Origin of the sequence: Variovorax multivorans (assembly GCF_051216835.1) — a bacterium.
Classification (GTDB): domain Bacteria; phylum Pseudomonadota; class Gammaproteobacteria; order Burkholderiales; family Burkholderiaceae_C; genus Variovorax.
The window spans coordinates 1-220,859 of the sequence record NZ_JBPJZL010000006.1 but is presented as its reverse complement, the minus strand read 5'-3'; the positions used below and the strand labels follow the sequence as shown (position 1 = coordinate 220,859).

Below are 220,859 nucleotides of genomic sequence, written 5' to 3'. Positions count from 1 at the left end.
ACCTGCAGTTGACGGCGGCGTCCTTCGAATACCCGCGCAGCGACCTGCCCGCCTCGGTGCGTTTTGTCGGCCCGCTGCTCGCGCCTGCCAGCCAGGACTTCACGCCGCCCGACTGGTGGCGCGAGCTGGACGACGGCCGCTCGGTGGTGCTGGTCACGCAGGGCACGCTGGCCAACCAGAACCCGGCGCAGCTGATCGGCCCGACATTGCAGGCGCTGGCCGGGGCGAAGGACATCCAGGTCATCGCCACCCCCGGCGGCCCGTTGCCGGCTGCGTTGAACATGGCGATTCCCGCCAACGCCCGCGTGCTGCCGTTCCTGCCCTATGACCGGCTGCTGCCGAAGGTGCATGCGATGGTGACCAACGGCGGCTACGGCTCGGTCAACCACGCGCTGAGCCTCGGCGTGCCGCTGGTGGTGGCCGGAGCCACAGAGGAAAAGCCCGAGATCGCCGCGCGCGTGGCGTGGTCGGGTGTTGGCATCAACCTCGGCAACGGGCAGCCGAGCGCACGCCAGATCGGCGACGCCGTGCGCAGGCTGTTGAGCGAACCGAGCTACCGCCAGCGAGCGGGCGTGCTGCGCGAGGACTTCGCGCGCCATCACGCATTGACCGAAATCACCACGGCCCTCACGGCGCTGCGCGAGGCGGCGCCCGAGTCCGTGGAAATGGCTTGAACGCCTGAACCCCATTCAAGGAAACCGACCATGAGCAACCCGTTTGACGACAAGAACGCCACCTTCCTGGTGCTGGTGAATGAAGAAGGCCAGCACTCGTTGTGGCCGAGCTTCATAGAGGTGCCTGCCGGCTGGCAGGTCGCGCTGGCCGCGACCGACAGGGCGGCCTGCAGCTCTTTCATCGAAGCGAACTGGACCGACATGCGGCCGCGATCCCTTGCGGCCATGGACCTCGATGCCGCCAAGGCATGAGGGTGTTTGCCCTGCATCGGCGTGGTGCTGCCTGGGCGTATGCGTCGCGGTTCCGGTCGCCTGCTGCCGATGACTTGAACAAGGAACGCACCGAGCCGGCGGTGAGAGGGGTCGGCGTTCTTGCGAAGGCGCCTGGAGCCAGAAGGCAGCAACAGAGCAGGCCGCGCCAGCGATGAGCGTCCTCTCCGTCTGGCCGTATTTCGTGCTCGTGCTGGTCGTGCTCGGTGCGCTGGCGCTGCCGGTTTTCCGCGCGGCCGACGAGCCACCGCAGCGCGACCAGCGCACCACGACGCTCGACGGGTTGCGCGGCTTTCTCGCGCTGAGCGTGTTCGTGCACCACCTGACGGTGACCCACGGCTACATCGAGCGAGGCGAATGGACGTTTCCACACTCGGGCTTCCACACCCTGCTCGGACAGGTCGGCGTGACGGTCTTCTTCATGATCACCGGCTTCCTGTTCTGGGGGAAATTGCTCGACGCCAAGGGCCGGCCGGACTGGACGAGTCTCTACATCGGCCGGCTCTGGCGCATCGGGCCGATGTACCTGGTGGCGGTGGGCCTGATGTTTTTCATCGTCGCCTGGAGAACCGGGTTCGAGCTCCGGGAGCCGGCCTGGTCCGTGCTGGGCGAGATGCTGCAGTGGCTGGCCCTCGGCATCGTGCCGATGCAGCCCGACATCAACGGCTATGACGGGACAAGGTTCATCCTCGCGGGCGTGACGTGGACGGTCTTCGTGGAATGGTTGTTCTACGGATCGCTCCGGCTGATGGCGCCGCTCGCGCGCGGCGGTCGAACGCCGCGCTTCGTTGCCGGTGCCTTGCTGCTGTGCCTGCTGGTGCTGACGTTCTCCGCGCTTTCGCCGGACGGTTCGCTTTGGCAGCCGACGCCTGTGCTGGTGGTCGGCGCCCTGGCCTGGGTGCTGGCGTCGTTCCTCATGGGCATGCTGTCGGCTTGGCTCGTCCGGCGCGATGGCGCGAGCGGGATGAAGCTGCGGCTGCCGGAATGGGCGGCTTCGCTGCTCGCCCTGGTCTGCCTCGGTGCCGTGTTCCTCTGGTTCGAGCACATGGTGGGGCCTATCCAGGCCTTGCTGCTCTGGGTCTTCTTCCACCTGGTCTGCCGCGGCAGCACGCTGTTCGGCCTGCTGGCCACGCGCGCGGCCCGGCGCATGAGCACGGTGAGCTACAGCATCTACCTGCTGCAGGGGCTTGTTCTGACGATCGTCTTCGCTGTACAGCCGGTGCGGGAGTTCGCGATGGCTGCCGCAATGCAGTACTGGCTGGTGGGCATTCTTTGTGCGCTACTGCTCGTGGCGGCCTCGGTCGTCAGCTACCGCCTGGTCGAGAAGCCGGGCATCGCGCAAGGCAAGCGCGCGCGATCGGGCCTGCGCAGGCCGCACGGATTGCACACGACCCGGCAAGAGCGGGCGCGATAGTCGAACTGCTGATGCGTGTGACCATGCACCCAGAGCACTGACACATCGAAGAAGGCATCCGGAAGCTCGGCGACGAAGGCGCCCGAAGCCCAGTCAACCGCCTCGCGGTTCCTGCACGTTCAGCGCGTGACGTATCTTCTGCGCCAGTTCGAGCAGGGCGGGGGCCAGCTCCCGCGATATGACGGCGAGCGATTCCTCGGTCGATACGCTGACATTCAGCACGTAGATGACGTCGTCCACCAGCAGCGGTGTGGCCAGCGCCACCACCTCGGGTTGCCAGGCCGCGGCGCAGTACCCCTTGGCATGCACGTCCGCCCACGCCTGCTTGATCTCTGTCTCCATCTTGCGCCAGTGCCTGCGGCGTTGCGCGAACAGTTCCATCAGTCTGGCGCGGCGAGGTTGCGAAGCGACCGCCAGGTAAGCCCTGCCCAGCGACGTGAGTTCCATCGGCACACGCTGGCCCGAAACCACGTGCCGGAGCGCTACGCGCTTCGCATAGCGAATGGATTCAAGGTAAACCATCTCGTCCCGGTCCGGCGCGGCAAGTCCGACGTTGATGCGCTTTTGCAGCGCCAACTCGCGCATGTGCGGTGTTGCTGCCTGTAGAACACGCGAGCCGTTGCGCATCGCGTGCGACAAACTCAGCACGGCGGGCGCCAGGCGATAGGCGCGTTCGACGCTGTCCAGCTGCAGCATGCCCGCACCCACCAGCGTCTGCGTGAGCCTGCTGACCGTGGACTTGGAAAGTCCGGTGCGCTCGGCCAGTTCGCCATTGCCCAACAGCTCGGAGCCTGGCCGGAATGCACGCAGGATTTCGATGCCTCGCTCCAGCGAGCGATTGGCGGGCGATCGTCCGGGTTTGTGGTCGAGATTGAAGTTGGGAAGTTCGGTCATGGGAGCCTTGCGGACAGGCGACGCGTGGATTCACCGTGAATGGATCGAATCGAAGTATCCACTGCCTGTGTTCCAACTAGTGGAATTGCAATCACCTTTGCGAGCCGCTTGATCCTAGAGTTCAGCTGTCACGCGCTGCAGCTTGGGCATGTGACGGACTTTCAAATCAAACAGTTCTGGAGACATCAGACCATGGCAGCCCCTTCCACCGGGCGAGCACGCGCGCTCGCCTTCCTTCTTGCAGGCCTTGCAGGCCTCACCGCCGTCGGCACGGCCTTCGCATATCCCGACAAGCCCATCCGTTTCGTCGTGCCCTTCGCGCCGGGCGGAGGCACCGACCTCATCGCCCGCACGCTGGGCGCGGAGATGTCCAAGGACCTCGGGCAACCGGTCATCATCGACAACAAGCCGGGAGCAGGAACGTTGATCGGCACGGACAACGTGGCCAAGAGCGCGCCCGACGGCTACAGCGTCGTGGTCGCCTCGTTCGCCCACGCCGTCAATCCATCGCTGCAGCCCAGGCTTTCGTATGGCAGCAACAAGGCCTTTGCGCCGGTCATCCTCGTCGGGCGCGGACCCAACGTCCTGGTGGTGCGCCCCGACAGTCCCTACAAATCGGTGGCCGATGTGCTGGCCAGCGCCAAGGCCAATCCCGGCAAGCTGACTTTCGCATCGCAAGGTGCGGGTACCTCCGCTCACCTGGCCGGCGAGATGTTCGCCAATCTCGCGAAGGTAAAGCTCACGCACATACCTTACCGGGGCGCCGGCCCGGCGCTGACCGATCTGCTGGGCGGGCAGGTCGACATGATGTTCGCCACCGCGGCGGCCGTGTCCACCTTCGTCGACAGCGGCAAGCTGCGTGCGCTGGGCGTGACCACTGCCGAGCCCTCGCCGGCATTCAAGGGTGTGCCGGCCATCGCGGCCAGCGTGCCGGGCTATCTGGTGGAGAGCTGGTATGGCTTGTTCGTGCCGGCCGGCACCCCGCCTGCCGTTATCGACCGCCTCAACGCCGCCGGACGCAAGGCCGCGCGAGCGCCGGACTTCGTGCGAAAGATCGAGCATGAAGGCCTCGTGATCAATGCCGGCGCGCCTGCCGAACTCGACGACTACGTCCGCACGGAAGAAGCGCGGTGGGCGCGCGTCATCAAGGAAAACGGCATCAAGGCCGACTGAACGGCCGCCCTCGACTTCAGCCAGAAAAACTCATGACCTACACCCTCATCGACTTCCGAGTGACGGACGCGATCGCGACCGTCACCTTCAATCGCCCCGACAAGCGCAACGCCATGAGCGACGAGATGCGCGCGGAGTTCGCCGATGCGCTGGAGCGCGTGGCCGCGGACAAGACCATCAAGGCGCTGGTGCTGACCGGTGCCGGCAAGGGGTTTTGCGCGGGCGGCGACATCAGTGGCATGCAAAAGCGCATGAACGCGCCGGCTGGCGAAGTGGGCTTCAACGGATGGCATCGCCAGCAGCGCGTGCACCACGTGCAGGCGCTGCTGCACACCATGCCCAAGCCGGTGATCGCCGCTGTCAATGGCGCGGCCTCGGGGCTGGGCGCGGACACGGCGTTGGCCTGCGATTTCATCATCGCCAGCGAATGGGCCAGCTTTGCCTGGAGCTATGTCTTGCGCGGCATCATTCCCGATGGCGGCGGCATGTACTTCCTGCCGCGCCGGGTGGGCCTGCCCAAGGCCAAGGAGCTGATCTTCACCGGCCGCCAGGTCAAGGTGGATGAAGCCCTCTCGCTGGGCATCGTGGACCGCAAGACCGGCGCGGACACGCTGCTTGCCGACGCGCAGGCGTGGGCGGTCGAACTCTCGTCTGCGTCTTCCACTGCGCTCGCGCTGACCAAGACCATCCTTAACCAGAGCTTCGAGCTGACCTCGCACGACGTGTTCGCACAGGGCAGCCAGGCACAGGGGATCTGCTACACCAGCAGCGAGCACCGTGCCTCGGTGGAAGCGTTTCTCGCCAAGACCGCCGCGAAGGACTGACGCCATGAACCACGCCATCGCCAAGCTGCTCTCGCCACGCAGCGTCGCCGTCATCGGCGCCTCGGCAGACCCGAAGAAGACCACCGGTCGCCCCGTGGCCTATCTGCAGAAGCACGGTTTTGCGGGCCGCATCATGCCGGTGAACCCGAAGGTCGATCGCATCGGCGATCTGCCGTGCTACGCCGATATTGCATCGCTGCCGGAGGTGCCCGACGTTGCCGTCGTGCTGCTGGGTGCCGAGCGCGCGCATCTGGCGGTGAAGGAGCTGTCGGCACGCGGCTGTGCCGCGGCCATCGTGCTGGCCAGCGGCTATACCGAAACCGGGGAAGACGGTGCGCGGCGCCAGCAGCAGCTGATCGAGGCGGCCGGCGCGATGCGCATCCTGGGCCCCAACACCATCGGGCTTGTCAATCTCACGGACAACATCGTCCTGTCGCCGTCGGGCGCGCTGGAGATGGACGAGTTCCAGGCCGGAGGCATCGGCGTGGTCTCGCAAAGCGGGGGCATCCTGGGCTCGCTGCTGTCCCGCGCCGCAGCGCGCGGCATCGGCCTGTCGAAGCTGATTTCCACCAGCAACGAGGTCGATCTGGAGCTGGCCGACTTCATCGACCACCTGGCCGATGACCCGGCCACCAAGGTGATTGCGCTGTACGTCGAAACCGTGCGCAACCCTGCGAAGTTCCGCGCGGCCTGCCTGAAGGCCGCGCGCCTGGGCAAGCCTGTCGTCGCCTTCAAGATCGGCCGGTCGGAGGCGGGGGCCAAGGCCGCGGTTTCGCACACCGGTGCCATGGCGGGCGCCGACAGCATGTACGACGCGCTGTTCAAGCAGGTGGGGGTGATTCGTGCCCGGAGCTTTTCCGATCTGCTGGATATTCCCTCAGCGCTGACCACGGGCCGCAAGTTGCGCGGCAGGCGCGTCGCCATCCTGACTTCCACGGGCGGAGCCGGCACGCTGGTTTCCGATGATCTGGGCGTGGCAGGCTTCGACACGCCTGCCCCCGATGCTGCCACTGCCGATGCGCTGCGTGCGTTGCAGACGGGGACCGAGGCCGTGCTGGATCGCAACCCCATCGATGTGACATTGGCCGGGCTGCGTCCGGACTTGCTGCGAGGTGCAATCAATGCGCTGTTGGCCAGCCCGAGCTACGACGCGCTGGCGATCATCGTCGGCTCTTCCAGCCTGGCCATGCCCGAACTGTTGGCCGGCGCCATCCAGGACTGCCTGCCCAGTTCCGACAAGCCGGTGATGGCGTACGTGAGCCCGCATGCGCCCGAAGTGGGGGCACTTCTCACGCGATGCGGCGTGCCGGCATTCACCGCCGCCGAGAGCTGCACCGCCGCGCTGGCGGGCATGCTGCGCGTGCAAGGGTTCGCCGCGCCCGAGGAAGGCGACACGTCCTTGTCGCTGATCGAGGTTGGCGAGCTGGCTGGCGGTTCGCTGGACGAGGCACAGGCCAAGCAGTTGTTCTCGCGTTTCGGCGTGCCGTGTGTCGCCGAGCGGATCGTTGGTTCCCCGGCCGAGGCCGAAGCAGCCGCGCGTGAACTGGGCGGGCGCGTCGTGCTCAAGATCCTGTCGTCTGAAATCACGCACAAGAGCGATGTGGGCGGCGTCGCCGTCGGGCTGGGCAGCGAAGCTATTGGCGAACGCATTGGCCGCATGGCGGCCGATGTGAAGGCTCGCAGCGGCGTGCATCCCGAGCGTTTTCTTGTGCAGGAGATGGTGTCGGGCGGGACGGAGCTGATCCTGGGAATGCACCGCGATGCGCTCGGCACGGCCATCCTGCTGGGCATGGGAGGTGTGACGGCGGAGCTCTTCAAGGACACGACCATGCGGCTGCTGGCGCAGGACGCGCAGGGTCTGAAGCCGCTCGGCCGCGCCGAGGCACTGTCGATGGCGCAGGACCTCAAGACCTGGCCGCTGCTGGATGGTTTCCGGGGACGGCCCAAGGCCGACGTCGAGGCATTGGTCGACGCGATCGTCGCCTTCTCGAGGATGGCGGCCCAGCTCGGAGAACGGTTGGTCGAGGCCGAAATCAATCCGGTCTTCGTGCTGTCGCAAGGTCAGGGCGTGCGCGCCGCCGACGGCGTGGTCGTTCTGGCCTGAGCGACTCGCCATGTACGCCACCGAAGTATTTGCCCGCTATGCCGCCGAATTCCGCCATGCCCGGCTGGACGACGACGTGCTGCACCACGCGAAGCGCGCAGTGATCGACTGGTACGCCGCGCTGTTTCCGGGGCTGTCGGTAGCGCCGATGCCGCAACTGCACGCGCTGCTGGCGGAAGATATGGACCGCGGTCGTGCACGCCTGCCTGACGGCCGTTGCGCGACGCCGCGCGTTGCCGCGCTGCTCAACGGAACGGCCGCCCATGCGGCGGAAGTGGATGACAGCTTTCGTGACGCGATGTACCACCCGGGCGCGGCCACGGTGGCGGCGGCGCTGGCTACCGCGCAGGACAGCGGCGCGACCGGCCTGGGCTTCCTGCGCGGCGTGGTGCTCGGCTATGAGGTTTCGACCCGCATCGGGGTGGTGATGGGACGGCCGCACTATCACCACTGGCACAACACGGGCACCGTGGGCACTTTCGGGGCTGCCTCTGCCGCCGCCGGACTGCTTGGATTGCAGGAAGAGCCCTTTGCCCATGCGCTGGCCACGGCCGCGACCTTTGCTGCCGGCCTGCAACAGGCCTTCCGCATGGACTCGATGTCCAAGCCTCTGCATGCGGGCCGCGCCGCCGAGAGCGGCGTGTTCGCCGCCCAACTGGCCGCGCGAGGCGTGACGGGCTCGCTGGATGTGCTCGACGGCGAGGCCGGCTTCGGTCGCGCCATGAGCGACGGGCCGGACTGGTCGAAGGTGGGCGATACGTTGGGACGCGAATTCAACATCACGCGGCTGACCTTCAAGAACCACATCGGCTGCGGCCATACCTTCGCCGCCATCGACGGCGTTCTGGAGCTGGCGCGCCAGCACGGATTGCGCGCACCGGACATCCGCCGCGTCCACGTGGCGACCTATGGCCCCGCGCTGGACATCGCCTGCCACGAAGACCCGCACACCGAAAACGAAGCCCGATTCAGCCTGCGCTTCGTGGTGGCCACGGCATTGGTGCATGGCAGCGTACGGCTCGCGGCCTACACGCCCGAGCGGCTGGCGGATGCCGACACGCGCGCCATGATGGCGCGCATCACGGCTGTGGTCGATCCGGAACTCGATGCGACTTTCCCTGGCCGCCGCTCGGCCCGTGTGGAGATCGAGACCGCCGACGGCCAGCGCCACGCCTGGCTGCAGCCCGACCGCAAGGGCGACCCCGAACTGCCGCTGTCGGACGCCGAACTGGAGGACAAGTTTCTCGAACTGGCGGCACCGGTGGTCGGTGCCGAGCGCGCGCAGACGCTGCTGCAGCGCATCTGGGGCCTGGATCGAGCGGGAGACCTGCAGGGGCTCGCGGTCTGAGCCTGCATGCGAGGGGCTGGCCCAACCCATAGGCCACCGCCGTGCCGACGAGGCCGCCACCGATCGCGATCACGTCACTCGGAAACATGTGCCCGGCCTAGAAATCGGCGACCTTGCCCCATGCGGTACCGCTGAACCGCTCCGGCCGGTACGGCGCGGGGTCCACGATCGGTTCGGCACCGGTGGCAAGGTCTGCGATGAGGTGGCCCGCACCGGGGCCGATGCCGAAGCCGTGCCCGGAAAAGCCCGCCGCCAGGATGAACCCCGGCATGCCCGGCACTTCGCCGATGCCGGGAACACCGTCGGGCGTGCTGTCGATGTAGCCAGCCCAGGCGTGCGTGATCTTCGCTTCGCGAAGTTGAGGCAGCAGTTCGACGGCGCGGCGTTGCGTCTCCCTGATCGCGGACATGTCGGGCTTGGGATCGAGGATGCGCACCCGCTCCATCGGCGTCGGCGCATCGAGCCGCCACCTCGCCAGCGTTTCATGGCCACCCCGAATGCCTTCCAGCCCGCCCGGACGAAGGTTGCGCCAGCGTTTGGCGAACATGGGCACGAACTGCGGCGCGAAGCGCATGAACTGCGGCGTCACGTCCACACGCGCGCGGCCGCTGATGGCCAGCGCGTAGCGTCCGTCGTTGCGGCGCGTGGCCGACACGTTCCCGCTGACCAGCGCCGCCGGCAAGCGATGCGCCACAGGCGACACGCTCATGATGGATTGACGGACCGAGGCCTGCGGAAAACGGATGCCCAGTTGGCGGCAGAACGATGATGCCCAGGCGCCGCCCGCCATCACGACCGTCCGTGTCTTGATGACGCCGGCTTCCGTGACAACGCCGCTGACCCGTCCGCCTTCCGTCTCGATACCGCGGGCCGCGCAGTTCTGGTGGACGCTGCCGCCGAGCTTGATGAGCGCAGCGGCCACGGCGGGCGCGGCCTTGGCGGGATCGGCGGTACCGTCGCTGGGCGAGAAGACCCCGCCTTTCCAGGCGCGGCCGGTCGCATGTCCGCGCTGGGCGGCTTCGCGGCTGCTCAGTACGTGGGTCGTCACGCCGGCGGTCTTCGCAAAATCACGCCAGCCGGCCCAGCGGGACAGCTCGGCTTCGTCGTTGCTGAGGTACAGCAGCCCGCAGCGATGGAAGCCCGTGTCTTCGCCGCTCTCGGCGGCAAAGCGTTCCCAGAGATCGAGGCTCTTGCTCGCCAGCGGCAGCTCGCGGGCGTCGCGGTTCTGCTGCCGGCACCAGCCCCAGTTGCGGCTCGATTGCTCGGCGCCGATCCGGCCCTTTTCCACCAGGGCCACTGAAACGCCGCGCTGGGCCAGGTAGTAGGCGGTGAAGACGCCGATGATGCCGCCGCCGATCACGACGACATCGGCGCAGGCCGGCAGCTGGGTGGACGTGTGGATGTGATTCAGCGGAGGAGACATGGTGCAGCTCGCTCGATGATTCAGGCCGGGACGCTCTGGACCACGTAGAACTTCGCCACGCGGTCGTTGCTTTCCCATCCGATCGGCGCGCCCTGGGGCACGAAGAGCGAATCACCGGTGCCTACCGACAACACGCTGCCATCGGGGGCTGCGAATCCCACGCTGCCGGCCACGAGGTGCATGAACTCGTTCACGCGATGCGGGCGAACGACCCGGTGGTAGGGGGTCGAGTCCCATGTGCCGGCGCTGTACTGCGCGCCGTCGTCGATGAAGACGTTGTCGCTGCGGCACGTCGGCGCGGGGCTCAGCAGCACTTCCGCGGGCAGCGTGCCGGTGGGCTTGAAGTTGGCGTCGGCACGCAGGGGAAAGAGGCCGCGTCGGGTCGGTCGCTCGCAAGCGGCCGCGCAAAACACGAAGCGCGCGCGGGAGCGGGCCTCGACGCGAAGCGAGGTACCGCATCCGATGACGGCGCCCGCCTGGGGACCGACGACGAGCGGCGCCGCGCCGGCCGCCGTCAAGGTCAGCTCGCCCTCGACCACGACGATGGTTTCGATGTGGGGATAGCTTGCGACTTCGAGCTCGCCGATGAAGCTGGTGCGGCCCGCGCTCATCGAGCCCGGCCCTTCCCACGCGATCTCGCGATGCCGTGCAAACGGGTCGTCCTTGCCGAACGCCGCTCTCCGGAAAGCGGTTGAAACGGGCGCGCCGTCGGCACGATGCAGTACTAGGGCCATGGTCATTGATTGCTCCTGCGCGATGCGCAATGTCTTCACTGAAAGCTGTCAGTCGGTGATGCAGTCCGAGGGGGGGCTGAGGTCGGGCTTTTGGATGTCCAAAAGCTTAGGCTGCGTGCCCCTTGCGCCGGTGCTTCAATGAGGGTCTTGCACAGAGCAGGCTGCCGTTATGCCGGTCGTTACCGCAGATCCTGCCGCCCGTCGAAGCGCGGCTCGAGAACGCGCTCATCGGGGGAACCGCTTCACCCGACAGTTCGTCAGTCTCACACTCTCCCTGCAAAGGCTCTTCTCACGGCCACGGCCGCTGTCCATTGGGCTCCTTGCCCTTGCAGCAGGCCATCGCGCGCCTTCAAGTAGCTACGGCGCGTATCAAGGACTGTGTTCAGATCCACCAAGCCCGAGGTGAACATCTGCTCACTCCTGGAGGCGGCATTGGCTCCCGCTGACTGAGCTTGTTCCAACGCAGAAACGCCAGCTCGCGCCGCCTCGAGTTGTACGGCCGCAGTTTCGGCGTCCGCCAGCGCGACCAGGATCGCCTTCTCATACGCGAGCATTGCTTCCTTTGCCTTGGCTTCGTGAATCTCGATGTTGGCCCTGATGCGGCCACCATCGAAGATAGGCAACGAGAGTGCAACGCCGTACCCAACCACGGTCGTTGGCGATGCACTTGCTCCTCCAGCACGCAGGCGCTCCCTGCTTCCCGACCAATCGAGCGCGATGCGCGGGTACAAGTCGCGCTTGGAAATCCCCAGGCGCGCGACCGCGGCCTCTACGGCACGCGCCGGTCCTCGAACATCAGGACGGCGCTCGAGCAATTCGATCGGCAGCAGGACGGCCGGCATGCCGGCAGCTGTGCTGGCGGCGGCGGGGAAAGTCAATCTCGAAGGTGGCTGCGCAGAGCCCAGAAGAACGGCCATCTGCCGCAGCCTCGCATCCCGCGCCCCTCGCAACTGCGCCGCATTGGCGCGCTCCTGCCCAAGCTCGGCCGTCAGTCTGTCGATGTCGAGCTTGCCGACCTGGCCCGCCTCGAACCGCCGCCGGGCCACTTCAATCTGACGCTCCAACGTAGCAGCGGCTTCGCGCGCAACCGCGTCTCGCTGCGTCAGGGTCTGCGCGTCGAAATACGCTGTCATCACCTCGCCCGCAATCGCGACGCGCAAGGCTTGGCGCACAAGCTCCGCACTTTCGAAATCCTTTTCGGCCGCAAGACTCGCCAGCTCCTGGTCCCCGAAGAAGTCCGGCTCCCAGCTCGCTCGGAAGCCACCGCGAGCGAGATTGGCCTTGGGGTCCGCACTGGACTCACGGCCACGCCGCAGGCCGGCATTCAGGCTCATTTGCGGGTAGCGATCGGCATCGGCCGTGTCTACGAGCGCGCGAGCCTGTGCAACCCGGGCAGCAGCCATGCGGAGGTCGGCATTGGCAAGCAATGCGGATTCGACGAGCGCGCTGAGTTCGGGGTTGTCGAAGTCGCGCCACCATGCGCTGGCGGACATCCGGTTCCTCTCGGTGCCGGTCCCGGTGTCAAAACTCCACGCCGCCGGCACGGCGTCGTAGGAGGGTGGGGTGGATGTGGGCGTTGCGCATCCGGCCAGCATTACGAGCGCAAGCGCCGATGCTGCAATTCTGGATATGTGGGTTCTGACAAAGGTCATGGGAGTCTTCGGTGTTGACGTGTGGTGCCTCTAACTGTACTATACGTACAGTACAGTATCAACCAGGCCAACAGACCATGACCAGTTCGTCACCGCGCACCAGTGCCAAGCAGCGACTCATCGATGTCGCCTCCGAGATCGTCTCTGCCCGGGGGGTTCAGGAACTCACACTTGAAGCCGTTGCCGCTGCGGCTGGGGTCACCAAGGGGGGCCTGATCTATCACTTCAAGACCAGGGACGAACTCCTGGCGGCGGTCGTCCAGGCCATCCTCGACGAATGGGACCAACGCAGCCGAGCCAAGGCGGCACAGGCAGGCAGCTCCAGCGGCGCCCTGCTGCGGGCCCTGATCGACGACACCTTCGACATGGAGCCCAGGGAAAAGCAGTTGATCAGCAACCTGCTCGCAGCCGCGTCCAGCTATCCCTATCTGCTCGGACCAGTGCGCGACTTCTACAGCCGCCTGTACGGCGACTTTGCCAAGTCTGGCTCCCGGAGTGGCACCGCATTGGTCATCGCTGCGGCGCTGGACGGCATGTCGGTGATGGAACTCCTGAGCTTTCACCAGTTCAGCGACCGCCAGCGCAAGGCAATGCGCCAGGCGCTCCACGCCCTGGCCAAAGAACTCCCCTGAACCCTTCCCACACACGCTCATGTCATTCTCGACCTCCACGGCCATGGCCGCCGCATTGCTGACCGCGCTGATCGCAGGCTGCGCCCGCACATCCCCACCGCCCCCCACCCTGCCTCGCCCCGTCAAGGTGGAGGCCATCTCCGCCAGCGCGATGCAAGCCAGTGAGACCTTTGTCGGCACCGTGCGCGCGCATCAGCGCTCCGACCTCGGTTTCGAATCGTCGGGCCGCATCAGTGCCATTCTTGTGGATGTCGGAGACCGTGTGCGCGCGGGACAGGTGCTTGCCCGCCTTGACGAAGCGCCTGCGCTGCGCCGCATCGACAAGGCTGAAGCGGACCGCCTCGCCGCGGTCGCCTCCCTCGCGGAGCGGACCACCCAGCTGCGGCAGAACGAGTCGCTGGCCAAAGACCAGATCGTCTCCCCCGTCACGCTGGAGTCCGTCCAGACGCAGCATCGCATCGCGCAGAGCCAACTCCGGGCTGCCGAGGCGGCATCGGCACTTGCGCGGCGGGAGCTGGCCCTGTCGCGGATCACCGCCCCCTTCGACGGTGTGATCGTGGCGCGCAACGTCCAGCCTTACTCCGACATCGGCTCGGGCGTGGCCGTGTTCCAGATCGAGGCTGGTCAGACTCTGGAAGTGGTCGCCATGCTGCCGGAGGCCGTGGCAGCGCGCATTGCCCCCGGCGAGCCCGCCCAGGCATCCATCTCTCGACCGGCGCAGCCCGCCGCCGTCCTGCCGCTGAAGCTGGAGCGCATCTCCAGCCGCAACGACAGCGGCTCGCTGGTGCAGGCCATCTTTCGGGTTGACGGAGCGGCGCCGGCATTGCGCAGCGGTGCCATGGTGTCGCTGGAACTTCCAGGCGAGGCAAGCAAGGTTCCTTCGGTGCCTGCTGCGGCGCTCTTGCTCGATACCGAGCCCGGCCGCGGCAAAGTCTTCGTGCTCGAAAATTCCCGGCTCGTGGGGCGCTCCGTCCAACTGGGATCGGGATTGCTGCCCGACGGGCGCATTCCAGTGACGTCCGGGCTGAACGCCGGTGACCAGGTGGTGGTTGCCGGAGCGGCCTTCCTGAACGAAGGGCAAGCTGCCGTTGCCCACGCATCCACGACGCTGCTTCACGGAGCCAAGCCATGAAGCTCACCGAATCTGCGCTGGGCTCAAGCCGGCTGACCTTGTTCGTTGCGGCGCTGGTGCTTCTTGCAGGCGTCTTCGCGTTCCTGCGCTTCCCCTCTCAGGAGGAGCCATCGACCACGATTCGTGACGCGATGATCTTCGTCTACAACCCCGGGCTGCCGGTCGAGCGGATGGAACAGCTCGTCGCCCGCCCGCTCGAGGCGCGCTTGCGCGAACTGCCTGAACTCAAGCACGTGATCAGCACCGTGCGCAACGGGTCGGTCATCGTGCAGGCCACGATCCTCGAGGGCTACGCCGACCTGGCGCCGATCTGGCAAAAGGTCCGGGCCAAGGTAGCGGAGGTGTCGCCGCAGTTCCCCACCGGCACCTTGCCCCCGGTCGTCAACGACGACTTCGGGCGCGTCGCGGTTGCCTCGATCGCAGTGACCGCGCCAGGCTTCGCCATGAGCGAGATGCGTGAGCCGCTCAAGCGGGTCCGCGATCGGCTCTACCAGCTGCCGGGTGTGCAGAACATCAGCTTCCACGGACTGCAGGACGAGCGCGTCTACATCGAATTCGATCAGGCGCGCCTGGGCGGATTGGGGCTTGCAGCGCCTGCCGTGCTCCAGCAGCTGCAGCAGCAGAACGTGGTGCTGTCAGGTGGCCAGATGGTGATGAGCGGTCTCAACAGCGCGGTGGTCGCCTCCGGCGAGATCCGCTCGCTTCAGGCCCTGCGCGAATTCGTGCTCGGCGTGCCGGACCGCAACGGCCGCCTGGAGAACACGATCCGCCTGGGCGACATCGCGCAGATCAAGGTACTGCCTGCCGATCCTCCGGATTCCGCGGCGATCTACAAGGGCGAACCGGCCGTGGTGCTCGGCGTGTCGATGCGCGCCGGCCAGAACATCAAGGCCTTCGGCCGCAGCCTGAAGGGGCTCATGGGTGAGCTTCAGCAACTGTTGCCCGCCGGCTTCACGCTCGACTACGTCACCTTCCAGGCCGACGTGGTGGAGCGCGAGATGGGCAAGATGAACCAGGTGATGGGCGAGACCATTGTGATCGTCATGACGGTGGTCGTGCTTTTCCTGGGCTGGCGAGCGGGTGTGATCGTGGGCAGCATCGTGCCCTTGACCATCCTCGGTACCTTGATCGCGATGCAGTTTCTCCACATCGAGCTGCACAGCGTATCGATGGCCGCCATCATCATCGCGCTGGGGCTGCTGGTGGACAACGGCATCGTGATCGTGGAAGACGTCGAACGCCGGCTCGCGGCCGGCGAGGCGCGGCGCGAGGCGTGCATCCAGGCGGGAAGATCGCTCGCGATTCCCTTGCTCACCTCATCGCTCGTGATCATCTTCGCGTTCTCTCCCTTCTTCTTCGGCGACACCTCGATCAACGAATACCTCCGGCCGCTGGTGGTGGTGCTGGCGATCGCCTTGCTGGGCTCCTGGCTGCTGTGCCTGACAGTGACACCGCTGCTGTGCCATTACTTCCTCAAGGCGTCGTCTCACACCGTGCACGCTGCCGCTGGCAACGCCGACACAGAAGCCAAATCCGAGGCCCGCTTCTACCGTGTCTATCGACGAGCCATCCACGCCGTGCTGGATCACAAGCTGGTTTTCTTCGGCGCGATGGCGGTCCTGTTCACGCTTGCCATGCTGCTGCTGTCGACGGTTCCGTCCGGCTTCCTGCCGAAGTCGGACCGACCCCAGTACCAGGTCTCGATCGAGTTGCAGCCTGGCACCGATTCGCGCACCACGCTCGCCAAGGTGCAAGCCGTCAGTCGCTGGCTTTCCGACAAGAAGATCAACCCCGAGGTCACGACCAGCATCGGCTACGTCGCTGATGGCGGACCGCGCATCATCCTGGGGCTGAACCCGCCACTGCCGGCTTCGCACATCGGCTATTTCACAGTCGGTGTCAGCTCCAAGAATGAGCTCGACGCGATGATTGCGCGCACGCGCGCCTACCTGTCGCAGACCTATCCCGAGATCCGCGGCGAGGTCAAGCGCTTCTCGCTGGGTTCCAGCGACTCGGGTGCGGTGGCGTACCGGATTTCCGGTCCCGACGAGACGGTGCTCAAACGCCTGGGCGAGCAGATCAAGGGAGAGCTGCGCAAGGTGCCGGGCGTCGTCGGCGTACGAGACGACTGGAACAACCGCATTCCGCGCATCGATGTGCAGGTCGACCAGGCCAAGGCCCGCCGCCTCGGCGTCACGAGCGAAGACGTCGCCACCTCGCTGGCCGCCCGGTTCTCCGGGGTCGATGTCTCGATGCTGCGCGACGGCGACACACTGGTGCCTGTGGTGGTGCGCGGCACCCCTGCGCAACGTCAACACACCGAGGATGTGGTCAACACATTGGTGTATCCATCGGGCGCTGCGCCAGTACCGATTTCGGCCATCGCCCACGTCTCGCTGGGTTCCGAGCCTTCTGTGGTCCGGCGCCGCGATCTCTCTCGCACGCTGACGGTGGAGGGGCACAGCGAAACCGAAACCGCGCAGCAGGTCGTGACCCGACTGGCTCCCGCCGTCTCGGCACTGGCGTTGCCACCGGGCTATGCCATCGAACTGGGCGCCGAGATCGAAGAGGCCGCGGAAGCCAACGCTGCGTTGAGCGAGTACCTTCCACATGCGGCGATCGCGATGCTGGTGCTGTTCATCTGGCAGTTCGGCTCCTTCCGGAAGCTGCTGCTGATCCTGGCCATCATCCCGTTCACGTTGATCGGCGTGGCACCCGCGCTGAAGCTGATGGGCGAGCCTCTGGGCTTCATGGCGAACTTCGGACTGCTCTCCCTGGCCGGCATCATCGTCAACAACGCCGTGTTGCTGCTCGAGCGCATCGAAGCGGAAATTCATGCGGGCCGCACCCCCAGGGATGCCGTCGTCACCTCGGCCGTTCAGCGCCTGCGTCCCATCGTGATGACCAAGCTGACCTGCGTGGCCGGGCTGGTGCCGTTGCTGCTGTTCGGCGGCCCGCTCTGGTCGGGCATGGCCGTCACCATCATCGGCGGGCTCGCGCTGGGCACGCTGGTCACGCTGGGGATGGTTCCGGCGCTCTATGAGCTGTTGTTCGACAGTCGACTGTCACGGTGGTTGGCGCGCACAGCGACGGCCCAAGAAGACGGGCCGTCCGAGCTGGCGACGAGGCAGATCTGATTTTCGGAAATGTGCAAGGTGAACGAAAGTCAGCCACCTTCATGTGCCTGTAGCTGGACGGAGTGGGTCCTCGGCACTAGTCAACGCCGGCGCGATAGCGTGCCGTGTAGGTCTGTGCCTCGATCGCGCTATTGAGCGAATCGACAAGCATGAATTCGGCGCTGGAACGCAAGATGTACTGGTCAACATACCGGCTTTCGATGCACCAGACATCGTCGTAGATCTGGGTCAGAGGAGGTGGCCGGTGGCGACCTACAACCTCACGCGGCTGTGTACCGCGGCACAACTGCGTCCGCAGCGCGGCTGATGAGCCCCCAGAACGTCGACATGGCCCCATCCAACCATATGAATGACCGCGCAAAGAGCCATCTGCAGTCTGCAAGGGGGCCGCACAGGGTGCATGCTCACGCTATGGCGTTTCCCTGAGGTATGCGCGGCGATAGATGCACCTATTTTTCCTCCAGTGGCTGGCTGAAGATGCCTTTAGCAGTACTTGCTGCTCTGGTGCATTTTTAATCTCTAGGAGGAGACTGTGCTTCGTAATCTGTCTGCAGCGACCGTGTCGCCGCGAGTTGTCAATTTCATTTCGGTGGTGTCATTGTTCGCAGTCTTCGGGGCATCGAAAAGCCTGGCTCAGGAGCGGGAGAACACACCCGAGATCCCTCGCGCGCAGCCCACGCAATCGGGTCCGGAATCCGCCCCAAATGGCCCGTCCGGCTTGCCCTTCCTGGATCCTGCTTGCCAGAAGTTCGATCAGTACAACACCCGCATCATGAGCACCATCGACCAGCCATCGGTGTGCGAAACGGTTTACCCAAGCCTGTTCGGTGTTCGAGATTGGCTTGCCAACTCAGGGTGGGGTATCCAGGGAACAATTTCTCCAGTGATCGACCGCGATATTAAAAACAAGAATGACGGCGGAACTCAGAAATATGCTGGGCACAACGGCGCCAGCGGTTACATCATCGGCAACGTCTATGCCACCTACGACCTGTCTCGAATCGGTTTTCCGGCCGGCGGCCAATTTACCGGCAGTGTTTCCACGATGTATTCCCACAATCGCGCGGGGGAAGCACCCGTCATGCACCCTGCCGTGACCACGCTCGGAATTACGCAGCCGCTTCTTGACAATACAGTTGAACTCAAAGCGGGCTATCTGCTGACGATCCAGGATTTCGTGGGGATGAATCTCACCGGAAACGCAGGGTCCGTGGCACAGAGCTTGTCCAGTGTGATTCCATCGCTGGCCGGCCTTAGCGTCTACACGCCGACCCCCACAGCGGAAATCACAGTCAAGGATCCCTGGACAAAGAGTTTCTACAACCGTTTCGGGATATCACGCAGCATCAGCTCCTCCGGTGCCACGGAGGAATTGGCGCAAAACCGCTACGGCCTTCGCTGGCGCACCCCCGGGACTTCGGCGCTGTTCGTCAACGAGTTTGGCTACAAGACTGGGCTGTCGCAGGAGGGGCGCTCCGTTTGGGCGAGAGCCGGCCTTATTTACAACACGACGGACTACACAAAGTATGACGGGCAAACGGCCAGCAACAACTATGCAGCCTATGCCGGACTGACGATGCAGCTGACGAAAAGCGCCCACGGTCCCGGCGGGCTGAATCTGGACGTCAAGGTCAACTACGCTCCCGCCGATCGAAACATGTACACCAGGGATTATTCTGTCGCCCTGTTCTATATCGGGCCGTTCGCGAGCAGGCCTTTCGATATGGTCTCGCTTGCCTACAGTCAAACGTTCGGCAGCCGTGACCTGCAGAAGATGGTCACGAAACTCGGCGTTCAGAACTCGGTGACGCTCTCCACCGCAGGGATGCTCTCTTATTCTTATCGGCTGACCAACGGCGTGTACTTGGTATCGACCGCATCCGTGGTTACCAATCCCGGAACCGTGTGGAACTCGAAGCTACCAACGGCAGTGATACTTGATCAAAAGCTGCTTATTTCTTTTTGAATTACGCAGATCTGCTGCTCACAGGCTGCTGCCGATGAGCAGCATTTCCATTGGCGCTTCAAGCCTCAGCGGCCACCACCCGATGCGGCTTGTCTCCAGACAGTGAATCAGCGTCGGCCCCTACGGCGCGTTCAGACGCGTGGCCAGGGAATCGAAATGCGGATGGGCACGCAGGCCGTCGTAGGCGGGCGACGTGAGCAGCAACAATCCTTGCGTATGGATTCGCGACATCAACGCGCGATCAAGCCACTCGAAAGCCTGGTCGATTTCTTCCAGTCCGGCATGAATCAGCGTCATCGCGGCAGAGTCGGGCCCATGGTCGTCATCCTTGCCGTCTTGCAGGACGCCGAGAATGCGCCGTGCTTCGTCCTCCTGGCCCGCTCTGGCATAGGCATAGCCGAGATGCGCCAAGGCCGCGGGATGTTCGTCCATCAGGCGGCACGCCTCCTCCAATTGGGAAATGGCGGTTTTGTGAAATCCTGCGTAAAGAAAACAGTCGCCCAGCAGCAGTTGGGCCGCGTCGAATTCCGGCGCCAATGCGACCGACCGCTGAGCGAACATGATGGCGCCATCGAAGTCACGCATGTGCATGCAAACTGCCGCCAGCGAGGAGTGCGCGAATGCCGACCGCGGAGCCAGCGCCACACCGCGCTCAGCCGATGCGAATGCTTCTTCCAGGCGGCCTGATTGAAGGTATCCCAATCCCAGCGCGGTGTGTGGCAAACCTTCCCTCGGGCTGGCACCGATCGCCCGGCGGAACATCATGACTGCCTCGTCAATATGGCCGGACGTGAGACGGCTGAGGCCTAGCGCCACCTGGTCACCTGTCGCCTGGTCCCGGATTGCACCGCGCAGATACTCGCGCAGCAATACGTTGTCGCGCAACAGATACCGTGGCGCCATGTCGTCTTCGACAGTGATGCACGATGGCCTGGAGCTGACCCAGGAATGGACAGAGGCCGCGACCTCGGTGGCCACCCTTTTCTGAAAGGCGATCATGTCATCCACTTCCTGCTCGTGGCGGCCAGACCAGACGGTCACGTCCCGAAGCGGGTCGATGATTCGCAGATTCAGTCGGTAGACCTTCCCCTGGCGGAAAAGGCTTCCTTCCATGACATAGGACGCCTGTGATTCCCGCACAACCTGCTGCAGGTTACTTGCCATCGCAGCGAACTTCTCGCTGGAACCACGCGAGAGTATGGCGACGATCGGCGGATTTGCCAGGTAGAGGCTGATCTCGTCATGAAATGCCGTCACCGTGTCCGAGTCGTCGATATTCAGACCCGAGAAGGGGAGGATCAATAGTCGCGGCGCAGACTCGCTGCGTGCGAGCGACCGTGCCTCCTGCGGTGCGACATTCCCGTTCATGAACTGGAACGCCGGCATGAAGCCGCCTTTGGGCAATGAGATGCGCACCTGGTCGAGGATGCCTTCGGTCTGGTAATAGAACTCGAGCCGCGACCTCAACCGCCATGCTTCGGTCCGCACGCTCGTCTGGAACTGCGGATAGAAATCTCCACCATGGCCGAATGCGTCAACCGCAATATTGAATTGTTTCAGCCGTTCGCCACGCCCGGCCAGGGTTTCGGATACGAGATATTGAAGCAACTGACGCAAGCGCTTCGCGCGTCGGAAAGTTTCACTCTGCAACACGGCATGCAATGCCGCATTGATGGCGCCTTTCTGCAGTTCAAAGGCGGCGATCAGGCCTGAAACCATGTCTGCTCCACGTGCACTGTGATCGCGCCATTCTGTTTGAGTTCAGCGCCGCGCGACACAGGGTTTGACCAGCTTCAGGGTCACATCAGGTCACGGAATCACCACCGAAGCCGCGACGCCCGATGAGACGGGAACCAGCAAGAGTCGTGACCCTTTGAGACTTCGTTTTCCATGCTGCGCTGACGACACTGCATCGGCCAGGTCAACCCAACGAAAACGAGACGGAGACATGAACCATCTCAGCAAGCCGGCGGCTTTCGGCGCCGGCACCGATGCCCGGGGTCCGAGCCCCGAGGCCGCCAAGATGCGCGACGCGATCAAGGCGCTGACACCGCTGCTTCGCGAAACCGCATGGGAAAGCGAGAAAGCCACCGCCCTTGTTCCGCAAGCTTTGCGGGCGCTGGACGAAACCGGCTTCTTTCGCATCACCTTGCCGCAGAAATACGGAGGCTCGGCTTTCGGCGCCCGGGATCTCGTGGAGGTGATCGCGGCCGCATCCTACGCTGACGGATCTGCAGGTTGGAGCGGCTTTGCTGCGTCCGGCATCCGCATGGTCCTGGCCTTCAGCCCACAGGCGGTCGACGAAGTCGGCGCCAAGCTTGGGGATTGGGTCGGACCGGCAGCGGTGGGCGCCTCGATCTTTTCCAACATCGTCGGCCAGGCCGAGCGCACCGGCGATGGCTTCCTGGTCACGGGCAAGTGGATGTACGGCAGCGGTTGCAGCTATGCCGCGTGGGCGGTTGTCGGCATCGAATGGCAGGAGGACGGAAAACCCGTCCGCGGCCTGGCACTGCTTTCTCGCGATCAGTACGAGCTCCTGGACGACTGGCACGTCATGGGCATGGCGGCAAGCTCGAGCAACAGCATCGTCGCCCGCAGTGCGGTATTCGTCCCGGCGCATCGCGTGGTGCGCCACGCCGACCTGCCCGCGGCGCTGGGAGCCCTGTCGCAGAAGTACGAAGGCCTCACCTATCGGATGGGGCCCTTGTCGACGATGCTGTCGACGGCTCTGGCCAATATCGCCATCGCGCTCGGCATGGCCAGGGGTTGCCTTGATTCCTTTGTCGAGCAGGCCAACAAGCGTGTGCCGTTCAACCTGCCTTACGAGACGGTGGCCACGATGCCCTCGACCCAGGTGGTTGCGGGACGTGTCTATGCCATGGTGCAGGCCGCCGAGGCCCTGATCTTGCAGACGGCGGAGGAAGTCGATGCGCGCACCCGTCGCGGCGAGGACTTCGAGCCTCGCGAGGAATCGCTCGCCACGATGACCCTTGTCTACGCCGCGAACCTCTGCGGCGAAGCGATCGACGAGATGCAGCTTTGCATCGGGTCATCGTCGGTCAGTCTGCGCAACCCCATACAGCGCTTTGCACGCGACGTGCGAGTGATGCTGACCCACGGCGCCATCCGTCGGGACCCGGCTGCGGAAATCGCCGGGCGACACGTCCTGGGCATTCCCCCTTTCAACATGTTTGCCGGCGGCTTGGCTCAGCGCTGACGACTTCACAAAGAGAAATTCGATATGTCCACTTCCCTCAACACCCGTTCTTCGGCCTACGCCATCGACCCGATCTTCCTGAAGCGCTGGTCTCCGCGCGCCCTGGACGAGAAGGCCACCATTTCCGATCAGGAATTGATGACGCTCTTCGAGGCCGCGCACTGGGCGCCGTCCTCCTTCAACTCGCAGCCATGGCGCTTCATCTACGCCCGACGGGATACGCCGCAATGGTCGCGACTGTTCGATCTTCTGGTCCCCATGAACCAGGGCTGGGCGGTACGGGCGTCGGCGCTGGTCGTGCTGGTCTCCGCGACCACGGCACAGCCGCCGGGTGCTCCCGGGCCCATCCCGTCCTACAGCCATTCGCTGGACGCCGGCGCGGCGTGGGCGCATCTCGCGCTGCAAGCGACCCAGCTCGGATGGCACGCGCACGCGATGGCGGGATTCGATGTCGCGCGTGCCGCGCAAGTGCTGAACGTGCCCGACAACTTTCGCGTCGAAACAGTCATCGCCATTGGCCGCATCGGGGACAAGAGCGTGTTGCCCCCTCCCATGCAGGAGCGCGAACAGCCCAATACGCGGCGGCCGGTCGAAGAGCTGGTCATGGAGGGGGAGTTCCGCTCATGAAAACCTCATCGACCAAGAAGCCGTTCATCGTCGGGATCGGCGGCACGGCCTCCAAGACCTCATCCACCGAGCAGGCATTGGTCCTCGCGCTGTCGGCGGCCGAAGCGGCGGGCGGGCGGACGCAACTGTTTGGCAGCGAGGACCTGATGGCCCTGCCGCACTATGTTCCCGGCAGCATCGAGCGCAACGGCGACGGACAGGCGCTGATCGATGCCATTCGCGCTGCGGATGGCCTGATCATCGCGAGCCCCGGATATCACGGGACCATCTCCGGCCTGGTCAAGAACGCTATCGATTATTTCGAGGAGATGGCGAAAGACGGGCGGGTCTATCTGGACGGCATGCCCGTCGGACTGATCGCCACTGCGTATGGCTGGCAGGCCACCGGAGGAACGCTCGGTGCGCTGCGCTCGATCGTCCACGCGCTGCGCGGTTGGCCAACCCCGATGGGGGCCGCGATCAACACGTCGGAAAAGGTTTTCCACGAAGGCGCCTGTCAGAACCTGGCCGCCGCCAACCAACTGAATCTCGTCGGGCGCCAGGTCGCCGAATTCGCGGCTCGTTCGGCTCATTACGCGGCCGGCACAACCATTGAAATGTCTGTTTAGGAAATCTTGGAATGTCAGTACCCGATATCAAACTACCACCGATGCCGCCCATGGTCCCGACCGGCGCCATCGAATCACCCTGGCTCACCGACACCGGCCGAGCCATCACAGCCAAGGTGCGCGCATTGATCCCGCTGATCCGTGAACAGGCGCGCGAGGGCGAGAAGATCGGCTCGCTCACGCCCGACGTATTGCAGGCGGTCACGGACGCCGGCATCTTCAAGATGGGGATGCCCATCGAATGGGGCGGATATGCACTCGGCGCGCGCGATCTCGTCGAAGTCATCAGCGCCCTAGGGGAAGGCGATGGCTCCGCCGGCTGGGCGGCCTTCGTCGGCGTCGGCCTGAAGAATCTGTTGGCGCTGGGCCCCGAGATCATCGAAGAGGTACGTGCCGACACCGAAGGGTGGGCCGGCCCCGCCATCGTCGGTGCGTCCGTCTATGCGACGAAGGTCGGCGACGCTCGCAAGGTCGCCGGTGGGTGGATGGTCAAGGGACGCTGGGCGTTCGGAAGCGGATGCAAGCATGCCAAATGGGCGCTGCTCGGCGTCGAATACGACCCGGCAACGGCTGGCGGTTCCGGACGCGGCGTCGTTGTGGTCCAGCGGCATCAGTACGAGATCGTCGACGATTGGCATGTGATGGGACTGTCGGGAACGGCCAGCAACAGCCTCGAGATCACCGCCGAGCAGTTCGTTCCCGCGCACCGGTTCCTGGATCTGGCCGAGTTTCCGCTGCGCATGCAGCTGATTCGCAAGAACTTCCAGGGCGCCGGGCTTCGGCAACGTGGCGTGGCCCAGCTCCTTACCGTCACGCTCACCAACATGGCCATCGCGCTGGGCATGGCGCGAGGGACTCTGGAGTGCTTCGCGGAGCAGTCGCAGACGCGCAAGCCGTTCAGCTTGCCCTATCCGACCATCGCTGACATGGCGTCGGTCCAGGTCGCCGCGGGCAAGGCGCTTGCCATGATCAAGGTGGCCGCGGCCACGATCGAAGGCTGCGCCGATCAATTGGACGCACGGACGGCGGCGGAACTGGACTTCACGTTCGAGGAGGAGTCCGAATACAGCCTCAGCCTGGCCTACGCCGGCAATCTCTGCGAAGACGCGATCACGCTCCTGCAAAAGACGATTGGTTCGTCGAGCATGTCGCTGAAGAACCCCATCCAGCGTTTCGCACGAGACATCCGGGTCCTCACGTCGCACGGTGCGATTCGCGTCGACCCGCAGGCCGAACAGAACGGCCGCCGCATTCTTGGCCGGGAACCGTTCCCGATGTTCGGCGGCGCTGTGCCCACGCGCGGCAATCCCCCCCAATTGGAGCTCGTAAACCGATGAATGATTTTTCGATTGTCGATGGCGTGGCCCAGATCCACAACCCGGAGCTGTACCGGACCTGGATCGACCGTCCGGACTACATGGAGGCGGTGGCCGCCTCCTCTTCGCCGGAGGTCACGGCGACAAAGCGGCTGCTCATCGAGTTCGAGGCCGAACTCGCTCGCATGGTGCGGGACGGCAGCGTGCAGGAGAAGGTCCAGGAGGTGATGACCCGGTTCATCGCCGAAGACTACATCCAGCATGACCCAAACGCGCCCGGCAACGGTCGAGACCTGCTCATCGAGCACTTCCGCCGCGTTCCGCTTAGTGGCGTAACGCCGCCTCCGGTGGTGAGTGTGGTCGTCGAGGGCGAGCTCGGTTGCATCATGATGAAGGAGCCGACGCCGGATCCCACCGCGCCTGGAAAGACCTACGACTGGTACATGATCACCATTTTCCGGGTCCGTGGCGGCAAGCTCACCGAGCACTGGAGCACTTTCAGAAAAATGGCGGACCCGTTCCCGCCTCAAAAGACCTGAGGCGCGCCATGAAGATGAAAGAGTTTTCCATGCCGCCCGGCGCGGCTGCGAAGTTTGCGCAGTCGCCCTATCTGAGTGAAGCCGGTCAGCGAATCCGCGACGACTTGTCAGGCAAGCTCGACCTCCTGCGTACCCATGCCCGCGAGGGCGAGGAGCTCGGGGTGCTTGCGCCGGCGACGCTGCAGGCACTGCACGACGCCGGTGCCTTCAAGATCACGCTTCCCATCGAACTTGGCGGCTACGCGCTCGGCGCGCGCGACACCGCCGAGATCGTCAACGTCCTGGGCCGTGCAGATGCCTCGGCCGGCTGGACGGTGATCGTCTCCAGTGCTGCCCGCAATACGCTGGCCTTCTCGCAGCGTGCGCGCGACGAGGTCTTCAGCGAGGTCGACAGCTGGGTCGGTCCGCTGATGTTCGGTGCAACGATCCTGGCGCCGCACGTCGGCGAGGGTCGCAAGGTCGAGGGCGGCTTCATGGTCAAGGGCAAATGGCCTTTCGGCAGCGGCTGCCGCATCGCGGCCTGGGGCTCCGTGGGCATCGGGTATGTCGATCCCGAGACCGGCGCCCATCGTCGCGCAATGGGAATCGTGTCGCGGGATCAGTACGAGATTCTCGATGACTGGAAGGTCATGGGCCTGATGGCGACATCGAGCAACAGCGTGCGCGCGGCCGAAGAGGTGTTTGTCCCGGAATACCGCGTCGTTCACATGGACCAGCTGATCGGGCTCATCGATGGGCTGCGCGGCAAGTACCACGGGCTCGGCTTCATGCACAGCCCCATCGGTTCGATGGTGGCGATGACGATTGCCTTTGCATCGCTCGCCTGCGGCATGGCAAGGGGCGCGCTGGCGGCGTTCGTCGAGCAGGCGAAGAAACGGCCTCCGTTCAACGTTCCCTACACCACGATGTCGGAGATGGCCTCCATCCAGGTGGTCGCCGGCAAGGCACGCGCGATCGTGAATGCCGCCGAAGCGGTGATCTACCGCCACGCGGACGAAGTCGACCGACGTGCGCTGGCTGGCGAGGATTTCCTGCCCCCGGACGAGCCGGAGATCACCATGGACCTGGTCCACCAGATCCACGAATGCCTGAAGGCCATTGATGGATTCCAGCTCGCGCTCGGCTCGTCGACGGTCAGCCTGACCAACCCGATCCAGCGCTTCGTGCGCGACATCCATGTGCTGGCGACGCATGGCGCGTTCCGCATCGATCCGATGGCTGAGATCAATGGCCGAGACATGCTCGGGCTGCCGCCATTTCCGATGCTGGCGGCACTGGCGCCGCCGTCCGGCATGCCACCCGGACCACCACCGAAAGGCTGATATCGACGGATCGCAAGGCCGCTTGGCGGCCACCTAGATGGGGCTGAAGCTCCACTCAAAACCGTAATGGAGACAAAACAATGGCACAGACCTTAGATCAAACCTCGTTCACCAGAGGCGAGCCGTCCGCAACCCCTTGGAAAGACTATTTCCTCGACCTGGTTCAAGCGCCTGGCCGGGCGAAAGCCGCGCTGATCGGCTGCTTCATCCTGATGACGCTCAGCCCGGCAGGCCTTTCGGCAATGATGCCCTTCGTCACCGCGTCGTTCGCGGCCAAGACCGGCCGGTCGATGCCGGAGGCGCTGTTGCTGTTCGTCGCCATTCCGTTGCTGATCGCGCCGTTCGTCCTGCCGATCGCGGGCGCCTGGGTGGACAGATGGGGCGCCAGGAAGGTTGCGGTCCCTGCCACCATCCTGTACGCAGCGGCGACCGCGCTCGTGCCACTGAGCAGTGGGATCCTCTGGCTCTTCGGCCTGGTCATCGTGCTGGCCTCGATATTCGGGTTCATGGCGAGTCTGGCCGTTGTCTTCAAGGTGATCACGGGCTGGTTTCCTCGCCACCGCGGTATCGGCTTCGCCCTGATCGGTACGGTTTCAAGTCTCGCGAGCGCTTTCCTCTCGCCGGTGTTCTTTGCGTTGATCGGCAGTCCGACCGCGCCTGCGTCCGGACTTGGCTGGAATGGTGCCTACTATGTGGTCGCCGCCTGGATCGCAGCTCTGGCGATTCCGTCCGCCTTCTTCCTCCTGTCGGAGCCCGATGACGGGGTGTCACGTATCAAGTCTCCGGTGTCTGCCAAGCCTCCGACGGCGGCGGACATGCGGGACGTTCCGGGTATTGCGTTGCGCAAGGCGCTTCGAACTCGCACGTGGATTTTCATCGCCGTGTCCCTGGCGCTGGCAGCCGCCGGACCGATGTCGGTGCGCCAGAACGCCGTCGGCTTCTTCGGCGAGCGGGGCTTCGATGCGGCGACCGTCGCAGTGTCGCAGTCGGTTCTGTTCATTGCGTCGATCGTAGGCCTGCTGTCTGGCGGATTGATGATGGACCGGGCGCGTCGCCCCTGGATCATCGTCCCGATCTTTGCAGCCGTGCCCCTCGGCCTCGTTCTCTCCTATGTCAATCATGGCAACTTGGCGGTCCTGTTCGTCGCCAACGCGCTTCTTGGCTTCGCGACAGGCGCCGAGTCTTCCCTGGGCCCATTCCTCATCGCGCGCTATTTCGGGCTGAAGTGCTTCGCGCAAATCCAGGGTCTCACCTTGGCGATCTCGACGCTGTTCCTCGGGCTCTCGCCTTTCCTGGTGAGCGCAATGCAGATGGCCACGGGCAGCTATCTGGTTCCGTTCGCCGCGCTGACCGTGTTGACCGCTCTGGCCGCGGTTCTCGCGATCTTCCTGCCGGCCTATCCGAGCGAATGGATTCATCCTGGCCGGCCGTATCGACCGACTGTTCCCGCCGCACCCGAGGACTTTGTCAGGGGACACTGAATACCGCTGGCACCAGCCAGGCGATCCGAAGAGAACCTGGCGATTCATCGATGCCGCGCAAGAGCGCCGGCACAAACAAAGATCCTGGAGACATGCCATGAATATTCCTGGTCCTGGCAATGACGTCCGGCGGCAATTCAGCGATCGGATCGTCGGTCCGGACAGCAGGCCATACACGCTGACGCACCACACCGTGGCAGCGATGGCGCAGGACCTTTCCGTTCGCGGCTGGCCAGAGGGCCACCTGATCGGGTCGGTGTCGGAACTCAGGCAGCGATTCGGCGTCGGGCGCAAGGCCTGCCAGGAGGCCATCGCCATCCTGCAGACGCGACGGCTCATCCATGTGCGGCGAGGCGCGGGCGGCGGGCTCTACGTCTGCCGTCCGGGACTGCACGACACCGCTGAAGCGCTCATCCTGCACTTGCTCCTCAGTCGCACCTCGCCCCGTGTGCTGCATGACGCGCGCCTCATCCTTTGTCAGCTGACCATCCGCGCAATCATCGGACGCGGTCGGACGCACCCCAGCCGGAGTGCATCTGCGATTCCTTGCAACCTGCCCGGCTCGGAGTTCCGGCGCCGGCTGTCACAAGCCTCGGGCAACGCGCCGATTGCCTTTCTGACGGATATCCTGGAAGAGGTGCAGCAGCGCTGCAATGCCGCCAATGTGAAAGTCGGGGCCAACCAGCCCCAGGTCCACGCCGGTCCATTGGAGGACGCGCTCCTGGCGGCCATCCGATCCGGCAACGTGGAGAGAGCGGATGTGCTCATGCGCGAGCACGTGCAGACGTTCGATGGCCCTGCGGCGAACGCGCCGACCGACATGGCGAACCTCGTCCCATCGATCGCCTTCTTCAACTCGAAGAGGTCGTGCGCGCGACTGGCGGGCCTGATCGTGGGAGAAATCCTGGCCCGCCCCTCCGGCGCGTCGATCAAGCTGGGGGCGGAGTGGGATGTAGGTGCCCGCCATGGCTACACCAGTGACATCGTGCGCCCGGCCTTGCGCATGCTTGAGGATCTCGGCATCGTTGCCTGCTGCCGGGGGCGCGCCGGCGGCGTGATCAGCACGCCGCCCAGCATCGCAACGGTCGTGCGCCTGGTCAACTCGGGGATCGCAAGCTGCGACATCTCGCCTGTGCAGAACTTCGAACTGGCAAGCCAACTCATGGTGGAGGGAGCCCGATTGGCCGCCCAACGCAACGAGGGTGCTGCGCCGACTTCGACGGGAGACGTCCCGCCGGGTCGGCTCGACACCCTGATGGATCTCATCGATGTTGAAAATGGACTTCTGGAGCTGATCGACAACCCGATCCTCACCATCTTCGTGCGCAGCTTGGCACTGCAATCGTTCTCGAGCAACGGAGCCGGGCATCCGCCATCGCTCTCGGCCAAGGTGGGCTCGGCGGTACGCGCCTGCAGCCTGCAGGTTTCACGCGCCATTCGCCATGGCGAGGCGACGGTCGCAGTGGATGCGGCCAAGCGCAAAAGCGAATTGATGCGCCCCGAAGTGGGAGGTGGTTCGTGAACATCGTCAACGACCCTTCTCAAGACATCGAGCCGGCTCGGCCGTCACCCGAAGCGCTGGATCCCTCTTTGCTGCGCGTCGCGGGAGTCGTCGTTCTCGGCGCGTTGATGTCGATTCTCGACACGACCGTCATCAATGTGGCGATCCGCGGTTTGACAACGGCATTCGACTCGCCGTTGGAAACGGTGCAATGGGTATCGACGGGCTACCTGCTGGCTCTGACCACGATCATCCCGCTCGCGGGCTGGGCGGCTGACCGGTTTGGCACCAAGCGCGTCTACATGACATCGATTCTTCTGTTCGTGACCGGGTCTGTCTTGTCGGGCGCAGCCTGGTCGATCTCGAGCCTCATCCTGTTTCGTGTGTTTCAAGGACTGGGTGGCGGCATGATCTTGCCAACGGGCATGACGATCCTGAGCCAGGTCGCAGGTCCTCGGCGGATGGGGCGGGTGATGGGCTTCGTCGGCGTTCCTGTCGTTCTGGGACCCGTGCTCGGCCCTACATTGGGGGGATGGCTGGTCGACGACGTCTCCTGGCGCTGGATCTTCTTCATCAACCTGCCGATTGGCGCCATTGCGCTGTACGCCGCGCACCGCGTATTCGTGGCCGACGAACCGAAGCTCGGGCACCCCTTGGATGGGCTCGGCCTGCTGCTGCTCTCCCCCGGGTTGGCCCTGTTCGTCTATGGCCTGGCCAAAGCCACAGGGACGGGGAGTCTGAACTCCATCGAAGCGGATGCCTGCGCGTTGACTGGTCTTGCGATGATCGTGGCCTTCGTGCTTCACGCCTGGCGCAGAGACGATGCGCTGATCGATGTTCGGCTGTTTGGCCGGCGCACTATCGCAGCCGCAGCGCTCACCAGCTTTCTACTGGGAGCGGCCTTCTTCGGCTTGTCGCTTTTGGTTCCCCTGTATTTCCAGATGCTGCGGGGCTATTCGGCCTTTGATACCGGGATGTTGATCGCGGCGGAGGGCCTTGGCGCGATGTTGGCAATGCCGCTTGCGAGCCATCTGACGGACAGGATCGGCGCCGGCAAGGTCGTCCTGGTTGGCATCGCCTGCATCGCGATCTCTGTTCTGCTCCTGGGCACGACCCGGGCGACGACACCACTCTGGATCATCGAGGTTGCGCTGTTCATCGCGGGCCTGGGAAAGGGATCGACCATGATGCCGGCGACGAGCGCCGCGCTCAGTACATTGCGAAGACATGAGATCGCCAGAGCGACCAGTGGCTTGAACGTGCTGCAGCGCTCAGGCGGCGCCATCGGGACGGCGCTGTTCTCGGTCATCCTCACGCACGGAATCTCTCGCTTCGATCCGACTGGCGATGGCTCGTACGCCGGTGTCACGCCCCACGGTTACCAAGACGCCCCGCTCTGGCTCGTGCAGGTGTTCAGTCACACCTTTCTCTGGTCGCTCGTCATCGTCGCATTGGCTGGATGTGCCGCGCTGTTCTTGCTGGGCGACAAGGCAAAGGCCAAGAGAGATGGCGCCATGGCCGACGTAGCAGACGGCGACACCAGTTGAACGGTACGCCGAACCGCGTTCGAGCTCGCGCGTCGGCAGACCTTGTCACCCTCCCGAGACGTGACGCGACCTGCTGTGACTTCCAAGGCTCTTTTCGATAACTCACACTCTGTAAACAACGATCAAAACCATGACCCACCCAACCCAATCGACAGACCAAGAGGCTCGCAATCGTCAACTCGTGATGGACTTCTACAGGCATGTCTTCGACGCCCGCAATCCTGCGGCAGTCAAGGACTTCGTGGCCGAAGACTATCGCCAGCATGCCTCTCATTTGCCCGGCGGCCGCGCTGGCCTGGAGGCTCTGGTCGCAGAGACGTTTCGTGGCTTGCCGCCGCTTGCGGTCAAGCCGGACCTCATGATTCCTCCGACGTTACTCGTCGCTGAGGGCGACATGGTGGTCATCGCAGGCGAATTTCCCCAGCCCGAGCCGGAGGATCCGACGCGCACCTATCCATTCTTCGTTTTCGATGCCTATCGCGTGCGCGACGGGAAACTCGCAGAGCATTGGAGCGGCATCAACAAGATCGCGCCCCCCAAGCATCCCGGGTGAGCGAGTGCGTCACTGCGTGCATCCACAGACGCAGTGGCCTGCCGGCGTCTTTCTGAAAAGTACTTGCCTATTGATGAATGGCCGCTGGCCTGCGCTCATTGCGGCTGCAGGTCCAATTCGCGCGCCATGGCCTGATACAGGCGAGCCTGGTTCGCGTAGAAATGTCCCAGCTGTTCCAGCGACATCGGTTCGGCGACCTCGACGCCATTGCTCTGCGAATAGCCGACGACCTCGGGGTCGCGCAGCGCGGACGCCACGGCCGCATGCAGCCGGCGCGTCGGGGCGTCCGGCAGCGCGCGCGCCACGAACACCGCAGCCCAGGCGCTGTAGACGAAATCTGCCAGGCGCTTGTCGCCCTGTTCCAGCGTCGGCACGCGGGGCAACCGGGGCGAGGCCGCCGCGGCGGTCAGTCCGTAGGCCTTGACCTTGCCCATCTCGATCAGGCTGGGAATATTGCCGCCCAAGGGCAGGAAGCTCAGATCGATCTGATCGCCCATCAGGTCCTGCAGCATCGGCGGCAGCCCTTTGTAGGGCACTGGCGTGATGGTCACGGCACTCTTGCGCGCCCACCGCTCGCCCATCAGATGGATCAGCGAACCGTAGCCAATATGCCCCAGCGTCAGCTCCTTGCCCGCCGGCTGACGTGCCAGGGCCAGCAGTTCGCTCAGGCTTGCCGCCGGCAGACCTGGCCGGCCGACCAGTACATAGGGTGTGGTGCCGACCAGCCCGACCATGCGCAGGTCTTCGGGCTTGTAGCGCGCACCGAGCATCGCCAGCGGCGTGAGGATGGGTTCCGTCTGGGAGGCAATCAGCAAGGGCGACGTCTCCGGCGCTGCGGTCAGCAGCCGGCGCACGCCCAGCGATCCACCCGCCCCCGGCAGGTTCTCGACGATCAGCGTGGCGCCCAGTTCTTTCTGCATCGCCGGCTGCATCTTGCGCGCCTGTGCGTCGGTGGGGTTGCCGGCCGGCTGGGGCACGATGAAGCTGATGGTCCCGCCAGGCTGCGCGCCGGCCAGGCGCGGCAACGAGGCCCATGTCGCCGCGCCGATCATCAGGTCTCTTCTGCGAATCGATACTGTCATGTCACACCATCCGATCAGGCAAAGACAGGAAAGCGCCCCCGGCCGCTCAGGCCGGTTCCAGCACGCGCAGGCCGTTGGTGGCGACCGCCACGCCCGGTGCGCTGAACTCGATCATCTCGGCGCTCAGGTACTCGAGGATCGGCAGCCCGGCGACGCCGTTGACCACGTGGTGGGTGGTGGGCAGTTGCTCGAAGCTGGCCGGGTTCCATTTGACCGAGCCACCGGTGGCGCGCCACTTGCGATACGTGGCATCGCCGAACCTGATGGTCTGGGCGCTGCTTTCCTCGCCAGCTCGAGGATGGGAGCAGGTCACGTAGGACACGTCGCTGCCGCCGGAGCCGAACGGCCCGGTGCGCGGCATGTACTTGTAGAAGATCGGCCCGCCCTTGGGACCGAGCAGACGCTTCTCCTGCACTTCCACCTCTTCCAGGCCATGCATTTCCAGCTCGAAGAACGTGTGATCGAACCAGGAGGCCTGGCCGGACAGCCTGCCCGTCTCGGGCCGCAGGCGGACATCGGGGATGTCGGCAAAGAGCTTCGGAAAGCCCAGTTCCTCGCGGCCCGTCGTGATCGCGTCGGGGCGGCCTTCCCAAAGCACCAGGCACAGCGCGCCTTCGATGCGCTGGTCCTTGCCGTCATAGGTGACCGGCACTTCGACATTGACGATGCCGTAGCCGCGGCCGGCGAGCCAGTACAGATCGCGAAAGAAGCCCAGCGTGACGTGAACTTCCGGTGCTGTCAGCTGAAAGCCTGCAGGCAGCAGTGCCTCCAGCCTGGCACGGTCCGAACGGTAGGCGATGGTCGCCCATTGCACGTTGGCGGTGCCGCTTTCCTCGGCGGTCCAGGGCGTGCCATCCGCTTTTTGCCGCGGACCTGGCGCCGGGCCGAAGACCACGGGCATGCGATAGCGCACATTGGATTTGAATTCGAACGTCATGAGGGCTCCTGGTATTCAGAACGGGTAGTGGCGCGTTGTCGTCTGCACGGTCAGCCAACGCAGTTCGGTGAATTCATGCACGCCGGCGCGGCCGCCGAAGCGGCCGACGCCGCTGGCCTTGACGCCGCCAAACGGCATCTGGGCCTCGTCATGCACCGTCGGTCCGTTGATGTGGCAGATGCCGGACTCGATGCGCTTGGCGACCTCCAGTGCGCGCGCAGTGTCGCGGCCAAAGACGGCCGATGCGAGGCCGTACTCGTTGTCGTTGGCGCAGGCGATGGCCGCCTCGACGCCGTCGACGCGCACGATGGCCTTGACCGGGCCGAACGATTCCTCGCCATAGATCTTCATTGCCGGTGTCACATGGTCGAGCAAGGTGGCGGGGAACAAGGTGTCGCTGGCCTTGCCGCCGCAGACCAGGCTCGCGCCCTTGGCCAGCGCGTCGTCGATCAGGTCGTTGCAGCGCGCCACGGCGTTCATGTCGACCACCGAGCCCAGCACCACCGGCGCCGGTCCACGCGGATCGCCGTGCGGCAGGGATTTCGCCTTGACGGCCAGCTTGGCCACGAACTCGTCTGCCACCTTGGCGTCGACGATGATGCGTTCGGTCGACATGCAGATCTGGCCCGAATTCGCGAAGGCCCCGAACGCGGTGCCGCTGACTGCGGCGTCCAGGTCGGCATCATCCAGCACCAGCAGCGGCGCCTTGCCGCCCAGCTCGAGCACGACCGGCTTGAGATGCGTCGCGCACAGCTGCGCGATGATGCGGCCGACGCGGGTCGAGCCGGTGAAGTTCACGCGACGCACGGCCGGGTGGGCAATCATCGCCTCCACCACCGCGCCCGCATCGGCGGGCGCATTCGTCACGAAGTTCACGACACCGTCGGGCAGGCCAGCTTCCTGCAACACCTCGATGATCAGCTGGTGGGTGCGTGGGCACAGCTCCGAGCCCTTCAGCACCACCGTATTGCCGCAGGCCAGCGGGGTGGCGATCGCGCGCACGCCCAGGATCACCGGCGCGTTCCAGGGGGCCATGCCCAGCACCACGCCGGCCGGCTGCCGCACCGCGAGGGCCAGGCTTCCGGGCACATCCGAAGGGATGACCTCGCCGCTGATCTGCGAGGTCAGCGCCGCGGCCTCCTGCAGCATGCCCACGGCCAGCTGCGCATTGAAGCCGCCCCACAGGCCGGTGGCGCCGGTCTCGGCGGACATCGCCTCGATGAACTGGGGCGTCTTGGCCTGCAGCACCGCAGCCGCCTTCAGCAGCAGCCCACGGCGTTCGCTCGGGCCCATGGCGGCCCAGGCGGGGAAGGCAGCGGCGGCGGCCTCGACGGCGGCCGTCGCATCCGCCACGGTGGTGGCGGCGGCGCGCGAGACGACTTGCTCCGATATCGGGTTGCGCCGCTCGAAGGAGGCGCCGCCGGTCGCCGCGCGGGACTGGCCGCCGATCAGCAGTTGAACATCAAACATGAGTCATTCCTTGGATGAAAAAAGGGGAAATTCATTGCGCCACCAACCTGACCACCTGGGCCAGGCGCCGGTAGCGGGCCGTCTGCTCGGTCAACATGCGCTCGGCTTCGTCCAGCGTCATTGGCCTGCCGGGCACTGCGCCGCCCGACGCGATCTGTCGGCGAAACTCCGTGTCCTGCACGGCCTGACCGATCGCACCGTTCAGGCGCTGCGCGACCTCCAGTGGCACGGTGCGTGGCACGAACAGCTCACTCGCCAGGGTCATGGCAGGCTCCAATCGGCAGGGGTTCGGCGATGGCCGTTGCGGTCGGTCGCTTTTTTCAGGCGAAGTCCGGCTCGGGCAGCACGCGGTTCTCGATATGGCCGAGTCCCTCGATGGCCACCTTGACCACATCGCCCGGCTGCAGGAACTTGCCCAGCGCAATGCCGACGTTGGCGCAGGTGCCGGTGGCGATGAGGTCGCCCGGCTCCAGGGTCATCACCTGCGACAGCTCGTGGATCTGCTCCCTGATGTTGTAGATCATCCCGCCGGTGCTCGAACTCTGTCGCTGCTCGCCGTTGACCCACAGCGTCATCTGCAGGGCATGCGGATCGGCGATCTCATCGGCCGTCGTGATCCACGGGCCGATCGGTCCGTGGCTGTCGAAGGACTTGCCGAGGGTGAAGGTGGGGCTCTTGAACTGCCAGTCGCGCGCCGTCACGTCGTTGCAGACGAAATAACCGCCGACCACGCTGGGCGCATCTTCCACGCTCACATAGCGGCAGCGCTTGCCGATGACGACGCCCATTTCCGCCTCGTAGTCCATCTGCTCGGAGACGCGCGGCTTGAAGATCGGATCGAAGGGGCCGGTGATGCAGCTGACCTGCTTGTTGAACCAGAGCTGGTTCTTGGGCACCGGCACACCGGCGCGCGCGGCCTCCTGCGCATGGTCGTGGTAGTTCATGCCGATGGCCATGTACTTCTGCGCATCGGGAATCGGCGCTTCGAGCTTGACGTCGACCAGCGCAATGCCGACGTGCTGCTGGCGCACCAGCGCCTCGCTCAGCCGCTGGATCAGCGCAGGGCCGGCCGCCAGGATCTGGCGGATGCTTGCCGGCGCGGCGGGGTCCAACGTGGCGAGCGGGACGATGCGATCGTCGAGGACGGCACCGATGCCGGTGCGGTTGTCGAAGGTGTAACGGGCGAGTTTCATGGCGTGCTGCTGGAGTTGCGGCTCAGGTGGTGAAGGAGGCTCAGGCGAAAAATTCCGGGGACAAGGCCGGCGCCCATTGCCGCAGCTCGTCGTTGTTGATCTGCGCAGTGCCCACGGGTGTGTGGTCGTTGACCAGGTCGCCGTCGGTCCAATGCTCGACCTTGTTGCCGAAGGGATCGCGCCAGTAGTCGAAGATCTGGCTGCCTTGCACATGGCGGCCGACGCCCCATGAGTGCTGCCAGCCGCCGGCCTTCAGGTGCTCGCCGCCCAGGACAACATCGTCCAGGTCCAGCACCTCGAAGGCACTGTGATCGAAGCGCGCGGGGCCATCGGGTGAAGCGATCAGTGCCACGGTGTGGTGGTCGGTCCACTGCTCGCCGAGCCCGCAATGCATGAAGGCGGCAATGACGTTTCCCTCCTGGCCCGCCCAGTACGTGTCGGACACGCGCAGGCCCAGCACATCGCGGTAGAAGGCCAGGGTCTTGGCAAAGTCGGGCACCAGCAGGACCAGATGACCCAGCCGCATCACCGAGCAGGGGCCGGGCTTCAGGCGTATCGCCTTGCCGAGTCGGCGGCGCTCGCCCGGCGAGTTCATCGTGATCGGCGCGCGCGTGGGCAGCGGCGGGTGCTGTGCCTGCCCATGGATCACATCGACCAGAAAACCGGCGGGATCGGTGATGCGCACCCGCTGGCCGCCGCCCGGCTCGGGGTTGTCTTCGACTGCAACGCCCAGCTTCTCGGCCAGGCGCGCGAGATCGCTCGCGCTGCCGGCGCGCAGCCCGAAGCCGACGCTCGCGTTCTCGGCGCCAAGTTCGCTCACATGCACATGGTGGGCCGAGCCAGCCGCCCGCATGTACAGGGCGGTGGACGTGCGAGCGGCGAGTTGCAGGCCGAACTCGTTGAGAAAGCATTCCATCTTGTCCAGATCCGGAACCTGGTACCGGACAAAGGCGATGTCCTGCACAGCAATCATGGGTGAAAACTCCTTGGGGAAGCGACGAAACAGGCAGGCGCTTTTGCACCGAGTCGCGCTGCTCGACTGCCAGAAGATTAAATCCAAAATTATCGATAAAACATAGGAATAACCATTATTTTGAAAGATGGACGCCAAGCCTTGTTTCAACGATCATTCGTTCACTACGATGGAGGAGCGCTTCTTCTGAAGCGCGGCGTCGACAAAACGAATGGAATTCGTCACCCCCGCTCCCAGTGCCAAGAGCCTGGCAACCCAGGCCTTCGAGCGCCTGCGCGCCGATATCCTCGGAGGCCAGCTGCGACCCGAGATGCGGTTGCGCATCCAGGCGCTGTCCGAGCGTTATGGCATCGGCCCCACGGCCATCCGCGAGGCCCTGTCCCGCCTCGTGACCGATGGCCTTGTCGAGGTGCAAGACCAGCGGGGCTTCTGCGTCGCCAGCGTGTCGCGCGAGGAGCTGACAGACCTCACGCGCACCCGTATCGAGGTGGAATCACTCGCACTGCACGGCGCGATCGCGGACGGCGATCTGGAATGGGAGTCCGGCATCCTGTCCGCCTTTCACCGGCTGTCGAAGACGCCCGTGCCTTCCTCGCCCGAGCTGCATGCCCCATGGGCGGCGGCGCATCGACAGTTCCACGAAGCCTTGGTTGCAGGCTGCTCATCGCAATGGACACTGCGCCTGTGCCGACTGCTCTACGACCAGTCCGAGCGCTACCGCAATCTGGCCGAACGCTACACCTCGCGGCAGAAACGCGACCCGATCGCCGAACACCGCGAAATGATGGACGCAGCCATTTCCCGACAGCCCGACAAGGCGGTGCAACTGCTGCATGCGCATTTCTGGGAAACCACGGAAATCATCCTGCAGGCGGTCTTCGGCGATGGCGGCAAGAACCAGGCAAAGCCAGCACACGCGCGGAAAGAGCGCGGCAGTTGAAGAAGAAAGGCGCTGCAGCCCGAAGTCGAGGCGTAGATCCTCGACTCTGGCAAACCCGGTAGGTGCGGCCGCCTACGCTGGCACCGCCTGGCCAAGGTGGTCACTGCGCGACCCCTTCTTGCGGAGTGCGACGTGCCTGGCACCTTCGTGGCGGCGATTGATTTCACATTAACCTGGCCTGAACGCCCATCTCGTGCACAGGTGACACCGCATCCAAGCTGGCGGCGGCCATGAACGCGATAACGGCGATTAAATATACGGTAATGTACTGAAATGAATTTTTATCATAGTGAATTTTCAATTAAAACAGTCAGAGCTGTATAAAAATAAGGACGCCCGCAGATGCGAGTAAAGACCGAAGCAAAGCGCGATGCCATCGTCCAGGTGGCATCGGAAGTCTTCAGGGAACTGGGGTTCAAGGGGGCCTCCATCGTAGAGATCGCCGCGCGCGTGGGCGGCTCCAGGGCAACGCTCTACGGCTATTTCAGCTCCAAGGAGGAGTTGTTCGTTGCCGTGATCCACGCCTCTGCAAGCAAACACTTCGGCCCCATCTTCACGGCGCTGGCGCAGGAGGGCGAGGACGACCTTGCGCAGGTGCTACAGCGCTTCGGCGAGAAGGTCCTGGCCGTGGTGTGCTCGCAAGAGGTCATCCAGGCGCACAGGGCGGTGATCGCCGAATCCGGCCGCAGCGACATCGGGCGGCTTTTCTACGAGGGCGGGCCCAAGAAGGGCGTGACCGCGATGGCAGACTTCCTGGCCCAGCAGATGCACAAGGGCCGGCTGCGGCCGGCCGACCCTGTCTTGGCGGCACACGATCTGATGAGCCTTCTCGATTCGCAGACCGTCAAGCCGAGCCTGTTTGGCATCCAGGGGCCGTTGACCCGCAAGGAACTTCGTGAGGCGACGCGGCACGCCGTGCAGGTGTTTCTTGGCGGATACGCTGCAGGAGGCAAGACCGCCGAGTGAAAGCCTGCAGCCCGCTCGGGCTGCTCTTTCGTTGAATGAGCTATGCATTGCGACCGAGACTGCTGCCTGCGGTATCAAGTAAGCCGAGGTTTTTTGGGGATGCTGTGGTTTGATGAAATCTCCACGCGCATTGTTCCAAGGTGCTTGCCTCAGGCCTTCGCCAGCGCAGCAATCTCCGTCGCGCCGAGCGCGCCGCTGTAGAGGCGCAAATCGTCCAAGCGCCCTTGCAGATCGGGTTCACTGGAATACTGCGATGCGTATTCCGGTCCGATCTGGGCACCTGTTCCGGTTCAATCTGAGCATCTGTTTCGATTCGACCTGAGCCCCAGCTCCAGGCTGTCCGATGAGGTGCGTGAGGTGATCTTCTCCAAGGAGTACGTTTCCGGAAAGCAATCCCACCAGCTTTGCAGGCGGCTCTACTACTTCGAACCACCGGTATCGCGAGCACTTGCTGGGTTGGGGACTTTCGAAGCCCTGACTGTTGATTTCCATCCAGAAGTGACCCATTTGACACTCTGTTAGGAGCCTTTAAGACCCCAAGCCCGCCCGGTCACACACCCTTGCGCATAATTGACGCAAGCTATGACTCTCACCGAACTCAAATACATCGTCGCAGTAGCCCGCGAACGGCACTTCGGCAAGGCGGCCGAGGCCTGCTACGTTTCACAGCCGACCCTCTCGGTCGCGATCAAGAAGCTCGAGGACGAACTCGAAGTCAAGCTCTTCGAGCGCAGCGCCGGCGAAGTGACCGTCACGCCTCTGGGCGAGCAGATCGTGCAGCAGGCGCAGAGCGTGCTCGACCAGGCGGCCAGCATCAAGGAAATTGCCAAGCGCGGCAAAGATCCGCTGGCAGGTCCGCTGAACCTGGGCGTGATCTACACCATCGGGCCGTACCTGCTGCCCGACCTCGTGCGCCAGGTGATCGCGCGCACGCCGCAGATGCCGCTGGTGCTGCAGGAGAACTTCACCGCCAAGCTGCTCGAGATGCTGCGTGCCGGCGAGATCGACTGCGCCATCATGGCCGAGCCCTTTCCCGACACCGGCCTTGCGATGGCGCCGCTGTATGACGAGCCCTTCATGGCGGCGCTGCCCAACAAGCACAAGTTTGCCGATCGCGAATCGATCACCTCCGAAGAGCTGCAGAGCGAAACCATGCTGCTGCTGGGCACCGGCCACTGCTTCCGCGACCACGTGCTAGAGGTGTGCCCGGAGTTCGCGCGTTTCTCCAGCAATGCCGAAGGCATCCGCAAGAGCTTCGAAGGCTCTTCGCTCGAAACCATCAAGCACATGGTGGCCTCGGGCATGGGCGTGACGCTGGTGCCGCGCCTGTCGGTGCCGGCCGAGGCGATCAAGCCCAAGGTCAAGGGCCGCAAGGAGCCCGAGCAGATGGTGCGCTATCTGCCAGTGCGCGATGCGCACGACCGCGACCCGCCCACGCGCCGCGTGGTGCTTGCATGGCGGCGCACCTTCACGCGCTACGAGGCGATTGCGGCGCTGCGCAACGCGATCTATGCGTGCGAGCTGCCGGGCGTCAAGCGCCTGTCGTAGATCGCTGGGATAGAGTCACGCTGTTGCGAAGCTGCTTGCCGGCTTTCAGAATCCAGGTGTTCTCCCCTCCAAATTGCAGAAAGACCTCCCGCCATGGCCAAAGACTCGAAAAAATCATCGTCCGCCTCCTCTGCCGGCAAGGTGCCCAAGAAAGGCGGCGCGGTGGTCGCGCAGGAGTCGGGCAGCCGCAATGCGCCGATCATCAACATCGGCATCGAGCGCCAGGACCGCGCCGCCATCGCCGAAGGCCTGAGCCGCGTGCTGGCCGACACCTACACGCTCTACCTCACCACGCACAACTTCCACTGGAACGTGACGGGCCCGCATTTCAACTCGCTGCATGCGATGTTCATGGGCCAGTACACCGAGCTGTGGGGTGCAACCGACGTGCTCGCCGAGCGCATTCGCGCGCTGGGCCACTATGCGCCGGGCTCGTACGCCGAGTTCAGCAAGATCGCCACCGTGCCCGACGTGCCGCAGACTCCGCCCAAGGCAATGGAGATGGTGCGCATCCTGGTGAAGGGCCACGAAACCGTGTCGCGCATTGCGCGCGAATTCATTCCAGTCGCCGAAGAAGCCGGCGACGACCCGACGGCCGACATGCTGACCGCGCGCTGCACGGTGCATGATCAAACGGCCTGGATGCTGCGTTCGCTCCTTGAAGACTGAATCCGCTCCCCCCGTCACTGCGCCCGCGCCTCCTCGCGGGCGTTTTGCGTTGTACCTCGACCTGATCCGCTGGAACCGTCCGGCGGGCTGGCTGCTGCTGCTGTGGCCCACTCTTGGCGCGCTCTGGTTCGCGGCGGGCGGCTGGCCGGGCTGGCATTTGCTGGTCGTGTTCACGCTCGGTACCTTCCTCATGCGCAGCGCGGGCTGCTGCGTCAACGACGTGGCCGACCGCGACTTCGACCGCCACGTGAAGCGCACGGCGCAGCGGCCCGTTACCAGCGGCGCGATGTCGGTCAGGGAAGCGCTTGGGCTGGGCGTGGTGCTGGCACTGGCGGCTTTCGGCCTGGTGCTCACGACCAACCGCACGACGGTGCTGTGGTCGTTCGCGGCGCTGGCCATCACGCTGATCTATCCGTTTGCGAAGCGTTTTGTCTCGGTGCCGCAGGCGGTGCTGGGCATCGCTTTCAGCTTCGGCATTCCGATGGCTTTTGCGGCGGTGCAGTCCACCGTGCCGGTCTTTGCCGCGTGGTTGCTCGCGGGCAACCTGTTCTGGGTGCTGGCCTACGACACCGAGTACGCGATGGTCGATCGCGACGACGATCTCAAGATCGGCATGAAGACTTCGGCCATCACCTTCGGCCGCTTCGACGTGGCGGCAGTGATGGCGAGCTACGCGATCTTTCTTGCGGTCTGGACCTGGGCTGGCGCGAGCCGTTCGCTGGGCGTGCTGTTCTACGTGGGCATTGCCGTGGCCCTGGCGCAGGCGCTGTGGCACTGGCGGTTGATTCGCGACCGCACACGCGAAGGCTGCTTCAAGGCCTTCCGCCTGAACCACTGGTTGGGCTTCACGGTGTTTGCCGGCGTCGTGGCCGGCTACGCCGTTCGCTGAGAGAGCGCATGCTGGAACGACTGAAGCAGAAGATCGGCCAGGAGGGCTTCTCCGAATGGCACCGCATCACGCAGGAGATGGTCGATCGCTACTCGGAGCTGTCGGGCGACGGCGAGGGCGAGTGGATTCACCTCGACCCCGAGCGCGCGGCGCGTGAGGCGGGCTACGGCGGCACCATCGTGCAGGGCTTCTTCCAGGTCTCGCACCTGATCCGGCTGACCGCCGAAGCCATGCGTACGCTGCTGCCCTTCGATTCGAACCATGCGCTCAACTACGGCTTCGACCGTCTGCGCTTCGTGCGGCCGATGCCGGTGGGCGCGCGCTTCAGGGCAAGGGTGCGCATCGCGGAAGTGACGCCCAAGCCCGGCGACAGCTTTCTGCTGAAGGAAGAAGTCTGGCTCGAGTTGGAGGACGGCACGGTCACGCTGGCCGCCGAATGGCTGTTCTTCCTCGGGCCGCGCGCGCTGCCCGAGGCCTGAAATCAGTCGCGGCCGAATTCCTCGCCCAGCTCGGCGGCGCGCTTCTGTGCTGCACGGATCGCGGTCTTGAATTGCGCCTTCACGTCGGCAGCCTGCAGCGAGGTGATGGCCGCGTAGGTCGTGCCGCCCTTGGAGGTCACGCGTTCGCGCAGCACCGATGGTGGCTCGGTTGCACTGTGCGCCAGTGCCGAGGCGCCAGTGAAGGTGCCGATGGCCAGCCGCTGCGCCTGGTCGGGCGTGAGGCCCATCTCGACGCCGGCTTCGGTCATCGCCTCGATGAAATAGAACACGTACGCCGGGCCCGAGCCGGACATGGCGGTCACGGCGTCGAGCGCCGGTTCGGCATCGACCCAGATCAGTTCACCGGTGGGCGCCAGCAACTTCGCGACCGTCGAGCGGTCGGTGCTCTCGACGCCGGGGCGGGCGAAAAGGCCCGTCATGCCCTTGCCCACCAGCGCGGGCGTGTTGGGCATGGCGCGCACCACGCGCTCCGTGCCCAGCCAGCGGGCGATGCTGCCGGACGGAATGCCCGCGGCCACGCTCAGGTGCAGGGCGTCTTCGGCAAAGTCGCGCACCGCGCGGGCGGCTTCGGCAAAGGTCTGGGGCTTGACCGCCCACACCACCACGCCGCAGCGCGACAAGGCCTCGCCCGCCTCGGCCTTCGCGACGATGCCGAAGGACTGGGCCAGCTTCGTGCGGGCCTCCTCGAAGGGCTCGACCACCTCGAACGCATCCGCCGGGGTGCCTTGCTGGATCAGCCCGCCGATGATGGCGCTGGCCATGTTGCCGCCTCCGATGAAGGCGACGGGGGGCAGCGGCGCGGGGCCGGTGCGGGGCAGGAAGGTCACGGCGATGGTCATGGTCGGTCGGCGTATTCGAAGGCTGCGAACTGGGTGATTTGAAGCGGATTGAAATTGTCGTCGCTCACGACCACCAGCATGCGCTTGCCGTTCGGCAGGGGTGGCCCCCAGCACATGCCTTCGGTGTTGTCGAGGCGGGACAGGCCGAGCGCGGCGAAGTTGGCCACCAGCGTCTTGGCTGCCGGCCGGTGGTTGCCAGATGCCAGCGTGTCGACCGCAAGCACGTCGCTGGCGGCGCGGGTGTCGATTTCGTAGAGGCGCAGCGAGTTGCCGGCGCCGGTGGCGTAGGCGCGCTCCAGCACCAGCATGCGGTCGGCGTCGAGCATCAGGATCTCGCTTACGCCGTTGTCGGCGTAGCTGCCGGGAATCAGCGGGCGCAGCGGGATGGCGTCGGGGATGTAGGCGATCTGGCGGTCGGCCTGGCCGGTTTCCAGGTCGATCCGGGTAAAGCGGCAGGGGCCGCCGGGCGCGCTGGTGGAGGGCTCGGGACCGTCCTGGATCAGGGCGTTTTCCATCGCCAGCCAGGCGAAGCGGCCGTCGGGCGTGAGGGTGACGCCTTCGAAGGTCAGGTTGTCGCGCGGGCCGCGGCGCTGGGCCGGGTCGGGCTGGAACATTGCCGGCATCGGGAATTCGCGCAGGAAGCGGCCGTCGCGGGCCGATTCGTACAGCGCAGGGCCGAAGCCGCGGGCGATGTCGCCTTCGCTGGTCCAGAGCAAGGTGTTGGTCGTGGGGCGCAGCCGCAGGGCTTCGGGGTCGGGCACGGGAAGCCCGTCGACCGCGTGGCGCCGGTTCGGCCAAGGCCCGCCGCCGGGGCGTTGCAGTTGCACCACGCCTGCCGGCTCGGGCTGTTGCTCGGCTTGCGGATGGAGCCAGCGGGCGATGTAGTAGCGTGCGGGCGCCAGGTCTGACCGGTCATCGCTGATGAGCAGGTACTCACCTCGGATCGGGTCGTAGTCGATGCCGGAGAGGCCGCCGACCACGGTACCTTCTATATGAAGGCGGTGCGGCCAGCGCGCCTCGCCAATGCGGCGCAGCCGGCCAGGGTCCGGATTCGGAGTCGCGCTCTTGCAGCCAGCCAGGCCCAGCGCTACCAGGGCGGCTCCGCCCGCCAGCAGGTGACGTCGCTGGAGCAATGAGGGCGAAAACGAGGATTTCAGGGGCTGGCGCACGCCCCGGAGTCTAGTGGCAGCGCGAGATGGTGTAATGGGGTTGTTGACATCGGCATTAGTGCGTGCAACAATCGCGGGCTTCGCTTCTAAAAGGCGAAGCTTTCAGCCCAAAGCGGAAGTGTCTCGAGTGGTTCGAGGCATGGACGACGGGCCCAAGACTGACCGCGGTGCCTCCCTCCTGGATGCACATCGGTACAAGTTGGGAATATCAAGAAATGATCCAAACTGAATCCCGGCTCGAAGTGGCCGACAACACAGGCGCGAAATCCGTCCTGTGTATCAAGGTGCTCGGTGGCTCCAAGCGGCGTTATGCCAGCGTGGGCGACGTCATCAAGGTCAGCATCAAGGAAGCCGCTCCGCGTGGTCGCGTCAAGAAGGGCGAGATCTACAGCGCAGTGGTGGTCCGCACCGCCAAGGGCATCCGTCGCGCCGACGGCTCGCTCGTCAAGTTCGACGGCAACGCAGCAGTGTTGCTCAACGCCAAGCTGGAGCCCATCGGCACCCGCATCTTCGGACCGGTCACGCGCGAACTGCGCACCGAGAAGTTCATGAAGATCGTGTCGCTGGCACCTGAAGTTCTGTAAGGACAACAACGCCATGAACAAGATTCGCAAAGGCGACCAGGTCATCGTGTTGGCCGGTCGTGACAAGGGTAAGCGCGGCACCGTGTCGCTCCGCAAGGACGATTCGCACGTGCTCGTCGAAGGCATCAACGTCGTCAAGAAGCACACCAAGCCGAACCCGCTCAAGGGTACGACCGGTGGCATCGTCGAGAAGTCCATGCCCATTCACCAATCCAACGTGGCGATCTTCAATGCTGCGACCGGCAAGGCCGATCGCGTGGGCATCAAGATCACCCAGGGTGCTGACGGCAAGCGCGTGGCTGTTCGCGTCTTCAAGTCCAGCGGCGACGAAATCAAGATCGCCTAAGAGGTACTCACATGGCACGTCTCCAACAACACTATCGCGAAAAGATCGCGAAAGACCTGACGGAAAAGTTCGGCTACAAGTCGCCGATGCAGGTTCCGCGCCTCACCAAGATCACCCTGAACATGGGTGTGGGTGAAGCAGTCGCCGACAAGAAGGTTCTCGACAACGCTGTCGCCGACCTGACCAAGATCGCTGGCCAGAAGCCCGTGGTCACCAAGTCGAAGAAGGCTATCGCCGGTTTCAAGATCCGCGAAAACCAGCCGATCGGCTGCATGGTCACGCTGCGTGGCGTGCAGATGTATGAGTTCCTGGACCGTTTCGTGACCATCGCGCTGCCGCGTGTTCGCGACTTCCGCGGCATTTCCGGCCGTGCGTTCGACGGCCGTGGCAACTACAACATCGGCGTCAAGGAACAGATCATTTTCCCTGAGATCGAGTACGACAAGGTCGATGCCCTGCGCGGTCTCAATATCAGCATCACGACGACGGCCAAGACCGACGAAGAGGCCAAGGCGCTTCTCGCTGGTTTCCGTTTCCCGTTCAAGAACTGAGGTGATCTGTGGCTAAAGCATCTTTGATCCAGCGCGAACTCAAGCGCGACAAGCTGGTTGCCAAGTTCGCTGCGAAGCACGCGGAACTGAAGGCAATCTCCAACGACGTGAAGAAGAGCGACGAAGAGCGCGCTGCAGCCCGCCTGGGCCTGCAAAAGCTCCCGCGCAACGCGAACCCCACGCGTCAGCGCAACCGTTGCGAAATCACTGGTCGCCCGCGTGGCACCTTCCGTCAATTCGGTCTGGCCCGCGCCAAGATCCGTGAACTGGCTTTCGCTGGCGACATCCCCGGTGTCACCAAGGCCAGCTGGTAAGCCAGGCAGGAGCAAACAACATGAGCATGAGTGATCCCATTGCCGACCTGCTGACGCGTATCCGTAACGCGCAGATGGTGGCGAAGCCCACTGTGTCGGTCCCGTCTTCCAAGGTGAAGATCGCGATCGCACAAGTCCTGAAGGACGAGGGCTACATCGACGGCTTCCAGGTCAAGACCGAAGCTGGCAAGAGCGAGCTTGAAATTTCGCTGAAGTACTACGCTGGCCGTCCGGTCATCGAGCGCATTGAGCGTGTGAGCCGCCCCGGCCTGCGCGTCTACAAGGCCAGTGCTTCCATTCCGCAGGTTCAGAACGGCCTCGGCGTTGCGATCGTCACGACCCCCAAGGGCGTGATGACCGACCGCAAGGCTCGCGCCACCGGTGTCGGCGGCGAAGTTCTGTGCTACGTCGCCTAACCGAGACATCGAGGAGTTACTGAAATGTCCCGAGTAGGAAAAATGCCGATCACCATCCCCGCAGGCGTGGATGTGTCGATCAAGGAAGACCAGATCAGCGTCAAGGGCACGGGCGGCACGCTCAGCCTCGCGCGCAACGCGCTGGTGAAGGTCGCCAGCAATGACGGCAAGCTGAGCTTCGAGCCCGCCAACGAGTCGCGTGAAGCGAACGCGATGAGCGGCACGATTCGTCAGCTGGTGAACAACATGGTGGTTGGCGTGACCAAGGGCTTCGAGAAGAAGCTCAACCTGGTCGGCGTCGGCTACAAGGCCGCAGCGTCCAACAACAAGTTGAACCTGCAGGTTGGTTATTCGCATCCGGTCAACATCGATATGCCCCAAGGCATCACGGTGGCCACCGCGACCCCGACCGAAATCGTGATCAAGGGTGCTGACCGTCAGCGCGTTGGTCAAATCGCCGCTGAGATCCGCGCTGTTCGTCCGCCTGAGCCTTACAAGGGCAAGGGCATCCGTTATTCGGACGAGAAGATCGTGATCAAAGAGACCAAGAAGAAGTAAGGGGCAGCAAAATGATGTTGACCAAAAAAGCACAGCGTCTTCGCCGCTCGCGCCAGACCCGCATTCGCATCGCGACGCAGGGCGTGGCCCGTCTGACGGTGAACCGCACCAACCTGCACATCTACGCGACCGTCATCTCCGACGACGGCACCAAGGTGATTGCAACCGCATCGACGGCAGAAGCCGAAGTGCGTACCTCGCTCGGCGGTTCGGGCAAGGGCGGCAATGCCGCTGCTGCCACCGCCGTCGGCAAGCGCATCGCTGAAAAGGCGAAGGCTGCCGGCGTCGAGAAGGTCGCCTTCGACCGCGCAGGTTTCGCATACCACGGCCGCGTCAAGGCGCTGGCCGAGGCGGCTCGCGAAGCCGGTCTGCAGTTCTAACCGGACACGAGATTCAAAATGGCAAAGATTCAAGCAAGAACGCAGAACGAAGGCCCTGAAGACGGTTTGCGCGAGAAGATGATCGCGATCAACCGCGTCACCAAGGTGGTGAAGGGTGGTCGTATCCTCGGTTTCGCAGCACTCACCGTGGTGGGCGACGGCGAAGGTCGCGTCGGCATGGGCAAGGGCAAGTCGAAGGAAGTGCCTGCCGCTGTGCAGAAGGCAATGGAAGAAGCCCGTCGCAACCTGGCCAAGATCTCGATCAAGAACGGCACGCTGCATCACCGCGTGACGGGTCACCATGGCGCCGCTTCGGTCGTCATGATCCCCGCCCCGAAGGGTACCGGCATCATCGCTGGCGGCCCGATGCGCGCTGTGTTCGAAGTCATGGGCATCACCGATATCGTGGCCAAGAGCCATGGTTCGTCGAATCCCTACAACATGGTTCGCGCCACGCTCGACGGGTTGAAGAATTCGACGACCGCGTCCGCAGTGGCTGCCAAGCGTGGCCTGACCGTCGAAGAAATCTTCGCTTGAGCGCAAGCCTGAAAGAAGCATTCAAATGACGACGCAACAACAAACCCTCAAGGTGCAATTGGTCAAGAGCCCGATTGGCACCAAGGAATCGCATCGCGCGACCGTGCGTGGCCTCGGCCTGCGCAAGCTCAATAGCGTGAGCGAGCTGCAAGACACCCCTGCGGTGCGCGGCATGATCAACAAGATCAGTTATCTGGTCAAAGTTCTGTAAGAGAGACTGATATGGAACTCAATGGCATCAAGCCGGCGGATGGCGCCAAGCACGCCAAGCGCCGCGTCGGCCGCGGTATCGGCTCCGGCATCGGCAAGACCGCAGGTCGTGGTCACAAGGGCCAGAAGTCGCGCGCAGGCGGTTTCCACAAGGTCGGCTTCGAAGGCGGTCAAATGCCGCTGCAGCGTCGCCTGCCGAAGCGTGGTTTCAAGTCGCATCTGCTGAAGTTCAACGCCGAAGTCACGCTGACTGCCCTCGAGCAGCTCGGTCTGGCCGAAGTGGACGTCCTGGCACTGAAGCAAGCCGGCCTCGTTGGCCAGCTCGCCAAGGTCGTCAAGATCGTCAAGACCGGTGAGCTCACCAAGGCCGTCAAGCTGACGGGCGTGGGTGCAACGGCTGGCGCCAAGGCTGCGATCGAAGCAGCCGGCGGCAGCATCGCCTGATCACCATCGGACTGAAAGAAGTTCTTCGTGGCAACTAACGCGGCAACGATCGCAAAAACAGGCAAGTTCGGCGACCTCCGCCGTCGGCTCGTCTTTTTGCTGCTCGCGCTCGTGGTCTACCGGATTGGCGCGCACATTCCTGTGCCGGGTATCAACCCGGACCAGTTGGCGGCGCTGTTCCAGGGCCAGCAGGGCGGCATTCTGAGCCTGTTCAACATGTTCTCGGGCGGGGCGCTGTCGCGCTTCACCGTGTTCGCGTTGGGGATCATGCCGTACATCTCGGCGTCGATCATCATGCAGCTGATGACCTACGTGCTTCCGACCTTCGAGCAATTGAAGAAGGAAGGCGAGGCCGGCCGCCGCAAGATCACGCAGTACACGCGCTACGGTGCGTTGGGCCTGGCTCTATTCCAGTCGTTCAGCATCGCGGTGGCACTCGAGTCGTCGGCCGGTCTGGTCATCTCGCCCGGTTTCGGCTTCCGCCTGACCGCCATGGTGAGCCTGACGGCAGGTTCGATGTTCCTGATGTGGCTCGGCGAGCAGATCACCGAACGCGGTCTGGGCAACGGCATCTCGATCCTGATCTTTGCAGGTATCGCGGCCGGCCTGCCCAACGCCATCGGCGGCCTGCTGGAGCTGGTGCGTACTGGTGCCATGAATGTCATCGTCGCGCTCTTCATCGTCGCGGTGGTGGTGCTGGTCACCTACTTCGTGGTGTTCGTCGAACGTGGCCAGCGCAAGATCCTCGTGAACTATGCGCGGCGCCAGGTCGGCAACAAGGTCTATGGCGGCCAGTCGTCGCACCTGCCCCTGAAGCTGAACATGGCTGGTGTGATCCCGCCGATCTTCGCTTCGTCGATCATCCTGCTGCCCGCAACGGTGGTTGGCTGGTTCAGCACCGGTGAAGGCGGCTTCCGCTGGATCAAGGACGTTGCCGGCGCTCTGCGTCCGGGCGAGCCGATCTACGTGTTGCTGTACGCTGCCGCGATCGTTTTCTTCTGCTTCTTCTACACGGCACTCGTGTTCAACAGCAAGGAAACGGCTGACAACCTGAAGAAGAGTGGTGCATTCATTCCTGGCATTCGCCCGGGTGACCAGACCGCTCGCTATATCGACAAGATTCTGGTTCGCCTGACGTTGGCTGGCGCGGTGTACATCACCTTCGTCTGCCTGCTGCCCGAGTTCCTGATCCTGAAGTACAACGTGCCGTTCTACTTCGGTGGTACCTCCCTGCTGATCATCGTGGTCGTCACGATGGACTTCATGGCCCAGGTGCAAAACTACATGATGTCCCAGCAGTACGAATCGCTGCTGAAGAAGGCGAACTTCAAGACATCGTAGGGCTGTGTTTCAGTATTGAGTCCGGGCGGTAGACCGCCACGTTAAACAGTTTTAGGAGAATGAAATGAGAGTTTCGGCTTCGGTCAAAACCATCTGCCGTAATTGCAAGGTCATCCGCCGTAAAGGTGTGGTGCGTGTGATTTGCACCGACCCGCGCCACAAGCAGCGCCAGGGTTGATTGAAGAGTATTAGAGGACGCACATGGCACGTATTGCTGGCATCAACATTCCGCCGCACAAGCACGCTGAAATCGGCCTGACCGCCATCTTCGGCATCGGTCGCACCCGCGCCCGTCAGATCTGCGAAGCGAGCGGCATCGAATATTCGAAGAAGATCAAGGATCTGACCGACGCCGATCTCGAAAAGATCCGCGACCAGATCGCTCTGTTCACCATCGAAGGCGATCTGCGTCGCGAGACGACGATGAACATCAAGCGTTTGATGGACATCGGCTGCTATCGCGGCTTCCGTCACCGTCGCGGCCTGCCGATGCGCGGCCAGCGCACGCGCACCAACGCCCGCACCCGCAAGGGTCCGCGCAAGGCTGCGCAGTCCCTGAAGAAATAAGGATAGAACAGCATGGCTAAAGCACCTGCAAACAACGCCGCACAGCGCGTTCGCAAGAAGGTTCGCAAGAACGTCGCGGACGGTATCGCTCACGTGCACGCTTCGTTCAACAACACCATCATCACGATCACCGATCGCCAGGGCAACGCCCTGTCGTGGGCTTCGTCGGGTGGCCAGGGCTTCAAGGGCTCGCGCAAGTCGACGCCGTTCGCTGCGCAGGTGGCTTCCGAAGTGGCCGGCCGTGCTGCTGTCGAACAAGGTATCAAGAACCTCGACGTCGAGATCAAGGGCCCGGGCCCCGGTCGCGAATCGTCGGTGCGCGCACTGGCTGCGCTCGGCATCCGGATCAATTCCATTGCCGACGTGACGCCCGTTCCGCACAACGGCTGCCGTCCCCAGAAGCGTCGCCGCATCTGATCGTCAGTCCGCAAGGCGCAGCCAGCTTTGAATAGCGGCTGCGCATTTGTTTTTTAACTAAGCCCACCGCCATCCGCGTTTCGCCGATGGCTCCCGCAGGCAACTGCGGCAGATGACACAAAGGAAAAATCGTGGCACGTTACCTCGGCCCCAAGGCCAAACTTTCCCGCCGTGAAGGCACCGACCTGTTCCTGAAGAGCGCTCGCCGTTCGATCCAGGACAAGGCCAAATTCGACTCCAAGCCCGGCCAGCACGGTCGCACCTCGGGTCAGCGCACTTCCGACTACGGCCTGCAACTGCGTGAAAAGCAGAAGGTCAAGCGCATGTACGGCGTGCTCGAGAAGCAATTCCGCCGCTACTTCGAAGAAGCTGATCGTCGCCGTGGCAACACCGGCGCCAACCTGCTGTTCATCCTCGAATCGCGCCTGGACAACGTCGTCTACCGCATGGGCTTCGGCTCGACCCGCGCCGAAGCGCGCCAGCTCGTGTCGCACAAGGCGATCACGGTGAATGGTCAGTCGGTCAACATCCCGTCGTACCTGGTCAAGACCGGTGACGTGATCGCCGTGCGCGACAAGTCGAAGAAGCAAAACCGCATTGTCGAAGCGCTGCAACTCGCCCAGCAAGTCGGTATCCCGGCTTGGGTTGATGTGAATGCCGACAAGGCCGAAGGCACGTTCAAGAAGGTGCCCGATCGCGACGAATTCGCCGCCGACATCAACGAATCGCTGATCGTCGAACTGTATTCGCGTTGATTTTTTCTACCCGCTTGCGCGTCTTTGCGCTGGCGGGAGATTGATATTGTTGTTCACGTTCCTGCTCCGCGCTTCGTCGCGGATCAGGTGCTTCACCAGCCTTACCGGTGTAACGAGCCGGGGGTATTGAGAGGAAGTCTGCATGCAAACCACCCTGCTGAAACCCAAGACCATCCAGGTCGAGCAACTTGCCCCCAACAAGGCCAAGGTCACGCTCGAACCTTTCGAGCGCGGCTACGGCCACACGCTCGGCAACGCGCTGCGTCGCGTTCTGCTGTCGTCCATGGTCGGCTACTCGGCCACCGAAGTCACGATCGCTGGCGTTCTGCATGAGTACTCGTCGATCGACGGCGTGCAGGAAGATGTCGTCAACATCCTGCTGAATCTCAAGGGCGTGGTGTTCAAGCTCCACAACCGCGACGAAGTCACTCTGAGCCTGCGCAAGGACGGCGAAGGCCCGGTCCTGGCGTCGGACATCCAGACCCCGCACGACGTCGAGATCATCAACCCTGACCACGTGATCGCGCACCTGTCGCAAGGCGGCAAGCTCGACATGCAGATCAAGGTCGAAAAGGGTCGCGGCTACGTGCCCGGCACGATGCGCCGCTACGCCGACGAGCCGACCAAGTCGATTGGCCGCATCGTCCTCGACGCGTCGTTCTCGCCCGTCAAGCGCGTGAGCTACACGGTCGAAAGCGCCCGTGTCGAACAGCGTACCGACCTCGACAAGCTGCTGGTTGAAATCGAAACCAACGGTGCAATCACCGCCGAAGACGCTGTGCGCGCATCGGCTAAAATCTTGGTTGAACAGCTCGCCGTGTTTGCGCAGCTCGAAGGCGGCGAACTCGCTGCATTCGATGCACCGGCACCGCGTAGCGCACAGCAATTCGATCCGATCCTGCTGCGCCCTGTCGACGAGCTCGAGCTCACCGTGCGTTCGGCCAACTGCCTGAAGGCCGAAAACATCTACTACATCGGTGACCTGATCCAGCGCACCGAAAACGAGCTGCTCAAGACCCCGAACCTGGGTCGCAAGTCGCTCAACGAAATCAAGGAAGTCCTCGCTTCGCGTGGCCTGACCTTGGGTATGAAGCTCGAAAGCTGGCCGCCGGCCGGTCTCGACAAGCGTTGATTTGAATTTTTGAAATAGGCCCCCTTAAAAGGGCCAGTGCACCGGGCAGTACCTGACACGGCTGCCTGTTTTTATAAAGTAAAGGAAAGCACCATGCGTCACGGACACGGACTCCGCAAACTCAACCGCACCAGCTCGCACCGCCTTGCGATGCTGCAGAACATGATGAATTCGCTCATCGAGCACGAAGTCATCAAGACCACGGTCCCCAAGGCCAAGGAACTGCGCCGCGTCATCGAACCGATGATCACGCTCGCCAAGAAGCCCACGCTGGCCAACAAGCGCCTGGCTTTCGACCGCCTGCGCAGCCGCGACAGCGTCGTCAAGCTCTTCGGCGAACTCGGCCCGCGCTTCGCCGCGCGTCCGGGCGGCTACACCCGCATCCTGAAGATGGGTTTCCGCGTGGGCGACAACGCTCCGATGGCGCTCGTCGAACTGGTCGACCGTCCTGAAATTAAAGAAGAAGCAGCCGAGCAAAACGCTGCTGAATAAGCTATAATTCCATCTTGCCGCGCGATGGAGCAGCCTGGTAGCTCGTTGGGCTCATAACCCAAAGGTCGCAAGTTCAAATCTTGCTCGCGCAACCAATTTAAAAGGCCCTTTGAATTTCAAAGGGCCTTTTTTCTTGGTCGGTAAATGAATTGAAAAAGCCCTCGCAAAGAGGGCTTTTTTGTTTCCGGAATTCGCGCGCACTCAGTCTTAACCGTGCCAGGCCGAGCAGCGGATCACGCTGCAGAAGTCGCCCCGGTGGAAGTGCGGCTCCTTGTCCGCGATCACGTCTGCCTTGACGTTGCCGAACGTCGTCTCCGGCTTGTGCCGGATGCCGTCGTAGAAGGCCTGGATGATGTCTTCTTTGAAGTGTTCGGTACGCGGATGCGCATGCACGACCTTCGTGCGCTCGGCCTCGCTGTACTCCTCGTAGGTCAGGCCCAGCACGTCCATCTCGACACCAGCCGTGACCAGCGCCACCACCGGGTGCATGTGCTGCGGGATACCGGGCGTCGTGTGCAGCGCGATCGCGGTCCACACCAGGTCGACATCCTGCTGCGAGATCCCGTGCCCGCGCAAGAAATCGCGTGCAACGTTCGCGCCGTCGACTTCGAAGCGCTCGTGCGCGCTGCTGTGCTTCTTCACCAGCCCCATGTCGTGGAACATCGCGCCGGCGTACAGCAGCTCCGGGTCGAAGGTCAGCCCGCGGCGCTTGCCGGCGAGCGCTCCGAAGTAGTAGACCCGGCTCGAATGGTGAAAGAGCAGCGGCGGGGCCGTGTCCCGGACCAGCTCCCTGATCTCGCGTGCAAGCTTGCTGTCGGGGATGCGCACCCCTGCGACATCCGTCGTCGTCAAAGCCATGTGGATTTCTCCTGTGAAGTTGAGACAACTTTAGGAGTAGGCTGTGGTGGCTTCAATCGACGTAAGACGGCGAATCCAGACATTGCCCGGCTGAAAGCGCCACAGATCCATAAAAGCCACGAAGACCATCGCCATCCTCGCCATGCCCGGCGTCCAGTTGCTGGACGTGTCCGGCCCGCTCGACGTGTTCGCCGAGGCCAACGAGCAAGCCCGTTCGCAGGCCTACAGGCTGCAGGTGATCGCAAGTCGGCGAGGTCCCGTTCGCAGTTCCTCGGGAGTGCGGCTCATGCCCGATGCAATCATCGGCGATGCAATGGACGAACCTATCCACACGCTGCTCGTCGCGGGCTCTCCGCACGCTGCCGGTGCCGCGTCCGATGCCAATGTGACCGCGTGGCTGAAGCAGCAGACACCCAAGATGCGCCGCTTCGGCTCAGTCTGCAGCGGTGCCTTCGTGCTGGCCCAGGCCGGGCTCCTGAACGGCCGGCGCGTCACCACGCACTGGGCCGTTGCCGATCAACTCGCGCGGGACTTTCCCTCGGTCACCGTCGATACCGATGCCATCCACGTGCGCGACGGCCGCCTGCGCACGGCCGCTGGCGTCACGGCGGGCCTCGACCTGTCGCTCGCATTAGTCGAGGAAGACCTCGGCCGCGACATCGCCATGAGGGTTGCCGCGCAACTCGTGATGTTCTTCAAACGCCCTGGTGGCCAGATGCAGTTCAGCCGCAAGGGAGAGGCCGCGCCCACCGGCCGCTCGGCCCTGCAGGAGGTCCAGCGCTGGATCTCCACCAACCCTGCCGAGGATCACAGCATCGCGAATCTCGCGACGCGCATGGGTCTCAGCGAACGCCACTTCGCGCGGCTCTTCAGACAGGAGGTCGGAGTCACACCCGCAGCATGGGTGGAAGACGTTCGCGTGGCCGCCGCGCGCCGCCTGCTGGAGGCTGGAGACGCGGCACCCAAGCAGGTGGCGTTCGAATGCGGATTCGCCGATGCCGACACGCTGCGCCGCGCGTTCCAGCGGCAGGTCGGCATCACGCCCGCGGAGTACCGCAAGCGCTTCGGGACGGTGTCAGTCAGTCCGGAATGACTGCCGTCACCTCGATCTCGACCTTCGCGCGGTGCTCGACCAGCGCCGCCACCTGCACGCAGGTCATGGCCGGGAAGTTGCGGCCCATCGCATCGCGATAGACGGGGCCGAGTTCGGCGAGCCGGCTGCTGTATTCGTCGCGGTCCGTCACGTACCAGGTCATGCGCACCATGTGCTCGGGACCCGCGCCGCCTGCGCGCAGCACCTCAGCGATGTTGCGCAGCGCCAGGCCGCATTGCTCGATGAAGTCGTCCGACTCGAACTGCTGCTGCGCATTCCAGCCGATCTGTCCGCCGACGAACAGCGTCGTGCCGCGCGCGGCAACGCCGTTCGCATAGCCTTTGGGAGGCAGCCAGCCTTCGGGCTGCAGGAGTTTGTGGATCATGATGTTGTGTTGAGTTGTCTCAGTTTGAATCGTTGGAGCTTGCCGGTTTCGGTGCGTGGCAGCACCGGCACGAACTCGATTTCCCGCGGGTATTTGAACGGCGCGATCGTTGCCTTCACGTGGTCCTGCAGCGCCTTCACGAGGGCTGCATCGCCCTCGTTGCCGGGCTTGAGGACGCAGAACGCCTTCACGATCATGCCGCGGTCGGCATCGGGCTTGCCGATCACGCCGCACTCGGCCACGGCTGGGTGCTTGAGCAGCGCATCTTCGACCTCCGGGCCGCCGACGTTGTAGCCGGCCGTGATGATCATGTCGTCGGCGCGTGCCTGGTAGAAGAAGTAGCCGTCATCGTCCTGCACGAACGAATCGCCCGGATAGTTCCAGCCGTTCTTCACGTAGTCGGCCTGGCGCGGATCGTCGAGATAGCGGCAGCCCACTGGGCCCTGCAGCGCGAGTTTGCCGACCGTGCCGCGCGGCACCTCGTTGCCTTCGTTGTCCACCACCTTCGCGGTGAAACCCGGCACTGCCTTGCCGACCGCGCCGCGGCGCACGTCGTCGCCCGCAGCCGAAATGTAGATGTGGAACACCTCGGTGCCACCGATACCGTCGAGCATCTCGATGCCGGTGGCGTCCTTCCACAGCTGACGCGTGGCATCGGGCAGCGCCTCGCCGGCACTTACGCTGATGCGCAGGCTGGGCATGCCGTGCTGCTTCACGAACGGCGCCATCTGGCGATAGAACGTGGGCGCCGTATAGCAGATGGTCGCCCCGACCTCGTTGATGAGCTTCACCAGCCCCTCGGGCGTGAACGGCGCATCGGGAAAGTAGACCGAAGCCCCCGCCCACATCGGGAACACCAGCAGCCCACCGAGGCCGAAGGTGAAGGCCAGCGGCGGCGAGCCCACCACGATGTCGTCACTGCGCGCACGCAGCACATGGCGCGGCCAGGTCTCGCACATCGTGAGCACGTCGCGGTGCGTGGTGACGGGCGCTTTCGGCTTGCCCGTGGTGCCCGATGTGAAGGCCAGCAGCGCGATGTCGTCCGATGCCGTGGGGCAGGCCTTGAACACACCGCTCTTCTTCGCCGCGCGTGCAGAGAGCGAGTCTTCCGCTTCAGGCTTGTTGAATGCGATCACCGTGGCGAGCACCGGATGCGCCTGCTGCGCGATCACGAGCTCGTCGAGCAGGCGCCCATCGCACAGCGCGGCCACGGGCTGCGCCTTCTCGATGATCTCGCCCAGCTCCTTCGCGCGCAGCAGCGGCATCGTTGCCACCGCGATCAGCCCGGCCTTCACCACCGCGAGCCACGACAGCGCCATGGCCACCGAGTTGCCGCCACGAAGCAGCACGCGATTGCCCGGCACGAGCCCGAGGTCTTCCGTCAGCACCTGCGCGATGCGATTGACCTCGACGGCCGCTTGCGCGTACGTCAGCGTGCCTTGCGGCGAACGCAGCATCGGCTTGTCGCCGAGGCCCTTGGCCGCCGCCTTGTCGAGCAGTTCCTCGACCAGGTTCAACTGGTCGGGCAACTGCAGCTCGGGCAGGTCGTAGCGAAAGACGGGCAGCTGCGCGGCAGGCGGCAGGCGGTCGTGAACGAAGCGGTCGACTTGGGCAGACACGGTGTTTATCCCCGCAGAACAGATTTACCGATGATCAGTTGTTGGACTTCCGTCGCGCCTTCGTAGATGCGCAGCGAGCGGATGTCGCGGTAGAGGCTTTCAATCTTCGTGCCAACCTTCACGCCGAGGCCGCCGTGCATCTGCAGCGACATGTCGATCACGCGGCTTGCGTTTTCAGTGGCGCACATCTTGGCCATTGCGGCTGCAGCGGAGACGTCGCCCACTGCCGGTGCACCGCGTTGCTCTGCGTCGTCGCGCATCCACGCGGCGCGGTACGTGAGCAGCGCAGCGCTGTCGATCAGCGCTGCCATCTCGCCGAGCTTGGCCTGCGTGAGCTGGAAATCCGCCAGCGTCTGGCCGAACATGCGGCGGCTCTTCGAATGCGCAATGGCTTCTGCCAAAGCGCGACGACCCATGCCGAGCGCGGCTGCCGCTACCGAGGCGCGGAAGATATCGAGCGTGCGCATCGCGAGCTTGAAGCCGCCGTTGAGCTCACCGAGTTGCGCCGAGCGCGGCACGATGCAGTTCTCGAAACGCAGCGTAGCCAGCGGATGCGGCGCCATCACGTCGATGTGCGCGGAGGTGTCGAGGCCGGGCGTCGTCGCATCGACGATGAAGGCCGTGATGCCGCGCGTACCGCCGGTGGGGTCCGTCTTCGCGAAGACGCAATAGAAGTCGGCGATGCCGCCGTTGCTGATCCAGGTCTTCTCGCCGTTGAGCTTCCAGCCGTCAGCGGTTGCTTCGGCGCGCATTGCCATCGCGCCCACGTCGGAGCCCGCTTCGGGTTCGCTGAGCGCGAAGGCCGCGATCTTGCTGCCCTTGGCTACTGCCGTGAGGTAGTTCGCGTGCTGCTCCGGCGTGCCTGCAAGCGTGATCGCTCCGCTCCCGAGGCCCTGCATCGCGAACGCGAAGTCGGCGAGCGGCGAGTGAAAGGCGAGCGTCTCGCGCAGCAGCACGAGGGCGCGCGAGTCGAGTCGTTCCAGTGCGCCGCCGGACGTGCCCGGCACGCAGTAGCGCAGCCAGCCGCCGGCGCCGAGCCGCTGAACCCAGTCGCGGCAGGCGGCGCGGTCATCACGCTCGTCGACTTCCTGCGCAGCGGCCCAGGGCAGCAGGCCGTCGGCTAGCGCGCGATGCGCGTCGTCGAAGAAGGGCAGCGCAAGGTGCGCGGTCGATGGCGGGGCGGGTGCTTTGGTCATCATCGCGTCAGTCTCCGCCGAACACCGGCTTGCGCTTGGCTGCGAAGGCTTCGTACGCACGCTTGAAGTCTTCGGTCTGCATGCAGATGGCCTGCGCCTGCGCTTCGGCCTCGATGGCCTGGTCGATGGTCATGGACCATTCCTGCGACAGCATGGTCTTCGTCATGCCGTGAGCGAAGCTCGGGCCTTCGGCCAGCTCGCGTGCCACCTTGGTGGCAGCTGCGAGCAGCGCATCGCTTTCGTGCAGTGCGTTGAAGAAGCCCCAGGCGTGGCCTTCCTGCGCAGTCATCGCGCGGCCGGTGAACAGCAGTTCCGATGCGCGGCCCTGGCCGATCACGCGCGGCAGCAGCGCGCAGGCGCCCATGTCCGCACCGGCAAGGCCGACGCGCGTGAAGAGGAACGCAGTGCGCGTGGCGGGCGAGCCATAGCGGAGATCGCAGGCCAGCGCGATCATCGCGCCAGCACCGGCGCACACACCGTCGATGGCGCCGACGATGGGCTGCGGGCACGCACGGATCGCCTTCACCAGGTCGCCCGTCATGCGCGTGAACTCCAGCAGCTCGGGCATGCGCATGCCGGTCAGCGGTCCGATGATCTCGTGCACGTCGCCGCCAGAGCAGAAGTTGCCGCCTGCACCGGTCACGACGATCGCCTTCACGTCGGTCGCGTAGTTCAGCGCGCGGAACAGGTCGCGCAGTTCGGCATACGAGTCGAACGTAAGCGGGTTCTTGCGCTCCGGCCGGTTCAGCGTGACGGTGCCGACGCCGGCCTCGTAGCTCCATGCGAAGTGCTCGGCCTTGTAGGCTGCCTTCGCTTCGAATTGCGCGCGCATGGGGTTGCCTGCGCCGATGTAGTGCTTCATTCGGTCTCCGCCATCAATTGGTTGTGTGAGTGTTCCTTGACCTTGCCGAGCAGCTTGTGGAGTTGCGAGATCTCCTTGCCGCTGAGGCCCGCGAAGGCCTCGACGATCCAGTCTTCGTGCTGCTGCGCCATCTCGTTGAAGAGCTTGCGCCCGCGCGGCGTGAGGCGCACGCGCCAGGCGCGGCGGTCGCCCTCGACGTTGATGCGCTCGACCAACCCTTCGGTCACGAGCTGATCGGTGATGCCGGTCACGTTGCCGCCCGTCACCATCATGCGGCGCGAGAGCTCGTTCATCTTGAGACCGTCGGGCGAGCGCTCGAGCTGCGACATCAGGTCGAAGCGCGGCAGCGTGGTGGCGAACTGCGAGCGCAGTTCGTTGCGCACCTGCTTCTCGATCAGCTGGGTGCAGGTGAGCAGCCGCAGCCAGAGCCGCAGTGCTTCGGGGTGTTCGCTGTGCGCGCGCGCTTCGAGGTCCATGTCAGTGCGTCTCCTCGCCGCTCTGTGCGGCCATCGCGGCATTCGCTGCCGCTGCGAGCTGCTGTTGCTTGGCGATCTCGCGGTACATCTGGTCGCGACCGCTGAGGTATTGCTTGGGCCAGTCGACGTCGCGGCTCTGCAGCTTGGCGGCTTCGTGCAGCGTCCATGCTGGGTCAGCCAGATGCGGGCGCGCGACGGCGCACAGGTCGGCGCGGCCGGCCGCGATGATGCTGTTGGCCTGGTCGGCGTCGGTGATGGCGCCGACCGCAATGGTCGAGATGCCGACCTCGTTGCGGATGCGGTCCGAGAACGGCGTCTGGTACATGCGGCCGTACACCGGCTTCGCGTCGCGCGTGGTCTGGCCGGAAGACACGTCGATGAAGTCGGCGCCGGCTTCCTTGAAGAACCGTGCGATCACGATCGCATCGACGTCGGTGTTGCCGCCGGGCGCCCAGTCGTGCGCGGAGATGCGCACGCTCATGGGCTTGTCTGCTGGCCACACGGCGCGCATGGCGCGGAATACTTCGAGCGGATATCGGCAGCGGGCTTCGATGTCGCCGCCGTATTCGTCGGTGCGTAGATTGGTGAGCGGGCTGATGAAGGCCGACAGCAGGTAGCCGTGCGCGCAGTGCAGTTCGAGCCAGTCGAAGCCGCATTCGACGGCGCGGCGGGTTGAGTCGACGAACTGGTCGCGCAGCGTGTCCATCTCGGCGCGCGTGATGGCGGCGGGAAGCTGGTTCTGTTCGCCGTAGGGCAGCGCGCTCGCGGCCAGCAGAGGCCAGTTGCCGCTTTCGAGCGGCTCGTCGGTGCCTTCCCAGCCCACGCGGGTCGAGCCCTTGGGCCCGCTGTGGCCGAGTTGCATGGCGATCTTGGCGCTCGACTGCGTGTGCACGAAATCGACGATGCGTTTGAACGCGGCCTGCTGCGTGTCGTTGTACAACCCCGTGCAGGCCGGTGTGATGCGGCCTTCGGGCGTCGGGCTGGTCATTTCGACGAACACCATGGCGGCGCCGCCGAGTGCGCGTGCGCCCAGGTGCACAAGCAGAAAGTCTTGCGGCACACCGTCGACTGCGCTGTAGGTGGCCATCGGCGACACCAGGATGCGGTTCTTCAGCGTGAGACCGCGCACCTTGTAGGGCATGAGCATCGGCGCCATGGCCTTGCCGCCCGCCAGCCACTGCTCGTAGCCGCCCAGCCATTGCGTGTCGCGCACGCGCAGGTTCTCGTGGCTGATGCGTTGCGAGCGGGTGAGCAGCGAATAGGCGAACTGCTCGATCTGCATGCCGGTGTAGCGCGGCACGTTCTCGAACCACTCGGTAGAGTTGCGTGCGGCGTTCTGGATCTTCAGCACTTCGACGCTGCGGCGTGCCTCGTAGCCTTCGAGCACATGGTCGACGGTGCCGCCCTGCGCGAATTCGTTGGCCAGGTCGATCGCGTCTTCCAGCGCGAGCTTGGTGCCCGAGCCGATGGAGAAGTGCGCCGTGTGCGCGGCGTCGCCCATCAGCACCACGGGCACCGAGCGGCCTTCGACGTCGATGCGGTGGGTCCAGCGCTCGCACACCACGCGCGGAAAGCGGATCCAGTTGGCCGATCCGCGCAGGTGCGTGGCATTGCTGATCAGCGAGTGGCCGCCGAGGTACTTGGCGAACAGCTTCTCGCAGAAGGCGACGGCCTCGGGCTGCTCCATCTGGTCGAGGCCATGGGCCTTCCACACGGCTTCGGGCGTCTCGACGATGAAGGTCGAAGTCTTGTCGTCGAACTGGTAGGCATGCGCCTGGAACCAGCCGTGCTCGGTCTGTTCGAAGGCGAAGGTGAAGGCGTCGAAGGTCTGGTGCGTGCCCAGCCAGACGAAGCGGCAGTTGCGCAGGTCGACGTCGGGTTTGAACACGTCAGCGTAGCGCTGGCGGATGCGGCTATTGAGGCCGTCGCTGGCGATCACCAGATCGGCCTTGTACTGCGCGGCAATGGCCTGGTCGTCGGTGGCGTCGGTTTCGAACACCAGGTCGACGCCGAGCGCGAGGCATCGCTCCTGCAGGATGTTCAGCAGCCGTTTGCGGCCGATGCCGCAGAAGCCATGCCCCCCCGAGCGCACCTGGCGGCCCTTGAAGAACACCTGGATGTCGTCCCAGTGGTGGAACTCGTTGCCGATGAGCGCCGCGGTCTCGGCGTCGGCCGCGCGCAGGTTGCCCAGCGTCTGGTCGCTCAGCACCACGCCCCAGCCGAAGGTATCGAAGGGGCGGTTGCGTTCCACCACGGTGATCTGCAGCGCCGGGTTGCGCGCCTTCATCAACAGGGCGAAATAAAGCCCGGCCGGCCCCCCGCCGATGCACAGGATGCGCTGGAGGTCCGAAGCGGGAGCGGATTTGAGCGGGCTGAGGCTGTTCATGGTTCAATAGTTTAGACATAAACAATCTCATGTCAATCCCGATTCGCACCGGGCGCCCGGCGTGCCGCTCGCGGCCCCCGCTGACACGGGTAGTCATGCAAAAACTTGGAAAAATCAATACCATGGGCCCCATGCAAAACTTGATACCCAAGATCGAGTCGCAGCTGGCTTCGCTGCCTGTCCCCATCGCGCTGGAGCTGCCAGATGGCAGGCGCGTTGCCCAGGCGGGAGCCCGCGTCACCCTGGCCTTCAAGGAATGGACGGTGCTCGCCAAGCTGGCGGCCCGACAGGTGGGGGCCATCGGCGAAGCGTATGTCGAGGGCAAGGTGCAGATCGAGGGCGCCATGCGCGACCTGATCGACGCCACCGTCGGCATGCTGCCCGGCAACCCGGCCGAAACCGACACCGGTTGGTGGAGCCGCCTGCAGCACCGGGCCAAGTCCCATGGCTCGCACTCGCTGCGCAAGGACGCGGCCCAGATCGAGTTCCACTACGACGTCTCCGACGACTTCTACGCGCTGTGGCTGGACCCGCGCCGCGTGTATTCATGCGCCTACTTCCGCACGCCCGACCTCACGCTGGCCCAGGCGCAGGAAGCCAAGCTCGACCACATCTGCCGCAAGCTCATGCTGCAGCCGGGTGAGCGCTATCTGGACATCGGCTCCGGCTGGGGCGCGCTGCTGCTGTGGGCGGCCGAGCATTACGGCGTGGACGCCACCGGCATCACGCTGTCGAAGAACCAGCATGCCTACGTGCAGCGGCTCATCGAAGAAAAGGGCCTGCAGGGCCGCGTGCGCGTCGAGCTGCGCGACTACCGCGAGGTGCCGGTCGACCAGCCCTTCGACAAGATCTCGTCGGTCGGCATGTTCGAGCACGTGGGTGCGGCCAACATGCCGACCTACTTCCGCAAGATCCATTCGCTGCTGAAGCCGGGCGGCCTGGTGATGAACCACGGCATCACCTCGGGCGAGCTCAACTACCGGCAGCTGGGCGCCGGCATGGGTGACTTCATCGAGAAATACATCTTCCCCGGCGGCGAGCTGCTGCACGTGACGCACGTGCTGCGCGAGACGGCCGCGGCCGGCCTGGAGATGGTCGACACCGAGAGCCTGCGCCCGCACTACGCGCGCACGCTCTGGGCCTGGTCGGATGCACTCGAGGCGCAGCTCGACACCGCGCGCGAGGTGCTGCAGCGCAACGGCGGCCGCCAGGCCGAGAACGCCGAGCGCGTGCTGCGGGCCTACCGCCTGTACCTCGCGGGCTCGGCCATGAGCTTCGAACAGGGCTGGATCTCGCTGCACCAGATGCTGTCCACCAGGCCCGACGGCAAGGTCGAACACGGCGTTTTGCGCGGCGCGCAATCGGTGTACCCTTTTGCCCGTGACTACATCTACAAGTGAGTGAAAACACCATGCTCTATCGATTCCAGTCCCGAGCCTCCCCCGACTTCGTGATGCTCGAAGTGCATGCCCGCCAGTTGCTGGACATCGTCGGCAAGTCGGCGGCCCCGCAAGGCATCATTACGGTTGAGCAGATCCCTGGCGCCATCGCGGCCATCGAAGCCGCGCTGGCGCGCGAGGGCTCCAACGCCCACAACAACGACGACTACGCCGTCGAAGGCCACGCCAACGAGGCCGAGAAGCAGCATGTCGGGCTACACCAGCGTGCAATCCCCCTGCTCCACATGCTCAAGGATTCGCTGGCCGAAAAGAAGGACGTGACCTGGAAGACCTGAGCGGTCGGTCAGTCCACTTTCGCACCGGAGTCCTTCACCACCTTCGCCCACTTCACGTGCTCGCTCGCAATGAGCTTCGTGAAGTCGGCGGGTGAATTCCCGCTCGGAATCGCGCCCTGCGCGAGCATCTTTTCCTTGATGGCCGGCGTGCCCAGCGACTTGGCCACTTCCTGCTGAATCCGGTTCACGATCTCGGGCGAGGTGCCGGCCGGCGCCAGCAGCCCGAACCACGAGCTCGCCTCGTAGCCCTTGAGCGACGGGCCCCCCACTTCTTCCACCGTCGGAATGTCCGGCAGGGCGGGTGAGCGCTGCGCGCTCGTTACGGCCAGGGCAGTGAGCTTGCCGGCCTTGATCTGCGCCATCGACGAGGGCAGGTTGTCGAACATCACGTCGGCGTTGCCGCCCACCATGTCCAGCAGCGCCGGGCCCGAGCCCTTGTACGGAATGTGCGCCATGAAGGTGCCCGTCATGCTCTTGAACAGCTCGCCCGCGAGATGGATCGACGTGCCGCTGCCGCTCGACGCCATGTTCAGCTTGCCCGGGTTGGCCTTGGCGTACTTGATGAAGTCCTGCACGTTGCGGATGTTCAGCGTCTTCGCCTTGTCGGCGTTCATCTCCATCACATTCGGCACGGCGGCCACCAGCGTGATGGGCGCGAAGTCCTTGATCGGGTCGAAGGGCAGCTTGGGGTACAGCGCGCGGTTGATGCCGTGCGTGCCGACCGTGCCCATCAGCAGGGTGTAGCCGTCGTTCGGCGCGCGCGCCACGATCTCGGCGCCCACGTTGCCGCCCGCGCCCGCGCGGTTGTCCACGATGAACTGCTGGCCGAAGGCCTTCGACAGCTCGGGCGCGACGGCGCGCGCCAGGATGTCGGTTGTACCGCCGGCCGCAAAGGGCACGACGATGCGCACCGGCTTGGTCGGCCAGGTGCCTTGGGCCCACGAAGGGGCGGCCATCAGGGTCAGGGCGGTGGCTACGGATGCGGCCAGCGCGGTGCGGCGACTGGGCTTGAAGAGAGAGAAAGAAGAAGTCATGCGCGCGTTTGTACAGGTGCACGCCACGGGCGTCGCGGGTGAAAACCCCGTGAGCCGGTGGGTCGCCGCACAGTCGGCTCAGGCCACCTGCATGCGCTGCGCAAACCGCTCGTTGCGAAAACGCTCCAGCACGAAGTCGATGAACACGCGCGTCTTCGGCGGCAGCAGCTTCTTGCTCGGGTAGTAGAGCCACACTGCGCCCGCGTCCTGATGCCATTCGGGCAGCAGCCGCAGCAGTTCGCCGCTGCGCAGCCCGCGCTCCACGAAGGGCATCGGCAGCATCGCCACGCCCAGCCCCATCAGCGCCGCATGCGCGATGGCTTCGGGGTCGTTGAAGATCGCGCGCGGCCGGGGCAGGTCGACCGTGGCCTCCTCCCCGCGCGCATGCCGCAGCGTCCAACTGCGCAGCCGCCCCGTGGGCGAGGAGCGGCGCAGCAGGGTGTCGAGCGCCGCCAGGTCCGAGGGATGCCTGGGCCGCTTGCGCCCCTCCATGTAGCGCGGCGACGCCACCGCCACCACGTGGATGCGCGCCAGCTCCCGCGCCACCAGTCCGGCCGACAGCTCGATGCCGCCGCCGATGGCCGCGTCGAAGCCCTCGCCGACCAGATCGACCTGCTGGTTGTCGAAATGCCAGTCCGGCAGGATGGCCGGGTAGCGCGCGAGAAAGTCGCCCATCAGCGGCAGCACGTGCTCGCGCCCGAAGGCTTGGCCCATGCTCACCTTCAGCGTGCCGGCGGGCTGGCCGTCGTCGGTGTCGATGCCGGCCACGGCCTCCTGCAGCGTGGCCAGCGCGGGGCCGATCTGCGCCAGGAATCGCTCGCCGCCCTCGGTCAGCGTGAGGCTGCGCGTGCTGCGCTGGAACAGCCGCACGCCCAGCCGCGCCTCGAGCCGCGCCACGTTCTTGCTGACTGCGGCCGGCGTCAGCCCCAGGCGCCGGGCGGCGGCCGAGAAGCTGCCGCCTTCGGCGCTCTGCACGAAGGATTCGAGGTGATTGAGCGGTTCCATGGCCGCATTTTCATTCTCATCTTCAACTCTGGGTTGAATTTGCTTGCGCCAATTGATGGCTACCGCCGGTGGAATGAAATGCCGACACTGAAGGCCTTCCTCCTCTCTTCCTTCTCCACCTGATCGGAAAAATCATGACTTCCAGCACTGCTTCTTCTTCCGCTTCTTCCCCCGTCCTGGCCGGCAAGGTCGCCTTCGTCACCGGCGGTTCGCGCGGCATCGGCGCCGCCATCGTGCGGCGCCTGGTGCGCGACGGCGCCGCCGTGGCCTTCAGCTACGCCAGTTCCAGCGCCCCGGCCGACGAGCTGGTGCGCAGCATCCAGTCCGAAGGCGGCCGCGCCCTCGCGCTGAAGATCGACAGCGCCGACGCTGCCGCGCTCACCGCCGGCATCGACGAAGCGGCCCGTGCCTTCGGCAAGATCGACATCCTCGTGAACAACGCCGGCGTGTTCCTCGGCGGCACCCTCGACGACTTCTCGCTCGAAGATTTCGACAAGACGCTGAACGTCAACGTGCGCGCCGTGTTCGTCGCTGCCAAGGCGGCCTCGCGCCACATGGGCGAAGGCGGCCGCATCATCAACATCGGCAGCACCAACGCCGAGCGCATGCCCTGGCCGGGCGGCAGCGCCTATGCGATGAGCAAGTCGGCGCTGGTCGGCATGGTGCAGGGCCTGTCGCGCGACCTCGGCCCGCGCGGCATCACGGTCAACAACGTGCAGCCCGGCCCGGTCAACACCGACATGAACCCGGTCGACGGCCCCAACGCTGCCGCCATGCACGGCCTGATGGCACTGGCCCGCCATGCCCGTCCGGAAGAAATCGCCGGCATGGTCGGCTACCTGGCCAGCCCCGAAGCTGCGTTCGTGACCGGCGCCAGCCTGAACATCGACGGCGGCTTCGCAGCCTGACGGTTGCTCGCCAGGCCGCTCCCTTCTTCTCCTACTTATTTCTCTTATTAAAGATAGTAGTAGTAGATAAGGGTAAACCCCTGCTGTGGAAACTGCGCTTTTTTCCATGGCTGACAACGACTTGCGCTGCCTGCTTCACTGTGCGCACCTCTGCTTTCGGGGCTGCCTAGAAAAAGGAACAACTTAAGGGCGATCGGGCCGGCTGTGGACAACCGGTCCCTTGTGCCAAAACTTTCCCCAGAGTTTTCCCGAGCGTCTCCGCTCAGCGTCTGCGCGCAGTGAAGACACCGGAGCGGGTCGTCCTTCGCCTACGCAGGGTCGCCCGATGTGACGACGCGGCGGCGCTGTCGATCTTTCAACCATGGGTCTTCGCTCAGCCGCCAGAGCAATCAATGAAAGCAGAGGCAAGGCTGAACCCTGCAGACCCGGCCCGTCGCACAGACGGGCAACGAAAGGACCCCGACATGGCATACACCGAAGCAACCACAGACACCCTGAACGCAGGCCCCATCCTCGCCAACGACGAGGTCGTGGACGTGCTCAACGACCTGCTCGAAAACTCGCGTGACGGTGAATACGGCTTTCGCGCCTGCGCCGAAGAAGTGAAGGACCCCGCGGCAAAGCAGCTGTTTGCCAGCCGCGCAGAGCAATGCAGGAAGGCCGGTGCCGAACTGATCGCGCTCGTCACCACCTACGGCGGCACACCGGCCTCCGGCGGCACCACCAGCGGCGCATTGCACCGCGGCTGGGTGCACGTGAAGGGATCGCTGGGCGCTAACAGCGAGCTCTCGATCCTGGAGTCGTGCGAGCGCGGCGAAGACGCGGCGGTTGCACGCTACCGCAAGGCGATGAAGCAGAACCTGCCGGCCGACGTGCGCGGCGTGATCGCAATGCAGGCCGAAGGCGCGCAGCGCAACCACGACCAGATCCGCGACCTGCGCAATGCCGCACGTGCGCGTGAGTAACTCGCGCTGATCGGATTCGCGCCGATCTCGCGGCGCCTCACGAAAAGGCCGGGACCTCCCGGCCTTTTTCACGCGTGCCTTCGCCCGGATAGCGCACGCATTGCAGCGCCTCGAAACCCTTCTGCGTGACGGCAAGCACCTGCACCACGCGCAGGCCCGGCATCTTCGCGATGTCCGCGGCCGAGGGCACCAGCGCGAGCACCAGTCCGGCGGCGCGAAGTTTCAGGACTTCATCGATGTCCTTGCGCGAGGACATCACCATGGGTAGCCGCGTGGCGGCAATCTGCCTGAGCATGAGCATGTCTGTGAGCATTTTTTGTCTCCTTGTTCTTCGGCGACAAAGGTCGAAAGAGCGTTCGGAATAAGGCCTCCCGCCAGGCGGGAGGGATGCGAAAGATACCGGGCCGCACACGCCCGCAACGTAGGACCGCATCCCGCGACAAGGGTCGCAATGCGCTCCGGGAATTCCCGGATGCCCAGAGCCCCGCCGCGATGGGATAGTTAGTTCGCCCTTCAAACTAACTAATTTCTTACACGGCTGATCCCTGCGGGGCGCACCAACATTGGAGAGACATCGATGCAACTGAAACACACCCTGGCCGCCATGGCCTTCGGTCTTACGGCCGTGGGCGCGATGGCGCAGACCGTGGTCGGCGTGAGCTGGTCGAACTTCCAGGAAGAACGCTGGAAGACCGACGAGGCTGCCATCAAGGCCCAACTGGAAAAACTCGGCGCCAAGTACATCAGTGCCGATGCGGGCGGCTCGCCCGAGAAGCAGCTCGGTGACATCGAAGGCCTGATGTCCAAGGGCGCCAAGGCGCTCATCGTGCTGGCGATGGACAAGGACGCCATCCTGCCCGCCGTCACCAAGGCCACGCGCCAGAAGGTGCCCGTGGTGGCGTACGACCGGCTGATCGAGGCGCCCGGCGTCTTCTACATCACCTTCGACAACGTCGAGGTCGGCCGCATGGAGGCGCGCGAAGTCTTCAAGGTCAAGCCCAAGGGCAACTACGTGATCATCAAGGGCTCGCCGAGCGACCCGAACGCCGACTTCCTGCGTGCGGGCCAGCAGGAAGTGCTGGACGCCGCCATCAAGAAGGGCGACATCAAGATCGTCGGCGACGAATACACCGAAGGCTGGAAGCCCGAGGTCGCGCAGAAGAACATGGAGCAGATCCTCACCAAGGCCGGCAACAAGGTCGACGCGGTGGTCGCTGCCAACGACGGCACGGCCGGCGGCGCGGTGGCCGCGCTCACGGCCAAGGGCATCCGCGGCATTCCGGTGTCGGGCCAGGACGCCGACTTTGCGGCGCTCAACCGCATCGCGCTGGGCACGCAGACCGCCACCATCTGGAAGGACTCGCGCGAACTCGGCCGCGAAGCCGCCTCCGCCGCCGTGGCGCTGGCCGCTGGCAAGCCGGTCGACAAGGCCGCGCCGTGGGCCGGCGGCGCCAAGAAGATCTCGCTGTCCTCGCGCCTGCTGACGCCGGTGCCGATCACGCGCGACAACCTCGACGTGGTCGTCAAGGCCGGCTGGATCAAGAAGGACGAGCTCTGCAAGGGCGCCTCGGGTGCGAGCGCGCCCGCCGCCTGCAAGTAAGCCGTAGCAACGGACGCGCTGGTCGCGCGTCCATCCGCGCAACGCTGCCGCCTCAGGCCGGCCCACAACGGGCCCGGCCAGGGCAGGTTGCGCACCTGTAGTCCCAAGGGGGTCTGAAAAATGAGCAATCCAACACCGGGCTGGTGGCGCCGCACGGGCATCGACCTGCGGCTGATATTGATGTGCGTGCTGCTGGCTGTGATGGCCGTGGTGTTCAGCGTCATGTCGGGCGGCGTGTTTCTCTCGCCCGAAAATCTCTACAACGTCGCGCAGCAGACGGCCGTGGTCGGCATCGTGTCGACCGTGATGGTGCTGGTCATCGTGGCGCGCCACATCGACTTGTCGGTCGGCTCGGTGATGGGTTTTGTCGGCGTGCTCATCGCGTACCTGCAATACACCTCCGGCTGGTCGTGGCCCACGGCCTGCCTTGCGGGGCTCGCGGTGGCGCTGCTGGTGTCCATCTACCAGGGCTGGCTCACGGCGGTGCTCGGCGTGCCGTCGTTCGTGGTCACGCTGGGCGGCCTCATGTCGTTTCGCGGCGCGGCCTTCCTGGTGGCCGACGGCAAGACGCAGCCGGTGAACGACGAATTCTTCCAGCGCCTGGGCGGCGGCTACGACGGCGGCATCGGCGTCACCGCGAGCTGGGTGCTCGCGGCCATCGTGGCGCTGGTGCTGTTCGGGCGCATGCTGCAAAAACGCCGCGCGCGCCAGCGCTACGACATGCCGACCGAGGCGCTGTGGCTCGACGTGCTGATCACCGCAGTGCCGGTGGCGGTGGTGATCGCCTTCGCATGGGTCATGAACAACTACCAGATCTCGTCGAAGAGCGAGCCGCAGGGCATTCCGATTCCGGTGCTGATCTGGGCCGCGGTGGCGATCGTGCTGTCGTTCATCGTGCACCGCACGCGCTTCGGGCGCTATGTGTTCGCGATGGGCGGCAACCCCGACGCTGCGGCGCTGGTGGGTATTCCGGTCAAGCGCGTCACGCTGATGCTGTTCGCGCTGCTGGCGGTGCTGGTCACCGTTGCGGCCATCGTGTCGATCGCGCGGCTCAACGCGGGCACCAACTCGCTGGGCACGGGCATGGAGCTGTACGTGATTGCGGCGGCCGTCATCGGCGGCACGGCGCTGGCGGGCGGCAGCGGCTCGATCTTCGGCTCGGTGCTGGGCGCGCTCATCATGCAGTCGCTCGACAGCGGCATGCTGCTGCTCGACGTGCCCATCGGCAAGCGCATGGTCATCATCGGGCAGGTGCTGATCGTGGCTGTGGTGTTCGACGTGCTGTATCGCCGCAAGTTTGGGGAGAACTGAAATGGCAGACATCGACACCTCCAAACCCCTGGTGGAACTGCGCGAAATCCGCAAAGCCTTCGGCGGCGTCAAGGCCGTGGACGGCGTGAGCGTCAACCTCTACCCCGGTGAAGTGGTCGCGCTGCTGGGCCACAACGGTGCCGGCAAATCCACGCTGATGAAGATGCTCGCGGGCGCCTACCCCATCGACTCGGGCGACACGCTGATCGCGGGCGAGAAGGTCAACATCCGCACGCCCGCCGAAGCACAGGGCCAGGGCATCGAGACCATCTACCAGACCCTTGCGCTGGCCGACAACCTCGACTCAGTGTCGAACCTCTTTCTCGGCCGCGAGAAGATGACCCCGTGGCGCACGCTCGACGACCACTTCATGGAAGTGCAGGCGCGCAAGGTGTTCCACCGCCTCAACAAGAACTTCACCAACATCCGCGTGCCGGTGCGCCGGCTCTCGGGCGGGCAGCGCCAGGTGGTGGCCATTTCTCGTGCGCTGTACTTCAACGCGCGCATCCTCATCATGGACGAGCCTTGCGCGGCGCTCGGCCCTGAAGAAACCGCGATGGTCGGCGGCCTCGTGAAGCAGCTCAAGGCCGACGGCGTGGGCATCTTCCTCATCACGCACGACATGCCCGACGTGTTCTCGCTGAGCGACCGGCTCGCGGTGATGAAGAACGGCAAGCTTGTCGGCACCTACCGCACAGCCGACGTGACCGAAGACGAGGTGCTCGGGATGATCATTGCCGGCAAGCGGCCCGAGGGCAAGGAGCAGGCCCATCACGCCGACACCGCCGCGCTCGCCTGATGCTGTCGTGAAGACGATAGGCGACCAGCAACTGCTCAAGCGCATGAACCGCAGCGTGCTGCTGCGGCTGCTGCGTGCGCAGCCCGGCCTGTCTCGCGCGCGGCTGGCCAGCGAGAGCGGCCTCACCAAGTCGACCGTGAGCCTGCTGGTGCGCGAGCTGATCGACGAAGGCTGGCTCAGCGAGGCCGGCGCCACCGTGGCCGACGGGCTCGGTCGGCCTTCGACGCCGCTGCAGATCAACGTGGGCGTGCGCGCGCTGATGGGCGTGGAGATTGCGGTGGAGACGGTGCGCCTCGTGTGTGTCTCGCTGCAGGGCGAGGTACTGCACTCGAACACACACGCGCTCACCGATGGCTCGCCGGCCGGCGTGTGCGCGCAGGTCGCGCGCATGGCGGCCGCTGCGAATGCGCAGCTGGAGCAACTGGGCCTGCGCCTGTCGAGCATCGGTGTGTGCGTGCCCGGCGCGGTGGACGACTGCACCGGCGTGGTCCGCTTCGCGCCCAACCTCGGCTGGCGCAACGTGAGCCTGCTGCCCGCGCTCGAAAAAGCCTTTGCCGCCATTGGCCTACCCGGCGTGACCGTGCAGCTGCAGAACGACGCCGATGCCGCTGCGCTTGGCGAATACGAGTTCGCGGCGGGCGAGGGCGAAGACCCGCTGATTTTTGTCAACTGTGACGTCGGCGTGGGTGCCGGCGTGGTGCTGAACGACCGGCTCTTCACCGGCGCGCAGGGCATGGCCGGAGAGATCGGCCACACGATTCTCGAACTCGACGGGCCCTTGTGCTCATGCGGCCGACGCGGCTGCGCCGAAGCCTTCTTCGGCTCACGCGTGCTGGAGCGCAAGGGGGTCGATCTGCCGCGCGCCGCTGCCTTCTTCGGCGTGCTGCTGCAGAACCTGTGGGTCACGTTCAACCCTCGCGCGATCGTGCTCGGCGGCAAGGCGTGTGCCGAGCATCGCGGCTTTGCGCAGGCGGCGTTCGAAAGCATGAAGCGCCACGCCGACGATGCCGGCATGCCCGCGCCCGACCTGCGCACCGCGCGCTACGGCGCGCTGGCCCCTGCGGTGGGCGCCGCCGCGCTCGCGCTGCACGAATACCTGCGGCCGTTGCAGCCCGATGCGAAGGCACGTCGCGCGCGTGCGCTGGCCCGCGCCGCGGCCTGATCAGTCCGCGGCGTCTTCTTTCCAGCCGCGCAGCCGGCGATAGAGCGTGCCGCGCGACACGCGCAGCTGCCGCGCCGCCTGAGACATATTGCCGCTGTGCGCCGCAAGCGTTTCCTCGATCAGCTTACGGCTGTGCTCGCGCAGCGTCGTCTCGGCATGGGGCTCGGGCTCGCAGGCTTCGGCAGCAGGCATCTGCGCATCCTGTTCGATGGCCAGCGGCGCTGTTTCGCCCGGCATCGCCACCGCATGCCGGAAGTCCACGCCATCCGCGCCCTTCAGCCGCGCCTGCACCCACACGCCCAGCCCGCTCGCCAGCCGCAGCGGCTGTGCCGCCTCGCGCCGCCCAAGGCGCAACAGGCTCGCAAGGTCATGCCCCAGCAGGCATTCGACATCGCGCTCGTCCGCCGCTTCGGGCAGCCGGCCCAGCAGCCGCGCACCAGCGTTGTTGAGCCACGCGATCGTGCCGTCGGGCGCGATGCCGGCCAGCGCCTCGAGCGGTGTGCCCAGCAGCGTGGGGCTGGCCTGGAAGCGCAGGATCAGGTGGTCGCGCGACTGCGCCTGGAGCAGCCGGTTCTCGATGGTCGTGGCGTAGAGCGCCACCATCGATGCCGCGTCGAAGCCGAAGCGCCGTGCCTCCGCAGTGAGGTCGAGTACGCCGGCCAGTTGCCCCGTCACGTCGCGGATCGGCGCGGCCGCGCACTGCATCTGGCACAGCAGGTCGAAGTAGTGTTCCGCGCCATTGACCGTGCACGCCTGCCCGGTGCTCGCCACGATGCCCGGCGCCGTGGTGCCGACGATGCGCTCCGAAATGTTCACGCCCACGCGCGCGGTCTTGCGCAGCACCGGCTGGTGTGCGGCGGCGGGCTGCTGCGTGACGTGCACCACCACGCCCTCGTGGTCGGTGAGGATCACGCGGCAGTCGGTGCCCGCGAGCGCGTGCTCCATCTGCACCAGCTCCTGCCGTGCCACCTCGAGCAGTTCGCGGTTGCGCGCGAGCGTGGCGTGCAGCCGGCTCGGCGTGACCGCGTCGAAGGGCACGATGCGCTGGCGGTCGGTGTGCGTGCGGCTGCAGCGCATCCACGACTGGATCACCGCCTCGCCGACGAGGCCCGAGGGGCGCACGCCTTCCTCGAAGAACTGCTGCCGCGCGAGCGCCACGCGCTGCGCGGGCGTGCTGGCAAAGAGCTGGCGCGGCGCATCCGCCGTGCCGATTCTTCTTTCGTCGAGGGCCATGGTGTTCGCTGCCTCCCGCAAGGGACCGAGTCCGGGACCAGCGTCGAATGTGTTCCGCAATGGAACAGCACCGGACTGGGGAAATCCCGAAGATGAATGCGAAGCCCGCGCAGACCATCCTTGAGCCACAAAGGAGACCTGCGATGAAAAAAACACACTCCGAGCTGCTCGTGCTCGCCGGCGCTTTGCTGTGCCTGGGCGCAAACACGGCGGCCACGGCCCAGAACGCACAGGATCGCGCGGCAGCCGCCACCAAGCGCGTGGACGGCAGCTTCATCCGCGCCAACGCGGCGCAGAAGAAAACACCCGACTGGCCCAGCGTCGGCCTCGACTATTCGGAGTCGCGCTTCAGCCAGCTCGACCAGGTGAACGCCGGCAACGTCAAGCAGCTGGGGCTGGTCTGGTCGTACAACCTCGAGTCGACGCGCGGCGTGGAGGCCACGCCGCTGGTGGTGGACGGCATCATGTACGTCACCGCCTCGTGGAGCGTGGTGCACGCCGTCGATACGCGCACCGGGCAGAAGCTGTGGACCTTCGATCCGCAGGTCGATAAGTCCAAAGGCTTCAAGGGCTGCTGCGACGTGGTGAACCGAGGCGTTGCGATCTACGAAGGCAAGGTCTACGTGGCGGCCTACGACGGCCGCCTGATTGCGCTCGACGCCGCCACCGGCCAGAAGGTCTGGGAGAAGAACACCATCGAGGGCCAGAAGGGCAGCTACACCATCACCGGTGCGCCGCGCGTGTTCAAGGGCAAGGTCATCATCGGCAACGGCGGCGCCGAGTACGGCGTGCGCGGCTTCGTCACCGCGTACGACGCGAAGACCGGCGACCAGAAGTGGCGCTGGTTCGTGGTGCCGGGCGACCCGGGCAAGCCCTTCGAAGACGAATCGATGGCGCGCGCTGCCAAGACCTGGGACCCGAGCGGCAAGTACTGGGAAGCCGGCGGCGGCGGCACCGCATGGGACAGCTTTGCCTTCGACCCCGAACTCAACCTGATGTACGTGGGCACCGGCAACGGCTCGCCATGGGCTGCCAAGGCGCGCAGCCCCAAGGGCGGCGACAACCTCTACCTGGGCTCGGTGGTGGCGCTCAACCCCGACACCGGCAAGTACGTGTGGCACTACCAGGAGACGCCCGGCGACAACTGGGACTACACCTCCACGCAGTCGATGATCCTGGCCAACGTGAAGATCGCAGGCAAGGCACGCAAGGTGCTGCTGCATGCGCCGAAGAACGGCTTCTTCTTCGTCATCGACCGCACCAGCGGCAAGTTCATCTCGGCGAAGAACTTCGTCGAAGTGAACTGGGCCACGGGCTACGACAAGAACGGCCGCCCCATCGAGATCGCCGCCGCGCGGCAGAACGAGAAGCCCGGCGACAGCATCCCCGGCCCCTTCGGCGCGCACAACTGGCACCCGATGTCGTTCAACCCGCAGACGGGGTACGCGTACCTGCCCGCGCAGCACGTGCCGATCAACCTGATGGACGACAAGGACTGGAAGTTCGACCAGAACGCGCCCGGCCGTCCGCATGCCGCGCTGGGCTGGAACACCGGCAAGTTCGCCAACGTCGAGCCGCCCACCAGCAAGCCCTTCGGCCGCCTCGTGGCGTGGGACCCCGTCGCGCAGAAGGAAGCGTGGGGCATCGACTACGCATCGCCATGGAACGGCGGCACCCTCACCACCGCCGGCAACCTCGTGTTCCAGGGCACGGCCGATGGCCGCCTGCTGGCCTACAACGCGAAGACTGGCGAGAAGCTGTGGGAGACGCCCACCGGCACCGGCGTGGTGGCCGCGCCCTCGACCTACATGGTCGACGGCAAGCAATACGTGTCGGTCGCTGTGGGCTGGGGCGGCGTGTACGGCCTGGCGCAGCGCGCCACCGAGCGGCAGGGCCCGGGCACGGTCTACACCTTCGCGGTGGGCGGCACGGCCAAGATGCCCGACTTCGTGCAGTACCGCATGGACAAGCTGGTGCAGGGCGTGAAGTACGACCCCGCCAAGGTCCAGGCCGGCACCATGCTCTACGTGAGCAACTGCGTGTTCTGCCACGGCGTGCCGGGCGTGGACCGCGGCGGCAACATCCCCAACCTCGGCTACATGGACCCGGCCTACATCACGAACCTGGACAAGTTCATCCTCAAGGGCCCGGCCATGGCGCGCGGCATGCCCGACTTCACGGGCAAGCTCTCGGGGGACGACATCGAGAGCATCAAGGCCTTCATCCAGGGGACGGCGGACGCCATACGCCCGAAGTAGGGAGGGCCGCTCTCTCCTTGGCTACCGGCCGCCGTACCAGTACTGGGTGCTGGCGGCCCAGGTCGAATCCGGGTATTTCGCGTGCAGGGTCTGAAGGCCCTTGCGCGACCAGTCGCCCACCGCCTTGTCCGGGCAGGCGTAGCGCGCCATCTTCACCGCGACCGATAGCGCCTGCGGCACCAGCGGATCGGCGCGGTTGCGCTGCATCAGCGCCAGGCTTTCCTGGGTGAAGTAGATCGAGTCCTGCGGAATGGCGCGCAGCTTCGCGACCAGCGCGGCCTGTTGCGCGCGCTCTTCCTGCGGCAGGAACTCGGGCATCTCGAAATCGGCAGCCGTGGCGGCCTGCGGGCCGGTGGTCATCACGCCGAGCGGGCGGCACCACTTGCTGTAGCTGCCGGTGGCCATGCTGCGGTCGTACGCCGGTTCGAGCCAGGGCTTGAGCGGCGTGGGCCGGATGCCGTCTGCCACGGGCCAGTGCGGCGGCAACAGCACCTCGGTGGTGCTTGCCATGCGCTCCAGCAGCAGGTGACGCCAGGCGGCGGTGTCAGTGACCGACAGCGCCATCGAGCGGCGGATGCCGGCGATCATGTCCGGCCCCTTGGCGGTAGCCCCCTGCGACGGTGACGCGATACGCATCTGCGCAGCGCGGCGAGCGCTGGCGTAGTCCTCAGCCAGCACGGCGCGGGTCCATGCGGTCTCCAGCAGGGAGTCGCGCAGCGCGGGCGAGAGCGCCGGGTCGGCCGCGAGCCGCAGCCACATCGCGAGCGGCGCGCGCGTGTTCAGGAAGCGCGTCGCGTCGTCGTCGAAGGTGCTGGCCAGCGGCACCGCATTGGGTTTGGCTTCCATCGCCTCGGGGTCGCGGCGAGCAACCACCAGGCGGATCGCCAGGCGGCGCCATTCCTCTTCCGACGAGGCCGTGGGCAGCAGCAGCGCCTTCACGAGGTTCTGGCCCGAGAGGCTGTGTGCGATCAAGGGCGAATCGGCTGCACCGGCGACCAGTTCGCGTGTCTCCTTGAAGCGGCCCTGGGCAAACAGGCGCTGGGCGCGCAACTGGGTGGCGGCAAAGCGTGCGGGGTGGTCTTCAGGCACGGCCGCCAACGCGGCCTGCAGTTCGGCCTCGCGCTTGTCGTCGGTGGCGGTGCTCACGGGCACCAGGCTCGCCGCGGCCATCAGCCACGCGAGGTCGTGCGTGCGCTGGTAGTTGCTCCAGCTGAACTTCTCGCGCCACTTGTCCTGGGCGGTGATGCCGCTCGCCGAACCGTTGAAGCCGCGCACCGTGTTGAGCCACTGCACGAGGTCCGACTTCTGATCCGGGCCGGCGTACGAACAACCGGCCATCATGCAGTAGCGGAACTCGTGGTTCAGCAACAGCAGCCTGGCGGCGGCGACATCGGGTGCGCCCATGGTCTTCAGGTTGTCGGCCAGGCGCTGCAGGCGCGTGCCGGGCGTGAGGTAGCGGATGCGCAGTGCCTCGGCCAGCCGGTGCACCGACGGATGCAGCGCCTGCAGGCGCGGGTTCTTCAGCAGCGGCAGCGCGATGGCATCGACCGCTTTGGTGAGTTCGGCCTGCTGCTTCAGCGCCTCGGGGCTTTCCTTGCCGGCGTCGTCCCGTTCCGAGAAAGACGGCTCGCCGCCCGGGTTCTGCCGCGCCAACACGCGCAGCCGCATGTAGGCCGCGAGGTCGCGCCAGGGGCTGGCCTTGTCGGCCGCGATTTCGGTGAACGCGGTGTCGGCGCCGTCGAGATCGTCGGCGTAGAAGCGCTGCGCGGCCAACTGGTAGGCGTGGTCGGCCTGCAGCCAGGCGGGTGCACGAGGTGGCAGCTCGGGGATGGTGCCGGGCTCCTTGTTGCAGGTGTCGAACACCGCGTCCTGTGCCTGCAGCCAATGCCGCACGTAGGGGGTGGCCGCCTTGTCGCTGGCGGCGCGTGTCATGCGTTGGGCCAGCGTCTTCGTGGCGTTGCGGAAGGCATCGCTGTAGAAGCAGTTGGGGCTCGCCTGCAGGCTGCTGGCGTTCCATTTCGGCTGCTGCTGCGATGGCGCCAGCAGGGCGGGCCTGTCGCGGGACGACTGGGGATCGAGCTTCGCATTGGCGTCGTCGCGCGCTTTTCGCCATTCGATCCAGGCATCGTCCGTTTCGGCCATGCCGTTGTCCTCTCGCGGCAGCTTCTCCAGCAGATCGGAGAAGGCCCGCACGGCGTCGGAAGAGAACGGCTGGCCATGCAGGCGCCAGTACCAGAGCACCTGGTAGGGCACGAGGTAGTCTGTGTAGTAGCCCGCGGGCCGCTCGACGAACTCGCGCACCGGCTGGTCGGGCCGGGTGGTGGCGAAGAACAGGTCCTCGGGGTCGCCGCCGCCGCTGGCATGTGCTGCAGCAGTGCCGAGCAGCGCGGCCATTGCGAGCAGCCTGGCGCCGGCGCGCATCGCGTTTGCTGTTGAAAGAATCATTTGTGCGAATCCCTGTTGCCGAGTTGTTCGAAGTCTTCGTTCTTCCATGCGCCCGCGTGGAACACATAGCGCCGCTTCACGCTGCCGAGCACGGGCCATGTCTCGCCGAGCATCAGCCCCGCCGCGTCGCGGCAGGCCGGCACGGTGGCCGCGCCTGTGGCGTCGAGCCGCTGGCGGATGCGCGCGGATTCCGCCCCCATGCGGAAGTACATCGGCACGATCTCGTCGAGCAGGCCGGCAGGCAGCCACGGATCGCTCATGCACCACGAGGCGAGCGCCGTGGCCGAGAGCCGCACGCCGCCGGCGCGCACCGGCTGCAGCCGCCGCAGCAGCGCGACATACGCCTCGCGCTGGCTGCGGCGCGCCTCGAAGTCGAGCTGCACCCAGCCCGATCGATTGCCCTGCTTCGCGGCATGCTCGATGGCGGCGGCAATGGCCTCTTGCTGCGCATCGTTGACGGGCGAAGGCGCGAGGTTGTCGAGCGAAACATGGACCACCGGCACCACGGCGGCAGCGCCCGGCGCGATGCGCAGCGGCCATTGGCGCCAGCTCGTGCGGCTGCGCTCGCCGCTCAGCTGCACCGTGGCATGCAGATAGGCCACGCCCGCGCCTTCGGGCAGCGCGGAAAAAAGCTGAGGCCGGTCCCAGACCCACAGCAGCGTCTGCGGCTGGGCCATGCCGTCATGCGCCAGCAGGGCCAGGAAGACCGGAAAGGCCGCGCTGCGAAAACGCATGGAAGAGGCGAAGAGGGCGGGAGGGTGGAAGAAAAATCCCGGCCAGCATAACGAAAAAAGCCGCCTGGCCCGGGAGGGCGCAGGCGGCCTTGCGGCTGCTTGTGGCGGCGGTGAGTCGATCAGTCGGCGTAGACGCCGGCAGCCTTGATGATCGGACCCCACTTCGCGATTTCAGCCGAGACGAACTTCTTGTGCTCCGCCGGCTCGGTGCGCTTGTCGGTCGTGATCACAGCGCCCAGCGCTTCTTCGCGCTTGATGAAGCCCGGGTCCTTCATTGCGGCCTTGATGGCTTCGTTGAGCTTCTTCAGCACCGGCGCGGGCGTGCCCTTGGGCGCGTACACGCCGTGCCAGATCGTCACTTCGAAACCCTTCAGGCCCGACTCGTCCAGCGTCGGCAGGTCTTTCAGCGCGGGCGTGGTCAGGCGCTTGGCCGTGGTCACGGCATAGGCCTTGACCTTCTTGGCCTCGATCTGCGACGTGGTGTTGGTGGTCTGGTCGCACAGCAGGTCGATCTGGCCGCCCAGCAGGTCGGCGATGGCCGGCGCCGTGCCCTTGTACGGCACGGGCGTCATCTCGACCTTGATCGCGCTCTGGAACAGCAGGCCGCACAGGTGCGACGCAGCGCCCAGGCCGGCGTTGCCCAGGTTGATCTTGCCCTTGTTGGCCGCGATCCAGGTCGTCAGCTCCTTGTAGTTGTTGGCGGGCAGGCCGGGCTTGCCGATCAGCGTCATCGGCACTTCGTTGACCATGCCCAGGTATTCGAAGTCGGTCTCGACGTTGAAAGGCAGCTTGCGATACAGCGCCGGCATCGTCGACATGCCGATGTGGTTCAAGAGCAGCGTGTAGCCGTCGGGGTTGGCGCGCGCCACCTTGGCGGTGCCGATGGAACTGCCCGCGCCCGCGGTGTTGTCCACCACGATCGTGGTGCCGAGCGTCTTCTGCATGGCTTCCGCCAGGTCGCGCGCGACACGGTCGGTCGGGCCGCCGGCTGCGAAAGGCACCACCAGCGTAACGGTCTTGCCCGCGGGAAAGTCCTGGGCGTGGACACCGGCAGCTGCGGCGGCAATCGCCGCGAGGGCGAACAGTTTCTTCATGTCGTCTCCGGGAGGGGGTAGTAAAAACGCCGCGATCTTAAAGGCTGACTGTTACCTGACCTATAGCGAATAGCCCTTAGGTTCGCATCGTCATCCGATACCCTTGCTTCTTCCGCGCATGCCACCGCATGCGCCATGCAAAGCGAAAAAAAGCATTCCCATGACGACGACCCCTTCCCACGCGAGCGCGCAGCGCCTGCCGCGCGATCTTGCGCTCGTCACTGTGGCCATCGATGCCGCGATGGTGCTGGTCAACATGGCCATCCAGCTCTGGCCCGACTCGCCCGACGGCGAACAGCTGCGCAGCACCTACGCCCTGCCGGGCGTGTGGATACCGATGGTGTTCAGCATCGGCATGGCCTGGGTGCTGGCGGCGGCGCTGGCCTGGAGCCACGCGCGCAATGCGCTCGAAAAGCGCGGCGTGGACAGCGTGGCGCGGCTGCCCCACCCGCGCATCCGCTACGCCGCGACGTACCTCGCGGTGCTGGTGCTGAACTTCTACGCGCTGAGCCCGCTGCTCTACGACCTGCAACTGCTCTTCATGCCGGGCGGCCGCCTGCATGATTTCTTCGGATCGACGTCGATGAGCGCGGCGATGCCGGTGTTCATGTTCCTGCAGTCCGTGGCGCAGTTGATCGTGCTCGTGCTCGGCGTGTGGGGCTCGGCCTGGCTCGCGCTGAGGGCTGGCCGCGCCGCGTCTTTCGATGCGCGGCAGGACGACGGCGATGAAGAAGCCATCGGCACCACATCGCCACGCCGTGCCGTGGCACTCGTGGGCGCCGCGCTGTTCGCATCGCTGCAGATGTGGAGCGGTGTGGCCATGAGCCGCTGGACCTCGATGGAGCGCGGCTTGGACGGCCCCGAGCTGCTGGTCGCCTGGATGGTGCCGCCGCTGGTGGTCTTTGCGCTCGCCTTCTGGGGCGGCTGGCTCGGCGCCACGGCGGGGCTCGCGAGGGCGCGGCCGTTCAGGGCCGTGGGAGCCTCGGTGCTGGCCTCCGTGCTGGTGCAGGTGAGCTGCATCGTCATTGCCATTGCGTGGCTGTACATCGCATCCCGCATGTCGCGCAGCTTCTATAGCCCCGCCGGGCTCATCGGCTTCGTGCTGGCGTTCGTGGCTGTCTATGCGATGCACGTGGTGGTGCTCATGCGCGCCGCCACGCGCTGGCTGTACCGCCGCTACTTGTAGCTCCGCGCGTCCTCGATCACCTTGCCGTCGTTGGGCAGACCGCCTGCACCCACAACGACGACCTCGCCGCGCAGCTTGGTCACTTCGCGGATCACCGCGCTCACGCGGGCCTCGAGCCCTTCGGGCGCCGCACCGGCGCATTCGAGCTGCAGCGTCATCTTGTCGTCGCCCATCTCGCCAGACACGATGAGCCGCGCGCGCTGCACTTCCGGAAAGCGCCGCGCGATCTCGGCCACCTGCGAGGGATGTACGAACATGCCGCGCACCTTGGTGGTCTGGTCGGCGCGGCCGAGCCAGCCCTTGATGCGCTTGTTGGTGCGGCCGGTGGGGCAGGTGCCCGTGAGCACGGCCGAGAGGTCGCCGGTGCCGAAGCGCACCAGCGGGTAGTCGGGGTTGAAGGTGGTGACGACGATCTCGCCGACTTCGCCATCAGGCACCGGGTCGCCGGTGCCGGGCCGCACGATCTCGACTAGCACGCCCTCGTCGATCACCAGGCCTTCGCGCGCGCTGGTCTCGTAGGCGATGAGGCCCAGGTCGGCGGTGGCATAGCACTGCGTGCCCTTCACGCCATGCGCGGCAATCCAGTCGTGCAGGCTCGGCGGAAAGGCTTCGCCGGAGACGAGCGCCTTGGTGAGCGAGGGCAGCTTCTGCCCTTTCTCCTCGGCCTTCTCCAGCAATATCTTCAGGAAGCTGGGCGTGCCCGCATAGCCTTCGGGCTTCAGGTCGACCATGGCTTCGAGCTGCTGCTCGGTCTGCCCGGTGCCGCCTGCAAACACGGTGCAGCCCATGGCGCGCGCGCCGCTTTCCATGATGGAGCCTGCGGGCGTCATGTGATAGCTGAAGCTGTTGTGAATGAGCTCGCCGCTGCGAAAGCCAGCCGCATGCAATGCACGTGCGGTGCGCCAGTAGTCGCGTGCTTCGCCCTCAGGCTCGTAGATGGTGCCGGGGCTTGCGAACACACGCGGCATGCGCGGGCCGCGCACGATCGACGAGAAGCCGCCGAAGGGGTCGTCGGCGCGGCGTGCCTTCTGCAGGTCGAGCAATTCCGATTTGCGCGTGACCGGTAGTTTCGCCAGTGCTTCGCGTGTCGTGATGTCTGCGGGCTTCACGCCGTCCAGGATCTTTGCGAACGCTGGCGCTGCCGTCTGGGCCTGTGTGATCTGCTTGGGTAGCGCGGCCAGCAGGTCGCGTTCGCGTTCGGCGGGGTCGCGGATCTCGAGCTTGTCGTAGTGGTCGGTCATGTCCGTACCCTTTGTCTTTCAGTTCAGTTTTCCGCCACGCTGTGGGGCATTCAGGGCGAGTGCGAATGACACCGGGTGCTCCCCTCCGCGAATGTCCCCCGCCTTCGGCTCCTCCTTTATTTCGCTGCGGGGAGCACCCGGCGCCATTCGCACATGAGCGCTGTCGTTGTGCCGGCCGCATGAGCGCTGCGTCCAACGATCACGTCGATGGGGTGCCTTGCGCAGCGAAATAAAGGAGGAGGCCGAAGGCCGGGGGACATTCGCGGAGCAAGGTACCCCGTCGGCGTGATCGCACCCCGAACGGCAACGCGGCGAAAACGTCGAAACAGTCAAGCCAGCCACCTCTTCCGACGCTTGTAGCTCTTCACATCGCGAAAGCTCTTGCGGTCCGCGCCGCCGACGCCAAGGTAGAACTCCTTCACGTCCTCGTTCTCGCGCAGACTCTTCGCCTCGCCGTCCATCACGATGCGGCCGTTCTCCAGGATGTAGCCGTAGTCGGCATAACGCAGCGCCATATTGGTGTTCTGCTCGGCCAGCAGGAAGGTCACGCGCTCCTTGGTGTTCAGGTCTTTCACGATCTCGAACACCTCCTCCACGATCTGCGGCGCCAGGCCCATCGACGGCTCGTCGAGCAGCACCATGCTCGGGTTGGCCATCAGCGCGCGGCCGATGGCGCACATCTGCTGCTCGCCGCCCGATGTGTAGGCCGCCTGCGAAGTGCGCCGCGTCTTCAGGCGCGGGAAATATGCGTAGACCTTCTCCAGCGTCTGCTGCACCGCAGCCTTGCCATCGGTGCGCGTGTAGGCGCCGGTCATCAGGTTCTCTTCGATGGTCAGGTGCGCGAAGCAGTGGCGGCCCTCCATCACCTGGATCAGCCCGCGCTTCACCAACTCCGCCGGCGAAAGCGCCTCGATGCGATCCCCGCGCAGCTCGATGGTGCCTTTGGTGACAGCGCCGCGCTCACCCGCGAGCAGGTTGCTCACCGCGCGCAGCGTGGTCGTCTTGCCCGCGCCGTTGCCGCCGAGCAGCGCCACGATGCCGCCGTCGGGCACCGTGAGCGACACGCCCTTGAGCACGAGGATCACGTGGTTGTAGATGACCTCGATGCCGTTGACATTGAGAAGGATGTTGGGTTCGCTCATGGTGTGGTCCGAAGCATTCGCAAGAACAGCGCGTGCAGCGCAGTGCCGTTCTTGCGAATGGCGGCTCTCGCGAGCCGCCACGGCACGCTCAGTGCGTCAGGATTGGCAATCCGCTGCCTCGCGGCGCGTCAGCTTCTTCTCGCCCGCGTACTTGTCGGCAGCAGACTTCACCATCGGCTTGATGATCTGGTCGTCTGCCTGGTACCAGTCGGACATGTCGCCCCACTTCGCGCCGTCCCAGGTGTGCACGCGCGCCCAGGTGGAGCCCATGTGGTCCTGGCACGAGGTGCTCACCGGACGCATCACGCCGGAGAAGCCCAGTGCGTCGAGCTTCTTCTGGTCGAGCGCCAGGTTCTCCATGCCCCAGCGCACTTGCTCGCCGGTCATGACCTTGCCCTTGCCGAAGCGCTCCTGCGCTCGCTTCACGGCCTCGATGGTCAGCATCTGGATGATCACGCCGCGCGTGTAGAGCACCGAGCCCACTTCGTCCTTCGGGCCCGTGCCCTGGCCCTTGTCATGCACCTGCCTCAGGATGTCTTGAATTACCTTGGGCTGCGTGCCCGAGGTGTTCAGCGCCAGCGCGTGATAGCCCTTGGCGTTGGCGCCCACGTCCTTCACGTCAGGCTCGGCGCCGGCCCACCACACGCCGTACATCTTCTCGCGCGGGTAGCCGGTGGCCACGGCCTCCTTCAGCGCGGTGGAGTTCATCACGCCCCAGCCCCACAGCAGCACGAAATCAGGGCGCTGCTGGCGCACCTGCAGCCAGGCCGACTTCTGCTCCACGCCGGGCGCGGTCACCGGGATCAGCGACAGCTCGAAGCCGTTCTGCTTGGCGCGCTCCTGCAGCAGCGGAATGGGCTCCTTGCCGAACGGCGAGTCGTGGTACACGAGGGCGATCTTCTTGCCCTTGAGCTTGTCCATGCCGCCTTCGGTCTTGCCGATGTGCTGGATCAGGATGTCGGCCGCGGTCCAGTAGGAGCCCATCAGCGGAAAGTTCCACTTGAAGACGCCGCCGTCCTGCGAGGCGGCCAGGCCGTAGCCCAGTGTGATCAGCGGGATCTTGTCGGTCGGCACCTTGTCGGTCAGCGCGAAGGTGATGCCGGTGGCCTGCGGGTCGAACAACGCAACGCCCGGGCGGCCCTTCAGGCGTTCGTAGCATTCCACGCCCTTGTCGGTGGCGTAGCCGGTCTCGCATTCTTCGTACGTGATTTTCACGCCGTTGATGCCGCCGGTCGCGTTGACCAGCTTGATGTAGTCCTGCTTGCCGTTGGCCCAGGGCGTGCCGTTGGGCGCGTAGGGGCCCGTGCGGTACACCAGCAGCGGGAAGAACTGCTCCTTGGCCTGCGCATTGGCGAGCGATGGCGCGAGCAGGGCGCCGAGGGTGCTGGCCACCAGGGCGGCGGTCAGAGCGAGCGATTTCAGTTTCATGCCTGTCTCCTTTGTGGGCACCTCGGTGCCGGGTTTTTTACGAACGGGAACTCATCAATCAATGAGGGAAGGGCCAGAGCCGCAGCTTCTCTTTGGCCGTGGACCACAGCCGCGCAAGGCCGTGCGGCTCGACGATCAGGAAGAACACGATCAGCGCGCCGAAGATCATGGTCTCCAGGTGCGAGGCCAGCGCGGTCGAAATCGAGAAGCCCAGCCACCCCGGCAGCTGGTTCAGAAAGAGCGGCAGCAGCACGATGAAGGCTGCGCCGAAGAAGCTGCCCATGATCGAGCCCAGCCCGCCGATGATCACCATGAACAGCAGCTGGAACGAGCGGTCGATGCTGAACGCCGCCGGCTCCCACGCGCCCAGGTGCACGAAGCCCCACAGCGCGCCGGCCACGCCGACGATGAAGCTGCTCACCGCAAAGGCCGTGAGCTTGGCGTACACCGGGCGAATGCCGATCACCGCGGCGGCCACGTCCATGTCGCGCATCGCCATCCACTCGCGCCCGATGGCGCTGCGCACCAGGTTCTTTGCCAGCAGCGCGAACACCACCACGAAGAGCAGGCAGAACAGGTACTTCTGCACCGGCGACTCGATAGGCACGCCGAACACGTTGAGCCCCGCCACGCTCACCGAGCCCGACGAAGAATTGTTGGTGAACCACTGGATGCGCAGGAAGGCCCAGTCGGTAAAGAACTGCGCCGCCAGCGTGGCAACGGCCAGGTACAGCCCCTTGATGCGCAGGCTCGGGATGCCGAACAGCACGCCGATCACCGTCGCGCACAGGCCGCCCAGCAGCAGCGATGCGATCAGCGGCATGCCGTCGATGCGCACCTGGAAGTTGTAGGCCGCATATGCGCCCACCGCCATGAAGGCGCCCGTGCCCAGCGAGATCTGGCCGCAATAGCCAACCAGGATGTTGAGGCCCAGCGCCGCGAGCGACAGGATGAGGAAGGGCGTGAGGATGGCGCGCATCCAGTAGTCGGACACACCCAGCGGCACCACGACGAATGCCACGAGCAGCAGCACCAGCATCGCGATGCGGTCCTGCGCGATCGGAAAGATCTGCTGGTCGGCGCGATAGCTCGACTTGAACTGGCCGTTTTCTCTGTAGAACATTGCTCAGACCCGATCGATGATTTTTTCGCCGAACAGGCCTTGCGGGCGAACCAGCAAGAAGACCAGTGCGAGCACATAGGCAAACCAGATCTCGATGCCGCCACCGAGCATGGGGCCGAGATAGATTTCAGACAGCTTCTCGCCCACACCGATCAGCAGGCCGCCGATGATGGCGCCCGGAATCGAAGTGAGCCCGCCGAGGATCACCACCGGCAGCGCCTTCAGTGCCACCAGCGAGAGCGAGAACTGCACGCCGAGCTTCGATCCCCAGATGATCCCGGCCACCAGCGCCGAGAAGCCGGCCACAGACCACACGATCACCCAGATGCGCTTGAGCGGAATGCCGATGGACTGCGCGGCCTGGTGGTCGTCGGCCACCGCGCGCAGGGCGCGGCCCGTGGCCGTCTTCTGGAAGAAGATGGCCAGCACCACCACGAGGCCCGCTGCCACCAGCGCGGCGATCAGGTCTTCCTGGCTCAGCAGCAGGCCACCCTGGAAGGTGCCCTGGAGAACCATCAGCGGTTCCTTGGGCATGCCCACGTCGATCTTGTAGATGTCGTTGCCGAAGATCGTCTGGCCCACGCCATCGAGAAAGTAGGCGATGCCCAGCGTGGCCATCAGCAGCGTGATGCCTTCCTGGTTCACCAGCTTGCTGAGCGCGAGCCGCTCGATCAGCCAGGCCACCACCACCATCACCGCCATCGCGGCAATGAAGGCCAGGATGTTCGCAAGGATCTGGCTCTGGAAGCCGAACCACAGCGGGAACCACTCGGAGAAGCGTGCCATGGCCAGCGCCGCGAAAAGCACCATCGCGCCCTGCGCGAAGTTGAAGACGCCCGATGCCTTGTAGATCAGCACGAAGCCAATGGCGATCAGCGAATAGAGCATGCCGACCATGAGGCCGCCGAAGAGGGTTTCGAGGAAAAAGCCCATGGCTAGTGTCTTTCTCCCTCTCCCGCTTGCGGGAGAGGGCAGGGGTGAGGGCGAGCGGCGTTCGAAAGGCCGCTGAAGGTGGTGAGGCCGCCGGCCCTCACCCCAACCCTCTCCCGCAAGCGGGAGAGGGGGCAAGACAGAGCGTGGCTGTGTGCTTGCATCTCAGTGCTCCACACCCAGATAAGCCCGGATCACGTCTTCGTTGTTCCGAACTTCATCCGGCGTGCCGTCGCCGATCTTCTTGCCGTAGTCGAGCACCACCACGCGGTCGGAGATGTCCATCACCACGCCCATGTCGTGCTCGATCAGCACGATGGTTGCGCCGAACTCGTCGTTCACGTCGAGGATGAAGCGGCTCATGTCCTGCTTCTCTTCCACGTTCATGCCGGCCATCGGTTCGTCGAGCAGCAGCACCTGCGGCTCCATCGCGAGCGCGCGGCCCAGGTCGACGCGCTTCTGCAGGCCGTAGGGCAGGCGGCCCACGGGTGTCTTGCGGTGCGCCTGGATCTCTAGGAAGTCGATGATGTGCTCGACGAATTCGCGGTGCCGCAGCTCCTCGCGCTCGGCGGGGCCCCAGCGCAGGGCCTGTGCGAGCAGGCCGCTCTTCATCTTGAGGTTGCGCCCCGTCATGATGTTGTCGAGCACGCTCATGCCCTTGAAGAGGGCGAGGTTCTGGAAGGTGCGCGCCACGCCCATCTCGGCCACCTGGCGCGAGTTCATGTGCTTGAAGGTCTGGCCGCGGAAGGTGATGGAGCCCTGCTGCGGCCAGTACACGCCGTTGATGCAGTTCAGCATCGAGCTCTTGCCGGCGCCGTTCGGTCCGATGATTGCGCGCACCTCGTGTTCGCGCACGTTGAAGCTGATGTCGGTCAGCGCCTTCACGCCGCCGAAGCTCAGGGAGATGTTCTGCACGTCGAGGATGACCTCGCCAGTCTTCCGGGTGCTCATGCCGCTGCCTTCACGATGGGAAACGTCTTCGCTTCGACGACCTTCAGCGTGGCGCTCACCACGCCCGTGCGTCCGTCCTCGAACTTGACCTGGGTCTCGATGTACTGCTCGGTCTTGCCGCCGTAGAGCGCATCGACCAGCACCGCGTATTTCTCGGCGATGAAGCCGCGGCGCACCTTGCGCGTGCGGGTCAGTTCGTCGTCGTCGGGGTCGAGCTCCTTGTGCAGCACCAGGAAGCGTGCGATCTGCGTCTCGCCCATGCCGTCTTCGCTCGCGAGGTCGGCATTCACCTTGGCGATGCACTCGGCCACCAGCGCCAGCACGTCGGGCTTGCCGGCCAGGTCGACGTAGCCGCCGTAGGCGAGGCCGCGGCGCTCGGCCCAGTTGCCGACGGCTTCGTAGTCGATGTTGATGGCCGCACACACTTCGTCTCGCGCGTTGCCGAAGCACACGGCTTCCTTGATCTGCGGGAAGAACTTGAGCTTGTTCTCGATGTAGTTGGGCGCAAAGATCGCGCCGCTCACGAGCCGGCCCACGTCTTTGGCTCGGTCGATGATGCGCAGGTGCCCTTCGCTGTCGAGCACGCCCGCGTCGCCGGTGTGGAAGTAGCCGTTCGCGTCAAGAACCTCGGCCGTGGCGTCGGGGCGCTTGTAGTACTCCTTGAGCACCGATACGCCGCGCACCAGCACTTCGCCGTCTTCCGCGATCTTCAGTTCGATGCCCGGCGCGGCCGTGCCCACTGTCTGCAGCTTGACCTTGCCGTCCTGCTGCAGGCACACATACGCGCAAGTCTCGGTCTGGCCGTAGAACTGCTTGAGGTTGACGCCGATGGAGCGGTAGAAGCGGAACAGGTCGGGCCCGATGGCCGCGCCGGCCGTGTAGGCCACGCGGATGCGGCTCATGCCCAGCACGTTGCGCAAGGGGCCGTAGATCAGCAGGTTGCCGAGGCCGTACATCAGCCGGTCGCCAGTGCCCACCGGCGCGCCGTTGAGGATGTCCGCGCCCACGCGCCGCGCCAGCGCCATGAACTTCGCGTACAGCCAGCGCTTGGGCGCGGCCGCGTCTTCCATGCGGATCGACACGGCCGTGAGCAGCCCCTCGAAGGTGCGCGGCGGGCCGAAGTAGTAGCTGGGGCCGATCTCGCGCATGTCGTTCATCACCGTCTCGGCCGACTCGGGGCAGTTGAGCGTGAAGCCGCCCACCAGCCATTGCGCGACGGAGAACAGATGGTCGCCCACCCACGCCATCGGAAGGTAGCTCATGATGTTGTCGCCAGGGCCGAGCTTGTCGGTCTGCACGCCGCCGCGGCCCGCCGCGATGAAGCTCGCGTGCGTCTGGCACACGCCCTTGGGGCGGCCGGTGGTGCCCGAGGTGTAGAGGATCACGCCGACATCCGTTGCCTCGCCGCTGGCCACCGCGCGGTCGTAGTAGCCGAGGTTGGCCTTGTCGAACTCGCGACCCAATGCGCGCAGCTGCTCGTAGCTCATCAGGCCTGGCTGGTCGTAGTGGCGCAGGCCCTTGGGGTCGTCGTAGATGATGTGGCGGATGCCGTGCTGCTGGTCCTTCTGGAGCTCGCGGCACTCGAGCAGCTTGTCGACCTGCTCCTGGTCTTCGACGATCACGAAGTCGATGGCCGCGTCCTGCAGCATGAAGACCATCTCGCCGGCCACCGCATCTTGATACAGCGGCACCGGCACGCCGCGCAGGCTCTGCGCCGCGACCACCGCCATGTACAGGTGCGGCCGGTTGGCGCCGACGATGGCCAGGTTGTCGAAGGGCTTGAAGCCCAGGCTCGCGAGACCGCAGGCCATTTCGCGCACTTCCTGCGCCACGGCGTTCCAGGTCCAGGTTTGCCAGATGCCGAGATCCTTCTCGCGCACGGCGGGCGCCTCGGGTTGGGCCTCGGCATGCGCGAGCAGCAGGCGGGGGAAGGTGGGGGCGGTTGTTTGCACAGTGGGCGGATCGTAGGTCTCACTTTGACGCCCGGTTGTCGTTCCAACGACAATCCTAGGGACACTACTCCCCGGAGTTTCCCGATGCCTCACGGCAATCTCAACCACAACGTGCTCGGCGGTTCGATCAAGGACCGCGTGCGTCCCGCCAATGCCGCGGAGCTCGAAGGCATCCCCTGGCTGCCCACGCTCACGCCTGCCGAGCGCCGCCGCGCCGAAGCCGCACTGGTGGTGGGCGAGGCAGAGCCCGGCGACCTGGTGTGCCGCGTCGGTCGCTCGCCTACCTATTGGTTCGGCGTGGTCGAGGGGCTGCTCAAGATGAGCAACGACAACGCCGATGGCGGCTCGGTCACCTACACCGGCGTGCCGCCAGGCGGCTGGTTCGGCGAAGGCACGGTGATGAAGCGCGAGCCCTACCGCTACAACATCCAGGCACTGCGGCGCAGCCTGGTGGCGGGGCTGCCTATCGAGAGCTTCCACTGGCTGCTCGACCATTCCATCGGCTTCAACCGCTTCGTGATGAACCAGCTGAATGAACGGCTGGGCCAGTTCATCGCGGCGCTGGAGATCGACCGGCTCAACAACCCCGACGCGCGCGTGGCGCGCAACCTGGTGTCGCTGTTCAACCCGGTGCTGTACCCGGGCGTGGGCGAAGTCTTGCGAATAACGCAGCAGGAGCTGGCCTACCTGGTCGGCCTCTCGCGCCAGCGCGTGAACGAGGCGCTGAACGGCCTGTCGGCACAGGGCCTGATCCGCGTGGAGTACGGTGGACTGCGCGTGCTCGACCTGCCGGGCCTGCGCGCGACCGCGATGTCGAACAGGAAGAACGCCTCGGCGGAAACGGAAAACACATGACCCTCAAAGACCAGCTCCAGGTGGTGCCCGCGAACGCGGAAGCGGCCTTCATTTCAACGCCGCCCGAGGCGCCGAAGGCGAAGGGCGAAGACAGCGGACCGACGCTGCAGGAGGCCATCGAGCGCAACGAGGCGCTGAACGAGAAGCTCGATGCGCTCAACGACATACTGGCCAAGCCGCTCAATGAGATCCTGGCTGATCGCGAGAAGTCTGAAGAGGCCGCGCTCGCGTGGGACCGCTTCGGCGCGATGTGGATGCTTTCGCAGCGTGCCATGCGGCGCGTGGCGCTCGACCTTGCGGCGCAGCTCGACGTGAGCGAGGAAGAAGTCGTCTCGCGTGCGATGACCAATGCCAATGCGGTGCTCAACGGCGCGGACGAAGTCGACCTCGACGGCACCATCGCGCCCGCGCAGCTGCAGCACATCGCGCGCCATCGCAACTTCCTGCGCAAGCAGTTCAGAACCGGTTGAGCCCCAAGGCCTCTCGGTACCGCTTAACCTCCCCGCCTTCGTTCAAGAAAGACCTTTCTCCCGATGACCGCTTCCCACCTCACCATCATCACCGGCGCCTCGCGCGGCCTGGGCCAGGCCATGGCCGAACAGCTGCTGCAGGCCGGCCACACGGTGCTGGGCATTTCGCGCAAGCAGTCCCCGGCGCTTGCCGAGGCAGCCAAGGCCGCCGGTGCCGAACTCGTGCAGTGGGAGCAGGACCTGTCCGACCCCGTGGCCGCATCGGCCCGCGTGTCGGCATGGCTCAAGACCATCGACGCGCAACGCTTCGACAGCGTCACGCTCATCAACAACGCCGGCACCGTCGGCAACCCCGCGCCGCTGTCGAGCGCGGTGGAGGCCGAGCTCTCGCTGGCCCTGCGCATCGGCCTCGAAGCGCCGATGCTGCTGACGGCGGCTTTCCTCGGCGCCACCCGCGAATGGCGCGGCGCACGCAAGGTGCTGAACATCTCGTCGGGCCTGGGCCGCAACGCCATGGGCAGCCAAGCGCCTTACTGCGCGGCCAAGGCCGGCATGGACCACTTCTCGCGCGCCGTGGCGCTCGAGGAAGCGAATGCAACGAACGGCGCGCGCATCGTCTCGCTCGCGCCAGGCGTGATCGACACCGACATGCAGGTGCAACTGCGTGGCGCCTCGGCCGAGAAGTTTCCGGATCGCACGCGCTTCGTGAGCATGAAGGAAGATGGCCGGCTCGACAGTCCCGCCACTGCGGCGGCCAAGGTACTCAAGTACCTGGCGCGCGAAGACTTCGGCAACAACCCCGTGGCCGACGTGCGCGACCCTGCCTGATAGAAACGAAGGACACGCACGCCATGGCCACTGCCAAGTCGATCGACACCCTCGAGTACAAGCTCTTCCCGTCGCCGAGGAACGTGCACCGCATCGTCTTCGAGCACCAGGTCTTCGTGCCGTACCCGTACGCGCTGATCGTGATGGACGAGTTCTATTTCAAGGGCCGCTACAGCCTGTTCTCGGCCTGCCGACTGAGCGACGGGAAGATGGGGCAGGTGGCGACGTTCGAGGATGCGTCGGACGTCGCTATCTTCAACACGAAGTTTGTGCCGGATTAAGCGCCTGCTTTGCTGACTTGTCCCCTCTCCCCTTGGGGAGAGGGTTAGGGTGAGGGCTGCGGCTTTCGGATATGCGCAGCCTTCGCCACCGCCGCTGACCCTCACCCCAGCCCTCTCCCCAAGGGGAGAGGGAGCACAGCCATCGTGACTGGTGCACGCTCAAGACGCCACTACTGCATCGCGAACCTGTCGCGCTGCGCCTGCGCGCATTCGCCCATCACGTTCAATGCGCGCTCCACCGTGGGCGTGCCCATCACGAAGGGGTTCGCCGCGCCGGCCGGCTGCTGCCGCATCGCCGCCATCTTGGCCTGAGAGCTGTCGACGTTCGAGTGGTTCGACAGCATCACGTCGATGCCTTGCGCCTTGACCAGGGCATCCATGCGCCGGGTGGACGCGATGTAGTTGTCCAGCCGCGGCACGTCCTTGCCGAAGTTGAAGCCCGTGCCGCCCCAGAGCATGGCGCGATGCCTGCGGCCGTTCTCGCTCACGTCGAACACCGGCGAGAGCGTGCCCATGGTGTGGCCCGGCGTGAGGTACAGCGTGACGGTGGTGTCGCCCAGGGTGACGCGGTCGCCGTCCCTTGCCGAGATGTCGCCCGCGCCGCGCTTGGGCGGCGCGCCCCAGATGGGCGTGGCGAACTCCAGCTTCGTCTCGGTCATCGTCCAGTCGGCGTCGCTCATCACCACGCGCGCGCGGTACTTCTGAGCGAGGTAGGGCGCGCCGCCGTAGTGGTCGCCGTGGCCGTGCGTGACGATCACGTACTTGATCTGCGCCGGGTCGAGGCCCAGCTTGCGCATGCCGCCTTCGATCAGCGCAGCAGCCTCCACCTGGTTGTTCAGCGCATCGATGAGGATGATGCCGTCGGAGGTCTTGATGGCCCAGGCGCTGACCCAGTCGGCGCCCACGAAATACAGGTTGTCGAAAGCCCTGGCGGGCGGCGGCGCCGGTTTGTTGATGAGCAGCGGGAGGCCCTTGTCGAGTTCGTCCTGCGGCGGGCGCGTGGCTGGGGCGGGCTTGCACAGCGAGAGCAGCGGGCCTAGGTCGGTGCCCGCGGCCTGCGTGGCTGCCGCGACGTGGGCAGCCACGGTTGCGTCGGAAGGCTTCTGCGCGGGCGTCTGTGCGCAGCCCTGGACGAGGGCGACAACCGCTGCCAGAGCGGCTGTCTTCAGTGGAAGCGAAGGAACCATCGGTGTCTCCATGCCGTCGTTGCGGCTTGTTCTGGAGACGCCATTCTGCGGCGCGCAGGCTTATTCGATTGTCGCGCCCGAGGCTTGCACGATGCCTTTCCACTTCTCGTAGTCGGTCTTCAGCAGCGCGCCGAACTGCTCCGGCGTCATGCTCTGCGGCTCCGCGCCCTGCGCGATGATGGCTGCCTTCATTTCAGGCGTGGCCAGCAGCTTGTTGATATCGGCATTCAGCAGCGTCACCACGTCCTTGGGCGTGCCGGCCGGCACGAAGATGCCGTACCAGGTGCTCACGTCGAAGTCCTTGTAGCCGAGCTCGGCCACAGTGGGCGTGTCGGGCAGCGAGGTGCTGCGCCTGGCCGAGGTGACGGCCAGCGGGCGCAGCTTGCCCGCCTTGATCTGCGCCATGGCCGAGGGCACCGACGACACCATCAGGTCGACGTTGCCCGCGAGCACGTCCATCATGGCCGCGTTGGAGCCCTTGTAGGGCACGTGGCGCATCTTGATCTTGGCGGCGCTGTTGAAGATCTCGCCGGCCAGGTGGATGGTGGTGCCGTTGCCGGGCGAGCCGTAGGTGACGGTGTCGGGCGCGGCGCGCGCGGCCTTCACCACGTCGTCGAGCGTCTTGAACTTGGAGTTGGCCTGCGTGACGATCACCACCGGCGTGTAGGCCACGTGGGCCACGGCCGTGAGGTCCTTCACCGGGTTGTAGCTCAGGTTCTTGTAGAGCCAGGGCGCGACGACCATGTTGTCCTTCTGGCCCATCACGATGTCGTAGCCCGTGGGCGCGGCGCGCGCAGCCTCGGCAATGCCGATGGTGCCGCCGGCACCCGCGCGGTTGTCGGGCACCACGGTCCAGTGGTTCACCTCGGTGAGCTTCTGGGCCACCAGGCGCGCCAGGATGTCGGTGCCGCCGCCGGGCGGGAAGGGCACGACCATGCGGATGGGCTTGGCGGGGTAGGCAGCGGTCTGTGCATGAGCGGTGGCCGTGAAGGCCAGGGGGAATGCCAGCGCGAGGGCCAGCTTGCCGAGGTGTCTGCGGATCATGGGTTGTCTCTTTGTCGGGGTCGATTCGGGGTTGCAGTCGTTGCCGTCGTCACTGCACCGGGGGTGCAGTGTGCCGGAAGCCGGGTAAGAAGGATTTCTTCATTTGCGATGGGGCTCGTATCGACTTGCGGGGTGCCATTTTCCGATGCCTTGACAGGGCCCTGTCCGACGCAAATACTGCACCGCATGGTTGAGTATTTTTGGCAAGCCCGGCATGCGTCGATGGCACGCCGGGCCTCCCCGAAGGAAACCCAGGAGACTCGCATGCTCGGAAACATCAACGCAGTGGCCAATCTCGCGGTGAAAGACCTCGCGGTGGCCCGCCGCTTCTACGAAGACACGCTGGGCCTGTCGCAGGTCGATGCGGAGGGCGACGAAGTGATCGTCTACCGCAGCGGCAACACGCGAATCAACGTGTACCGCTCGCAGTTCGCTGGAACGAACCAGGCGACGGCCGTCACCTGGCAGGTGGGCGGAGACATCGAGCGCCTGGCCGCTGCCCTCAAGGCCAAGGGCGTGCGCTTCGAGCACTACGACATGCCCGACACGAAGCTTGTGGGCGACCTCCATGTCATGGGCGAGATGAAGGTCGCGTGGTTCAAGGACCCGGACGGGAACATCCTGAACCTGATCAACGGCTGATCGATCAGCCGAAGTTCTTCGCCGCGAAGTCCCAGTTAGCCAGCTTGGCCAGGAAGGTCTCGACGAACTTCGGGCGCAGGTTGCGGTAGTCGATGTAGTAGGCGTGTTCCCAGACGTCCACGGTCAGCAGCGCGGTGTCTGCAGTCGTCAGCGGCGTGCCGGCGGCGCCGGTGTTCACGATGTCCACGGAGCCGTCGGCCTTCTTCACCAGCCAGGTCCAGCCCGAGCCGAAGTTGCCCACGGCCGACTTCACGAAGGCTTCCTTGAAAGCGTCGTAGCTGCCCCACTTGGCATCAATGGCCTTGGCCAGCGCGCCGGTGGGAGCGCCGCCGCCCTGGGGCTTCATGCAGTTCCAGAAGAAGGTGTGGTTCCAGATTTGCGCGGCGTTGTTGTAGATGCCGCCGCTGGACTTCTTGACGATCTCTTCGAGAGTCAGCGACTCGAACTCGGTGCCCTTTTGCAGGTTGTTGAGGTTCACCACGTAGGCGTTGTGGTGCTTGCCGTAGTGGTACTCGAGGGTTTCCTGCGAGTACTCGGGTGCCAGTGCGTCGAGCGCATAGGGCAGGGGTGGGAGCTTGTGTTCCATCGTGGTTTCCTTGTGGTGGTTGTTGAAAAAAAACAGAGTCAGGCATTCGCCTTGGGTTCGACCCGGTAGGCGCACCGTCGCGCGCCCGCCAGCACGTGTTCGACGCGGCTGACGCTCACGTCGGGCCCCAGCACTTCGTCGAAGAGTTGCAGCTCACTGCGGCAGAAGCCCGTGCAGGCCTGTGCCGCGGTGCAGATGGGGCAGTGGTTCTCGATGAAGAGAAACCCCTTGCCCTGTTCGTCGGGCCGGAACTCGGCCATGTAGCCCTCGCGGCTGCGGATTTCCGCCAGCCGCTCCAGCCGCGCCTTGAGGCTGCGCGCGCCGCGCATGGCCTCGGTGTAGTTGGTGCGCATGGAGGCTTCGCGCGCGCTGATGAGCTGGTCCATGCCCTTCTCGCCGAACACGCTGATGACGGCGCTGATCATCTGCACCGTCATCTCGGCGTGCGTGTCGGGAAAGCGCTTGTGGCCCTCGCCCGTCAGCCGCCAGATCTGCGTGGGCCGGCCACGGCCACTGGAGCGGCTCTCGGCGTCGACCAGGCCTTCGGCTTCCAGCTTGGCCATCTGCTGGCGCACCGCCTCCACCGTGACGTTCAGCACTTTGGCGATATCGGGAATGCCGAGCGCGCCGCGGGTCTTGAGCGTCGAGAGGATGCGGTCTGCCGGCTGGTGCGGCATCCAGGTGGGCTTGGCATCGGGGGCTGACATGGCGGATTCGGTCGTAGGGAGGAAACAGTGCCATTGTCAGGTGGTTGGCACTCCCTTCGCAGCGGCGGGTGCTTGCCAGCCGCCGCCCAGCGCCTTGTAGAGCGCGACGAGGCTGGTGTACGAGGCGGTTTCGGCCTCGGCCACGGCGTCTTGTGCGCGCAGCAGGGTGCGCTGTGCGTCGAGCACGCTCAGGTAGGGGGCGGCACCTTCGCGGTAGCGCACCTCGGCCAGTTCGGCGGCGCGGCCGCTGCGGGCGGAGGCTTCCACCAGCCGCTGCAGGCGCAGCTGGTTCTGGCCATAGCCGGTGAGGGCGCCTTCCACGTCCTCGATGGCGCGCAGCACGGTCTGCTCGTAGAGCGCGCGGTCGCCTTCGGCCCGAGCCTCGGCGCCACGCACGCGGGCCTTCACCGAGCCCAGCCGCAGAGCCGGCCAGCTCACGCCCGGCGTCACGCTGAAGGCCCGGCTCGATGAACTGCCCAGGTCGGAGCCCCGTAGCGCGACAAAGCCCAGGAAGCCGCCGATGTCGAAGCGCGGATACAGCTCGGCCGTGACCGCGCCCACGTCGGCCGTGCTGGCCGCCAGGCCACGCTCGGCGCGCAGCACGTCGGGCCGGCGGCGCAGCAGGTCGGCCAGGTCGCCGATGGGCAGGCGCTTGTCGAGCACGCGCAGCTGGCGCGGCTGCAGCATCGGCTCCAGCTCGCCGGGGCGCAGGCCGGCCAGCACCGCGACGCGGTAGGCCGACTGCCGGCGCGTGGTTTCGAGCGCGGGCAGCTGGCTTTCGGTGGTCGCCAGGTTGGCCTGCGCGCTTGCCAGGTCGCCCTCGAGGCCGCGGCCGGTCTGCACCTGCGCCTCGGTCACGCGCAGGCTCTGGCGCAGGCTGTCGAGCGTGCGGCGCGTCACGGCAATGCGCTGCTCGGCGCCGCGCATCTCGTAGTAGTTGCGCGCCAGCTCGGCCACGGCAACGATGCGCACCTGTTCGAGGTCAGCGGCGCTGGCCTCGGTGCGCGCGGTCGCTGCCTCGTCGAGCCGCTTCAGGCGGCCGAACAGGTCGATTTCCCACGAGGCGTCGAAGCCCGTGCGGCTGCTCTGCGACAGCGAACGTACATCGGGTTGAGTGCCGCTGTTGCCTTGCGCGATGCTGCGCGTCTTGCTCGCGCCGGCGGTCACGACCGGCAGCCGGTCGAGCTCCGCCTCGGTCTGCGTGGCGCGGGCTTCGAGCAGCCGGGCCTGCGCGATGCGGATGTCGTGGTTCTCGGCCAGTGCGCGGTCGATCAGCGCATCGAGCTGCGGATCGTCGAGCTGGTGCCACCAGTCGCGCTGCACCGCGTCGGTGGCAAACAGCGAGCGCTCGGGCACGGTGATGGCAACGGGTGCGTCGGCCGGCGCTTTGTAGTTGGGCCCAACGGCGCAGCCGGCCAGCACCAGCATGCTCAATGCGAAGGGAGCGGCGTAGGTAAAGAGTCGGTTCATGGTCATGCTCCTTCGGCCAGCGCTTCGAGTTCGGCCGCGCGCTGCGAGTGGCCCGCCGCGCGGTGGTCGCGCGCCAGCAGCGTGTACATCGTGGGCAGCACGAACAGCGTGAACAGCGTGCCCACCAGCATGCCGACCACGATCACCAGGCCGATGCTGAAGCGGCTGTTGGCGCCTGCGCCGCTCGCGAACAGCAGCGGCACCAGCCCCATCACCATCGCGGCCGTGGTCATCAGGATGGGGCGCAGCCGGATGCGCGCGGCCTCCTCGATCGACGCGCGCCGGTCGAAGCCCTTGTGCATCTGGATCTCGTTGGCGAACTCCACCATCAGGATGCCGTGCTTGCTGATGAGCCCGATGAGCGTCACCAGCCCGATCTGCGTGTAGATGTTGATGGTGCCGAAGCCCAGTGCCAGCGGCACCAGCGCGCCGCAGATCGACATCGGCACGCTGATCAGAATGATCAGCGGATCGCGCAGGCTCTCGTACTGCGCGGCCAGCACCAGGTAGATCACCACGATGGCGAACACAAAAGCCATTACCAGTGCCGAGCCCTCCTGCGTGAACTGCCGCGCGTCCGACTGCCAGTCGTAGCTGAAGCCGGCCGGCAGCTTCTTCGCCTCTTCGCTCAGGAAGGCCACCGCGTCGCCCATGGTCACGCCCGGCATCGGAATGGCCTGGAAGGTGGACGCATTGAGCTGGTTGAACTGCGTGAGTTTGTTGGGGCCCACGCTGGTCGACAGCTGCACCAGGTTGGCCAGCGGCACGGGCTGGCCGCTCGCGCTCTTCACGAAGTAGCGCGACAGCGCCTCGGCCGTGAGCCGCTGCTCGCGCGGCGATTGCGGAATCACGTCGTAAGAGCGGCCGTCCATGCCGAAGCGGTTGACGTAGTTCTCGCCCACCAGCACCGCCAGCGTGTCGCCGATGGACTTCATCGTCACGCCCATGCTGTTGGCCTTGGCGCGGTCCACGCGGATCTCGACCGTGGGGTTGTTGAACTCCAGGTCGCTGTCGACCACGGCGAACTTGCCGCTGTCGCGCGCCGACTTCTTCAGCGCCTCCATCGCCTCGAACACGGTGCGATGGTCGCCCGCGCTGCGGATCACCATCTGCACCGGCAGCCCGCCGGTAGAGCCCGGCAGCGAGGGCAGCTGGAACGCGAAGACGCTGCTGCCTTCCACGTCGTTCATGCGGCCCTGCGTGTCGCCCTGGATCTGGTCGGCGTTGCGCTTGCGGTCTTTCCAGTCGGAAAGCTGCACGCCGCCGATGCTGTTCGACACGTCGTCCGAGCCGTTGATGAGCCAGCGGCCGGTGTTCTCGGGCAGCGTGGCGAACACCTCGTCCCACTTCTTGCCGAACTTCTCGACGTAGTCGATGTTCGCGTGCTGCGGCGACTTGATGGCCGTGAGCACCATGGCCTGGTCTTCGCCGGGCGCGAGCTCGCGCTGCGCCGCGTTGTAGAGGAAGGGCAGGCTCACCAGCACCAGCGCCGCGAACGCGCCGGTCACCCAGCGGTGATGCAGCGACACATCCAGCAGCCGGCCGTAGCCCGTGGCGAGCCGGTGGAAGAAGGCCTCGGCGGCGCGCGCCATGCGACTGCCCGTGGTGTCCTGCGGCAGCAGGAACGAGCTCATCACCGGCGACAGCGTGAGCGCGATCACGCCCGACACCACCACCGCGCCCGCCAGCGTGAACGCGAACTCCTTGAAGAGCGAACCCGTGAGCCCGCCCATGAGCCCGATGGGCGCGTACACCGCAGCGAGCGTGAGCGTCATCGCGATCACCGGGCCGGCCACTTCGCGCGCGCCGATCAATGCGGCCTGCACGCGCGACTTGCCTTCTTCTATGTGGCGATGCACGTTCTCCACCACCACGATGGCGTCGTCCACCACCAGCCCGATGGCCAGCACCATCGCCAGCAGTGTCAGCAGGTTGATGCTGAAGCCGAACAGCAGCATCAGCGCGGCCGCGCCGAGCATCGACAACGGAATCGTCACCACCGGAATGAGCACCGCGCGGATCGAGCCCAGACACAGGAAGATCACGATCACCACGATGGCGATGGCTTCGAGCAGCGTGTGCCGCACCTCGTCGATGGAAGCCTCGATGAAGCGCGCCAGCTCGAAGGGCAACTGCACTTCAACGCCCGGCGGCAGGTTCTGCTTGATGCCGGGCAGCAGCTCGCGGATGCGCTTCACGATCACCAGCGGGTTGCCGTTGGGCGCTGCCTGCAGGCCGAGGTAGATGGCGGGCACGCCGTCCATCGTGGCGCTGCTGTCGGCGCTGGCCGCGCCCAGCTCCACGGTAGCCACGTCGCCCAAACGCACGATGGCATCGCCGTCCCGCTTGACCACCATGTCGCGGAACTCCGCCACGTTCACCAGATCGGTGTTCACGCGGATGTTCGACACCACGTACAAGCCCTTCACCTGTCCGGGCGCGGCCTGCACGTTGTTCTGGCGCAGCGCGTCGGCCAGCTCGCCGGCCGAAATGCCGCGCGCGGCCATGCGGTTGGGGTCGAGCCACACGCGCATCGCCAGCGTCTGCCCGCCCGAGACTTCGACGCCAGACACGCCGGTGATGGAGGCGAACTGCGGCTGCACCACGCGCGAGAGGTAATCGGTGAGCGCCGGCATCGGCATCGTCTTGCTGGAGAAGCCGACGTAGGCCACGGCCGTTGCCTCGCCCGACGATTTGAGGATGACCGGGTCGAAGGCCTCGGCCGGCAGCCGGTACTTCACCTGGCTGACCTGGGCCATGGCTTGCGTGAGTGCCTGGTTGGCGTCGGCATTGAGCTTCATGCGCACGCTGATCACGCTGCGGCCCAGCGTGGAAGACGACGACAGGTAGTCGACGTTCTCGATGGTCGCCACCGCCTGCGCGATGGGCTGCGTGACGAAGCCCTGCATCAGCTCCGGCGAGGCACCGGGGTACTGCGTGGTGATGCTGAGCGTAGTGCTCTCGGTCAACGGGTATTGCCGCACCGGCAGGTCGCCCAGCGCACGCGCGCCGAGCAGCAGGATGAGCGTGCTCACCACCAGCGCCAGCACGGGGCGGCGCACGAAGAGGTCGGTGAACTTCATGACTTCGATTCCTGCGCGAGGGCCAGCGTGTCTTTTGCAGTCGGCATCACGGCGGCGCCGGTGTACAGGCGCAGCTGGCCGGAGGTGACGACCTTGTCGCCGGGCATCAGGCCTTTCTCGATGACGACCAGGCCGTCCTGCCGCTCGCCGGCCTTCACGAACACCTGCAGCGCCGTGAAGCCGTCGCCCTTTTCGGCGGGCCGCACCACGAAGACCGAGTCGCCGTGCGTGCTGTAGGTGATGGCCGTCTCGGGCACGGTGATGGCGTCGTTGCGCGCCGGCAACGCGACCTTGCCGTGGACGAACATGCCCGGCGTGAGCGCGCCATCGGCGTTGTCGATGGTGGCCTGCAGGCGCACCGTGCGCGTGTCGCTGCCGATCTGCGGCTCGATGGTGCTGAGCCGGCCCTGGAACACGCGCCCCGGATAGGCATCGACCGAGAGCGCCACTTGCTGGTTGCGCTTGAGCACGGGCAGCGCCGTCTCGGGAAGCGTGAGGTTGGCGAACAGCGTGCGGCTGTCGGTGAGCGACACCAGCGCATCGCCGGCCCGCACGAACTGGCCGAGGTTGACGCGGCGGATGCCGAGCACGCCATCGAACGGCGCCTTGATGCGCTTCTGCTCCAGCAGCGCCTGCACGCGCCGCAGGTCGCCGCTGGCCTGGTCGAAGGCGGCCTGCGCCTGTTCGAGCTGTTCCTGTGTGGCCGCCTGCTGCGGCACCAGTCGGCGCGTGCGGTCGAGCAGTGCCTTGGCATTGGCGCGCTGGGCCGTCAGGCGCTCCAGGTCGCCCTGCTCGGGCGCGTCGTTGAGCTGTACCAGCAGTTGCCCTGCGCGCACTTCGCCGCCGGGCGTGAAGAGAATCTTCGCGACGCGGCCTTCCACTTCCGCCGGCACCTCCACCTGCCGGTTGGCCTCCAGCGTGCCGATGCCGCTGAGAAAGCGCGCCACCTCCGTCTTCTGCGCGATGGCCACCGCCACCTTGGCCGGCGGCCTGCCGCCACCCTCCGCATGCGCCGGCGTGAGCTTCGTGACGAGCCCGTAGCCGGCTCCCCCAATTACCAATGTCGCGAGGCCGGCGCCTAGCCACGCCCTTGATTGCTTGTTCATTACGACGTCCATTATTAATCAAAGAAAGTACTTTGATTATTAAAAGATGCCGGTGGCCTGTCGATGAAGGCGTGGCAATGGCCGTCATAGGCCGGGGCTATTTGCGCAAGGCTGCTGTGCATGTCGAGTTCTCCAGGGTTACGCGGGGATTCCCGCTGACCTGAAGAAGACGTGCCATCCACCCGGGTTGTGACAACCCGCGGCTTTGCTATCTGTAATGAGCCGCCATGAAATCGATGAAGGCGCGCACCGCGGGCTGCACGTGCCGCGTGCGCGGATAGAGCGCCGCGTAAGTGCGCTGCCCGAGCGTCGCGTCTGGCAGAACGCGCACGAGGGCACCCGACTGCAGGTCGGCGCGCACCGTGTGCCAGGTCAGCGCTGCGATGCCCAGCCCGCATTTCGCGGCCGAATGCAGCGCGGTGATCGTGTCGCAAGCGAAGCGCGCATCCGGCTTTAGCGTTTGCTGTTGACCATTGCGCATATGCAGGGTCCAGCGCGCGGGGCTTTCCGGCCCGTTGTGCTGCAGGCACTGGTGCTGCGACAGGTCTTCCGGTGTGCGGGGCAGGCCGTGCTCGACTAGATACCGGGGCGCGGCGACCAGCACCATGTCGGAGACGGCCAGCGTCCGCACCATCGTCGAGGCATCCTCCAGTTCGGCGCTGATACGCAACGCGACGTCGATGCCTTCGGCCACAAGCTTGGTGAAACGGTCGGTGCAAACGACTTCCAGCCGGATGCCCGCATGGCGCGCCTGGAAGGCAGGCAGCCAGTCGGGCAGCTCCAGCGTCGCGATCGAGAGCGGCATGCTCACCTTCAGCGTCCCCGAGGGCGCCTTGCCGTCCGTCGCCGCATCGGCATGGGCCGCATCCAGCCGCGAGAGGATGTCCGTGCAGGCGGCGAGGTAGCGATGCCCCGCTTCGGTCAGCGTGATGCCGCGCGTGTCGCGCCGCACCAGCTGCGCGCCGAGCGACGCCTCCAGTGCCTGCAACTGGCGCGACAGGCTGGAGTGCGTGGTGCCCAGCGACTGCGCCGCGGACGAAAGGCTCTTCGCTTGCGCGATGCGCTGAAAGGCGCGCATCGCCTTCACCTGATCCATGCGCCGCCCTCCCGCGGGTTCTTTAGATCCTTCGCATTTTCAGGCAACCGGCAATGCCAGGATCTGCGCGGTCGTCAGCACTTCGCCGAAGGTGTCTTCGATCTCGGCCAGCGCTGCGCGATGCAGGCTGTCGTGTGAAACGGTGTCGCCGTTCTCGCGGCGGATCGACCGGGTGGCAGCGGCATCGGACGACACCACCACGTCGAACCCCTGCACGGCGCCGTCGCGGGCAGCGCCGGCCACGCATGCGTGGGTCATGAGGCCGGTGATGACCAGCGTCTGCACACCGGCCGATCGCAGGCGCTGTGCGATGTCGGTGCTTGCGAAGACGCTGACGGTGGTCTTCTGCACGACGATGTCGCGCGCCCTCGGTTGCATGTCAGTGTGGAACTTCACGGTGTCGCCGCCCTGGGCGAATGTCGCGGAGCCTGCCGGTGCCACGTGCTGTATCTGGAACACGGGGAGGGCGTGCCGGTCAGCCCACGCGAGAAGGCGCTTCGTGTGGGCGACGGCATCCGATGCGTCGGCAATGGGCATGCGGCCGGTGAAGTACTCGTTCTGGAAATCGATCACCAGCAAGGCCGTGGCCTTGCCGTTCAACCGCTGCAGCGGTTTCGCGCCCGACATGGCGCGGAGGGTGGGTGTGGGAGCGAAGGGCGATGCCGCAGCGGCGGTGCCGACGATGCCGGCCGCGCAGGGCACGGCCAGTGCGCTCATGAGTCCGCGGCGAGAGAGTCCTGACATGGTTGCTGTTCCTGGAGATCCATCAAAAGTGATGCAGGAAGTCTAGGAACGGCAGTGGACAGCGACTAGGCCGGCACGGCGACAAGTGTTGTGCGGCTTGCGCACATCGCCGCGTGTCGACGAGGCTCACGCCGCCTCGGGCGTGAACAAAGTCGCCTTATCGATGCCCATTCGCAGCGATTGATGGCGGCGTAACTTGAGCCACATACAAATCTCCATCCTTAATTTGGAGATTCTTGGAATGATGCGAAAGCTAATCGTGGTGGGCGATCCACCGGCTTCAGGCGGCGCTGTATTGCCCTACGGTGGACCCATGTCGGACGTCTTTGGAAAATGCCTCGCGCTGATCGGCGGGCGGGCTTACTGCGAGGGTTGCAACAGCGTCGGCATCATTGCCAAGGCTGGCGGACCTCGCAGAGGATGGTTTCACAGCGCTGAAATGGCGCTGGAAGGCGACGTGGTGGTTTGCCACTGTCCGGTTCCGCCCCCGCTTGTTTCCAAGTTGCAGCATCCGCCGACCTACGATGACGCATTGGCTGGTGCTGTGAGCGACTTCAGTCCAAGCTTCACCGCATTGCCGGGTTGGTTCGCAGGGAATTCAACCACTGTCGCAGCGAGCAAGAAGCTGGTCGACGACCTCGTGGAGCACCCGCCCGAGGCGACGCAGACTGAGAACATCTGTTCGAACATGACCAACAAGCAATTCGCCAGCAAGGTTATGGCGCTGCGAGACCTCGCAGTTGATCTGGTCGAAAAACGCGTCAAGGATTTGATCGTTTGGGGAAAGCCCGAGCAGGAACGCGCGATGAGGTGGTTCGGCCAGAATGACGAAGGCTTGCGACACCATTTGGACGCTGGCCTGAAGGCGTGCATCCGTGTCTTGAAGGGGCTGACGGAAGCCAACTTCGTGCGCTATTCAGAGGAGGCGATCCGGAATGTCGGCTGCATTCCCTCGGGCTATGGTGGTCGCGTTGCTGCCGAAGTGTGCAAACCTGACATCAAGACGCGCACTATCGGAATAGGGTTTGAGTTCTGCGAGCTCCCCGATATTTCTTACAGAATCGACTCAAAGCTGGCAACGATCATCCACGAGGTGACCCACTTCGACGATGTGTTTTCATCGAACGATACGGTCTACCAGATGGGACAGAGTCTGAAGTTGCTGGCTTCCAATACAAACGCAGCAAGAGTGAATGCGGACAGCATCGTGGGGTACGTGCTTTATGGCGACTAGACGCATCTTTTTCATTTTGGTCGTCCTGATTGGGCTGGGCATCTGCGACGCGGCGCAAGCATGCAAGCCACCATTGACTATCGTCCTGATCTTTGACGAAGACTCCTCGACCTTGGGTCGAGATCAGATCGTGCTACTTGCTGCCAGACTGAATCATTTCCGCCGCGTGTACCCGCACTTGGACGAGGCAGGCGTCGAGGGCGTAGCACGCGAAACCGCACCCAACGCAAAGCCACTGGCGCAACGCCGCGCAATTGAAGCAGCTCGTGCGGTGCAATCTCTTCTTGACGGAGTGAAGTTGCGCGTTTCGTCGAATGTTTACCCGCCTGAATGGGCAATACATGAAGGCAACTACGCAGGGATAGAGGTCATGCCGCCGATGAAGGACATGCCCGACTGCACGCCGGTACCGATCCCCGGTTTCAAGTACTGAAGCAATGAGCGAATTGCCGCGTCAAATCAGGCACATTGTGTTTCTCGCTTCTCTGGTCGCGCCCGCTGCGGCCTTCGCCTGCAGCCCAGGCAAAAGCATCGACGTGTTCTTCGAGCGAAATTCCTCCAGGGTTTCGGCGGAGCAAGTGTTGAGGCTGGCCAACTGGACCGCCATGCTTCGCGAGAGGTATCCAAATCGTCAGGCGATAAACATGGGAGCCAACGCTGAGCAAGGCGAGCGTGACCCTCACAACCTGGCGATGACGCGAGCCAGGAACGTCGCTCGAGTCCTCGATGAAGACCTTCGGTTCACCGTACCGACGGTCACTCCTCCGGCGAAGGGCTATGTCTATCCGGCTGGGGCCTTGGGTAAAGAGGACGTCAAGCGGGTGGAGATCGACTTCCTGCCTGCCTGCCCGCATGAATGCCCATGTCAAACGGGCGATCCTCTCTATAAACCACCGCCTCAACGATGAGGTGCCTCACGCCGCATCCGGCATCCGACTGATGAGCTTGTCCAGCGTGATCGGATAGTCGCGCACCCGTATTCCCGTCGCGTTGTGGATCGCATTCGCCACCGCCGCACCCACGCCGCAGATGCCAAGTTCACCGACGCCCTTGGCCTTCATAGGCGAAGAGATCGGGTCGGTCTCGTCCAGGAAGATCACTTCCTGGTGCGGGATGTCGGCATGCACCGGCACCTCGTAGCCGGCCAGGTCGTGGTTGACGAAGAAGCCCAGGCGCTCGTCCACGGCAAGCTCTTCCATGAGCGCTGCACCGACGCCCATGGTCATCGCGCCGATGACCTGGCTGCGCGCCGACTTGGGGTTGAGGATGCGGCCCGCGGCGCAGACTGCGAGCATGCGGCGCACCCGTATCTCCGCGGTGAATGCGTCCACCCCGACTTCCACGAAGTGCGCGCCGAAGGTGGACTGCTGGTATTGCTTGTCGAGGTTGCCGAACTCCAGCACGTCTTCCGCGACGATGCTCTCGCCGCCCGCGATACCGGCGAGTGGAACGTTCCGGCCACCGGCGCGCACCATGCCGTCCGCGAAGACGGCGCTGGCGGCATCCAGGCCCGCTCGCTGCGCGACGGCCTCCCGCAGCTTGGTGCAAGCCGCGTAGACGCCAGCCGTCGAGCAGTTGGCGCCCCATTGCCCGCCGGAGCCGGCGGACGCGGGAAAGTGCGAATCGCCGAGCCGTACGACCACGCGTTCGAGCGGCACGCCCATCATCTCGGCGGCCGTCTGCGCAATGATCGTGTAGCTGCCGGTGCCGATGTCCGTCATATCGGTCTCGACGGTCACGATGCCGCGCGCATCCAATGCCACGCGCGCGGCCGACTTCATCACCTGGTTGTTGCGGAAGGCGGCCGCCACACCCATGCCGACGAGCCATCGGCCGTCGCGCACGAGGCCGGGCCGCGCGCTGCGCTTGTTCCATCCGAAGCGCTCGGCCCCGGTGCGCAGGCACTCGATGAGGCGGCGCTGCGAGAAGGGACGGCTCGGGTTGGCCGGGTCTACCTGCGTGTCGTTGAGCACGCGGAACTCGATGGGGTCGATGCCCAACTGTTGCGAGATTTCGTCGACGGCGATTTCCAACGCCATCAGCCCCGGCGCCTCGCCCGGTGCGCGCATCGCGTTGCCTTCGGGCAGGTCGAGCAGGGCCAGCCGGGTGCCGGTGAGCCGGTGCTCGCCCGCGTAGAGCAGGCGCGTCTGCTGCACCGCGTTCTCGGGCTTGCCGTCCACCAGGTTGCCGGACCAGCTCTCATGGCCGATGGCCGTGATCTTTCCCTGCGCGGTGGCACCGATGCGGATGCGCTGGATCGTCGCGGGCCGGTGCGTGGTGTTGTTGGCGATCAGCGGGCGCTGCAGCGCGACCTTGACCGGCCGGCGCGCAATGCGCGCGCCCAGTGCCGCGAGCAGCGTGTCCGCCCGCAGGAACAGCTTGCCGCCGAAACCGCCGCCGATGTAGGGCGACATGAGGTGGACCTTGTCCTTGGGCATGTCCAGCGTCTTCGCGAGTTCGCCGGTGGTCCAGTCGATCATCTGGTTCGAGGTCCACACGGTGAGCTTGTCGCCGTCCCATGCGGCGATGGTGGCTTGCGGCTCCATCATTGCGTGCGAGTGGTCGGGCGTGGTGTAGGTCTGGTCCAGCCGCACTTCGGCCTTGGCGAATGCGCTGGCGAAGTCGCCGACGGTGTTGTCGCGGTTGATCGTCTTGCGGTCCGTCGAAGCCTTCGCGTCCGCGAGGCCGAAGCTGCCTTCGGCGCGTGCGTACTGCACCTGAACGAGTTGTGCCGCGGCGCGCGCCTGCTCGAAGGTCTGCGCCACGACGAGCGCAACGGCCTGGTGGTAGTGGTCGATGACGGGGCCGCCGAGCAGCCGGGCCGTGTTGAAGTTGCCCTTGCCCAGCTTGCCTGCGTTCTCATGCGTGACGATGGCGATCACGCCCGGCGCGGCCTTCGCGCGGCTCAGGTCGATCGAAATGATCCGGCCCTTGGCAATGGCCGATCCGACGATGTAGCCGTACGCCTGGTTGGGCACGACGTCATGCCGCTCGTATGCGTAGGGCGCCGTGCCCGTGGTCTTGAGCGGACCGTCGATGCGGTCCACCGGCTGGCCGACCACTTTCAGCTGGTCGATGGGGTTGGTGGTGGCGGGGGTGTCGAACTTCATCGCTCAGCTCCTGGCTTGCGTCAGCACCGCATCGAGCGTGCGCTCGACCAGCGACACCTTGAAGGCGTTCTGCGAAGTGGTTTTGGCGCCGGCAAGCAATGCCGCGGTCACGGCCCTGGCGCCGCGAGGCATCTCGGCCTCGGCTGCTTCGACACGCCACGGCTTGTGCGCGACGCCGCCCACCGCAACGCGGGCGCTGCCGTCGCGCTGCACGATCGCGCCCACCGAAACCAGCGCGAAGGCATAGGAGGCCCGGTCGCGCACCTTCTGATAGATGTGCTTGCCGCCCACCGGTGCGGGGAGCTTGACCGACGTGATCAGCTCGCCGGGCGTCAGCGCGGTTTCGACATACGGCGTGGCGCCGGGCAGCTTGTGGAAGTCGGCGATGGGGATGGTGCGCCGCGAGCCGTCGGCGCGGATGGTCTCCACAGTCGCATCGAGCGCGCGCATCGCGACGGCCATGTCGCTGGGATGCGTCGCGATGCATGCATCGCTCGTACCCACGATCGCATGCTGCCGGGTGTACCCGCCGATGGCCGAGCACCCGCTGCCGGGCTGGCGCTTGTTGCAGGCCTGGTTGGTGTCGTAGAAGTAAGGGCAACGCGTTCGCTGCAACAGGTTGCCCGCGGTCGTTGCCTTGTTGCGCAGCTGGCCCGATGCGCCGGCGAGCAGGGCGCGCGACAGCAAACCGTGGTCGCGCCGCACGCGGCTGTCGGCGGCAAGATCGGTGTTGCGCACCAGCGCGCCGATGCGCAGGCCGCCGTCTGGCGTGCTTTCGATCTTGTCGAAGCCCAGGCCGTTGACGTCGATAAGGTGCGCGGGCGTCTCTATCTCCAGCTTCATCAGGTCCAGCAGGTTGGTGCCGCCCGCGATGAAGCGTGCACCCGGCACCCTTGCCGCCTTCATGACGGCCTCCGTCGGCGAAGACACGCGCTCGTAGGTGAAAGACTTCATGCCGGCCTCCCCGCGGCCACTTCGGTGATCGCATCGACGATGTTGCTGTAGGCCCCGCATCGACAGATGTTGCCGCTCATGCGTTCGCGCAGTTCCACCACCGTGACCTGGGGCCTGGCCGTCAGGTCGGCGCTCACGTGGCTGGGGATGCCTTCGCGAATCTCGTTCAGCACGGAGACGGCGGAGCAGATCTGCCCTGGTGTGCAGTAGCCGCACTGGTAGCCGTCGTGCTTCACGAAGGCGGCCTGCATCGGGTGCAGCGAGCCCGGCTTGCCAAGGCCTTCGATGGTGGTGACCTTGGCGCCTTCGTGCATTACCGCCAGAGTCAGGCACGAGTTGATGCGGCGGCCGTCCACCATCACGGTGCAGGCGCCGCATTGGCCGTGGTCGCAACCCTTCTTGGTGCCGGTCAGATGCAGGTGCTCGCGCAACGCATCGAGCAGGGTGGTGCGGTTGTCCAGCGTGAGGACGTGCGTCCTGCCATTCACTTCAATGGTCGTCTTCGACAGGCCGGAGAGCTTTGGCGCGGGTGTCGTCGCCGCGTTGGCCGCAGGAGCCTCCGCGACCACTGCCGCCGAAGCGGCCCCGGCTATCAGCAGATCGCGCCTGGAGATGGTGGTGGGTTCGTCGGGGGTATTCATGCCGTGCCGCGTGCCTTTCATCTCGAACAACTGCAATCCACCAATGTAGGCCGGTACCCCCGGGCCGAACTAGGCGGAACGGCCTTGATGCACTGACAAGTTGCTCTTGATAATCGACGGCCACACTGGAGGCCTTTATGCCTATCAATGAACTGCGTTCCATCGCCACATTCGCCAAGACGGCCGAGCTCGGCAGCCTGCGCCAAGCCGCCGCGGCGCAGGGGATGACGCCGCAGGCCGCCAGCCAGGCCCTGGCCCAACTGGAGCAGCACCTCGGTGTGCGGCTGTTCCATCGCACCACGCGCAGCATGGCGCTCACCGACGAGGGGCGGCAGTTTCTGGAAGCCGCGCAGCCCGCGCTGCTCGGCCTGCAGCGCGCATTGCACATGGCGCGCCGCGCGACCGACGAGATTGCGGGGCCGCTACGCATCGTGGGGCCGCGATCGACCTTCGCTCCCGTTTTCTGGCCCCTGCTCGACGAGTTCTGCCGGCTTTACCCCGAAGTGCAGCCCGATGTGCAACTGGACGACCGCATCGGCAACTGGGTGGAAGACCGGGTCGACGTGGGCTTTCGCGTCGGCCCGTCGCCGGCCGAGGGCGTCATTGCGCGAAGGCTGTTCGGCCTCCAGCTCATCGTCTGCGCGGCCCCGTCGTATCTTGAACGCCACGGCGCGCCCGACAGCCTGAACGCGCTGGCCGCGCATCGCTGCAGCGGCTTCCGTCTTCCCAGCACGGGCAAGGTCATGCCCTGGTACGTGAAGGTCGGGGAGGATGTCGTCGAGCACCACATCGTTCCGGCACTGTGCGTCAACGACGAAGCGCTGGAAACCGAAGCGGTGCTGGCCGGGCATGTCATCGGTTCGATGACCAGCGTGAGCGCCAGCGCGCACATCCGGGCCGGGCGGCTGATACCGCTGCTGAGCGAGCACGCCGCCGACCGTTCTGCCGTGTTCGTCTACTACGGAAGCCGCACGGCCCAGCCCGCGCGTGCCAAGGCATTCATCGACCTGGCCATCCAGCGACTGACCAACAACCCCGCCTACCTGCTGACGGCGGAAGAACTGCGCTCCGCGGAATCCGCTGGGCGGCTTGCGCATGCGCGCCGTTAGGGTGAGTCGACAGTCAAACGGGGCCACGGCGGCGCACCTCCCTTCTTGTGGCCCATGCGCTAACCTGTGCCGCCGATGAACGACGTTTCCCGCCCCGACCCCGACGCCCTGCTAGCGCAACTGCGCAGCGACGAGGCGCGCGCATTGCGCGGCAAGCTGCGCATCTACTTCGGCGCCAGCGCAGGTGTCGGCAAGACCTGGGCCATGCTGAGCGCCGCGCAGCGCGAGCGCGCCACAGGGCGCGACGTGCTGATAGGCGTGGTCGAGACCCACGGCCGCAGCGAAACCGCTGCGCTGCTCGCGGGGCTCGACACACTGCCGCTGCGCGAGCTGGACTACCGCGGCCGCACCCTCGCCGAGTTCGACCTCGACGCCGCGCTCGCGCGCAAGCCCGCCGTGCTGCTGGTCGACGAGCTAGCCCACACCAACGCACCCGGCTCGCGCCACGCCAAGCGCTGGCAAGACGTCCAGGAGCTGCTGGCCGCCGGCATCGAGGTGTGGTCTGCGCTCAACGTGCAGCATCTCGAAAGCCTCAACGGCACGGTCGGTGCCATCACCGGCGTGCGCGTGCACGAGACCGTGCCCGACACCGTGCTCGACGAGGCCGACGAGGTGGTGCTGGTCGACGTCACGCCCGACGAGCTGACGGCGCGGCTCGCGGCCGGCAAGGTGTACATGCCGCAGCAGGCCGAGCGCGCCGCGCAGAACTTCTTTCGCAAGGGCAACCTGATCGCGTTGCGCGAGATCGCGCTTCGCCGCACCGCCGAGCATGTGGAAGACGACGTGCGCGGCTGGCGCGTGGAGCAGTCGGGCGCTGGTGGCAACGGGCAGGGCCGCGAACTGCAGGCCTGGAACACATCGGGTGCGATCCTCGCCTGCGTCGGCCCGCATGAAGGCGCGGCGCAGACGGTGCGCACGGCCGCACGGCTCGCGGGCCAGCTCAATGTGCGCTGGCATGCGGTGTATGTCGAGACGCCCAGGCTGCAGCGGCTGGCCGCGGTGGAGCGCGATCGCACTCTTGCTGTACTCAAACTGGCGGAAGAACTGGGCGCGGCCACCGCCGTGCTCACCGGCTCCGACGTGGCGGAGCAGCTGGCCGAGCAGGCGCGCCGGCTCAACTGCGCGACGCTGGTGCTGGGGCGCGCCGAACCCGCCACCGGCTGGCGCCGCTGGTGGCCCGCGGGAGCGCAGCCGCTGGCGCGTGCGCTGGCCCAACGCGCACCCGCGCTCGACATCATGGAAGTGGCCCGCGCGGAAAGCTCGCGCCGCCTGTCGCGCACCCAGCTGGAGGGCATGCGCATCGACAGCGACGATCACGAGAAGGCGCCCACCCACTGGCCCGCCTACGCATGGGCCGCTGCCACCAGCATCGCGCTCACGCTGATCTGTACGCCGCTGGCCCACGTGCTGGAGCTGTCGAACATCGTCATGCTGTTCCTGCTCGGCGTGGTGGGCGTGGCGATGCGCTTCGGGCGCGGGCCCGCGGCGCTGGCGGCTTTGCTCAACGTCGCCGCCTTCGACTATTTCTTCGTGCCGCCGCGCCTGTCGTTCGCCGTGAGCGACGTGCAGTACGTGCTGACCTTCGCGATCATGCTCGGCGTCGGCCTGCTGGTGGGGCAGCTCACAGCGGGGCTGCGCTTCGCGGCTGGTGTGTCGGCCAGCCGCGAGCGGCGCGCGCGCTCGCTGTTCGAGCTCACGCGCGAACTGTCGGCCGCGCTGGAAAGCTCGCAGGTGGTCACGCTCGGTGCTGCCGCCGTGCGGGGCCACTTCGGCGGCGATGCGCTGGTGCTGGTGACCGACGCGGCCGATCAACTGATGCTGCCCGTCGACCCTCCCAAGGGCTTCGACCCGCAGGTGGCCGACTGGGCCTTCCGCCACGCCCAGCCCGCCGGCCTTGCGACCGCCACGCTGGCGGCGCAGGCCTGGCACTACGTGCCGTTGCAGGCGCCGATGCGCGTGCGCGGCGTGCTCGCGCTGTCGCCCGCGCAGCCGCGCTGGCTGCTCATTCCCGAACAGGCGCAGCAGCTCGACACGTTGGCGCGGCAGATCGCGATTGCGCTGGAGCGCGTGCACTACGTCGAGGTGGCGCAGCAGGCCGTGGTCGAGATGGAATCGGAGCGCCTGCGCAACGCCCTGCTCGGCGCCATCTCGCACGACGTGCGCACGCCGCTCACCGCGCTGATCGTGCTGGCCGAATCGCTGCAGACCCTGCCGCCCGAGGAGCACGGCAACACCGCGCGCGCCATCGTCGCGCAGGCGCACGAGCTGCATGCGCTGGTCAACAACCTGCTCGACATGGCGCGGCTCGAAAGCGGCATTGCAGGCGGTGCGGTGAACCTGCGACGCGACTGGCAGTCGGTGGAAGAGGTGGTGGGCTCTGCGATTCGCGCAGCGCGCACGTCGCTCGGCAACACCGTCGTGCAGACCGCGCTCGACCCCAACCTGCCACTGGTCGAGTTCGACGCGGTGCTGATCGAACGCGTGCTGGTCAACCTGCTGGAGAACGCCACCAAGTACGGCGCGCCGCCTATCGTGGTCGGTGCGCGTGCCGAGCCCGGCACGCTGGTGCTGACGGTGCGCGACCATGGCCCCGGCCTGCCTGCCGCGCTGCTGGGCCACGAGCAGAAGCTGTTCGACAAGTTCACGCGCGGCGAGGTCGAATCGGCCACGCCCGGCGTGGGCCTGGGCCTGGCGATCTGCAAGGCCGTGGTGAACGCGCACGGCGGCGAAATCGCCGCGGGCAACGCGCGCGACGGCGGTGCAGAATTCACGGTCACTTTGCCCCGCCGCGAACCTCCCGAACCGGCAGAAGCCCAACTCTGAACCCATGCCAACCCCCATCGCCATCGTGATCGAAGACGAGCCGCAGATTCGCCGCTTTGTGCGCGGCGCGCTCGAAGCCGAAGGCTGGGTGGTGCATGAGGCCGACACATTGCGCGATGGGCTGGCTGCGGCCGGCACGCGGCAGCCCGATCTGCTGGTGCTCGATCTGGGCCTGCCCGATGGCGATGGTGTTTCGCTGATCCGCGACGTGCGTGGTTGGTCGGCTGTGCCGATCATCGTGCTGTCGGCGCGCACAGATGAGGCCGACAAGATCGCCGCGCTCGACGCAGGGGCCGACGACTATCTGACGAAGCCCTTCGGCACCGGTGAACTGCTGGCGCGGGTGCGAGCCAACCTGCGCCGTCCGCGAGCGACGGGTGGCAGCACCGAAGAGCCTCCCGAGGCGCTGTTCCGCTTCGGCGAGATCGAGCTTGATCGCGCTGCGCGGCTGGTGCGGCGTTCAGGCGTGGAGGTACACCTGACGCCTACCGAGTACCGCCTGCTGTCGGTGCTGGTCGCGAACGCGGGGCGCGTGCTGACGCAGCGGCAACTGCTGCGCGAAGTGTGGGGGCCTTCGCACTCCGACCAGAGCCACTACCTGCGGATCTACATGGGGCATCTGCGGCAGAAGCTGGAAGCCGATCCGGCGCAGCCTCGGCATCTGTTGACTGAGACTGCTGTGGGGTATCGGTTGGTGGTGTAGGCCTTCCCGCGGCACCGTGACTTCCAGCCAACAGGCCATGTCGTCGCGCTTGCCTTTGCCCGCCGGCATCACCACAATTCAGCCCACCATGAAATTCATCCAAGCCATCGAGGCGAGCATCGCCACCTGACATCGCCCTCGATTGCGTTCGGAAGGCGTTGCGCCTTCCGGTATTGAAAACCCCGGCAGGTTCGTCCCTCCGGGGTTTTTGTTTTTTTGCACTTCATCCTTCACAACGCCATGCGTACCTACGACAAGCTGATCGCCACGATTCGCCTCCGCCGGAGCGTGGACACCGTGCGCCCGGGCTCCGGCCGCCGCATCAGCAGATTGCACGACACCGTTCGTCGCTAGCCCTCAGGCGAATTTTTCTTGCCTGGGGCTGGCGCATGCCAACCAGGCCTTCGAAGCAGAGCGCGAAAGAGCGAGCTTCGGCCGAAAGAAAAGAGAGATTCGTCCTATGAACCCGAAACCCAGAAACCTGCGCAACATCGGCATCATTGCCCACGTCGATGCGGGCAAGACCACGATCACCGAACGCATCCTGTTCTATGCCGGCGAGAGCCATCGCATCGGCGACGTCAGCCGTGGTACGGCCCGCATGGACTTCGAGCCGCAGGAGCAGACGCGCGGCATCACCATCAGCAGCGCGGCCATCACGGTCCACTGGAACGCGACGCAGATCAACCTGATCGACACGCCCGGCCACATCGACTTCAACATCGAAGTGAACCGCTCGCTGCGCGTGCTCGACGGTGCGGTCGTCGTGTTCGACGGGGTAGCCGGCGTGGAGCCGCAGACCGAGACGAACTGGCGCCTCGCGGACAAGTACCGCGTGCCGCGCATCGCCTTCGTCAACAAGCTCGACCGCCTCGGCGCGGACTTCCCGCGCGTGGTCGCGATGATGGAAGAGCGCCTGGGCGTGAAGGCCGTTGCCGTGCAACTGCCCATCGGTGCGGAGGGTGACTTCCGCGGTGTGGTCGACCTGGTTGGCATGCGCGCGCTCGTCTGGGACAAGGACGATGCGAGTCAGCCGTACCGTGTGGCCGACGTGCCCGCCGAGATGCTGGCACCAGCACAGCGTTGCCGGGAGCGGCTCGTGGCGCTGGCGGTCGAACAGGACGAAGCGGCAATGAACGCTTACCTGAATGGCCAAGAGCCGTCGGCCGATGTGCTGCGCGCGTGCATCCGCAAGGGTGTGCTGTCCAGTGCCTTCGTGCCCGTGCTCGCAGGCTCGGCGTACCGCAACCGCGGCGTGGAACCTCTGCTCGACGCGATCGTCGACTGGCTGCCGAAGCCCGGTGAAGTGGCGATGGCTTGCGATCCGGAGGCGCCGTTCGCGGCGCTCGCGTTCAAGGTCGCCAGCGACGACCATGGCGCGATGGTGTTTGTGCGTGTCTACAGCGGCAGGCTGCGGCGTGGCGACACGATGCTCAATGCCACGACGGGCCGCATCGAACGCGCTGCGCGGCTGTACGAAGTGCATGCGGACGACCGCATCGAGCGCGATGAACTCGTGGCAGGCGACATCGCTGCCATCGTTGGGCTGAAGGACACGCTGACCGGTCACACGCTGTGCGACCGGAATCATCCGGTGCACCTGGAGGAGATCAGCGTGCCCGAGCCGGTGATCCACGTCGCGATCGAGCCGAAGGCGCAGGCCGACCAGCAGGCGCTGTCGAAGGCGCTGCAGGCGATGCTGCGGGAAGACCCGAGCCTGCAACTGAGGCAGGACGCCGAATCGGGCCAGACGATCCTCTCGGGCATGGGCGAGTTGCAGCTCGATGTATCCATCGAGAAGCTGCGCGCGAAGTACGGCGTCGAAGTGTCGGTGGGGCGGCCGCAGGTTGCCTACCGGGAAACGATTTCAAGAGAAGTGGAGGTGCACCATGTGCACAAGAAGCAGACCGGTGGCCCCGGTCAGTTCGCGGAGCTGAAGCTGCGTCTCGCGCCCCGTGCGCGTGGCGAAGGCATTGCCTTCGAGAGCCAGGTGGTGGGCGGCGTCATTCCGCGTGAGTTCATTCCTGCGGTCGAGGCCGGCATCCGCCGTGCCGCGCAATCGGGCGTGGTCGCCGGTTTCCCGTGCGTGGACTTCATCGCCACGCTGGTGGACGGCAGCCATCACGAGCGCGATTCGTCGGCGATGGCTTTCGAGCTGGCGGCTGCCGCAGCCTTCCGTGAAGCGGCGGCGAGAGCCGGGCCGCAGGTGCTGGAACCGGTGATGGCGGTGGAAGTCATCACGCCCGCCGACTACCTCGGCGATTGCATCGGTGATCTGCACCGGCGGCGCGGCATGGTCCGCGGCCAGACGGTGCGCGGCAACGCCGCGGTCGTAGAGGCCCATGTGCCGCTGAAGGAGATGTTCGGCTACATCGGCAACCTGCGCGCGCTGTCTTCGGGTCGGGCGCAGTACACGATGCAGTTCGATCACTACGAAGTGGCGCCTGCGGGTGAAATGGCCACGCTTGTAAAGAGCTGATGGTCTTGAAAGGGCGGTCCGGAAGGGCCGCCCTTTTTTATTTCAGTCTTCTTTCGGGGCGTTGTGTTCGGGGTGCGTGCGAATGGCACCGGGTACTCCCCTCCGCGAATGTCCCCCGTCGGCGTGAGCGTGCCCCCGTCAAGAACTCTTTCAGCCCGCAACACCCTTGTTCGGATTCAACAAGAACTTCTCACCAGTAGCCTGCTTCCCATAAACGCCAATGGCATCGAGCTGCAGCGCCTCGACCAGCGACACCTCACGCGTGTAGTGGCTGGCAAACGTAGTCTTCAGTTCCGCAACGACACGCGCCTTCAAACGCTGCGTGCCGGCATCGCCGAGCTTCCCGAGGAACGGGAACAGCAGCCACCCGCCCATGCCCCATGCCATGCCGAAGTTGCGCACGAACTCCGTGGGAGCACGGTCGAGGCCGCCGTAGATGTACACCTGCTTGTGCGTGGTCGAGCCGTAGCGGCTGTATTCCTTGGCGGTGCGGTTGATGGCGGCTTCCATGCAGCCGAGGATCTGTCCCGCGAGCTTGCCGCCGCCGGTGGCGTCGAAGGCCAGCGTAGCGCCGGTTTCGACCAGCGCCTGCGTCAGGTCTTCGAGAAAGGTGGGTGAGGTCGCGTTGCACACGTACTTCGCGCCCAGGCCGCGCAGCAGGTCTTCCTGCTCCTGCTTGCGCACGATGTTGACGAGGGCGATGCCGTCCTTCTGGCAGATCTTGTTGAGCATCTGGCCCAGGTTGGATGCTGCGGCCGTGTGCACCAGCGCCTTGTGGCCTTCCATGCGCATCGTCTCGACCATGCTGAGCGACGTGAGCGGGTTGACGAAGCACGAGGCGCCTTCGGCCGGCTTGGTGCCGTCCGGCAGTTCCAGGCACTGCGCGGCGGCGAGGCAACGGTACTGCGAGTACATCGCGCCGCCGATGGCTGCCACGGTCTTGCCGAGCAGCGCCTGCGCGGCCGGCGACGATCCGGCTTTCACCACCACGCCCGCGCCTTCGTTGCCGACCGGCATCGACTGGTCAAGCCGCGCCGCCATCGCGGGAAGCACACGCTCGGGCACGGTGGCGGTGACGACGGGGCGCTCGGCCGTGCCGGAGGCCTTGGCGGTGCTCATGTCGGCCGCACCGAACAGCAGGCCCAGGTCCGACGGGTTCAGGGGCGACGCCTCGACGCGGATCACCACTTCGTGGGCCTGCGGTTCGGGAATCGGGTCGTCGTGCAGCGAGAGTTCGAGTTCGCCGCTGGCGCGAATGAGGGAGCGGATTTGCAGTGCCACGGAAGAGCCCTTTTCAGAAGGTTCGCAGATGGCCTGTGGCCACGGGGCGGCCAGTATAGGAGCGGGGTACGAAAGGCGCTGGCGCCTTCAGGACACCATGGGCACCACCGGGGCATGGGCCAGCGCATGGCGCATCTTCACCGGGTCGAGCCTCTCGATGTAGCGCGGAATGTTGCGCCATAGCGTGTGATAACCGTAGCCGCCGCGCAGCATCTCGTGGCGCGCGCTGTCCTTGTCCCAGTCTTGTACCGCCATGCGATACACCGCCGCGACCACGCCGGTGCGGTCGGCGCCGTGCATGCAGTGGATGAGCACCGGGCCGTGCTTCTCGGCCTCGCGAATGGCGAGCAGCGCGCGCAGCACCTTGGCGTCGTCGATGGACCAGGTGTTGATCGGCACACGCACCAGCCGGATGCCGCTGCCCGCGAACACCTTCCTGTCGTCGTTGAAGGAGCGCAGGCTCACCACCGTGTGGATGCCCAGCGATTGCAGCGCCGCCATGTTGGCGCGCCGCGGCTGCGCGCTGCGGTACAGCGTAGGCGTGATGCGGTGCAGGTTCTCGACTTGCAATGCGTCCAGCGGATCGGCCCAGTGGCCGGGGCGCGGGTCGGCTATGCCTTCTTCTACCGCCGCTGCTGCCTTGTGTTTCGTTTTCTTCGTCATTTCTTGCGCGGCCAGTGTCGCGTGACAAGGATCAGCAGCGCCACCGCGAGCCCGCCCCAGTAATCGACCGGCGCACCCCATATCCAGTGCTTGTGCCAGAACGCATCGACCGGGTTGAAGCGCTCCCAGCCGAAGGCCGGGTTGATGATGAACCAGGTGAAGTCTTCGCAGACCCAGAACACGATGAGGCCCGCTACCGCCAGTCCCACGTCGCGCCACGTCCAGCGCCCGTTGAAGGCCAGCGGCGAGAAGAACACCAGCGCCATGAAGGTGAACACCCAGGCGTGATAGCCCGTCATCGCACGGCCGCCCCAGAAGATGTCGAGCCAGATGCTGTTCTCGATGCGCCAGGTCGGCAGCGACGTGGCCCAGCCCGCGCCGCCTTCGATCTGGATCTCGGCGTTGGCGAAGAAGAAGGCCATGACGACCACCCAGGCGAGATAACCGAGCGTGCGGGCCACGCTCGTCTTTTCGACGGCGCCGCTCACGCCTTGGCACCCAGCACGTGTTGCAGCACCGCGCGCGCCGCCTGCGGCTTGCCCAACGCTCGGCTGCGCGCAGCCATGGTCGCGAGCTTGGCGGGGTCGGCCATCAGGCGCGCCACCTTGTAGTCGAGGCCGATGGCGTCGTAAGCCAGCCAGGCGGCGCCTTCTTCCATCAGGAAGCCGGCGTTGTGTTCTTCCTGCCCGGGAATGGGCGAGATCAGCAGCATCGGCTTGCCCAGCGCCAGGCATTCGGACACCGTGAGGCCGCCGGGCTTGGTCACCACCAGGTCGGACGCGGCCATCATCTTGTGCATTTCGTTGGTGAAGCCGATGGCCACCACGCGGCCCGGATAGCGCCTGGCCAGCGCTTCGAGCTTGCCGTGCGCCTCCACGTTGCGGCCCGCGACGGCGATCACCTGGAAGTTGCCTTCCTTTCCGTCATGGCCACCCAGGCCGAGCACGCGCTCGACCATGCTGGGCAGATCACCGACGCCGGCACCGCCCGAGGCCATCAGCAGCACGGGGCGCGAAGGATCGAGGCCTAGTTCCGCCGCGCAGGCATTGCGCGCCAGCGCCGGCACATCGGGCTCGGAAAAAGCCGGCATCACCGGAATGCCGGTGACGTGGATGCGCTCAGCAGGAATGCCTCGCGCCCGCAGGCGGAACGCCACTTCTTCCGTTGCAGCAAGGTAGCCTGCCATGCCCGGCACCAGCCACATGTTGTGCAGGTCGTAGTCAGTGATCTGCAGCCACACGGGATACTCGATGCGGCCACGGTTGCGCTCGCGCATCAGCAGTTCGGCCGGCAGGAAGTGCGTGCAGACCACGGCGTCGGGCTTCTCGCGGCGGATTTCGCGCACCAGCGCGCCGGTGCTCAGCCGCTCGATGCCACGGCGCAGGCGCTGCGAGGGCGCGTGGTGCGGCGTGGTGTCGGTTCGCTGGTGCAGGTACGACCACAGCTCGGGTGCGCGGTTCACGAGCTGGATGTACCAGTCGGTGTAGACCTTGCGGAAGCCGCTGGCCACATGGGCCATCGCGTCGATGTGGACCGCCGTGCAGGGCGGGGCGAGGGACTGGGCGGTGGCGGCAAGCGCCTGTGCTGCACGCACGTGGCCGTTGCCGGCGCTCACGCTGAGGATCAGGAGTTTGGTCATGGATTCGGCGGTCTGGGCGGATTATGGCTATGCCGTGTGGCACAGGCCTTTGAGGGTCCGGGGGCGCGATCACGCCGACGGGGTGCCCTGCTCCGCGAATGTCCCCCGGCCTGCGGCCTCCCCCTTTATTTCGCTGCGCAGGGCACCCCATCGACGTGATCGTTCAGAGCGGTAGTTGATCGGCCAGCACAACAGCCGCGCTCATGTGCGAATGGCACCGGGTGCTCCCCGCAGCGAAATAAAGGAGGAGCCGAAGGCGGGGGACATTCGCGGAGGGGAGTACCCGGTGTCATTCGCACCCGCCCCGAAGGACCGAAGCAGCCTCAGAGCGGCGCGCGCGAGGTAACGAACTGGTTCACCCCGATGGCGGCGCGCTCACGCACAGCATCGAACGTGGTGCTCTCGACAATGCGCCCGTTCTCGAACACCGTCTGCAGCAGGTCGACCTGACCTGCCGCAAGCGTCTCTTCACGCACGGTGTTCTCGACGCCATTCGCATCGCGCACGAGTGCGAGTCGCCCCTTCTTCGAAGCCTTGCTCACATCGCCCACCGGCGACTTGTACACGTCGCGCCACTCGCCGTTCACCTGCATGGCCGAGCACTTCATCGCCCACTGCATCGTGTCGCGGTTGACCTGCTGCAGCAGCCCGCCACCCATGCCGAAGGAGATGTTCTCCGTCGAGAAACCGTTGTGATAGAAGTTCGACAGGCACAGCCGCAGCGAGTCGAGATTCACACCGTCGCCCTGGATGATGCGCACGTTGTTCAGTACCCGAAATCCCTTGGCATTCGTCGTCGTGCCGAAGCGATCGGCCAATATCTGCGCCACCTTCAGCGTGGTCTCGGCCGGGTCGCCCGAGTCGGGTCGCACCACCAGCGTTGCGCCCGAGGCCACCACCTTTGCCTTCAGCTCGTCGCCCCAGATGCGCGCGCAGGCATTGAAGATGTCGTAGCTGTCGCTCACCACCGCAAAGGTCGCGCCGGGCTTGCCGAACTGCTCGACCATGTTGCTGTACGCGTCGGCTTCATGCTCGCGGCCCCAGCCCGTGATGGTGCTGTGCTCGGCCGCGGGAATCGAGAAGCCCGCCACGTCGCAGTCGTAGTACCGGCGCGCGGCCACCAGCGCGGCCAGCGTGTCGGTGCCCATGAAGTTCACCAGGTGGGCCATGCCGCCGAGCGCGGCCGATTCGAGGCTCGACACACCACGCGCGCCGAAGTCGTGCAGCCTGAAGGCGATCTGCCCTTGCGGATCGTCGCAAGTCGCTTCGAGGTACCGCAGCAGTGTGGTGCGTGCGGCAGCCGAGAGCGTGGCGACCGTGGTGGGGTACCAGATGGCGCGCAGCAGCTCGGTCTCGAGAAAGCTCGTGACCCAGAAGAACTCGGGGTCGGTGTTCTCGATGGTGGCCAGCACGTTGTGCACCGGCAGCACGCTGCCTTCGGGCACCGCGCGGATGCGCACCGGCATCAGCCCGCCGTGCTTCTCGATCAGGCGCAGCCAGCCTTCGCGGTTGAAAGGCTCGCCGTGCGCGGCCATGAGCAGGGCGGCCTCTTCGACGTCTTCGCGCGTCACCGGCGTCTGCAGATATTCACGCAGATAGGCCTGCAGGCCGAAGAACAACGAGTGACTGAAGATGCCGCCGCGCGACTCGATGTAGCTGTACACCGTCTGCGTGCCGGGTGGATATTGCATCCAGTGCGACACCTTGTAGGAGTCGGTGCGCAGCAGCAGGTTGTTGCCCAGGGGCGAGGAGGTGAGATTGCGGTTCATGTGAAAGCTCCTTTCACGTTGGCACCCGTCAACCAGGTGCCGTTCTTGCTGACAAAGCCTGGTCGTTCAGTTCTTGCCCAGGCCACCCAAAAAATGATTCGCGATGAAGAAGTGGTCTTCGTAGACGTGGTCCTGCATGTCGAGGAACTCGGCAATCGGCACCCATCGCACCTCGGCCGCGTCGTCGTCGGCTCGCACGTCTGAAAGACCCGTCCACTGGTTGTGCGCCAGCTCGAAGAAGAAGCCGTGCGTGATGGTGCGGCCGCGCTGCGAGCGGTCTGGCGCGTCGAACACGTGGCTGGCCTTCATGCTGCCGTTGAGCACGGGCACGGGCACCTTGAGGCGGGTTTCTTCTTTCAGCTCGCGGATGGCCGCGTCCTGCAGCCGCTCGTGCTGGCCGACGAAGCCGCCGGGCAGCGCCCAGGTGCCCTTGCCGGGATGGAACTTGCGCTGCACCAGCAGGATGTGGCCGGCCTCGACCACGATGGCATCGACCGTGGTGTAGATCGGCGGAAAGTCGCTGCCCGCATAGCGGTACTTGTCGCGGTAGTCGACAAGGAAGGCGCGCTCTTCGCAGAGCTCCGCGTAGTCGGCCGTGGTGGTGAACTGTTCGAGAAAGGCCGCGGTGCCGTCGAGCAGGTCGGCGCGTGCGAGCTGGCCGCGGTTCTCGGGGTCGAAGTAGAGGCCGCGCACGTCGGTGGCGTTGAGGCTTTCCACGCTGTTCTGGCCGACGAACTCCCAGTGCGGAAAGAGCTTGAGGTAGTAGCTCGATGCGTCCTTCAGGTGCCCCACCAGCGCCACCCTGGCCTTGGCGGGTGCATGGCCGTCCTGCACGATGAGCCGTTCGACCGCCGACTGGATCGACGCGATCCAGATCTGGTCGTTGTAGGGCGAGTCGCCCACGCCGACCACGCTCACGCGCATCTGCTCGGTGCCGCGCAGGCAGGCGCGCACCATGCGTTCGCGTTCGTCGAAGGTAAAGGGGTTCTTGACGCTGCGTGGCTTGCGGTCGGAGCCGACCACCACGATGACCCGATCGGCGGCGCGAAGGCCTTCTTCGATGAGTCGTTGATGTCCGAAATGAACGGGCTGGAAACGCCCGATGACGATGGCGTACTGGTACTTGCGTGTGCTCACTTGGGAATCCCCCAAAAAGGGCGCGATCAACTCGCGCTTGCGTTCAGGATAGCATCGGTGCCGCACATTGATCAAGCCTCCGATGACCGAGCCCTCTTCCCCCCCTACCGATGCCGTTCGCCTCAACAAGCGCATGGCCGAGCTCAAGATGTGCTCGCGCCGCGAGGCCGACGACTGGATCGCCAATGGCTGGGTGAAGGTCAACGGCAAGCCGGCCGAGATGGGCGTGAAGGTCACGCCGTCCGACCGCATCGAGATCGACAAGGCCGCCAAGGGCCAGCAGGCGAACCAGGTCACCATCCTCATCAACAAGCCTATCGGCTACGTGAGCGGGCAGGCCGAGGACGGCCACGAGCCGGCGGTCACGCTGTTCACGCCGCAGAACCGCTGGGCGGAAGACAACGCGCGCTTCTTCTTCAACCCTCAGCAGCTGCGCGGCCTGGCGCCATGCGGCCGGCTCGACATCGACTCAATCGGCCTGCTGGTGATGACGCAGGACGGCCGCATCGCGCGCCAGCTCATCGGCGAAGACTCCGTGATGGAGAAGGAATACCTGGTGCGCGTGGCGTACCACGGCCTGGGCCAGCCCGCGCCCACCGGCCAGCTGGTGCGCATGGACGACGACGACCCCATCACCACCAACGTGCAGGCGGTCTTTCCACCGGCCATGCTGGCCAGGCTGCGACACGGCCTGAGCCTCGACGGCCAGCCGCTCAAGCCGGCGCGGGTCGAATGGCAGAACCCCGAGCAGCTGCGCTTCGTTCTCACCGAAGGCAAGAAGCGGCAGATCCGTCGCATGTGCGAGCTGGTCGGCCTGAAGGTGGTGGGGCTGAAGCGCGTGCGCATCGGCAAGGTGATGCTCGGCAACCTGCCAGTGGGCCAATGGCGCTACCTCGGGCCGCACGAGAAGTTCTGAGCCTGCGCGCGCTGAACCGCGCCACGCTGGCGCGGCAGATGCTGCTGGCACGGCGCAGGCTGACGGTGACGCAAGCCGTCGAACGACTGGCCGGCCTGCAGGCACAGGCGCCGAACCCGCCTTACATCGGCCTCTGGAGCCGGCTCGAAGGCTTTCAACGCGAACAGCTGACCGAAGCACTGCGCAAGCGCCGCATCGTGCGCATGTCGACGATGCGCGCGACCCTGCACCTGATGACCGCGAGCGACGCGCTGGCGTGGCGTCCGCTGCTGGAGCCCGTGCACCGGCGTGGCCTGCTGGGCAATCACAAGAAGGCGCTCGACGGCATCGACCGTGCGGCGGTGGTCGAGGCGGGGCGTGCACTGCTCGCCGAACGGCCGCACACCAGCGCCGAACTCGGGCAGGCTCTCGGCCTGCGCTGGAAGGGCCGCGAGACGGCCTCGCTGGCCGGCCTGATCCGCAACAACGTGCCGCTGGCGCATCTGCCGCCCGCCGGCACCTGGAACTCGCACCAGAGCGCGCTGCTGCAGCCTCTCGACGATTGGCTGGGCGTTATCGATGCTGTCCCGGCCACGCAAGACGACCTGCTGCTGCGCTACCTCGCCGCCTTCGGCCCCGCCACGCTGGCCGACGCCGGCGCCTGGTCGGGCCTCACCGGATGGAAGGCCGTGGCCGAGCGCTTGCGACCGCAGTTGCGCGTGTTTACCGGCGAAGACGGCCAGGAGCTGTTCGACCTGCCCCGCGCGCCGCGCCCCGACCCCGACACGCCCGCGCCGCCGCGCCTGGTGGCCGAGTGGGACAACCTGCTGCTCTCCCACGCCGACCGCAGCCGCGTGCTCAGCGAGGCGCACCGTGCCCGCGTGTTCACCGTCAACGGCATCGTGCGCGGCACGGTGCTGCTCGACGGCTTCGTGGCGGGCGTCTGGAAGATCGAGCGCGCGAAGAATGCCGCCACCATGGTGCTGGAGCCGTTCACGCGCTGGTCGAAGGCCGACCGCGCTGGTGTGGAGAAAGAAGCCCTCGACCTGCTGGCCTTTGCTTCCGACGGCGAGGGTGAACGCCATGCCGTGCATCTGCCTTGAACGGGCCATGACCCCGAGGCGCACCCGCCGTCTAAGCGTGCCCTAAGTATTCGTTTCTACGCTGCGCCACGGCGCAGACACTTCCGATCATCCCGGTCGCGTGCTACCTTGCGGCCGAAGGAGTCGCCGCGATGCGCGTTCTACTGGTGGAAGACGATGAAATGATCGGGCGCAGCCTGAAGCAGGCGCTCGAGGGCGCAGGCTGGTCCGCGGACTGGGTGCGCGACGGCGAACTGGCGCAGAGCGCGCTGGGCGACGGCGGCTACACCTGCGTGCTGCTCGACCTCGGCCTGCCGAAGCAGGACGGCACCGAAGTGCTGCGCCGCGCCCGCGAGCGCGGCGATGCCACCCCGGTGCTGGTACTCACCGCGCGCGACGGCCTCGACGACCGCATCCACAGCCTCGACCTCGGCGCCGACGACTACCTGCTCAAGCCTTTCGAATTCCGCGAACTGCTCGCGCGCATGCGCGCCGTGGTGCGCCGCCGCGACGGCGCCGCGCATTCGCTGGTGGGCAGCGGCTCGTTGCAGCTCGATCTCACCACGCGCGAAGTGGTGGTCAACGGCGCGCGCGAGGCGCTCACTGCGCGCGAGTTCGCGCTGCTGCATGCGCTGCTGGAGCGGCCCGGCGCCATTCTTTCGCGCGAGCAGCTCGAAAACCGCATCTACGGCTGGGGCGAGGAAGTCACCAGCAACGCAATCGACGTGCTGATCCACGGCATGCGCCGCAAGCTCGGTGCGGATGCGATCCGCAACGTGCGCGGCCTGGGCTGGCGCGTAGCTGCATGACCGGAGCTCCGCGCAGCGGCGGCCGCTGGTGGCGGCCACGTTCGCTGCGCACGCAACTGCTGCTGTGGCTCATCACGCTGCACCTGGGCGCGGCCGTGCTCACGGCGTGGTTCTCCTTCGAGGCCTACGGCAACCTCGTGCACAACGCGCTGGACGACCAGATGCGCCTGGTGGCCGAGTCGTACGAAGGCAGCGATCCGCAGAAGCTGCCGCACCCGATGGACGGCGAGGCCGCCTTCTCGCGCGGCGCTTTCATCGTGCAGATCTGGAGTGCCGACGGCCAGACGCTGCGCGCCACCTCATGGCCCGTACTGACGGTGCCACTGCAACCCCAACCCGGCTTCAGCGACGTGAACACGGGCACGCATGCGGGTTCCGACTGGCGCGTGTTCACCGCCAAGCCCGGCCCGCGTGCCGACCAGCCGCGCGTACAGGTGCTGCAGAACGAGGACTACCGCCGCCGCCGCGCCCTGCGCCGCGCAATGTTCGAAGGCCTGCCTATCGCGCTGCTGCTGCCGCTGGCGCTGCTGATCCTGTGGATCATCGTGTCGGCGGCCTCGCGCTCGCTGCGCGCGGTGGCGCGCGACGTGGCCTCGCAGGACGAGCGCAGCCCCACCGAACTGTCGCTCGCACGCGTGCCCGACGAAATCGCGCCGCTGGTGGGCGCCTTCAACAACCTGCTGACGCGCGTGCGCAATGCCTTCGCCACGCAGCGGCGCTTCGTGCAGGACGCGGCCCACGAGCTGCGCACGCCGATGGCCGCCATCGGCCTGCAGATCGAGAACCTGCGCGCGCACGTACCGGCCGGCGAGGCCACCGAGCGTTTCAACCAGCTCGAGGCCGGCGTCACGCGCGCGCAGCACCTGATCGAGCAATTGCTGCATCTCTCGCGGCAGGACGCGCCGCAGAGCCTCGGCAATGCGCGCGAGCGCGTCGACATCGAAGTGCTGCTGCGCGAGAGCGTGAGCCAGCTGATGGTGCTGGCCGATGCGCGGCGCGTGGACATCGGCTTCGAAGGCAGCATTGCCGCGGTGGTGTTCGCGCCCGCGGCCGAGCTGCGCAGCGTGTTCGACAACCTCATCGACAACGCGCTGCGCTACGCGCCCGAAGGCGGCGTGGTCGACGTGAAGCTGCACGAGGTCGAGGGCCACGCGGTGGTCGACGTGCTCGACAACGGCCCCGGTATTCCGCAGGCCGCCATCGGCCGCGTGTTCGATCGCTTCTTCCGCGTGCCCGGCGCAGTGGCCGGCGGCAGCGGGCTGGGGCTGGCGATTGCGCGCACGGCGGCCGAGCGGCATGGCCTGCGCATCGAGCTGCGCAATCGCACCGGTGGGCCGGGGCTGATGGCGCGCGTGCATCTGCCTGTGCTGCCGGCGTAGCGGAGGCCTGCCGGCACGCGAGGCACCTGCGGTCCAAAGTTTCAGGAAAAAGTGCACCGCTCACGCGCGCCTAACTCTTCCCTCACATTCACCTCAGTCTGCGTGCCTAGAGTGCACTCAGGTCCTGCCACGCGCAGTTCGCGCGATGGCACGTGACCGGGGACAACCTGCAATCAGGAGAACACGTCATGCGCACTTCCTTCAAGCTTCTCGCCGTCGGTTCCTTTGCTGCGCTGGCAGCCATGGGCGCCGTCACCGCATCGGCCGAAACCACCGATGGTTCGGATTTCCATCCGCTGCAGATGAATTCGCCCGCGAACCCGGACGTCCAGGCTGGCGCGATGGCCGCAGCCCGTCCGAGCGGCACCGAGCCAATGGGCCAGTCGACCAGCGCACCCGCGATGAGCTCGACGATGCCGGTGGCCGACATCCAGGCTGGCGCCTATGGGGCGTCGCATCCGAGCGGCACCGAGCCGATCGGGCAGTCGACTTCACTGCCGATGGTGAGGTCGGGCAGCGGCAGCTGAACTGAAGCTGCGCTGCCGGTGATGACGACGATCAGCGATCAGTCGTCGTTGCCGTTGCTGAGCAGGGCGCGGTAGATCACCGCGCCGATGATGGCACCCGCAATGGGCGCCGCCCAGAACAGCCACAGTTCCGACACCGCATAGGACGGCCCGAACAGGGCCGGGCCCGTGCTGCGCGCCGGGTTGACCGAAGTGTTGGTCACAGGGATCGAGATCAGGTGGATCAGCGTGAGGCACAGGCCGATCGCAAGGCCTGCGAAGCCGCCGGCCGCGCGCTTGGCGGTGGAGCCGAGGATCACGATCAGGAACACGGCCGTCATCACCACTTCGCACAGCAATGCGGCCGTCATGCCGTACTTGCCGGGCGAGTGCTCGCCATAGCCGTTGGTGGCGAAGCCGCCGATGTCAGCGCCCGGCTTGCCCGTGGCGATGAGATACAGCACACCGGCCGCCGCGATGGCGCCGAGCACCTGCGCCACGATGTAGCCCGCGAGCTGCGAGGCCTTGAAGCGGCCCGCGGCCGCAAGGCCGATCGACACGGCAGGGTTGAAGTGCCCGCCCGAGATCGGGCCCAGTGCATAGGCGCCCGTCACCACCGTGAGACCGAAGGCCAGCGAGACCCCGAGCAGGCCGATGCCGACACCCGGAAAGGCCGCTGCCAGAACTGCGCTTCCGCAGCCTCCGAGCGTGAGCCAGAAAGTACCAATGAACTCGGCCGACCATTTTTTGTAGGTACTGTGTTCCATAACTCTCCATCCTGAAGTTGAGAAAACGCGCAATGCACGAAGCCGTGCGCGGGCGGATTCTAGGAACGCCAGGAGGGGGCGTCGAGCGTGTAATTCGTACTAACGGAACCTGTTCACGGATGGCGCGGCTTTTGTGCAGCGCCGCAACTGCGTTGCGTCTTCGCTCAGAGCGTCACGACGATCTTTCCGAACGCGCCGCGCTCGAGATGATCGAGCGCGGCGGGCAGTGCATCGAAGCCGTACTGCGCGGCAATCGCCGGCTTGAGCGCATTCGCATCGACGGCGCGCACCAGGTCTTCGAGCGCGCGCCGGTGGCCCACGCCGATGCCCTGCACCGTCACGCGGCCCAGCACCATCGCATAGAACGACGCGCTCAGCGTCTCGCCGCCGAGCATGCCGATGATCGACACGCGACCGCCCTGCTTCACAGCCTGCAGCGAGCGATCGAGGTTGGGGCCGCTCGCGAGTTCGAGCACGTGGTCGGCACCGCGACCTTGCGTGAGCCTGCGCACTTCGGCGGGCCAGTCGCCGTCGCGCGCCAGCACGTGCGTGGCGCCGAGTGCCAGCGCCTGTGCGCGCTTGTCTTCGCTGCCCGTGACGACGATGGCCTGTGCGCCATGCAGCCGCGCGATCTGCAGGCCGAACAGCGCGACGCCGCCGGTGCCGTGAATCAGCACCGTCTCGCCCGCGCGCAACGCGCCGGTCTCGGCGAGCGCGAACCATGCGGTGAGACCCGCGCACGGCAGCGTGCTGGCTTCGGCCAGGCTCAGCGTCGTGGGCGCGGCCACGGCCCAGGCGGCGTCGAGCAGCACGTGCGAGGCGAGCATGCCGGGGCCGGGCCCGCCGAGGAGCGTGGCCTCCGCATGCCAGTGGCTGTCGATCCAGCCGCCCCAGAAGGTGTTGACGACCCGGTCGCCGACGGCGAAGCGCGTTACGCCCGGACCGATGGCCGCCACGGTGCCCGCCATGTCGGAGCCGGGCGTGAAGGGCAGCTCGAGCGCCATGCCCATGCCGTCGCGAATCATCAGCAGGTCGCGGTAGTTGAGCGACACCGCGCCGACCTTCACGAGGATCTGGTTCGCGCCCGGCATGGGCAACGGCGCTTCGGCCTGTTCGAGGTGGGCGCGGCCGAGCGTGGGGAGCTGCCAGCGGCGCAGTGTTCGAGGTTCTTGCATGAAAAAGACTCCGGGAAAGACGAGGAGCTTTCATGCTATTGACGATGCCAGATACCCGGTGGCGGATAATTTTCTTTTCACTGGTGCTTGAAAGTCTCCAATGGGCCAACGTCTGCAGGGCATCGAAGAATTCGTCGCGGCGGCCGAGGCGGGCAGCTTCGCGCTGGCCGCGCAGCGCCTGCATGTCACGCGCTCGGCCGTCGCCAAGAGCATCGCGCGGCTCGAAGCGCGCCTGAACACGCGGCTCTTTTTGCGCACCACGCGCAGCCAGAGCCTCACCGAGGAGGGCCACGGCTACTACGAGCGCTGCCGCCGCGTGCTGGCCGAACTCGACGCGGCCGAAGCCGTGACCGACGTTGCGCGCAGCACCGCCTCGGGCCTGGTGCGCCTGAGCATGCCGGCGATGCTGGGCCGGCTGAAGGTCGGGCCGCTGCTGCTGGCGCTGGCGCGCCGCCATCCGCAGCTGTCGCTCGAACTCTCGTTCAACGACCGGCGCGTGGATCTCGTGGAGGAGGGGCTCGACCTGGCCATCCGCAGCGGTGAACTCGCCGACAGCGCGGAGCTGGTCGCCCGGCCTGTCGGCATGCAGTGGATGGCGCTGTGCGCCTCGCCCGCCTACCTGGCCGAACACGGGCATCCCGCAAACATCGACGACCTGAAGGCGCCGCACGAGGCCGTGCTCTATGCGCGCGACGGCCAGATCTCGTCCTGGCGCTTCCATGATGCCGAAGGCCGTCTTGTCGACGTGACGCTGCCTTCGCGGCTGCGCTGCGACAGCGCCGAGGTGCTGCTCGAAGCCGCCATCGGCGGCATGGGCCTCGCGCGCTTGCCCGCGTGGCTTGCGGCCGATGCGCTCGCGGCCGGCACGCTGGTGCGCGTGTTCGACGAGCCTCGGCCCTTCGGCTTCGCGCTGCACGTGATCCGCTCGCGCAGCCGCTACCTGCCGCTGAAGACGCGGGTGGTGATCGACTGGCTCGCCGAGCACCTGCCGCCGCTGCTGGCCGCGCGCTGAAGCGGGCGCTATCCTGCGCCTTCGAACAAACAACGACCGAGGAGAACCGCGCATGCGCCCATTCGCCATCCGACACATCGCCACCGCCGCATGCATTTCCACGGTGGCCCTGCTGGGGGTGTCGAACACCGCGGCGCAAGGCACCGTCAACGCGCTGTGCAGCACCGACGCGGGCTGGTGCGAAGCGGCGGCCACCGCATTCACGCGCGAGACCGGCATCAAGGTGCAGCAGGCCCACAAGGGCACCGGCGAAATCGGCGCGCAGCTGCGCGCGGAGGCCGCCAACCCCAAGACCGACATCTGGTGGGGCGGCACCGGCGACCCGTTCCTGCAGGCTGCTGAGCAAGGCCTGCTCGAACCCTATCGCCCGGCCTATATCAACGACCTGCACGACTGGGCGGTGCGGCAGTACGCGCTGTCGCAGAACATGGTGGGCGGCTTCTACACGAGCGCCATCGGCTTCGGCTTCAACACCGACCTGCTCAAGAAAAAGAAGCTGCACGAGCCCAGGTGCTGGGCCGACCTCGTCAAGCCCGAATACAAGGGCGAGATCGAAATTTCGCACCCGGCCTCCAGCGGCACGGCCTACACCATCATCGCGGGCCTGGTGCAGCAGATGGGCGAAGAAGCGGCCTTCGAGTACCTGAAGAAGCTGCACAGGAACGTCACCAGCTACACCCGCAGCGGCCAGGCGCAGGCGCCCAACGTGGCCAAGGGCGAAGTGGCCATCGGCGTGAGCTTCATCTTCGGCTTCGAGCGCTGGCGCTATGACAAATTTCCCGTGAAGACCGCCGCGCCGTGCGAAGGCACGGGCTACGAGATCGGCGGCATCGCCCTCGTGAAAGGCGCGCGCAACAAGGAAAACGCCAAGCGCTACTACGACTGGCTCATGAGCCCCGCGGGCCAGGCTATCGGCGGGCAGTCGGGCAGCCTGCAGTCACCGGCCAACAAGACCTTCAAGCCGGACCCGCGCATCCCGTCGATGGCCGACGTGAAGCTCATCAAGTACGACTTCGAGAAATACGGCAAGGCGGCCGAGCGCAAGCGCCTGATCGACCGCTGGACGCGAGAAGTGGAGTCGCAGCCGCGCTGATCAGGAGCAAGCCTTGTTGTGAGACGCGTGCATGCCCTTGGCCTTGGCATCGGCTTCGCTCAGGTATTCGCCCTTCTTGGTCTTGCCGTAATAACGGTCGCCCATGCAGTGATAGACCTTGGTCTCGTCGTTCGCCCACACCTTGCCTGCGCCGCCACCGGGAGCGGCAGCCATCTTCGTGAGGTCGGGCGAGCCGGGCGTCCTGGTGGCCGTGCCGGTGCTCGGTGCCACGCCGGTCTTGTCGACCTTGGCCGACTGGGTCTCGACCGCTGGTGCGGGCGCAGCCGCTGCGGCCGGCGCGGTTGCCGCGGCTGCACCAGCAGCAGCCGGTGCAGCCTTGCCGAACCAGGTCTTTATGCCCTTGTGACCGCGGCAGGCGCCCGACTTGGCGTCGGGCGAGGCATAGCTGCCGTCCTTGCATTGCACGGTGGTGCCGGCCGGTGCATCGGCGGGAACCTGCGCCTGTGCGCCGAGCGAGGCTAGGCCGAGGAAGGCTGCGACGCACAGCACGCGGGATTTCTTGTTGTTCATGCAAAGCTCCTGGAGGGGTGAAGGAAAAGATCCACCGCGCAGCTTTGGCGAGCGATCCCAGCGCCAGCTGACTTGCGCGCCGGAAAGAGCCGGTCAGGGCCAATCAGGGCGAACTGGCCGTGAAGGTGACCTGCCCGGTGTAGGTGCCGGCGGTGCGGCTGGCCAGGTTTGCATACGAGAAGGTCCAGGTCGCGGTGCGCTGGGTGACGAGGTTGGCGAAGCTGGTGCCCACGACATTGACCGTGGTGCCCGTGCCCGAGTTGGGAATCGGCGGCGCGGGCAGGTTGCTGTCGCTGCTGGCAATCGTGATCTCCGACAGCGGGATCGCGTTGGTCCCGCTCATGAGCGGCGCGGTCGCGGTGGCCCGCAGCGTCACCTGCCCCGCGTTGCTGCGCACTTCGACCGGCAGCGCGTTGCCGCTTGGCGTGACGCTGAAGGTCGGCGCCGCGCCGCTCCAGTTCACGGACGTGTTGTTGCCCGCGACCGGCGTGGTGGGCCCACCCGGGATTGACGGCGTCAGCACGAAGCTCACCGTGCTCGTGGTGCCGCCCGGCGTAGGCCACGCGCCGTCGCCGATGCGAAAGAAGATGAACTTGTCGATGGCGATCGTGAAGTCGAGGTTCACCAACCCGGTGGTCAGCGGCACCGAGGCGCTCGGGCCCACGGTGCTCGACGCGGCGTGCGTGGCTCCCACCTGCGCCATGCCGACGGCCGTGGCGAGCAGGCCCGAGAACGTGCCTGCCAGGGGGCCTATGCGGTGCGTCACTTGAGCTCCATGTCCACCTTGAAGCTGCCCTTGTCCCAGTCCAGCGTGCCGCTGGCCTTGACCGGGTAGGCGGGCTGCGGCGCGGGCTGGCCGCTCTCGCCCTTGGGCACCAGTGCCAGCGTGCGTGTCTGCCCCGGCAGGATCGGCGTGCCTTCGGGCACCAGCTCGAACGCGCGGCCCTTGCTGTCGGTGGCGTCCAGGCTGCCTTCGAGACGGCCATGCGCGTCGCCCGTGTTGCTCACGGTCACCAGCGTGCGGCGTGCGCCGTCTGTTTCTCCGCTGGCGATCTGCTTGATTTCGAGCTTGGGCTCGGCGCCGTTGAGCATGACGTAAACCGCCACCGCGATGCGGCCCGTGACCGGCAGGCTCAGGCTGGCTCCGCCGCTCTGGATGACGGTCTGCTGCGCCGGCTCCGTGCCCTCGATGGCGATCATGAAGCGGCACTCGCCGCGCGGCGCGTCGGCCGGCGGATCGACCTGGAAGCGGAACGCCTTCTTGCTGCGTGCCGGCACCGACACGCTGCGCCGCTCCAGCACCACCCACGGCCTGCAGCTGCCGGGCAGCAGCTCGTCGTGGTAGCCGATGTTGCCTTCGGCCGAATAGCTCCAGTCGATGGTGCGCATCGTCACCTCGGTGGCGGTCGGCGCCAGGTTGTGGATGTCGAGCGATTGCCCCAGGCGCGTGCCGGCCTTGCCCGAGAGTTCGAAGCGCGACGGCGTGACGGCCAGCTCGAAGGGCGCGGCCGTTGCAGCGCCGGCTACTGCCAGCAGCAGAAGGACAAGAGAAGAGGGAGAGAGAAAAACGTTCATGGCAGCGTTTCGATTTCGAAGAACGACTCGAAGCTCAGTGCCGAGCCCGAAGGCATGCGCAGCTCGCGGGGATCGACGCGCAGCGTCAGCTCGAAGGTCTCGTTCATCCATGGCGCCTGGACCACGCCGTTCCACACCTGCACCCGGTCGCCGGGGCGGCCGCTGCCACTTGCGAAGGCGCCGTTGCCGCGCCATTGCACCTGCATTCCGGCCGGCGAGCGCAGGCCCGCGACCATCGACGGAATCACATAGAAGATGCGCGCGCGCCGGCCCACGTGGGGGGCAGTGGCCAGCCGGTATTCGATGCGCCCGAGGGGCAGCACGACCATGTTGCCGTCCATCCCCTGGGCGTTGCTGAAATCGCTGCGCACCTATGCGCGCGGGGAGGCCGAATCGTCGAGCCGGGCGACCGCCGCCCATGCGGGGGCGAGCGCTGCACCGCAGAGCAGCAGTGCAGCGGCTGGCCATCGGTGAAAGCGCAGGGAGGTCATTCCATCGAGGCCGTGAAGCGCACGGTGCCCTTGTAGTTGCCGCCCGGGTACACCACGTCGTTGTCGTAGGAGAACTGCAGCCGCGTGGCAGTCACGTTGCGCGACAGGTAGGTCCAGGTGCCGATGCCCAGGACGCAGGGCAGGCCGAGCACGCCGACGCAGAAGGTGGCGTTCGCGTCGTAGCTCGCGATCGACTGGTTGGCGGCGGTGGTGAAGCGGCCGCCCTGGATGTCGCCCGAGGCGGCGTTGCTGTTGTTCGTGGCCACCCAGCTGATCTTGCTGAAGGGAATGGTCGTGGTGCCGCAGCCGCCCGACTGGCAGCTCAGGGCGATGGAGGAATCGACGCGCAGCGTCACCGGCCGCGCTACGGTGGTGTTGGCTATGGGGCGCACCGGCATCACCCAGACGTCGATGGTCGGCGTGCCGGTCACTGCCGTGGGGGTCAGCCCGGCGTTGGCGCCGGTCACGCTGAAGGCCACCGTGTCGATGGTCGCGCCGGCCGATCCCACGCGCAGGGTCAGGCCGTAGGTGCTGCCCGTGTCGGTCACCGTGGTGATGACGGCATGCGCGGCCGGGGCGAGGCTCGCCGCCGACGCCATGAGCGCCGCGGCGGCGACCGCCTCGCATCGCCGGGTGTGCAGCCCGGAGCGCGCCATCAGATGCCCTGGGCTGTGTACGTGATGGTGTTCGTGTACGTGTTCGCAGCCCAGCCGGCGGGCGTGCCACCCAGCGAGTAGGCCCAGGTGCCAGTGGCGACCGCGTTCGAGGGGAACGAGGTCGAGGCGCAGGCGCCGAGGTTGGCGCCCGGGTGCGGCAGCGTGCCCGTTGCGGTGACGGTGAAGTCCGCGTTCGTCGGGCCGCCAGTGAGGGGCGCCCAGGCGCCCATGGCGCAGTTGATGGTGCCGGCGCCGGCGTTGGTCCAGGCGTACACGGTGAGCGTGCTCGCGGCGGACGTGGTCGTGACGGTGGGCGCCGCGCCGTTCCAGTCCACGTTGGTGTTGTTGCCCACCACCGGCGTGGTGGGCACGCCCGGAATGCTGAGGGCTGAAGTCCAGGTCACCGTGTCGACCGTGGTATTGGTCGAGCCGACGCGCAGCAGGATCAGCTTGGGCACCGTCACGCTCAGGTTCACCTTGGCCTGCGCCGTGATCGTGCCTGTGCCGGAGCCGTATTGGCTCTCGGCCATGGCGGGTCCTCCGGCAAGGGCGAGGCCTGTGAGCGAGGCGGCCAGCGCGAGGCGGGCAATGGGTTTTCGGGTCATGAAGTCTCCTTGGGGTTGTGTATGCGGGGAAAAAAAGAAATCGAAAGGTCGGTGTCGTGGTTCATTCGCCCACCTTGACCACGGGAATCGCGGCAGTGGCCTGGCCACGCAGCGGCACGTTCACGCTCGTTCCGCTGTCGCCGGCCACGCCCCAGGGCAGCGGTACGCTTTCGAGCGTGAGCGTCAGTTGATGCCGGCCGGTGGTCACCAGCGGAAATTCGAAGCGGCCGTCGCGGTCGGTGATGGCGCGGTAGCGGCCGTCGAGCAGCACCTCGACGCCGGCCACGCCGCCTTCGCCCGACTGCTGCTCGCCGTCGCGGTTGGCGTCATAGAACACGCGGCCCGACACGCTGCCGCCGCCCGCACCCTCGCCGCGCATGCCCGCCGCCCGGTAGGCCGTGCCCGCGCTGCCCTCCCAGCGCAGGTAGACGTAGGCGGTCTTCTCATTGCTGCGATAGAGATTGGGCGCGGAATAAGAGGTCGGCAGCAGCGATGCGCGCGCCTGGTTGAAGTTGGCCATGAAGCCCACGCGCCAGCCCGCGCCCAGCTCCTTCTCGGCCATGAGCGAGCCCGACAGGCCGCGGCTGGTGTAGAGGCCGCCGCTTTGCGAGGTGTAGCGCAGGTTGCCGCCGACGTTGAAGCCGCTGTCGATCCAGTAGCGGAATTGCAGGCCCGCCGTCGGGTAGCTGCGGGTGGTGCCGCCGCTGCTGTCGCGCGCATGGCCGAGGGTGGTGGTGAGTTCGGGGCGCATCGTCTCGTAGCGCCCGCCGATCCAGTCCTGCTCCCATTGCACTTCCTGGCCGGTGGCGGCGCTGTCGCCCAGCACGATCAGCTCGTTGCGCCGCACCGTCAGCGTGAAGCGGCTGCGCGGCCAGTCGAAGAAGCGGGTCTGGTAGAAGGCGCTGCCGTAGAGGCTGCGGCCGTCGCCGCTGCCGGCGGAGCTTGTGGTGCTGCCGTCTTGCAGCCCTTCGTAGCGCGTGCGGTACGCGCTCAGGCTGCCGCCGACGGAGTTGTAGCGGTCGAACAGGTATTGGAAGTTGCCGCTCGCGCCGAAGCGCCGGTAGCCCGAGAGATGGAAGTTGGTGTCTGGCGCCGCGCGCTCGTAGTCCAGGCCGGCGCCCCAGCTCATGCGGCTGGTGTTGCGGTCCACGCGCCAGTACGCACCGCGCGTGCCGGTCGCCAGTGCGTAGTCGCCGAAGTACAGGTTGGGCCGCGCGGTGTAGACGCCGAATTCATGGCGGTACAGGCCGGTGCGCGCGCTCGCCTCGATGAAGAGGCCCTGTGAGTTGCCGGTTGCCACGCCCGGCGTGGGCGAGTTCACGCGGCTGCCCACCAGCGTGGCGCGTGCCTTGAAGTCGCCGTCGCGCACCACCTCGCGGCCGTAGCCGATCGAGGTTGCCCAGCTCGTGACGTCCTTGCGGCCGATGCCCATCGCCGTGATGGGGTCGATGTAGTAGGCCGGAATATCGCGCGCCTGGTCGAACTGGAACGAGGCGAACCACGGATCGCCCAGGCGCAGCGTGGTCCCGAGCCAGCCGAGCGTGCCCTGGCTCTTCTCGAAGCCGGGGTACGGCCCGCCCGTGAGGTTGCCACGCTGGCCGATGCCGGCGCGCACGTCGAGATCGGTGTTGAAGATGCGCGTCGATGCGCCGCGCACCGTGGTCGAGCCCAGCGTGAGCCTGTAGTTGCGCGCCAGGCCGTCGGTGACTTCGCTGTAGATGTCGCCCACGGCGGTGTCGGCGAAGGTCTGCGTGGTCAGCGGAAAGCCGAGGTTGCGCAGCGTGAAGCGGCCGCTGGTGGCCTCGCGCGCATAGCCCAGCGAGCCGATGCCGATGCCGCTCGCGCTGTTGTCGCCACCCAGGTGGCGGCCGTCGGCCTGCAGCACGAACTCGCCGTAGTTGAGGGTTTCGCGCCGGTACTCGAAGCGCTGGCCGAACTCGGTTGCGCGCTGGCGGCCGTAACCGGTGGTCGTGGCGTCGCCGAAGCCGATGCGGCTTTCCACCAGCCAGGCGCGGTAGCCTTGCGGCTGCTCGGCTTCGGGCGTTGCGTCGGCCGCCGCGGTGTCGGCATCGAGAGTCTCGAAGCGGTCTTCATAGGCCTTGGGTGCGGAGTCGACGAGCGCCTTCAGCCGCGCCTGCTCCGCCTGTGCACGGTCGAGGGTCTCGATGCGTGCGTCAGCCACGGCCTGGGGTTTCTGGGGCTCGGCCTGCGCCTGCGCGCAGGACAGCCATGCCAGGGCGGTCGTGCATTCGAGCCACACGAGTGCGCCCCTCGGATGCCACAAGGCTCCGGCGGGACCGGGTACGGCCCACGGCGTCATTCGAATCATCTGGCGACATCCCTGTTTTGTCTCCCGGGTGTTGCGGCCCTGTTCCGGATCAGCGCAGGGTATTTCATAAATGTTGACGAACGTCAATATTTCGTGACCCCGAGGGCTTCCCCGTGTGAGAACGTTGTTTCTTAAGTCTTCAGGGATGCGCAAAATGGAGCCTTTCGACCCCATTTGCCTCTTGATGAGGTCGAAAGACCACCCATTTGAAGAAGTTGGCACAGCGTCACCGCATGGACGCCGTGCCCGACTTAGAATTTTTTGGCTTCGATATTTCTCTTTCCATGTCTGATTCCTCCAAAACCAAACTCCCCTTCCAGGCTGAAGTCGCGCAACTGCTGCACCTCGTCACGCATGCGCTTTACTCGAACAAGGAAATCTTCCTGCGCGAGCTGATCTCGAACGCGTCGGACGCGTGCGACAAGCTGCGCTTCGAGGCGCTCGACCACCCCGAGCTGTATGAAGACCAGCCAGAGCTCGACGTGCGCCTGAGCTTCGACAAGGCCGCGCGCACCATCACCATCACCGACAAGGGCATCGGCCTGTCGCGCCAGGAGGCCATCGACAACCTCGGCACCATCGCCAAGAGCGGCACCAAGGACTTCATGAGCAAGCTCAGCGGCGATCAGAAGGCCGACGCTCAACTCATCGGCCAGTTCGGCGTGGGCTTCTACTCGGGCTTCATCGTGGCCGACAAGATCACCGTCGAATCGCGCCGCGCGGGCCTGCCCGCCGACCAGGGCGTGCGCTGGGCCAGCGGCGGCGCCGGTGACTTCGAGGTGGCCGACATCACGCGCGCAGAGCGCGGCACCAGCATCACGCTGCACCTGCGCGACGACGCCGACGAATACCTCAACGCCTGGAAGATCAAGCAGATCGTCGGCAAGTACTCCGACCACATCTCCCTGCCCATCCTGATGGAAAAGGAAGAGTGGAAGGACGGCGAGAACGACCAGCCCGGCGACATGGTGAAGACCGGCGAGTGGGAAACCGTCAACAAGGCCAACGCCCTGTGGAGCCGCCCCAAGAAGGACATCACCACCGAGCAGTACGAAGAGTTCTACAAGAGCATCAGCCACGACTACGAGGCCCCGCTCGCCTGGAGCCACAACCGCGTCGAAGGCAGCACCGAGTACACGCAGCTGCTCTACATCCCGGCCAAGGCACCGTTCGACCTGTGGAACCGCGAGAAGAGCGCGGGCGTGAAGCTCTACGTGAAGCGCGTCTTCATCATGGACGACGCCGAGGCGCTGATGCCCAGCTACCTGCGCTTCGTCAAGGGCGTGATCGACTCGGCCGACCTGCCGCTGAACGTGAGCCGCGAGCTGCTGCAGGAAAGCCGCGACGTGAAGGCGATCCGCGAAGGCAGCACCAAGCGCGTGCTCGGCATGCTCGAAGACCTGGCCAAAAAGCAGAAGACCGCGCCCGAGAGCGGCGAGGGCAAGATCGACGTGGGCTCGGGCGAATCGGTGCCTGCACCGGAGCCGACCGAAGGCGTGACCGACGTCGTCGACAAGAACACGCCCACCGCGGCAGAAACCGCTGCTGCTGCCGCCGATGAATCGGGCAAGTACGCCAAGTTCTACGCCGAGTTCGGTGCGGTGCTGAAAGAAGGCCTGGGCGAAGACATGGGCAACCGTGACCGCATCGCCAAGCTGCTGCGCTATGCCTCCACCACCACCGACGCGGTGGGCGTGAGCTTTGCCGATTACAAGGCGCGCATGAAGGAAGGCCAGGACGCGATCTACTACATCACGGCCGACACCCTCGCCGCCGCCAAGAACAGCCCGCAGCTCGAAGTCTTCAAGAAGAAGGGCATCGAGGTGCTGCTCATGACCGACCGTGTCGACGAGTGGGCGCTGAACTATCTGAGCGAGTTCGACGGCACCCCGATGCAGAGCGTGGCAAAGGGCGCGGTCGATCTCGGCAAGCTGCAGGACGAGGCCGAGAAGAAGGCCGCCGAGGAGGCCGCCGAGTCGTTCAAGCCCATGCTCGAGAAGCTCAAGGAAGCGCTGAAGGACAAGGCCGAAGACGTGCGCGTGACCACGCGCCTGGTCGACTCGCCCGCCTGCCTCGTGGTGCAGGACGGCGGCATGAGCACGCAACTCGCGCGCATGCTCAAGCAGGCCGGCCAGCCCGCGCCCGAACTGAAGCCGGTGCTCGAAGTGAACGCCGAGCATCCGCTGGTGAAGAAGCTCGAGGGCTCGTCGCATTTCGACGATCTCGCGAACATCCTGTTCGACCAGGCGCTGCTCGCCGAAGGCGGGCTGCCAGCCGACCCGGCCGCCTACGTGAGGCGCGTCAACGCGCTGCTGGTGTGAACGACCGGCCGCGCGTCCCTCGTGCAGCAGCCGTCGTTCCGGCGGCGCTGCTGTTGCTTCTGACGGGCGGCTGTTCTCACTATCACGTCGGCATTCCGCTGGTGCCCGGGCTCTCGCTCGGGCTGGGCGCCACCAAGGACGGCAATTTCTCGGTGGGGCTCAACACCGGCTTCGGCCCGCTCGGCGCTGGCGTGGCCGTGAACAACGGCGGGCAGGTGTCGGGCTCGGCCGGCGTGGGTGTCGGCGTGGGGCCGGTGGCCACGGGCGTCAGCAAGGGCGCGGTGCTCTACGACCCGAAGGCTGCGCCTGCGGCTCCCGCTGCTGTGGCGGGCGCTCCGGCCGGTGCGGTGGCATCAGCGACACCCGCTGCACCTGTGGCACCAGCAACTTTGGCATCGACCCCTGCGGGAACGCCGGCGACGGTTGTCCCCGTGCGCTATTCGACACCTGCCGATCCGTTCACGCCCATCGCCACTCCTGCTGCCGCGGCCCAGGCACCCGCCGCCTCCTCGGTGGCGCGCACCGCGGCACCGGCCCGGCCGCCCCTTGTCAAGATCACGCGTCCGCCGCCGGAGCCTCCAGCGCCCGCCGTGAACATCAAGTACCGCACCCCGGCCGTGGCTGCCGCCGCGGCCTCGGCCCGCGAAACCGGCACGCCCGGCAACCCCGTCGCGCCCTGATCGACGCGCCTTTCACACGAACACGCGACCCGGCCTAACATCGCGGCTGGTATCTCCTCCGGAGACAGTCGTCCATGACCCGCCGACCGCTGCTGCTGCACCTCCTGACCATGGCCGCCCTCGCGGCCACGGGACTGCCCCGCGCAGCGAAGGCGCAGGCCGCATACCCCGCCAGGCCCATCCGCTGGATCGTGCCGTACCCCGCGGGGGCCGGCGCCGACATCGTCGCGCGCACCATCGGCACGCAGCTCGCCATCGACGCGGGGCAGCCGGTGACCATCGAGAACCGCGCAGGCGGCAACACCGCGCTCGGCGCCATCGAGGCCGCACGCGCGCCGGCCGACGGCTACACGCTGCTGTCGGCCGACAACGGCACGCTGGTGTTCAACCCCGCGCTGTACCGCAACCTCAGCTACAACCCCTCGCGCGACTTCGCGCCCGTCACCCTGCTGGGCCGGCTGCCGATGGTGCTGCTGGTAGGCCCTTCCAGCGGCGTGAGGGACGCGCGCGCCTTCATCGACGATGCGCGCGCCTTTCCCGGCAAGGTCAGCTTTGCCTCGGCCGGCACCGGCAGTCCGCAGCACCTGGCGATGGAGCTGCTCGAACGCGAGGCCGGGCTGGAGATGGTGCACGTGCCCTACCGCGGCGTCGCGCCTGCGCTGGCCGACGTGGCGGGCGGCCAGTTGCCGGTGCTGATGTGCGACCTGGCCGCGTCGCGCCGCTTCATCCAGGGCGGCAAGCTGCGCGCGCTGGCGGTGGCGCACCCGCAGCGGCTGAAGGAACTGCCGGCCGTGCCGACCTTCGCCGAGCTAGGCATGCCGCGCGTCGAAGCTGCTGCGCTCATGGGCCTGGTGGTGCCCGCCAACACCCCGGGCGAGATCGTGATGCGGCTGCAGCAGTCGGTGGCCAGCGCCATTCACAACCCCGCCGTGCTGCGCAAGTTTGCCGAGTTCGGTGTCGAACCGGTGGGCGATGCGCCTTCGCAGTTCGCGGCGCTGCTGCAGGGCGAGTCGGCGCGCTGGCATCCGCTGATCCGCGATCTCAATCTCTCGCTCGACTGAGCCCGGCCCTTTACGGCAACTTTGCGCATGCGCAGAGTCTTTCTCACTTTGAACTAAGAGTCGCTGCCTAGATTGACGCATCGCACAGAAAAGGTCGGCGAGGCGGGTTGCAGAGGGCAGGCCGGTCCTCCCGAGACCCATGACCACGAGCCGGTTCCACCACGTCATTTTTGCGGACGACTTCTTCCGCTCTCCAGCCAACGGGCTGCAGTATCACGCCGCCAACCGGCGCTTCCTCCGGGGCTTCTTCGACACCGCGCTGGGACGCCTGGGCCTGCCGATGCGCGAGATCACGCCGTTGTCGGAAGGCGGCCGCATCGACGTCGAGCGCCTGATGGACCGGCTGGAGCTGCCCTGCACACCGGCCGGCTGGGCACGCGCCTGCATCGCCAACCTGCTGCCGCTGGCCGGGCGCGAAGGCCTGCCGGTGTTCGACCCCGGCTGCCTCGTGATCGGCTGGGGCCTCACACCCGCGCTGCAGCAGTGCATAGACCGCAGCGGCGCGAGCTACCTCGACATCGAGATCGATCCGCGCCGCTTCACCGAGCATTTGCACTTCTGCGCGCGCACCAACGACCCTGTGATCGAAGCCGCGCTGCTGTCGCGCCGCGTGGACGAAGAACTGTTCTGGAACCACGCGAGCGCGCTCAAGGGCCGCTTCGCGCGCCACGGCGCGGCCTCGCTGTTCGACTCACGCCTGCGTGTGGGCCTGTTCTTCGGCCAGAGCCTGGTCGATCTGTCGCTGGTCAGCGGCGGACGCACCATGCACCCGGCCAGCGTGATCGCACCGCTGCGCGAGCTGGCGAACAGCGTCGATCTGCTGGTCATCAAGCCGCACCCTTATGAGAGCGCACTTCACGACCTGGCGCCCATCGCGCGTGCCATTCCCAATGTGGCGTGGACAAAGGAGAACACGTACGCGCTGCTGTCCGCGGCCAACGTGCATTTCGCATCCAGCCTGTCGTCGAGCGTGCTGACCGAGGCGCACTACTTTCGCAAGCCCGCGCACGCACTGATCCGCGCCGACCGCAATGCGGCCGGGTTGCTGCCCGAGGCCTGCTCTGACTGGATCCCAGTGGGCGCCGCACTGGGCGCGATGGATTTCATGGCCGCCGCCTGCGGTGCTGACGACAACAACAATGCCAAGCCGAGCCTCACGGCCTGGCCCGCGGCGGCGATCGACCGCGCCTTCCTCACGCGCTGGGGTCTCGACGATCAGACCCAGGGCCTGCCCGAAGTGTCCGAGCTGCAGATGGGTCGTTCCTACCTGTTCCATCCCGGCAGCCCCGCGATGAGCTGGCTCAGTCACGGTTGGGCGGGCTTCGACGGCGACGGCGCGCGCAGTGAGGGTGAGCTGGCCTGCCTCGTCATTCCCCTGCCTTCGCTGGCGCAGCCACTCGTGCTGTCGCACCAGCGGCCGTACCGGCTCGAGGTGAGCATCGACTACCGAAGCAACGCCAAGGCCACCAGCGTGCTCGCCATGTTCGACGGCACGGTGCTGGCTGGCCAGCGCGGCAACGGCGCGCGGCGGCGCAGCCTGGTGTTCGAGATCGAACCGACGGCGGGACGCAAGTGCCTGGTGCTGCAGTTCGTCGTGGCCGCCGGCACGGCGCGCCGCATGGCCCAACCGGCCTTCACCATCAGGAAGCTGCAGGTGTCGCTGCGCATGGGTCGGGGAGTGATCTCCGCACCGCCGAAGACGACAGCGAAGCAATGGTCCGAGATGCATCCGGTGCGTGCGATGACGCGGGTGTTTCGCGCGTTGATCGATACGGCGCGTGGGGTTCTTGGGTAGGTGGCGACGGCTGTTGTTCGCGGAGGGGAGTACCCGGTGTCATTCGCACGCACCCCGAACGGCAAGCCCGAACAGCAGCGCAGTCCAATGCTGCAGCCGTTCGATGGCCCCCTGTCGTCCCTCGGTGGCATCCGCTGCGTTAGCCGGCAACGCAAGCAACTCGCCAGCCGCAGCAGCCACGGCCCGCGCAAACTTCGGCGCATCGCCGCGCCACACCACCACACGGTGCGCCAGACCAAGCTGTGCCGCGCGCCCCGCGTTGATCGCCTGCTCCGGCTGGTCGGTCAGCAGCAACAGGATCGGCTTTCGGTAGACCGCCGCGATGGACAGCGCCGCCATGCCCGGCGCCGAAACGATGAACGCGCTGTGCGCCGCCGCCTCTATCCAGTGCTCATCGCGCGCATGCCAGTGCGGCCGATGGGCATAGCCTTCGCCGACGAGATGCGCCGGCACGCCTGCGTCGGCAAGACCCTGTTCGAGGCCGTCGGCAAGCGCCGGCTCCTGGAAGTGCGGGTTGAGGTACACGGCAGCCGCGCACTGCGCCGCATCGCTGTGGTTCACTGCATCGACCACCGCGACCGGCGTGGCCAGCCGGTGGCGGCCGTGGCCGTCGTGCTGCGGCTCGCCATAAGCGAAGTCGTGCTCGATGCGCGCGAGGCTGCGGTCGATTTGCCACGCCACGATGCCGCCGAACAGCTTTGCAATCGCGCCCGGCATCCGTCCCTTGAAATTGGTTTCTAGCGCGCGCCGCAGGCTGACGCCGTATACGTGCACGACCTTGCGCCGCCAGAACGGCAGCCAGCCCATCAGCAGCAGCGCGGGGTGGAACGAGTCGTTCACCACCAGGTCGGCTTCACGCATGCGTGCACGCAGCCGCCACACGTCGCGCAGCATGCGTTCGGGGCGGAACATGTAGTGCGCCACATTGCGGTCGGTCTCGCGGCGCAGCATGTTCTGCTGCGTGTCGAACTGCACTGCGTAATGGCGCGAGAGAACCGGCGCATCGATGCCGAAGCCGGCGAGAAAGCGCGCGCCTTCGTCCGAGGTGGTGAGCACCTGCACCTGCGCGCCGGCTGCGCGCAGCGCATGCGCGAGCAGCTGTGCGCGCATCAGGTGGCCGCGCGCGTCCGCGGTCGCGAGGTAGAGGATGCGCGGCGGCATCGCTCAGGCGTGATGCTGGTGCTGCACCGGCCGCGTTGCGCCGGGGCGCAGTCGCAGCGCAACGCCGGCGAGCCACATGCCGAGCGCGCCCGTGACGCCGAAGCCGCGCTCGGTGTCGCGCACCTCACGCATCAACTGCGCGAGTCGCGCCTCTTCATGCGGCGCCACACAGCGCTGCAAGGTGTGGCTGCACAGGCGGATGTGGCGGTCTTCATCGGCCAGCACGCGCGACAGCAGCGGGTGCAGCGCATGTTGCGGGCCGATCAGCGCGCAATGGCGCTGCAGGATGCGCGAGGCCATCTGCTCTGCCGAGAGGCCGATGGCATAGGCCGGCACCAGCCCACCGTGCGCGAAGTGCGGCGCATGGCGGCGAATGAGCGCCTGCCAGCGCGCGAGCTTGCGGCGGCTGAACCAGTCGGGCTGCGGCGCTTCTTCGGGCGATGCGGCCGCCTGCGCGTTGCCGCCGCGCTCGACGATGGCCTGCGCGAACAGCCGCGCATGGTGTTGCTCGTCGGCCAGGTGCTGGTCGAGCTGGCGCACCAGCCACTCGGGCGGGGCGATGCGCAGTTCGCGCTGCAGCGCCTGCTCGGATGATTCCTCGCCCACCAGATAGAAGCGCAGCAACAGCATCTCACCCGCATTGCTCGCATGCAGCTGGCGCAGTGCGGCGCGCTTGACGTGGTGCACGAGGCGGGCCTGCAGGGCCGGCCAGCCGCGCAAGGTGGGCGCAGAGAGGCAGTCGAAGCCGGCTGCGATGTTGTCGGCTGGCTCAGCGGCCATCGGCCTTGGCCTTCGTGGTCTGTGGTGTCTGCTGCTGCCAGCCCAGCACCAGCCCGATGAAGCTGTCCTGCAGGAAGGCGCGCGCGGCGGCATCGGCACCCGCGAATTCGCGTTGCTGGCCGTCGTAGCGCACATAGCCCTTGCCGTTGGTGGCGCCGAGCACGAGCTTCTCGTTCTTGCGGAAGCCGCGTTGCAGCAACGGCTGCAGCAGCGACTGCGATTCGAGACCGTACAGGAACAGGTCGCGCTGCACCACCTGGTGCGGAATCTGGCCGCTCAGCGCCTGCAGCTCCAGCGTCCAGTTGCCCTGCTGCATGGCTTCGGCCAGTTGCATCCCTCTGGCAGCCGGCGCATGAAAGCGCGCGCGCGCCACCGACTTCGAGGCCTTGCTCAGGCCGAGGCCGATGGTGATGTCTGCGTCCCTTGCGCCATTCGCGCGGTTGTCTTCTACCTGCACCAGCACGTTGGCCAGGCGCGCGGTCAGCGAAGGCTTGGCCAGCGCCTCGACGACCTGCTCGGCCGTGAGCAGCACGTGGTCGGTGGTTGCCTCGTTCACCACCACGATCTGGTACGGGTCGATGCGGATGTCGTTGAACTCGCCGCCCACGGGCGAGTGCGCGTGGCTGCTCACCGACCATTCGCTGCCCGAGCGGCTCAGCAGCGCATGAAAGGTCAGCGGCACGCGCTGGCCGCTGCGCGCCTGGCCTGAGCCCTGCAGCAGCACGTCGCCGACGATGGTCTTCTCTTTGTAGCTGCGCGTGTTGATGAAGCGGATGGTGTGGGCGGCGCTGTCGAGCGCGGCGCGCGTGTCGGGGTCGTCGAGGGCGAGGCGGTTGCAGTCGTTGCCGGGGCCCGCGAGTGCGGCGAAGGGGCAGCCGGCGTCGGACTTGAAGTTGAAGACGCCGCGACCGACGAAGTCGGCGGCACTCGCCAGCGTGAAGGCGCCTGCAAGCGCGAGGCCGAGCGTCAGTTGGCGAGCGATGAATGAAGAGCGAATTGGCATGTTCTTGTCTTGTTGTTCTTCTGGAGGAGAAGGAAGGTGCGGAAGGCGTTCAGGGCCGGTGATACGAAAGCGCCTGGGCATCCGCGTTGGTGCTGCCCGTGGTGTGCCACCCGATGCCGCGCGCAAACGCACCCAGCATGTCGACGGCCGAGAAGCCGAGGATCAACGCCACGCCCGCCAGCCAGCGCAGCCCGCGCAGTGGCGGCAGGTCTTGGTGGTTCAGCGCCTTCACGCTGAAACCCAGTCGAGTGAACAGCACGGCCAACGGTCCGATCGGCCCGCTTTTCGCGAGCCATTGCCAGCGCGGCGATACGTAGCTGCGCAGCAGGTGCGGCGTGAGCGAGTACGTGTCCTGCCCGCGCATCCAGCGCAGCTTGAGCGCCTCGGCGCGCGTGTCGGGCAGGCGGTGCTCGGTGTGGGCCTGCGCCGCGTAGTAGATGGGCACGCCCGCCGCTTTCAGTCGCATGCCCAGCACCTGGCAGTGCGCGCGGTACACGCCGTCGAGTGCCTGGTAGCTGTGCTGTTCGAACACGTCACGGCGGAAGGCCACGTTGTTCGCGTAGAAGTTGCTCGTCGCGCCGGCATGGTCCGCGTTGGGAAAATACATGAAGTCGATGGTCGTGAGCGCAGTGCCGACCACGTTGGCCGCATAGCTGGTGCGTCCGGCCACCACCGCTGGCGCATCGCTCCGCGTGAACGGCAGCAGCATCTGCAGCAGCCAGTCGTCGTCGGGCAGGCAGTCGGCATCGGCGAACACCACGTGTGTGCAGCGCTGCGCATCGGTGGCCTCGAAGCCGACGTTCTTGGCGTCGTAGTAGCCGGTGGTGGCGTCGATGCGCACGAAGTCGACCGGGCGGCCTGCAAGCTTGCTCACGGCTTCGCAGGTGGCTGGGCTCAGCCCGTCGTGCGTGACGACCACCTGCGCCAGCGCGCTCAGCGGCAGCTTCTGCTTCGCCAGCAGGGCGACGAGACGCTGCAGGCTGGTGCCCGCCCTGGCCTCGGCATCGGCTCCGCCGCGCAGGTTGTTGGTCTCCAGGACCAGCGCGCAACGCGCGGCAACTTGATCGGGCATCATCGAATTTTCCTGTCCGGACATAGTTTTGAAGGCTTGCATCCTGCTTTTATCGCACAACCGCGCCCGCCACCAGTGCCGTGCGCCATGGGCGCGCCCATGAAAGTCAGCATCTTCGGCGCCGGTTATGTGGGCCTGAGCTTCGCCGCCTGCCTGGCCGAAGCGGGCCACGAAGTGCTGTGCGCGGACGCCGACCTGGCCCGCGTCGAGGGTCTGCAACGCGGCCTTATGCCCCTGCACGAACCGGGCCTGGAGGCGCTGGTGGCCGCCGGGCTGGCCGCGGGAACGCTGCGCTTTACGGCCGACGAGCGCGCGGCTTGCCTGCACGGCGACGTGCTCTTCATCGTGGTGAACACACCGGCTGACGCCGAAGGCCGCGTCGACCTGCGCCATGTGATGGCCGTGGCTGCCGGCATCGGGCGGCACCGCGACCGCGAGGCGGTGGTCGTGTGCAAGTCGACCGCGCCGGTGGGCACTGCCGATCAGGTCGAAGCGGTATTGAGCGGCGAGCTTTCGCAACGCGGCGCGCGGCTTCGCATCGCGGTGGCGGCAAACCCCGAGTTCCTGCGCGAAGGCTCGGCCGTGCGCGATTGCCGGCGGCCCGACCGCGTGGTGATCGGCAGCGAAAACCCGTGGGTCATCGATCTGCTGGCCCGGCTCTACGAACCCTTCATCGAGGACCCGAAGAAGCAGTTGCTGGTGATGGACCGCCGCTCGGCCGAGCTCACCAAGTACGCGGCCAACGCCATGCTCGCCACCCGCATCAGCTTCATGAACGAGATGGCACGCCTGGCCGAGCATGCGGGCGCCGACATCGAGATGGTGCGGCGCGGCATCGGCGCTGACCGGCGCATCGGGCCCGACTTCCTGCAGGCGGGTGCGGGCTATGGTGGCTCGTGCCTTGCGAAAGACGTGCGGGCGCTGAGGTACGCGGCCGACCGCGACGGCCATGCCTTGCGCATCCTCTCGGCGGTCGAGGCCACGAACCACGAGCAGAAGAGCCGACTGTTCGACCTGATGACGCACCACTTCGAAGGCCGCATCGCAGGCAAGACCATCGCCATATGGGGCCTGGCCTTCAAGCCAGATACCGACGACATGCGCGATGCGCCGAGCCTCGTGCTGCTGGAGCGGCTGCGGGCTGCCGGTGCGCGCGTGCAGGTGTACGACCCGGCGGCAATGCCGAACGCACGCGGCCTCATCGGCGAGCGCGAAGACCTGCGTTGGTGCGCCACGTCGCAAGACGCGCTGCAGGGCGCCGATGTGCTGGCGCTCGTCACCGAGTGGGCGGAGTTCCGGCGGCCTGATTTCGCGGGCATCGCGAAGGCACTGCGCACGCCGGCGATCTTCGATGGCCGCAATGTCTACGACGCGGCAGAGGTCGAGTCTGCGGGCATCGCGTATTACGGTATCGGCCGCGGCCGGTCGTCACTGCTCCATTGAATCGTCCAGCGGCAGGAAGGCATCGCCCGGCGTGAGTGGCGCATGCCGGTAGCTTGCCGGCGTGCGGCTCAGCTTCACCGGCGCGCCGATGCCGCGATAGCCGCCGGGCATCTCCACCACCATCTCGCGGTGCAGCGTGTGCGGATGCTGCAGTGCGGCATCGACCGGCAGCACCGGCGCGGCAGGCACGCCGGCCGCCATCAGTTGCTCGACCAGCGCGCGGCCGTCGAAGGCCGCCATTGCCGCCTCGAGCTGCTGCTTGAGCCCGTCGCGGTGCACCGAGCGCGCGCCGGCCGTGCGGTAGAGCGGGTCGTCCGCCAGATCGGGCAGCCCGATGCAGCGGCACAGGCTGGCGAACTGCCGGTCGTTGCCCACGGCCACGAACACCGGGTCGGTGCCGGTGGCCAGCGCGTCGTAGGGATAGATGTTCGGATGCGCATTGCCGGTGCGGCGCGGCTCGGTGCCGTCCATGAACCAGTTGGCCGCGTGCGGATGCAGCAGCGACAGGCCGCTGTCGTACAGCGCCGCCTCCACGAACTGCCCGCGCCCGCTGCGCTGGCGCTCCTGCAGCGCGAGCAGCACGCCGATGACCGCGTTGAGCCCAGTCACCATGTCGACCACCGGCAGGCCCACGCGCAGCGGACCGCCATCGGCCTCGCCGTTGATGCTCATGATGCCGGTCATGGCCTGCACGGCGGCGTCGTAGCCCGGCAGCGCGCCCAATGGTCCGTCGGCACCGAAGCCCGACACGCGGCACCACACGAGGCGCGGAAAGCGCTGCGACAGCGCCTCGTAGCCGATGCCCCAGCGTTCCATCGTGCCGGTCTTGAAGTTCTCGATCAGCACGTCGGCCTCGGCCACCAGCGCGAGCAGGGCAGTGCGGCCTTCTTCGGTGGAGAAGTCGAGGTGCTGCACGCGCTTGTTGCGGTTGAGCCCGTGGTAGTACGAGGCCACGCCTTCCCTGAAAGGCGGGCCCCAGGTGCGCGTGTCGTCGCCCTGCGGCGGCTCGACCTTGAGCACGTCGGCCCCATGGTCGCCGAGGATCTGGCCGCAGTAGGGGCCGCCGAGGATGCGGGAGATGTCGAGGACTCGGATGCCTGCGAGGGCGCCTTGGGCTTGTGTCATTTCTGGTCCTTGGATTTATTTTGTTCGTTCATTCGGGGCGAGTGCACAGGCCACCGGGTACTCCCCTCCGCGAATGTCCCCCGTCGGCGTGAGCGCGCCCCGAACAACGCAGCTCCATCAATCGAGCTGCGCCCCCGATTTCTTCACGACGTCTTTCCACTTCACCGACTCGCTGCCGATGAACGCCCCGAGCTTCTGCGGCGATGTATCGGCCGAGGCCTCGAGGCCCTGCGCCGCGAACATCTGCTTCACCTTGGGGGAATTGAGAACTTCGGCGAAGGCGTGGTTGAGCTTGCTCACGCGATCTGCCGGCGTGCCGGCCGGTGCGACGATGCCGAAGAACACGCTCACGTCGTAGCCCTTGTAGCCCTGCTCCGAAATCGTCGGTACGTCGGGCAGCGCCTGCGAGCGCGCGACGGTGGCTACGCCCAGTGCGCGCAGCTTGCCGGCCTTGACGTAAGGCAGCGCGGTGAGGATGTCGGTGAAGGTCATGCTGACCTGGTTGCCCAGCAGGTCGTTGAGCGCGGGGCCAGTGCCCTTGTAGGGAATGTGCTGCAGGTCGGTGCCGGCCACCGAGTTGAACAACACGCCCGCGAGGTGCGACGACGCGCCGTTGCCCGACGATGCATAGCTGAGCTTGCCGGGGTTGGCCTTGGCGTAGGCCACGAGTTCCGGCACGGTCTTTACGGGCAGCGCGGGGTTCACCACCAGGATGTTGGGCAGGTAGCCGACCTGGATCACCGGCGAGAAACTCTTCACCGGGTCGTAGTTGATCTTGCGGTAGAGGCTCGCGTTGATGGCCAACGGGCCCGAGGTGCCGAACAGCAGCGTGTGGCCGTCGGCCTCGGCGCGCGCCACGTACTCGGCGCCGATGTTGCCGCCCGCGTCTGCGCGGTTCTCCACGATCATGGGCTGGCCGAGTCGATCCTTCATCTCGGCGGCGAGCGTGCGCGCCATCGCGTCGGTGGGGCCGCCGGGTGGGAAGGGCACGACCAGCATCAGGGGCTTGGTGGGGAAGGCGTCGGCCGCATGTGCTGCGGGCATTGCTGTCAGCAGCGTGGCGCAGGCGGCCAGCAGGAAGGTGAAGCGTTTCAAGGGATGTCTCCGTTTTTGTATGAGGGAAAGAGGCTCAGGCCGGCACCGTCGTGGATTGAACGGTGGCGGCATTCCAGTCCGCGGGCATGGCATCGGGCGACAGCGGATCGCGCGGCAACACGCGGTGCAGCAGCACCAGTTGTGCCCAGCGCAGGCGCGGTGCGGAGCCGCTGCGCGCAGCCTCCCAGGCCATCGCGATGGCGCTGGTGCAGTGATAAAGCGCCGATGCGGCCTGCCGCGCGAGCACGTCGCCGCCTTCACGCGCGGCAGTCTCGGTCAGCGCGGCGGCGCGGTCGAGCGCATCGTGCAAGGCCTTCGCAAAGCCAGGAGCGAGCGCCGCATCGCCCAGCAGCTTTGCGCAGTGCGCACGCAGTACCGGCAGCGAGCCTTCGCGCTTCACCGCACGGATCACGTCGAGCGCCACGATGTTGCTCGTGCCTTCCCAGATCGAGCCCAGGTGCGCGTCGCGCACGAGGCGCGCGTCGCTCCATTCCTCGATGTAGCCGCAGCCGCCACGCACTTCCATCGCGTCGCCCGTGACCTTGCGCGCATCGCGGCAGGCGCGGAACTTGATGAGCGGCGTGAGGATGCGCAGTAGTGCGTATGCATCGGGCTCGGCCGCGTCGGAACGGGCCAGCGCCAGCGCCGTCTGGCACACCATCGTGCGCGCCTGTTCGGCCGGCAGGCGCAGCTTGTCGAGCTGGCGCTGCATCAGCGGCATCTGGTCGAGCGTGCGGCCGAAGGCGCGGCGCTCCGATGCGATGAACTCGGCCTCGGCCACCGCGCGGCGCATCAGGCCGGCGGCGCGCACGCCGTTCGACAGGCGCGAGTTGTTGACCATGTCGGCCATCTGCACGAAGCCGCGGCCCGCTTCGCCCACAAGGTACGCGACCGCGCCTTCGAGGCGAATCTCGCCGCTGGCCATCGAGCGCGTGCCCAGCTTGTCCTTCAGCCGGATGATTCGGTAGTGGTTGAGGCTGCCATCTTCGAGCCGGCGCGGCAGCAGGAACAGCGACACGCCCTTCATGCCGGGCAGGCCGTCATCGGCACGCGCCAGCACCATCGCGAAGTCGGCGTCGGGGTTGGAGCAGAACCACTTGTCGCCCGTGAGGCGCCAGCTGCCGTCGGCTTCCTGGTGCGCCATCGTGGCGGTGGCGGCAATGTCTGAGCCGGCCGCCTGCTCGGTCATGAACATCGCGCCTTGCGCCAGCTCGTCGAAGTCGAGCGAGCTCAGGCGCGGCAGGTATTTGGCGACCAGCTCCGGGTTGCCGAACTTCTTCAGCGTGCGTGTGAGCGAATCGGTCATCGACACCGGGCAGCACAGGCCGAACTCGGCCTGCACGAACAGGTAGGTCAGCACGTACTTGACCAGCGGCGGCATCTTGCCCTTCCAGCCCAGCGTGTCGTCGCGATGCGAGATGGCGGCCAGGCCGAATTCGCTGAGCGCCAGGCGTTCCATTTCGACGTAGGCGGGGTGCTTCACCACCTTCTGCTCGTCGAGGCCGGTGCGCGTGCGCTGCTTCAGCACGGGCGGGTTGCGGTCGGCGGTGCCGGCCAGCTCGTCGAGCAGGCCGCCCGCGAGGCCGCCCAGGCGCTCGAAGTGCGGCTGCATGTGGCGGCGCAGGTCTTCGGGCAGGTAGAGCGCGAGCAGGGCGTGCAGCTCGGCGTCGGTGGTGAACAGGTTCTGGCCGTGGCGATCGGGGATCGGATGGGCGTGCTCTGCGGACATGCGCTTTGTCTCCATGGTTTCCTTGGTTTGGCGCATTGTTGAAGTCGCGACGATCCGTGTCTAATATCGATTTGGTCTTGTTCGATTCGATCTGACTATCCATGGAACTGCGGCACCTGCGCTACTTCTCCGTGCTCGCCGAAGAACTGCACTTCGGGCGGGCGGCGCGGCGCCTGTCGATCTCGCAGCCGCCGCTGTCGGTGGCGATCCGACAGCTGGAAGACAACGTGGGCGCGCGGCTGTTCGAGCGCAACAGCAAGGAGGTGCGGCTCACGCCCGCCGGCGAGGCGCTGCGCATCTCGGCGCGGCGCGTGCTGCTGCAGGCGGAAGAAGCCGCCATCGAGGCGCGCGACGTGGCGCTGGGCTCGGCCGGGCGGCTGCGCATCGGCTTCGTGGGCGCGATGCTGTACCGGGGCCTGCCGCAGGCGCTGCGTGCCTTCCAGGCGAAGCACCCGGCGGTGCGCATCACGCTGAGCGAGCTCAACTCCGGCGTGCAGATCACCGAGTTGCTGAACGACCGGCTGGACATCGGCTTTGCCCACACGCGCCGCGTGCCGCTCGAACTGCAGCACCGGCTGCTGCTGTCCGAACCCTTCGTGGCCTGTCTGCCGGCGGGGCATGCGCTGGCGCGCAAGCGGGTGCTGGCGCCGGCCGACCTGCGCGACCAGCCCTTCGTGCTGTTCTCGCGCGAGGCCTCACCCGACTACCACGAGCGCATCCTGTCGATCTGTGCCGACGCGGGCTTTCTGCCCGAGGTGCGGCACGAGGTGCGCCATTGGCTGGCCGTGGTCTCGCTGGTGTCGCAGGGCATGGGCGTGGCGCTGGTGCCGCAGGCGATGCGGCATTCAGCCCTGCGCGGCGCAGTGTTCAGGCCGCTCGACCGGGTGGTGGCGCAGTCGGAGGCCTATGGCATCTGGCGCAACGGACCGGCCAATGTGCTGGTCGAGCGTCTGCTGCAGGGCGTGGCGGACAGCATTGCCGCCGAGCAGGCTCAGGCGTAGAGGGGCTCCTCAGCCATCTGCTCGCACTGGTCTTCCAGCACGAGGATCTGCCCCTTCCAGTAGTCGCTGGAGCCGAACCACGGAAAGTTGATCGGGAAGATCGGGTCTTCCCAGCGCCGCGCCAGCCAGGCGCTGTAGTGGATGAGCCGCAGCGTGCGCAGCGGCTCGATCAGCGCCAGCTCGCGGCGGTCGAACTCGCGGAACTGCTCGTAGCCGTCGAGCAGGCCCGACAGCTGCGACGTGCGCTGCGCGCGGTCACCCGACAGCAGCATCCACAGGTCTTGCACCGCGAAGCCGGTGCGCGCGTCGTCGAGGTCGACGAAGTGCGGGCCGCCGCCGGGGCGGTCGGTGGGCGTCCAGAGGATGTTGCCGGGGTGCACGTCGCCATGCAGGCGCAGCTTGCGGGGCTTGAAGTCGGAGGCCGGCGGCTGCAGCGCGAGGGCGGTCGCGCGGACCATGTCCAGTGCCTCGTTGCAGGTCTTTTCCCAGTCGCGCTGCATGTCGAGCGGGATCTTGTCGTTCTCCAGCAGCCAGTCGCGCGAGTCGAGGCCGAAGGTCTGCAGGTCGAGCGCGGGGCGGGCCTCGAAAGGCTTTGCGCTGCCCACGGTGTGGATGCGCGCCAGAAAGCGGCCGACCCATTCGAGCACTTCGAAGTTGTCGAGCTCGGGCGCGCGGCCGCCGCGGTAGGGGCTCACGCTGAAGGCGAAGCCGGCGTGGTGGTGCAGCGTCTTGCCGTCGAAGGCCAGCGGCGGCACGGCCGGCACTTCGCCGGCGGCCAGTTCGAGCGAGAAGCCGTGCTCTTCGAGGATCTCGGCTTCGCTCCAGCGGCCGGGGCGGTAGAACTTGACCACCACGGCACTGCGATCCTCCAGGTAGACCTGGTAGACCCGGTTTTCATAGGAGTTCAGGCCTGTGAGCCGGCCGTCGCCGTACAAGCCGAGCGTCGCGAGCGCGTCGAGCACCACGTCTGGCGTGAGGCTCTCGTAAGGATGTGTGTTCGCGGGCGCCGCGGAAGAAAGGGTCATGCGGCGATTGTCGCCACACGGCGCCCCGCGGGCTCACGCGTTCGCAGGTTGTTTGTAAAGAGAAAGGATATGGCCCGTGCGCGGGTCGCCCTTGCCCGCGAGCACCTGCGCGTAGGCGGCTTGCACCGCCTCGCCGCCATCGTGGTGTTCGGCGTGCAGCCAGGGGGCCTTTGCATCGGTGACGGTGGCCAGGAAGTTGTGCCAGGCCGCGACCATGCGGCGCCCGAACTCCTCGGCGCCCCATTCGGTGGTGCGCTTCTTGATCTGTGCCGGCGCGAAGAACAGAGTGGCGCGCGGGCCCGACAGTTCCTTGCCCGCGCCCTTGGTCGCAAGCTGCTCGACGTGCGTGCCGCCGATGGAACTGCTGTACGCGAGGTTCGCGAAGCGTTCGTGGATGGCGTTGCGCAGCGCGCCGTTGCCGGCGAAGTCGACGTACACGCAGGGCGTGTCGGCCGCGATGGTGTCGAGCGCGTCGTAGGTCACCACGCGGTCGTAGCAGCCGAGGCTTTCGCAGAAGGCCACGTTGGCGGGCGAGGTCAGGCCGATCACCTCGATGCCTTCGCGCTGGTGCAGCTGGAAGGCAGTGCCGTAGGCCGTCTTGCTCGATGCGCTCGACAGCAGCATGGTCTTTGCGCCGAAGAAATCGTTGTCGGCCATGAAGTCGTCGATCAGCCACGAGGTGATGAACAGCGGGCGCAGCAGGGCCTGGGTGTCTTCGGTGTCGGCCGTGTAGAGCGGGTCGCTCGTGCAGCGGAAGTACTGGTTGTAGACCGCAGGCAGTTCCGCGCGGTGCGGCGCCACGTCGGTGAAGCGCTCGGGCGAGAGCCGTCCGGGGCTCAGCACCGTGGCCGAGGCCATCGGCCAGTAGCCGTAGAGCCGCTCGCCCACCGCCACGCCCGGGTGCAGCGACTGCACCACGCTCGCAAAGCCCCACACGGGGATGCTGCCCCAGCCTTCTTCGCCGCTCGGGAAGAACTGCCAGTAGCTCATCGCGTCGCCGAAGGCGGCATACGTGATGTTGTTGGAGGTGAGCGCAAAGCTGTCGATGCGCACCCGCACCTGGCCGTCGGCGAGCGCCTCGTCGGTGGCGGTGTGCAGGCGCGTGGTGGTGAGCTGGTCTTTGCGGATGAGGAAGCTGGTGGTGCTCATGAGCGGGGCTCCTGGCAGTTGGTGTCCAGCTACGTTAGCCAAGCTTGATGAAAGGCGCTATCTCGCGGCGGGTTTTGGCGTCACCCGTGAGACATCGGCGGGCATGAAAAAAGCGGCCCGGCTTGTGGCCGGACCGCTTGTTCGCGTGTGCTCGGGGGAGCTTAGGCGATGGTGAGTTCGACGTCGATGTTGCCGCGGGTGGCGTTCGAGTACGGGCAAACCTGGTGAGCGGTGTCGACCAGCTTTTGCTTGGCATCTGCATCCAGGCCGGGCAGCGTGATCGCCAGCTTCACGGCGATGCCGTAAGCAGCGCCGCCGTTCGTCGGGCCAAGGGAAACGCTGGAGTCGATGGCGACGTCTTCAGGCACCTTCACGCCGATCTTCGGGCCGACGGCCTTCATCGCGCCGATGAAGCAGGCAGCATAGCCGACCGCGAACAGCTGCTCGGGGTTGGTGCCGGGCTTGCCGGAACCGGGCGAGCTCAGCTTGACGTCGATGGCGCCGTCGCTGGACTTGCCTGCGCCGTCACGGCCGCCGACGGTGTGGGCTTCTGCGGTGTAGAGAACTTTGTCGAGCTTGGTGGTCATGGTGATTCCTTTGGTGATGATGAAACGGAGGGAGGGTGGTGAAAGGCTTCGTTCTCTCTTGACGGGATCGACCGAAGCGGGAGAAAAATGTTGCGCTGCGTCAGGCTGCCTTCTTGATGCGGTCGCGCAGGGTCTGGATCTGCTGGGTAAGCGAAATAAGTTCGGGCACCGAGCACTGGGCTGCGGCCATCAGGCAGGCCGGCACGTTCGATGCGCGGCTCTTGAGCCTGCGGCCGGCAGATGTCAGCGTGATGTGCACGCGGCGTTCGTCGGCCACGTCCCGAACGCGGGCCACGTAGCAGTTGGCTTCGAGGCGCTTGAGCAGCGGCGTGAGCGTGCCCGAGTCGAGCGAGAGCTTCTCGCCGAGCTCGGAGACCATGAGGCCGTCTTGTTCCCAGAGGGCGAGCATCACGAGGTATTGGGGGTAGGTGAGCTGCAGCTTTTCCAGCACCGGCTTGTAGAGCCGTGTCATGGCCAGCGAGGCGGAGTACACGGCGAAACACAGCTGGTTGTCCAGCTTGAGCATTTCGTCGGCAGGGACTGGGGTGGAGCGCATGGGCTGAATTGTAGCGAGCAATTAGATTGTGTGCAATCTAATTTGCAAGCGTTGGTTTCAGCGGAAGCTACAGTCGGCCGGGAAGGGCATTCTGAACCTGCCTGCAAGACCAGTGAATCCAACTTTCATGTCCGCCTGTTGACCCGGCCCCTGGGGCAGCCCTTAAAAAGAGAAGAACGTCGAAAAAGGTTCTCTTCATGCAATCCACCGCTCGCTCTTTCAGTCCATCCGAAGCCGCGAGGCGGCTCGGTGTTTCGGCCAAGGCCTTGCGGCTTTACGAGCAGCGCGGGTTGGTGGAGCCTGGTCGTACCGCGGCGGGGTGGCGGGCGTATGGCCAGAAGGAGATGTCCCGGGCCGCCGAGATCGTCGCGCTTCGCGCGCTCGGCTTCAGCCTTGCGCAGGTGGAGCGGGCGCTGGAAGGTAACTCCCAAGGCCTTGAGCAAACATTGGCGGCGCACCAGATAGCGTTGGAAGCGCAGCTTCGCCAGCTTGCTCGCACGGTCGACAAGGTCCGTGGCGTGCGAAGCGAACTCGCGCAAGGCCGGACGCCGAGCATCAGCGAACTCACAGGCCTGCTGGCACCTGCTGCAGAGGTCCGCGTCGCATTCGAACTGCCGTGGCCATGGGGCGGAGAGCCCTTCGAGCTTCGCGACATCCGCTCCCTGAACTACATCATCGGTCCGCTAGGCAGCGGCAAGACCCGGCTGGCGCATTGCCTCGCCAGGACACTGCCCAACGCCACCATGCTGGGTCTGGAGAGACTTGAAGATGACGAGGTGGCAGCGGCAAAGTCGCGGCTGGATGCCGCTCCCCTGCTGAAGTCCCGCGTCGATGAAGCCCTGACCTGGCTCACGGAAGATGGCGCCACGCCATCGGATGCCTTGATCGCACTGCTCACGGGGCTGGAGGCCGATGGGCCGGATGCGCTGGTCATCGACATGATCGAGCAAGGCCTCGACCACGCAACCCAGGAGGCATTGATTGCCTGGCTGCGCCGCCGCGGGCCCGGCGCGCGACCCCTCTTCATGCTCACCCGCTCCTGCGCCATCCTCGATCTGTCGGCAGTCGGCCCGGACGAAACCATCATCCTCTGCCCCGCCAACCACAGCCCGCCGACCCAGGTGGCGCCCTATCCCGGCGCGCCCGGCTACGAGGCGGTTGCCACTTGCCTGGCTTCGCCCGAAGTGCGGGCCCGGACTGCGGGAGTCATGCAGCTGCAGGTGGTGAAGAGACCCAGCCTCACCCCTTGAACCGCTTGCGCGTCAACGCCAGCGCAATCCAGAACGCAACCACCGCATACACCGCCAGCACCGCCGCATGCAGCCACCAGTCGGCTGGCCACTGGTCCATGAACAGCGGCCGCACCAGCGCCACCGCATTCGTCAGCGGCAGCCACGCCGCCACGGCCTTGACGGCGGAGGGCAGTTGCTCGAGCGGAAAGAACACGCCGCTCAGGAACATCATCGGCGTCATGAACAGCGTGAAGTAGTACGTGAAGAAGTCATAGCCCTTCGCCAGCGCATTGAAGATCAGCGCGATCGACGAGAAGGTGATGCCCGCCCCGATCAGCACCATCCACGCGACGATGAGCTTCGGGCTGTGGCTGATGCCCAGCCCGAGCATCACGAACAGGATCGCCGTCACGGTGAAGATCGACTTGAACGCCGCCCACAGCATCTCGGCCATCACGATGTCGTCGAGTCCGACGGGCGCGTTCATGATGCCGTCCCAGGTCTTCTGCACGTGCATGCGCGAGAACGCCGAGTACAGCGCCTCGAAGCTCGCCGCGTTCATCGCGCTCATGCAGATCGAGCCGCTGGCCAGGAACAGGATGTACGGCACCTTCACGCCGTCGACCGACACCTGTCCCACCAGCGCGCCCATGCCGTAGCCGAAGGCCACGAGCCAGATCAGCGGCTCGGCGATGTTGCCGATCAGGCTGGGAATGGCGAGCTTGCGCCACACCAGCAGGTTGCGCAAAAACACGGGCCACCAGCGCAGCGAGATTTCGGGGGCGCGCCACACGGAAGGTGAAGGAGGCGCGGCCGTTGCAGTCGTTGTTGTCGTCATCGTGTTCATGGTCTAGCCGTCCTCGCGAATCTGGCGGCCTGTGAGCTTGAGGAACAGGTCCTCCAGATTGGCCGGCCGATGAAAGGTGCGCAGGCCGCTGTGCTGCGTCAGCGCATCCAGCAGCCGCCGCGCGTCCTGCGTGTAGAAGAAAACCGTCTCCCCGCTGACTTCCACGCGCGCCGCCATCGCCTTCAGCTCGGGCGATTCCGCCAGCGACAGCGCGCCGTTGCCATACACCTCGACCACGTCGGGCTCCAGGTGCTCGGCGATCAGATCGCGCGGGCGACCTTCGGCGATCTTGCGGCCGTGGTCGAGCACCAGCAGGCGCGAGCACAGGCGCTCTGCCTCGTCCATGAAGTGCGTGGTCAGCAAGATCGACTTGCCCTGCTGCAGCAGCACCTGCAGCCGTTCCCACATCAGGTGCCGCGCCTGCGGGTCGAGCCCGGTGGTCGGTTCGTCGAGCAGCAGCAGCTTCGGGTCATTGACCAGCGCACGCGCCAGCGACAGCCGCCGCCGCATGCCGCCCGAGAGCTCGCCCGGCTTCGCATCGGCCTTGTGCGACAGCGCAGCGAACTCCAGCAGCTGCGGCACGCGTGCGCGCACATGCGCCTTGCTGAAGCCGAAGTAGCGGCCGTACACCACGAGGTTCTCGGCGCAGCTGAAATCCGGGTCGAGCGTGTCGAACTGCGTGACCACGCCAAGCTGTGCCTTGATGGCCAGCGCGTCGCGCGGCATCTGCAGCCCCAGTGCGGAGATATCGCCGCCGTCGGGTGCTGTGAGGCCCAGGCACATGCGGATGGTGGTGGTCTTGCCTGCACCGTTCGGGCCGATCACACCCAGGCACTCGCCGGGCGCGATCTCGAACGACAGGTCGTCGACGACCGTGGTGTGGCCATAGCGCTTGTGCAGATGGCTGGCGTGGAACAGAGGGGGTGAAGCGGAAGAGGTGATGGACGGCACGCAACCATTCTGACGCAGTCACCTGAAAATCACGGGCGCTCCAAGCCCTCGATAACCCGAGTCGAACCGCGCCCCGGCGGCCTCACAATCGACGCCCAATTGCATTGCGCGGTGGGAGGCCCAAGGATGCTGCGTTTCTGGTTGGCGCTGTCGGTCGTGCTGCTGCTCGGCGCCTGCGCACCTTTTCATCGGCCCCTGGCGGCTGCGGACCGCAACAAGGTCCAGGAAGTCGATGTACGCGTCGTCGTCGCGCAGGAGAGCTTCATGTTCTCCGCGCAGCCTCCCGGCGTGAGCGCGGCCACGGGCGGCGGGCTGATCGGCGCGCTGATCGACTCGTCGGTGCAGCAAACGCGCCAGAAGGAGATGAGCGCCGAGGTGCAGGCCATCGTCGGCCCGCTGCTCGACTACGACTATCGCGTGGAGGCGGGCAAGGCGCTGACCACGCTGCTTGCCGAGCCGAGCTCGTTCCCGCTGAAGATCCGTTCCTCGCAGGTGCTCGCGGCCATGCCGCTGAAGGCCGAACAGGAAGCCCGCATCGCCGCCACGAAAACCGGTCCCGCCTACATGGTGCTGCTGTTGCAGTACGCGCTTGAGCCCGGCCTGGGTGCCTTCACCACGCGCACCTCGGCCCTGCTCTGGCAGGACGGCCGCAGCGAGCCGAGCTACCGCGCCTCGGCCATCTTCCAGACGCCTGTCGGCGGCACCGCGCGCGCCGCCGTGCTGCGAAGGCTCACCGCGAACGACGGGCAGGTGCTGCGCGGCGTGATGCGCGAGTCGATGGCACAGACCCTGCATGCGGTCGCACTCGACATTGCCGGCGCCCGTTCAGGTGGCGTTAAGACTGCGCGCTTTAATGTCAACGGTTCGTGGGTGACTCTGGCCGGCCAGAGCTTCGACGAGCAACCGGGCCGCGTGCTGTTCCGCGACCAGGACGGCGCTATGTATTCGGTCAGGAACACCGCCCCATGAGGCCACGCCAAGGACTTGCCATCGCCACGACACTGGCTGCGCTCTGCACCATGCCCACTTTCTCGCATGCCGTCACCGAGAGCGAGCCGCTCTCCATGGTTTTCGAGCCGGCACCCGAGCCGGCCGAGCGCCCCAACAGCGTGCCGGTCGCGTCGCTGCGGCTCGCGCGCGGCTGCACGCTGTACCTGCCGTCGATCGAGGACGCGCGCAGCAACAAGGCCAATGCCGGCAACCTCACCGTGATGTTGCCGACGGTGCATGCCACGCCCCGGTCCGTGCAGTCGCTGCGCAGCGGCGACGCCACCGGATGGACGCGCGGCGCGCTGCAGTCGACGAGCCGCTACGGGTTCCAGACGGTGCTGGGCACACCACCCGCGCGCGCCGGTGCCAGGCAGGTGACTGCGGACGTGGCCCTGCGCCTGGCCCACGCGTGGTCGGTCGATCTGAACCTGGTCTCGCACGTCGTGCTCAAGGTGAACTACCGCCTGCCCGGCGGCGAGACAGTCTTGCGCCAGTACCACGGCATGGGCACGCGCACCAACTGGGCCAGCGCCAACGGCGAGTTCATGTCGGTGCTGAATCTTGGCCTCGAAGAGGCGGTGCACAGCATGGCGAGCGATGCCGCCGCGCTCTGCGATGGCCTGCCCTTGCCTGCGCCGGTGGTCGTGCCATGAAGAGCAGGCTGGAACTTCACCTGACCTGCGGTGTGCCGCACGAATCGCAGATTCCGTTATTCGTCGAGGTGTGCGAACAGATCGGGCTGCGGCCGCTGCTGATCGACCATCACCACGACAACAGCGGCAAGCGAAACCAGCAGCTCTCGGCTACCGCCTGGTTGCGCGCCGATCTCGAAGAAGCCAAGGCCGAAGCGATGGCACTGGCGCAATGGCTGGCGCGGGCGGGCATGGCAGTGCTGGGCGTGAAGGTCGATGCGCCCGTGCAGGACGCCGAACAGCTCGACTGCGCCGGCCAGTATTTCGAGTGGCGCGGCAAGCTGCGTCAGCAGCAGTGCGACATGTCTGCGCTGCAGCAGCTGTGCGAGGCGCACGGCGCGCAGCTGTCTCGAGACAGCCTCCGTGAGGAAGCCTGCACATGCTTCGTGACGCTGCGCAGCTGCGAATCCCTGGAGGAATTCACATCGCGCGTATCGGCCGTGACCGGACAGCTCGAGCGCGACGGCTGGCCGGTGCTGAAGCAGGATTCGGAAATCTGCCTGCTCGACAGCCGCGAGTTGCCCCGTAACTGCAACTGCACCTAGAGCCTGAGCCCGCTGAACTCCATCTTCATCCATTCGATGAACGCCCGCGTGCGCGCGGGCAGCAGCCGCGCATTGGGATAGATCACGCTTACCGGCCGAGGCGGCGGCTCGAAGTCTTCGAGCACCAGCTTCAGCCGACCCTGCGCCACGTGCGGCATCACCTGGTACGAGAAGAAGGTGCCGAAGCCCATGCCCGCTGCGCACGACTCGATGGCCGGCGCGAGGTGGTTGAACTCCAGGCGGTTGTTCGGCGTCACGCTGATCGTCTTGCCGCCTTCGTGGAACAGCCACTGCGCCGGCGCGTCGACGCGGCCTCGTACGCAGGGCGCGCCGTTCAGGTCGCGCGGATGCGTTGGCGTGCCGTGCCGCGCCAGGTAGTCGGGGCTCACGGCCACCACGCGGCGGATGGTGCCCAGCGTTTGCGCGACCAGCGATGAATCTTCCAGCGGGCTGATGCGGATGCCGACGTCGATGCCCTCTTCGAGCAGGCTCACGGTGCGGTCGTACAGCCGCACGCTGCAGCGCACTTTTTCGTAGCGCTGCATGAAGCGCACGATGGCGGGCGCCACGTACATGTGGCCGAAGAGCACCGGCGCGGTGATGGTGAGCTGGCCCGCCGGTTCACGCGCCTCGGCCTTCAGCGCAAGGTCGGCGGCGTCGGCCGCGAGCAGCACCTCGCGTGCGCTCGACAGGTAGTGGCGACCTTCCTCGGTGAGCGAAAGGCGACGCGTGGTGCGGTGGAACAGGCGCACGCCCAAGTGCGCTTCCAGCGCGGCGAGCGAGCGCACCACCGCGGGCAGCGAGGTGCCGAGCGCCTCGGCGGCGCGGGTCAGGCTGCCCTGGTCGGCAATCTGCACGAAGGTCTGCATGGCCTTGAAACGATCCATCGGACGATTAAACCGGAAAACGCAGCAGTCAAATACAGAAAAGGCTATTCATTCATTCAATGCAAGAGAGAAGAATCCGGACATCGCACCAGTAATTGAAGAAAAGGAACGCCTCCATGAACGCCGCAGCCGCCAATCGCCCCGCCCAGCCCATCAAGCTCTACGGCACCACGCTCTCTGGCCACGTGCATCGCGTGCGGCTGTTCCTCGCGATGCTCGGCCTACCCTTCGAGAGCATCGAAATCGACATGCGCAAGCGCGACAACCGCGCGCCGGAGTTCCTGGCGCGCAACCCATTCGGCCAGGTGCCGGTGATCGAGGACGGCGACCTCACGCTGGCCGACTCCAACGCCATCCTGGTCTACCTCAACGAGCGCTATGCGCCCGACCCCGCGCGCTGGATGCCGCGCGACGCTGTCGGTGCGGCGCGTGTGCAGCGCTGGTTCTCGGTGGCGGCGGGGCCGCTGGCGTACGGCCCGGCGGCCGCGCGGATCATGGCGCTGTTCGGCCACACCACCGACCCGACGGAGACCGTCAAGCGCTCGCATGCGCTGCTCTCGGTGATGGAGATGCACCTGCAGCAGCAGCCCTTTCTCGCCGGTCCTGGCGCCACGCTGGCCGACATCGCGAACTACGCCTATGTGGCGCATGCACCCGAAGGCAGTGTGGCGCTCGATGCCTACCCGAACGTGCGCGGCTGGCTCGAGCGCGTGGAAGCCTTGCCGGGCTTCGTACCAATGGTGCGCACGCCCATCGGGCTGGCAGCGGTCGCATGATCGCCGCGCCGTTTCATGCGGGCGAGCGGGCGTTGCAGGCCCTGGCGGGTTCGCGCGAGCAGATGGAGGTGGCTGGGCCTCGCGTCATTCGCGACTACATGCCTGACCAGCACCGCGAGTTCTTCGGGCTGCTGCCGTTCCTCGTGGTCGGCAGTCTCGACGCGGATATGCAGCCCTGGGCCAGCGTGCTCGCGGCGCCCGCTGGCTTCGTGCATTCGACGGATGCCACGCACCTGCGCGTCGATGCACTGCCCGCCGCAGGCGATCCGCTCGCCGGCCAGTTGAAGCAGGGCGCCACGCTGGGCCTGCTCGGCATCCAGCCGCACACACGGCGGCGCAACCGCATGAACGGCACGGTCGAGGCGCTCGATGACGCGGGCTTCATGGTTGCGGTGCAGCAGAGCTTCGGCAATTGCCCGCGCTACATCCAGGCGCGCGAACCGGTGTTCGTTGCGCCGCGTGCCGATGTGCCGCCGCAGGCGCAATGGCTCGACAAGCTCGACCTGGCGGCGCACCGTCTTATCGGCAGTGCCGACACGCTGTTCATCGCCACCGCCTATCCGAACGAGGCGGCGGCGGGCGACCAAGCCGATGCGAGTTCGCACGGCGTCGATGTGTCGCACCGCGGCGGTCGCCCGGGCTTCGTGCGCATCGACGGCGATGACGTACTCACCGTGCCGGACTTCAACGGCAACCGCTTCTTCAACACGCTCGGCAACCTGGCGGCGCATCCGCGCGCGGGGCTGCTGTTCGTCGACTTCGACAGCGGCGATCTGCTGCATGTGGCAGTCACGGCCGAGATCATTTGGGACGGGCCTGAGGTTGCCGAGTTCGAAGGCGCGGAGCGGCTGATGCGCTTCCATGTCACGCATGCGCTGCGCCGTCCGGGAGCATTGCCGCTGCGATGGGGCGATGCGCAACTGTCGCCCCACCTGGCGGGCACGGGTCAGTGGAACACGGGGATGCGCCCGTTGACCGACGGCCGGTAGCTCCAGCCGCGCAGGCGCTGCGCATCGAGGTCGGGCGCGCGGCGCAGCAGGGCATCGAGGCTGGCCGCCGCCAGCGTGCACGCCAAGGCCTGGCCGGGACATGCATGCATGCCGTGGCCGAAGCCGAGCATGCGGCGGCGGGCGCGCACAAGCATGAAGCGGTCGGGATCGGGGTTGAACGCAGGATCGCGATTTGCCGAGGCCAGCAGTACCAGCACCGCATCGCCTGCGGCCAGCGGCGTGCCGGCGATGGTGACGGCTTCGGCGGCAAAGCGCCGCGTGTTGTGCACCGATGGGTCATGCCGCGCGGTTTCTTCGATGACGGCCTGCAGGCCATCGCGTGCATGAGTCGACGTGCGCAGCGAAGGCTCGCGCATCAGCGCTATCAGGCTGTTGCCGACCAGGCCCGCCGTGGCATCGCAGGTCTGCGACAGCAGGCCGGCGACGTTTGCCAGCAGCGAGCGCGACAGCGTTGCATCGCCCGCACTTTCGGCGAGCACGGCCGCGAGCAGCGTGCCGTGCCGTGGCGGCTCGCCTGCCACCAGAACTTCAAAGCGCGTCATCAACTCGCCCGCGGCGGCGCTCGCACGCTGCAACTGCTCGGGCGTGGACAACGGCGACAGGCAGGCCACGAAGTCGCGCATCCACCGGTCCACCTGCGGCAGCGCGTCGTCGATAAAGCCGAGCAGATGCGCGACGGCCTGCACAGGCATCGAGAACAGCGTGTCGGACAGAGGTTGCTGCTGCGGCACACGCAGCGCCACCTGCAGGGCCGCCGCATGCACCGCGTTCAGGTCGAGTCCGGCCAGTGCTCGTTGCAGAGCGGGCCGATGCGCCTGATGTGCCACGCCGTCGTTCATGCGCACCAGATGGCCGAACACTTCGCCGGCCGCGCTGCCCACGATGGCGCGCGGCACCGGCTCGGCGGGCGGCCGCACGCGCAACGCGCCGTGCGCGAGCAGCACCTCTTCGACTACGTCAGCGCGGCTCGCAACCCAAAGGCGCAGCTTCTCGTTCCACGCGAGCGGCGGCCCGTCGCGCAGTGCGGCGTAGTACGGATAGGGATCGGCATGCGTGACGGCACCGACCGGGTCGGCGGGCATGTCGGCGAGGGTGGCACTGTGGCTTGAGTTCATGGCCGCAGTGTGCGATCGAAGCCGCCGCCACACTTCGTCCGCGAACGAAGTGTCGGATGCTCCGCCGTCTTACGATGAGCGCATGGACACCACCGCTTCATCCGCCGATTTCCAACTGGCCCGCCTGGCCGGCGCCATCGCCGAACCGGCGCGCGCCCGCATGCTGAGCTGCCTGATGGACGGCCACGCGCGCACCGCCACTGAACTCGCCACCGTGGCCGAAGTGGCCGCCTCGACCGCCAGCGCGCACCTCGCGCGCCTGAAGGACGAACGGCTGGTCGACCTGCTGGTGCAGGGCAAGCACCGCTACTTCCGCCTCGCCAACGACGACGTCGCTGCCGCGCTCGAAAGCCTGATGGTGGTAGCCGGCGCGCCGCGCACGCCCGAGTTCAAGCCGAACACGCCGAGCCGCTTGCGCAGCGCGCGCACCTGCTACGACCACATGGCGGGCACGGCGGGCGTCGCGCTGCACGACAGGCTGCATGCGCAGGGCTGGCTCAGTGGCCTGCAGAGCGGCTCGTACGAACTCACGTCCGAAGGCGCGATCGCGCTGGAGAGCCTGGGCGTCGAGGTCGATGCGGTGCGCCGCTCTCGCCGCCGGTTCGCCTGTGCCTGCCTCGACTGGAGCGAGCGCCGCCCGCACCTGGGTGGCGCGCTGGGCGCCGCATGGTTGCAGCTGTCGCTGCGCCGCGGATGGGTGCGGCAGGAGCTCGATGGGCGGGCGCTCACGCTCACGCCGAAGGCGCAGCGCGAAATGCCGGAACTCTTCGCGTGAAGTGCCGAAGGATCAGGCCTTCAGCTTGAGCAGGTAGATCAGCGGCCCGGCCATTGCCGTATCGAGATCGAGGAAGCTCTCGAAGTCCTTGCCCGCCATCCAGTACGCGTCCCAGTTGTTGCGCTTGATGGTCTTTTGCCAGACATCGGCCATGGTGGCGCGGCGCACGGCTTCGAGCAGCACGGCCTTGCGCTCGGCCGGCACCTTCTTGCCGGTGAGCACGCCGCGCCAGTTGGCGAGGTCGGCGTCCACGCCCTGTTCGCGCACCGATGGAATGCCCTGGAACGGGCGCTTGGCCGAAACCCCGATGGCGCGCAGCTTGCCGCTGGCCAGGTGATCGCTGAATTCGCTGTAGCCCGAGATGCCGGCGGCTGCCTTGCCCGTTTCGAGCGCCTCGACCACCTGTGCGCCGCCGGGGTGCGGCAGGTAGACCAGCGCCCCCGCGTTGCCGGCCACGCGGGCCAGCATGCCGGCATACATGTGGTCCACGCCGCCGGCCGAGCCGCCGGCGATGACCGTCTTTGCGGCATCCGCGCGCAGTTGCGCGATCAGGTCCTTGGGCGTCTTGATAGGCGAGTCGGCCTTCACCGCCACCACTTCGTAGTCGCTGGTGAGCCGTGCCACCGGCGCGACCTGCGCCATCGTGACGGCGGGCTTCTGCAGCGCTACCGCGCCGACCATGACCATGCCGCTCATCAACAGGGTGTCGGGGTCGGCATCGTATTTCTCGACGTACTTCGCCAGGCCGATGGTGCCGCCCTTGCCGCCGATGTTCTCGTAGCTGATGTCGCCCACCGCGCCCGACGCGATCATCGCGGCGCCGAGCGCGCGGCCGGTCTGGTCCCAGCCGCCGCCTTCGTTGGCGGGAATGACGATGCGCAGCTTGGTAGCGAGCTGCGGTTCGGCCGCGCTGGCCATCGTGGGCCATAGCGCTGCGGGCATTGCGCCCGCGGCAGCTGTCGATGCGATCCATGCCGCAAGGCTGCGGCGAGAGAGGCCGGTCGGCACGAAATGCGACATTTTGTTTCCAGTTCCCTGTAAAAGTAACCGGATGATGTCCGAAAAACGTGTCAATCCCTTGCCTTTGCGGCCTAGGGAAAACCCGCGGGAACGAGCGCTCTCAGGCTTTCAGCTTGAGCAGATAGATCAGCGGGCCGGCCATTGCGGTGTCGGTTTCGAGGAAATTCTCGAAGTCCTTGCCCTCCATCCAGAAGGGGTCCCAGTTGTTCTGTTTGATGGCTTTTTGCCACACATCGGTGGCGGTGGCACGCCGCACCACCGTCAGCAGCGCCGCCTTGCGGTACGGCGGCACCTTGCGGCCGGTGAGCACGCCGCGCCAGTTGGCAAGGTCGGCTTCCACGCCCTGCTCGCGCACCGAGGCGATGCCCTGGAATGGCCGCTTCGACGACACGCCGATGGCGCGCAGCTTGCCGCTGGCCAGGCCCTCGCTGAATTCGCTGTAGCCGGAGATGCCGGCCGCGGCCTTGCCGGTTGCCAGCGCCTCGACCACCTCCGCGCCACCAGGGTGCGCCTGGTAGACCAGCGACTGCGAGGCGTCGGCCACGCGCGCCAGCATGCCGGCGTACATGTGATCCACGCCGCCGGCCGAGCCGCCCGCAATGACGGTGTTGGCTGCATCGGCGCGCAACTGTGCGATCAGGTCCTTGGGAGTCTTGATGGGCGAATCGGCCTTTACCGCCACCACTTCGTAGTCGCTGGTGAGGCGGGCGATCGGCGCCATGTTGGCCATGGTGACGGTGGGCTTCTGCAGCGCGACCGCACCGACCATGACCATGCCGCTCATCAAGAGCGTGTCGGGGTCGGCATCGTATTTCTCGACGTACTTCGCCAGGCCGATGGTGCCGCCCTTGCCGCCGATGTTCTCGTACACCACGCCGCCGACCGCGCCGGACGCCAGCATCGCGGCGCCGAGCGCGCGCCCGGTCTGGTCCCAGCCGCCGCCTTCGTTGGCGGGAATCACGATGCGCAGCTTGCTGCTCACCGGTGCGTCGGCGGCGTGGGCGGCGCGCGGCCACAGTGCGGCATGTCCCCCGCCTGCTGCTGCGGCCGAGGCCGCGATCCATGCAGAGAAGCTGCGGCGGGAGAGGGGAACGGAACGCGACTGGGTCATCTTCTTTCCGGTTGCTGTGGGGTAAACCGGATGATGTCCGCGAAACGGCGCAATCCCGCGCGGTGGCGGGCAGGACAAACCCTGAGGGCCCGACCTCTGCCGGGGCCCTCCAGAAGCCCTTCTTCTTACTGGAACGCCACCTCGGCAAAGCTGCGCAGCTTGCGGCTGTGCAGCCGCGTCGAGCCCTCTTCGCGCAGGATCTCGATGGCCCGCATGCCGATGCGCAGGTGCTGCTCCACGCGCTCGCGGTAGAAGTGGTTGGCCATGCCGGGCAGCTTGATCTCGCCGTGCAGCGGCTTGTCGCTCACGCACAGCAGGGTGCCGTAGGGCACGCGAAAGCGGAAGCCGTTGGCCGCGATGGTCGCGCTTTCCATGTCGAGTGCCACCGCGCGGCTCTGGCTGAAGCGGCGCTGCGGCTGGTTGCCGGGCAGCAACTCCCAGTTGCGGTTGTCGGTGCTGGCCACCGTGCCGGTGCGCATGATCTTCTTCAGGTCGGGGCCCTCGTAGCGAGTGACATCGGCCACGGCCTTCTCCAGCGCGAGCTGGATTTCGGACAGCGCCGGAATCGGCACCCACAGCGGCAGCTCTTCGTCGAGCACGTGGTCTTCGCGCACGTAGGCGTGGGCCAGCACGTAGTCGCCGAGCTGCTGCGTGTTGCGCAGGCCGGCGCAGTGGCCCAGCATCATCCACGCATGCGGGCGCAGCACGGCGACGTGGTCGGTGATGGTCTTGGCATTGGCCGGGCCGACGCCGATGTTGACCATGGTGGTGCCGCTGCAGTCTTCGCGCACCAGGTGGTAGGCCGGCATCTGCGGCAGGCGCGGCGGCGCGGTGCCCTGGCTGCCGTCGAGCAGGTGGCCGTAGGTGGCGCTCGAACCTGCGGCAAGCCCGCGCCGGCGCGTGACCACGTTGCCGGGCTCGATGAAGGCGACGTACTCACTGTTCTCGTCGGCCATGGCCTCGTGGCCCAGGCGCACGAACTCGTCGATGTAGAACTGGTAGTTGGTGAACAGCACGAAGTTCTGGAACCACTCGGGCGCGGTGCCGGAGTAGTGGCGCAGGCGGTGCAGCGAGTAGTCCACGCGCGCGGCCGTGAAGAGCGACAGCGGCTGCGCCTCGCCGTCGCGCGCCTCGTAGGTGCCGTTGGCGATGCCGTCGTCCATCACGCCCAGGTCGGGCAGGTCGAACACGTCGCGCATGAGGGCGCGGCGATCGGCGCTCATGGTGCCTTCGATGTGATCGTTCTCGGCAAAGGAGAAGTGGATGGGAATGGGCTGCGTGCTGGTGCCCACCTCGAGCTCGACCTGGTGGTTTTCCAGCAGCAGGCGGAACTGGTCGAGGTAATAGCGCGAGAACAGGTCGGGCCGCGTCAGCGTGGTCTCGTAGCGGCCCGGGCCGGCCACGAAGCCGTAGCTCAGGCCGGCGTTGGCCGGCGGCGTGTGGCGCGAGACGGTGTGCGTGTGCACCCGCACGAAGGGGTAGCAGGCCCGCACCCGGCCCGGCAGTGCCTCGCCGGCAACGAAGCGCAGCATCGATTCGCGCAGATGGGCGAGGCCGCCCTGGTAGATGGCCTTGACCTGTTCGAGTGCAGCGGCGGCATCGGTGAAGCGGGCGGGAGCGACAAAGGTGGGCATGTAGGGCATGACGGCATTGTGCAATGCGCCCGCCGCTTCAGCCGGGGGCAGTCAGGCCAGCAGGCAGGCGAGCACTTTCGTGAGCATGTCTTCTACGTCCGTGGCCTGCACCGCGCCGGGCAGCGCCACGTCGCCATGCATCACGAACACCGGCTTGCCCCATTTGAGCCCCAGCGCCATTTCCGACAGCGTGCCCATGTTGCCGCCGATGGCGACCAGGCACACGCCGCTGCGCGCGACGATGCCGTTGCGCATCTCGCCCATGCCGGTGGGAATGGCCACGCTGAGCCATTCATTGGCGTTGCGGTCGTCGTCCTCGGGCAGGATGCCCACGACGACACCGCCGGCCTCCGCGGCCCCGCGCGAGGCCGCGGCCATCACGCCGCCGCGTCCGCCGCAGACCACGGACATGCCCGCGCCGGCCAGCGCATGCGCCACCGCGTGGGCGGCTTCGCATTCGGCCGGGCCGCCGTCGCCCGGGCCGATGATGGCCACCGGCTGGCGGTAGCGCTCGGGCCCCCGCTGCTTTTGCGCGAGGCGCACCAGCGCCTCAGTGACCGGCGCCGACAGCACCACGCTCGCGCCTTCGCGTAAAGACATCGCCTACTCCCATCACGATCACACACACCACCATCAGCACCAGCGACAAGGCCGCCGCCACCGCGAAATCGGAACCGCCATCGCCCACCTGCGCGAGCAGCATCAGCGGCAGGATGTTCAGCTGCGTGCCCACCAGCGCCAGCGCCGTGCCGTAGGTGCCCATCGCGATCGCGGCCACCATGCAGGCATTCGACAAGACCGAGGGCATCACCTCGGGCACCACCGTGTCCCAGAAGGCGCGCGCTTTCGAAGCGCCCAGCGTGCGCGCCGCCTGCGCCGGACGCAGGTCGAGGTTGGCGAACACCGGGTACAGCGACAGCGCCACGCGCGGAATCAGGTAGTAGGCATAGGCGAAGCCCAGGCCCGACACGCTGTAGATCCAGCTGCCGATGGCCGCCGGGTCGCCGCCGAGGCCCGCGAGCAGCTGCGTCACGAAGCCCGCGCGGCCGAAGGCCAGGATGAAGCCGTAGGCAATCACCAGCCCCGAGAAGGCCAGCGGCAGGCCCAGCAGGGTCATCATCCATTGGCGTCGGCCTTCGGGCTGGCGCGCCAGCTCGATGGCGATACAGGTACCCACCAGCGCCGACATCGCGCCCGCCGCAAGGCCGAGGCCCAGCGTGTTGCGCAGTGCGCCCAGGAACAGCGGGTTGCCGAACAGCCGCCCGAAGGCGCTGCCGCCCTCGGCGAAGGCTTCGGGCAGCAGCGCCGCGAGCGGCACCGCGAAGAAAAGCGCCATGAAGGCCCATGCGGGCCAGGCGCCAAAGCGTCGCATCACGGCCTGCTTACTTGCCCAGCGCGGCCTGCGCCCAGAGCTTGTCGACTTCGGCCTTGCGCTCCGAGGCCTTCACCACATCGAGCGGCTTGATCTGCGGCGCGGCCGGCATCTTGGCCGCCACGTCGGCGCTCAGCGGCGTGCCCGGCACGGCCGGACGCACGAAGCCCTGTGCGAACAGCGACTGGCCGGCCTCGCTCATGATGAAGTTGAGCCACAGTTTGCCGGCGTTCGGGTTCGGGCCGTTCTTCACGAGGCTGATGGCGTACGGTGCGGCCACGCTGGCTTCCTTCGGAATGACGACTTCCACTGCATCGCCCATGCCGTCGACGTGCTTGGCCTTGAGGCCGTCGTTCTCGTAGCTGATCCACACCGGAATCTCGCCCTTCAGGAACTTGGCGTACGGCGTCGTGCCCTCAACGCGCAGCACATTGCCGGCCGCATGCAGCTTGCCGAGGTAGTCGGTGCCGGGCTGCACGTTGTCGACGCTGCCGCCGTTGGCATATGCCGCTGCAAAGGTCAGCACCTGGCCGATGCCGGTGGAGCGCGGGTCGAGATACACCACCGTGCTCTTGAACTCCGGCTTGAGCAGATCGGCCCAGCCGGTGGGCACGGTCTTCACCAGCTTCTTGTTGACCAGGAAGGCGATGTTGAGCGTGTGGATGGTGAACCAGCGGCCCTCGGCCTCGCGGAACACGGGCGGCAGCTTGTCGAAGTTGACGGGCTTGAAGGGCGCGACCACGTCTTTCTTGGCGGCATCGACGGCCGAGGCTGCGAAGTAGTAGGCGGTGTCGGCCTGCGGGCGGCGCTTGGTCTTTTCGAGCGCGACCACGGTGGCGGCGGAGCCGATGTCGTTGTAGGTCAGCTCGATCTCGGGGTAGCGCTTCTTGAAGTCGCGGAACAGCGACTTCCAGTTGGCCCATTCGGGGCCGGTGTCGAAGGAGACGCACAGGCCTTCCTTCTGCGCCTCGGCGTACAGCGCCTTCTCGCCCGCGTAGAGCTCGGGGCCGTCGAAGGCGAAGGCGGTGCGGGCCGCGAGGGTTGCCAGCGGCAGTGCGCCGGCGGCCTGGATCAGATGTCTGCGTTGCATGGTGGCTCCTTGAAGGAAAAGGTCAGTGGTCAAGTAAACGAAGGTGTTCGGGCGCGATGGCGATGGCTTCTGCAGCGGGTGCTGCCGACTCGGCGAGGAAGGGCTTTCCCGCGCCCGGCACCTCGAAGTCGTAGCGCGTGAGCGCACCCAGGTAGCGCTGCGCGCCGATGCGGCCAGCGAGGCGATTCACGGCGTCGGGCGCCGGGTCGGGCCGGATGTGTTCGGGGCGCACCAGCACATGCAGCGCGGTGCCGAAGGGGCGGTGGCCGGTGTCGGCGAAGACTTCGGCAAAGCCCAGGTCCAGCCGGCCCGGCGCTGCCACCTTCGCGGGCAGGATCGTCGACAGCCCGACGAACTCGGCTACCGCGCGGCTCGCGGGGTTCTCGTAGATCTCGCGCGGCGTGGCGATCTGCAGCAGCCGGCCGTCTTTCAGCATGGCCACGCGGTCGGCCATTACCAGCGCTTCTTCCTGGTCGTGCGTGACCAGCAGCGTGGTGGCGTTGAAGCGCTGCTGTATCGAGCGGATCTGGTCGCGCAGATGGCCGCGCACGCTGGCGTCGAGGGCCGACAGGGGCTCGTCGAGCAGCAGGGCGCGCGGGTCGATGGCCAGCGCGCGGGCCAATGCCACGCGCTGCTGCTGTCCGCCCGAGAGCTGCGCCACGGCGCGCTGCGAGAAGTCGCCCAGCCCCACGATGTCGAGCAGTTCCTGCGCGCGCTTGCGCCGCTCGGCCGTCGCCACCTTGCGCAGCTTGAGCCCGTAGGCCACGTTGTCGAGCACGCTCAAATGCGGAAAGAGCGCATAGCTCTGGAACACCATGCCGATGTGGCGCTGGTGCACCGGCGTGCGCGACATGTCTTCGCCGCCGAGCATGATGCGGCCGGTGTGGCCCGTCTCCAGGCCCGCCACCAGCTTCAGCAGCGTTGATTTGCCCGAGCCGCTCGGCCCGATCACCGCGACCAGTTCGCCGGTGCGCACGTCGAGCGACACGTCGTGCAGGCCGTGCGTGCTGCCGGGGTAGTTGTAGCTGACGTTGTCGAACAGAAGGCTCATGCGCGCTGCTTTACAAGGGAAGAAGAAAGAAGCGCCGACGCACTGGCCAGCACAAGAAGGATCACCGTGGCCGCGCAGGCAAAGCCCGTTGCGCCGTAGAAGGCCTGCAGCAGCACCACCGGGTAGGTGCGGTTCTGGAAGCTCGTGAGCAGGTTCGACACGCCGAATTCGCCCACCGAAATGGCCGCCACCATCACCAGCCCGCTGATCAGGCTCTGCCGCAGGCTCGGCAGCACGATGCCCGTGAACTGCTGCCAGCCCGAGGCGCCGAGCGTGGCTGCCGCCTGTTCGAGCCGGCCGAGGTCGAGGTGGCGCAGGTCGGTCAGCAGCGTGTTCGTGAGGTAGGGCAGCGTGAGGATCGCGTGCGCCGCGATCAGCAGCGGCATCGAGCCCAGCCAGGGCGCGAGGTCGGTGTTGAACACGATCATGTAGCCGAAGGCCAGCGTGATCGCCGGCACCGCCACCGGCGTGGCGCTCACGATGCGCGCCGCCAGGCTGCCGCCGCGCCGCGCTCCGTGGTACAGCGCATAGGCCAGCGGCAGCGCCAGCACGGTGTTGATGGCGCAGGCCGCCATGGCAACCACGAGGCTGCTCACGAAGGCTTTGCGAAAGGAGGTGTCGAGCCAGAGGTCGACATACCACTGCCCCGTGATGCCCGTGGGCAGCAGCGTGTTGGTCCAGTTGCCGCCCACGCTGCCGACCAGCAGCAAGGCGATGGGCAGCAGCAGGTACAGGCCGTAGATGAGCGAGATGCCGCGAACCAAGGTTGTCTCCAATGTCATGGACACCCGGCATACTTTCCGGATGCGCTACTGTTCGCGCCGGACATGCCGCCGCGTTGTCTCGAATTCTAGGAACCGCATGCGAACTTATGGGTGAAAGTTGGATGACGACACTTGAGCAATCGGAAAGCGTTTTTCATGCGGCTTTCACAAAGCGGAGCCATGCATGAAGCGCGACTGCCCCACCATCCAGGAACTGCTGGCCTTCGATGCCGTGGCGCGCCACCAGAGCATCACGCTCGCGGCTGGCGCCCTGTGCATCACCGTGAGCGCTGTCAGCAAGCAGATCGCGGGGCTCGAGGCCTTCCTTGGCCGCGAGCTGTTGCAGAAGAACGGGCGCGGCGTGCAGCTTACGCCGCAGGGGCGCGTGTACTGGCAGAAGATCTCGGGCGGCCTGCGCGCCATAGAAACCGCAACCTTCGAGGCGCGCTCGGGCGACGCCGGTGCCGGCCTGCTCACGCTGGCGAGCGTGCCCACCTTCCTTACCAAGTGGCTGATTCCGCGCCTGCCCGCCTTCAGCCAGAAAAGCCGCCACGTGATGCTGAGCTTCAGCCGCCACCTGGAGCCGAGCGACGGCATTCCGGCGGGCGTGGACGCCGCGATCCGCTACGGCCCCGACGGCTGGCCCGGCGTGGTGTCCGAATACATCGCGGGGCGCGAGTTCGTGCTGATCGTGGCGCGCTCGCTGGTCGAGGGGCGGCACCGCATCGCGCAGCCCGCCGACATCGTCGGCCACACGCTGCTGCATCACGAGGGCGCGCCCGGCGCGTGGCGCCAATGGGCTGCGCAGCACGGCGTGCCCGAAGTGCAGACGGTGGCCGGCCCGCGTTTCGCGCAGTATTCGGCGCTGATACAGGCGGCGCTCAACGGGCTGGGCATCGGCCTCGTGCCGAAGCTGCTGGTGCAGGAAGAACTCGCCGAAGGCTCGCTGCTGAGCCCCTGCGGCACGCCGGTGAGCGTGAACCAGGGGCACTACCTCTGCTACCGGCCCGACCGGCTCGACCTGCCGGCCTTCGCAGCATTTCGCGAATGGCTGCTGGACGAAGGTCTGAAATCGCGCGGCGTGGAGACCGAGGCATGATCGCCGCGACAACCAAGGAATCGAACCGATGAAAGTCGCAGTCATGGGCGCCGGCGCAGTCGGCTGCTACTACGGGGCCATGCTGGCGCGCGCCGGGCATGAGGTGGTGCTGATCGGTCGGCCTTCGCACGTGGAGGCCGTCAACGCCAAGGGGCTCAGGCTGGAGACCAAGGCTTTCGACGAATTCGTGAAGGTGGCTGCGAGCACCGAGGCCGACGCGGTGCAGGGCGCAGACCTCGTGCTGTTCTGCGTGAAGTCGACCGACAGCGAAGCGGCCGCCGAGCAGATCAAGCCGCATCTAGAGCCCGGCGCACTGGTGCTCACGCTGCAGAACGGCGTGGACAACGACGAGCGTGTGCGCTCGGTGCTGCCGTCGAACGGGGTTGCCGCGGCGGTCGTCTACGTGGCGACCGAGATGGCGGGGCCGGGCCATGTGAAGCACCACGGGCGCGGCGAGCTGGTGATCGCGCCTTCGCGCATGAGCGAACAGGTGGCGCAGCATCTCGTTGCCGCAGGCGTGCCCACGCAGATATCGGGCAACGTGCGCGGCTCGCTGTGGGCCAAGCTGATCCTCAACTGCGCCTACAACGCGCTCTCGGCCGTCACGCAGCTGCCCTACGGTGTGCTCGTGAAGGGCACGGGCGTGACCGACGTGATCCGCGACGTGGTGGCCGAATGCCTCGCTGTCGCGAAGGCCGAAGGCGTCGAAGTGCCCGGCGATACCGACGCCGCCGTGCGCGGCATCGCGCAGAGCATGCCCTCGCAGTATTCGTCGACCGCGCAAGACCTCGCGCGCGGCAAGCTCAGCGAGATCGACCACCTCAACGGACTGGTCGTACGGCGCGGTGAGGCGCTGGGCGTGCCCACGCCGGCCAATCGTGTGCTGTTCGTGATGGTGAAGCTGCTCGAAGGCAAGCAGCAGGCGGTGCGCGGCTAGCCGGGCATCGGTTCGCGCATCGTCACGAATTCTTCGGCGGCCGTGGGGTGGATGCCCACGGTGCTGTCGAACAGCGCCTTCGTTGCGCCTGCACGCATTGCCACCGCAAAGCCCTGAACGACTTCGCCCGCGTCCGCACCTACCATGTGCAGGCCCACCACGCGGTCGCTCGCCTTGTCCACGATCAGCTTCATGAACGTGCGCTCGCTGCGGCCCGACAGCGTGTGGCGCAGCGACTTGAACTCGCTCGAGAACACGGTGACATCGCCGAACTTCGCGCGCGCGTCGAGCTCGCTGTAGCCGCAGGTGCCGATGTTCGGGTGCGTGAAAACGGCAGTGGGAATGAACTCGTAGTCGAGCCGGCGCTTGCCCTTGCCGAAGAGCTCGTCGACCACCACCATCGCTTCGGCCAGTGCCACTGGCGTGAGCTGCACGCGCGTGGACACGTCGCCCACCGCGTAGATCGACGGCACCGAGCTGCGGTAGTGCGCATCGACCGCGATCGCGCCGCGCTCGTCGAGCTTCACGCCCGCCGCTTCGAGGCCGAGCCCCTGCGTGTTGGGCACGCGGCCGGTAGCAAAGAGCACCGTGTCGGCCTCGATCTGCTGGCCGCGCGCCAGGGTGACCGTGAGTCCGTGCGGCCCGCGCGTGACCGAGGCGGCTTCGCAGTTCAGCCGCACGTCGACGCCGGCCTTGCCCATCTCGTTCGCCAGGAACTGCCGCACGTCGTCGTCGAAGCCTGTGAGCAGGTGCGCGCGGCGGTGCAGCTGCGTGACCTTGGAACCTAGCCCGTTGAAGATCGACGCGAATTCGCAGGCGATGTAGCCGCCGCCCACCACCAGCAGGCGCTTGGGGAACGGGTCGAGGTCGAACATCGCGTCGGAGGTCACGATGTGCTCGCGGCCTGGAATGTCGGGCACGAAGGGCGTGCCGCCGGTGGCGACCAGCAGGTGGCGCGCGGTGTGGCGCCGGCCATCGATTTCCACCGTGTGGGCATCGACCAGCTGCGCCCATCCGGTGACGAGCGTGACGCCCGAGTTCTTCAGCAGCGAGGCGTAGATGCCGTTGAGCCGCGTGATCTCTTTTGCGCGCTGCGACTTGAGGTGCGCCCAGTCGAACTGCGGCGCCCCGTGCAGCTTCCAGCCGAAGCCCGCGGCTTCCTCGAAGGATTCGGCATAGCCGGCCGCATAGCTGTAGAGCTTCTTCGGAATGCAGCCCACATTGACGCAGGTGCCACCGAGTTCGGCGGCCTCGGCGATGGCAACGCGGGCGCCGGTGTGCGCCGCCATGCGAGCGGCGCGAACGCCCCCGCTGCCGCCGCCGATGACGAAGAGATCGAAGTCGAATGTGGGCATGAAAGGCTTGCTCCTTGGCCGCCGACTGTAGCGGCGGGGCGAAGGCAGCGCTTTCAGCGGGGCTTGCGGAGGGCTGTTCTCAGCGCGAGTCCGGCGAGGTCCAGAGCCTGCGCGGATCGTCGCTGCGCTGGCCTTGCGGCTGCGGTTGGGGCGCGATGCCGCGCTGCTGCTGGAGTGCACGCAGCTGGGCCTCCTGCGCCTGGCGCATCGCGTTCTGCTGCGCCTGCTGCTGGGCTTGCACCTGCTGCTGCGCCTGCGCGGCGCGCAACTGCATTTCCTGTTGCTGGCGAAGCATCTGTTGCTGGGCCAAGGCCTGCTGTTGGGCCGCGCGCTGTTGCTGGAGCTGCATCTGCTGCATTTGCTGTTGTTGAAGCAATTGTTGCTGCTGCTGGGCTTGCGCCTGTGCGGCGCGCTGCTGCATTTCCTGCTGTTGACGCAGCGCCTGTTGCTGCTGGGCCTGCAGTTGTTGTTGCTGCTGTTGCTGTTGCCAGCGCTCCTGCTCGCCGCGCTGGCGCCAGTCTTGTTGTGCCCGCCAATCCTGCTGTTGGCGCCATTCCTGTTGCTGACGCCCGCCCTGCTGGCGTTGCCATTCCATCTGCTGTTGTTGCTGCAGCTGCTGCTGTTGTTGGATCTGTGCGGCCTGCGCCGCGCGTTGCTGCATCAACTGCTGCTGTTGCGCCTGCTGGAACTGGGCTTGCTGTTGCTGCCGCGCCATCAGCGCCGCAGCCGGCGGCATCACGGCGGCGGGCCGGCCGAAGCCGCCGCCGAAGCCGTTGATGGCGATGCCCGGCGTGGGCGCCACCGGTCCGCGCGAGAAGCGGTCGTCGGGCAGCCGCACCAGGTCGCGCCGCCCGAAGGTGCCGCGGCCGAAGCGGTCGGCGGGCAGCACGGTCACGGCGCCCGGCATCTGCTGGTTGGCATAGAAGTCGTTGCGGGCCTGCCGGTTGTAGATGGCCGTGCGGTTCACCTGGTCCATATAGCGCTGGCTCGCGTGGTAGCCGGGGCGCCATTGCTCGCCCGGGGCCAGCGGAAACCAGCCCACGCCGTTGCGGCCGTTGCCGATCTGCACGCCCGCGTTGGCACCGCCACCCACGAAGCCGACCAGCGCCGGCGAATACACCGGCCGCCCGTTCGGGCGCCCCGGCACCCAGCCCCAGCGCGGACCCACGCGCGCCCAGCGGCCGTAGTGGAAGGGCGCGAAGCCCCACGGCGCGGCGTCGACCCAGGTAAGCCCCCATGGCGCGACATTGACCCACTGGCCGTCACGGTAGGGCGCCCAGTCGGCATCGACGTTGCGCGGGAACCAGACGTCGCCATACGTGGCGTCGCTCTGCCAGTCGCCGTAGTTGTCGAGTTGCTGGTAGCCGACCACCTCGCGCGACACATAACGCGCGGAGACCGACTGGTCTTCGAGGCGGTTGCGCTCGGCCACCCAGGCTTCAAAACCGCCGGTCTGCTGCGGCGCTCCGCCCACGGCCGAAAGGTCGCGGCCCGACACGGTGAGCTGCTGCCGCGCGCCCAGCGATTGCGACTGGCCGCTGTCGCCGTAGAGCGTGACGCGGCCCGAGGCCACCGCCACCCAGGTGGTGCCGGCGGCCGGATCGGATGCGATTCGGTATTCGCCCGGCTCGTCGATCACCACCGCAATGTTGCCGGTGTCGACCTCTACGCGCTGGCCCACCAGCTCGTCGCGCACGCGCAGCTGCAGGTTGCCCTGGTTCGATGTGATGCGCGCCGTGTCGTCGTCGAGTTCGGAAAACTCCACGTGCGTCTGCCCGTCGAGCCGCAGTGCCGCCGAGCCGATGTACAGCTCGGCCCGCGCGTTGCGGTCGGTCCAGAGGCGGTCGCCGGTGGTGATGGGGCGGTTGGGCTGCGCGTCGTACCAGCTGTCTTCGCCGGCCGGCGCGAAGCTCACCGTGCCTTGCTGGAGGTTGAGCCGGGCGACGCGGCCCGGCGGGTCCTGCTGCGCGCTGGCCGCGAGGCCGACGCACAGCAGCGCCAAGCCGAGCAGCCATCGGCGCGGGGCGTAAAGCATGGAAAGGGCGGGTTGGCTCATGGCGTTGTTCTCTGATCCTCGGGACGATGCGAAAGCGCTGTGTTTGTAACGCGCGAGAATCCGCTGCCGCTGTCACCGCCTGTCCACTGCTTGGTGAAGCGCGCGTGCAATCGGCAACCGGCTGTAAGGAGGGATACCCATGAAAAACCAGAAGAACGCATGCCGCACAAGCGTCGCGCGCTCCCGAAACAATAGCGTGACTGCGCTGTGCCTCGTGGCCTTGGCGACCTTTGCGGCCATGCCCGCGACCGCCATTGCCCAGCTGGCGCGCAAGCCGTCTTACTACCAGCAGCAGAACCAGCCGCAGCCCGAAGGCCCGGCCGCGCAGCTCGTGCCGCGCCCCGCGGTGCCGTCGTCGCTGCCCGCGCTGCGCGGCCAAAGCGACTTCGACCAGATGGCGCGCGTCTACGACGCCGGCACGCCCATGCAGCTCGCGCACGTTCTGTTCGCCATCGACCGGCAGGCCAGGCCGGCGCGCATGTACTACATCGACACGCCGCGCTATCAACTGCACGTGCGCTTCCTGCGCGACACCCGGCTGGCGTCGAGCACCGCCAAGCGCGAGATCGACCGCAACTACCTCGTGCCCGACCGACGCTTCCTGTTCGGCACGCTGAGCTGGCAGCAGAACATCGGCACCTTCACCTACGAGTTCTGGGAGGGCGACCGGCTCACCGCGCCGCTGCTGCGGCAGGCCGACGAGCAGGTCAAGGCCAGCTTCTTCGCGCCGGTGAAGTTCAAGACCAACTCCACGCTGCACGAACGCGTGGCGAAGGAAGCCGGCATCGACTCCGTGAGCCAGGAGGCGCTGATCCGCGAGCAGCCCTTCCTGCCGATGAACCTGGGCACCGCCACCGGCCGCGTGCGCATCGTGGACGACGAATCCGGCATCAACGCGCTGCTGCCCGACGACATCGCCGTGCTGAGGCAGGTGCCGATCAGCCTGCCGCCGGTGGCGGGCGTGCTGACCGAGCGGCCCTCGACCGCGCTCTCGCACGTCAACCTGCTGGCCAAGGGCTGGGGCATTCCGAACGCTTATGTACGCGACGCCGCCACGGTGCTGAAAGCGCACGCGGGCCAATGGGTCGCGTTGAAGGTGGCTGCCTCGGGCTACCAGGTGCGCCTCCTTACGCCTGAAGAGATCGCGGCGCTGCCACCGCGCGCCGCGCGCACAGCGTCCACCGGCGCCACGCCCGGCAGCGTGCGCGCCATCAAGCCCGACCTGCGCGAAACCCGCCTGCTGCCGCTGGCGTCACTGCGTGCGCGCAACAACGCGCAGTGCGGCACCAAGGCCGCGAACCTCGGGGCCATGCTGGCCGCGCACATTCCGAGCACCTCGGTGCCCGACGGCTTCTGCATTCCGTTCGCGCACTACGACCGCTTCATGCGCGCCAACGGCCTTGCCGAGCGCATCGCGCGCATGCAGCAGCAGCCCGGCTTCGCAAGCGACCCGAAGATTCGCCAGAAAGCGCTGGCGCAGCTGCGCGACGAGATCGTGCAATGGCCAGTCGATGCCGCCACCGCGGCGGCATGGCGCGCCGCGTGGCAGTCGCAGCTCGGCGGTGGTGGCGTGTTCGTGCGCAGCTCGTCCAACTCCGAAGACCTGCCCGGCTTCAGCGGCGCGGGGCTCTACACCACGGTGCCCAACGTCAAGACCGGCGACGCGCTCGAAGTTGCGGTGAAGAAGGTCTGGGCCTCGGTCTTCAACCCCGAAGCCTGGGAAGCTCGCAGCGCCGCGGGCTTCGGCGCCGAGTCGGTGCTGATGGGCGTGTTCGTGCAGACCGCCATCGACTCGACCAACGCCGGCGTGATGATCACCCGCGACCCGTTCGACGCGGGGCATCCGCATGTCACCTACATCTCGGCCAAGCGCGGCATCGGCATCCGTGTGGTCGAGGGGCAGCGCGTGGCGGAGCAGGTGATGTATTCGAGCTGGTCGAAGGCGATCCAGGTGCTGAGCCGGTCGGCCGAGGAAACCTCGCTGCAGCTCGACAAGGAGGGCGGGGTGAAAGAGGTGCCGGTGGAAGCCGGGCGCAACGTACTGACCGATGAGCTGGTGGTGCGCCTGGCGAACGTGGGCGCTGCGGTGAAGCGCACCTTCAACGCGGTCGATCAGGACATCGAGTGGGCCACCGTGGGCGACCGTATCGTGCTGCTGCAGGCGCGGCCGTATGTGGAGCGGCGGCGCTGAGTCGGCGCCACAAGCTTCCGATAACCCTGAATGGATCGGCTCGCTTCCAGCCGAGCGAGCAAGCCGGCGTTTCCGCGGCTCTTGGCTTTGCAGCGTTCGTCATTCTGAAACGAGCGGAAACCACAATACGCCGCAGTTCTGAGCGATGGATTCTTCTTGCCACGCACGAGGTCCATATGCGCGAACGCTTTCAAGAGCAAACCAAAAGACAGGGGGGATCGAATGACCGAAGCCGCACACCGAGCGCGCCATACGGAGGGCAGGCACGCCACGCCCAAGCCAAAGTCCGGTTTTGAAAAGTGGCAGGACGACATCGGCAAATCGGATGACAGTTGGGACGTCTACGACTGCGAAATCCAGTTGGCAGTCAACGAGTTCAATCGCCATCTTTCCGGCAAGGCAGGCTACACACCGCTGAATTGGCAACTCGTCAAGGCGATGGTGTGGGTAGAGACGGGTGCCAACAAGGAGCTGTGGAAATCCAACCCCATCCAGATCGGGATGTACAACGATCCGGGCCTGAGCGATCTCCTGGCAAAGGACAAGGGCGGCGAGCTGATATTGCCGCCGCAGATGAACCTGTCGGCCAATCGCGTCCGAGCCGAACCGGCACAGAACATTCGCGCGGGCATTGGCTATCTGCTCATGCGCTCGGCCAGCTTCGAAACCCGCAGCGTTACCGATGCGGACATCAGGATTTACGAAGCCACAGTCCAGCCGGGCGACACCATCGAGAAGATTGCCAAGGCTCGAGGCAGCACCGTCGAGGTCATGAAGAAGATGAATCCATCTGCCCATGTACTTCGACCCGGGCAGACTTTAAATTACCGGAAGGCTTCCATGCAGAAGGTCATCACGCGGTGGATGCCTTTGACTTCAATGACGGTAGCGAACCGGTACAACACGGGAGATCCCCGATATTCCCAAAAACTTGACTATGCGATCAACGTGATCCAACAACGCGATGCCGCCGCATGCAAATGACGAGATTTGATTTCCCGCTTCTGGGCGCGCTTGGCCTGATGCTCGCCGGACCCGTGCTGGCAGCCGATCTTCCGTTCGTCGGCGAATATCAAGGCACCGGCAGGCAGTGCTTTGGAAAGCTGTCGGTACAGAGCAAGGTCATCGAGTGGCGCACACCCTTTGCGGCCTGCAGGAAAACGCCTTATCGGATGCTCAAGAAAGAATCCGACGGCTCTGAGCAAGAAGCAGTTTTCGTCTTGCAAGGAACGCCGTGCGGCTTTGGCGTGATCGTCCTGAGCCTGGACCCGAAGCAGCCGCAGTATTGGAATGCCACTGGATATCGATCGATGGCCGAATACGAGAAGAACAGCGACGACAAGCTGCTTTGCAGCGTTGAGCGACTCCCCGGGCACCCCAGGCGCTGAGCTGCTTGTCGCCGTCAGGCGCCGCCCACCGGCGTCGGCCCTCACCCGTACAGATACTGCGGCAGCCAGAGCGTCAGCCCCGGCCAGATGTACATGAACACCATGCACAGGATCACGATCAGCATGTACGGCATCATCCCCGCGAAGATCTGGTTGATCGTCACGTGCGGTGGCGACACTCCTTTCAGATAGAAGGCCGACATCGCCACCGGCGGCGAGAGGAACGCTGCCTGCAGGTTCACGAACACCAGCACGCCGAACAGCAGCGGGTCGATCTGGAAGTGTGCGAGCAGGGGCAGGAAGATGGGCACGAAGATCACGATGATCTCGGTCCACTCCAGCGGCCAGCCCAGCACGAAGATGATCGCCTGCGACAACAGCAGAAACTGCAAGGGCGTGAGGTTCATGCCCATCACCCATTCCTCGATGATGCGCTGCCCGCCCAGCAGCGCGAACACCGCCGAGAACAGCGCCGAGCCCACGAAGAGCCAGCAGACCATCGAGGTGGTCTTGAGCGTGAGGAACACGGCCTCCTTGGTCTTCTTGAAGTCGAGCGTGCCGGCCTGCCAGGCCATGAGAAAGGCGCCGGCCGCGCCGACCGCGGCCGATTCCGTGGCGGTGGTGATGCCGAACAAGATCACGCCCAGCACCACCAGTGTCAGCGTGGCCAGCGGCATCACCGACGACACCAGCATGCGCAGGATTTCGAACTGCTCGGCATCCATGCGCCAGTAGTACCAGGCGAGCAGCGCTAGCGTGAAGAGGCTGGCGAGCAGGAAGCCCGTGTAGAAGGCTTCGGGCACTGCGGCGGTCTTCGGCGCATCGACGGCTTCGCCAAGTTGTTGAAGGCCGCCTTCCGCAGCAGGCGGCGCTGAAGGAGCTTCGCTGCCGGGTGGTTCCTCGACACCGCCGGGAGGCTCCTGCAGGCCGCCTTCCGATGCGGACTCTTTCGGCTCGTCGGACGTGGGCGGTTCAGCGAGCCCGGTGCCGGAGGCCTCGGGCGATGCAGCAGCGGCCGGGGCTTCGGTCTTCTGCATCGCCTGTTGCTCCGCTACCGTTGGCGCATTGTTGTCCTTCTGCGAGTAGATCGTCACGTACCACCACACCGAGCCCAGCGTCGCAACTGCGAGCGCCAGCGGCACCAGCGCATTCAGCAGGCTGCGCAGCAGCAGCCACCAGGTGATGCGTACGCCTTCCGCCGCACCGCGCATGGCACGCGCAGGCGACACCACGGCCGCGAACAGCGCCGGCAGCATGCGCGGCGAATAGCTGGCCGCGATGTGCGCAACCCACGGCGTGACCGGCGCGCGCTGCTGGTCGGGCGGCAGCTTGGGCGCCACCTTCGGCTGCAGCACGGCCCAGCCGATCACGTAGAGCAGGTAGAGAAACGCGAGGAAGAAGCCCGGGAACATGGCGGCTGCATAGAGCTTCACCACCGACTGCCCGGCCACCGCCGCGTACACGATGATCATCACCGAGGGCGGAATGAGAATGCCGAGCGTGCCGCCGGCCGTGATCACGCCGGCTGCGAGCCGCGTGTCGTAGCCCGCATTGAGCATCGGCCGCATCGCAATCACGCCCATCAACACCACCACCGCGCCGACCAGGCCGCTCGCGATGCCCCAGAAGGTGCAGACGATCAGCGTTGTCACCGCGAGAGAGCCAGGCACGCGGCGGAACGCTAGCTGCACGCTGTGGAACATCTTGTCCACCAGCGCGCCGCGTTCCATCACGTAGCCCATCAGCACGAACAGCGGTATCGAGAGAAGCGTCTCGTTGGTCATGGCGCCGAAGGCGCGCTGCACCATCAGGTCGAAGACCTTGTTGTCGAGCCAGGGCGAAGCGGGGTCGTAGAAGGCGATGAAGCCGAAGAACATGCCCAGGCCCATCAGCGTGAACGCCGTGGGAAAGCCGAGCATGATCACGACCACGATCAGCCCGAGCATCAGGAGGCCGAGTGCGGGTTCGCTCATGCCGCACCTCCAGTCGTGTCGCTCTTGCGCTGCTGCGCAGCCTGCTCGATGGCCTTGGCCTTGTCGATCACCTCGCGCTTGTCGGCTTCATCGACGTAGCTGCTGCCGGCGAGCTGTTCGCCGACCACGTCCATTTCTTCCGCGTCCTTCAGGCGGGGTGTCCACACGCCGGTCTTCAGGCACAGCGCACAGCGCACCATCTCCGCGATGCCCTGCAGCAGCAGCACCGCGCCGGCCACGGGGATCACGAACTTGAACGGGTACACCGGAATCGGGTCGGCGTTGAAGGTCTGCTCGTGCATTGCCAGCGATTCGCCGAAGTAGGTCCAGCCCGACCAGGTGAGCGCCACCACGCCGGGCAGGAAGAAGAGCGCGAACAGCACGAGATCGAGCGTGGCCTGCGTGCGCGGCTTCATGCTGCCGTAGAAGAAGTCGCCGCGCACATGGCCGGCTTGCGAGAGCGTGTAGGCGCCGCCCATCATGAAGAGCGTGCCGTAGAGCATGTTGTTGGCGTCGAAGATCCAGGCGGTGGGCGCGTTGAGCGCATAGCGCTTGAACACCTCGCCGCACACCAGCAGCATCAGCGCCACGATGAGCCACGAGAAGGTCTTGCCCACGACCATGCTGAAGCGGTCGACGGTGTGGAGGAAGCGTTGGATGGTCATGAAGGCATGGGCAAACAGCAAAGCACGCATCGGAAAGCCAGCCATCCGGAACATTCCGTATGGCTGGCGCGAACCGTCACCGAGATTCTTCAGGCCTTCTTTTTACTGAAGTAGTGGTTGTAGGCCATCTTGAAGTCCACCCCGTAGTCGTTCTGCCACTGCAGCGCGCGCTCGGCGAACACTCGCTGCGACTCCAGCACCTTCTTGAACAGCGGGTTCTCTTCGGCCTTCTTCGCCACCGTCTTGTCCCAGGCCGCGAGCTGCGCGCGCAGCACGGCGTCGGGCGTCTTGTAGAACTTGATGCCGGCTTTCTTCATGTCGGCATAGTCCTGCGAGTTGCGCTGCACCGCCTTCCAGCTCATGTCGGCGCTCGCAGCCTGCACCGCGTAGTCGATGATCGAGCGCAGCTCCTGCGACAGCGCGCTGTACTTGCCTTTGTTGAACAGCACCTCGAACTGCTCGCCCGACTGGTGGAAGCTCTGCAGCATGCAGTTCTTCACCACGTCGGGGAAGCCCAGCGTGCGGTCGCTCGAAGCGTTGTTGAACTCGGCCGCGTCGATCAGCCCACGGTCCAGCGCGGGCACGATCTCGCCGCCGGGCAGCGGGTTCACCGCCGTGCCCATCTCGGTGAACATGTCGACCGCGAGCCCGACGGTGCGGAACTTCAGGCCCTTCATGTCCTCGACCTTGGCCACCGGCTTCTTGAACCAGCCCAACGGCTGCGTGGGCATGGGGCCGTAGAGGTACGACACCACTTCCATGTTCAGGCTCTTGTAGATCTCCTCGAGCAGCGCCTTGCCGCCACCGTAGTTGTGCCAGGCCAGCACGGTGTTGGCGTCCATGCCGAAGCCCGGGCCCGAGCCCCACAGCGCGAGCGCCGAGTTCTTGCCGTAGTGGTAGGCCACCACGCCATGGCCGCCGTCGAGCGTGCCCTTGTTCACCGCCTCCAGCAGTTGGAAAGCCGGCACCACGGCGCCCGAGGGCAGCACCTCGATCTTGAGGCGCCCGCCGGCCATGTCATTGACCTTCTTGGCGAAGTCGTTGGCGTACTCGTGGAAGATGTCCTTGGCGGGCCAGGTGCTCTGGAAGCGCAAGGATGTGGTCTGGGCCACGCTGACCATCGGCACCGACATGGCGCCTGCGGCCACGGCTGCACCCTTGAGGAGGTTGCGGCGGCGGGGTGATTTGCTGTCTGTCATGTTGTCTCTCTCCAAAACAAGTTCTGATGACGAAGAAACCCTGCCCGCCCCTTGGAGTTATGTTTGGCAGGTCCAAGCCGCATCTTTGGCGCGCAGGAAAACGTGACAAACAGGGTTTTCACGAACTGGTGAAAAATTCCACCATCCGGCGAGGGCATCGGGCAACGTAAAGACGGCCACTGCCTGGGAAGTAACCCTATTCATTTGAAGGACGCAAAGAGATGACTGAACCAGTTGGGGAAAAAGGCTATGCCGGCGACGTGACGCCCGAGCAGGCCGCGCAGTGGGTGGCCAGCGGCGAGGCCGTGTTGGTCGACGTGCGCACCGACGCCGAGCGCGAATGGGTCGGCTACGTGCCCGGCGCCGTGCCTCTGGCCTGGAAGCAGTGGCCGGGCATGGCGATGAACGCCGCGTTCGACGACGGCATCCGCGCTGCCGCTGAAGGAAAGAAGAAGCTGGTGCTGCTGTGCCGCAGCGGCGTGCGCTCCATCTCCGCCGCCAAGCGCGCGACGGAACTGGGTCTTGAGGCCTACAACATCCTCGAAGGCTTCGAGGGAAACCCGGACGAGCAGGGGCATCGTGGGCAGATTGGCGGCTGGCGCAAGCGTGGGCTGCCTTGGAAGCAGAACTAGGGATTCCTGTTCGGGGTGCGCTCTCGCCGCCGGGGGACATTCGCGGAGGGGAGTACCCGGTGTCATTCGCACGCACCCCGGAAAGAAACAAAAAAGGCCCACCGAAATCGGTAGGCCTTTTGCCGTTCGAAGAACGAAAGATCAGCTCAGCGCAGGAATGCGCAATTTCTGCCCCGGATAGATCTTGTCCGGGTGCGTCAGCATCGGCTTGTTCGCCTCGAAGATCGCGTTGTATTTGTTGGCATCGCCGTAGTACTTCTTCGAGATGGCCGACAGCGTGTCGCCCCTCACCACGTCGTGGTACTGCGCGGGTGGCGCGGCCGGGGCGACGAGGTTGTTCTCGACGCTGGTCACGTTCGCCACGTTGCCCGCGGCCAGCGAAGCTTTTTCGCTGGCTTCCTGCGAGGGCGCCTGGCCCGCAAGAGTGACTACGCCGCTGCTGGCCGTGTAGGTCACCTCGAGGCCCGTGAGGCCCAGGTTCTGCGTCTCGATGTAGGTCTTGATGGCGGCTGCCGCCGCCGCGTTGGCGTCGGGCGTGGCGGCCTGCGCCGACGATCCGCCGAACAGTTTCTCGCCCGCCTCCTTGATGAAACTCAGCAATCCCATGGCTTTCTCCTTGTGCGGTGGTGGATGGAATTGGCGAATGTAGCGGTGGAACACCGAGGGCCGGCGTAGGCCCACGCCGCGTGTGTCAGCGACGCGCCAGCAGGAATAGACACAAAGTCGCAATAATCCCGCGCATGTCATCCCCCTTCCTCGCCATCGACATCGGCAACACCCGCCTCAAATGGGCGCTCTACGACTCGGCCCGCCCCGGCGCCGCGTTGCAGGCGCAGGGCGCCGAATTCCTCGACCACATCGAACGGCTGGCCGACGGCCCCTGGGCCGACCTGCCTTCGCCCGGCTCCATGCTGGGCTGCGTGGTGGCCGGCGACGCAGTGCGGCGCCGCGCCGAAGAACAGATCGTCGAGCGCTTCGACTGCACTCCCCGCTGGGTGATGCCCAGCGCCGGCGAGGCTGGCATCGTCAACGGCTACGACCATCCCACGCGCCTGGGCGCCGACCGCTTCGTGGCGATGATCGGTGCGCGCCACCGCATGCTGGCCGAGAGACCCGGGCAGCCGCCGCGGCCGATGGTGGTGGTGCTGATCGGCACGGCCGTGACCGTCGAGGCGATCGACACCGAAGGCAAGTTCCTCGGCGGCCTGATCCTGCCGGGCCACGGCATCATGCTGCGCGCGCTGGAGTCGGGCACGGCGGGGCTGCATGTGCCCACCGGCGAAGTGCGCGAATTTCCCACCAACACCAGCGACGCGCTCACCAGCGGCGGCACCTACGCCATTGCCGGCGCGGTCGAACGCATGGTGCAGCACGTGCGCTCGCACTGCGGCATGGAGCCGGCCTGCTACATGACCGGCGGCGCTGGCTGGAAGATGGCGCCCGTCATGAACGGGCACTTCGAGCTGGTCGAGAGCCTGATCATGGACGGCCTCCTGGTCATTGCCCGGGAGCGGGCCGCCGCCTGAGGCTCAGGGGCGCATCAGCGCCTCGGCCATTGCCTGGAACGCGGGCAGCGTCAGCGGATCGTTCGCGCCGTTGGCCGCTACCGGGTGCGCCGCATAACGCACGATCACCATCTCGGCCCTCGGGTCCACATAGATGCTCTGGCCGTGGATGCCGCGCGCCATGTATGCACCGTGCGGGTTGTGCGAGACCCACCACATGTCGCGGTACGACCAGCCCTTGAGCAGCGGATAGCCGGCCTTCACGAACTTTGTCGGGTCGCCGCCGCGCTGGATGTCTTCCACCACCGCCTTCGGAATGGCCTGCTGCCCGTTGGGCGCGCGGCCGCCGTTGCGCATGGTCTCGCCGAAGCGCGCAAGGTCGCGCAGCACGGTGTTGAGGCCGCCGCCGCCCGACTCGGTGCCGATGCGGTCGACCATGAAGTAGGCGTCCTGCTCGGCGCCGATGCGGCGCCAGATCTTCTCGCTCAGCAGGTCGGCCAGCGACTGATTGCTGGCGCGGCGCACGATCCAGGCCAGCACCTCGGCGTTGACGGTCTTGTAGGCGAACGCGTCACCGTGCTCGCCTTCCTTCTTCAGCGTGACGAGAAACTCGTAGAACGACTTCGGGCCGGTGTAGTTCTGGCCTTGGGTGAGCATGCCGCCGGCACGGGCGTAGTCCCAGATCTCGGCCTTGGGGTCGGCGTAGTTCTCGGAGTAGTGCACGCCCACGGTCATGTCCATCACCTGGCGCACGGTGGCGTCGCCGTAGGCGGTGTCCTTGAGTTCGGGGAGGTACTTGGTGACGGGCGCGGCCGGGTCGAGCTTGCCTTCGTCCGCGAGGATGGCCGCCAGCGTGCCCACGAAGGACTTGGTGACCGACATCGCGATGTGCGGGCGCTCGGGCGTGAGCGCGCCGAAGTACTTCTCGTAGACCACCTTGCCGCGGTGCAGCACCAGGATGCCGTCGGTGTAGGTGCCGGAGATCATCTGGGCGAAGTTGAGCGTCTGCTCGCTGCCCAGGGGTTTGAACGTGACGGCCTCGATGTCGAAGCGCGGCGTTGCAGCCGGCAGCGGGCTGGCCGCACCGCTGCCGCGCCACACGTTGGCGGTGGGTACCGTCTCGCGCACGTGCGAGAAGCTCCAGCGCGTGCGCGGAAACACGCCACCGGCCGGGTTGTCGAAGGTGATGAGCTTGTCGGGCGGGGGCGGGAAGCCCTTCATCCAGCCCAGCGCGTCGACCGAGGTGGCCGCGGGGTCTGGCAGCGCGGGGGGCGTGGGCGTCTGGGCGGAGGTTGTATTCACGGCGAGCAGGGTGAAGGCGGCGGCAAGCGCCGTGCGAATGAAGAGGGACATGTTGTTGTTCTGGATGAAGGGGGATCAACGGCCGCTGAAACGCGCCGGGCGGCGTTCGATGAAAGAGCGCACACCCTCGGCGGCGTCCTCGCTGTTCGACAGGCGCTTCTGTGTCTCGATGAACTCCGACACTGCAGCCAGCGGCCCCTGCTCGACGGCCTTGATCACGTTGAGCCGCGTGGCCACCACTGCCAGCGGCGCCTGGGCTGCGATGCGCTGCGCAATGGCCAGCGCCGCATCGAGCTCCTGCCCTGCCGGCACCACCTTCTGCACGAAGTTCAGGCGATAGGCCTCGGCGCTGTCGAACTCATCCGCCGTCAGCAGGTGCAGCATCGCGTTGCCCACGCCCGCGCGCTCGGCCATGCGCAGCGTGGCGCCGCCCGTGGCCATGATGCCGCGCTGCACTTCCATCTGCGAGAAGCGGCAGTTGTCGGCCGCCACAACGATGTCCGCGCCCAGCATCAGCTCGATGCCCACCGTGAAGCAGATGCCCTTCACCGCCACCACCATCGGCTTGGTGCGGCGGCGGTAATCAGGCAGGCCGAAGTCGTGCGGCTCCACCATGCCGGCCGGAATGGCCTTCTCGCCGCGCTTCATGTACTCGGTGACCGCCGGCAGGTCGAGGCCTGCCGTGAAGTGGTCGCCGAAGGCATGCAGCACGCCCACGCGCAGGTTCGGGTCGTCGTCGAGCCGGGTGTAGGCCTCGGCCAGCTGCTTGAACATCGGCGGCGTCCAGCCGTTGCGCTTGGCAGGGCGGTTGATGCCGATCAGCAGCACATGGTCGAGCACCTGGGTGTCGATGCAGCCTTCTGCGGGCGGGTTGGTGGGGGTCGCAGTCATCGGTCTTGTCTCCGTGTTTTTGTTGTGGCTCTGCGGATCAGTAGGTGTACACGCCGCGGCCCGTCTTGCGGCCCAACTGGCCGGCCGCGACCATTTCCTTCAGCAGCGGGCAGGGGCGGTACTTGGAATCGCCGAACTGCTCCAGGTACACCTCCATCACGGCCAGGCACACGTCCAGGCCGATCATGTCGGCCAGTGCCAGCGGGCCGATGGGCTGGTTGCAGCCCAGCTTCATGCCGGCGTCGATGTCTTCCGCCGTGGCGATGCCCTCGGCCAGCACGAAGAAGGCCTCGTTGATCATCGGCACCAGGATGCGGTTGACCACGAAGCCCGGCGCGTTCTTCACCGTGATCGGCGACTTGCCGAGCGTCTCGGCCAATGCCTTCACTGCGTCGTGCGTGGCATCGCTCGTGAGGTAGCCGCGGATCAGCTCCACCAGCGCCATCATCGGCACCGGGTTGAAGAAGTGCATGCCGATGAAGCGGTCGGGGCGCGAGGTGGCGGCTGCCAGCTGCGTGATCGAGATCGACGAGGTGTTCGACGCGATGATCACCTCGGGCGCCAGCATGTCGTCGATCTGCTTGAGGATCTTGAGCTTGAGCGCGTGGTTCTCGGTGGCCGCCTCGATCACCAGTTGCGCGCTCTTCAGGTCTTCGTAGTTGGTCGAGCCCTTGATGAGCGCCAGCGCGGCGGCCTTCTGCTCGGTGGTGAGCTTTTCCTTCTTGATCAGGCGGTCGAGGCTGCCCGACACCGTGGCCAGGCCCTTGTCGACCGCCGCCTGGGCGATGTCGACCATCACCACATTCACGCCGGCCACAGCGCAGGCCTGCGCGATGCCGTTGCCCATCGTTCCGGCACCGATGATGCCGACAGTCTGGATAGCCATGAGAGAACTCCTTGAAGAAAACAAAAAGGGGGTGCGCGCGGCTGGCGCCACGGCAAAACATCGATTGTGAAGCAGCCCCGCAGCCGTGCCGTTGCCGCGTGCGACACCGGCGGCCCGCCGGTGGCTTACAGTGCGGCGGTTGCTTTTTTCAGCTCTTTTCGACCCTCCGACCATGACCACCCTCGGCACCCCCCTTTCCCCCTCTGCAACCCGCGTGATGCTTTTGGGCTCCGGCGAACTAGGCAAGGAGGTGCTGATCGCCCTGCAGCGCCTCGGCGTCGAGACCATTGCCGTCGACCGCTACGAGAACGCCCCCGGCCAGCAGGTGGCGCACCACGCGCGCACCATCACCATGAGCGACCCCGAGCAGCTGAAAGCGCTGATCGAGGCCGAGAAGCCCGATCTGGTGGTGCCCGAGATCGAGGCCATCGCCACGCCGATGCTGCAGCAGCTCGAAGACGCAGGCGTGGTGCGCGTGATTCCCACGGCCCGCGCCGCCCGCCTGACGATGGACCGCGAAGGCATCCGCCGCCTGGCCGCCGAGACGCTGGGCGTGCCGACCAGCCCCTACAAGTTCTGCGACTCGCTGGCCGAGCTGCAGGCCGCCATCGACGGGGGCATTGGGTACCCTTGCATCGTCAAGCCCGTGATGAGCAGCTCCGGCAAGGGCCAGAGCAAGATCGACGGCCCCGCCGACGTGCAGAAGGCCTGGGACTACGCCATGGCCGGCGGCCGGGTGAGCCATGGCCGCGTGATCGTCGAGGGCTTCATCGACTTCGACTACGAGATCACGCTGCTCACCGTGCGCGCCAAGGATGCCGGCGGCGCTGTGCAGACGCAGTTCTGCGACCCCATCGGCCACGTGCAGGTGAGCGGCGACTACGTCGAAAGCTGGCAGCCGCACCCCATGGCGCCCGCTGCGCTGCAGAAGGCACAGCAGATCGCACAGGCCGTGACGGCCGACCTGGGTGGCCAGGGCCTGTTCGGCGTCGAGCTGTTCGTGAAGGGCGACGAGGTCTGGTTCAGCGAAGTGAGCCCGCGCCCGCACGACACCGGCATGGTCACCATGGCCACGCAGTGGCAGAACGAGTTCGAGCTGCATGCGCGCGCCATCCTCGGCCTGCCGGTCGACACCTCGCTCAAGAGCCCGGGTGCCAGCGCGGTGATCTACGGCGGCGTGGACGCCACCGGCATCGCCTTCGACGGCGTGGCCGAGGCGCTGCAGGTGCCCGGCAGCGACATCCGCCTGTTCGGCAAGCCCGAGAGCTTCATCAAGCGCCGCATGGGCGTGGCGCTGGTGCATGCGGACGACACCGACACGGCCCGCAAGCTCGCCAAGGAAGCCGCCTCGCGCGTGAAGCCACGCAAGGCATAGCCAGTTTTCGCAAGCCGCGCCGCAACGGCGCGGGCATGGTCGAGCGGTTCCACCGGAGACACCATGCTGCACCCCCAGGCTCGCGCCTTGCTCGACTTCATCGAGGCGCGCGGCATTCCGCCGACGCACACCCTGTCGCCCGCCGACGCGCGCGCCTTCTACCGTGAACGCCGCGCCGCCACGCAGCCGCTGCCGGCCGAAGTGGCCGAGGTGCGCGACCTCGCCGCAGACGGCCCGCACGGCACCATCCCGGTGCGGCTGTACCGTCCTCTGGGTTCCGGCGCAGGCCCGCTGCCGGTGCTGGTGTATTACCACGGCGGTGGCTGGGTCATCGGCGATCTCGACACACATGACGTGCTGTGTCGCGAGTTGGCCAACGGCGCAGGCTGTGCGGTGGTCGCGGTCGACTACCGCATGGGCCCGGAGCATCGCTTTCCCGCCGCCGTCGACGACGTGCTGGCCGCCACCCGCTGGGTGCGTCGCGAGGCCGCGGCGCTGGGGCTCGATGCGAGCCGTCTCGCGGTGGGCGGCGACAGTGCCGGCGGCAACCTCGCGGCGGTGGTCTCGATTGCCGCGCGCGATGCCGGCGACCTGCCCATCGCCTTCCAGCTGCTGATCTACCCGGCCACCGACATGCGCCGTGGCCATCCGTCACACCAGGCCAACGGGCAGGGCTACCTGCTGACCAGCGACACGATGACGTACTTCCACGACCACTACATCACCGACCCGGCGCACGACCTCGACTGGCGCGCTTCGCCGCTGTTGCACGCCGACCTGTCGAAGCTGCCGCCTGCGCTGGTGCTCACCGCCGGCTACGACCCGCTGCGCGACGAAGGGCTGGCCTATGCGGAGGCGCTCACGGCCGCGGGCAACCGCGCCATGTACGTGTGCTTCGAGCGCCAGATCCATGGCTTCATCACCATGGGCAAGGTACTCGACGAGGCCAACACGGCAGTGGCGCTCTGCGCCGCCGAACTGCGCCGCGCACTGGCACCGGCCTAGGGAAAGTCCCCGCGCAAATCGATATCGCGCGGGCGGCTCGCGCCGCTACGATCCAGCCAACAAAGACGCCACCCCGCAGTGGCAGTCCACCGATGCAGGAGACAAACACCATGCAGCGAACAAGGACGACGCCGCCAACGCACACAAGGTTGAGCGGCGCCGCACGGCAGGGGGAACGCCTGATGTGGCTCACGCCGCATCGCGTGTTCTATGCCGGCCTGCTCGGCGCCGCCGCCGAGCGCACGATGGGCGGGCACGGCGTGTACGTGTCGCCCGCCGGCGCGCCGCCCAACCGCATCCGCATCGGCGGTGGGGCGTGGATGACCGGTGAATTCATCGTGGTGCCGCCGCACGTGCTGCACCAGGTGGAGAGCGCGCATCCACTGATCTTCAACCTGCTGATCGAATCGGAGTCGGTCGACCCTGCGCGCATGCCGGCCTTTTTGCAGCACTGCGGCCCGGTCGAGGCGCCGGCCTTCGTGCAGCGCGTGCGCGAGGCCCATGCGCACCTGCTGGCGGCCTCGGCGCGCGGCATGAGCTTCGAGGGCTTCGACTTCGATGCGATGTTCTTTGGCGAAGCGCTGGCGCCGCGCGCGCTCGATGCGCGCATCCGCAAGGTGGCCGACGCAATCAACGCCGACCCCGCCACGCCGATGTCAGCCGAGGAGTGCGCAGCCTCGGTGCACCTGTCTTTCTCGCGCTTCCTGCATCTGTTCAAGCAGGAGACTGGCATGGCCTTCAGGGCCTTCCGCGCCTGGAAGCGTGCGCGCAGCCTGCTGCGCTACGTGCAACAGGGCAGCACGCTGACCGACATCGCGCTCGACACCGGCTACCCCGACTCGACGCACTTCAGCCATTCGATTCGCCAGGTCTACGGCCTCAAGCCCAGCGACATCGTGGCCGGCTCGCGCCGCCTCGCGCTGCACGACGCGGCCGGCGGTTTCAGGCAGTAAGCGCGGCGCAGGGGCCCTATGCAGATTCTTCAACTCCTGCTGTCGGGCATTGCGCAAGGTTGCATCTACGGCCTGATCGCGCTGGGCTTCGTGCTGATCTACAAGGCCACCGAAACCGTGAGCTTCGCGCAGGGCGATTTGATGATGCTCGGAGCCTTCGGCGCGTTCGCGGGCATGTCGCTGTTCGGCATGCCGTTCTGGCTCGCGGCGATCTTCGCGGTGGTGGCGATGGCGGCCTTCGGCGTTTTGCTCGAACTGGTGGTGATACGGCCCATCCTCGGGCAGCCGCAGTTCTCCATCGTGATGCTGACCATCGGCATCGCCTACGTGGCGCGCGGGCTCATCACCATGGTGCCGGGCATCGGCACCGAAACGCACACGCTGGCCGTGCCCTACAAGGACCAGATCTGGAAGCTTGGCGAGCTGGTGGTCAACCTGGAGCAGCTGGCGATCATCATCGCCACGGCCATCCTGTGCGGCCTGCTGTTCGCGATGTTCCGCTACAGCAAGCTGGGCATCGCGATGCAGGCTTCGTCGCAGAACCAGCTGGCGGCCTACTACATGGGCATTCCGGTGAAGCGGCTCAACGGGCTGGTGTGGGGGCTCGCGGCGGCGGTGGCGGCCATTGCGGGCATGCTGCTCGCGCCCATCACCTTCGTGCACGCGAACATGGGCTTCATCGGGCTGAAGGCCTTTCCGGCAGCGGTGGTGGGTGGCTTCGGCAGCCTGCCGGGCGCCATCGTCGGCGGGCTGGTGATCGGCATCGTCGAGTCGTTCGCGGGCTTCTACCTGCCCGACGGTTTCAAGGACACAGCACCATACATCGTGGTGCTGCTGATGCTCATGATCAAGCCGAACGGATTGTTTGGCGAGAAGCTGCGCAAGAAGGTGTAAGTCTCATATGCGCTTCATCTTCAAGACCAGCTACGACCAGGACATTCGCCTTGCGCGCCACGGCGGGCATGTGTTCTGGTATGGCTTGCTCATTGCGTTCCTCATCGTCGCGCCTTGGGTCATCGACGAGTACTGGCTGGCGCAGCTGACCTTCGTGCTGATCTACGGGATCGTCGGGTTGGGGTTGATGCTGCTGGCCGGCTTCACGGGGCAGTTTTCCATCGGGCATGCGGCGTTCCTCGGCACGGGTGCGTATACGCAGGGCGTGCTGACGAATCTTGGCGTGCCATTTCCGCTGGCGCTGGTGGCTGCCGCAGCGTTGTCGGCGGCGGTGGGCGTGGTGGTCGCGCTGCCGGCGTTGCGCGTGAAGGGTATCTACCTCGGCATCGCGACGCTGTCGTTCGGCTTCATCGTCGAGGAGGTATTTGCGCGATGGGAGAGCGTGACGGGTGGCAATGCGGGCTTGCACGTGAAGTCGCCGCAGCTCTTCGGCTGGTCGCTGGGCTCGGGTGACGGGTTCTACTTTCTGTGCCTGGTGGTGGCGGTGCTGAGCACGCTGGGCATCCTGAACCTGCTGCGCTCGCCGACCGGGCGGGCCTTCGTCGCGATCCGTGATTCGGAAATTTCGGCGCAGAGCATGGGCATTCACCTCGCGCGCTACAAGACGATGTCGTTCGCGATCTCGGCCGCGCTCGCGGGACTGGGCGGGGCCTTGTATGCGCACAAGCTCAGTTTCATCTCGCCGGACCAGTTCAGCATCCTGCAGTCCATCGACCTGCTGCTGATGGTGGTGATCGGCGGGCTCGGTTCGGTGCACGGCGCGTTCCTGGGCGCGATCTTCCTGATCGCGATGCCGCAGCTGATCTCCATCGGGAAGGACTTGCTGCCGGCGGTCATCGGCCAGGCGCCGGGGCTCCAGGGGCTGGTGTATGGCGTGGTGCTGATTGCCTTCGTGCTGTTCGAGCCGCTGGGCCTGTACGGCCGTTGGCTGAAGATCCGCACCTGGCTGCAGCTCTTTCCGTTCTACCGCAGGGGGCTGTTCAAGCGGCAGAAGTCGTTCACCAAGTCGGACCGGCTGAGATGAGCAGCGACGTTCTTCTTTCCGCCAAGGATCTGAGCGTGCGCTTCGGCGGTGTGCTGGCGGTCAACAAGGTGAGCTTCGACGTGCGGCGAGGCGAGGTGTTCACGCTGATCGGCCCGAACGGCGCGGGCAAGACGACGGTGTTCAACCTGATCAGCCGCATCTACACGCCGACCACGGGCGAGATCACGTGGCATGGCGAGGGGGGCGGCCCGATTGCGCTGACGCAGCAGGCGCCGCATGCGATTGCTGCGTTGGGCATTGCGCGCACTTTCCAGAACATCGAGCTGTTCGAGCACGCGACGGTGTTGCACAACCTGCTGATCGGTCGCCACACGCACCGGCAGACGGGGTTCTGGAGCGAGGTGTTCTTCACACCTGCGACGCGGCGAGCGGAGATTGCTGCGCGCGAGAAGGCGGAGCAGGTGATCGAGCTGCTGGACCTTCAGCACCATCGCGATTCGATGGTGGCGGGGTTGCCTTATGGCGTTCGCAAGGTGGTGGAACTGGCGCGTGCGTTGTGCACGGAGCCGAAGTTGTTGCTGCTCGATGAGCCGTCTTCAGGCCTCAATGTTGAAGAGACTGCGGATATGGCTTTCTGGATTCAGGACATTCAGCATGAGCTGGGGGTGTCTGTCTTGATGGTCGAGCACGACATGTCGCTTGTTTCGAAGGTGTCCGATCGGGTGCTGGCGATGAACCAGGGCGAAGTGTTGGCCACTGGGTCTCCTCGCGAGGTGCAGGCGGATTCGCGTGTTATCGAGGCTTATCTTGGGACTGTGGATGACGTGAGCAGTTTGAGGAGGGTGGCGGCGTGAGCGACGCAGTCCTCCAACTCCTCAATGTCGAGAGCGCTTATGGCCCCATCAAAGCCATCAGAGGCGTGAGCCTGAAAGTCAGGCAAGGCGAAATTGCCACCGTGCTCGGCTCCAACGGCGCGGGCAAGACAACGATCCTCAAGACCATCTCCGGAATCATCGACCCCCGCAAGGGCAGCATCGAATTCCAGGGCAAGGACATCACCGCCAAAGACCCGGCCTACATCGTCCAGCAGGGCCTGAGCCACGTGCCCGAGGGCCGCGAGGTGTTTCCGCTGCTGTCGGTGAAGGACAACTTGCTGATGGGCGCCTACGCCCGGAAGGATCGCGACGGCGTGGCGCGGGACATGGAGACGGTCTACACCTACTTCCCCATCCTGCGCGAACGGGCCGCGCAGGACGCAGGCCTGCTTTCTGGCGGCCAGCAGCAGATGCTTGCCATCTCGCGCGCGATCATGGCCGCGCCGCATCTCATTCTTCTTGATGAGCCCAGCCTTGGCCTGAGCCCGAAGCTGACGAAGGAGATCTTCGAGATCGTCGTGCGCATCAACCGCGAGCGCGGCACCACGATCTTGCTGGTCGAGCAGAACGCCAACATGGCGCTCAATGCGGCCGATCATGGCTACGTGCTGGAGAACGGCCGCATCGTGATGGAAGACTCCTGCGAACGCCTGAGGGAGAAGGAAGACATCAAGGAGTTCTACCTCGGCGTGAAGGACGACGGCGTGCGCGGCGAGCGGCGCTGGAAAAAGAAGAAGACCTGGAGGTAGCCACCATGCAAGGACTCTGGGAACTCAACACCTTCGAACCCCGGCTCGACGTCGTCGTGCCCGGCGACACCATTCCCGCGATGTTCTGGAATGCCGTGAAGCAGCGCGGCGACAACATCTGGATGCGGCAAAAGGAGCTGGGCATCTGGCGCAGCTGGAGCTGGCACCAGACGGCCGACGCGGTGCGCGAGATCGCGGCCGGGCTCCAGGCCATCGGCTTTGCGCCGGGCGAGTGCGCGTCGATTTTGTCGAACACCGTTATCGAATGGGTGCTCGCCGACCTGGCCGTGCTCAGCTGCGGGGGCGTGTCCAACGGCATCTACCCGACCGATGCGGCTTCGCAGGTGCACTACCTCTGCGAAGACTCGCGCACCACCGTGCTCTTCGTGGAAGACGACGAGCAGCTCGACAAGGCGCTCGAAGTGCGCGCCGGCCTGCCGGGCCTGCGCTGCGTGATCGTGTTCGACATGGAAGGCTTGCGCGACCTCGACGATGCGGCGGTGATGAGCCTCGACGCGCTGCGTACCCTCGGCCGCGCGCACCTGGCCGCAGACCCGCAGGCCGTGGAGCGCACTGTGGCGGCCTGTCGGCCCGAAGACCTGGCCATCCTCGTCTACACCTCGGGCACCACCGGCAAGCCCAAGGGCGCGATGCACAGCCATGCCGGGCTCGTGTACACCGCGCGCGGCTACAACACGCTCATCGCGCAGGACGAGAAAGACGAGCGCATGTGCTTCCTGCCGCTGTGCCACATCGCCGAGCGCATGGGCGGTGAGTACTTCGCGATGTACACGGGCTCGATTCTCAACTTCGTCGAGAACCCCGAGACGGTGCCTGAGAACGTGCGCGAGATTGCGCCCACCGTGTTCACGGCCGTGCCGCGCGTGTGGGAGAAGTTTTATTCGGGCGTGATGATCGCGCTGAAGGAAGCCAGCCCGCTGCAGCAGGCCGCCTACAAGTGGAGCATCGGCGTGGGCGAGGAGATCGCCAACCGCGTGCTGGCGGGCGAAGACGTCGGCCCGGTGCTGAAGTTCAAGTTCAGGCTGGCGCGCGTGCTGGCGCTGGACAACGCACGAAAGCTCATCGGCATCCACCGGTCGCGCTTTCTGGTGACGGGCGCGGCGCCTATTTCGCCCGAGCTGGTGAAGTGGTATCTCGCGCTCGGCGTGCCGATGCTGGAGGTGTGGGGCATGACGGAGTCGTGCGGGGCTTCCACCGCCGTGCCGGCCACGCGCATCAAGCCGGGCTCGATCGGGCCGGCCACTGGCTACAACGAGGTGCGCATCGACGCCGCCTCCGGCGAGATTCTGGTGCGCGGCCCCAATGTCTTCATGGGTTACCTCAACCTGCCCGAGAAGACCGCCGAGACCATCGACGCCGAAGGCTGGCTGCACACCGGCGACGTGGGCGTGATGGACGAGGACGGGTATTTCCGCATCACCGACCGGATGAAAGACATCATCATCACGGCGGGTGGGAAGAACGTGACGCCGAGCGAGCTGGAGAACGAGCTCAAGTTCAGCCTCTACATCACCGATGCCGTGGTCATCGGCGACAAGAAGCCCTACCTCACGGTGATCGTCATGATCGACCAGGAGAACGTCGAGAAGTTTGCGCAGGACCACGACGTGCCGTTCAGCAACTACGAGAGCCTGACGCGCACGAAGGAAGTGCAGGATTTGATCCAGGGCGAGATCGATCGCGTCAACGCCAGGTTCGCGCGTGTCGAGCAGATCAAGAAGTTCTTTCTGCTCGAAACGCAGCTCAGCGCCGAAGACGAGGAGCTCACGCCCACGATGAAGCTCAAGCGCAAGCTGGTGCAGACCAAGTACGCCGAGCGCATAGAAGCCATGTACCGGTGATTCGTTTTTTTCGTCAACCCGAGGAGACAACCGCATGAAGCTCAAGACACTGACGACGCTGGCCGTGCTGGGCCTGATCGCGACGCTCGCGTCCGCGCAGCAGCAGGGCGTGAGCAAAGACGAGATCCGCATCGGCACCATCCAGGACCTGTCGGGTCCGCTCGCGGGCTTCGGCAAGCAGGCGCGCAACGGCATGCAGCTGCGGGTGGACGAACTCAACGAGCAGGGCAGCCTCAACGGCCGCAAGCTCAAGCTGTTCGTCGAAGACTCGGGCTACGACCCGAAGAAGGCGGTGCTGGCCGCGCAGAAGCTGGTGAACCAGGAAAAGATCTTCATCATGGCCGGCCACATCGGCACGGCGCAGAACATGGCGGCAATGCCGGTGCAGTTCGACAAGAACGTCGTCAACTTTATGCCCATTACCGCGGCGCGCGAAATGTACGAGCCGCTGAACCGGCTGAAGTATTCGTTCGCGGCCACCTACTACGACCAGATCCGCCTGGCGCTGCCGAAGATGATCAAGGACAAGGGCGCCAAGAAGGTCTGCACCATCTACCAGGACGACGAGTTCGGGCTCGAGGTGCAGCGCGGCGCCGAGGCCGGCCTGAAGGCCGCGGGCATGGAGCTGGCCGAGAAAACCTCGTTCAAGCGCGGCGCCACCGACTTCAGCTCGCAGGTCGCGAAGATGAAGGCAGCCAACTGCGACCTCGTGGTGCTCGGCACCATCATTCGCGAGACCATCGGCACCGTGGGCGAGTCGCGCAAGACCGGCTTCAACCCGACCTTCCTGGGTTCGAGCGCTTCCTACACCGACCTGATCCACAAGCTGGGCGGCAAGGCGATGGACGGCGTCTACGCCACCATGACGGTGCAGAACCCCTACACCGACGAGCAGTCGCAGCCGCTGCGCTTCTGGGCCAACAAGTACAAGACCAAGTTCAACGAAGACCCGACGGTGTTCTCGGTGTACGGCTACGTGATCATCGATTCGTTCATCAAGGCGGCGACCAAGGCCGGCCCGAACCTCACGACCGACAGCTTCATCAAGGCCATGGACAGCATGACCTTCGAGCCCGACATGTTCGGCAGTCCGAAGAGCAGCTACACGGCCACCAAGCGCCTGGGCAACGACCAGTCCCGCCTGTCGCAGATCAAAGACGGCAAGTGGGTCGTGGTTTCGGACTATGTGACACCATGACGGGACCATGCCCAATTACTGGTTGATGAAATCCGAGCCCGACGAGGTCTCTATCGACGATGCGCTCGCCGCGCCCGGCGCCACTGTGGCGTGGACCGGCGTGCGCAACTATCAGGCACGCAACTTCATGCGCGACGGCATGAAGGTCGGCGACGGCGTGCTGTTCTATCACTCGAGCTGCCCGGAGCCGGGCATTGCCGGCATAGCGCGAGTGGCTTCGGGCATCAAGCCCGATCCGACGCAGTTCGACGCGAAGTCGCCCTACTACGACGCAGGCTCGAAGAAGGACGACCCGCGCTGGCTGCTGGTGGATGTGCAGGCGGTGCGCAAGACGCGGCTGCTGGCGCTCCCCGAGTTGCGCGCCAGGCCGGAGCTGGCCGAGCTGATCGTGCTGCGCAAGGGCAACCGGCTGTCGATCACGCCGGTGGAGCCTGCGCACTGGAAGATCATCGAGAAGATGCTGGCCTGAGCCGGCTGGCTTGATGTTCAGCTGATCTTGTTCAGGATCGGGAACAGCTTGCCGAGCCCGTCGGCCATCACCTCGACCGCGAGCGCCGCAAGAATCAGCCCCATCAGTCGCGTCATGATGTTGATGCCGGTCTTGCCGAGCACGCGCGCGATCGGCTGTGCGAGCGAGAAGGCCAGGGCAGTGGCCAGCGCCACCACCACGCCGTAGCCCACCAGAATTGCAAGCTCCCACAAGTGCTGTGCCTTGTCGGCGTAGATGACCACGGTGGAGATGGTGGCAGGGCCGGTGAGCAGCGGAATGGTGAGTGGCACCACCGCGATCGATGCGCCCATCGACGCCTTCACCTCGGTGGCGCGCAGTTCCTCGACGTTGGTCTTGCTCTCGGCCGGCTGGGCGTTGAGCATCGACAGCGAACTCATGAGCAGCAGCAGCCCACCGCCGACCTGGAAGCTCGCGATGGAAATGCCGAAGAAGGACAGCAGCTGCAAGCCCAGCAGCGCGCTCACCGCGATGACCACGAACGCGCTGAAGGCCGACATGCGCACCGTGTGGCGGCGCTGCGCGTCGCTGTAGCCCTGCGTGTAGTGGATGAAGAAGGGCACGATGGCCAGCGGGTTGACGATGGCCACCAGCGTCACCAGCGGCTTGATCAGGTCCATGGAGGTGCTCATGTTCAGCGGCCTCCGGTAACGTCGAGCAGGGCCATGGTGGTGTAGCTGGCCTCCGGCGACAGCAGCCACAGGATCGCGCCGGCAATCTCGTCGGCGCTGCCGGTGCGCTGCATGGGCACGGTGGGCGCGAGGTCGAAGGCGCGGTCGGGCATGCCGCCGGAGGCGTGGATCTCGGTGTCGATCAGGCCGGGGCGCACTGCGTTGACGCGAATGCCTTCGGCGGCCACTTCCTTGGCCAGGCCGATGGTGAAGGTGTCGATGGCGCCTTTGCTGGCGGCGTAGTCGACGTACTGGTCGGGCGAACCCAGCCGCGCGGCGCCGCTGGAGATGTTGACGATGGCGCCGCCCGCGCCGCCGTAGCGGGTGCTCATGCGCCGCACGGCCTCGCGCGCGCAGATGAAGCTGCCGATCACGTTGATGCGGAACATGCGCTCCAGCCGCGCCACGCTCATGTCGGCGACGCGCGCCTGCACGTCGACCACGCCGGCGTTGTTGACGAGGGCTGTGAGGCGGCCGAATCTGGCATCGACCTTCTGGAACATGGCGAGCACCTGCGCCTCGTCGCCCACGTCGGCCTGCACGGCCATGGCGGCGCCGCCGTTTGCGCGGATGGTGCGCACCACCTCGTCGGCGGCCAGCGAATTGCTGGCGTAGTTGACGGCCACCGCATAGCCGCGCTGCGCGGCGAGCAGGGCGGTGGCGGCGCCGATGCCGCGGCCGCCGCCCGTGATCAAGAGCACCTGGTCCAAAACCTACCTCCTGCAGAGAAACTGCGTGTCAGTTAAAACCGTTGGCTTGGATTACATCATCGGGGGCACGCGCATGAGCACCAGCAAGAGCAAGACGATTGACTACTACTTTGCGCCACAGAGCCCGTGGACCTACTTGGGGCATTCCCGCTTTGCGGCGATTGCCGCGGCCGCCGGCGCCACGGTGCGCGTGCGGCCCATCGACATGGGCAGCGTGTTTCCCGTGTCCGGCGGGTTGCCGCTGGGCAAGCGCGCGCCGCAGCGGCAGGCTTACCGGCTGGTCGACCTCGCGCGCTATTCGAGCTATCTCGGCCTGCCGCTGAACGTCAAGCCGAAGTTCTTTCCGGTGGCCAGCGACGACGCGGCGCGGGTCATCATTGCGGTCGACATGCACGACGGCACTGAGGCTGCCATGCGCATGAGCGAGGCGGTGTTCGCGGCGGTGTGGGTGCAGGAGCGCAACATCGGCGACCCGAAGGTGCTCGATTCGCTGATCGTCGAGTGCGGGCTGTCGCCCAAGCGTGGCGAGCAGTCGCTGAGCCAGGCGGTGCAGGAGCGCTACGAGGCCTACACGCAGGAGGCCATCGACATCCAGGTGTTCGGCGCGCCCAGCTACGTGATCGACGGCGAAATTTTCTGGGGGCAGGACCGCCTCGACTTCGTCGAGCGGGCGCTGCGCCCGTAACCCCGGCATTCATTCATCTATCTGTTTGCCATCAAGGAGCAAGACAACATGGGTCAATTCATCGATCTCAAGGCCAAGGACGGCTTCAGTTTCCCCGCCTACGTGGCCGAGCCGGCGGGCAAGCCGCGCGGCGCGGTGGTCGTGGTGCAGGAAATCTTCGGCGTCAATTCGCACATCCGCTCGGTGGCGGACGGCTATGCGGCAGAGGGCTACCTGGCCGTGGCGCCGTCGACCTTCCAGCGCGTCAAACCGGACGTGGAGATGGGCTACTCGGAAGACGACATGAAGAACGGCTTCGGCCTGAAGACCGCTGTCGAGGCGCTGCCGGCGCCGGGCGTGCTGCAGGACATCGAGGCGTCGATCGCCTACGCGTCGAAGGCCGGCAAGGTCGGCATCGTCGGCTACTGCTGGGGCGGCTTGCTGGTGTGGCGCTCGGCGGCGCTGCTGCCGGGCCTGGCTGCTGCCGCGCCTTACTACGGCGGTGGCATGACCTCGCCGGAAGAAACGGCGCGTCAGCCCAAGGTGCCGGTGCTCGCGCACTTCGGCAACCAGGATCACTGGATTCCGCTGGACACCATCGAGTCGTTCAAGAAGGCGCATCCGGAGGTGGAAGTGCATGTGTATCCGGTTGGCCACGGTTTCAACTGCGACCAGCGCGGCTCGTACAACGCCGACGCGGCCAAGCTGGCGCGCGAACGCACGCTGGCGTTCTTCGCCAAGCATCTCGCCTGAGCCTGCGTTCGTCCTCCAATGAAAAAACCCGGCACTGCCGGGTTTTTTCATTTCATGAATGGCTCGGCTTGCGTGCCGTGGCGCCCGGGCCGACTCGGGTCTGAAGGAAGTCGAGCAGCGCGCGCAATGCAGCGCTGTTGTGGCGCCGTTGCAGGTAGGCGGCCGAAAACCACACGTCCTTGCGCGCGTAATCCTGCAGCACGGGCACCAGCTCGCCGTGGTCGAGGTGCGATTGCACGAGGATCGACGGCAGGTAGATCACGCCAAAGCCATGCATGGCCACGCGGATCAGCGGTGCGCCTTCGGTACAGTCCATGCGGCTTTTCACCGGTACGTCGATCGGCGTGCCGTTGTCGTCGAAGCGCCACGCCGGCTGCTGGCCCTGCGCCGAGAACGTGAGCGCGTCGTGGCCCGACAGGTCGCGCGGATGCTCGGGCTTGCCGTGCTTCTTCCAGTAGACCGGCGAGGCGCAGACCACCATGTTCATGAGCCGCAGCTTGCGCACGATCAGGTTCGCGTCCTCGATGGGGCCGCTGCGCAGTTCGACGTCGATGCCTTCCTCGGCGAGGTCGACGGCGCGGTTGGTCAGCTGCAGGCTGATGGTCACGTCGGGGTAGTAGCGCATGAAGTCGGCCAGCAGGTTCGGAAACTCGCCGCTGCCCATGCCGTGCGGGGCAGAGATGCGCAGCCGCCCGCCGGGTTGGCTGGCGCGGTCCTGCAGCTCGGACTGGGTGAGCTCGACCATCTCGAGCATCGGCGTGCTGCGCTCCAGCAGCAGCTGGCCGGCGTCGGTGAGGCTCACGGAACGGGTGGAGCGGTTGAGAAGACGCACGCCGAAGCGGGTTTCCAGCTCGGCCACATACTTGCTGACGGTGGCCTTCGACATGTCGAGCCTCTTGGCTGCCTGGGAAAAGCTGCCGTGCGAGGCGACTTCCCGGAAGGTTCTGATCAGATCGAGACTGTCCATGTGAATGAGTCCATTGTTTCCGTTTTGGGAACGCGATGGTTCGATTCTCCCGGGTTTTTCCTAACTGGCTTGGGCGACACTTCGGTTACACGCCGACGTCGCCAGCCTGGCTGGGCCGTTGGAAGGAACTGAAATGAAGATCCCGAACATCATTGCCGCTGCCGTCCTGTTGTTGCTCGCCGCCTCCGGCGTGCAGGCGCAGGGCTTCGAGCCGGTGCAGCCGCTCAAGACCGTCACCAGCCGCAGCGATGTGGTGGCCGGCGCCGATGCTGCGGCGCGCGGTGGCAATGTCTATGGCGACGTGGTTGCGGCGCCCCTGATCTCGCGGCCGAGTTCGCTGGATCGGGCGTCGGTCCGCGCCGAGGCCGTGGCTGCCGCTCACGCGCCGAACCAGAACCTGGACCGCCGTGCCTTCGTCAACAGCGAAGTGCCGCCGCAGTTCCAAGCCTCGCGGCGATAAGCCGGAAGCCTCCTCCTGCAAGGCCGGGCCGGTGCGAACCGGGCCCGGCTTTTTTCTGCTGGCATGCCTTGATGTCGGCATTGTTTCAATAGAGGAAACACGGTGTCTCTGAACAGAGTGTTTTGGCATGGCAGTTCGCCCGGAAACTCGCCGCACAGGCAAGCGAACCAGCAAGCCTGGTGGACGAACCATCCAACGAACATCCTAGGAGAACTGAATATGAAGACCTCGCAAATCCTCGCCGCTGCCGCCCTGACCCTGCTGGCCGCCGTTGGCGCTCAAGCTGAAACGTACCAAGGCGTGAACACCGCCGTCTCGACCAAGAGCCGTGACGAAGTCAACGCCGAAGCCGTGCGCGCCGCATCGGCTCCGAACCAGAACGTGACCCGCGGTTCGCGCGGCCCGGAAACGGTCGCCGTGTCGAAGGACCGCGCAATCGTCCAAGCCGAAGCCGTTCGCACCTCCTACGCTCCCGACCAGAACGTGACTGGCGGCTCGCGCGTCAACAGCCGCGTCATCTCGACCATGCAAAACCCGATGGACGCTCGCGTTCAGGCCGAGCAAGGTTCGGGCGCTGTCGCCAAGTAATTGAAGCGGTCCCTTGGGGCCGTCGAAATGCAAAAGGGCCACGCGAAAGCGTGGCCCTTTTTCTTTGGTTGGCGATTCCGGAATCAGCGCGTACGCGCGAGATAGCGCTTGCGCCAGAAGATCAGCACCAGCGCCACCGCGATGACCAGCATCGACGTCATCGCGATCCAGAAGCCGTCGGCCTTGTGCACCAGCGGTATGAATTCGAAGTTCATGCCGAAGATGCCCGCGATGAGGTTCAGCGGCAGGAACACAGCGGTGAGCACCGTCAGCACCCGCATGATGTCGTTGGCGCGGTGGCCCTGGACGCTGAAGTGCATCTGCACGGCAGTCTCGGCGTTCTGCTCCAGCCGGTGCACGTGGTGCACCACGCGCTCGATGTGCTCGAGCACGTCGCGGCTGCGGATCATGATGAGTTCGCGCTCACGCAGCTCCGTCTCGCCCTTGGGCACGGGGAGCGTCTCGAGCGAGTCGATCCAGTCCTGCATGGCGGCGCGCTGGTCTTCGCAGATCTCGTCCAGGTGATGCAGCGACTGGCGCGCCTCCATCAGCGCGCCCCAGTTCGTGAAGCGGCTGCGCGGGTCGATCAGTTCGGTCTGCCAGTGGTCGAGCTGCTTGGTGAGTTCGCGCCGCAGGTCGAGGTAACCGTCGACGATCTGGTTGATCACGCGCAGCATCAGGTCCGAAGGGCTGGTCGGCAGGCGGGCCGAGGTGGCGCGCACGTCGAGCGCAGGGGCGCCGCGGTCGTCGGGCGAGGCGGCCGCCAGCAGGCGCGTGGCGAAGGCGTCGCGCACCGCGCCGTCTTCCGGGTGCACCGATAGCAGCACGCGGTCGAACACCGCGAAGCCCACCGGGCGGGTGTCGACGCGGCGCAGCACGGGCGGGCCGCTGCGGGGCAAGGGCGGGGCCTCGCTGCCATTGCCCTTGCCGTTGCCCAGCGCCGCCTGGCCTTGTCCGTTGGCCAGCCGCCGGAACACCAGCACGTCGTACTGCGAGGTGTAGTCGTAGTGGGAGGGCAACTGGTCGTTGAGCAGGTCGGCCACGTGCAGGTCGACCAGTTGCGTGAGGCACAGCGTCTGCAGGATCTGCTGCACCTCGGCCAGCGAGGCCCGGAATTCCTCCCGCGTGAGCGAGATCCAGAGGTAGCCGCCGGTGCCGCACGCGCCCGGTACGGTCAGCGGTGCCAGCGCGGCGTGCTCGCTGACCTGCGAGCGGGTAATTTCGAAGATGCGCATGCCGTGCTGGGGCGCCGTTACTTCTGCAGCAGGCGCGCGGCGTCGAGCGCGAAATAGGTCAGCACGCCATCGGCGCCGGCGCGCTTGAAGGCCAGCAGGCTTTCGAGCACCACGGCGTCGTGGTCGAGCCAGCCGTTCTGGGCGGCGGCCTTGAGCATCGCGTATTCGCCGCTCACCTGGTAGGCGAAGGTCGGCACATGGAACTGGTCTTTCACGCGGCGAACGATGTCGAGGTAGGGCATGCCGGGCTTCACCATGACCATGTCGGCGCCTTCGGCGATGTCGATGGCGACTTCGCGCAGGGCCTCGTCGCTGTTGCCGGGGTCCATCTGGTAGACCTTCTTGTTGCTCTTGCCGAGCGTGGCAGCCGAGCCCACGGCGTCACGGAAGGGGCCGTAGAAGGCGCTGGCGTACTTGGCGCTGTAGGCCATGATGCGCGTGTGAATGTCGCCGCGGGCTTCGAGCGCGGTGCGGATGGCACCGATGCGGCCGTCCATCATGTCGCTTGGCGCCACAATGTCCACGCCGGCCTGCGATTGTGTGAGTGCCTGCTTCACCAGTACTTCGACGGTCGCGTCGTTGAGGATGTAGCCGGTGTCGTCGAGCAGGCCGTCCTGGCCGTGGCTGGTGTAGGGGTCGAGGGCAACGTCGGTCATCACGCCCAGTTCGGGGAAGCGCGCCTTGAGGGCGGCCACCACGCGGGGAATCAGCCCGTCGGGGTTGAAGGCCTCACTGCCATCGGGCGTCTTGAGGCTGGCGTCTATCACCGGAAACAATGCCATCACCGGGATGCCGGCCGCCACGCACCGCTCGGCCACGGGCAACAGTTGGTCGAGGCTCAGGCGGTCCACGCCGGGCATCGAAGGGACGGCATCGCGACGTTTCTCGCCTTCCTGCACGAACACCGGATAGATCAGGTCGTTGACCGTCAGCGCGTGTTCTCGAACCAGATTACGGGTGAAAGCGTCGCGGCGCAGGCGCCGCGGCCGCCCGGCGGGGAACATGGCCAGGGGGGAAGAAGATGACGTCATATATACAAAATTGTGCCTGAAGCGATCTTTCACAGACTTTCTCTCCGAGTGTCCAGTTGTCTGACAACTACGGAAATTCGTAGAACCAAGGTACTCAAATTTTTGCTTCAAATGTCAAAGAAAGTGCCTCAGTCGCTTGAAACCTTGTTTCGTCTTTGTTAAATTCTGAAGCGGGCGGCTTGCCGCTCCCCGCTTTTCCTCCCTGAGCGGGTGCCTTGATGTGTGACAGCAAAAGGGCTTCCCAGCCCGACGTGAAGACGTCGGGCTTTTTTTTGCCCGTCGTACGGGGGCATCGCCGCAAAAGAGAGGTCTGCAAGAGGGGCGCCACTAAACTGCCGCCATGCTCTGGGTCAAATCTCTTCACATCGTCTTCATTGCAAGCTGGTTCGCGGGGTTGTTCTACCTGCCCCGGATCTTCGTCAATCTGGCGATGGTGCCGCCCGAGTCGGTGGCCGAGCGGGAGCGGCTGCTGTTGATGGCGCGCAAGCTCATGCGATTCACGACTTTCCTGGCGGTTCCCGCGCTCGGCTTCGGCCTGTGGCTCTGGCTGGGCTACGGCATCGGGCGCGGCCCGGGCAATGGGTGGATGCACGCCAAGCTGGCGCTGGTGCTTGTGGCCATCGGCTACCACCACGGCTGCGGCGTGCTGCTGCGCCGCTTCGTGGCGGGCGAGAACCGGCGCAACGACCGCTGGTTCCGCTGGTTCAACGAGCTGCCGGTGCTGCTGCTGCTGGGCATCGTGATCCTGGTGGTCGTCAAGCCGTTCTGAGCCCGGTGCACACGGTGGAGAGGCCGCACAAGTCCGCCGCGCTCCCCCTGGCGCTCGCATACGCGGCGCTGATCGTCTACGCCAGTCTGTATCCGTTCGCCGACTGGCGCGACCAGGGGATCGCGCCGTGGGCCTATCTGTGGGCGCCCTGGCCCAAGTACTGGACGGGCTTCGACTTCGCCGTCAACGTGGTGGGCTACGTGCCCTTCGGCTTCCTGTGCGCCCTGGCGGTGTTGCGCACGCGCCGGGCCACCAGCGTCTGGCACGCAGTACTGCGCGCCACCGTGGCGGGGGCGGCGATCTCGTTCGCCATGGAGACGCTGCAGAGCTACCTGCCCGCGCGCATTCCTTCCAACGTAGACCTGGGGTTCAACACGACAGGCGCCGTCCTCGGCGCTGTGCTGGCGGCCGGACTGGAACGGCTGGGAGCGGTTGCGCACTGGAGCCGCGCGCGTTCGCAGTGGTTCACCGAGGACTCGCGCGGCGCGCTGGTGCTCCTCGCGCTGTGGCCTTTTGCACTGCTGTTCCCGGCGGCGGTCACCTTCGGGCTGGGGCAGGTGTTCGAGCGGCTCGAAGTGGCAATCTCCGAATGGCTGCTCGACACGCCCTTCATCGACTGGCTGCCACTGCGGCAGTTCGAGCTCGAACCGCTGGTGCCGGCGGTGGAACTGCTGTGCGTGATGCTCGGCGCGCTGGTGCCGTGCCTGCTGGGCTATCTGGTGGCGCGCTCCGTGGTCCAGCGCGCGGTTCTGCTGCCGCTGACGCTGCTGGCCGGCATCGCGGCCTCGGCGCTGTCGGCGGCATTGAGCTACGGGCCCGAGCATGCATGGGCGTGGCTGGGCCTGCCGGTGCAGGTCGGCATGGCTGCGGCACTTTTCGCCGGCGTGCTGTTGCTGTTCGCGCCGCGCCGCTTGTGTGCGGCGCTGCTGCTGGTGGGGCTCGTGCTGCAGCTGAGCCTGCTGAACCAGGCGCCCGAAAGCGCGTACTTCGCCCAGACGCTGGCCACCTGGGAGCAGGGACGCTTCATCCGCTTCCACGGGCTGGCGCAGTGGCTGGGCTGGACCTGGCCCTTCGCGGTGCTGGCATACGTGGTGGTCACCCTGTCGCGCCGGGGGCGGCCCAACGCCGTCGCATCGGTCTGAACGTTTGAAGGTATCGACACGAGGCCAAGGGGCGGTCACTAAAATCTGCTGATGCCCAGCTCCTCCCCCGCCGCGCCGTCCGGCTATTACGGCCGCCACATCTTCTTTTGCCTCAACGAGCGCAAGAACGGCGAAGACTCCTGCTCCAAGCACAACGCACAGGAGGGCTTCGACCGCTGCAAGGCGAAGGTCAAGGAAGAAGGGCTATCCGGGCCTGGCAAGGTGCGCGTCAACAAGGCCGGCTGCCTCGACCGCTGCGCGGGTGGGCCGGTGGCTGTGGTGTACCCCGAGGCCGTCTGGTACACCTTCGTTGACGGCGATGACATCGACGAGATCGTCGAGTCGCACCTGAAGAACGGCCAGGTCGTCGAGCGGCTGCTGCTGCCTCCCGATGTCGGACGCTGAACTTTTCCGCCGACCCTCCGCTCGTACCTTGCGCCAATGAATTCCCAGACCGAAAAGATCAGCCTCCAGGGCGCCGCCGGCGCAATCGAGGTTCAACGCGACCAGCCTGCCGGCACCCCGCGCGGCATCGCGGTAATCGCCCATCCGCATCCGCTGTTCGGCGGCACGATGGACAACAAGGTGGTGCAGACGCTGGCGCGTGCATTCGTCGCCAGCGGGTGGACCACGGTGCGCTTCAACTTCCGCGGCGTGGGCGCCAGTGAAGGCGTTCACGACGAAGGGCGCGGCGAGCTGGAAGACATGCTCAATGTCGTCAGCCAGCTCGCGCCTGAGGGGCCGCTGGCGATTGCCGGATTTTCATTCGGCGCGTTCGTTGCGACCGGTGCCGCCGCAAAGCTCTGGACCGAACGCGACATCCGCCAGATCGTGCTGGTGGGCACGGCCGCCGCGCGCAACACCGTGGCCACGCTGCCGGCCGAGGCGCACGAGCGCATGCTGGTGGTTCATGGCGAAGCCGACGACACCGTGGCGCTGTCCGCCGTGATGGACTGGGCGCGGCCGCAGTCACTTCCTGTCACAGTCGTCCCCGGGGGCGGCCACTTCTTTCACGGACAATTGCCGCTGCTCAAAAGTCTCGTGGTCCGCCATCTGCGCGCGGACATCGCATGAAAGCCTCACAGGCTTGTTTTCGTCTCTTTCCAAACTCCCCATGAATCGTTTTCTTGGCGCGCTCCGCGCGCTGGTCTTTACCGCCGTCGCATCCGTCAGCCTGATTGCTGCCGCCCAGGTGCCAGCACCGCCTGAAATTGCTGCGCGCAGCTATCTGCTGCTCGACGTGACCGCGAACCAGATCCTGGCCCAGAAGGACATCGACAGCCCGGTCGAGCCGGCTTCGCTCACCAAGCTGATGTCCGCTTACCTGGTGTTCGATGCGCTGCGCGCCAAGAAGATCACGCTGACCCAGACGCTGCCGGTCAGCCCGCGCGCCTGGAAAATGCCCGGTTCGCGCATGTTCATCGACCCCAAGATGCAGGTGCCGGTGGAAGACCTGATCAAGGGCCTGATCGTGCAGTCGGGCAACGACGCCACGGTGGCGCTGGCCGAGGGTGTTGGCGGCACGGTGGAGCACTTCGTCGAGATGATGAATGCCCAGGCCAAGGCGCTGGGCATGAAGAACACGAGCTACAAGAACCCCGAAGGCCTGACGGCGCCCGGCCACACCACCACGGCCCGCGACCTGAGCATCCTGGCGACCCGCCTGGTGCGCGACTTCCCCGAGGAAGCCAAATACTACGCAATCAAGAAGTACCGCTACCCGGGCACCCCGTCGACCAACGACACCAACCGCAATCTGCTGCTGTTCCGCGACCCGACCGTCGACGGCCTGAAGACCGGGCATACCGAGGCGGCCGGCTACTGCATGATCGCCACCGCCAAGCGCGATTTCCCCAACCTGACCGGCGGCCGCCGCCTGCTGTCGATCGTGCTGGGAACCACGGGCGAGACCGTGCGAGCCAACGAGTCGCAGAAGCTGCTGAACTGGGGTTACACGGCCTACGACGCCGTTCGCCTGTTCGACGCCGGCCAGCCGGCTGCCACCCCGGCCGTCTGGAAGGGCAAGGCCAACACGCTGAAACTGGGCCGTCCGGAGCCCATCGTGGTCGCAGTGCCGGCCGGCACTGCCAGCAAGATCAAGACCCAGGTGTCGCGCCCCGATCCGCTGGTGGCGCCGTTCACCAAGTACCAGGCCGTCGGCTCGCTCAAGGTCACCCTGGACGACCAGCCGGTTGCCGACGTGCCCCTGGTCGCCCTGGAAGCCGTCGAGCAGGCAGGGATATTCGGCCGCGCCTGGGATGCCGTGCGGCTCTGGATCAAGTAAGTCTGAGGAGTGACAAGGTCGCCAGCGATCTTCCGCCGCGGCTGACCTTGCCGTTTCAGACTCGTTTGCTATACTCGTGGGCTTTTCGGAAATTTCCGAAGGGTTTCACGTTTTCGTTATTCCCGGCTTCCTTGCCTTGCGTCACGTCAAGGACCAAGGGCGGTTTTGCAACCAGGGCCGGGTTGTTTTGGGACTAATTCATTCATGCCAACCATCAATCAACTGGTGCGTCAGGGTCGAACGGTCGAAAAGATCAATTCGAAGAGCCCTGCCATGCAGAACTCGCCGCAACGTCGCGGTGTCTGCACCCGCGTCTACACCACGACGCCCAAGAAGCCCAACTCGGCGCTTCGTAAAGTTGCCAAGGTCCGTCTGACCAATGGCTTCGAAGTCATCTCCTACATCGGCGGCGAAGGCCACAACCTGCAGGAACACAGCGTCGTGCTGGTTCGCGGCGGTCGTGTCAAGGACTTGCCCGGTGTGCGTTACCACATCGTGCGCGGTTCGCTCGACTTGCAAGGCGTGAAAGACCGCAAGCAGTCGCGTTCCAAGTACGGCGCGAAGCGTCCCAAGAAGGCTTAAGCCTTCCTGTCGTCAAAAAACAAACGGTGTTCGGTTGCCTTGGCGGGCACATCGAACGAAGTGACCCACTGTCGGGTCGAGTAAGTGAGAGTCCTGACTGGCTCTCGCGGTGCCGGAAACGGTGCCAACTGAAGCAAAGAGGTTAGAAAAATGCCACGTCGTCGCGAAGTCCCCAAACGTGAAATCCTGCCGGATCCCAAGTACGGCAATGTCGAGCTGTCCAAATTCATGAACGTGATCATGGAAGGCGGCAAGAAGGCGATCGCCGAGCGCATCATTTACGGTGCTCTCGACTTCATCGAAAAGAAGAACCCGGACAAGGATCCTCTCGAAGCATTCACCGTTGCCATCAACAACGTGAAGCCGATGGTCGAAGTGAAGTCGCGCCGCGTTGGCGGTGCGAACTATCAAGTGCCGGTCGAAGTCCGTCCTGTCCGTCGCCTCGCCCTGTCGATGCGCTGGATCAAGGAAGCTGCCCGCAAGCGCGGTGAAAAGTCGATGGCCCTGCGTCTGGCCAACGAACTGATGGAAGCCACGGAAGGCCGTGGCGGCGCCATGAAGAAGCGCGACGAAGTGCACCGCATGGCAGAAGCCAACCGGGCGTTCAGCCACTTCCGCTTCTAAAAATCAAACTTCGCTTGGGCGTTGGGTGCTGAGTGTCGGGCGTTGTGCCCGTGCTCGGGGCCCAGCGCTCAACGCATTTCAACCCGAAAGTAAATCATGTCCCGCAAGACCCCCATCGAGCGCTACCGCAACATCGGCATCTCCGCGCACATCGACGCTGGCAAGACCACGACGACCGAACGTATCCTGTTCTACACCGGTGTGAACCACAAGATCGGTGAAGTGCACGACGGCGCCGCCACGATGGACTGGATGGAGCAAGAGCAAGAGCGTGGCATCACGATCACGTCCGCTGCCACCACCTGCTTCTGGAAGGGCATGGCCGGCAAGTTCGACGAACACCGCATCAACATCATCGACACCCCTGGCCACGTGGACTTCACCATTGAAGTCGAGCGCTCGATGCGCGTGCTGGACGGCGCTGTCATGGTGTACGACGCCGTCGGCGGCGTGCAGCCCCAGTCGGAAACCGTCTGGCGCCAGGCCAACAAGTACAAGGTGCCCCGTCTCGCGTTCGTCAACAAGATGGACCGCACCGGCGCCGACTTCCTGCGCGTGCGCCAGATGATGGTGGACCGCCTGAAGGCCAACCCCGTCGTGATCCAGATCCCGATCGGTGCCGAAGAGCACTTCCAGGGCATCGTCGACCTCGTGAAGATGAAGGCGATCATCTGGGACGAAGACAAGGGCGTGACGTTCCAGTACGGCGAGATTCCCGCCAACCTGACCGACGTCTGCAACGAATACCGCGAAAAGCTCGTCGAAGCGGCTGCCGAAGCCAGCGAAGAGCTGATGAACAAGTACCTCGAAGGCGGCGAGCTGAGCGAGGAAGAAATCAAGAAGGCCATTCGCCAGCGCACCATCGCCGGCGAAATCCAGCCGATGCTGTGCGGCTCGGCCTTCAAGAACAAGGGCGTGCAAGCCATGCTCGACGCCGTCGTCGAATACATGCCCGCGCCGACCGACATTCCCCCGGTCAACGGCTTGGACGAAGACGAAGCGCCTGTCATCCGCAAGGCTGACGACAACGAGAAGTTCTCGGCCCTGGCATTCAAGCTGATGACCGACCCGTTCGTGGGCCAGTTGACCTTCGTGCGCGTCTACTCCGGCGTGCTGACCAAGGGCGACAGCGTCTACAACCCGGTGCGCGGCAAGAAGGAACGCATCGGCCGTATCGTGCAGATGCACGCCAACAACCGCGAAGAAGTCAACGAAATCCGCGCCGGCGACATCGCTGCCTGCGTGGGCCTGAAGGAAGTCACCACGGGCGAAACCCTGTGTGACCCGACGGCGATCGTGACGCTCGAGCGCATGGTGTTCCCGGAATCGGTGATCTCGCAGGCCGTCGAGCCGAAGACCAAGGCCGACCAGGAAAAGATGGGCATCGCCCTGCAACGCCTGGCTCAGGAAGACCCCTCGTTCCGCGTCAAGACCGACGAAGAATCGGGCCAGACCATCATCGCCGGCATGGGCGAGCTCCACCTTGAAATCATCGTGGACCGCATGAAGCGCGAATTCGGCGTGGAAGCCAACGTGGGCAAGCCGCAAGTGGCTTACCGCGAAACGATCCGCAAGACCGTCGAAGACGCCGAAGGCAAGTTCGTTCGCCAGTCGGGCGGTAAGGGCCAGTACGGTCACGTCATCCTGAAGCTCGAGCCGCAAGAGGCTGGCAAGGGCTTCGAATTCGTCGACGCCATCAAGGGCGGTGTGGTTCCTCGCGAATACATTCCCGCGGTGGAAAAGGGCGTCGTGGAAGCGCTGACGCAAGGCGTGCTGGCGGGCTACCCCGTCGTGGACGTCAAGGTCACGCTGCACTTCGGTTCGTACCACGACGTGGACTCGAACGAAATGGCGTTCAAGATGGCCGCAATCTTCGGCTTCAAGGAAGGCGCCCGCAAGGCCAGCCCCGTGATCCTCGAGCCGATGATGGCCGTGGAAGTCGAAACGCCTGAAGACTACGCCGGCAACGTGATGGGCGACCTGTCGTCCCGCCGCGGCATGGTGCAGGGCATGGACGACATGGTCGGTGGCGGCAAGGCCATCAAGGCTGAAGTGCCGCTGTCGGAAATGTTCGGCTACTCGACCACGCTGCGCTCGATGTCGCAAGGCCGCGCGACGTACACGATGGAGTTCAAGCACTACGCTGAAGCCCCCCGTAACGTCGCCGAAGCCATCGTGGCCGCTCGCGCCAAGTAAGTATTCAATTTCGAATCTGTCTGCGACCGTGTGCCCCTCGCTGCCCGTGGCGAGGGAACCAGCAATGCGGTGCAGACATAAAACCCAATCACGGGCACTGCTCTTTCAAGGATTGAAAAATGGCAAAAGGTAAATTCACCCGCACCAAGCCGCACGTGAACGTGGGCACGATTGGTCACGTTGACCACGGCAAGACGACGCTGACGGCTGCGATCGCAACGGTTCTGTCGG

216 protein-coding genes and 1 tRNA gene (1 of these 217 running past the window's edge) are annotated in these 220,859 nt (G+C 66.2%); 118 read left to right on the top strand and 99 right to left on the bottom strand.

From position 1 onward, the window contains the following. The 3 genes from ACSFCA_RS17285 to ACSFCA_RS17275 all read left to right on the top strand — a co-directional run. On the top strand, window positions 1–674 hold the 3' portion of the coding sequence (locus ACSFCA_RS17285) for a glycosyltransferase (RefSeq protein ID WP_435460405.1). 646 nt of this gene lie to the left of the window's left edge; 674 of the gene's 1,320 nt are visible here — the last part of the coding sequence; its start codon lies off the left edge, out of view; its stop codon occupies window positions 672–674. Window positions 675–704: 30 nt separating this feature from the next. Continuing rightward, window positions 705–926 (top strand): MbtH family protein, encoded by a 222-nt coding sequence (locus ACSFCA_RS17280; RefSeq protein ID WP_435460406.1) that lies wholly within the window; start codon window positions 705–707, stop codon window positions 924–926. Window positions 927–1,098: 172 nt separating this feature from the next. Continuing rightward, window positions 1,099–2,358, top strand: coding sequence for an acyltransferase family protein (locus ACSFCA_RS17275; RefSeq protein WP_435460407.1), 1,260 nt, complete (start codon window positions 1,099–1,101; stop codon window positions 2,356–2,358). A 93-nt stretch (window positions 2,359–2,451) separates the two neighbouring features. On the opposite strand, the gene ACSFCA_RS17270 is transcribed toward ACSFCA_RS17275, so the two are convergent. After that, the gene (locus tag ACSFCA_RS17270) at window positions 2,452–3,252 is read right to left on the bottom strand and encodes an IclR family transcriptional regulator (RefSeq protein ID WP_435460408.1); all 801 of its coding nucleotides are present in this window, start codon (window positions 3,250–3,252) and stop codon (window positions 2,452–2,454) included. Window positions 3,253–3,444: 192 nt separating this feature from the next. Here ACSFCA_RS17270 and ACSFCA_RS17265 point away from each other — a divergent pair, with 192 nt between their 5' ends. The 4 genes from ACSFCA_RS17265 to ACSFCA_RS17250 are packed head-to-tail and all read left to right on the top strand — an operon-like array spanning window position 3,445 to window position 8,701. Continuing rightward, window positions 3,445–4,425 (top strand): tripartite tricarboxylate transporter substrate binding protein, encoded by a 981-nt coding sequence (locus tag ACSFCA_RS17265; protein ID WP_435460409.1) that lies wholly within the window; start codon window positions 3,445–3,447, stop codon window positions 4,423–4,425. A gap of 32 nt (window positions 4,426–4,457) precedes the next feature. Then, entirely contained in the window at window positions 4,458–5,249 is a 792-nt protein-coding gene (locus ACSFCA_RS17260) for an enoyl-CoA hydratase/isomerase family protein (protein ID WP_435460410.1), read from the top strand. 4 nt (window positions 5,250–5,253) lie between these two features. Further along, a complete protein-coding gene (locus tag ACSFCA_RS17255) occupies window positions 5,254–7,353 on the top strand; it encodes an acetate--CoA ligase family protein (protein ID WP_435460411.1) in 2,100 nt (699 codons plus the stop codon). Between the two features lie 10 nt (window positions 7,354–7,363). After that, window positions 7,364–8,701: an MmgE/PrpD family protein gene (locus tag ACSFCA_RS17250; protein WP_435460412.1), complete on the top strand. Its 1,338-nt coding sequence runs from the start codon at window positions 7,364–7,366 to the stop codon at window positions 8,699–8,701. A gap of 97 nt (window positions 8,702–8,798) precedes the next feature. On the opposite strand, the gene ACSFCA_RS17245 is transcribed toward ACSFCA_RS17250, so the two are convergent. The 3 genes from ACSFCA_RS17245 to ACSFCA_RS17235 form a co-directional block, all read right to left on the bottom strand. Continuing rightward, window positions 8,799–10,124 (bottom strand): NAD(P)/FAD-dependent oxidoreductase, encoded by a 1,326-nt coding sequence (locus tag ACSFCA_RS17245; RefSeq protein WP_435460413.1) that lies wholly within the window; start codon window positions 10,122–10,124, stop codon window positions 8,799–8,801. Between the two features lie 20 nt (window positions 10,125–10,144). Continuing rightward, window positions 10,145–10,864, bottom strand: coding sequence for a cupin domain-containing protein (locus ACSFCA_RS17240; RefSeq protein ID WP_435460414.1), 720 nt, complete (start codon window positions 10,862–10,864; stop codon window positions 10,145–10,147). 257 nt (window positions 10,865–11,121) lie between these two features. Beyond that, complete coding sequence (locus ACSFCA_RS17235; protein WP_435460415.1) at window positions 11,122–12,510, bottom strand: efflux transporter outer membrane subunit; 1,389 nt, start codon at window positions 12,508–12,510, stop codon at window positions 11,122–11,124. Window positions 12,511–12,587: 77 nt separating this feature from the next. On the opposite strand from ACSFCA_RS17235, the gene ACSFCA_RS17230 reads away from it, so the two are divergent. From ACSFCA_RS17230 to ACSFCA_RS17215, 4 genes are all read left to right on the top strand, one after another. Next, complete coding sequence (locus ACSFCA_RS17230; protein ID WP_435460416.1) at window positions 12,588–13,142, top strand: TetR/AcrR family transcriptional regulator; 555 nt, start codon at window positions 12,588–12,590, stop codon at window positions 13,140–13,142. Between the two features lie 19 nt (window positions 13,143–13,161). After that, window positions 13,162–14,274: an efflux RND transporter periplasmic adaptor subunit gene (locus ACSFCA_RS17225; RefSeq protein ID WP_435460417.1), complete on the top strand. Its 1,113-nt coding sequence runs from the start codon at window positions 13,162–13,164 to the stop codon at window positions 14,272–14,274. Further along, window positions 14,271–17,411 (top strand): efflux RND transporter permease subunit, encoded by a 3,141-nt coding sequence (locus ACSFCA_RS17220; protein WP_435460418.1) that lies wholly within the window; start codon window positions 14,271–14,273, stop codon window positions 17,409–17,411. The genes ACSFCA_RS17225 and ACSFCA_RS17220 overlap by 4 nt, the downstream gene beginning before the upstream one ends. Window positions 17,412–18,183: 772 nt before the next feature. After that, a complete protein-coding gene (locus ACSFCA_RS17215; RefSeq protein WP_258352329.1) occupies window positions 18,184–19,377 on the top strand; it encodes a carbohydrate porin in 1,194 nt (397 codons plus the stop codon). A 120-nt stretch (window positions 19,378–19,497) separates the two neighbouring features. Here ACSFCA_RS17215 and ACSFCA_RS17210 read toward each other — a convergent pair whose 3' ends face one another. Next, window positions 19,498–21,096: a tetratricopeptide repeat protein gene (locus tag ACSFCA_RS17210; RefSeq protein ID WP_435460419.1), complete on the bottom strand. Its 1,599-nt coding sequence runs from the start codon at window positions 21,094–21,096 to the stop codon at window positions 19,498–19,500. 229 nt (window positions 21,097–21,325) lie between these two features. Between ACSFCA_RS17210 and ACSFCA_RS17205 the strand changes: the two genes are divergently transcribed. From ACSFCA_RS17205 to ACSFCA_RS17160, 10 genes are all read left to right on the top strand, one after another. Next, the gene (locus ACSFCA_RS17205) at window positions 21,326–22,594 is read left to right on the top strand and encodes an acyl-CoA dehydrogenase family protein (RefSeq protein ID WP_435460420.1); all 1,269 of its coding nucleotides are present in this window, start codon (window positions 21,326–21,328) and stop codon (window positions 22,592–22,594) included. Between the two features lie 24 nt (window positions 22,595–22,618). Further along, a complete protein-coding gene (locus ACSFCA_RS17200) occupies window positions 22,619–23,221 on the top strand; it encodes a nitroreductase family protein (protein WP_435460421.1) in 603 nt (200 codons plus the stop codon). Next, complete coding sequence (locus ACSFCA_RS17195) at window positions 23,218–23,829, top strand: NADPH-dependent FMN reductase (RefSeq protein ID WP_258352333.1); 612 nt, start codon at window positions 23,218–23,220, stop codon at window positions 23,827–23,829. Before ACSFCA_RS17200 ends, ACSFCA_RS17195 begins: the two co-directional genes overlap by 4 nt. Before the next feature lie 11 nt (window positions 23,830–23,840). Next, window positions 23,841–25,166, top strand: a complete 1,326-nt coding sequence (locus tag ACSFCA_RS17190; RefSeq protein WP_435477099.1) for an acyl-CoA dehydrogenase family protein — start codon at window positions 23,841–23,843, stop codon at window positions 25,164–25,166. Next, window positions 25,163–25,684 (top strand): nuclear transport factor 2 family protein, encoded by a 522-nt coding sequence (locus ACSFCA_RS17185; RefSeq protein WP_258352335.1) that lies wholly within the window; start codon window positions 25,163–25,165, stop codon window positions 25,682–25,684. Before ACSFCA_RS17190 ends, ACSFCA_RS17185 begins: the two co-directional genes overlap by 4 nt. Before the next feature lie 29 nt (window positions 25,685–25,713). Continuing rightward, a complete protein-coding gene (locus ACSFCA_RS17180) occupies window positions 25,714–27,006 on the top strand; it encodes an acyl-CoA dehydrogenase family protein (protein WP_435460422.1) in 1,293 nt (430 codons plus the stop codon). A gap of 80 nt (window positions 27,007–27,086) precedes the next feature. Next, the gene (locus ACSFCA_RS17175; protein ID WP_435460423.1) at window positions 27,087–28,487 is read left to right on the top strand and encodes an MFS transporter; all 1,401 of its coding nucleotides are present in this window, start codon (window positions 27,087–27,089) and stop codon (window positions 28,485–28,487) included. A 97-nt stretch (window positions 28,488–28,584) separates the two neighbouring features. After that, entirely contained in the window at window positions 28,585–30,009 is a 1,425-nt protein-coding gene (locus ACSFCA_RS17170; RefSeq protein ID WP_435460424.1) for a FadR/GntR family transcriptional regulator, read from the top strand. Beyond that, window positions 30,006–31,535, top strand: coding sequence for a DHA2 family efflux MFS transporter permease subunit (locus ACSFCA_RS17165; RefSeq protein WP_435460425.1), 1,530 nt, complete (start codon window positions 30,006–30,008; stop codon window positions 31,533–31,535). Before ACSFCA_RS17170 ends, ACSFCA_RS17165 begins: the two co-directional genes overlap by 4 nt. 130 nt (window positions 31,536–31,665) lie before the next feature. Further along, window positions 31,666–32,088, top strand: a complete 423-nt coding sequence (locus ACSFCA_RS17160) for a nuclear transport factor 2 family protein (protein WP_258352340.1) — start codon at window positions 31,666–31,668, stop codon at window positions 32,086–32,088. Between the two features lie 95 nt (window positions 32,089–32,183). Here the strand turns inward: ACSFCA_RS17160 and ACSFCA_RS17155 are convergent, their stop codons facing one another. The 6 genes from ACSFCA_RS17155 to ACSFCA_RS17130 are packed head-to-tail and all read right to left on the bottom strand — an operon-like array spanning window position 32,184 to window position 37,743. Further along, window positions 32,184–33,170 carry a Bug family tripartite tricarboxylate transporter substrate binding protein gene (locus ACSFCA_RS17155; RefSeq protein ID WP_258352341.1) on the bottom strand — a complete coding sequence of 329 codons (987 nt, stop codon included), beginning with the start codon at window positions 33,168–33,170 and terminating at the stop codon, window positions 32,184–32,186. A gap of 46 nt (window positions 33,171–33,216) precedes the next feature. After that, window positions 33,217–34,107: an acetoacetate decarboxylase family protein gene (locus ACSFCA_RS17150; RefSeq protein WP_435460426.1), complete on the bottom strand. Its 891-nt coding sequence runs from the start codon at window positions 34,105–34,107 to the stop codon at window positions 33,217–33,219. 15 nt (window positions 34,108–34,122) lie between these two features. After that, window positions 34,123–35,577, bottom strand: a complete 1,455-nt coding sequence (locus tag ACSFCA_RS17145; RefSeq protein WP_435460427.1) for an aldehyde dehydrogenase — start codon at window positions 35,575–35,577, stop codon at window positions 34,123–34,125. Window positions 35,578–35,608: 31 nt separating this feature from the next. Beyond that, the gene (locus ACSFCA_RS17140) at window positions 35,609–35,842 is read right to left on the bottom strand and encodes a type 2 periplasmic-binding domain-containing protein (protein WP_435460428.1); all 234 of its coding nucleotides are present in this window, start codon (window positions 35,840–35,842) and stop codon (window positions 35,609–35,611) included. A 55-nt stretch (window positions 35,843–35,897) separates the two neighbouring features. Further along, window positions 35,898–36,770, bottom strand: coding sequence for a fumarylacetoacetate hydrolase family protein (locus tag ACSFCA_RS17135; protein ID WP_435460429.1), 873 nt, complete (start codon window positions 36,768–36,770; stop codon window positions 35,898–35,900). Between the two features lie 40 nt (window positions 36,771–36,810). Then, window positions 36,811–37,743, bottom strand: a complete 933-nt coding sequence (locus ACSFCA_RS17130; RefSeq protein WP_258352346.1) for a VOC family protein — start codon at window positions 37,741–37,743, stop codon at window positions 36,811–36,813. Between the two features lie 211 nt (window positions 37,744–37,954). On the opposite strand from ACSFCA_RS17130, the gene ACSFCA_RS17125 reads away from it, so the two are divergent. The 6 genes from ACSFCA_RS17125 to ACSFCA_RS17100 all read left to right on the top strand — a co-directional run bounded on the left by ACSFCA_RS17125 (window position 37,955) and on the right by ACSFCA_RS17100 (window position 43,234). Next, complete coding sequence (locus ACSFCA_RS17125) at window positions 37,955–38,683, top strand: GntR family transcriptional regulator (RefSeq protein ID WP_258352347.1); 729 nt, start codon at window positions 37,955–37,957, stop codon at window positions 38,681–38,683. 384 nt (window positions 38,684–39,067) lie between these two features. Then, window positions 39,068–39,649, top strand: coding sequence for a TetR/AcrR family transcriptional regulator (locus ACSFCA_RS17120; RefSeq protein WP_258352348.1), 582 nt, complete (start codon window positions 39,068–39,070; stop codon window positions 39,647–39,649). A 582-nt stretch (window positions 39,650–40,231) separates the two neighbouring features. Then, entirely contained in the window at window positions 40,232–41,197 is a 966-nt protein-coding gene (locus tag ACSFCA_RS17115; protein ID WP_093059408.1) for a LysR substrate-binding domain-containing protein, read from the top strand. 93 nt (window positions 41,198–41,290) lie between these two features. Continuing rightward, window positions 41,291–41,866 (top strand): Dps family protein, encoded by a 576-nt coding sequence (locus ACSFCA_RS17110; RefSeq protein ID WP_093059406.1) that lies wholly within the window; start codon window positions 41,291–41,293, stop codon window positions 41,864–41,866. Further along, window positions 41,856–42,755: a 4-hydroxybenzoate octaprenyltransferase gene (gene ubiA / locus ACSFCA_RS17105; RefSeq protein ID WP_435477093.1), complete on the top strand. Its 900-nt coding sequence runs from the start codon at window positions 41,856–41,858 to the stop codon at window positions 42,753–42,755. Before ACSFCA_RS17110 ends, ubiA begins: the two co-directional genes overlap by 11 nt. 8 nt (window positions 42,756–42,763) lie before the next feature. Beyond that, complete coding sequence (locus tag ACSFCA_RS17100) at window positions 42,764–43,234, top strand: MaoC/PaaZ C-terminal domain-containing protein (protein ID WP_435460432.1); 471 nt, start codon at window positions 42,764–42,766, stop codon at window positions 43,232–43,234. Between the two features lie 2 nt (window positions 43,235–43,236). Here ACSFCA_RS17100 and proC read toward each other — a convergent pair whose 3' ends face one another. Beyond that, window positions 43,237–44,094: a pyrroline-5-carboxylate reductase gene (gene proC, locus ACSFCA_RS17095; RefSeq protein WP_258352351.1), complete on the bottom strand. Its 858-nt coding sequence runs from the start codon at window positions 44,092–44,094 to the stop codon at window positions 43,237–43,239. Next, entirely contained in the window at window positions 44,091–45,227 is a 1,137-nt protein-coding gene (locus ACSFCA_RS17090) for an esterase-like activity of phytase family protein (protein ID WP_435460433.1), read from the bottom strand. The genes proC and ACSFCA_RS17090 overlap by 4 nt, the downstream gene beginning before the upstream one ends. 251 nt (window positions 45,228–45,478) lie before the next feature. On the opposite strand from ACSFCA_RS17090, the gene rplN reads away from it, so the two are divergent. The 18 genes from rplN (at window position 45,479) to ACSFCA_RS17000 (ending at window position 54,402) form a co-directional block, all read left to right on the top strand. Then, window positions 45,479–45,847: a 50S ribosomal protein L14 gene (rplN, locus tag ACSFCA_RS17085; RefSeq protein WP_009124801.1), complete on the top strand. Its 369-nt coding sequence runs from the start codon at window positions 45,479–45,481 to the stop codon at window positions 45,845–45,847. 13 nt (window positions 45,848–45,860) lie between these two features. Continuing rightward, entirely contained in the window at window positions 45,861–46,193 is a 333-nt protein-coding gene (rplX, locus tag ACSFCA_RS17080) for a 50S ribosomal protein L24 (RefSeq protein ID WP_093059397.1), read from the top strand. A gap of 11 nt (window positions 46,194–46,204) precedes the next feature. Then, window positions 46,205–46,744: a 50S ribosomal protein L5 gene (gene rplE, locus ACSFCA_RS17075; protein ID WP_013544114.1), complete on the top strand. Its 540-nt coding sequence runs from the start codon at window positions 46,205–46,207 to the stop codon at window positions 46,742–46,744. 8 nt (window positions 46,745–46,752) lie between these two features. After that, window positions 46,753–47,058: a 30S ribosomal protein S14 gene (gene rpsN, locus ACSFCA_RS17070; RefSeq protein ID WP_258352353.1), complete on the top strand. Its 306-nt coding sequence runs from the start codon at window positions 46,753–46,755 to the stop codon at window positions 47,056–47,058. 20 nt (window positions 47,059–47,078) lie between these two features. Next, entirely contained in the window at window positions 47,079–47,474 is a 396-nt protein-coding gene (gene rpsH / locus ACSFCA_RS17065) for a 30S ribosomal protein S8 (RefSeq protein WP_093059395.1), read from the top strand. Between the two features lie 24 nt (window positions 47,475–47,498). After that, window positions 47,499–48,032 carry a 50S ribosomal protein L6 gene (gene rplF, locus ACSFCA_RS17060; protein ID WP_258352354.1) on the top strand — a complete coding sequence of 178 codons (534 nt, stop codon included), beginning with the start codon at window positions 47,499–47,501 and terminating at the stop codon, window positions 48,030–48,032. Between the two features lie 14 nt (window positions 48,033–48,046). Further along, entirely contained in the window at window positions 48,047–48,412 is a 366-nt protein-coding gene (rplR, locus tag ACSFCA_RS17055) for a 50S ribosomal protein L18 (RefSeq protein ID WP_042672913.1), read from the top strand. A gap of 18 nt (window positions 48,413–48,430) precedes the next feature. Further along, window positions 48,431–48,949 carry a 30S ribosomal protein S5 gene (gene rpsE / locus ACSFCA_RS17050; RefSeq protein WP_013544109.1) on the top strand — a complete coding sequence of 173 codons (519 nt, stop codon included), beginning with the start codon at window positions 48,431–48,433 and terminating at the stop codon, window positions 48,947–48,949. A 25-nt stretch (window positions 48,950–48,974) separates the two neighbouring features. After that, complete coding sequence (gene rpmD, locus ACSFCA_RS17045; protein WP_009124818.1) at window positions 48,975–49,160, top strand: 50S ribosomal protein L30; 186 nt, start codon at window positions 48,975–48,977, stop codon at window positions 49,158–49,160. Window positions 49,161–49,171: 11 nt separating this feature from the next. Beyond that, window positions 49,172–49,603, top strand: coding sequence for a 50S ribosomal protein L15 (gene rplO, locus ACSFCA_RS17040; RefSeq protein WP_093059389.1), 432 nt, complete (start codon window positions 49,172–49,174; stop codon window positions 49,601–49,603). 27 nt (window positions 49,604–49,630) lie between these two features. Continuing rightward, window positions 49,631–50,944 (top strand): preprotein translocase subunit SecY, encoded by a 1,314-nt coding sequence (secY, locus tag ACSFCA_RS17035; RefSeq protein ID WP_093059387.1) that lies wholly within the window; start codon window positions 49,631–49,633, stop codon window positions 50,942–50,944. Window positions 50,945–51,008: 64 nt separating this feature from the next. Continuing rightward, complete coding sequence (gene rpmJ / locus ACSFCA_RS17030) at window positions 51,009–51,122, top strand: 50S ribosomal protein L36 (protein WP_013544106.1); 114 nt, start codon at window positions 51,009–51,011, stop codon at window positions 51,120–51,122. Window positions 51,123–51,145: 23 nt separating this feature from the next. Next, a complete protein-coding gene (gene rpsM, locus ACSFCA_RS17025; protein ID WP_013544105.1) occupies window positions 51,146–51,511 on the top strand; it encodes a 30S ribosomal protein S13 in 366 nt (121 codons plus the stop codon). A 12-nt stretch (window positions 51,512–51,523) separates the two neighbouring features. Then, on the top strand, window positions 51,524–51,928 hold the full coding sequence (gene rpsK / locus ACSFCA_RS17020) for a 30S ribosomal protein S11 (RefSeq protein WP_009124825.1): 405 nt from the start codon (window positions 51,524–51,526) through the stop codon (window positions 51,926–51,928). Between the two features lie 131 nt (window positions 51,929–52,059). Continuing rightward, window positions 52,060–52,683 (top strand): 30S ribosomal protein S4, encoded by a 624-nt coding sequence (gene rpsD / locus ACSFCA_RS17015; RefSeq protein ID WP_009124826.1) that lies wholly within the window; start codon window positions 52,060–52,062, stop codon window positions 52,681–52,683. 142 nt (window positions 52,684–52,825) lie between these two features. After that, entirely contained in the window at window positions 52,826–53,815 is a 990-nt protein-coding gene (locus tag ACSFCA_RS17010) for a DNA-directed RNA polymerase subunit alpha (protein WP_093059385.1), read from the top strand. A 93-nt stretch (window positions 53,816–53,908) separates the two neighbouring features. After that, window positions 53,909–54,307: a 50S ribosomal protein L17 gene (gene rplQ / locus ACSFCA_RS17005; RefSeq protein WP_093059382.1), complete on the top strand. Its 399-nt coding sequence runs from the start codon at window positions 53,909–53,911 to the stop codon at window positions 54,305–54,307. Window positions 54,308–54,325: 18 nt separating this feature from the next. Beyond that, a tRNA-Met gene (locus tag ACSFCA_RS17000) sits at window positions 54,326–54,402 on the top strand. Window positions 54,403–54,514: 112 nt separating this feature from the next. On the opposite strand, the gene ACSFCA_RS16995 is transcribed toward ACSFCA_RS17000, so the two are convergent. Continuing rightward, window positions 54,515–55,165: an HD domain-containing protein gene (locus ACSFCA_RS16995; RefSeq protein ID WP_435460434.1), complete on the bottom strand. Its 651-nt coding sequence runs from the start codon at window positions 55,163–55,165 to the stop codon at window positions 54,515–54,517. 109 nt (window positions 55,166–55,274) lie between these two features. Between ACSFCA_RS16995 and ACSFCA_RS16990 the strand changes: the two genes are divergently transcribed. Then, window positions 55,275–56,258 carry a GlxA family transcriptional regulator gene (locus tag ACSFCA_RS16990; protein ID WP_435460537.1) on the top strand — a complete coding sequence of 328 codons (984 nt, stop codon included), beginning with the start codon at window positions 55,275–55,277 and terminating at the stop codon, window positions 56,256–56,258. Here the strand turns inward: ACSFCA_RS16990 and ACSFCA_RS16985 are convergent. From ACSFCA_RS16985 to ACSFCA_RS16960, 6 genes are read right to left on the bottom strand one after another with little or no spacing between them, the layout of a single operon-like run. Beyond that, window positions 56,245–56,643 carry a RidA family protein gene (locus tag ACSFCA_RS16985; protein WP_258352357.1) on the bottom strand — a complete coding sequence of 133 codons (399 nt, stop codon included), beginning with the start codon at window positions 56,641–56,643 and terminating at the stop codon, window positions 56,245–56,247. The genes ACSFCA_RS16990 and ACSFCA_RS16985 overlap by 14 nt on opposite strands. After that, the gene (locus tag ACSFCA_RS16980) at window positions 56,640–58,262 is read right to left on the bottom strand and encodes an AMP-binding protein (protein WP_435460435.1); all 1,623 of its coding nucleotides are present in this window, start codon (window positions 58,260–58,262) and stop codon (window positions 56,640–56,642) included. Before ACSFCA_RS16980 ends, ACSFCA_RS16985 begins: the two co-directional genes overlap by 4 nt. Window positions 58,263–58,267: 5 nt before the next feature. Further along, the gene (locus ACSFCA_RS16975) at window positions 58,268–59,461 is read right to left on the bottom strand and encodes an acyl-CoA dehydrogenase family protein (RefSeq protein ID WP_435460436.1); all 1,194 of its coding nucleotides are present in this window, start codon (window positions 59,459–59,461) and stop codon (window positions 58,268–58,270) included. A gap of 4 nt (window positions 59,462–59,465) precedes the next feature. Beyond that, window positions 59,466–60,320, bottom strand: a complete 855-nt coding sequence (locus ACSFCA_RS16970) for an enoyl-CoA hydratase family protein (RefSeq protein ID WP_435460437.1) — start codon at window positions 60,318–60,320, stop codon at window positions 59,466–59,468. After that, entirely contained in the window at window positions 60,317–60,796 is a 480-nt protein-coding gene (locus ACSFCA_RS16965) for a MarR family winged helix-turn-helix transcriptional regulator (RefSeq protein ID WP_258352360.1), read from the bottom strand. The genes ACSFCA_RS16970 and ACSFCA_RS16965 overlap by 4 nt, the downstream gene beginning before the upstream one ends. Window position 60,797: 1 nt before the next feature. Next, window positions 60,798–63,182 carry a bifunctional salicylyl-CoA 5-hydroxylase/oxidoreductase gene (locus ACSFCA_RS16960; protein WP_435460438.1) on the bottom strand — a complete coding sequence of 795 codons (2,385 nt, stop codon included), beginning with the start codon at window positions 63,180–63,182 and terminating at the stop codon, window positions 60,798–60,800. Window positions 63,183–63,313: 131 nt separating this feature from the next. Between ACSFCA_RS16960 and ACSFCA_RS16955 the strand changes: the two genes are divergently transcribed. Together ACSFCA_RS16955 and ACSFCA_RS16950 are read left to right on the top strand one after the other, a co-directional pair. Then, the gene (locus ACSFCA_RS16955) at window positions 63,314–64,582 is read left to right on the top strand and encodes a class I SAM-dependent methyltransferase (protein WP_435460439.1); all 1,269 of its coding nucleotides are present in this window, start codon (window positions 63,314–63,316) and stop codon (window positions 64,580–64,582) included. An 11-nt stretch (window positions 64,583–64,593) separates the two neighbouring features. Then, a complete protein-coding gene (locus ACSFCA_RS16950) occupies window positions 64,594–64,917 on the top strand; it encodes a DUF1840 domain-containing protein (RefSeq protein ID WP_093059364.1) in 324 nt (107 codons plus the stop codon). A gap of 8 nt (window positions 64,918–64,925) precedes the next feature. On the opposite strand, the gene ACSFCA_RS16945 is transcribed toward ACSFCA_RS16950, so the two are convergent. Together ACSFCA_RS16945 and ACSFCA_RS16940 are read right to left on the bottom strand one after the other, a co-directional pair. Beyond that, window positions 64,926–65,951 (bottom strand): Bug family tripartite tricarboxylate transporter substrate binding protein, encoded by a 1,026-nt coding sequence (locus ACSFCA_RS16945; protein ID WP_435460440.1) that lies wholly within the window; start codon window positions 65,949–65,951, stop codon window positions 64,926–64,928. Between the two features lie 78 nt (window positions 65,952–66,029). After that, window positions 66,030–66,956, bottom strand: a complete 927-nt coding sequence (locus tag ACSFCA_RS16940; protein ID WP_258352364.1) for a LysR family transcriptional regulator — start codon at window positions 66,954–66,956, stop codon at window positions 66,030–66,032. Window positions 66,957–67,090: 134 nt separating this feature from the next. Between ACSFCA_RS16940 and ACSFCA_RS16935 the strand changes: the two genes are divergently transcribed. Together ACSFCA_RS16935 and ACSFCA_RS16930 are read left to right on the top strand one after the other, a co-directional pair. Then, entirely contained in the window at window positions 67,091–67,864 is a 774-nt protein-coding gene (locus ACSFCA_RS16935; RefSeq protein WP_435460441.1) for an SDR family oxidoreductase, read from the top strand. A 464-nt stretch (window positions 67,865–68,328) separates the two neighbouring features. Beyond that, the gene (locus ACSFCA_RS16930; protein WP_435460442.1) at window positions 68,329–68,829 is read left to right on the top strand and encodes a ferritin-like domain-containing protein; all 501 of its coding nucleotides are present in this window, start codon (window positions 68,329–68,331) and stop codon (window positions 68,827–68,829) included. 37 nt (window positions 68,830–68,866) lie between these two features. On the opposite strand, the gene ACSFCA_RS16925 is transcribed toward ACSFCA_RS16930, so the two are convergent. After that, a complete protein-coding gene (locus ACSFCA_RS16925; RefSeq protein ID WP_258352397.1) occupies window positions 68,867–69,142 on the bottom strand; it encodes a hypothetical protein in 276 nt (91 codons plus the stop codon). A 264-nt stretch (window positions 69,143–69,406) separates the two neighbouring features. Between ACSFCA_RS16925 and xylF the strand changes: the two genes are divergently transcribed. From xylF to ACSFCA_RS16905, 4 genes are all read left to right on the top strand, one after another. After that, window positions 69,407–70,429: a D-xylose ABC transporter substrate-binding protein gene (xylF, locus tag ACSFCA_RS16920; RefSeq protein ID WP_258352398.1), complete on the top strand. Its 1,023-nt coding sequence runs from the start codon at window positions 69,407–69,409 to the stop codon at window positions 70,427–70,429. Window positions 70,430–70,549: 120 nt separating this feature from the next. Then, a complete protein-coding gene (locus ACSFCA_RS16915) occupies window positions 70,550–71,740 on the top strand; it encodes a sugar ABC transporter permease (protein WP_258352399.1) in 1,191 nt (396 codons plus the stop codon). 1 nt (window position 71,741) lies between these two features. Further along, window positions 71,742–72,539, top strand: a complete 798-nt coding sequence (locus ACSFCA_RS16910; protein WP_258352400.1) for an ATP-binding cassette domain-containing protein — start codon at window positions 71,742–71,744, stop codon at window positions 72,537–72,539. A 7-nt stretch (window positions 72,540–72,546) separates the two neighbouring features. After that, window positions 72,547–73,701 (top strand): ROK family transcriptional regulator, encoded by a 1,155-nt coding sequence (locus tag ACSFCA_RS16905; RefSeq protein ID WP_435460443.1) that lies wholly within the window; start codon window positions 72,547–72,549, stop codon window positions 73,699–73,701. Here the strand turns inward: ACSFCA_RS16905 and ACSFCA_RS16900 are convergent, their stop codons facing one another. Beyond that, complete coding sequence (locus ACSFCA_RS16900; protein ID WP_435460444.1) at window positions 73,702–74,934, bottom strand: helix-turn-helix domain-containing protein; 1,233 nt, start codon at window positions 74,932–74,934, stop codon at window positions 73,702–73,704. Between the two features lie 143 nt (window positions 74,935–75,077). Between ACSFCA_RS16900 and ACSFCA_RS16895 the strand changes: the two genes are divergently transcribed. Further along, entirely contained in the window at window positions 75,078–77,192 is a 2,115-nt protein-coding gene (locus ACSFCA_RS16895) for a PQQ-dependent dehydrogenase, methanol/ethanol family (protein WP_435460445.1), read from the top strand. 21 nt (window positions 77,193–77,213) lie between these two features. Here ACSFCA_RS16895 and ACSFCA_RS16890 read toward each other — a convergent pair whose 3' ends face one another. From ACSFCA_RS16890 to ACSFCA_RS16880, 3 genes are all read right to left on the bottom strand, one after another. After that, window positions 77,214–79,637: a hypothetical protein gene (locus ACSFCA_RS16890; protein WP_435460446.1), complete on the bottom strand. Its 2,424-nt coding sequence runs from the start codon at window positions 79,635–79,637 to the stop codon at window positions 77,214–77,216. Continuing rightward, window positions 79,634–80,371, bottom strand: coding sequence for a hypothetical protein (locus ACSFCA_RS16885; protein ID WP_435460447.1), 738 nt, complete (start codon window positions 80,369–80,371; stop codon window positions 79,634–79,636). The genes ACSFCA_RS16890 and ACSFCA_RS16885 overlap by 4 nt, the downstream gene beginning before the upstream one ends. Window positions 80,372–80,490: 119 nt before the next feature. After that, window positions 80,491–81,465, bottom strand: a complete 975-nt coding sequence (locus ACSFCA_RS16880) for a tripartite tricarboxylate transporter substrate-binding protein (protein WP_435460448.1) — start codon at window positions 81,463–81,465, stop codon at window positions 80,491–80,493. Window positions 81,466–81,625: 160 nt separating this feature from the next. Here ACSFCA_RS16880 and ACSFCA_RS16875 point away from each other — a divergent pair, with 160 nt between their 5' ends. Then, complete coding sequence (locus ACSFCA_RS16875) at window positions 81,626–82,651, top strand: hypothetical protein (RefSeq protein WP_435460449.1); 1,026 nt, start codon at window positions 81,626–81,628, stop codon at window positions 82,649–82,651. Here the strand turns inward: ACSFCA_RS16875 and ACSFCA_RS16870 are convergent. The 7 genes from ACSFCA_RS16870 to ACSFCA_RS16840 all read right to left on the bottom strand — a co-directional run bounded on the left by ACSFCA_RS16870 (window position 82,642) and on the right by ACSFCA_RS16840 (window position 91,418). Further along, window positions 82,642–83,892: a phenylacetate--CoA ligase family protein gene (locus ACSFCA_RS16870; RefSeq protein ID WP_435460450.1), complete on the bottom strand. Its 1,251-nt coding sequence runs from the start codon at window positions 83,890–83,892 to the stop codon at window positions 82,642–82,644. The two genes, ACSFCA_RS16875 and ACSFCA_RS16870, sit on opposite strands and share 10 nt — an antisense overlap. Window positions 83,893–84,221: 329 nt before the next feature. Then, the gene (locus tag ACSFCA_RS16865; RefSeq protein ID WP_093059335.1) at window positions 84,222–85,034 is read right to left on the bottom strand and encodes an ABC transporter ATP-binding protein; all 813 of its coding nucleotides are present in this window, start codon (window positions 85,032–85,034) and stop codon (window positions 84,222–84,224) included. 96 nt (window positions 85,035–85,130) lie between these two features. Beyond that, entirely contained in the window at window positions 85,131–86,462 is a 1,332-nt protein-coding gene (locus ACSFCA_RS16860) for an ABC transporter substrate-binding protein (protein WP_435460451.1), read from the bottom strand. A gap of 58 nt (window positions 86,463–86,520) precedes the next feature. Then, on the bottom strand, window positions 86,521–87,585 hold the full coding sequence (locus ACSFCA_RS16855) for a branched-chain amino acid ABC transporter permease (protein ID WP_093059331.1): 1,065 nt from the start codon (window positions 87,583–87,585) through the stop codon (window positions 86,521–86,523). Between the two features lie 3 nt (window positions 87,586–87,588). Further along, the gene (locus tag ACSFCA_RS16850) at window positions 87,589–88,518 is read right to left on the bottom strand and encodes a branched-chain amino acid ABC transporter permease (protein ID WP_435460452.1); all 930 of its coding nucleotides are present in this window, start codon (window positions 88,516–88,518) and stop codon (window positions 87,589–87,591) included. Between the two features lie 162 nt (window positions 88,519–88,680). After that, window positions 88,681–89,466, bottom strand: coding sequence for an ABC transporter ATP-binding protein (locus ACSFCA_RS16845; RefSeq protein ID WP_093076121.1), 786 nt, complete (start codon window positions 89,464–89,466; stop codon window positions 88,681–88,683). Then, entirely contained in the window at window positions 89,463–91,418 is a 1,956-nt protein-coding gene (locus ACSFCA_RS16840; protein ID WP_435460453.1) for an AMP-binding protein, read from the bottom strand. Before ACSFCA_RS16840 ends, ACSFCA_RS16845 begins: the two co-directional genes overlap by 4 nt. Window positions 91,419–91,502: 84 nt before the next feature. On the opposite strand from ACSFCA_RS16840, the gene ACSFCA_RS16835 reads away from it, so the two are divergent. From ACSFCA_RS16835 to ACSFCA_RS16820, 4 genes are all read left to right on the top strand, one after another. Beyond that, a complete protein-coding gene (locus ACSFCA_RS16835) occupies window positions 91,503–92,273 on the top strand; it encodes a Crp/Fnr family transcriptional regulator (RefSeq protein WP_093059323.1) in 771 nt (256 codons plus the stop codon). Continuing rightward, entirely contained in the window at window positions 92,270–92,743 is a 474-nt protein-coding gene (locus tag ACSFCA_RS16830) for a hypothetical protein (protein ID WP_435460454.1), read from the top strand. The genes ACSFCA_RS16835 and ACSFCA_RS16830 overlap by 4 nt, the downstream gene beginning before the upstream one ends. A gap of 63 nt (window positions 92,744–92,806) precedes the next feature. Next, entirely contained in the window at window positions 92,807–93,571 is a 765-nt protein-coding gene (locus ACSFCA_RS16825; RefSeq protein ID WP_435460455.1) for an SDR family NAD(P)-dependent oxidoreductase, read from the top strand. A 23-nt stretch (window positions 93,572–93,594) separates the two neighbouring features. Next, window positions 93,595–93,852: a hypothetical protein gene (locus ACSFCA_RS16820; protein WP_093174195.1), complete on the top strand. Its 258-nt coding sequence runs from the start codon at window positions 93,595–93,597 to the stop codon at window positions 93,850–93,852. A 170-nt stretch (window positions 93,853–94,022) separates the two neighbouring features. On the opposite strand, the gene ACSFCA_RS16815 is transcribed toward ACSFCA_RS16820, so the two are convergent. Further along, window positions 94,023–95,039: an MBL fold metallo-hydrolase gene (locus ACSFCA_RS16815; RefSeq protein ID WP_435460456.1), complete on the bottom strand. Its 1,017-nt coding sequence runs from the start codon at window positions 95,037–95,039 to the stop codon at window positions 94,023–94,025. Between the two features lie 60 nt (window positions 95,040–95,099). Continuing rightward, window positions 95,100–96,083 (bottom strand): Bug family tripartite tricarboxylate transporter substrate binding protein, encoded by a 984-nt coding sequence (locus tag ACSFCA_RS16810; RefSeq protein WP_093174191.1) that lies wholly within the window; start codon window positions 96,081–96,083, stop codon window positions 95,100–95,102. A gap of 264 nt (window positions 96,084–96,347) precedes the next feature. Between ACSFCA_RS16810 and ACSFCA_RS16805 the strand changes: the two genes are divergently transcribed. After that, complete coding sequence (locus ACSFCA_RS16805) at window positions 96,348–96,725, top strand: VOC family protein (protein ID WP_435460457.1); 378 nt, start codon at window positions 96,348–96,350, stop codon at window positions 96,723–96,725. A gap of 4 nt (window positions 96,726–96,729) precedes the next feature. On the opposite strand, the gene ACSFCA_RS16800 is transcribed toward ACSFCA_RS16805, so the two are convergent. The 7 genes from ACSFCA_RS16800 to ACSFCA_RS16770 all read right to left on the bottom strand — a co-directional run bounded on the left by ACSFCA_RS16800 (window position 96,730) and on the right by ACSFCA_RS16770 (window position 105,517). Then, window positions 96,730–97,311, bottom strand: a complete 582-nt coding sequence (locus ACSFCA_RS16800) for a superoxide dismutase (RefSeq protein WP_258352418.1) — start codon at window positions 97,309–97,311, stop codon at window positions 96,730–96,732. A 38-nt stretch (window positions 97,312–97,349) separates the two neighbouring features. Next, on the bottom strand, window positions 97,350–98,018 hold the full coding sequence (locus ACSFCA_RS16795) for a helix-turn-helix transcriptional regulator (RefSeq protein WP_435460458.1): 669 nt from the start codon (window positions 98,016–98,018) through the stop codon (window positions 97,350–97,352). Between the two features lie 36 nt (window positions 98,019–98,054). After that, a complete protein-coding gene (locus tag ACSFCA_RS16790; protein WP_435460459.1) occupies window positions 98,055–99,494 on the bottom strand; it encodes an efflux transporter outer membrane subunit in 1,440 nt (479 codons plus the stop codon). Further along, window positions 99,491–102,571, bottom strand: coding sequence for a MexW/MexI family multidrug efflux RND transporter permease subunit (locus ACSFCA_RS16785; protein ID WP_435460460.1), 3,081 nt, complete (start codon window positions 102,569–102,571; stop codon window positions 99,491–99,493). The genes ACSFCA_RS16790 and ACSFCA_RS16785 overlap by 4 nt, the downstream gene beginning before the upstream one ends. Beyond that, the gene (locus ACSFCA_RS16780) at window positions 102,568–103,677 is read right to left on the bottom strand and encodes an efflux RND transporter periplasmic adaptor subunit (protein ID WP_435460461.1); all 1,110 of its coding nucleotides are present in this window, start codon (window positions 103,675–103,677) and stop codon (window positions 102,568–102,570) included. Before ACSFCA_RS16780 ends, ACSFCA_RS16785 begins: the two co-directional genes overlap by 4 nt. A 208-nt stretch (window positions 103,678–103,885) precedes the next feature. Further along, complete coding sequence (locus ACSFCA_RS16775; RefSeq protein ID WP_435460462.1) at window positions 103,886–104,773, bottom strand: LysR family transcriptional regulator; 888 nt, start codon at window positions 104,771–104,773, stop codon at window positions 103,886–103,888. 39 nt (window positions 104,774–104,812) lie between these two features. Next, window positions 104,813–105,517 (bottom strand): cysteine hydrolase family protein, encoded by a 705-nt coding sequence (locus ACSFCA_RS16770; protein WP_435460463.1) that lies wholly within the window; start codon window positions 105,515–105,517, stop codon window positions 104,813–104,815. A 196-nt stretch (window positions 105,518–105,713) separates the two neighbouring features. Between ACSFCA_RS16770 and ACSFCA_RS16765 the strand changes: the two genes are divergently transcribed. From ACSFCA_RS16765 to ACSFCA_RS16755, 3 genes are all read left to right on the top strand, one after another. Next, window positions 105,714–106,751 (top strand): M35 family metalloendopeptidase, encoded by a 1,038-nt coding sequence (locus ACSFCA_RS16765; RefSeq protein WP_435460464.1) that lies wholly within the window; start codon window positions 105,714–105,716, stop codon window positions 106,749–106,751. A 73-nt stretch (window positions 106,752–106,824) separates the two neighbouring features. Next, the gene (locus ACSFCA_RS16760) at window positions 106,825–107,184 is read left to right on the top strand and encodes a hypothetical protein (protein WP_435460465.1); all 360 of its coding nucleotides are present in this window, start codon (window positions 106,825–106,827) and stop codon (window positions 107,182–107,184) included. Between the two features lie 4 nt (window positions 107,185–107,188). After that, window positions 107,189–107,659 (top strand): hypothetical protein, encoded by a 471-nt coding sequence (locus ACSFCA_RS16755; RefSeq protein WP_435460466.1) that lies wholly within the window; start codon window positions 107,189–107,191, stop codon window positions 107,657–107,659. 6 nt (window positions 107,660–107,665) lie between these two features. Here ACSFCA_RS16755 and paoC read toward each other — a convergent pair whose 3' ends face one another. The 3 genes from paoC to paoA are packed head-to-tail and all read right to left on the bottom strand — an operon-like array spanning window position 107,666 to window position 111,456. After that, entirely contained in the window at window positions 107,666–109,861 is a 2,196-nt protein-coding gene (paoC, locus tag ACSFCA_RS16750) for an aldehyde oxidoreductase molybdenum-binding subunit PaoC (RefSeq protein WP_435460467.1), read from the bottom strand. Window positions 109,862–109,864: 3 nt separating this feature from the next. After that, window positions 109,865–110,815: an FAD binding domain-containing protein gene (locus ACSFCA_RS16745; RefSeq protein WP_435460468.1), complete on the bottom strand. Its 951-nt coding sequence runs from the start codon at window positions 110,813–110,815 to the stop codon at window positions 109,865–109,867. Then, a complete protein-coding gene (gene paoA / locus ACSFCA_RS16740; protein WP_435460469.1) occupies window positions 110,812–111,456 on the bottom strand; it encodes an aldehyde dehydrogenase iron-sulfur subunit PaoA in 645 nt (214 codons plus the stop codon). Before paoA ends, ACSFCA_RS16745 begins: the two co-directional genes overlap by 4 nt. Before the next feature lie 137 nt (window positions 111,457–111,593). On the opposite strand from paoA, the gene ACSFCA_RS16735 reads away from it, so the two are divergent. The 3 genes from ACSFCA_RS16735 (at window position 111,594) to kdpE (ending at window position 116,091) form a co-directional block, all read left to right on the top strand. Then, window positions 111,594–112,565, top strand: coding sequence for a LysR family transcriptional regulator (locus ACSFCA_RS16735; protein ID WP_258352428.1), 972 nt, complete (start codon window positions 111,594–111,596; stop codon window positions 112,563–112,565). Window positions 112,566–112,640: 75 nt separating this feature from the next. Further along, complete coding sequence (locus ACSFCA_RS16730) at window positions 112,641–115,388, top strand: DUF4118 domain-containing protein (protein ID WP_435460470.1); 2,748 nt, start codon at window positions 112,641–112,643, stop codon at window positions 115,386–115,388. A gap of 4 nt (window positions 115,389–115,392) precedes the next feature. Continuing rightward, window positions 115,393–116,091 (top strand): two-component system response regulator KdpE, encoded by a 699-nt coding sequence (gene kdpE / locus ACSFCA_RS16725; RefSeq protein ID WP_435460471.1) that lies wholly within the window; start codon window positions 115,393–115,395, stop codon window positions 116,089–116,091. A gap of 78 nt (window positions 116,092–116,169) precedes the next feature. On the opposite strand, the gene ACSFCA_RS16720 is transcribed toward kdpE, so the two are convergent. Next, window positions 116,170–116,427 carry a hypothetical protein gene (locus ACSFCA_RS16720; RefSeq protein ID WP_435477069.1) on the bottom strand — a complete coding sequence of 86 codons (258 nt, stop codon included), beginning with the start codon at window positions 116,425–116,427 and terminating at the stop codon, window positions 116,170–116,172. 124 nt (window positions 116,428–116,551) lie between these two features. Between ACSFCA_RS16720 and fusA (ACSFCA_RS16715) the strand changes: the two genes are divergently transcribed. Then, window positions 116,552–118,570 (top strand): elongation factor G, encoded by a 2,019-nt coding sequence (gene fusA, locus ACSFCA_RS16715; RefSeq protein WP_435460472.1) that lies wholly within the window; start codon window positions 116,552–116,554, stop codon window positions 118,568–118,570. 150 nt (window positions 118,571–118,720) lie between these two features. Here fusA (ACSFCA_RS16715) and ACSFCA_RS16710 read toward each other — a convergent pair whose 3' ends face one another. From ACSFCA_RS16710 to ACSFCA_RS16685, 6 genes are all read right to left on the bottom strand, one after another. Continuing rightward, window positions 118,721–119,851 carry a zinc-binding dehydrogenase gene (locus ACSFCA_RS16710; RefSeq protein ID WP_093080915.1) on the bottom strand — a complete coding sequence of 377 codons (1,131 nt, stop codon included), beginning with the start codon at window positions 119,849–119,851 and terminating at the stop codon, window positions 118,721–118,723. 87 nt (window positions 119,852–119,938) lie between these two features. Further along, window positions 119,939–120,514 carry a dual specificity protein phosphatase family protein gene (locus tag ACSFCA_RS16705; RefSeq protein WP_435460473.1) on the bottom strand — a complete coding sequence of 192 codons (576 nt, stop codon included), beginning with the start codon at window positions 120,512–120,514 and terminating at the stop codon, window positions 119,939–119,941. Further along, on the bottom strand, window positions 120,511–121,002 hold the full coding sequence (locus tag ACSFCA_RS16700) for a hypothetical protein (RefSeq protein ID WP_435460474.1): 492 nt from the start codon (window positions 121,000–121,002) through the stop codon (window positions 120,511–120,513). The genes ACSFCA_RS16705 and ACSFCA_RS16700 overlap by 4 nt, the downstream gene beginning before the upstream one ends. After that, on the bottom strand, window positions 120,999–122,153 hold the full coding sequence (locus tag ACSFCA_RS16695) for an MGDG synthase family glycosyltransferase (RefSeq protein ID WP_435460475.1): 1,155 nt from the start codon (window positions 122,151–122,153) through the stop codon (window positions 120,999–121,001). The genes ACSFCA_RS16700 and ACSFCA_RS16695 overlap by 4 nt, the downstream gene beginning before the upstream one ends. Window positions 122,154–122,476: 323 nt before the next feature. Next, window positions 122,477–123,922 carry a nicotinate phosphoribosyltransferase gene (locus tag ACSFCA_RS16690; protein WP_435460476.1) on the bottom strand — a complete coding sequence of 482 codons (1,446 nt, stop codon included), beginning with the start codon at window positions 123,920–123,922 and terminating at the stop codon, window positions 122,477–122,479. A gap of 66 nt (window positions 123,923–123,988) precedes the next feature. Then, window positions 123,989–125,059 (bottom strand): bifunctional nicotinamide-nucleotide adenylyltransferase/Nudix hydroxylase, encoded by a 1,071-nt coding sequence (locus ACSFCA_RS16685; RefSeq protein WP_435460477.1) that lies wholly within the window; start codon window positions 125,057–125,059, stop codon window positions 123,989–123,991. Between the two features lie 82 nt (window positions 125,060–125,141). On the opposite strand from ACSFCA_RS16685, the gene ACSFCA_RS16680 reads away from it, so the two are divergent. The 5 genes from ACSFCA_RS16680 (at window position 125,142) to ACSFCA_RS16660 (ending at window position 129,751) form a co-directional block, all read left to right on the top strand. After that, window positions 125,142–125,975: a pseudouridine synthase gene (locus tag ACSFCA_RS16680; RefSeq protein WP_435460478.1), complete on the top strand. Its 834-nt coding sequence runs from the start codon at window positions 125,142–125,144 to the stop codon at window positions 125,973–125,975. Beyond that, the gene (locus ACSFCA_RS16675; protein WP_435460479.1) at window positions 125,942–127,057 is read left to right on the top strand and encodes a winged helix DNA-binding domain-containing protein; all 1,116 of its coding nucleotides are present in this window, start codon (window positions 125,942–125,944) and stop codon (window positions 127,055–127,057) included. Before ACSFCA_RS16680 ends, ACSFCA_RS16675 begins: the two co-directional genes overlap by 34 nt. Window positions 127,058–127,188: 131 nt before the next feature. Next, complete coding sequence (locus tag ACSFCA_RS16670) at window positions 127,189–127,845, top strand: response regulator (RefSeq protein ID WP_258352440.1); 657 nt, start codon at window positions 127,189–127,191, stop codon at window positions 127,843–127,845. Beyond that, the gene (locus ACSFCA_RS16665) at window positions 127,842–129,224 is read left to right on the top strand and encodes a sensor histidine kinase (RefSeq protein WP_435460480.1); all 1,383 of its coding nucleotides are present in this window, start codon (window positions 127,842–127,844) and stop codon (window positions 129,222–129,224) included. The genes ACSFCA_RS16670 and ACSFCA_RS16665 overlap by 4 nt, the downstream gene beginning before the upstream one ends. A gap of 188 nt (window positions 129,225–129,412) precedes the next feature. Next, window positions 129,413–129,751: a hypothetical protein gene (locus ACSFCA_RS16660; RefSeq protein WP_435460481.1), complete on the top strand. Its 339-nt coding sequence runs from the start codon at window positions 129,413–129,415 to the stop codon at window positions 129,749–129,751. A gap of 38 nt (window positions 129,752–129,789) precedes the next feature. Here the strand turns inward: ACSFCA_RS16660 and aqpZ are convergent, their stop codons facing one another. Further along, on the bottom strand, window positions 129,790–130,497 hold the full coding sequence (gene aqpZ / locus ACSFCA_RS16655) for an aquaporin Z (RefSeq protein WP_093058653.1): 708 nt from the start codon (window positions 130,495–130,497) through the stop codon (window positions 129,790–129,792). 164 nt (window positions 130,498–130,661) lie between these two features. After that, window positions 130,662–131,672: a zinc-dependent alcohol dehydrogenase family protein gene (locus ACSFCA_RS16650; RefSeq protein ID WP_435460482.1), complete on the bottom strand. Its 1,011-nt coding sequence runs from the start codon at window positions 131,670–131,672 to the stop codon at window positions 130,662–130,664. A gap of 100 nt (window positions 131,673–131,772) precedes the next feature. Here ACSFCA_RS16650 and ACSFCA_RS16645 point away from each other — a divergent pair, with 100 nt between their 5' ends. Both ACSFCA_RS16645 and ACSFCA_RS16640 read left to right on the top strand, forming a co-directional pair. Continuing rightward, window positions 131,773–132,684, top strand: coding sequence for a LysR family transcriptional regulator (locus ACSFCA_RS16645; RefSeq protein ID WP_435460483.1), 912 nt, complete (start codon window positions 131,773–131,775; stop codon window positions 132,682–132,684). Between the two features lie 52 nt (window positions 132,685–132,736). Continuing rightward, window positions 132,737–133,777, top strand: a complete 1,041-nt coding sequence (locus ACSFCA_RS16640; RefSeq protein ID WP_258352444.1) for an ABC transporter substrate-binding protein — start codon at window positions 132,737–132,739, stop codon at window positions 133,775–133,777. On the opposite strand, the gene ACSFCA_RS16635 is transcribed toward ACSFCA_RS16640, so the two are convergent. The 7 genes from ACSFCA_RS16635 to ACSFCA_RS16605 form a co-directional block, all read right to left on the bottom strand. Continuing rightward, window positions 133,778–134,308, bottom strand: a complete 531-nt coding sequence (locus tag ACSFCA_RS16635; protein ID WP_435460484.1) for a DUF3761 domain-containing protein — start codon at window positions 134,306–134,308, stop codon at window positions 133,778–133,780. 103 nt (window positions 134,309–134,411) lie between these two features. After that, the gene (locus ACSFCA_RS16630; protein WP_435460485.1) at window positions 134,412–135,074 is read right to left on the bottom strand and encodes a hypothetical protein; all 663 of its coding nucleotides are present in this window, start codon (window positions 135,072–135,074) and stop codon (window positions 134,412–134,414) included. Further along, on the bottom strand, window positions 135,071–135,883 hold the full coding sequence (locus ACSFCA_RS16625) for a COG1470 family protein (protein ID WP_435460486.1): 813 nt from the start codon (window positions 135,881–135,883) through the stop codon (window positions 135,071–135,073). Before ACSFCA_RS16625 ends, ACSFCA_RS16630 begins: the two co-directional genes overlap by 4 nt. Beyond that, window positions 135,880–136,254 carry a hypothetical protein gene (locus tag ACSFCA_RS16620; RefSeq protein ID WP_435477062.1) on the bottom strand — a complete coding sequence of 125 codons (375 nt, stop codon included), beginning with the start codon at window positions 136,252–136,254 and terminating at the stop codon, window positions 135,880–135,882. The genes ACSFCA_RS16625 and ACSFCA_RS16620 overlap by 4 nt, the downstream gene beginning before the upstream one ends. A 116-nt stretch (window positions 136,255–136,370) precedes the next feature. Continuing rightward, entirely contained in the window at window positions 136,371–137,030 is a 660-nt protein-coding gene (locus ACSFCA_RS16615; protein ID WP_435460488.1) for a hypothetical protein, read from the bottom strand. Further along, window positions 137,030–137,635 (bottom strand): hypothetical protein, encoded by a 606-nt coding sequence (locus tag ACSFCA_RS16610; protein WP_097197740.1) that lies wholly within the window; start codon window positions 137,633–137,635, stop codon window positions 137,030–137,032. The genes ACSFCA_RS16615 and ACSFCA_RS16610 overlap by 1 nt, the downstream gene beginning before the upstream one ends. Before the next feature lie 61 nt (window positions 137,636–137,696). After that, entirely contained in the window at window positions 137,697–139,895 is a 2,199-nt protein-coding gene (locus ACSFCA_RS16605; RefSeq protein ID WP_435477059.1) for an SdrD B-like domain-containing protein, read from the bottom strand. 353 nt (window positions 139,896–140,248) lie between these two features. On the opposite strand from ACSFCA_RS16605, the gene htpG reads away from it, so the two are divergent. The 4 genes from htpG (at window position 140,249) to ACSFCA_RS16585 (ending at window position 145,821) form a co-directional block, all read left to right on the top strand. Then, window positions 140,249–142,285 (top strand): molecular chaperone HtpG, encoded by a 2,037-nt coding sequence (gene htpG, locus ACSFCA_RS16600; RefSeq protein WP_435460490.1) that lies wholly within the window; start codon window positions 140,249–140,251, stop codon window positions 142,283–142,285. Further along, on the top strand, window positions 142,282–142,965 hold the full coding sequence (locus tag ACSFCA_RS16595) for a hypothetical protein (protein WP_258352451.1): 684 nt from the start codon (window positions 142,282–142,284) through the stop codon (window positions 142,963–142,965). Before htpG ends, ACSFCA_RS16595 begins: the two co-directional genes overlap by 4 nt. Before the next feature lie 74 nt (window positions 142,966–143,039). Further along, window positions 143,040–144,026 (top strand): Bug family tripartite tricarboxylate transporter substrate binding protein, encoded by a 987-nt coding sequence (locus ACSFCA_RS16590; protein WP_435460491.1) that lies wholly within the window; start codon window positions 143,040–143,042, stop codon window positions 144,024–144,026. A gap of 139 nt (window positions 144,027–144,165) precedes the next feature. Then, complete coding sequence (locus ACSFCA_RS16585) at window positions 144,166–145,821, top strand: hypothetical protein (RefSeq protein ID WP_435460492.1); 1,656 nt, start codon at window positions 144,166–144,168, stop codon at window positions 145,819–145,821. Window positions 145,822–145,860: 39 nt separating this feature from the next. On the opposite strand, the gene ACSFCA_RS16580 is transcribed toward ACSFCA_RS16585, so the two are convergent. From ACSFCA_RS16580 to ACSFCA_RS16565, 4 genes are read right to left on the bottom strand one after another with little or no spacing between them, the layout of a single operon-like run. Beyond that, window positions 145,861–146,982 carry a glycosyltransferase family protein gene (locus tag ACSFCA_RS16580; RefSeq protein ID WP_435460493.1) on the bottom strand — a complete coding sequence of 374 codons (1,122 nt, stop codon included), beginning with the start codon at window positions 146,980–146,982 and terminating at the stop codon, window positions 145,861–145,863. 3 nt (window positions 146,983–146,985) lie between these two features. Then, window positions 146,986–147,762 carry a hypothetical protein gene (locus ACSFCA_RS16575; protein ID WP_258352455.1) on the bottom strand — a complete coding sequence of 259 codons (777 nt, stop codon included), beginning with the start codon at window positions 147,760–147,762 and terminating at the stop codon, window positions 146,986–146,988. Then, window positions 147,752–148,765 carry a hypothetical protein gene (locus tag ACSFCA_RS16570; RefSeq protein WP_435460494.1) on the bottom strand — a complete coding sequence of 338 codons (1,014 nt, stop codon included), beginning with the start codon at window positions 148,763–148,765 and terminating at the stop codon, window positions 147,752–147,754. Before ACSFCA_RS16570 ends, ACSFCA_RS16575 begins: the two co-directional genes overlap by 11 nt. A 49-nt stretch (window positions 148,766–148,814) precedes the next feature. After that, window positions 148,815–149,840: a glycosyltransferase family 2 protein gene (locus ACSFCA_RS16565; protein WP_435460495.1), complete on the bottom strand. Its 1,026-nt coding sequence runs from the start codon at window positions 149,838–149,840 to the stop codon at window positions 148,815–148,817. A gap of 96 nt (window positions 149,841–149,936) precedes the next feature. Between ACSFCA_RS16565 and ACSFCA_RS16560 the strand changes: the two genes are divergently transcribed. Next, window positions 149,937–151,280, top strand: coding sequence for a UDP-glucose dehydrogenase family protein (locus tag ACSFCA_RS16560; RefSeq protein ID WP_435460496.1), 1,344 nt, complete (start codon window positions 149,937–149,939; stop codon window positions 151,278–151,280). Here ACSFCA_RS16560 and ACSFCA_RS16555 read toward each other — a convergent pair. From ACSFCA_RS16555 to ACSFCA_RS16545, 3 genes are all read right to left on the bottom strand, one after another. Next, complete coding sequence (locus tag ACSFCA_RS16555) at window positions 151,266–152,405, bottom strand: CaiB/BaiF CoA transferase family protein (RefSeq protein WP_435460497.1); 1,140 nt, start codon at window positions 152,403–152,405, stop codon at window positions 151,266–151,268. The two genes, ACSFCA_RS16560 and ACSFCA_RS16555, sit on opposite strands and share 15 nt — an antisense overlap. Before the next feature lie 117 nt (window positions 152,406–152,522). Continuing rightward, window positions 152,523–153,500, bottom strand: coding sequence for a Bug family tripartite tricarboxylate transporter substrate binding protein (locus ACSFCA_RS16550; protein ID WP_435460498.1), 978 nt, complete (start codon window positions 153,498–153,500; stop codon window positions 152,523–152,525). A gap of 34 nt (window positions 153,501–153,534) precedes the next feature. After that, a complete protein-coding gene (locus ACSFCA_RS16545; RefSeq protein WP_435460499.1) occupies window positions 153,535–155,229 on the bottom strand; it encodes an acyl-CoA dehydrogenase family protein in 1,695 nt (564 codons plus the stop codon). A gap of 101 nt (window positions 155,230–155,330) precedes the next feature. Here ACSFCA_RS16545 and ACSFCA_RS16540 point away from each other — a divergent pair, with 101 nt between their 5' ends. After that, window positions 155,331–156,230 (top strand): LysR family transcriptional regulator, encoded by a 900-nt coding sequence (locus tag ACSFCA_RS16540; protein WP_435460500.1) that lies wholly within the window; start codon window positions 155,331–155,333, stop codon window positions 156,228–156,230. Here ACSFCA_RS16540 and ACSFCA_RS16535 read toward each other — a convergent pair. From ACSFCA_RS16535 to ACSFCA_RS16520, 4 genes are all read right to left on the bottom strand, one after another. After that, entirely contained in the window at window positions 156,221–157,255 is a 1,035-nt protein-coding gene (locus ACSFCA_RS16535) for a serine/threonine protein kinase (protein WP_258352463.1), read from the bottom strand. The genes ACSFCA_RS16540 and ACSFCA_RS16535 overlap by 10 nt on opposite strands. A gap of 33 nt (window positions 157,256–157,288) precedes the next feature. Then, window positions 157,289–158,404: a DUF2855 family protein gene (locus ACSFCA_RS16530; protein WP_435460501.1), complete on the bottom strand. Its 1,116-nt coding sequence runs from the start codon at window positions 158,402–158,404 to the stop codon at window positions 157,289–157,291. 161 nt (window positions 158,405–158,565) lie between these two features. Continuing rightward, complete coding sequence (locus tag ACSFCA_RS16525; protein ID WP_093058675.1) at window positions 158,566–158,991, bottom strand: organic hydroperoxide resistance protein; 426 nt, start codon at window positions 158,989–158,991, stop codon at window positions 158,566–158,568. Window positions 158,992–159,091: 100 nt separating this feature from the next. After that, window positions 159,092–159,547: a MarR family winged helix-turn-helix transcriptional regulator gene (locus ACSFCA_RS16520; RefSeq protein ID WP_435460502.1), complete on the bottom strand. Its 456-nt coding sequence runs from the start codon at window positions 159,545–159,547 to the stop codon at window positions 159,092–159,094. Window positions 159,548–159,744: 197 nt separating this feature from the next. Here ACSFCA_RS16520 and ACSFCA_RS16515 point away from each other — a divergent pair, with 197 nt between their 5' ends. Then, on the top strand, window positions 159,745–160,797 hold the full coding sequence (locus tag ACSFCA_RS16515; protein ID WP_435460503.1) for a MerR family transcriptional regulator: 1,053 nt from the start codon (window positions 159,745–159,747) through the stop codon (window positions 160,795–160,797). On the opposite strand, the gene ACSFCA_RS16510 is transcribed toward ACSFCA_RS16515, so the two are convergent. Beyond that, entirely contained in the window at window positions 160,787–161,626 is an 840-nt protein-coding gene (locus ACSFCA_RS16510) for an ABC transporter permease (RefSeq protein ID WP_258352467.1), read from the bottom strand. The genes ACSFCA_RS16515 and ACSFCA_RS16510 overlap by 11 nt on opposite strands. A 3-nt stretch (window positions 161,627–161,629) precedes the next feature. Beyond that, window positions 161,630–162,577: an ATP-binding cassette domain-containing protein gene (locus ACSFCA_RS16505; protein WP_258352468.1), complete on the bottom strand. Its 948-nt coding sequence runs from the start codon at window positions 162,575–162,577 to the stop codon at window positions 161,630–161,632. A 126-nt stretch (window positions 162,578–162,703) separates the two neighbouring features. Between ACSFCA_RS16505 and ACSFCA_RS16500 the strand changes: the two genes are divergently transcribed. Genes ACSFCA_RS16500 through ACSFCA_RS16490 form a run of 3 tightly spaced genes read left to right on the top strand, consistent with a single transcriptional unit; the run spans window position 162,704 to window position 164,804 of the window. Next, window positions 162,704–163,546 carry a hypothetical protein gene (locus ACSFCA_RS16500; RefSeq protein WP_435460504.1) on the top strand — a complete coding sequence of 281 codons (843 nt, stop codon included), beginning with the start codon at window positions 162,704–162,706 and terminating at the stop codon, window positions 163,544–163,546. Continuing rightward, window positions 163,543–164,220 carry a hypothetical protein gene (locus ACSFCA_RS16495; RefSeq protein ID WP_435460505.1) on the top strand — a complete coding sequence of 226 codons (678 nt, stop codon included), beginning with the start codon at window positions 163,543–163,545 and terminating at the stop codon, window positions 164,218–164,220. Before ACSFCA_RS16500 ends, ACSFCA_RS16495 begins: the two co-directional genes overlap by 4 nt. Further along, window positions 164,217–164,804 (top strand): hypothetical protein, encoded by a 588-nt coding sequence (locus tag ACSFCA_RS16490; protein ID WP_258352471.1) that lies wholly within the window; start codon window positions 164,217–164,219, stop codon window positions 164,802–164,804. The genes ACSFCA_RS16495 and ACSFCA_RS16490 overlap by 4 nt, the downstream gene beginning before the upstream one ends. Here the strand turns inward: ACSFCA_RS16490 and ACSFCA_RS16485 are convergent. Next, a complete protein-coding gene (locus tag ACSFCA_RS16485) occupies window positions 164,801–165,691 on the bottom strand; it encodes a LysR family transcriptional regulator (protein ID WP_258352472.1) in 891 nt (296 codons plus the stop codon). The two genes, ACSFCA_RS16490 and ACSFCA_RS16485, sit on opposite strands and share 4 nt — an antisense overlap. Before the next feature lie 116 nt (window positions 165,692–165,807). Here ACSFCA_RS16485 and ACSFCA_RS16480 point away from each other — a divergent pair, with 116 nt between their 5' ends. After that, window positions 165,808–166,467, top strand: coding sequence for a glutathione S-transferase family protein (locus tag ACSFCA_RS16480; protein ID WP_435460506.1), 660 nt, complete (start codon window positions 165,808–165,810; stop codon window positions 166,465–166,467). Continuing rightward, complete coding sequence (locus tag ACSFCA_RS16475) at window positions 166,464–167,456, top strand: flavin-nucleotide-binding protein (RefSeq protein ID WP_435460507.1); 993 nt, start codon at window positions 166,464–166,466, stop codon at window positions 167,454–167,456. Before ACSFCA_RS16480 ends, ACSFCA_RS16475 begins: the two co-directional genes overlap by 4 nt. On the opposite strand, the gene ACSFCA_RS16470 is transcribed toward ACSFCA_RS16475, so the two are convergent. Further along, window positions 167,414–168,559 carry a cytochrome P450 gene (locus ACSFCA_RS16470; protein ID WP_435460538.1) on the bottom strand — a complete coding sequence of 382 codons (1,146 nt, stop codon included), beginning with the start codon at window positions 168,557–168,559 and terminating at the stop codon, window positions 167,414–167,416. The two genes, ACSFCA_RS16475 and ACSFCA_RS16470, sit on opposite strands and share 43 nt — an antisense overlap. 115 nt (window positions 168,560–168,674) lie before the next feature. On the opposite strand from ACSFCA_RS16470, the gene ACSFCA_RS16465 reads away from it, so the two are divergent. Further along, entirely contained in the window at window positions 168,675–169,367 is a 693-nt protein-coding gene (locus tag ACSFCA_RS16465) for an ArsR/SmtB family transcription factor (protein ID WP_093058685.1), read from the top strand. Window positions 169,368–169,379: 12 nt separating this feature from the next. Here ACSFCA_RS16465 and ACSFCA_RS16460 read toward each other — a convergent pair whose 3' ends face one another. From ACSFCA_RS16460 to ACSFCA_RS16425, 8 genes are all read right to left on the bottom strand, one after another. Then, window positions 169,380–170,387, bottom strand: a complete 1,008-nt coding sequence (locus ACSFCA_RS16460) for a Bug family tripartite tricarboxylate transporter substrate binding protein (RefSeq protein ID WP_258352475.1) — start codon at window positions 170,385–170,387, stop codon at window positions 169,380–169,382. Between the two features lie 100 nt (window positions 170,388–170,487). Continuing rightward, window positions 170,488–171,498 (bottom strand): Bug family tripartite tricarboxylate transporter substrate binding protein, encoded by a 1,011-nt coding sequence (locus tag ACSFCA_RS16455; protein ID WP_435460508.1) that lies wholly within the window; start codon window positions 171,496–171,498, stop codon window positions 170,488–170,490. Window positions 171,499–171,623: 125 nt separating this feature from the next. Continuing rightward, window positions 171,624–173,141, bottom strand: a complete 1,518-nt coding sequence (locus ACSFCA_RS16450; protein ID WP_097197760.1) for an AMP nucleosidase — start codon at window positions 173,139–173,141, stop codon at window positions 171,624–171,626. A gap of 42 nt (window positions 173,142–173,183) precedes the next feature. After that, complete coding sequence (locus tag ACSFCA_RS16445; RefSeq protein WP_258352477.1) at window positions 173,184–173,732, bottom strand: TIGR00725 family protein; 549 nt, start codon at window positions 173,730–173,732, stop codon at window positions 173,184–173,186. Further along, window positions 173,683–174,504 (bottom strand): ABC transporter permease, encoded by an 822-nt coding sequence (locus ACSFCA_RS16440; protein WP_435460509.1) that lies wholly within the window; start codon window positions 174,502–174,504, stop codon window positions 173,683–173,685. The genes ACSFCA_RS16445 and ACSFCA_RS16440 overlap by 50 nt, the downstream gene beginning before the upstream one ends. A 10-nt stretch (window positions 174,505–174,514) precedes the next feature. Beyond that, window positions 174,515–175,594, bottom strand: a complete 1,080-nt coding sequence (locus ACSFCA_RS16435; RefSeq protein WP_258352479.1) for an extracellular solute-binding protein — start codon at window positions 175,592–175,594, stop codon at window positions 174,515–174,517. Window positions 175,595–175,616: 22 nt separating this feature from the next. Continuing rightward, a complete protein-coding gene (locus ACSFCA_RS16430; protein ID WP_258352480.1) occupies window positions 175,617–176,645 on the bottom strand; it encodes an ABC transporter ATP-binding protein in 1,029 nt (342 codons plus the stop codon). Continuing rightward, complete coding sequence (locus ACSFCA_RS16425) at window positions 176,642–177,427, bottom strand: ABC transporter permease (RefSeq protein WP_258352481.1); 786 nt, start codon at window positions 177,425–177,427, stop codon at window positions 176,642–176,644. Before ACSFCA_RS16425 ends, ACSFCA_RS16430 begins: the two co-directional genes overlap by 4 nt. A 166-nt stretch (window positions 177,428–177,593) precedes the next feature. Here ACSFCA_RS16425 and ACSFCA_RS16420 point away from each other — a divergent pair, with 166 nt between their 5' ends. Both ACSFCA_RS16420 and ACSFCA_RS16415 read left to right on the top strand, forming a co-directional pair. Beyond that, the gene (locus ACSFCA_RS16420) at window positions 177,594–178,508 is read left to right on the top strand and encodes a LysR substrate-binding domain-containing protein (protein ID WP_435460510.1); all 915 of its coding nucleotides are present in this window, start codon (window positions 177,594–177,596) and stop codon (window positions 178,506–178,508) included. A gap of 28 nt (window positions 178,509–178,536) precedes the next feature. Continuing rightward, entirely contained in the window at window positions 178,537–179,445 is a 909-nt protein-coding gene (locus tag ACSFCA_RS16415) for a ketopantoate reductase family protein (protein ID WP_435460511.1), read from the top strand. Here ACSFCA_RS16415 and gorA read toward each other — a convergent pair. Then, window positions 179,442–180,800, bottom strand: a complete 1,359-nt coding sequence (gene gorA / locus ACSFCA_RS16410) for a glutathione-disulfide reductase (RefSeq protein ID WP_435460512.1) — start codon at window positions 180,798–180,800, stop codon at window positions 179,442–179,444. The two genes, ACSFCA_RS16415 and gorA, sit on opposite strands and share 4 nt — an antisense overlap. 79 nt (window positions 180,801–180,879) lie before the next feature. Beyond that, window positions 180,880–182,856, bottom strand: a complete 1,977-nt coding sequence (locus ACSFCA_RS16405; protein ID WP_435460513.1) for a DUF6600 domain-containing protein — start codon at window positions 182,854–182,856, stop codon at window positions 180,880–180,882. Window positions 182,857–182,995: 139 nt separating this feature from the next. Here ACSFCA_RS16405 and ACSFCA_RS16400 point away from each other — a divergent pair, with 139 nt between their 5' ends. The 3 genes from ACSFCA_RS16400 (at window position 182,996) to ACSFCA_RS16390 (ending at window position 186,435) form a co-directional block, all read left to right on the top strand. After that, the gene (locus ACSFCA_RS16400) at window positions 182,996–185,047 is read left to right on the top strand and encodes a PEP/pyruvate-binding domain-containing protein (protein ID WP_435460514.1); all 2,052 of its coding nucleotides are present in this window, start codon (window positions 182,996–182,998) and stop codon (window positions 185,045–185,047) included. A gap of 222 nt (window positions 185,048–185,269) precedes the next feature. Continuing rightward, complete coding sequence (locus tag ACSFCA_RS16395) at window positions 185,270–186,031, top strand: LysM peptidoglycan-binding domain-containing protein (RefSeq protein ID WP_435460515.1); 762 nt, start codon at window positions 185,270–185,272, stop codon at window positions 186,029–186,031. Beyond that, a complete protein-coding gene (locus tag ACSFCA_RS16390) occupies window positions 186,022–186,435 on the top strand; it encodes a hypothetical protein (RefSeq protein ID WP_258352487.1) in 414 nt (137 codons plus the stop codon). Before ACSFCA_RS16395 ends, ACSFCA_RS16390 begins: the two co-directional genes overlap by 10 nt. A 41-nt stretch (window positions 186,436–186,476) precedes the next feature. Here ACSFCA_RS16390 and ACSFCA_RS16385 read toward each other — a convergent pair whose 3' ends face one another. The 3 genes from ACSFCA_RS16385 to ACSFCA_RS16375 all read right to left on the bottom strand — a co-directional run bounded on the left by ACSFCA_RS16385 (window position 186,477) and on the right by ACSFCA_RS16375 (window position 190,272). Then, window positions 186,477–188,408, bottom strand: a complete 1,932-nt coding sequence (locus ACSFCA_RS16385) for a TRAP transporter large permease (protein WP_435460516.1) — start codon at window positions 188,406–188,408, stop codon at window positions 186,477–186,479. Then, window positions 188,405–189,073: a TRAP transporter small permease subunit gene (locus tag ACSFCA_RS16380; protein WP_435460517.1), complete on the bottom strand. Its 669-nt coding sequence runs from the start codon at window positions 189,071–189,073 to the stop codon at window positions 188,405–188,407. The genes ACSFCA_RS16385 and ACSFCA_RS16380 overlap by 4 nt, the downstream gene beginning before the upstream one ends. 89 nt (window positions 189,074–189,162) lie before the next feature. Beyond that, complete coding sequence (locus ACSFCA_RS16375) at window positions 189,163–190,272, bottom strand: TRAP transporter substrate-binding protein (RefSeq protein ID WP_435460518.1); 1,110 nt, start codon at window positions 190,270–190,272, stop codon at window positions 189,163–189,165. Between the two features lie 221 nt (window positions 190,273–190,493). Between ACSFCA_RS16375 and ACSFCA_RS16370 the strand changes: the two genes are divergently transcribed. After that, entirely contained in the window at window positions 190,494–190,904 is a 411-nt protein-coding gene (locus ACSFCA_RS16370; protein WP_258352491.1) for a rhodanese-like domain-containing protein, read from the top strand. Between the two features lie 141 nt (window positions 190,905–191,045). Here ACSFCA_RS16370 and lysM read toward each other — a convergent pair whose 3' ends face one another. After that, on the bottom strand, window positions 191,046–191,510 hold the full coding sequence (gene lysM, locus ACSFCA_RS16365) for a peptidoglycan-binding protein LysM (RefSeq protein WP_093058701.1): 465 nt from the start codon (window positions 191,508–191,510) through the stop codon (window positions 191,046–191,048). Between the two features lie 134 nt (window positions 191,511–191,644). Between lysM and ACSFCA_RS16360 the strand changes: the two genes are divergently transcribed. After that, window positions 191,645–192,430, top strand: a complete 786-nt coding sequence (locus tag ACSFCA_RS16360; protein ID WP_093081040.1) for a type III pantothenate kinase — start codon at window positions 191,645–191,647, stop codon at window positions 192,428–192,430. 3 nt (window positions 192,431–192,433) lie between these two features. On the opposite strand, the gene ACSFCA_RS16355 is transcribed toward ACSFCA_RS16360, so the two are convergent. The 3 genes from ACSFCA_RS16355 to ACSFCA_RS16345 are packed head-to-tail and all read right to left on the bottom strand — an operon-like array spanning window position 192,434 to window position 195,488. Continuing rightward, the gene (locus tag ACSFCA_RS16355) at window positions 192,434–193,762 is read right to left on the bottom strand and encodes a serine hydrolase domain-containing protein (RefSeq protein WP_435460519.1); all 1,329 of its coding nucleotides are present in this window, start codon (window positions 193,760–193,762) and stop codon (window positions 192,434–192,436) included. A gap of 24 nt (window positions 193,763–193,786) precedes the next feature. After that, complete coding sequence (locus tag ACSFCA_RS16350) at window positions 193,787–194,602, bottom strand: crotonase/enoyl-CoA hydratase family protein (RefSeq protein WP_258352494.1); 816 nt, start codon at window positions 194,600–194,602, stop codon at window positions 193,787–193,789. A gap of 37 nt (window positions 194,603–194,639) precedes the next feature. Next, window positions 194,640–195,488, bottom strand: coding sequence for a 3-hydroxybutyryl-CoA dehydrogenase (locus ACSFCA_RS16345; protein WP_435460520.1), 849 nt, complete (start codon window positions 195,486–195,488; stop codon window positions 194,640–194,642). A 172-nt stretch (window positions 195,489–195,660) separates the two neighbouring features. Here ACSFCA_RS16345 and purT point away from each other — a divergent pair, with 172 nt between their 5' ends. The 10 genes from purT (at window position 195,661) to ACSFCA_RS16295 (ending at window position 205,913) form a co-directional block, all read left to right on the top strand. After that, window positions 195,661–196,863 (top strand): formate-dependent phosphoribosylglycinamide formyltransferase, encoded by a 1,203-nt coding sequence (gene purT, locus ACSFCA_RS16340; RefSeq protein ID WP_435460521.1) that lies wholly within the window; start codon window positions 195,661–195,663, stop codon window positions 196,861–196,863. A gap of 63 nt (window positions 196,864–196,926) precedes the next feature. Beyond that, complete coding sequence (locus ACSFCA_RS16335) at window positions 196,927–197,868, top strand: alpha/beta hydrolase (RefSeq protein ID WP_435460522.1); 942 nt, start codon at window positions 196,927–196,929, stop codon at window positions 197,866–197,868. A gap of 110 nt (window positions 197,869–197,978) precedes the next feature. After that, entirely contained in the window at window positions 197,979–198,821 is an 843-nt protein-coding gene (locus ACSFCA_RS16330; protein ID WP_435460523.1) for a helix-turn-helix domain-containing protein, read from the top strand. Window positions 198,822–198,839: 18 nt separating this feature from the next. Continuing rightward, on the top strand, window positions 198,840–199,715 hold the full coding sequence (locus tag ACSFCA_RS16325) for a branched-chain amino acid ABC transporter permease (protein WP_093058707.1): 876 nt from the start codon (window positions 198,840–198,842) through the stop codon (window positions 199,713–199,715). A gap of 7 nt (window positions 199,716–199,722) precedes the next feature. Beyond that, window positions 199,723–200,799 (top strand): branched-chain amino acid ABC transporter permease, encoded by a 1,077-nt coding sequence (locus ACSFCA_RS16320; protein WP_435460524.1) that lies wholly within the window; start codon window positions 199,723–199,725, stop codon window positions 200,797–200,799. Continuing rightward, complete coding sequence (locus tag ACSFCA_RS16315; RefSeq protein ID WP_435460525.1) at window positions 200,796–201,614, top strand: ABC transporter ATP-binding protein; 819 nt, start codon at window positions 200,796–200,798, stop codon at window positions 201,612–201,614. The genes ACSFCA_RS16320 and ACSFCA_RS16315 overlap by 4 nt, the downstream gene beginning before the upstream one ends. Beyond that, entirely contained in the window at window positions 201,611–202,384 is a 774-nt protein-coding gene (locus ACSFCA_RS16310; protein WP_435460526.1) for an ABC transporter ATP-binding protein, read from the top strand. The genes ACSFCA_RS16315 and ACSFCA_RS16310 overlap by 4 nt, the downstream gene beginning before the upstream one ends. 5 nt (window positions 202,385–202,389) lie before the next feature. After that, window positions 202,390–204,246: an AMP-dependent synthetase/ligase gene (locus ACSFCA_RS16305; protein ID WP_435460527.1), complete on the top strand. Its 1,857-nt coding sequence runs from the start codon at window positions 202,390–202,392 to the stop codon at window positions 204,244–204,246. A gap of 34 nt (window positions 204,247–204,280) precedes the next feature. Next, window positions 204,281–205,444 (top strand): ABC transporter substrate-binding protein, encoded by a 1,164-nt coding sequence (locus ACSFCA_RS16300; protein WP_093058712.1) that lies wholly within the window; start codon window positions 204,281–204,283, stop codon window positions 205,442–205,444. A gap of 7 nt (window positions 205,445–205,451) precedes the next feature. Further along, window positions 205,452–205,913 carry an EVE domain-containing protein gene (locus tag ACSFCA_RS16295; protein WP_093180133.1) on the top strand — a complete coding sequence of 154 codons (462 nt, stop codon included), beginning with the start codon at window positions 205,452–205,454 and terminating at the stop codon, window positions 205,911–205,913. A 17-nt stretch (window positions 205,914–205,930) separates the two neighbouring features. Here the strand turns inward: ACSFCA_RS16295 and ACSFCA_RS16290 are convergent, their stop codons facing one another. Together ACSFCA_RS16290 and ACSFCA_RS16285 are read right to left on the bottom strand one after the other, a co-directional pair. Beyond that, a complete protein-coding gene (locus ACSFCA_RS16290; protein WP_258352504.1) occupies window positions 205,931–206,584 on the bottom strand; it encodes a MarC family protein in 654 nt (217 codons plus the stop codon). A 2-nt stretch (window positions 206,585–206,586) separates the two neighbouring features. Then, entirely contained in the window at window positions 206,587–207,333 is a 747-nt protein-coding gene (locus tag ACSFCA_RS16285) for an SDR family oxidoreductase (RefSeq protein ID WP_435460528.1), read from the bottom strand. Window positions 207,334–207,406: 73 nt separating this feature from the next. On the opposite strand from ACSFCA_RS16285, the gene ACSFCA_RS16280 reads away from it, so the two are divergent. Together ACSFCA_RS16280 and ACSFCA_RS16275 are read left to right on the top strand one after the other, a co-directional pair. Beyond that, window positions 207,407–208,018, top strand: coding sequence for a 2-hydroxychromene-2-carboxylate isomerase (locus tag ACSFCA_RS16280; protein ID WP_435460529.1), 612 nt, complete (start codon window positions 207,407–207,409; stop codon window positions 208,016–208,018). 48 nt (window positions 208,019–208,066) lie between these two features. Next, a complete protein-coding gene (locus tag ACSFCA_RS16275) occupies window positions 208,067–208,750 on the top strand; it encodes a dienelactone hydrolase family protein (RefSeq protein ID WP_258352507.1) in 684 nt (227 codons plus the stop codon). Window positions 208,751–208,802: 52 nt separating this feature from the next. Here the strand turns inward: ACSFCA_RS16275 and ACSFCA_RS16270 are convergent, their stop codons facing one another. Continuing rightward, complete coding sequence (locus ACSFCA_RS16270) at window positions 208,803–209,717, bottom strand: LysR family transcriptional regulator (RefSeq protein ID WP_258352508.1); 915 nt, start codon at window positions 209,715–209,717, stop codon at window positions 208,803–208,805. A 133-nt stretch (window positions 209,718–209,850) separates the two neighbouring features. Between ACSFCA_RS16270 and ACSFCA_RS16265 the strand changes: the two genes are divergently transcribed. Both ACSFCA_RS16265 and ACSFCA_RS16260 read left to right on the top strand, forming a co-directional pair. Continuing rightward, window positions 209,851–210,177 (top strand): alpha/beta hydrolase, encoded by a 327-nt coding sequence (locus tag ACSFCA_RS16265; RefSeq protein ID WP_258352509.1) that lies wholly within the window; start codon window positions 209,851–209,853, stop codon window positions 210,175–210,177. A gap of 219 nt (window positions 210,178–210,396) precedes the next feature. Continuing rightward, complete coding sequence (locus tag ACSFCA_RS16260) at window positions 210,397–210,765, top strand: DUF4148 domain-containing protein (protein ID WP_093058720.1); 369 nt, start codon at window positions 210,397–210,399, stop codon at window positions 210,763–210,765. A gap of 83 nt (window positions 210,766–210,848) precedes the next feature. Here ACSFCA_RS16260 and ACSFCA_RS16255 read toward each other — a convergent pair whose 3' ends face one another. After that, on the bottom strand, window positions 210,849–212,000 hold the full coding sequence (locus ACSFCA_RS16255) for a magnesium transporter CorA family protein (RefSeq protein WP_258352510.1): 1,152 nt from the start codon (window positions 211,998–212,000) through the stop codon (window positions 210,849–210,851). A gap of 17 nt (window positions 212,001–212,017) precedes the next feature. Then, window positions 212,018–213,031: a porphobilinogen synthase gene (gene hemB, locus ACSFCA_RS16250; protein ID WP_435460530.1), complete on the bottom strand. Its 1,014-nt coding sequence runs from the start codon at window positions 213,029–213,031 to the stop codon at window positions 212,018–212,020. Window positions 213,032–213,371: 340 nt separating this feature from the next. On the opposite strand from hemB, the gene ACSFCA_RS16245 reads away from it, so the two are divergent. The 9 genes from ACSFCA_RS16245 to ACSFCA_RS16205 all read left to right on the top strand — a co-directional run. Then, window positions 213,372–213,800: a CopD family protein gene (locus tag ACSFCA_RS16245; RefSeq protein ID WP_056522085.1), complete on the top strand. Its 429-nt coding sequence runs from the start codon at window positions 213,372–213,374 to the stop codon at window positions 213,798–213,800. 14 nt (window positions 213,801–213,814) lie between these two features. Next, window positions 213,815–214,942 (top strand): VanZ family protein, encoded by a 1,128-nt coding sequence (locus ACSFCA_RS16240; protein WP_435460539.1) that lies wholly within the window; start codon window positions 213,815–213,817, stop codon window positions 214,940–214,942. A 51-nt stretch (window positions 214,943–214,993) separates the two neighbouring features. After that, a complete protein-coding gene (locus ACSFCA_RS16235; RefSeq protein ID WP_258352513.1) occupies window positions 214,994–215,347 on the top strand; it encodes a (2Fe-2S) ferredoxin domain-containing protein in 354 nt (117 codons plus the stop codon). Between the two features lie 36 nt (window positions 215,348–215,383). Beyond that, window positions 215,384–216,016, top strand: a complete 633-nt coding sequence (locus tag ACSFCA_RS16230) for an alpha/beta hydrolase (RefSeq protein WP_435460531.1) — start codon at window positions 215,384–215,386, stop codon at window positions 216,014–216,016. A 40-nt stretch (window positions 216,017–216,056) separates the two neighbouring features. Further along, window positions 216,057–217,226, top strand: a complete 1,170-nt coding sequence (locus ACSFCA_RS16225) for a D-alanyl-D-alanine carboxypeptidase family protein (protein WP_435460532.1) — start codon at window positions 216,057–216,059, stop codon at window positions 217,224–217,226. Between the two features lie 204 nt (window positions 217,227–217,430). Next, window positions 217,431–217,808, top strand: a complete 378-nt coding sequence (gene rpsL / locus ACSFCA_RS16220; RefSeq protein ID WP_013543948.1) for a 30S ribosomal protein S12 — start codon at window positions 217,431–217,433, stop codon at window positions 217,806–217,808. 150 nt (window positions 217,809–217,958) lie between these two features. Further along, the gene (rpsG, locus tag ACSFCA_RS16215; RefSeq protein WP_013543947.1) at window positions 217,959–218,432 is read left to right on the top strand and encodes a 30S ribosomal protein S7; all 474 of its coding nucleotides are present in this window, start codon (window positions 217,959–217,961) and stop codon (window positions 218,430–218,432) included. A gap of 96 nt (window positions 218,433–218,528) precedes the next feature. Further along, the gene (fusA, locus tag ACSFCA_RS16210) at window positions 218,529–220,628 is read left to right on the top strand and encodes an elongation factor G (protein WP_258352518.1); all 2,100 of its coding nucleotides are present in this window, start codon (window positions 218,529–218,531) and stop codon (window positions 220,626–220,628) included. 119 nt (window positions 220,629–220,747) lie between these two features. After that, a partial coding sequence (locus ACSFCA_RS16205; RefSeq protein WP_435460540.1) for a GTP-binding protein occupies window positions 220,748–220,859 on the top strand: 112 nt, incomplete at its 3' end.

Excerpts from the sequence above, each read along its gene's own strand:
- ACSFCA_RS17280 (WP_435460406.1), top strand. The coding sequence starts at position 705 with ATGAGCAACCCGTTTGACGACAAGAACGCCACCTTCCTGGTGCTGGTG.
- ACSFCA_RS17275 (WP_435460407.1), top strand. The coding sequence starts at position 1,099 with ATGAGCGTCCTCTCCGTCTGGCCGTATTTCGTGCTCGTGCTGGTCGTG.
- ACSFCA_RS17270 (WP_435460408.1), bottom strand. The coding sequence starts at position 3,252 with ATGACCGAACTTCCCAACTTCAATCTCGACCACAAACCCGGACGATCG.
- ACSFCA_RS17265 (WP_435460409.1), top strand. The coding sequence starts at position 3,445 with ATGGCAGCCCCTTCCACCGGGCGAGCACGCGCGCTCGCCTTCCTTCTT.
- ACSFCA_RS17260 (WP_435460410.1), top strand. The coding sequence starts at position 4,458 with ATGACCTACACCCTCATCGACTTCCGAGTGACGGACGCGATCGCGACC.
- ACSFCA_RS17255 (WP_435460411.1), top strand. The coding sequence starts at position 5,254 with ATGAACCACGCCATCGCCAAGCTGCTCTCGCCACGCAGCGTCGCCGTC.
- ACSFCA_RS17250 (WP_435460412.1), top strand. The coding sequence starts at position 7,364 with ATGTACGCCACCGAAGTATTTGCCCGCTATGCCGCCGAATTCCGCCAT.
- ACSFCA_RS17245 (WP_435460413.1), bottom strand. The coding sequence starts at position 10,124 with ATGTCTCCTCCGCTGAATCACATCCACACGTCCACCCAGCTGCCGGCC.
- ACSFCA_RS17240 (WP_435460414.1), bottom strand. The coding sequence starts at position 10,864 with ATGACCATGGCCCTAGTACTGCATCGTGCCGACGGCGCGCCCGTTTCA.
- ACSFCA_RS17235 (WP_435460415.1), bottom strand. The coding sequence starts at position 12,510 with ATGACCTTTGTCAGAACCCACATATCCAGAATTGCAGCATCGGCGCTT.
- ACSFCA_RS17230 (WP_435460416.1), top strand. The coding sequence starts at position 12,588 with ATGACCAGTTCGTCACCGCGCACCAGTGCCAAGCAGCGACTCATCGAT.
- ACSFCA_RS17225 (WP_435460417.1), top strand. The coding sequence starts at position 13,162 with ATGTCATTCTCGACCTCCACGGCCATGGCCGCCGCATTGCTGACCGCG.
- ACSFCA_RS17220 (WP_435460418.1), top strand. The coding sequence starts at position 14,271 with ATGAAGCTCACCGAATCTGCGCTGGGCTCAAGCCGGCTGACCTTGTTC.
- ACSFCA_RS17215 (WP_258352329.1), top strand. The coding sequence starts at position 18,184 with ATGAGCACCATCGACCAGCCATCGGTGTGCGAAACGGTTTACCCAAGC.
- ACSFCA_RS17210 (WP_435460419.1), bottom strand. The coding sequence starts at position 21,096 with ATGGTTTCAGGCCTGATCGCCGCCTTTGAACTGCAGAAAGGCGCCATC.
- ACSFCA_RS17205 (WP_435460420.1), top strand. The coding sequence starts at position 21,326 with ATGAACCATCTCAGCAAGCCGGCGGCTTTCGGCGCCGGCACCGATGCC.
- ACSFCA_RS17200 (WP_435460421.1), top strand. The coding sequence starts at position 22,619 with ATGTCCACTTCCCTCAACACCCGTTCTTCGGCCTACGCCATCGACCCG.
- ACSFCA_RS17195 (WP_258352333.1), top strand. The coding sequence starts at position 23,218 with ATGAAAACCTCATCGACCAAGAAGCCGTTCATCGTCGGGATCGGCGGC.
- ACSFCA_RS17190 (WP_435477099.1), top strand. The coding sequence starts at position 23,841 with ATGTCAGTACCCGATATCAAACTACCACCGATGCCGCCCATGGTCCCG.
- ACSFCA_RS17185 (WP_258352335.1), top strand. The coding sequence starts at position 25,163 with ATGAATGATTTTTCGATTGTCGATGGCGTGGCCCAGATCCACAACCCG.
- ACSFCA_RS17180 (WP_435460422.1), top strand. The coding sequence starts at position 25,714 with ATGCCGCCCGGCGCGGCTGCGAAGTTTGCGCAGTCGCCCTATCTGAGT.
- ACSFCA_RS17175 (WP_435460423.1), top strand. The coding sequence starts at position 27,087 with ATGGCACAGACCTTAGATCAAACCTCGTTCACCAGAGGCGAGCCGTCC.
- ACSFCA_RS17170 (WP_435460424.1), top strand. The coding sequence starts at position 28,585 with ATGAATATTCCTGGTCCTGGCAATGACGTCCGGCGGCAATTCAGCGAT.
- ACSFCA_RS17160 (WP_258352340.1), top strand. The coding sequence starts at position 31,666 with ATGACCCACCCAACCCAATCGACAGACCAAGAGGCTCGCAATCGTCAA.
- ACSFCA_RS17155 (WP_258352341.1), bottom strand. The coding sequence starts at position 33,170 with ATGACAGTATCGATTCGCAGAAGAGACCTGATGATCGGCGCGGCGACA.
- ACSFCA_RS17150 (WP_435460426.1), bottom strand. The coding sequence starts at position 34,107 with ATGACGTTCGAATTCAAATCCAATGTGCGCTATCGCATGCCCGTGGTC.
- ACSFCA_RS17145 (WP_435460427.1), bottom strand. The coding sequence starts at position 35,577 with ATGTTTGATGTTCAACTGCTGATCGGCGGCCAGTCCCGCGCGGCGACC.
- ACSFCA_RS17140 (WP_435460428.1), bottom strand. The coding sequence starts at position 35,842 with ATGACCCTGGCGAGTGAGCTGTTCGTGCCACGCACCGTGCCACTGGAG.
- ACSFCA_RS17135 (WP_435460429.1), bottom strand. The coding sequence starts at position 36,770 with ATGAAACTCGCCCGTTACACCTTCGACAACCGCACCGGCATCGGTGCC.
- ACSFCA_RS17130 (WP_258352346.1), bottom strand. The coding sequence starts at position 37,743 with ATGATTGCTGTGCAGGACATCGCCTTTGTCCGGTACCAGGTTCCGGAT.
- ACSFCA_RS17125 (WP_258352347.1), top strand. The coding sequence starts at position 37,955 with ATGGAATTCGTCACCCCCGCTCCCAGTGCCAAGAGCCTGGCAACCCAG.
- ACSFCA_RS17115 (WP_093059408.1), top strand. The coding sequence starts at position 40,232 with ATGACTCTCACCGAACTCAAATACATCGTCGCAGTAGCCCGCGAACGG.
- ACSFCA_RS17110 (WP_093059406.1), top strand. The coding sequence starts at position 41,291 with ATGGCCAAAGACTCGAAAAAATCATCGTCCGCCTCCTCTGCCGGCAAG.
- ACSFCA_RS17100 (WP_435460432.1), top strand. The coding sequence starts at position 42,764 with ATGCTGGAACGACTGAAGCAGAAGATCGGCCAGGAGGGCTTCTCCGAA.
- proC (WP_258352351.1), bottom strand. The coding sequence starts at position 44,094 with ATGACCATCGCCGTGACCTTCCTGCCCCGCACCGGCCCCGCGCCGCTG.
- rplN (WP_009124801.1), top strand. The coding sequence starts at position 45,479 with ATGATCCAAACTGAATCCCGGCTCGAAGTGGCCGACAACACAGGCGCG.
- rplX (WP_093059397.1), top strand. The coding sequence starts at position 45,861 with ATGAACAAGATTCGCAAAGGCGACCAGGTCATCGTGTTGGCCGGTCGT.
- rplE (WP_013544114.1), top strand. The coding sequence starts at position 46,205 with ATGGCACGTCTCCAACAACACTATCGCGAAAAGATCGCGAAAGACCTG.
- rpsH (WP_093059395.1), top strand. The coding sequence starts at position 47,079 with ATGAGCATGAGTGATCCCATTGCCGACCTGCTGACGCGTATCCGTAAC.
- rplF (WP_258352354.1), top strand. The coding sequence starts at position 47,499 with ATGTCCCGAGTAGGAAAAATGCCGATCACCATCCCCGCAGGCGTGGAT.
- rplR (WP_042672913.1), top strand. The coding sequence starts at position 48,047 with ATGTTGACCAAAAAAGCACAGCGTCTTCGCCGCTCGCGCCAGACCCGC.
- rpsE (WP_013544109.1), top strand. The coding sequence starts at position 48,431 with ATGGCAAAGATTCAAGCAAGAACGCAGAACGAAGGCCCTGAAGACGGT.
- rpmD (WP_009124818.1), top strand. The coding sequence starts at position 48,975 with ATGACGACGCAACAACAAACCCTCAAGGTGCAATTGGTCAAGAGCCCG.
- rplO (WP_093059389.1), top strand. The coding sequence starts at position 49,172 with ATGGAACTCAATGGCATCAAGCCGGCGGATGGCGCCAAGCACGCCAAG.
- rpmJ (WP_013544106.1), top strand. The coding sequence starts at position 51,009 with ATGAGAGTTTCGGCTTCGGTCAAAACCATCTGCCGTAATTGCAAGGTC.
- rpsM (WP_013544105.1), top strand. The coding sequence starts at position 51,146 with ATGGCACGTATTGCTGGCATCAACATTCCGCCGCACAAGCACGCTGAA.
- rpsK (WP_009124825.1), top strand. The coding sequence starts at position 51,524 with ATGGCTAAAGCACCTGCAAACAACGCCGCACAGCGCGTTCGCAAGAAG.
- ACSFCA_RS17010 (WP_093059385.1), top strand. The coding sequence starts at position 52,826 with ATGCAAACCACCCTGCTGAAACCCAAGACCATCCAGGTCGAGCAACTT.
- rplQ (WP_093059382.1), top strand. The coding sequence starts at position 53,909 with ATGCGTCACGGACACGGACTCCGCAAACTCAACCGCACCAGCTCGCAC.
- ACSFCA_RS16995 (WP_435460434.1), bottom strand. The coding sequence starts at position 55,165 with ATGGCTTTGACGACGACGGATGTCGCAGGGGTGCGCATCCCCGACAGC.
- ACSFCA_RS16985 (WP_258352357.1), bottom strand. The coding sequence starts at position 56,643 with ATGATCCACAAACTCCTGCAGCCCGAAGGCTGGCTGCCTCCCAAAGGC.
- ACSFCA_RS16975 (WP_435460436.1), bottom strand. The coding sequence starts at position 59,461 with ATGATGACCAAAGCACCCGCCCCGCCATCGACCGCGCACCTTGCGCTG.
- ACSFCA_RS16970 (WP_435460437.1), bottom strand. The coding sequence starts at position 60,320 with ATGAAGCACTACATCGGCGCAGGCAACCCCATGCGCGCGCAATTCGAA.
- ACSFCA_RS16965 (WP_258352360.1), bottom strand. The coding sequence starts at position 60,796 with ATGGACCTCGAAGCGCGCGCGCACAGCGAACACCCCGAAGCACTGCGG.
- ACSFCA_RS16960 (WP_435460438.1), bottom strand. The coding sequence starts at position 63,182 with ATGAACAGCCTCAGCCCGCTCAAATCCGCTCCCGCTTCGGACCTCCAG.
- ACSFCA_RS16955 (WP_435460439.1), top strand. The coding sequence starts at position 63,314 with ATGCAAAACTTGATACCCAAGATCGAGTCGCAGCTGGCTTCGCTGCCT.
- ACSFCA_RS16950 (WP_093059364.1), top strand. The coding sequence starts at position 64,594 with ATGCTCTATCGATTCCAGTCCCGAGCCTCCCCCGACTTCGTGATGCTC.
- ACSFCA_RS16945 (WP_435460440.1), bottom strand. The coding sequence starts at position 65,951 with ATGACTTCTTCTTTCTCTCTCTTCAAGCCCAGTCGCCGCACCGCGCTG.
- ACSFCA_RS16940 (WP_258352364.1), bottom strand. The coding sequence starts at position 66,956 with ATGGAACCGCTCAATCACCTCGAATCCTTCGTGCAGAGCGCCGAAGGC.
- ACSFCA_RS16935 (WP_435460441.1), top strand. The coding sequence starts at position 67,091 with ATGACTTCCAGCACTGCTTCTTCTTCCGCTTCTTCCCCCGTCCTGGCC.
- ACSFCA_RS16930 (WP_435460442.1), top strand. The coding sequence starts at position 68,329 with ATGGCATACACCGAAGCAACCACAGACACCCTGAACGCAGGCCCCATC.
- ACSFCA_RS16925 (WP_258352397.1), bottom strand. The coding sequence starts at position 69,142 with ATGCTCACAGACATGCTCATGCTCAGGCAGATTGCCGCCACGCGGCTA.
- xylF (WP_258352398.1), top strand. The coding sequence starts at position 69,407 with ATGCAACTGAAACACACCCTGGCCGCCATGGCCTTCGGTCTTACGGCC.
- ACSFCA_RS16915 (WP_258352399.1), top strand. The coding sequence starts at position 70,550 with ATGAGCAATCCAACACCGGGCTGGTGGCGCCGCACGGGCATCGACCTG.
- ACSFCA_RS16910 (WP_258352400.1), top strand. The coding sequence starts at position 71,742 with ATGGCAGACATCGACACCTCCAAACCCCTGGTGGAACTGCGCGAAATC.
- ACSFCA_RS16900 (WP_435460444.1), bottom strand. The coding sequence starts at position 74,934 with ATGGCCCTCGACGAAAGAAGAATCGGCACGGCGGATGCGCCGCGCCAG.
- ACSFCA_RS16895 (WP_435460445.1), top strand. The coding sequence starts at position 75,078 with ATGAAAAAAACACACTCCGAGCTGCTCGTGCTCGCCGGCGCTTTGCTG.
- ACSFCA_RS16890 (WP_435460446.1), bottom strand. The coding sequence starts at position 79,637 with ATGATTCTTTCAACAGCAAACGCGATGCGCGCCGGCGCCAGGCTGCTC.
- ACSFCA_RS16885 (WP_435460447.1), bottom strand. The coding sequence starts at position 80,371 with ATGCGTTTTCGCAGCGCGGCCTTTCCGGTCTTCCTGGCCCTGCTGGCG.
- ACSFCA_RS16880 (WP_435460448.1), bottom strand. The coding sequence starts at position 81,465 with ATGAAGAAACTGTTCGCCCTCGCGGCGATTGCCGCCGCAGCTGCCGGT.
- ACSFCA_RS16875 (WP_435460449.1), top strand. The coding sequence starts at position 81,626 with ATGACGACGACCCCTTCCCACGCGAGCGCGCAGCGCCTGCCGCGCGAT.
- ACSFCA_RS16870 (WP_435460450.1), bottom strand. The coding sequence starts at position 83,892 with ATGACCGACCACTACGACAAGCTCGAGATCCGCGACCCCGCCGAACGC.
- ACSFCA_RS16865 (WP_093059335.1), bottom strand. The coding sequence starts at position 85,034 with ATGAGCGAACCCAACATCCTTCTCAATGTCAACGGCATCGAGGTCATC.
- ACSFCA_RS16860 (WP_435460451.1), bottom strand. The coding sequence starts at position 86,462 with ATGAAACTGAAATCGCTCGCTCTGACCGCCGCCCTGGTGGCCAGCACC.
- ACSFCA_RS16855 (WP_093059331.1), bottom strand. The coding sequence starts at position 87,585 with ATGTTCTACAGAGAAAACGGCCAGTTCAAGTCGAGCTATCGCGCCGAC.
- ACSFCA_RS16850 (WP_435460452.1), bottom strand. The coding sequence starts at position 88,518 with ATGGGCTTTTTCCTCGAAACCCTCTTCGGCGGCCTCATGGTCGGCATG.
- ACSFCA_RS16845 (WP_093076121.1), bottom strand. The coding sequence starts at position 89,466 with ATGAGCACCCGGAAGACTGGCGAGGTCATCCTCGACGTGCAGAACATC.
- ACSFCA_RS16835 (WP_093059323.1), top strand. The coding sequence starts at position 91,503 with ATGCCTCACGGCAATCTCAACCACAACGTGCTCGGCGGTTCGATCAAG.
- ACSFCA_RS16830 (WP_435460454.1), top strand. The coding sequence starts at position 92,270 with ATGACCCTCAAAGACCAGCTCCAGGTGGTGCCCGCGAACGCGGAAGCG.
- ACSFCA_RS16825 (WP_435460455.1), top strand. The coding sequence starts at position 92,807 with ATGACCGCTTCCCACCTCACCATCATCACCGGCGCCTCGCGCGGCCTG.
- ACSFCA_RS16820 (WP_093174195.1), top strand. The coding sequence starts at position 93,595 with ATGGCCACTGCCAAGTCGATCGACACCCTCGAGTACAAGCTCTTCCCG.
- ACSFCA_RS16815 (WP_435460456.1), bottom strand. The coding sequence starts at position 95,039 with ATGGTTCCTTCGCTTCCACTGAAGACAGCCGCTCTGGCAGCGGTTGTC.
- ACSFCA_RS16810 (WP_093174191.1), bottom strand. The coding sequence starts at position 96,083 with ATGATCCGCAGACACCTCGGCAAGCTGGCCCTCGCGCTGGCATTCCCC.
- ACSFCA_RS16805 (WP_435460457.1), top strand. The coding sequence starts at position 96,348 with ATGCTCGGAAACATCAACGCAGTGGCCAATCTCGCGGTGAAAGACCTC.
- ACSFCA_RS16800 (WP_258352418.1), bottom strand. The coding sequence starts at position 97,311 with ATGGAACACAAGCTCCCACCCCTGCCCTATGCGCTCGACGCACTGGCA.
- ACSFCA_RS16795 (WP_435460458.1), bottom strand. The coding sequence starts at position 98,018 with ATGTCAGCCCCCGATGCCAAGCCCACCTGGATGCCGCACCAGCCGGCA.
- ACSFCA_RS16790 (WP_435460459.1), bottom strand. The coding sequence starts at position 99,494 with ATGACCATGAACCGACTCTTTACCTACGCCGCTCCCTTCGCATTGAGC.
- ACSFCA_RS16785 (WP_435460460.1), bottom strand. The coding sequence starts at position 102,571 with ATGAAGTTCACCGACCTCTTCGTGCGCCGCCCCGTGCTGGCGCTGGTG.
- ACSFCA_RS16780 (WP_435460461.1), bottom strand. The coding sequence starts at position 103,677 with ATGAACAAGCAATCAAGGGCGTGGCTAGGCGCCGGCCTCGCGACATTG.
- ACSFCA_RS16775 (WP_435460462.1), bottom strand. The coding sequence starts at position 104,773 with ATGGATCAGGTGAAGGCGATGCGCGCCTTTCAGCGCATCGCGCAAGCG.
- ACSFCA_RS16770 (WP_435460463.1), bottom strand. The coding sequence starts at position 105,517 with ATGTCAGGACTCTCTCGCCGCGGACTCATGAGCGCACTGGCCGTGCCC.
- ACSFCA_RS16755 (WP_435460466.1), top strand. The coding sequence starts at position 107,189 with ATGAGCGAATTGCCGCGTCAAATCAGGCACATTGTGTTTCTCGCTTCT.
- paoC (WP_435460467.1), bottom strand. The coding sequence starts at position 109,861 with ATGAAGTTCGACACCCCCGCCACCACCAACCCCATCGACCAGCTGAAA.
- ACSFCA_RS16745 (WP_435460468.1), bottom strand. The coding sequence starts at position 110,815 with ATGAAGTCTTTCACCTACGAGCGCGTGTCTTCGCCGACGGAGGCCGTC.
- paoA (WP_435460469.1), bottom strand. The coding sequence starts at position 111,456 with ATGAATACCCCCGACGAACCCACCACCATCTCCAGGCGCGATCTGCTG.
- ACSFCA_RS16735 (WP_258352428.1), top strand. The coding sequence starts at position 111,594 with ATGCCTATCAATGAACTGCGTTCCATCGCCACATTCGCCAAGACGGCC.
- ACSFCA_RS16730 (WP_435460470.1), top strand. The coding sequence starts at position 112,641 with ATGAACGACGTTTCCCGCCCCGACCCCGACGCCCTGCTAGCGCAACTG.
- kdpE (WP_435460471.1), top strand. The coding sequence starts at position 115,393 with ATGCCAACCCCCATCGCCATCGTGATCGAAGACGAGCCGCAGATTCGC.
- fusA (WP_435460472.1), top strand. The coding sequence starts at position 116,552 with ATGAACCCGAAACCCAGAAACCTGCGCAACATCGGCATCATTGCCCAC.
- ACSFCA_RS16705 (WP_435460473.1), bottom strand. The coding sequence starts at position 120,514 with ATGACGAAGAAAACGAAACACAAGGCAGCAGCGGCGGTAGAAGAAGGC.
- ACSFCA_RS16695 (WP_435460475.1), bottom strand. The coding sequence starts at position 122,153 with ATGACCAAACTCCTGATCCTCAGCGTGAGCGCCGGCAACGGCCACGTG.
- ACSFCA_RS16690 (WP_435460476.1), bottom strand. The coding sequence starts at position 123,922 with ATGAACCGCAATCTCACCTCCTCGCCCCTGGGCAACAACCTGCTGCTG.
- ACSFCA_RS16680 (WP_435460478.1), top strand. The coding sequence starts at position 125,142 with ATGACCGAGCCCTCTTCCCCCCCTACCGATGCCGTTCGCCTCAACAAG.
- ACSFCA_RS16675 (WP_435460479.1), top strand. The coding sequence starts at position 125,942 with ATGGCGCTACCTCGGGCCGCACGAGAAGTTCTGAGCCTGCGCGCGCTG.
- ACSFCA_RS16670 (WP_258352440.1), top strand. The coding sequence starts at position 127,189 with ATGCGCGTTCTACTGGTGGAAGACGATGAAATGATCGGGCGCAGCCTG.
- ACSFCA_RS16665 (WP_435460480.1), top strand. The coding sequence starts at position 127,842 with ATGACCGGAGCTCCGCGCAGCGGCGGCCGCTGGTGGCGGCCACGTTCG.
- ACSFCA_RS16660 (WP_435460481.1), top strand. The coding sequence starts at position 129,413 with ATGCGCACTTCCTTCAAGCTTCTCGCCGTCGGTTCCTTTGCTGCGCTG.
- aqpZ (WP_093058653.1), bottom strand. The coding sequence starts at position 130,497 with ATGGAACACAGTACCTACAAAAAATGGTCGGCCGAGTTCATTGGTACT.
- ACSFCA_RS16650 (WP_435460482.1), bottom strand. The coding sequence starts at position 131,672 with ATGCAAGAACCTCGAACACTGCGCCGCTGGCAGCTCCCCACGCTCGGC.
- ACSFCA_RS16645 (WP_435460483.1), top strand. The coding sequence starts at position 131,773 with ATGGGCCAACGTCTGCAGGGCATCGAAGAATTCGTCGCGGCGGCCGAG.
- ACSFCA_RS16640 (WP_258352444.1), top strand. The coding sequence starts at position 132,737 with ATGCGCCCATTCGCCATCCGACACATCGCCACCGCCGCATGCATTTCC.
- ACSFCA_RS16635 (WP_435460484.1), bottom strand. The coding sequence starts at position 134,308 with ATGAACAACAAGAAATCCCGCGTGCTGTGCGTCGCAGCCTTCCTCGGC.
- ACSFCA_RS16625 (WP_435460486.1), bottom strand. The coding sequence starts at position 135,883 with ATGAACGTTTTTCTCTCTCCCTCTTCTCTTGTCCTTCTGCTGCTGGCA.
- ACSFCA_RS16615 (WP_435460488.1), bottom strand. The coding sequence starts at position 137,030 with ATGGCGCGCTCCGGGCTGCACACCCGGCGATGCGAGGCGGTCGCCGCC.
- ACSFCA_RS16610 (WP_097197740.1), bottom strand. The coding sequence starts at position 137,635 with ATGACCCGAAAACCCATTGCCCGCCTCGCGCTGGCCGCCTCGCTCACA.
- htpG (WP_435460490.1), top strand. The coding sequence starts at position 140,249 with ATGTCTGATTCCTCCAAAACCAAACTCCCCTTCCAGGCTGAAGTCGCG.
- ACSFCA_RS16590 (WP_435460491.1), top strand. The coding sequence starts at position 143,040 with ATGACCCGCCGACCGCTGCTGCTGCACCTCCTGACCATGGCCGCCCTC.
- ACSFCA_RS16585 (WP_435460492.1), top strand. The coding sequence starts at position 144,166 with ATGACCACGAGCCGGTTCCACCACGTCATTTTTGCGGACGACTTCTTC.
- ACSFCA_RS16580 (WP_435460493.1), bottom strand. The coding sequence starts at position 146,982 with ATGCCGCCGCGCATCCTCTACCTCGCGACCGCGGACGCGCGCGGCCAC.
- ACSFCA_RS16575 (WP_258352455.1), bottom strand. The coding sequence starts at position 147,762 with ATGGCCGCTGAGCCAGCCGACAACATCGCAGCCGGCTTCGACTGCCTC.
- ACSFCA_RS16570 (WP_435460494.1), bottom strand. The coding sequence starts at position 148,765 with ATGCCAATTCGCTCTTCATTCATCGCTCGCCAACTGACGCTCGGCCTC.
- ACSFCA_RS16565 (WP_435460495.1), bottom strand. The coding sequence starts at position 149,840 with ATGATGCCCGATCAAGTTGCCGCGCGTTGCGCGCTGGTCCTGGAGACC.
- ACSFCA_RS16560 (WP_435460496.1), top strand. The coding sequence starts at position 149,937 with ATGAAAGTCAGCATCTTCGGCGCCGGTTATGTGGGCCTGAGCTTCGCC.
- ACSFCA_RS16555 (WP_435460497.1), bottom strand. The coding sequence starts at position 152,405 with ATGACACAAGCCCAAGGCGCCCTCGCAGGCATCCGAGTCCTCGACATC.
- ACSFCA_RS16545 (WP_435460499.1), bottom strand. The coding sequence starts at position 155,229 with ATGTCCGCAGAGCACGCCCATCCGATCCCCGATCGCCACGGCCAGAAC.
- ACSFCA_RS16540 (WP_435460500.1), top strand. The coding sequence starts at position 155,331 with ATGGAACTGCGGCACCTGCGCTACTTCTCCGTGCTCGCCGAAGAACTG.
- ACSFCA_RS16535 (WP_258352463.1), bottom strand. The coding sequence starts at position 157,255 with ATGACCCTTTCTTCCGCGGCGCCCGCGAACACACATCCTTACGAGAGC.
- ACSFCA_RS16530 (WP_435460501.1), bottom strand. The coding sequence starts at position 158,404 with ATGAGCACCACCAGCTTCCTCATCCGCAAAGACCAGCTCACCACCACG.
- ACSFCA_RS16525 (WP_093058675.1), bottom strand. The coding sequence starts at position 158,991 with ATGACCACCAAGCTCGACAAAGTTCTCTACACCGCAGAAGCCCACACC.
- ACSFCA_RS16520 (WP_435460502.1), bottom strand. The coding sequence starts at position 159,547 with ATGCGCTCCACCCCAGTCCCTGCCGACGAAATGCTCAAGCTGGACAAC.
- ACSFCA_RS16515 (WP_435460503.1), top strand. The coding sequence starts at position 159,745 with ATGCAATCCACCGCTCGCTCTTTCAGTCCATCCGAAGCCGCGAGGCGG.
- ACSFCA_RS16510 (WP_258352467.1), bottom strand. The coding sequence starts at position 161,626 with ATGAACACGATGACGACAACAACGACTGCAACGGCCGCGCCTCCTTCA.
- ACSFCA_RS16500 (WP_435460504.1), top strand. The coding sequence starts at position 162,704 with ATGCTGCGTTTCTGGTTGGCGCTGTCGGTCGTGCTGCTGCTCGGCGCC.
- ACSFCA_RS16495 (WP_435460505.1), top strand. The coding sequence starts at position 163,543 with ATGAGGCCACGCCAAGGACTTGCCATCGCCACGACACTGGCTGCGCTC.
- ACSFCA_RS16490 (WP_258352471.1), top strand. The coding sequence starts at position 164,217 with ATGAAGAGCAGGCTGGAACTTCACCTGACCTGCGGTGTGCCGCACGAA.
- ACSFCA_RS16485 (WP_258352472.1), bottom strand. The coding sequence starts at position 165,691 with ATGGATCGTTTCAAGGCCATGCAGACCTTCGTGCAGATTGCCGACCAG.
- ACSFCA_RS16480 (WP_435460506.1), top strand. The coding sequence starts at position 165,808 with ATGAACGCCGCAGCCGCCAATCGCCCCGCCCAGCCCATCAAGCTCTAC.
- ACSFCA_RS16475 (WP_435460507.1), top strand. The coding sequence starts at position 166,464 with ATGATCGCCGCGCCGTTTCATGCGGGCGAGCGGGCGTTGCAGGCCCTG.
- ACSFCA_RS16470 (WP_435460538.1), bottom strand. The coding sequence starts at position 168,559 with ATGCCCGCCGACCCGGTCGGTGCCGTCACGCATGCCGATCCCTATCCG.
- ACSFCA_RS16465 (WP_093058685.1), top strand. The coding sequence starts at position 168,675 with ATGGACACCACCGCTTCATCCGCCGATTTCCAACTGGCCCGCCTGGCC.
- ACSFCA_RS16460 (WP_258352475.1), bottom strand. The coding sequence starts at position 170,387 with ATGTCGCATTTCGTGCCGACCGGCCTCTCTCGCCGCAGCCTTGCGGCA.
- ACSFCA_RS16455 (WP_435460508.1), bottom strand. The coding sequence starts at position 171,498 with ATGACCCAGTCGCGTTCCGTTCCCCTCTCCCGCCGCAGCTTCTCTGCA.
- ACSFCA_RS16450 (WP_097197760.1), bottom strand. The coding sequence starts at position 173,141 with ATGCCCTACATGCCCACCTTTGTCGCTCCCGCCCGCTTCACCGATGCC.
- ACSFCA_RS16445 (WP_258352477.1), bottom strand. The coding sequence starts at position 173,732 with ATGTCTTTACGCGAAGGCGCGAGCGTGGTGCTGTCGGCGCCGGTCACT.
- ACSFCA_RS16440 (WP_435460509.1), bottom strand. The coding sequence starts at position 174,504 with ATGCGACGCTTTGGCGCCTGGCCCGCATGGGCCTTCATGGCGCTTTTC.
- ACSFCA_RS16435 (WP_258352479.1), bottom strand. The coding sequence starts at position 175,594 with ATGCAACGCAGACATCTGATCCAGGCCGCCGGCGCACTGCCGCTGGCA.
- ACSFCA_RS16430 (WP_258352480.1), bottom strand. The coding sequence starts at position 176,645 with ATGAGCCTTCTGTTCGACAACGTCAGCTACAACTACCCCGGCAGCACG.
- ACSFCA_RS16425 (WP_258352481.1), bottom strand. The coding sequence starts at position 177,427 with ATGACATTGGAGACAACCTTGGTTCGCGGCATCTCGCTCATCTACGGC.
- ACSFCA_RS16420 (WP_435460510.1), top strand. The coding sequence starts at position 177,594 with ATGAAGCGCGACTGCCCCACCATCCAGGAACTGCTGGCCTTCGATGCC.
- ACSFCA_RS16415 (WP_435460511.1), top strand. The coding sequence starts at position 178,537 with ATGAAAGTCGCAGTCATGGGCGCCGGCGCAGTCGGCTGCTACTACGGG.
- gorA (WP_435460512.1), bottom strand. The coding sequence starts at position 180,800 with ATGCCCACATTCGACTTCGATCTCTTCGTCATCGGCGGCGGCAGCGGG.
- ACSFCA_RS16405 (WP_435460513.1), bottom strand. The coding sequence starts at position 182,856 with ATGAGCCAACCCGCCCTTTCCATGCTTTACGCCCCGCGCCGATGGCTG.
- ACSFCA_RS16400 (WP_435460514.1), top strand. The coding sequence starts at position 182,996 with ATGAAAAACCAGAAGAACGCATGCCGCACAAGCGTCGCGCGCTCCCGA.
- ACSFCA_RS16395 (WP_435460515.1), top strand. The coding sequence starts at position 185,270 with ATGACCGAAGCCGCACACCGAGCGCGCCATACGGAGGGCAGGCACGCC.
- ACSFCA_RS16390 (WP_258352487.1), top strand. The coding sequence starts at position 186,022 with ATGCAAATGACGAGATTTGATTTCCCGCTTCTGGGCGCGCTTGGCCTG.
- ACSFCA_RS16385 (WP_435460516.1), bottom strand. The coding sequence starts at position 188,408 with ATGAGCGAACCCGCACTCGGCCTCCTGATGCTCGGGCTGATCGTGGTC.
- ACSFCA_RS16380 (WP_435460517.1), bottom strand. The coding sequence starts at position 189,073 with ATGACCATCCAACGCTTCCTCCACACCGTCGACCGCTTCAGCATGGTC.
- ACSFCA_RS16375 (WP_435460518.1), bottom strand. The coding sequence starts at position 190,272 with ATGACAGACAGCAAATCACCCCGCCGCCGCAACCTCCTCAAGGGTGCA.
- ACSFCA_RS16370 (WP_258352491.1), top strand. The coding sequence starts at position 190,494 with ATGACTGAACCAGTTGGGGAAAAAGGCTATGCCGGCGACGTGACGCCC.
- lysM (WP_093058701.1), bottom strand. The coding sequence starts at position 191,510 with ATGGGATTGCTGAGTTTCATCAAGGAGGCGGGCGAGAAACTGTTCGGC.
- ACSFCA_RS16360 (WP_093081040.1), top strand. The coding sequence starts at position 191,645 with ATGTCATCCCCCTTCCTCGCCATCGACATCGGCAACACCCGCCTCAAA.
- ACSFCA_RS16355 (WP_435460519.1), bottom strand. The coding sequence starts at position 193,762 with ATGTCCCTCTTCATTCGCACGGCGCTTGCCGCCGCCTTCACCCTGCTC.
- ACSFCA_RS16350 (WP_258352494.1), bottom strand. The coding sequence starts at position 194,602 with ATGACTGCGACCCCCACCAACCCGCCCGCAGAAGGCTGCATCGACACC.
- ACSFCA_RS16345 (WP_435460520.1), bottom strand. The coding sequence starts at position 195,488 with ATGGCTATCCAGACTGTCGGCATCATCGGTGCCGGAACGATGGGCAAC.
- purT (WP_435460521.1), top strand. The coding sequence starts at position 195,661 with ATGACCACCCTCGGCACCCCCCTTTCCCCCTCTGCAACCCGCGTGATG.
- ACSFCA_RS16335 (WP_435460522.1), top strand. The coding sequence starts at position 196,927 with ATGCTGCACCCCCAGGCTCGCGCCTTGCTCGACTTCATCGAGGCGCGC.
- ACSFCA_RS16330 (WP_435460523.1), top strand. The coding sequence starts at position 197,979 with ATGCAGCGAACAAGGACGACGCCGCCAACGCACACAAGGTTGAGCGGC.
- ACSFCA_RS16325 (WP_093058707.1), top strand. The coding sequence starts at position 198,840 with ATGCAGATTCTTCAACTCCTGCTGTCGGGCATTGCGCAAGGTTGCATC.
- ACSFCA_RS16320 (WP_435460524.1), top strand. The coding sequence starts at position 199,723 with ATGCGCTTCATCTTCAAGACCAGCTACGACCAGGACATTCGCCTTGCG.
- ACSFCA_RS16315 (WP_435460525.1), top strand. The coding sequence starts at position 200,796 with ATGAGCAGCGACGTTCTTCTTTCCGCCAAGGATCTGAGCGTGCGCTTC.
- ACSFCA_RS16305 (WP_435460527.1), top strand. The coding sequence starts at position 202,390 with ATGCAAGGACTCTGGGAACTCAACACCTTCGAACCCCGGCTCGACGTC.
- ACSFCA_RS16300 (WP_093058712.1), top strand. The coding sequence starts at position 204,281 with ATGAAGCTCAAGACACTGACGACGCTGGCCGTGCTGGGCCTGATCGCG.
- ACSFCA_RS16295 (WP_093180133.1), top strand. The coding sequence starts at position 205,452 with ATGCCCAATTACTGGTTGATGAAATCCGAGCCCGACGAGGTCTCTATC.
- ACSFCA_RS16290 (WP_258352504.1), bottom strand. The coding sequence starts at position 206,584 with ATGAGCACCTCCATGGACCTGATCAAGCCGCTGGTGACGCTGGTGGCC.
- ACSFCA_RS16280 (WP_435460529.1), top strand. The coding sequence starts at position 207,407 with ATGAGCACCAGCAAGAGCAAGACGATTGACTACTACTTTGCGCCACAG.
- ACSFCA_RS16275 (WP_258352507.1), top strand. The coding sequence starts at position 208,067 with ATGGGTCAATTCATCGATCTCAAGGCCAAGGACGGCTTCAGTTTCCCC.
- ACSFCA_RS16270 (WP_258352508.1), bottom strand. The coding sequence starts at position 209,717 with ATGGACAGTCTCGATCTGATCAGAACCTTCCGGGAAGTCGCCTCGCAC.
- ACSFCA_RS16265 (WP_258352509.1), top strand. The coding sequence starts at position 209,851 with ATGAAGATCCCGAACATCATTGCCGCTGCCGTCCTGTTGTTGCTCGCC.
- ACSFCA_RS16260 (WP_093058720.1), top strand. The coding sequence starts at position 210,397 with ATGAAGACCTCGCAAATCCTCGCCGCTGCCGCCCTGACCCTGCTGGCC.
- ACSFCA_RS16255 (WP_258352510.1), bottom strand. The coding sequence starts at position 212,000 with ATGCGCATCTTCGAAATTACCCGCTCGCAGGTCAGCGAGCACGCCGCG.
- hemB (WP_435460530.1), bottom strand. The coding sequence starts at position 213,031 with ATGACGTCATCTTCTTCCCCCCTGGCCATGTTCCCCGCCGGGCGGCCG.
- ACSFCA_RS16245 (WP_056522085.1), top strand. The coding sequence starts at position 213,372 with ATGCTCTGGGTCAAATCTCTTCACATCGTCTTCATTGCAAGCTGGTTC.
- ACSFCA_RS16235 (WP_258352513.1), top strand. The coding sequence starts at position 214,994 with ATGCCCAGCTCCTCCCCCGCCGCGCCGTCCGGCTATTACGGCCGCCAC.
- ACSFCA_RS16230 (WP_435460531.1), top strand. The coding sequence starts at position 215,384 with ATGAATTCCCAGACCGAAAAGATCAGCCTCCAGGGCGCCGCCGGCGCA.
- ACSFCA_RS16225 (WP_435460532.1), top strand. The coding sequence starts at position 216,057 with ATGAATCGTTTTCTTGGCGCGCTCCGCGCGCTGGTCTTTACCGCCGTC.
- rpsL (WP_013543948.1), top strand. The coding sequence starts at position 217,431 with ATGCCAACCATCAATCAACTGGTGCGTCAGGGTCGAACGGTCGAAAAG.
- rpsG (WP_013543947.1), top strand. The coding sequence starts at position 217,959 with ATGCCACGTCGTCGCGAAGTCCCCAAACGTGAAATCCTGCCGGATCCC.
- fusA (WP_258352518.1), top strand. The coding sequence starts at position 218,529 with ATGTCCCGCAAGACCCCCATCGAGCGCTACCGCAACATCGGCATCTCC.